Raw genomic sequence first — 230,686 nt, forward strand, 5'->3', positions numbered from 1 at the left:
ACGTTTAGTGCATCATACTCAGACACATGGAATCTTTCCCCGAACTCACCAAAGCCGAAGAGCAGGTTATGCAGGTGCTCTGGCAGCGCGGCCCTTCGTTTGTGAAGGACGTGCTGGCCGACATGCCCGAGCCTAAGCCGGCCTACAACACCGTTTCGACCATCATCCGCATTCTGGAGCAGAAGAAGTTCGTCGACCACGAAGCATTTGGGCGCACGCACCGCTATTTCCCACTGGTAGCGCAGGACGCGTACCGTCGCTTCTCGCTGCGCAAGCTGCTGGGCGGCTACTTCGGCAACTCCTTCAGCCGCTTGGTTTCCTTTTTTGCCAAAGAGGAGGACCTGGATGCCCAACAACTCGAAGAACTTCTGAAGCACGCCCAACAACAGCTAAACGAAGAAGCCGATGACAACGCTCCTGCTACTTAACTGGATGCTACTGAGCACCTTGTGCCTGGGCGCTGGCTGGCTACTCTACCGGTTCGCGCTGCGCTCGGAGCGTAGCTTTGGCTACAACCGCTGGTACCTGCTGCTGGCGCCGGCGCTGGCTGCGGCCTTACCGTGGCTGCCGTTGCCAGCCGTGTGGGGCACGGCCTTACGCGGTGTGGCACTGCCCCCGATGACGGTATTACTACCCGTCGTGCGGGTAGGAGCCGCTGCAACATCCGAAACGAGCTTCTATGTAAATAATTGGTTATTAATTATTTACGCAACCGTCGCTGCTTTGATGATGATCCGTTTGGGAGTGCGGTTGTGGCATCTGCACCGCCTGACGCTCGGGCTTCCAAGTGAACGCCAGGCAGGCTACACGCTGGTGCGCACGGGAGGCAAGTTGCCCATCAGCTCGTTTGGGCGTACCGTTTACTGGGACGAGACCGCGCCCCTTACCGTTGCCGAAGCCGAACAGGTGCTGCGCCACGAACTAGCCCACGTGCAGCAAGGCCACACCTACGACCGGCTGGTGCTGGATGTGCTGCGGGCAGCGCTGTGGTTCAATCCGTTTGTGCACCTCTTTCCGCGGGCGCTGGCTCTCACGCACGAATACCTCGCCGACGAGGCCGTGTTACACGAAATGCCCACTGCTTCCCCCGCCCAATACGCGACGCTTTTGGCCCAGCAGGCCAGTCAGCGCCTAGGGCTTTCGCTCACGGCCGCTCATTCTTTTACCCAATCCCACACGCTTAACCGTATCGCTATGCTCTACAAAAATCCTCCTGCCCGCCGCTGGAAGCAGTGGCTGGTCTTGCCGGTCAGTGGGTTGCTGCTATTTGCCGTGGCCTGCCAGAAAGAAGCGATCCCGACGCTTACTGCCGCCGCTTCGGCGAGCCAGGCAAACCTGCCGCCTCCACCCCCACCGCCGCTGCCCCTTGCCCCACCGCCGCCTCCGCCGCCCCCGCCGTCCTATGCGGTCGGGCGCAAAATCTACACGTCCGTTGAGAAGATGCCCGAATACCAAGGCGGCTACGCACAGCTTTTGCAGGATATCGGCAGCGCCGTGCAGTACCCTGCCATAGCGCAAGAAGCCAAGTTGGGGGGCAAAGTATTCATCCGGTTTGTGGTGGGCACCGACGGCCAAATGCACGATGTAGAGATTCAGAAAGGCGTTGTGGCACCGGCTGGCCAGGAAGCTGCCGCCGAGGCGCTCAACAACGAGGCGCTACGCGTGATCGAGAACTTGCCGGGCACTTGGAAACCGGGCATTCAGCGGGGCAAAAAGGTAGATGTAAGCTTCACAGTGCCCATTAGCTACGCCAGCAAGTAACCTGATACTGGCTTGGCCAAGATGCGAAGTTCCCTTTCGAAAAAGAGGTTGCTAACGGGCGTTGGCAGCCTCTTTTTCTGTTTTTTATAAAATTTACACTCTACACACCTACTTGACTATCAATCTTTTAATAACCTCGTCCATTCCTGCTTTTTCAATTCCGCGAAGCTATTCTGCACTACAGATTCCTGCAAAAAGGCGTAACTTGCTTCCCAATTTGGCTTCCAACTTCTTTTCAATCAGTGTCTTATTCTCGAATCTCTTCCCGTTTTGCCGCCCCGTTGCTTTCTGCGCTGGGCCTGCTGTTTTCGTTGACCACCCTGCCCGGCTGCACTACCCGCACGGATGGCGAAACTCCTGATTCGAAACTATCGGCTTCGGGCGCTCCGGCGGCGGCTGCCCCGATCGATTCGGCGAAGCTCAAGCTGCAAGTCCTGCGCCTCGACTCGCTCAAGGCCGATTCGATTGTAAAAGCCAGTGGCCAACTGCCCGGCGCCATCCTGCCCGGCCACCGCATCGTGGCGTTCTACGGCAACATTCGCTCGAAAGGCATGGGCATTCTGGGCCGCGAGCCCAAGGAGCAGATGTTCCGCAAGTTTGAGAAAGTGCTGGCCGAGTGGCAAGCTGCCGATCCTTCGCTGCCCATTCAGCCTGCCCTGCACAACGTGACCATCACGGCCCAAGGCGCGCCTGGCAAAGACGGCAAATACCGCCTGATGAACTCCAAAGCCACGATTGAAGAAGTAATCGGCTGGGCCAAAGAGCACAAGTGCATCATTTTTCTGGATGTGCAGGTGGGTCTCAGCGACCTAGAGCACGAGTTGCCTAAGTTGGAGCCATACCTGAAAGACCCCATCGTGCACATGGGCATCGACCCCGAGTTTGCCATGCAAACCAAAGGCGTGCGCCCCGGCAAGAAGATCGGAACCTTCGATGCTAAGGACGTGAACTACGCCGTCAAGTTCTTGGCGCGCATCGTGAGCGAAAACCACTTACCGCCCAAAGTTCTGACCGTGCACCGCTTTACGCAGGGCATGATTACGAACTACAAAAACATCAAAACCGACCCGCGCGTGCAGATCGTGATGCACATGGACGGGTGGGGCGACCCGACTTTGAAGAAAGATTCGTACCACGACTACATCCAGACGCAGCCTGTGCAGTACACCGGCTTCAAGCTGTTCTACGAATACGACATCAAGCCGAAGAACTCGCACCTGATGACGCCCAAGGAAGTGCTGGCCGAGCTAACCCCAAAGCCTCTGTACGTGCAATATCAATAACTAATTGCTAATCAATTAGTTAACAAAAAGCCCCGCTCGGTCATCGAGCGGGGCTTTTTGCTGTGACAAACTGCCGGATTGTAGCAACTCAACTGAGAGGCTGCGCTTCCGTCGCAAACGACTTGAGCAAGGCCACCAGCGAGCCTTCGCCTTGGTCGGGGTGCGAAGCCAGGAATTCCTGTTTGGTTGGGTCGACGTAGCCAAGTACGTGCTCAAACTGCGAACCCGTAACGGTCTTGAAACCCATGGACCAATCCGGGAAATCGCGCTCGTTAATGGTGCCGTCGGCCACTTTCAGCACGTGCAGGTGGCGAATATCGCTTTCGATGGTGGCAAAAATGCTTTGCACATCCTGCTCATGGCCTTCCAGCACCTGAAAGATGTTGCCGTTGCTGTAGAGCAGCATGCCGGTGATGTTGAGGCGGCTGTTTTTGTCGCGCCATTGGGTGAGTGCTTCGTGTAATTCGGTTTCGCTGAAGGGGCTGGTGGCGATGCTTGAGTAAGCTAATCGATACATAAGAGGAGTGCTATAATAACTCCTAAACATAATTTCCCTCCTGCGTCTGTGCAAGCTCAGCCAATACAGCCAGAGAATTTCTTGTTTCAGCTTAGTACCTGCTGCTTACATCGAATTCATAAAGCGTTAAAAATCAGCCCGTCATGCAGAGCACAAGCAAAGCATGACGGGCTGATTTGGGCTATTGAAATGCGGGCTAAGCCTCAAAGAGCATGTTAGTGAGCGGCGTTCAAGTCGACGGGGCCGGCGTTGCGTACGCGCTTGATGAGCAGGATCATCGGGATGCACCCCAGAAAAAACAGTCCCAAAACGGTGAAGGTCTGGGCGTAGGTGATGAGCGAAGCCTGCTTCATTACCGTGCCTTCGAGCGCGGCATAGGCTTGCTGCTGGGCCTGCATGAGCGAGAAGCCTTTGCTGAGGAAATTTTGGGTGAAGGCTTGCAGACGTTGCTGCGTTTCAGTGTCGTAGAGGGAGATGTTAGGTAGCAACGCTACGCGGTTGTAGGCCAGGTTACGCTCCAGATACGTGCCTACAATGGCCACCCCAAAGGAGCCACCCAACTGGCGCAGCATGCCCGTAAGACCGGCCGCTTGCGCCCCGTCTTTGCCGCGCAGGCCAGCCAGCGACATCGTCGTGACGGGCAGAAACAGCAGCCCCAGTCCTACGCCGCGCAGAATCAGAGGCCAGAAGAAATCGCTCTGGCCCGCCGTAGGCGAGATTTTCTGACTCATCCAAAACGTGAACACGAAGAAGATGCCGAAGCCGAAGGGCAGCATAAACTTCTGCGGCACGCCGGCCTGCAACGCCCGCCCAATGATGGGCATCATAAAGCCCGACACCAGCGCCCCCGGCAACAGCAATAAGCCGGTTTGGGCTGCCGTAAAGCCCAGAATGCGCTGCGTGAAAATCGGGAATACAAACACCGACGCAAACAACCCAAAGCCCAGCACAAACGACAGAATCGCGCCGACGGCTAGGTTGCGGCTGCGCGTGAGCACGCGCAAATCCACGATGGGGTTGGTGGCCGTCAGCTCGCGCCAAATGAAGCCGACAATGCCGATAATTGAAAGGCCGGTGAACACATTGATCAGGCTCGACTCAAACCAGTCTTCGGTTTCGCCTTTTTCCAGCACAAATTGCAGCGAGCCTACGCCCAAAATCAGCAACACAATGCCTTGCCAGTCGAGCTCGCGCAGGGGCCGTGGCTTCATGTGCTTCATGCGTTCGGGGTCTTCGATGAAGGCAAACGTGCAGATCGTGGCCAGAATGCCGACGGGCACGTTCACGTAGAAGATCCAGGGCCAGTCGTAGTTGTCCACGATGTAGCCGCCCAGCGTCGGGCCGATAGTCGGGCCAATGATGACGCCCATGCCGAACAAAGCCTGACCCAGAGGAAGCTGCTTGGGCGGGAACGTATCGATGAGGATGGACTGCGAAGTTGCCATCAAGGCGCCGCCGCCCACGCCTTGTATAAAGCGAAACGCCACCAGTTCCCATATATTCGTGCTTTGCCCGCAGGCGATAGAAGCCATCGTGAACAGCACCACCGAAAACCCAAAGTAATTGCGGCGGCCAAACTGCTCGCTCAGAAAGCCCGTGAGCGGCACCACAATCACGTTGGCAATGGCGTAGGCCGCAATCACCCAACTCACTTCCGAGAGCGTGGCCGAGAGGTTACCCATCATCTGGGTCAGGGCCACGTTTACAATACTGGTATCGATTAGCTCCAGCAGCGTGCACAGCACTACGGTGGCCACAATAATCCATTTTTTAGCTCCTGATTCCATGGCGTCGGGGTAACTTGTGCTGAGGTGGGGCTACTGAATAAGATTGAGTTGTAAAGCCGTTTTTCGCCAATTTGTTTTAAGACAAATGACCATACGATCAATTTGTTAATTTTTCTGCAACTGTCTCATAATCAAGCATTAACAAAAAAAAGCCGCCAGTAGAAGCTGGCGGCTTTTTGAGAGACAGGCTATTGACAGGCAATTAGTGCGCAGCCGACATGTCCACGGGCGGTGCGTTCTTCTTGATTTTCATAAAGAACACCAGCGGAATGCAGATCAGGAAGAAAATCCCGAGCATGGTGAAGGTTTGCGAGTAGGTGATCAGGGCCACCTGCTTCATCAGCGTGCCTTCTAAAGCAGCGTAAGCTTGCTGCTGGGCTTGCGAAAGGGCGTAGCCTTTGGCGAGGAAGCCCTGCGTGAAGGCTTGCAGGCGCTGAGTTGTTTCGGTGTTGTAAAGCGAAATGTTCGGCAGCTGCGCCACGCGGTTGTACGCCGTCGAGCGCTCCAGATACGTGCCCACAATGGCCACCCCAAACGAACCACCCAGTTGGCGGATCATGCTGGTCAGACCGGCAGCCTGGCCGGCATCTTTACCCGACAAGCCCGCCAACGATAACGTAGTGATAGGCAAGAAGATAAAGGCCAACCCAAAACCCCGCAGCATCAAGGGCCAGAAGAAGTCCATGTCGCCGGCGGTGGGTGAAATGCGGGCGCTCATCCAGAAGGTAAAGATGAAGAATATGGCGAATCCGAATGGGATCATCAGCTTCTGCGACACGCCTTTCTGAATGGCTTTACCGATGAACGGCATCATCGCGCCCGTTACCAACGAGCTGGGTAACAAGATCATACCCGTTTGCATGGCCGTAAAGCCCAGGATGCGCTGCGTAAAAATCGGGAACACAAACACCGATGCAAACAGACCGAAACCAACCACAAATGAAAGAATGACCCCGAAGGCCAGGTTCCGGCTGCGGCCAATCACGCGCAGATCGACAATCGGCTGCTTGGCCGTGAGTTCGCGCACAATAAAGCCGATGATGCCAATAGCCGATAGCAGCGCAAACGAAATAATGTAGGTCGATTCAAACCAGTCCTCGGTTTCGCCCTGCTCCAGCACCAGCTGCAACGAGCCGACGCCCAACACCAGCAGGAAAATCCCGAGCCAGTCGATTTGACTGACCGGCCGCGGAATACGGGCCTTGATATGCGCCGGGTCTTCGATGAAGATGAACGTGAAAATCGTGGCCAGAATGCCGACGGGCACGTTGACGTAGAAGATCCAAGGCCAGTCGTAGTTGTCCACGATGTAGCCGCCCAGCGTCGGGCCCAGCGAGGGGCCTACAATTACGCCCATGCTAAACAAGGCCTGCCCCAGTGGCAATTCCTTGGGCGGGAAGGTGTCGATGAGAATAGACTGCGAAGTCGCCATCAGGGCGCCGCCGCCCACGCCTTGGATAAAGCGGAAGGCTACCAATTCCCAAATATTCGTGCTGTGTCCGCAGGCGATAGAAGCCAGCGTAAACAGCACCACCGAACCACCGAAGTAGTTGCGGCGGCCAAATTGTTCGGATAAAAAGCCCGTCATGGGCACTACAATCACGTTGGCAATGGCGTAGCTGGCAATTACCCAGCTTACCTCCTGCTGCGTGGCCGAGAGATTACCCATCATCTGGGTCAGGGCCACGTTTACAATACTGGTATCGATCAATTCCAGCACCGTACACAGGACCACCGTTACCACGATAATCCACTTACGAGCTCCAGATTCCATTTTATAAATTATTGGTTATCAAAATCTTAAAGTCTTGGCAAACCAAGGTCAGAGGATCATCAGAAGATGACCACACACCTGGATTTACCAAGACCTTGAAGACCTTATTTTACCTTCACGACGGCGTTCACACTCATGCCGGCACGCAGGGGGTGTTCGGGGTCAACTTTGTCGAGCACGATTTTCACGGGTACGCGCTGTACCACTTTCACGAAGTTGCCCGAAGCGTTGTCGGGGGGCAGCAGGGCGAAACGAGCACCCGTAGCCGCCGAAATGGATTCGATGTGGCCCTGGAATTCTTCGTTCGGGTAGGCATCCACTTCCACGCTCACCGGCTGATTGACTCTCATGTCTTCCAACTGGGTTTCCTTGAAGTTGGCCACTACCCACGTGCGGTCGCTGGCCACGATGCCCATCAGCTGCTGACCGGGCGAAACCACCTGGCCGGGCTGTACATTTTTCTTGCTCACGTAGCCGTTGGTCGGCGCTTTGAGGGTCGTGTAGCTGAGCTGCAACAAGGCATTGTCGAGGTCGGCTTGGCGTTGTTTCACAACGGCTTGTGCCACAGCTACTTGCTGCTGAGCTGCTGCCACTTGCTGTTGCGCTACCGATACTTGCTGCTGCGCCGTCGAGCGCTGGGCCGTAGTCGATTTCAGGTTGGCTTGTACGGCGTCGTACTCGCTTTGCGGAATGATGTCTTCTTTCCGCAGGTAGGCGCTACGCTGCAAGTCTTTCTGCAAACGGGCCCGGGTAGCATCGCTCACCCCGATGGCCGAACGGGCCGAACCGACGTTGGCTTGGGCTGTGCCCACGGCAGCGCGAGCGGCTACCACGTTGGCTTGCGCGGCGGCTAAAGCGGCTTGCGCGGCGTTTACACGCTGTTGGTAGTCGGCGGGGTCGATGGTTACGAGCACGTCGCCTTTTTTCACCACGGTGTTGTCGTCCACTTTCACCTCGGCTACGGGGCCGCTCACGCGGGGCAGCACGGGGTACACGTCGCCTTCGACTTGGGCGTCGTCGGTTTCTTCGTGGGCTTGGGCAAATTGATAACGGGTCCAGCCGTAGTAGCCACCGACGAGCAGCAGCAGGGCCAGGATAATCAGCAGAAACGGACGGCGCGAACGGCCTTGTTCTTCTACTTCGGGTTCATAGGGCTGCGCGGCACCAGTTGGGTTCGGCGCTACGGCCGGCTCTTGTTGAACGGGGGTTGCCATATCTCAGGATTAGTTGAATGCGAAAGAGGAAGGGGAATTGATTTCGAAAAAATGAGGCCGTTAAGCCGATTGCCGATATTCATCGGCCGGGCCCGCCTTCACGAGCAGCGTAGCACACGGGGCCGTACGCACGACTACTTCGGCGGTGTTGCCCATCAGAAAGCGCGTGAGGCCGGTTTGGCCGTGCGCTCCAATAACAATCAGATCGGCTGGATGGCGACGTGCTTCGGCCACAATTTCTACGGCCGCATCGCCCTCTAGGATTACCGTTTTTACGCGAGCGCCGGCCCGCTCGGCCGTCGCTTGGTGTGCAGCCAGTTGGCCGGGAATATTGAGTTCGGGGCTGGCATCGGGCTGGGCCAACACGGGTTGGGGCTCCAGCACATGTACCAAGCGCAGCTCGGCCCCGGTGGCCGCCGCCAGCGCGGCAGCATAAGCCACCACCGGCACCGAGGCAGACGAGAAATCAAGCGGGCAAAGAATGGCGGATAGGGTCATATTGTGGGAATGTTGAATGCTGGCGTTGAATTCTAAACGAGGCGGATATATCACTTTTAATTTTTATAATTTGTTGATTATCAACATTTTACAAAAACTTCATCATTTAAAATTCAAACCTCAAGATTTCCTTACTACCAAATCTGCTCGCCTACGGCGCGCTTGAGCTGGTACTGGCCCATGGTGTAGTTATAGATCGCCTGCACACGAGCCAAGCGGGCCTGCGCCAGCGAAGTTTCGGCATCCAGCACGTCGAGGTTGGTGCCTACGTCGTAGCGGTAGCGGGCGCGGGCGCGGGTAAGGGCGTCGGTAGCTTGCGCGATCTGCGTTTCGGCGTTGGCGTAGCGCGCCGAGCTGGCTTCGATGTTGTTAGCAGCCTGGCGCACATCCGAGCGAATCGACTCCTGCACATCCTGGGTGCGCGACTGCGCCGACCGAGCATTGGCCGAGGCTTCCACACGCTGGTTTTTATTGCGATTACCGTCGTAAATCGGCACCGACAACTGCACCGCGGCTACCGTATTGAAGCGGAAGCGCTCCAGGTTTGGCACGATGTAGCCGTTTTTACCGCCGGCCTGCACCTGAGCGCCTAAGCTGGGCAGGTTGCTTTTTTCGATCAGGCGAAGCTGGGCTTCTGCCGTGTTTTCGGCATCGCGGGCCAGCTTCACTTCTGGCCGGTTCTCCACGGCCTGTGCAATAGCCGAATTCACATCGACGGGAGCCGCGCTGTAAGCCAACGAGCCACGCACGGGCACCTCGGCGTATTCGGGGCGGTGCAACAGGCGAGCGAGCTGCGTCTGCTGGTTGTGCAGCTGGTTTTGCAGATCAATTTTGGCGTTCTGGGCTTGCGTGATGCGCACTTGCGTGGTTGTCACGTCAAACTTGGTGCTTACGCCGCCCTGCACTCGCTTTTCCATTTCGCGCTGGTGCTGCTGCAACGAGGCGATCTGCTCATCCTGCACCTTAATGCTTTCGCGCATAAACAGGATGTTGTAGTACAGTTGCACCGCGTTGTAAGCCAGATCGCGGCGGGCGGTCACGATGTTGTCGGCGGCGGTTACACCCTGTGCTTTCGCCAGGTTGTACGTCGCGTCGTTTTTGCCAAAATCCAGCAGCATGTACTGTGCCGTGATGTGGGCATCGTAGTTATTATTAGGAGCCAGCTGCAACACCTGATCGCCAAACGGCAGCTTTACCTGCGGATCGACGCGGGCATAGGTGGCGGTACCCGTCACGTACGGCAAATAGCCCGTACGGCTCTGGGCCACCCGCGCCTGGGCCGCGTTTACCTGTTCTTCCAAGCTGGTAATGGCGGGGTTAGCATCCATTACCGCCTTGATGGTGGCGTCCAGCGTAAGTGAGTCAGTAGTGGCAACGGGAGTTTGGGCGGAAGCAGCGCCGGCTGTCAAGAGCCCAAGGGTCAGCAGTGGCGCAGCAAGTTTCAATCGGGAAAGCATACAGTAGTACGACTTGTGTGTGCCGCCCTAATAACCAACTATGTGCCACGCTTAAAATGGGATTAAAATTCTTTCAAAAACCGGGTTTACGGCGTTTAAACGCATAAAATATTTTTCAAAATACGTTTTCGAACATTTTCTGCCACGGCTTGTTTTTCTTAAATATCAGGAATACCCCATCTTTTATCCTGATATTTGAGGAATTTTTACTGCTGTAAACTCTCTTACGCTATTTTATTAACGGTGTGTTAGGGGCGCGATTTGAGCCCTTTACCTACGTCTTCTGTGTTGCCTTTTGAGTTAGACACCCCCGCCGACTTATCATTTTTGCGCATGCCCAATCAAGAAGAATCGCTGCTGTTATACTTGAACGAGGCCATTGCCACGACGCGCAACAAGGAAGGGCTCTTCCGGATCGTGACGGAAAAGCTGCGGCTGATCTTCCCGTTCGACGTGATTTCCATCGTGACCATCGATACGGAAGGCCAGTACAAGCGCCTTTTCCTGCGCGACTATTTCACCGATCTCACGATTCCCTCTCGCCACAACAACCGCAACCTGCGCCACCCCATTGCCGGCACGCCCACCGAACGCATCTTGCTGGACAACAAAATACAAACCCTTGACCTGCAAGAAGTTGCAAAAGAATACAAAGGCGAGAGCCCTTTCAACTACCTGATTCAGCAGGGCGTACGCTTTATGACGGTGGTGCCGCTGCGCATTGCAGGCACCTCCTTGGGAGTGATGTGCTTGGCTTCACGGCGTCACCCGCACTTCGAGCCCGCCGACCTGTCGTTGCTGGGCAAGATCGGCAGCTTGGTAGCCGTGGCCGTGAGCAACACGCTGGCCTTTGAGGAAGTAGCGCAGCGCGAACGCGAAAAAAGCATTCAATTGGCCGTCAATAACGCCTTGCTTAGCATCAAGGAGCGAGGCCAGCTTTTCCATACGGTAGCCACGGAAATCAATCGGGTGGTACCCTACGACTACTTCGGGGTGCGCATCCGCTACCGCGACGGCACGCACAAGGCCTTCGCTGAGTTTGGCAAACAAGACGATGGCACGTTTGCGCCCCTCGACCCCGATCGCTGGAACGAGGTACCGGAATATGGGCAGATGGAGGGCGAAGCCATGGAGTTGTTTCAACACCCGGCTATTTACGGCGACGAAAGCTTCCGGCGCTTGTCGGATAAGTATCGCCTGATGCGCTACATCGCCGAGCACCGCAATACCCGTTCGCTGCTCATCGCGCCGCTGTGGGTGCAGGAAGACCAGACGGCCGTGCTGTCGTTGAGCAGCAAAGAAGAAGGCAACTTCGATGAGACTGATTTAGAACTGATTAAGGGCTTAGTCCCGCAGATCACGCTCACGATGCAGAACCTGTTTGCTTTCGAGCAGATCGAAAGCCTGAGCGCGCAACTCGAGCAGGAGCGCACTTACCTCATCGACGAGATCAACACCACCGCCAACTTCGGCGAGTTCATCGGCCAAAGCCCGACCATCCAGCCCGTGCTCACGCGCATCACGCAGGTCGCCCCCACCGATACGACGGTCCTCATCAGCGGCGAAACGGGCACCGGTAAAGAGCTGGTAGCCAGAGCCTTGCACAACCTCTCCCCCCGCCGCGACCGCGCCCTGATCAAGCTCAATTGCGCCGCCTTACCCGCCCAGCTCATTGAAAGCGAACTCTTTGGCCACGAGAAGGGTGCTTTCACCGGAGCCGTGGATCGGCGTATCGGCAAGTTTGAGTTGGCCGACGGGGGCACGATTTTCCTCGACGAAGTGGGCGAGTTGCCGCTCGATTTGCAAGCCAAGTTGCTGCGCGTGTTGCAGGAAAAGGAGTTTGAACGCATTGGGGGCCGCCGCGTAATTCACAGCAACGCCCGCGTGATCGCGGCCACCAACCGCGTGCTGGAAGACGAGGTAGCCGCCGGCCGCTTCCGCGCCGATTTATACTACCGGCTCAACGTGTTTCCGGTGCGGCTGCCGGCCCTGCGCGAGCGTCCCGAAGACATTGAGCCGCTCATCCGCTTCTTCCTGGAAGGCTTCACCAAGAAGATGGGCAAGCCCGTGCGCGGCCTGCGCGAGCGCGACCTACGGGCGATGCAGCAGTACAGCTGGCCGGGCAACATCCGGGAGCTGGAGCACGTGCTGGAGCAAGCCGTGATCGTGTCGACGGGGCCGTTTCTGGAGTTTGCGGGCTTTTCGGCGGCGGCGGCGCAAGCTTCGCCGCCCATTCCGCTGCCCGATTACGCGCCCATCAAAACGCTGCGCGACCAGGAGCGCGACCACATTCTGGCGGCGTTGCAGCGCACGGGCGGTCGGGTAAGTGGCCCCAACGGCGCCGCCGTGCTCCTCGACATCAACCCCAAAACCCTCGAAGCGCGCATGAAGAAACTGGGCATTCAGCGCACCGTGGTAGCTACCTAATGCGGCATGGGCACGCTCTAAAATATCATAACAGTTTGAATGTTAAATTTTTACATTCAAGGCAAACCCAGGCATCTCGTTTTCTAGCCGGACAAGTTGCGACGGCTGATAACATAGTTGTGTTGCAAATGTGACACCCAATAAAACGCAAGCCCGGCAAATGACTTGGCCGGGCTTGCGTTTGTAGGCTTACAAACCATTTATATTATAACAACTTTACTATCAGATAGTTATCTAAAGCAGTTTTACTTTTTCGTAGCAACTACGATCACGCCGTTTTTGCCTTTGGCGCCAAATTCCTTTTCGGCAGCTTCGCCCTTATACACTTTTACCGACTCGATGCGCTCGGGGGAGATTGCGCGTAGCGCCTCGTTTGTGGCTTCTTGGCCATCAATCACGATGAGGCTGTTGGCCAGGCTGGCATCCGTGCTGTGGTCGCCCGCGGTACCCTTAATGGTGACCTGCGTTGCGCCCGCTTTCGAAGCGGCCGGCTGGAGACTGATGCCGTATTTCTGGTTGAAGTTCAGCACCGATTCGGAGTTTTCATTGCCCTTGGTGATGACGCTCACCACGCCGGCCGCCGTGCTGCCGAACGCCTTCTGAAATGCCTCACCCTTGAGCACATTCATGCTTGCGATTTGGGCTGGATCCATCTGCGTTAGTTTTTCTTTCGAAACCTCTTGACCGTCAACGAAATACAAGAGATTATCTGGCAAATGATTCTGCGTACGGGCGTCCTTCTGGTTGGAGGCGATGACCACGGTAGTCAAGGAATCCGGCTTCCGGGGCTCAACTTGGGGCTGCGAACAGGCGATAGCCAAACCAGCAACCAAGGGCAGCAGTAGCGCATAGCTCAGCAGATGCACCGCAGAAGAACGCTTCTTGTTAATCATAGCAATACGGTTTTTGAGAGTGAGAAAATTGAAATTATTGACCAAGGAGGAGCTTTGCGCTAACCCATTGAGCCGCACCAAACTATATTGATAAGCCCGGCTGTCGAGGCCGGTTTGCAGCACTTTGCGGTCGGTAACGAATTCGAGGTTTTCCTGAATGGCTTGCTTCAGCAGCCACGCCGCAGGGTTAAACCAGAAGGCCACCACCTGGGCTTGCGCCAGCAGCACATCCAGCGTATGGCCTTGACTGACATGCACTTGCTCGTGCTGCAAAATCATCGGCAGCTCTTCCGGCTGGTGCTGCTCAGGATTCAGGTAAATGGTTTGCCCGAACGAAAACGGATTCAAGTCGCCGCTAAGGCGGCGTACGCGCATACCCAGCACCTGCGCCGGCGGCGAAGTCCGGTGTAGCCTATACAACGAGGCCAGCTGTCCGAGCAGCCGCGCGGTCATCAGGCCCATGCCCACCCAGTAGACTCTCACGAGCAGTTGCCAATAATCGAAGCCTGTTGGCGTCGGTACAGCCAGCGCCTGCCAATCCGGCGCGATGAGCTGTAGCGTAGCGCCCAGCTCCTGCGGCCGCGCAAACAACTGCCCAATATCCAGCAGCGGATACGCCGCCGAAAAAAGCAGCGCAAACAGCAGAAAAACCCGGTTGAGGGTGTAAAAAGTGAGCCGGCGCAACACTACGTAGTAAGCCAGACCAAACAGAACCAAAGCCCCGTTTGCCTTCAACAGATACAGCAACAGCGCGGGCATGGCTATTCCGGTTTGCGGTTTTCAATCATGTCGATGATTTCCTGCAACTCGCTGGCGCTGATCTTCTTCTCCTTTGCAAAAAACGACACAAGCTCTTTGTAGGAATTCTTGAAGTAGTCGCCTACGAAGTCGCTCATGTAGCGCTTGCGGTATTCTTCGGCCTTCACAAGCGGCGCAAACCGATACGAATTGCCCAACTTTTCACTGCTCAGGTAGCCCTTCCGCTCCAGGTTGCGAATCGTGGAAGCCAGCGTAGTGTAAGGCGGTTTGGGCTCGGGGAGCCGGTCTAGCACGTCTTTGGTAAACCCACCGTCCAGCTGCCAAAGCACCTGCATGGCTTCTTCTTCGGGTTGCGTCAGTCGTTCCATATGCCTTTACGATGTTTTCGTAATACTACGAACATTTCGTAATTAAGCATGTGGAATCGAGAAAAAGCGCAAAAAATTATTCAACGCGTGGGTAAAGCCTGCAAAAGACCTTGTTATAAGTAACTGATTATCAATTATTTATTCACCAGGATATACTACTCCTAACTGCCGCCGCACTTCGTCGAGCTGCTGCATTATCTCCAAGCTAAACTGCCAGGGCACGAGTGGGCTTTCCACCAAGCCTTGCTCGAGGCAGTGCTGCACATGCTCGATCTCGTACTGATAGCCGTGGCCGGGAAAGTCGAAAAAGAAATCCTGAGGTGCTTCGTCAGGGCGCTCCAACGTGAGACGCTTGGCATGATGGAAACGGCTGTGCATCAGCAGCTTTCCTTCGGAGCCGTACACGGTGCAAGTAGTATCGGTAGTGGCGGCTAGGGTGGAAAACAGGCTGGCGGTGGCTCCGTTTTCGTACGCCAGCGACATGGCGCAATTCATGTCGACGCCGGTTTCGGTGAGCGCCCCTGCAGCTTTGATATCCGTTGGGTTGCCGAGGAAAAACTTGCTGATCAGGAGCGGATAAATGCCAATGTCCAGGAGCGAACCGCCGGCCAGCGCCGGCGCAAACAAGCGCGCCGCCGGATCGTAGGGAGCCGTAAAGCCAAAATCGGCGGCTATGTGCACTACTTTCCCTATCGCCCCTGACTGGATGATTTCCAGCGCTTTATGGGTGGAAGGAAAAAAGCGCGTCCACAACGCTTCCATCAAAAACACCTGCTTTTCCCGCGCCGTGGCAATCATCTCTTGCACCTGCCGAGTGTTCAGGGCGAAGGCTTTTTCGCACAGCACCGGCACGCCAGCGCGCAGGCAGAGCAGCGTATGCGCATGGTGCTCGGAGTGGGGCGTAGCAATGTACACGACATCCAGGTCGGGCAGCTTCAGCAACTCTTCGTAGCTCCCAACGGCGTGCGCTACATCGTATTGAGCAGCAAATTGTTGCGCTTTATCCAGGCTCCGTGAGGCTACCCCGTACAAGCGGGCATTGGGCACGAGTTGTAGGCTTTCGGCAAACTTGTGGGCGATCCGGCCCAGCCCAATGATTCCCCAGTTGAAAGTGCGCACGGCAGAAAAGGTTAAGCAACAGAATAAGTACAAGCCCAAGCAGGTACGGAAGTACGGCGATTCGGGCCGGTCGGCCAACCTCAGTAGCCATACTTTTTTGGCTTCTTAAGCGCTGAAAGGGAGCCTTCTGCGCGCCGCATACGTTTTGCAGTTACTTTTAAACGCATGCCTGCTCTCTTCGACCCCACCCTGCTCACCCGCGACCATGTGCTGCGTGCCATCCGGCACCTCGACCGCACTGCCCTGACGATTCCGCCCAGCACGGTTTATGACCTGGTGTACCGCGGCCGCCGCTATCCGCCGCGCGCTGTGGCGCAGCAAGCATGGCGCTTCGCCATCAATGACGTAGAAGCCAAATGGCCGTTGCCCGCTGGCAGCCCCACCAACCAAGTACTTGAGGATCTTGATTTTACGGTAGCTACCAAGCGCCCCACCCTGGCCAACTCGCCCCTCGACGGCGACGTGGCTACGCAGGACGCCATGCAGAATCTGTACACGGGCTTGGCGGGTGATGACGTGCCTGCGCCGGCCCCAAAAGCGCCCACCGTAGCGCACGAACCCACCGCAGCCTATACGCCTGAGCTGCCCGCACAGCCCTATACCAAGGCCGATGCGTTGCAGGAGCTATTTATATCGGAAGAAAAACTCGTGGACACGCTGGCGGCCCTGGAGCGACGGCGCAACCTGATTTTGCAGGGACCGCCCGGTACGGGCAAGACGTTTTTGGCGCGGCGGCTGGCGTGGCTAGAGTTGGGCTGCCAGGACACGCAGCGCGTAGAAATGGTGCAGTTTCACCCCAGCTACAGCTACGAAGATTTTGTGCAGGGCTTCCGGCCCGATGCGCACGGCTCGTTTCGCCTCACCGACGGGGTGCTGCCCGATCTCTGCCGCCGGGCCAGCGCCGACCCCACGCGGCCGTATTTCCTGCTTATCGACGAGATCAACCGCGGCCACTTGAACCGCATTTTCGGCGAGCTGCTGCTGTTGCTGGAGGCCGACAAGCGCGGCCTGGCCCACGCCGTGCGCCTACCTTATGCGCCAGTCGAGGCCCCACGCTTTTATGTTCCTGACAATCTGTTCGTTATCGGCACCATGAATACCGCCGACCGATCTTTGGCGCCCCTCGATTATGCCTTGCGGCGGCGCTTTGCCTTCGTGCCGATGCTGCCAGAGTTTGGCGATCATTTGCATAGGCATTTGATTGACAATAACATACCACCCAAGACTGTAGACCGCCTGATCGCCCGCCTTGCCGAGCTAAATGAAGTCATTGCTAACGACCCCGAGCTCGGCCCCGATTTTCAGGTCGGCCACAGTTACTTCTGCCAACCGCCTACAGCTCCAGCCGCCGCCGACCAGTGGCTCACGCTGATCTTAGAACAGGAAATCGCCCCGCTCCTCCGCGACTACTGGTTCGATCAACCCGCACACGCCACCGCCCACATCAAGCGCCTGCTTTCATAAAACCGAACTCCCCTCCTCCGCTGAAGAGGGGACGCGGCAGCTTCGCTGCCGCCAGGGTAGTTGGCCCGCCTGCGGAAGTTGTTTAACAAGATAACTACCAACGACTTCACCACCCCGCCTTGCGGGCACCCTCCTTAATAAAAGAGGCGAACTGGATTAGTACTCTGACTCGATGATCCCAATTCAAAACTTATACTACCTGCTTTGCTATGCATGGAACCGCGTGCCCGACCGCTCGGAATGGCAAAGCGTGGATTCTGCGCCGTTTCATCGGCCGTTGGAACTGCTTACGCATCTGCTACTTAGTGGCACGCGGCGGCTGTTGCTCAAAGGCCTTTCGCAGGGGTATCAGGAGCAGGAAGCCGAGCTGACCGAGCTGCGCGGCCGGGTATTGTTGGCGCCGACGCTGGCCCGCGATTTGTTGCGCCAAGGCCGGGCGATGTGCGCCTACGATGAGCTAGGGCCGAATACGGCGTTCAACCAACTGCTGGCCGGTGCGCTGGATGTGCTGGGGCGCACGCGGCATTTGTCGAGCGCGCAACGCCAGGAAGTGCGGCGGGTGCGCGGCCGTTTTCCCAGCCGCGTGGTGTCGGCGCCGTTTTCGCGCAATCAGTTGCGGGCAGTGCGGCGGTTGCGGTTGCCGGCTGTTGAGTCATTTCTGCTGAATGTGTGCGAGTTGATCCAGCGCGGGGCACTGCCGGAGCCCGATGCCGCAGGGCGCACGCGCTTTCAGGACTTCCGCAACGACGAGCGTCTGATGGCCAACGTGTTCGAAGCGTTTGTGCGCAACTTCTACCGCCTCGAGCAGCGCCGCTACCGGGTGCTCTCCGAAACCATCACGTGGCAGGCCACCGCCGAGCGCAGCGAAGACCTCGACTTTCTGCCTAATATGCTCACAGACAGCACATTAGAAGCAGCTGATCGTAAGATCATTCTCGACACCAAATACTATGCAGCGGCTCTGCGCCCGCGCTACGACCGGCAGCGGCTTATTTCGCCGCACCTCTACCAGCTCTACGCGTACCTGCAAAACCAGCCGCACCGACCGGGCCAGCAGTTGGAAGGCGTGCTGCTGTATCCGGCCACGACGCGCGCCGTGGATTTGCGCTACACGCTGGGTGGCCACCCCGTGCGGGTGGTGACGCTCGACCTGAACCAGCCGTGGGAAGGCATCGCCCGCGACCTTCTGGAGTTGGTACACTAAGTTGAAGATGCCCGTGAAAACTGGAAGTTAGGCGGATAAAATTGTGCAGCCTTGTGAAAACAGCTGCGTCCCTTGGTTGTCCTTTCGGCTATTTCTGCCTAAACTTCAACCTAGTTTATTCCTCCAAACCTCTACCCTTTTGAAAAGACGTGAATTTGTAGGACTCACTGGCTTTGCGGCTGGTGCCCTGTTCCTGCCCAGTTTTCCCGGTTTTGGTGGCAATCCGGTCGATCCGGAACGGCTGCTGGAGCAGGTTGATCCGGCCATCAAAAAGCGCTTAGCCGACGCCGCCATGAATGCCGCCAAATCGGCAGGTGCTACTTACGCCGACGTGCGCATCGGCCGCTACCTCAACCAAAGCATTTTTACCCGCGAAAAGCAGGTGCAAAATATTGGCAGTGGCGAGAGCTACGGCGCGGGCGTGCGGGTGCTGGCCAACGGCACCTGGGGCTTCGCAGCTACCAACACCGTTACGGAAGCGGGCATGGCCAAAGCCGCCCAGCTGGCCGTGCAGATTGCCAAGGCCAACTCCAAGGTGCAGAAAGAGAAAGTGCAGCTCGCGCCGCAAAAAGGCTACGGCGACGTAACCTGGAAAACGCCGATTCAGCAGAACGCGTTTGAGGTGCCGATTGCGCAGAAAGTTGAGTTGCTGCTCGCGGCCAACGCCAAAGCGCTGGAAAACGGCGCCAGCTTTGTCAATTCGTCGCTTTTCCAGATCAATGAGCAGAAGTACTTTGCCTCGACCGATGGCTCGTACATCGACCAAGACATTCACCGCATCTGGCCCACGTTCAGCGTGACAGCCATTGATCGGGCGTCGGGCAAATTCCGTTCGCGGGAAGCGCTGAGTGCGCCCATGGGCCTGGGTTATGAGTACCTCACGCCTAAAGCCGCCGACAAAATCGCGGGGCCGACCGGCACGGGTTTAGTGGGTTACAAGATGAGCTACGACATGCTGGAAGACGCGGCCCTGGCTGCCCAGCAAGCCAAAAGCAAGCTCACGGCGAAGTCGGTGGTGCCCGGCAAATACGACGTGGTACTCGACCCGAACCATTTGGGTCTGACCATCCATGAAAGCGTAGGCCACGCCACCGAGCTCGACCGCGTGCTGGGCTACGAAGCCAACTACGCCGGTACGTCCTTCGCTACGCTGGACAAGTGGAAATCGAAGAACTTCCAGTACGGCTCGAAACTGGTAAACATCGTGGCCGACAAGCTTCAGCCCGGCTCGCTCGGTGCCGTAGGTTATGATGACGAAGGTGTGAAAACCGGCCAGTGGGACCTGATTAAGAACGGCGTGCTGGTTGACTACCAGAAAACCCGCGACCAAGCGGGCATCCTCGGCCAAGACCATTCGGATGGCTGTAGCTACGCGCAATCGTGGCAGGACGTGCAGTTTCAGCGCATGGCTAACGTGAGCTTGCAGCCGGGCAAGGAGAAGATGAGCGTCGACGACATGATCAAGAACGTGGACAAGGGCGTCTACATCGCCGGCCGCGGATCATATTCCATTGACCAGCAGCGCTATAACTTCCAGTTTGGCGGTACGGTGTTCTATGCCATCAACAAAGGCAAGATCGACGGCATGTTGGAAGACGTTGCTTATCAGGCCAATACGCAGGAGTTCTGGAATTCCTGCGCCGCCATCTGCGACCAGTCGGATTACCGCCTGTTTGGCTCCTTCTTCGACGGCAAAGGCCAGCCTTCCCAAGTGTCGGCCGTGAGCCACGGCTCGAGCACCACGCGCTTCAACGGCGTGAACGTGATCAACACGGCCCGCAAAATCGGCTAAAGCACGCCTCTCCGCCTCAGCCGAGGTAAGGAGTTTTACCACCGCATTTTCATTAGAAATCCTTTCCATACATGGCCATTCTCTCCAAAGACGAAGCCCAGACCATCCTTAAGAAAGTCCTGAGTTTCAGCACCGCCGACGAGTGCGAGGTGACGCTTAACGGCACGACCGGCGGCAACGTCCGCTCGGCCCGCAATGCTATTTCCACCAGCGGCGCCGTTGACAACGTATCGCTGGCCGTTGAGTCGCGGTTTGGCAAACGCTCCGGCATTGCTACTTGCAACGAGTTCGACGACGCTACCTTGCGCCGCTGCGTACAGCGCGCTGAAGAGATAGCCAAGCTCGCGCCCGAAAGCCCGGAGTACATGCCCCTGCTCGGCCCACAGCAGTACCTGGAGTCGCCCAAGTCGTTTGCGGCCAACACGGCCGGCATCACGCCCGACTACCGCGCCCAGCAGGTTGCAGCCAGCATGAAGCTCTGCGACGCCAAAAAGCTGACTTCCGCCGCGTTCCTGAACGACTCGGCCGGCTTCGTAGCCAAGCGCAACAACAAAGGACTGGAAGCTTATCAGCAGATCACCAACCTCGATTTCTCCATCACGGTGCGCACGCCGGATGGCACGGGCTCAGGCTACGCCGCAGCCGACTTCACCGACATCGGCAAGTTCGATGCGGCCCGCATGACCCAGATTGCGGCCGACAAGGCCACGGGCTCGGTAGGTGCAAAGGCCATTGAACCAGGTAAATACACCGTTATTCTGGAGCCAGCGGCTCTGGTTTCCAATTCGGATGCCTCGCTGCTGGGTGCTTTGATGAACGCCCTCGACGCCCGCAACGCCGACGAAGGCCGCTCGTTTTTGAGCAAGAAAGGCGGCGGCAATCGCAAGGGCGAAAAGATGTTCGACGAGCGCGTCACCATCTACTCCGACCCCACCAACCCCGAGCTGGCCGACCTGACTTTCTCCGGCGACGGTCGCCCGCAAAAGAAGATGACCTGGATTGAGAAGGGTGTGGTGAAGAACCTGTATTCGTCGCGCTTCTGGGCCCAGAAAAACAACATCGCCGACATTCCGCGGCCGGGTGGGTTCATTATGGAAGGCGGTACGCAAAGCACGCAGGATTTGATTAAGGGCACGGCCAAAGGCATTTTGGTCACGCGCCTGTGGTACATCCGCGCCGTCGACCCTCAAACTCTGCTCTTCACCGGCCTGACCCGCGACGGTACGTTCTACATCGAAAACGGCAAGATCAAATATCCGGTCAAGAACTTCCGCTTCAACGAGTCGCCCGTGATCATGCTCAACAACCTGGAAGCCATTGGCAAGCCCGTACGCTTGGGCGGCAACTTGGTGCCCCCGCTCAAGATCCGCGACTTCACCTTTACTAGCCTTTCGGACGCTGTATAAGTATTTGATAATCAAATACTTATACAATAAAAAACAATAGAACGTCATGCAGAGCCATAGCGAAGCATCTCTACCGCTTCGGCTGAATAACGCTACAACGGAGCGGTAAAGATGCTTCGCTATGGCTCTGCATGACAGACGCGGATATGACTACCTCTTGAGTATTGGTAGATTTTCTTTTGCCATTTCATCCGCTATTCTAGTAGCTGGCCTTCACTCCTTCCAACCTTCTGCATTTTGAAAAGACGTGATTTCGTGGGACTTACCGGCCTTGCTGCCGGAGCCCTTTTCTTGCCTAGCATTCCCGGTTTCGGCGCCGGCAACCCCGTTGATCCTTCCCAGTTGCTGGAAGGCGTCGACACCGCGGTGAAGAAGCGCCTGGCCGACGCGGCCTTGAACGCGGCCAAATCGGCGGGTGCCACCTACGCCGACGTGCGCATCGGCCGCTACCTCAACCAAGGAATCTTTACCCGCGAAAAGCAGGTCCAGAACATCTCCAGCACGGAAAGCTACGGGGTCGGGGTGCGCGTAATTGCCAACGGCACTTGGGGTTTTGCCGCGACGAACACCGTCACGGAAGCCGGCGTTGCCAAGGCTGCCCAGCTGGCCGTGCAGATTGCCAAGGCTAACTCGAAAGTGCAGAAGGAACAAGTAAAACTGGCTCCGCAAAAAGGATACGGTGAGGTGTCGTGGAAGGCGCCAATTCAGCAGAACGCGTTTGAGGTGCCGATTGCACAAAAGGTTGATTTACTGCTAAATGCGAATGCCAAGGCCCTCGAAAACGGCGCCAGCTTCGTCAATTCAGTCTTGTTTCAAGTAAACGAGCAGAAGTACTTTGCCTCGACCGACGGCTCGTACATCGACCAGGACATTCACCGCATATTCCCGACGTTCGGCGTAACGGTAGTGGACCGGGCCTCGGGCAAGTTCCGCTCGCGGCAGGCCTTGAGCGCTCCGATGGGCTTGGGCTACGAGTACCTCACGCCCAAAGCCGCCGACAAAGTGCGCGGTCCGGCGGGCTCCGACATCGTAGGCTACAAGCAGAGCTACGACATCATCGAAGACATTACGGCCGCTGCCAAGCAAGCCAAGCAGAAAATCACGGCCAAATCGGTGGTGCCCGGCAAGTACGATCTGGTGCTCGACCCGCATCACCTGGGCCTGACGATACACGAAAGTGTTGGTCACCCTTTGGAGCTCGACCGCGTGCTGGGCTACGAGGCCAACTACGCCGGTACGTCCTTCGCCACGCTCGAATGGAAGGCAAAAAAAGCCCCGTATGGCTCGAAACAAGTGAACATCGTGGCCGACAAGCTTCAGCCCGGCTCACTGGGCGCCGTGGGCTACGACGACGAAGGCGTGAAAACGAAGCGCTGGGATTTGATCAAAGAGGGCGTGCTGGTCGACTACGAAAAGATCCGCGACCAAGCGCACATTGTGGGCCAGAACGAATCGGATGGCTGCTGCTACGCGCAATCGTGGCAGGACGTGCAGTTTCAGCGCATGCCCAACGTCAGCTTGCAGCCGGGCAAAGCCAAGCTGTCGGTGGACGAATTGGTGAAGGGCGTGGACAAAGGCATTTACATCGCCGGCAACGGCTCTTTTTCCATCGACCAGCAGCGCTACAACTTCCAGTTTGGCGGCCAAGTGTTTTATGCCATTGAGAAAGGCAAAATCACAGAGATGCTGGAAGACGTTGCCTATCAAGCTAATACGCAAGAGTTCTGGAATTCCTGCGCGGCCGTATGCGACGAATCGGACTACCGGTTTGCAGGTTTCTTCAACGACGGCAAAGGCCAGCCTTCGCAAAGCTCGGCCGTGAGCCACGGCTCGGCCACCACGCGCTTTAATGGCGTGAACGTGATTAACACGGCCCGCAAAATCGGCTAAACCGCACATCCCTCCTCCGTTGAGGAGGGATGTTTCTTTCCCTACTTTTTCTTTAAAAGCATTTCTCTACGTGGCCATTCTCTCCAAAGACGAAGCTCAGACCATCCTTAAGAAAGTCTTGAGCTTTAGCACCGCCGACGAGTGTACGGTCTACCTGAATGGACGCACCAACGGCAATGTGCGCTACGCTCGCAACAATGTGAGCACTTCTGGCACGACTGATAACGTGTCGCTGGCCGTGGAATCGCGATTTGGAAAGCGTTCAGGAACAGCTACTTGCAATCAGTTCGACGACGCTACCTTGCGCCGCTGCGTACAGCGCGCCGAGGAGATCGCCAAGCTCGCGCCCGAAGATCCCGAATACATGCCTTTGCTGGGGCCGCAGCAATACCTCACGCCGGTCAGTGCGGTAGCCAGCACGGCCAGTATTTCACCCGATTTTCGCGCCCAAGCGGCGGCCGACAGCATTGCGCTGTGCCAGGTCCGCAAGCTGACGGCGGCGGGCTACCTCGAAGACGGCTCCAACTTCCAGGCCATGCGCAATAGCAAAGGGCTTGAGGCGTACCAGCAGTCCACGCGGCTCGATTTTTCGGTGACGGTGCGCACGGCCGACGGCACGGGTTCGGGCTATGCCGTGGCCGATTTCACGGATTCCAGCAAGTTCAACGCCAAGGCTTTAACGCAGATCGCCGCCGATAAGGCGGCGGGTTCGGTGAATGCGAAGGCCATGGAACCGGGCAAGTATACCGTAATCTTGGAGCCGGCCGCGCTGGTCTCCGACGAAGGGCTGCTCAACCGCCTGATGTACGCTCTCGATGCCCGCGAAGCCGACGAAGGCCGCTCTTTTTTGAGCAAGAAAGGCGGTGGCAACAAGCTGGGTCAGAAGCTGTTCGACGAGCGCGTCACAATCTACTCCGACCCGCTGAACCCGGAAGCGCCAGGCAACATCTTCGACGGCGACGGCCTGCCGGTGAAGCGCATGAACTGGATCGAGAAGGGCGTGATGAAGAACCTTTACTACTCGCGCTTTTGGGCCCAGAAAAGCAACGCCCAAGCCACAGCTTTCCCCAGCAACTTCATCATGACCGGCGGCACGCAAAGCACGCAGGACCTGATCAAGAGCACGGCCAAAGGCATTTTGGTCACGCGCCTGTGGTACATCCGCGATGTAGACCCACAGACGCTACTGGTAACGGGCCTGACCCGCGACGGGACCTTCTATATTGAAAACGGCAAGATCAAGCACCCAGTCAAGAACTTCCGCTTCAACGAAAGCCCGGTCATTATGCTCAATAATATCGAAGCCATTGGCAAGCCCGTGCGCTTGGGCGGCAACCTGGTACCCCCGCTCAAAATCCGCGACTTCACCTTCACCAGTCTTTCGGATGCTGTATAAGTATTTGATAATCAAATACTTTTCATAACAACCAAAGGCTATCCTGCTGAACGCTGCCGAAGCATCTTTACCGTTTCGGCGGCGCTCAGCAGGATAGCCTAAAGGCGCACTAGTTATTAATTGTGCCCGCCAATCTGGTAGCCGAGGTAAGCCTGAAACACGCGGTTTTTCAGTTTCGGGTCGTTGACCCCGGCTACTGACTTGGCATCGTTGATGTCGTTGAGGCCGGCGTTGAAGCGGGCCCCGATCAGCAGGCTGCTTACCTTTACGCCGAGCCCGGCGCACAGGCTGAAATCACCTTTCTTGTACTGGTCGTCTACCTGCTTGCTTACCTTGCCATATTGCGCCGGCGAAGTAGGCGTGGGCGGCGTAAGGAGCAGCGTACCAGCCTCTTTGGCCGTCATCAACAACCCAAACTGCGGTCCGGCCTCGACGAACACGGGCCCGGCCGTGAGCTTGACCAAAATGGGCAGGTTGAGGTATTGGAGCTTGGTGTCGTAATCTTCCACGTCGCTTTTGCGCTCTGTGCCTTGCACCGAGTACAGCAATTCGGGTTGGAGGGAAAGCGGTCCGGCTATTTTGTATTCGTAAAAGGCGCCGGCGTGGTACTGCGTTTTGTATTTGGTATCGGCGTTGATGTTACTGCCGTCGAGCACGGCCATATTAAGGCCAGCTTTGATGCCAAACTGGGCTTGGGCGCTGCCCGCCAGAAGCAAAGCAAACAAAAAAGAGAGGGAGCGTTTCATAGCAGAGGTTGTAGGGATTGTTCTCTGCAAAGGGCGGCATAAATCTGTTTGCTGTCAATCACATAAGAATGTGACCCTAATAAAGCAAAGAGCGTATATTCATAACTAACTAATAATTAGTTAGTTATGAATATACGCTCTTTGTCCTTAATCGCGGCCGCCGAGCTGGATGGAGCCGTACAGCTGGAACACCCGGTTTTTGAGCTGCGGGTCGTTGAGGCCGCTGAGGTTGCGCAGGTCGTTGATGTCGTTGAGGCCCGCGTTGAAGCGAGCACCCACGGTAAACAACGAGAGCCGCAAACCGGCGCCAGCCGCCACGCCGAAGTCGCCGCGCTTGAAGTCGTTGGTGGCGCGGCGCTTGATGTTTTCAAACGTCCCTTCGCCAGTTTGCTGGGTTCCGTTTTTGTCGGCATCCAGCAAAAATCCGACTTGCGGACCGGCTTCTACAAACACCGGCCCGATGTACACTTTCGCCAGCACAGGCACGGAGAAGTAGTGCAGCTTGGCATCGAAATTTTCGAACTCCGACTTAAAGCTGGTGCCCTGCGACGAGTACAGCAGTTCCGGCTGGATGGAAACCGGCCCCACCACCTTAAACTCGTAGAGCAGGCCGGCGTGGTAAGAGGTCATGTAGTGGGTGGAGGCATTCACGTTGGAGCCGTCGAGCACGGCTTTGTTGATGCCGCCTTTGATGCCGAACTGGGCATGCGCGCTGCTTACCAATACCAAGGACAGCAACAGCAACAGGATGCGTTTCATAGCGTAGGATTTGGGGATGAAAGAGTTGGGTAATAAAAGGGTATAGCCAAAAAGCAGGCCGACTTTCTATTCCTCAGATACCTAACGCCGGCCTTACCCCTATTCTTAAATCCGGAATCGTGTATTTTTTTCGCGGATTTGTGCTGAGGATGCCACCTTATCTGTTAGTTTTCGTCCTTGCCCTGTCTTAGCCGCGCTGCATGCCCTCACCGTTTACCTTCGTTCGCCTTCAATACCGCTCCGGCGACTGGGATGGTGTGGACGAGCGAATGCCCACCAACTTGCTGCATTCGCTGATTCAGTACACCACTGTACCCGTCAATCAGAAGGAAAAAGTAGTAGCCCTCGACAGCGCCGAGCTGTTCAACTACCCGTTCTGTTACCTCTCGGGGCACCGGTTGGTGCAGTTTAGCAGCCAGGAAAAAACCAACTTCACGCAATACGTCCGCAACGGCGGCTTCGTGTTCGTCGACGATTGCAACCACGACATCGACGGTCTGTTTGCGCGCTCTTTCGAGGAGCAGATGCGGCAGTGCTTCGGGGCGGGTGCCCTGAAGAAAATTCCGAAGACCCACCCGCTTTACCGCTCCTTCTTCACCTTCAAAGACGGCCCGCCGCCCACCAGCTTCGAGCTCAACGGCTGGGGCGATGACCTGGTGCACGACTACCTAAAAGGCGTGGAGATCAACGGACGCCTCGGCGTGCTGTACTCCAACAAAGATTACGGCTGCGAATGGGACTACGACTTCCGCAACAAGCGCTTTCTGGCCGAAGACAATACCAAATTCGGCGTCAATATTCTGATGTATGCCCTGACAGCCTGAACGATGTAGAACGCCTGCAAGAGGCTCCTACCGCGGATAACTCGCGTTATCATAGCCCACAATCAAACCACGACGGGCGCCGACAAGGCGCTTCTACCGCATGACCAACCAAACTGCATGACCGAACTAGACGTCAAGAATCTGCTTCAAAAGCTTCCGCCGCTGCGCGAGGAAATCGGCAAAATCATCGTCGGCCAGCAGCAAGTGCTCGACGAGGTACTGGTAGCCTTGCTGGCAGGTGGCCATGCGCTGCTGGAAGGCGTTCCGGGGCTAGCCAAAACATTGTTAGTCAGAACATTAGCTTCTGCTACTGATTTACCCTTTCGCCGCATCCAGTTCACTCCCGACCTCATGCCGACCGATATTCTGGGTACGGAAGTGTTGGAAGAAGACCACGGCACGGGGCACCGCTCGTTCAAATTCAACGAAGGACCGATTTTCGCCAGCTTGGTTTTGGCGGACGAAATCAACCGGACGCCGCCCAAAACGCAGGCGGCTTTGCTGGAAGCCATGCAGGAAGGTCACGTCACGTACGCGGGCCAGGAGCACGCGCTGCCCAAGCCGTTTTTCCTGCTGGCTACCCAAAACCCCATTGAGCAGTCGGGTACGTATCCGCTGCCCGAGGCCCAGCTCGACCGCTTTCTGCTGTACATTCGCATCGGCTATCCTTCTGAGCAAGAAGAACTTGCCGTACTGAATGGCACCACGGGCTCGGCCCGGGCCGAAGTGCGGCCGGTGCTTGGGGGCGAAGACATTCGGCAGTTGCAGCAGCTGGTGCGCCAAGTGAGCCTGAGCCCAGACCTGCTCGATTTTGTGAACCGCCTTGTGCGCGCCACCCGGCCCGCGACCAGCACCGTGAAATTTATTCAGGAATACGGCCGCTGGGGCGCGGGTCCGCGCGCTGGGCAAGCCCTGATTTTGTGCGCCAAAGCGCGAGCCTTGTTGCAAGGCCGGTTTGCCGCCACCATGGACGACATTCGGACGCTGGCTGCGCCGGTGCTACGCCACCGCGTGTTGCTGAATTTCAACGCCGAAGCCGAAAATCTCACGCCCGATCATGCCGTGGAAGAACTGTTGAAAGCGGTTTCGATGACGGCTGCTAAGCTGCCTTAACGAGGTTGCTTGCAGAAACAAGTGCCAAGTTAAGCCACTCACTTACAAAGACTTATCCTTGCTCTCTCCCGAAACCCTTGCCGCGTTGCGGAATCTGCCGCTGGCCGCCAAAACGGCGGCGGAAGGCTTTTTGGCGGGTCAGCACCTGAGCCGACGGCGCGGCGCGGGCATGGAGTTCAGCCAGTACCGCCCTTACTTGCCCGGCGACGATCTGCGCCGCCTCGACTGGCGGCTCGCGGCTCGCTCGGACCGCTACTATATCCGTGAATCAGAGGTAGATACGAGCCTTGTGGTGCACTTGCTGTTGGATGCCAGCGCCTCCATGAACCACCGCGACGACAATGGATTAACCAAACTCGACTATGCGCGGCTCTTGCTGGCAGCCTTGGCCTATTTGGCTCATAATCAAGGAGATGCCGTAGCGCTCACCGTTTTGCATCCAGCGGGCATTCAGCATCTTAGCGGGCAAAGTGATTCGCGGCAGCTGCCTCGAATTTTTCATGCGCTCGAAAATGTAGAAGCGGCCGGTCGCTTTCCGGGCAACGACGCGCTGGCGCCACTCACTGCCCGCCGCCAGCGCGCCCTAATCATTTGTGTGAGTGACCTTTACGAAGAAAACTCAGAGATCGAGCAACTTCTGACGCGGCTGCGGGCGGTATCGGGCGAAGTGATGGTGTTGCATACGCTGGCCCGCAACGAGTTGGACTTCACGCACCGCGGCTCCGTGACGTTTCAAGATCTGGAAACCGGCCACACTTTGCAGCTTGACGCCGATCAGCAGCGCGCCGCCTACCAGCAGCAGTTGCAGGAATGGCTGCGCAACACGGCACAAAATGCCCGCCGCCACGGCTTCGACTACCACGAAGTCAATACCTCCGAGCCTTTGGATCGGGCGCTGCGGGAGTTTCTCAGACGAAGACAGAGTATAAATTAATACATTGATTATCAATATATTATAAAACTATAGAATAGGTTTACCTTCACCTCACTCTGTTTCCATTGCTCACCTTCCTTGCTCCTTCTGGTTTGTTGGCGTTGCTGGGCATTGCTGTGCCGGTGGCCATTCACCTGTGGAACCGCCGGCCGGGCCGCACCGTGCCGGTGGGCAGCCTACGGTGGTTGGAGGCAACGGCCAACCGGCGCTTGCGGAGCCTGAAGCTAGAGCAGCTGGCGCTGCTGCTGGTGCGCATTGCCGTGGTAGCGCTGCTGGCTGTGGCGCTGGCAAGCCCGGCCTGGCAACGACCACCGGCTCCAACGCGCGGGCAGGTTTTCATCAGTCCCGATCTATTGCCAACGGGCTCGCTATCGGCATTCCGCCCCGGCATCGATTCGCTGCGCCGCCGGGGCTACGAAGTGCGCCGCCTGGCACCGGGGTTCCGGCTTATTTCGGCGGCAGCTTGGCGCAACCTCGATTCGGTAGCGGCCGCTGGCGCAACCGACTCATTACCAGCCGATCAGTTGTGGGCACGCGTGAGGCAGGCGGCAGATTCCTTCCCCAACCGCCCAATTCGAGTGTTTACTTCGACTAGCTTAGGTCATTTCCAAACCAGCCGTCCGGCCTTGCCCGCCCAACTGACGTGGCAAGTCGTGCCCACTGCCGACTCCGGGGCTTGGCTGCAAAGTGCTTACCAGTCCGGCCCCGATAGCCTGCGCCTGCTGGTGGGCCGTAGCACCGAAGCCGCCGCCACGTTTCGAGTGGTGCGCGTGCGAAAGCCGAACGCCGGCGAGGCAGTGCGCGTAGCCGGTTTGTCGCCGCTGCACTACGCAACTATGGCCACTGGAGCTACCCTACAACCCGGCGACAGTAGCTCTGCTGCCGTAGCAGTCAGTACCGCGCCGCTTCGCATCTGGGTTCGGTATGATGCTGCGCACAGCGAAGACGCCCGGTACTTGCGGGCGGCGTTGCAGGCAGCCGCGGCGGGTTTGGCGGCGCCGCTTGCGCTCACTGTGTCGGCCGCGCCGCCGGCCGCAGCGGCATCCCTCGACTGGCTGTTTTGGCTTAGCGATGCGCCGGTGCCCGCCGGCTGGCAACAACGCGTGCGGCGGGGCTTGCGGCTGTGGCAGGACGCTAAGGCGCCGGGCCAGTCTTCCGAGGGTTTCTTGGCAAACGCCGCAACTGTAGCGCCCGTGCGTATTCTGCGCCGCAGCAAAGAGGCAGTGCCTGCCACGGGTCAGAGCTTATGGGCTGACGGCCAGGGCCGAGCCGTACTCAGCTACCAAAGCATTTCGCAAGGCTCAATATATCAGCTACATACGCGCCTACACCCTGACTGGAGCGAATTGGCGGATAGTCCGAATCTACCGGCGCTTTTGCTAGATATTCTGCAACCAGAGCAGAAGTCAACCAACTGGGCAGCAGACAAACGTGCGCTCGATGCTGCCCAAATTCATCCGGCAAACCACATGGTTTCAGTAGCCACCAGCAACCGTCCCGCACCCGATTCTTACCTCGATTTGCGGCCGTGGGCAGTGCTGGCTACAGGCTTGTTGTTTGCCTTGGAACGTCTGCTGGCACAACGGCGCCTGTCCTTTTCTTCTACTCCTGCCGCATGAGCCTCGTAACCCAAACCTCCTCCCATCCCGCAGTGGCGGCGCTCCGAACGGTATGGCACGCCTACGCCGGCCGGCGGACGGTGGCTGTGCTGCTGCCTGCGGCGGCCGTGGGCGTGCTGCTGGCCGTAGTTGGTTGGGTGTGGCCCGCAGGTCGTTGGGCGGTAGGCTTGCTAGGCGCGGCCGGGGCCGTTTGGCTGGTGAGCTACTTGGTACGCCTGTGGCGACCGAATTTTGCTGCCCTCAGCAGCCAGCTCGATCAGCGCTATCCGGTGCTCGAAAACAGTACTGGGCTATTGTTGCGCGACTCGGGCGAGCTGAATCTGTTGGGACACCTGCAACAGCAACGCGTGGCAGACAGGCTGCAAGAGCTGGCAAGCACCGAAAGCCACTTGTTGCCGGTTTCGTTTCGTACGTCCGGGCTGGTTGCGGGGCTGGTACTATTGGCGGCGGCGCTGCTGTGGCTGCTTCAGGCGCACGGAACTCAGCGGACCACAGCGACTGTCCAAGCCCCGGCGGTTAAGCTGCATTTCACTGAAGATCAGCCCAGTAAGAAACCACAAGTCCTTGCTCAAATTACGGAAACGCGCATTATCGTCACGCCGCCTGCCTACACCCGGCGGGCGGGCTTTGCGGCGGCGCAGCCTTCTTTTCGCTGTCCCGAAGGCTCACGCATTCGCTGGACGGTGCACGTAAACAGCCCTGCTACCCAGCCGCCGCAACTCGAAATCGGGCGGCAACGGCTGGCTTTTCGTGCAGTAACGGGGCAACCCACGGTATTTGTGGCGGAGCAGGTAGTTAAGGCGTCGGTGCTGTACAGGCTGCGGTTTGCGGGCCGCACTTCCGATGATTACGCCATCGATGTGCAGCCCGATCAGGCGCCCGTTGTCCAGATCCAGACGCCCAAACCCTACACACTCGTCGAGTTTGGGCAGAAGCCGCAGGTGGGCATCCGGGTAGCTCTGCGCGACGATTACGGCCTGACGCGGGCCCGTTTGGTAGCTACGGTAGCACAGGGCCAGGGCGAAGCCGTGAAGTTTCGGGAGGTCGTAACTGACCTCAGTGCTGGACTAGGCAAGCAGCCCACACAAAGCATTGCAAATCAAACACTTAACCTACCTAAACTAGGATTAACTTACGGCGACGAAGTATATTTTTACGTTCAGACCTGGGACAACAATAGCCACACGGCGCGCTCCGATACTTACCTCGTGCAGTGGGAAGACACCACGGTAAACGAGGCGGCTACCGACATTTCGCTGGGGGTAAACGTAGTGCCAGCCTATTTCCGCAGCCAGCGCCAAATCATCATCGACACCGAAAAGCTATTAGCCGAGCGCCGGAGCGTGGAGGCGACTGCCTTTTCGGAACGCTCTAATAATCTGGGGTTTGACCAAAAAGTGCTTCGGCTGCGCTACGGCAAGTTTCTGGGGGAAGAGTTCGAGCAAGGACTGGCCGAAACCGCTCCCAAACCGCCCGTGGCCGACGCCGACAGCAGCCACAATGAACACCCCGGCACAGAGGAAGAGCACGAGCATGGTCCGCCCACTGCCGATGCGGCCAACGCGTCGCCCACGGCCGAAACTGACGCCCTCAGCCGACCTTACATGCACCTGCATGACGACGAAGAAACCGCGGATTTCCTGGAGCCCGCCGTGAAAGCCAAGTTGCGCGGTGTGCTCGACCAGATGTGGCAGGCAGAGCTGCGGCTGCGTACCGTACGCCCCGTCGAGGCCTTGCCCTTTGAGTACCGCGCCTTGCGCCTGCTGAAGCAAGTGCAGCAGCAGACCCGGGCCTACGTAAAAAAATCCGGCTACGAGCCTCCCGTCTTGCCCGAATCGACTATTCGCCTGACGGGCGAACTAATCGGCGCAGCCGCACCCCGCCTACAACAAGACGTGCGCACCACTGCCCCCGATCAGTCAATAGTACGGGAGGCGTTGGGGACACTGCAAGCCTTGCGGCGCGGCGAAACAGCCAGCAGCACCGATGCCGCGCGGCTGGATCGGGCCGGGCCAGCTATTGCGCAAGCCGCCGTGCGTCGTCCGGGAGCTTACCTACGCGCCTTGCGCGAGCTGCGTCAGCTCACGACAGACATACGCTCCCACCGCGCCTTGTGCGCTACTTGCCTGGTTTCCGTTGAGCAGGCCCTCCACGAATTGTTGCCGCCCCCGCCGCCGACTCCTACCCGCACCGCCGGCCCCGACCGCCTAGCGCGGCGTTATTTCCAGGAATTAAGCCGGTAAGAACTCAGCCTGAATGCCTTCCTCTCTCCAATTCTACACCCTACTGATTTTCTGCCTGTTACTGGCTGTGTGGCTCACTGTGGCCGCCCTCCGAAGGGCAAACAGAGCTCGTTTGGCGGCGCGCCTGCTGGCAGGCCTAGCCGCTGCGGCAGGGCTGTGGTTTACCGCTTTCCCCCTAACGCGAACACTGGGCACCTCGCGCAGAGAAGCCATACTATTAACCTCTGATTATCAAATAGACACTCTTCAACAGCTCCTCCGAAAGCTGGGCCCGGCCACCACGGTGTGGCGCTACAATGAACTTGTCCCAGCCGAGGCGCCGGTGCTGGCCAGCCTGCCGGCCTTGCCAGAACGCCACCCCGCGTTGCGCCGGTTGCATGTGTTGGGCCGGGGGCTGCCGGCCGCCGATGCCTCGCTGCCCGGCAATCTGCAACTCGTGCAGCACACGCCGCCAGCCTTCACGGGCTTTCGCGCGGCGCACTGGAATCGGCAGCTAGAGTTGGGTAAACCGGTGGAGCTAGAAGGTTTTTTTGAAAATACCGAGGTAGCCAAAGCACCCGTCTGGGTGTATCTGCAAGCGGCCGGCACAGCCCGCGATTCGGTAAAGCTGCCGACGGGCCGTGGCGCTTTTCGGCTACATTTCACGCCTAAAGCAACGGGCTTATCCGTGTACGAACTGGGGGCTAGAAAACAGGCCAACACGACGCTGGCGCGCGAGCCCGTGCCCGTGGAAGTGCTCCCAACCCGACCCTTGCGCGTGTTGCTACTGGCCAGCACGCCGTCGTTTGAGTTCAAATTCCTGAAAAACCAACTAGGCACGCAGCAACATGCAGTGGCACTGCGCGTTGGCATCAGCAAAGGCCTTATTCAGACGGAGTTTCTTAACCAGCCTGCCCACGATCTCAGTCGCCTCACCCCGACGCTATTGGCCCGCTACGACGCAGTAGTGGCGGATGCCGGCACCCTAAGCGGACTTTCTGCTGGCGAAAACCAAGCCCTGCAAAACGCCATTCGCAGCCAAGGCTTGGGGCTGATTGTTGTGGCCGACGCCGCGGCTTTGCCGCGTACTACTCCGGCTCGGGCGGGGTTTGCCGTAGTGCCCCGTGCTACGGCTGTCACCGTCCGGCCGCAACCTTTGAAATGGCCGGGCGCGCCTGAAAAAGCAACGGCGGTAGTGCCGGGCAGCTTACACCTCTCGGCTGGCTCGCGGGCACTGGTTACAGATGCTCAGCAACAAACCCTGGTAGCCGATCGGCGCTTCGGAACGGGCCGCGTGGTAATTGCGCTGGTGCCCGAAACCTTCCGCTGGGTATTGCAAAACGCAACCCAAGCCTACGATTCGTATTGGAGCTATTTGCTATCGACGGCCGCGCGGCCATTGGCGGTAGAGGAGCGGTGGCACGTGCTGGAGACGTGGCCGCATGTGCAACAGCCTCTCACCCTACGTTTGGAAGCGGCCCGTTTGCCAGCCCAGCAGCCCACTGTGCAGCGGGCGGGCGCACCTGCCGCCCGGCTCGCCTTGCGGCAGGACGTGCGCTTGCCCGAATGGAGGACGGGCCAATATTGGCCAACCACCGCCGGCTGGCACCGCGTACAGCTACCCCAAAAGGCTGCCCAGTGGTTTTATGTGTACGATACCAAAAACTGGGTAAACGCACAAATAATTGATTATCAAGCACTTAATAATAGAGCTAAAATCCCCGCCTCAGCTTCCTCAGACGCATCGGATACAGTGCAGCAACCTTGGCCGGTAGCGTGGTTTTTTGGAGTATTTCTGCTGGCCGCCGGATTTCTTTGGCTGGAAGAAAAGCTATAACGCCGGCAGCCTGCTTTCGTATTCTTTCTTAAGCCTCCTAAAACAAAACAGCCCGGCTTTCCTTGCGGAAGCCGGGCTGTTGTAAGCTATACGCTAGCCGGCATTAGCCGGCAGGTAATTACTTTTGCTCAGTCGTAGTGGTAGTAGTCGACGACGAAGAGGTGGTCGAAGCACCAGCAGCGTCAGTTGTAGCAGGAGCAGCAGTAGCCGACGAATCAGTCGTCGTGGTGCTCATGGTTGAAGTCGAGTCAGTAGTAGTAGCAGGAGTAGTAGTTTCAGCCGAGCCAGCTTCCGTAGTAGTGGTTTCGGTGGTCGACTTCGATTCGCAAGAAGCGAGGCCAGCAGCGAGGAGAACGGCAAGAGCAGAAACCTTGATGAGATTCTTCATTTTGGTATTAGGTTTGAAAAATTTAGTCTGAAAAACGCTCTTCATACCGGTCTTTCGGAAAGGTAACCCGACCATAGAAAATTATTTTTCGGGGGGTTACCAACGGGGCCGTTATGTATTAAACAACGAAAGCGAATGGGCAAGGGTCAACCTTCCTACACCGATGAAGAGTTCGTGGCGGCTATCCGTCGCGGCGACGACCGGGCGCTGGCGCAACTCTACCGCCTGCACCTTCCGATGATCTCACACTTTGTGCTGCAAAACAGCGGCTCGGAGGACGAGGCCAAGGATGTGTACCAGGAGGGCGTGATGGTGTTTTATGAGAAGATACGCGAAGGCACTTTGGAGCTCAGCTGTCAGATCAAAACGTACCTCTACGCTGTGTGCCGACGCTTGTGGTTGAAGCGGCTCGCCGAGAAAACCCGCTTCGGCGGCTCCCTCGACGACCACGAGCCCTACCTCGAAACCGGGGCCGAAGCCGACCTGTTGGAGGCCGAGGAACGCGACCGGCGCTTCGCTACTATGAGCGAAGCGTTGAACCGCGTAGGGGAGCCTTGTCGTTCACTCTTAGAAGGCTATTACCTGCAGGACAAATCCATGCAGCAACTCACGGCGGAGTTTGGCTATACCAATGCCGACAACGCTAAAAATCAGAAATACAAGTGTTTAGTCCGCTTGAAAAAATTATTCTTCACCCACTTCAAGGAAGAAGAATCGTTTTGACCAAGCACTCACGGGCACACGGCGGGAAAATGATTCTCGCACTCTCTATATGAAAACCGAAGCTGATTACTACGCTTTATTTGAGGCTTACCGCGACGGCGAGCTCGGCGTACCGGCGCGGGCTGATCTGGAGCGGCGCCTGTCGGCCGACCCAAACCTGGCCCAGCGTTTTGCCGAGTTTGAGGAACTGACCGGCACGTTGCACCAATACAGCTCTCGCCTGGCTACCCGCCGCAAGCTCCACGCCATTCAGGCCGAGATTGACGCGGAACAGGCCATGCAGGAAGCGCCCCTTGAAACTGGCAACCCCAACATGCCGCTGCTGCACATTTCGCCGGTCGAGCGCAAGCTGCGCGATTTTTGGCATGCGCACCGGGCTACCATGATGGTAGCTGCCTCGGTCGCGGTGATGGCCGTGTTTGCTACGCTGCTGGGCATCGAGTTTTGGCGCGCCAACCAAAAGCCAGGCTCTCTGTACGGCTACCAAGTGCTGCGCCGTGAAGTAGAGCGCATCAAGCGCAACCAGCAGGCAATGAACCGCGCCATCAATCACATCGACGGACCGAAGTCGCCAGAAGAGCTCAACCCTGGCAAGTTCAGCGGTACGGGCTTCGCGCTTACTTCAGATGGCTATCTGGTTACGAGCTACCACGTTATCCAAGGTGCTGATTCTGTGTTGATTGAAAGCCGTGACCGCCAGCATTACCACGCCGAGCCGGTATTTTCGGATGTGGCCCACGACTTGGCTATCCTGCGCATCAAGGACAAGGATTTCAACGGTTTCGGCCGTCTGCCTTACACCTTCAAGCGTGGCCTTTCCGATCTGGGGGAGAAGGTTTATACGCTGGGCTACCCACGCGAAGACCTCGTGTACAACGACGGTTCGCTGAGCGCCCGCTCGGGCTTCGAAGGCGACACTGCGTTCTACCAGATCTCAATCCCGGTGAACCCTGGCAACAGCGGCGGTCCGCTACTCGACGACCGGGGCAACCTCATTGGCATCATCAGCGGCAAACAAATGGACGCTCAAAGTGCGGCGTTTGCTACCAAGTCGTCGTACCTGATGCGCCTTGTGGATTCGTTGTCGGCCGCTGGCACGTCGGCGCCTTACCGCTTGTCGCGGGGCAACCTACTAACTGGCACGCCCCGGCCCCAGCAGATCCGCAAGCTGCAAGACTATGTGTTTGTAGTGAAGGTTTACGAATAGCCGGTTTCACTTTTTCACTTCTGCAAGGCTTACAAGCCCCGCCCATAAGGCGGGGCTTTTTTGTGCTTATGCCCTAGCCAGCTGCGGCGCATTGGACTGGGCAACCATGCGGTTCAAATCGATATAAGTTCTTACCTTAAAAGGAGTTATCGAAGCCCCACCTCGCCATGGACAGAAGAGCTTTCCTGCACAAAAATGCCGCAGTGCTCGCAGCGCCCGCGGCGGCTATTACGACGGATGAAACGGTTAGTCGCTTCGCCAACAAAAAACTACCTGATACGGCACGCTCTACGGCAGGCTTCGCGCCCTACAGTGGCCCCTGGGGGTATGCACAGGCCGCTCACTTGCTACGCCGCAGCCTGTTTGGGCCTACACGCACCGAGATAGAGGGCGCTGCGAGCAGCTCGATGCAACAGGTTGTGGACGCCTTGCTGACCGCCCCCGCCGCGCCCAGCCCGCCAGTAAACGTAGCTTCCACCGACGCGAGCGTGCCCCTGGGGCAACCGTGGGTAACGCAGCCCTTCGACCAAGCGGTGGAAGGCGTGCGGCGCTCGTCGCTGAGGGCGTGGTGGATGGGCCAAATGCTCAACCAAAGCCAGTCGTTAGCGGAGAAAATGACCCTGTTCTGGCACAACCACTTTGTCATTGAGTTGGGCGACATCAACGACGCGCGCTACGGCTATCAGTATGCGGCCTTGCTGCGGCAGCAGGCGCTCGGCAACATCCGGCAACTTGCTAAGGATGTGACGATTGACCCGGCCATGCTGCGTTACCTCAACGGCAACCAGAGCACGGCTACTGCTCCCAACGAGAACTACGGCCGCGAGCTGCTGGAGCTGTTTACGGTGGGCAAAGGGCCGCTCATCGGGACGGGCAACTACACCAATTACACCGAAGACGACGTGAAAGCCGCTGCCCGTGTGCTCACCGGCTGGCGCGATAACAACCAGACGATCAGTGGCTACTTCACGGCTTCGCGCCACGATACGGGCGCCAAGAAATTCTCGGCGGCGTTCGGAAGCCGCACCATCACGGCCCGGGGCGATCAGGAGTACAAAGACCTGATTGATCTGATCTTCGATCAGCCCGAAACGGCGCGCTTTCTGTGCCGCAAGCTGTATCGCTGGTTTGTGTACTACGTCATCGACGCCGCGACGGAACAGAACGTGATCCAGCCAATGGCTGACTTGCTGATCAAGAGCAATTACGAAGTGACACCGGTGCTGAAATCGTTGCTCACCAGCGAGCATTTTTACGATCCGGTCAACATGGGCTGCGTCATCAAAAGCCCGCTGGATTTCACCGTGACGGTATGTCGGCAGTTGCAGATTGCGTTTCCGCCGGCTACCAACGTGGTGGCGCAATACGGCATGTGGGACTACCTCAACAGCCAGACGAACCTGCAACAGCAGTACTTAGGCGACCCGCCGAACGTGGCGGGCTGGGCGGCTTATTATCAGACGCCGCAGTTCTACGAAATCTGGATTAACGCCGTGACGCTGCCGCGCCGCAACCAGTTTACCGACCTGATGATCAGCACTAATGGCTATTCGCGTAACGGCGCCAAACTGCTTATCGACCCGATTGCGCTGGTGCAAGCCCTGCCGCCGGCCGTCGCCAGCGACCCCAATAAGGTGATCGCGGAGCTGACGAAACTCATGTTACCCATCACGCTCACCAGCAGCCAGTTGGAGTTTCTAAACGATGCGTTGCTGCCCGGCTTGCCCGATTTTGAATGGACCCAGGAATGGACCGCTTACGTAGCCGCCCCGACGAACGCTACCAAAAAGGCTTCGGTGAACACTAAGTTGCAGGCGCTGCTGCGCGCCATCATGGGGCTGGCAGAATATCACCTGTCTTAAAAGCACTAATTATTTGATTATCAATTAATTCTAATAAATCCGTTACTCGCCGGACTATGAAACGCAGAGACTTTCTTCAGACCACGGCGGCGGCTTCGGTGCTGCCGGTGCTCATGGGCGGCTTTCCGGTGGGGGCATATGGATTTTCGCCGGAGCTGGCGGCACTTACTAATGCGGCCGTCGATACCGACCACGTGCTGGTGCTGATTCAGCTGAACGGCGGCAACGACGGCCTGAACATGATCATCCCGCTGGACCAATATTCGGCCCTGATGAATGCCCGCCCGGACATTGTATTGCCGCAAAACGAGGTGCTGAAGCTCTCCGACCTGACAGGCATTCATCCGGCTATGGCGGGGCTGAAAAACCTGTTTGACAAAGGGCAGGTGGGCGTGGTGCAGAGCGTGGGCTACCCCAACCCCAACTTCAGCCATTTCCGCGCCACCGACATCTGGACATCGGCTTCCGACTCGAACGTGACGCTTACCACCGGTTGGCTCGGCCGCTATCTGGACGGCGAATACCCGAACTTCCCAACGGGTTATCCAAGCACACAATCACCTGATCCATTGGCCATTAGCATCGGGTCGGTGGTAAGCAACTGCGTGCAGGGCCCGACGGTGAACATGGGGATGGCGATTGCCAGCACGGCCTCGTTTTACCAGTTGCTGTCGGGCGGCGTCGATACGGCCCCCAATACGCCTGCTGGCCACGAGCTGACATTTATCCGGCAGGTGGTGCAGCAGACGCAGGTGTACACGTCCGTTATTCAGAAGGCGGCGGGCAAGGCCAAAAACCTGTCGGCGCTGTACCCGGCGGCCGGCCAAAACTCGCTGGCCGACCAACTCAAGATTGTGGCGCAACTGGTGGCCGGTGGCCTGCAAACGCGCATCTACGTGTGCAACCTCGGCGGTTTCGACACGCATGCCTCGCAGGTGCCCACCACCGGCAGCACTACTACGGGCACGCACGCAACGCTGCTGGGCAAGGTTTCGCAAGCAATTGCGGCTTTTGAAGACGATTTGCGGCTGCTCAACGTGCAGGACCGGGTGGTGGGCATGACGTTTTCGGAATTTGGGCGACGCATCAAGGCCAATTCTGGCCGCGGCACCGACCACGGCGCGGCCGCTCCCCTGTTTGTGTTCGGTACGGCTGTGAACCCGCGCATTCACGGCACCAACCCCATCCTGCCGCAAAATGCGACCGTGAACGACAACATCCCGATGCAGTTCGACTTTCGGGCCATCTACGGCAGCATCCTGAAAGACTGGTTTGGGGTATCCGAAGCCATGCTGAACGAGTTGTTGCCGCACAACGGGCCTTCGTTTCCGTACGTGCCCGTGCTGCGCACTTCCGTGGTGACGGGCGCCGTCGGTGCCGCCGAGGTCAACATTGCCGGGTTCAGCGTATACCCCAACCCCGCACGCGACCAAGCCACCATAGAATTTGAGGCCGAAGGCGGACACGTACAGGTGCTGGTCTTCGACACAATGGGTCGTGAGGTGCAGCGCGTTGCGGACCGGGTGTTGCCGCGCGGCAAACAACGTTTGCGCTTGGAAGTCAATGGGTTAGCGGCGGGTTCTTATTATTGCCACGTGCAGGAAGGCAGCCGGGTCAGCTCGCGGCTGGTGGTCGTCCTGAATTAAGAAATCGGGATTAATCCTTCTAATTAGACTCTGCTATTTTTAACTATAAAATGCTTATAATCAAGTTTTTATAGCGCATCAGAGCTGAACACTACCCTTTGCTGTTGCCCTATTCTTGCCGGCATAACGTAGCCTGCTGACAGGTTTTTGCGTACACGCCCCCTAGTGGCTTGGCCTACATTCCAGTGCCCTCTCTCTACCATAACTTTAACACCCGCTCCTGCTATGGAAGCCCAGATCGAACAACAGCTCGAAAAGATTCTACCCGAAGACATCGCACGCACTTTTGAAAGCGCTTACCACGTATTTCAGGGCGACCACGACAAGATGGAAGACCTGATTAAGCACGGGGGCAGCCTGCTGAAAAAAATAGCCCAGCGCCTCAACCCCACGCAAGTGATCATCGGCATCGCCGTGATTGCGGCCGTGGCCGTAGTCGTGGTCAATCGCAGCATGGAATTGCCGGAAGAAGGCGAAGCCAGCGATGCCTCCGACGATAAAAAAGCAAACGCTAAAAAGTTGAGCAGCGCCGGCCAGAACAAAGGTCAGCAAGAAGACAAACACGACAATAAATAGGGTTCTTCCTATCTAAGAGCCAACGACTTGTCTTAAGGTCGCTGTCTTTCGCCCCGCTTTTCAGGCAAGCCTGAGGAGCGGGGCTTTTGTATTGTTTTAGGATTATATAGTATATATATTTTGTTTAATTATAAATATAATTACTTTTATCCACGCCATAAGCGCATCTGCACCTTATCCCTCCATACCAAAACCACACTTGCATGAAGTACATCGCTACCCTACTGTTATTGGCTTTTGTTGGCTCAATGCCCCTACAAGCGGCTCACGCATCGGCTGCGGCAGGTCCGGCCACGGTGAATGCGACGCCCGAAGGAGCCCATTTCTTTCCTTGGTTTAAATCCAACAAGCGCAAGCATAAGCACGCTTACATGCGCACCCACAAGCGCAAACTCCATTACAAGTAATCCACTGATAAACAGCATCTTACACACCTATTGCCGAAACAGAGCCGGCCGTTGTCTTTAGGCGACGGCCGGCTCTAGTACTTCCGGGGAGTTGTGAGCCGGCGAATTGACGAGCGAAGAAATGACGTATTCGCGCATGTCGGCGGCCGGGTAAGACCGTAGCAAATCTTGGTGTGCCGCTACCGATACATCATCGTCGAGCCATGCCAATTCGGCCTCACGACCCTGCAAAATGACCGGCATGCGGTTATGAATCGTGGCCATCAGTTCGTTGGGCTCCGTCGTGATGATGGTGTACGTAGGCAATACTTCGCCGGTAGCGCGATCGAGCCATTCGTCCCATAGACCGGCAAACGCAAAAGGCTGCTCGTCACGCAGCAAAATGCGGTGCGGAACCTTGCCGCGCGTAGTTGGCTGCCATTCGTAGAAGCTGTCGGCCAGCACCAGGCAACGCTTCCGCTGCAAGAGTTGCCGGAAAGAAGGCTTTTCGGGCAGCGTTTCGGCGCGGGCGTTGATGGGCTTGGGCGCCTGCTTCACGTCTTTTACCCACCCCGGCAACAACCCCCACTGCAACAGCTGAATTTTGCCGGGCTCGGCGTTGGTAATGACCGGCAGCCGTTGCGAAGGCGCCGCGTTGTAACTGCTGCCCGGAGCCGACCCGTCGAAGGTGGCATCGAAGCGTTCTTCCAGTACCGGAGCAGGAATAATGGTGGTGTAGCGGCCGCACATACGAGTAGGGATAAAATGGTGGATAATGGCTGTTTTTATAACGTTTAGGGCCTCTTCTAAGTTCTTTAGCAGTCGTGCTAAAGAACTGTTTTTGCTTCGTAAGCGCATTTAGTTTCTACCTTGGCCGCATGAAGCATCGTCTTTTTCTGTTCCTGGTAGCAGTTCTGAACTGTGGTTCGCTGGCCGCCCAGACGCCCAAAGTGTACCCTACTTTTGGCAGCGTGACCCGCGAAAATCCCAAGCTCGATCAGTTGCTGGCAACCGATGCCAAGGTAGAAGTGTTGGCCATGGGCTACAAGTGGCTCGAAGGGCCGGTATGGGACAAACAGGCGGGTTATTTGCTGTTTTCGCATGCCCCTACCAATCAAATACTTAAGTGGAAAGAGGGCGAAGGCATTACGGAGTTTATGCACCCAGCCGGCTACACTGGGTTGGGCCAATACAGCAACGAGCCCGGCAGCAACGGCTTGGCTTTTACCACCGCCGGCCAGCTCGTACTCTGTGAGCACGGCGACCGTCGAATTTCGGTGCTCACCAAAAACGGCGGCAAGCTCACCCTGGCCGACAATTTCGCAGGCAAACGCCTCAACAGCCCCAACGACGTGGTAGTGCGCGCCAACGGCGATGTGTACTTCACCGACCCGCCCTACGGCCTGCCCAAGCAAGGCAACGACCCTACGCGCGAAACCGAGTTTAGCGGCGTGTACCGGGTTACGCCCAACGGCCAAGTAACGCTGCTGACCAAAGAACTAGCTTACCCGAACGGCTTGGCGTTTTCGCCCGATGGCAAAACCCTGTACGTGTCGCAGTCCGATTCGAAGCGGGCGGTCTGGCTGGCATTCCCGGTGCTGCCCGACGGCAACGTGGGCCCATCGCGGGTGTTTAAGGATGTAACCAGCATGGCCGCCCAGCTTCCCGGCTCACCCGACGGCTTCAAGATCGATCAGCAGGGCAACCTGTTTGCTACCGGGCCGGGCGGCCTGCACATCTACGCCCCCGACGGCACATTGCTGGGTCGTATTGATTTGCAGGGCGTTTCGGCTTCCAATTGCGCCTGGGGCGACGACGGCTCTACGCTTTACATCACCGCTACCGGCTACTTGTGCCGCATCCGCACCAAGACGAAAGGAGCTAACTGGTAAGGGATGCAGTACTGAAAATGCATGACACCCGTTTTATAAGTAATTAATTATCAGACATATACAAAAAGCCCTTGGAGCTTGCGCTCCAAGGGCTTTGTAGTTATTTCAGCCAAAAGATCCGGTCTCTTAGTCGTGGGCCAGCGGCAACGATAGCGTGATGGAGCCACCGCGCACGAGCACCATGTAGGTGCTTGGCGGTAGGCTTTGCAAGTCTAGTGGGTGGCGCTGGGCACCGGCCAACGTCCGCTGCTGCACCACGCGGCCCGTTAGGTCCACAAGCTGCACGGTGTAGTCGCCTACGGGCAGCCCCGACAAATCGAGGGTGGAGTGGGCTTTGGCCGGATTAGGGTACAGGTCGATATCGCCTTTGGCATCCGCGTCGAAAAGCACCACCCGCACGGGGCTGTACTCGACTTTGCCATCGGCAGCCACTTCGCGCAGCCGGTAGTATATCGGTCTGTGCGACAGGTTACTAACGCCCATGTCGCGGTACGCATAATTGGCAGCTACCGAAGTGGCCCCGCGCCCGGCTACCGACACGACGGGCTTGAAATTTCGCCCATCCAGGGAGCGTTCCACTTCAAAATGTGCGCGGCTCTTTTCGGGAGCAATCGCCCAGGAAAGCAAGGCATCGTAACGAGCTGCCGTCACCTCGAAGCGCGCCAGATCGACGGGCAGCGCCTCCGTGTCGCTAGCAATGGACGCCGGATCGGTGCCGACAGGGCCTGCGGCCTGAAAAATAGCCGTTAGCGCGTCGTTTGGAGTCATGGCATGAGCAGAAGCTGCGCCGTTGTTACTCTTAAAAGCTTCAGTCCGGTGAGAGGCGACAAGGGGGTTTTGCTGGGCCAATACGGGTTGTAAAGCGGCTCCATAAGCCAAAGCCAGCAGCCCCAATCGGAGGTGCTGCACTGCGACCAAAGCCCTTGAAAGAATAGGCGGCGTTTTCATACAAGACTGGTTGTGAGCGAGAAAGAACGTAGGCGATTGTACCGTCTAAGTAACTGTACTCCTGCTCCATCGGCAAGGCCCAATGCAACCGATATCTTGAATGAATTACATTATCAACGAATATTCTTTTTCGGATTAAGTTATTTACCTAAAAAGTACTATAAATCCAGAAAAATATTTAGTAACATATTGCTTTACAGGGTGTTAGTAACGAGTTACAGCATAAACAATGCCCTATATTTACAAACCAGAATGCAAGCCCAGCAAGTGGGGTCGCTAGCTGCTTTTTATAAAAAAAACACTATTTTATATTCGTTTACGACCACCTATTTACTCTTTGGGTAGCTCTATGTAAAATGTCGAGCCGCGGTTTTCGGCGCTTTCAAACCAGATGCGGCCTTGGTGCAGTTCGACGATGGTTTTGATGATGGACATGCCCAAGCCCGTCGACTTTTCGCCCCGCAGGCCCGGCCGCCGCGCTTTGGTAAACTTTTCAAACAGCACCGATTGAAACTCGGCTGGGATGCCAATGCCGTCGTCCGCAACCGTGACCAGGATGGCCTTGGGCGGCTCCTCAAGCCGTACGTCGATGTGGCCGCCGTCGGGGGTGAACTTTATCGCGTTGGAAATCAGATTGTTCATCACCTGCATGAACTTCATGCTGTCGAGGCCGACGTACACCGGCGCGCCGCACGTGAGCAGCCGAAATTTCTTCGCAATGTTCTGCTCCGACTCCTGGTAGTTGCCAATCAGAATCCGGAGCCGCTCGGCCAGATCAACCCGCTCTTTTTTCAGATCGACGTTTACTGAATCCAGGAATTCCTGGTTTACGAAGTCACGGATCAGGTCCACGCTTTCGCCGCACGTCACGCCGATGATGCGGACCAACTCATTGATAGTAGGGTCGTTATACTGCACCATCTTTTCTTCGAGCCGCGTCGCCAGGCCTTGCATAAAGCTGAGGGGCCCGGCCAAGTCATGCGACAGAATTTCCAGGGTGGAATTCTTTTTCATGTTGTAGCGATGGGCATTTTCCATGTACTCTTTGTAGCCCGTAATGTCGTGCAGAAACCCTGTCAGCAGCACTTGGCCGGGCGTTTCTTCGGTGCGATGGGCCGTTACGCACAGCCACTGCACCGAGGCATCGTCGCGCTGAAGCCGAAATTCAATGCCTTCCATCAGTTCTTCGCCCTTCAGGAGCTGCTTGTAGCAACCTCTCAGATAGAGAAAGTCGTCGGGGTGCAGGCTGGCGATCAGTTCCGGCAAGTCTTCTTCGATGCGGCCGCGCCGGCAGCGCAGCACTTTCTCGTAGGCCTCGTTGAGGTACAGCATCTGCTTGGCAGTGAGGCTGTACACGAAAAAAACTTGGTTGGTCTTCTCGGCTAGGCGCTGAAAATGCGGAACAGAACTGAACATAGGGATAATACCTTGAAAATCAATCGACTATACGACAAATCACGTGAGGATCTTCCCTACTACGGCTGTGCTTGGCAAAAGGTAGCATACTTCACAGGCAAGGCCGGATAAAAAAATCCTCTCACCTTCGTTTTGGCTGCAACTGCCCTATTTTACCGCCCTTACGCTTCTTTTATGCAGAACACCGACTGGCTTTCCATTGCCCAACGCCTGCAATCGCTGGCGCAGGCGGGCCTTGCTTACAGCCACAACCTTTACGACACCGAGCGCTACGAAGAGTTGCGGGCTCTGAGCGTGGAGATCATGGCCCGGCTCACCGACGAGCCCGTCGAAAAGCTCACGGCCTTATTTGCCTCTGAAACCGGCTACCAGACGCCCAAGGTCGATGTGCGCGCCGTGCTGTTTCGGGGCACTGATGAAATTCTGATGGTGCAGGAGAAGATCGACGGCGATCGCTGGACGCTGCCCGGCGGCTGGGCCGACATCGGCTATTCGCCTTCTGAAACCGCTGTGAAGGAAGCCTACGAAGAAACCGGCCTGCATACCCAAGCCGTGCGCCTGCTGGCCCTCTTCGACAAGCGCCTGCATCCGCACCCCAAACCCGAGCCGTGGTACATCTACAAGTGCTTCATCCTTTGCCACATAACCGGCGGCGAAGTGCTCGCCAATACCGCCGAAACCTCCGGCTGCCGGTGGGTGCACGAAAGCGAAATCACGGCCTTGCCGCTGTCCGTCGACCGCGTTACGGTCTCGCAGCTGCGCACCCTGTTTGAGTTTGCCCGCCAGCCCGAAAAGCCCACGCTGTGCGATTAAGCCCGGATTTAAATACCTAATAAATATCTGATTATCAATTAGTTATAACAACAAGGAAAAAGTCCAGAACTTCGCTCTGGCAAAGGTCGGCTGCGTCGCGCAACGTCGGCCAGTTTTTTGCATCCTATTCTGCATGCTGTTCCCCACCTTCTCTCTCCTTTTTTAAGTTTATGAAATCACTTGTTAGCCTGAGCTTGTTGGCCGGCTTACTGACGGCGGCTGCGCCCACTCAAGCGCAAAAAGCCATGACCTACACCGTGGACATCGACCCTGCGGTGTCTACCAACGAATTTCGGGTGAAGCTGGAGCTGCCCAAGCTCAAGAAAGACCAGAACATCTACCAGTTTGCGGCTACCGCGCCGGGCACGTATCAGGTCATGGACATTGGCCGCTTCGTGAGCAAGTTTGAGGCGTTTGATAAAAAAGGCAAGCCCCTGGAAGTTAAGCAGTTATCGACCAACCAGTGGCAGCTCGCCAAGCCCGACAAAACGCACGAAATCCGTTACACCATCGCCGAGACCTGGGATTCGCCCATCAAAGAGCACCGCGTGTATCTGATGTGCGGCTCGTCGTTGGAGCAGGATCACGCCCTGCTCAACGGCCAGTGCCTCTACGGTTACGTGAAAGGCTTTCAGGATAAACCCCTGCGCATCAAGCTGAACTACCCGAAAGATTGGAAAATCGGGACGCCGCTCACCGCCGATGCCCAAGGCTACTACAACGCCAAAAGCTACGACCAGGCCGTTGATTCGCCGATGTTGCTGGGCCGCCTCACGGAAGCCAGCACCAAGCTCGGCGACGCCGAAGTAGCCCTGTATAGCTACTCCAAAACGGACCTGATCAAGGCCGAGCCGCTGTTGCAAAACATGCAGCAGATGCTGCAAGCGGCCCAAAAGTTTTTGGTACAGCTGCCCGTCAAGCGCTACACGTTCCTCTATCATTTCGAAGACCGCAACGCCGGTGCCTGGGAGCATTCCTACAGTTCGGAATACGTGGTGAACGAGTCGCCGCTGACGCCCGAAAAAGCGGCCAGCATCACCAGCACCGCAGCCCACGAGTTTTTCCATGTGGTGACGCCGCTAAACATCCACTCCGAAATCATTGAGCACTTCAACTTCGTGCAACCTACTGGCTCTGAGCACCTTTGGTTGTATGAAGGCACGACCGAGTGGGCTTCGGATATGATGCAGCTCCGCGGCGGCCTCATGTCGCTGGACGAATACCTCGCCCAGATGAGTAGCAAAGTCGCCTACGACCATCTGCAGGCTGACACCACGTATTCGCTTAGCAAGCTAGGCCTTAACTCGTTCTCCGACGAAGGCCAAAAGCAGTACGGCAACATCTACCAGCGCGGCGCCCTCACGGCCGCCCTGCTCGACCTGCGGTTGTTGGAGCTTTCGGGTGGCAAGCGTGGCCTGCGCGAAGTGGTTCTGGAACTGACCAAGAAATACGGTCCTAACAAGCCCTTCAGCGAGAAAACGTTCTTCCAGGAACTGACTCAAATGACGTATCCGGAGATCGGCGATTTCCTCAAGCGCTACATCCAGAATGCCGAGCCCCTGCCCCTGGCCGAGTACTTTGGGAAAGTCGGGATTCAGTATACGCCGGTGCTGCACACGGGCCGTAAATTGGCTACGCTGGGCACAGGCTTTATGCCCCGCGACGGCCAACTGACGTTCACACAGGTAGGCGCACCCCTCAAAGCCAGCGGCATCTCCGACGGAGACCAACTCGTTGCGTATCAGGGCAATGCCGTAACGCTGAACAACGCCATGCAGACGTTGGGCCAGGTGAAAGCCAGCAAGCCCGGCCAGGAAGTAGAACTGACCATCCGCCACGACAGCGCCGAAAAGAAGATCCGCTACCACTTGCAAGAGCAAGACGAGGTGAAGCGCTACAGCTTTACCCCAATGCCCAACGCCACGCCGGCACAACTGGCGCTGCGCAAAGCCTGGATGACGAATCTGTAACTGATTTAAAGCTAAAAAAACTGGCTCCCCTCCTTAAAAAAGGAAGGGAGTCAGTTTTTTTAGCTTTAAATCATTAATAATCAAGGCGTTGAGTCAGCAACTACTCTACCTTGTATTGGTCCATCATCTTGAGTAGCACGCCGTTGGTCCAGCCGAAACCATCCTGAAGCGGATATTCGCCGCCGCCGGCTTTTAAGTGGGTATCCAGTACATTGTATTTCTCCATCAGCTTGCCTGTTTGTTGGAACACACTGACGTTCAAATCGATCCAGCGGGTGGCAACGGTGCGGGCTAGTTCGCGCTGGTTGTAGTGCTCCAGGCCATCGACAGCCATCCATTGCAACGGGGCCCACGCGTTGGGGGCGTCCCATTGCTGCCCGCTAGTGTTGGCTGTCGTGACCAAGCCGCCGGGCTTCAGGAAGTTGGCCTTCATGTACGTAGCGGCCCGCGTGGCCTGCGTGGGCGTAGCAATTTCGAAGCTTAGTGGGTACGCCCCGGCCAGCGAGTAGACAGGCGAACGCTGTTTCAACTTGAGGTTGTAATCGACGAACCAGCCGACTTTCTCATCCCAGCAGTAAGCCAGAATGGCCTTCTTGCGCTGTTGAGCACGACTCTGGAAAACCTTGACTCGCTGTGCGTTGCCCTGAATCTGGTAAGTCTTGGCAATCGTATTTTCCAGGGCGTAGAGCAGGCAATTCAAGTCGACGGGCACAATGGACGTCGTTTGAATGGTGCCCAGCTTGCCGGAAGGGCCCATCCAACGGGTGCTGAAATCCCAACCGGAAGCGGCGGCGGCGCGCACGTTGCGATAGAATTCGGCAGGCGGCTGCGGGCTCGACTTAGCATTGGTCACGTCGTCGGCATACGACTCTTCGCGGGGTTGGTCGCTGGTATCCCAGTACCGATTCAGGACTTCGCCGCCGGGCATGCGCACCGCGCGAAGGCGCATGCCGCCGGGGGCCAGCGAGTCGGCGCCGGCCATCCAGTACGCGTATTCTTTCAGCAATTGTGGCTGGTAGCGCAGCAGCGTTTTTTCACCTTCGTCCTGCGCCAACAGATTGACCATCAGGGCGAAAAACGGCGGCTGCGAACGCGTGAGGTAGTACGTGCGGTTGCCGTTCGGGATAAAGCCCAGCTTGTCGATGAGGTAGGCGAAGTTATCGACCATGTTGCGGATGACCGGCGTCCGCTTGCTTTCCTTCAAGCCCAACATCGTGAAGTACGAATCCCAGTAGTACACCTCGCGGAACCGGCCGCCGGGCACAATGTAGGGGTGCGGCAGCGGCAGCAACGACGAGTAGCGCAGGGCGGCGGTATCGTCCTGGCGGCGCTGCAACACGGTCCAGAGTGTGTCGACGTGCCGACGGATGCCACCAGTTATATTGCTCTTATACTGACCGTTAGCGGCGGCCGGTGCTGTAAAATAAGCCTGCACAAACTGCCGCAGGTCGAAATCCGGTTTGCCTTTTTGCTCGGCATAGGCTTTCATAATCTGCGCCGGGCTTTGCTTGGGCAGGGCATCCACAAACGTTTTGTTGTCGGGGTAGACGTGCGCCAGCTGCACCGCTTCAAACAAGCCCGGATACAGCTGCCGGGGCGAAGGACGCTGGGCCTGCGCCGCCAACGCCAGGCAAGTCAGGAAAAAAACCAGTATTCTTTTCATGCGGGGTGGGCTTACGGGGTGATCGACAACCTACAAAAGGCAGGACAGAAGAGGGCAAAATTTACGAATTCTCGGACTTAGCTTCATCAACGGTCAGAAAAGCAGGCTGAACGAACACGTGCTTGATCTCCGGGTATTGGTTCCGGATGGCAGCTTGCAGGCGATTGACGGCCTCGGTGACTTGCGTAGCCGAGTATTCGGGGTGAAACGCGACCTCAAGCACCACCAACAACTCCTGCGGGCCAAGGTAGGAAGTCATGGGGTCGGCGGCCGAAACCACGGCTTCGTCGGCACGAGCGAGGGCGGCGACCTGCGCGCGGAGGGCAGGCTCGGCGGGTTCGCCCAGCAGTAGGCTTTTGCTTTCGCGAATGAGCAACACCGCTATCACAATCAGAATCAGGCCGATAACTATGGAGGCAATGCCATCCAGGGCGGTGTTGTGCAGGAGATGGCTCAGCAGCACTCCCAGAAAAGCAACGATGAGGCCGAGCAGGTCGGCGGCATCTTCGAAGAGCACTACGAAGGTGGAGGGGTCCTTGCTGCGCCGAAAGGCCGACCAGAACGAGCGGTCGCCGCGCTGGGCATTAAAGGTGCGCAGGGCCAGCAGAAACGACGAGCCATCGAACAGAAAAGCCAAGCCCAGCACCACATAATTCCAAGTGGGGTCGCTGAGGGGCGAAGGATGCCGCAGGTGCTCAACCCCTTCGTACAGGGAAATGCCGCCGCCAATGGAAAAAATCAGGATGGAGACAATGAACGACCAGAAGTACAGCTCGCGCCCGTACCCAAAAGGGCGGTGGTCGTTGGCAGGGCGCTGACTTTTGTTCAGGCCCAGCAGCAGCAGCCACTCGTTGGCCGTATCTACCACCGAATGAATGCCTTCCGAGAGCATTGCCGAGCTACCCGTGGCGGCTGCGGCCACAAATTTGATGATCGCGATGGCCAGATTGGCGGCCAGCGCCCCGTAAATAGCGATGCGGGAGGACGGAGCAACGGGCGTATCGGGTGGAGTAGCCAAAGGATGCGGAGGTAAAGCCAACTGCCGACGCCGGTCCGTCGGACCAAAACACAACGTCGCAAGCAGGAGAGTAAGAAGATTGAATCTTGATATAGCTAGTACGGCGCCACGGGCAAACGGACTTACCCGCCCCGCGAATATTACTCAAGCCGCTTGCCGACTACACACATTAATTGTAAATCAATTACTTACATTGATCGGCAATTTGATATAAAACGTTGTGCCGCGGTTTTCGGCGCTTTCAAACCAGATGCGGCCTTGGTGCAGCTCGACGATGGTTTTGATGATGGACATGCCCAAGCCCGTCGACTTTTCGCCCCGCAGGCCCGGCCGCCGCGCTTTGGTAAACTTTTCAAACAACACGGGCTGGTACTTGGGCGGAATCCCGACGCCGTTGTCCGACACGGTCACGAGGGCGTATTCCTGATCGGGCTGGGCCACGCTTAATTCGATGCGACCGCCATCGGGCGTAAATTTTATCGAGTTGGAAATCAGGTTGTTGATGGCCTGCATAAACTTGTTGTTGTCCAGCTCCAGATAAATTGGGTTGGCCGGTGCCCGAAACTCGAAGTGCTTGGCGATGTTCTGTTCCGATTTCTGGTATTCCTCCAGCACCGCGCGCAACGACTCGACCAAGTCGGTGCGCTCGCGGCGCAGCTCCACGTTGGCCGACTCCATGAACTCGTTGTCGACGAAATCCTGAATAAGGTTGACGCTGTCGCGGCAGGTCACCTGAATGATGCGCAACAATTCGTTCAGGTGGTTGTCGTGCAGAACCTCCGCTTTTTCGCTGGCGTATTCGGCCAGCTGTTGCACCAAGTTAAACGGGCCCGCCAAGTCATGCGACAGGATTTCCAGGGTGGCGTTTTTCTTCGCGTTGAAGTTGTCGGCGTTGTCGATGTACTGGCGGGTTTTGGTAATGTCCTGAATATGCCCCGCTATAAACTTCTTATTGTCAGAAACTTGCACGAGATCGGCCGTAACACACAACCACTGCGTTGTGTCGTTGGGGCCTTGCAGCCGCAATTTGGCATCTTCCACCAGTTCACCGGCCACGACTTGGGCAAACAAATTGGCGGCGTGTTCCTGATCGTCGGGATGCAGCCGCGCCAGCAGACCAGGCAGCTCCTCGTTTACGCGTTCGACCTTACCGCCCAACAGGCGCTCGTAGGCCGCGCTCACGTACTGCACCTGCCGGGCCTGTAGCTCGTAGGCAAAATACAGCAGATGACCGCGCTCGGCCAAGGGCTGGAACAAAGCCGCAAAATCAAGCATAGGACAAAGTATAATTGCTCTTGCGAATACGGTAGTTCTTGGCAGCCGTTTCAGAGACGTGCTCGCCCCAACATAAGTATCTAATTATTAATGGATTACCTATTTACTCGTTTTTCTACTCGGCGACTCCACAAGTAACTTTCAGCTGGCTTTTTGCGTGGCAGCCCAGCAACTTCGCAACTCTCTGCCAGCGGCCTGCACCATCGGAGGCGTTTGCTGCGTAGAGGGTTGCGGCGCCGCGCTGTACCAAAGCCGCGGGCCGCCGTTGCTGCGCTTTACTTCACTTATTTACCTGTTGCCATGGAAGGTTTGGCCAAAATAGAAGACTTGGGAAAACCGCGCGTTGTGATTGTGGGCGGCGGCTTTGGCGGCCTGGAGCTGGTCAAAGCCCTGCGGCACGTCGATATGCAGGTGATTCTGATCGACAAGCAGAACTACCACACGTTTCAGCCGCTGCTCTACCAGGTCGCCACAGCCGGCCTCAGCCCGGACGATATTGTGTCGCCGTTTCGCAAAATCATGGACGAGCAGGCCAATTTCTACTTCCGGCTGGCCGAGGTACAACGCGTAGACACGGTGGCGCAAGTGGTCGAAACGTCCATTGGCTTGGTCAAATACGATTACTTGGTTGTTGCGACCGGGGCCACTACCAACTATTTCGGCGACGAGCAGATGCAGCGCAACTCCATCGCCATCAAGAGCGTGGAAGACGCCATCGAGCTGCGCAACACGGTGCTGTCGAACTTCGAAAAGGCCCTGCAACTCGGCGACGAGGAGCAGATGAACAGCCTGCTCGACTTCGTGATTGTGGGCGGCGGCCCCACGGGCGTCGAAATTGCGGGGGCGCTGAGCGAGCTGCGCAAGCACGTTTTCCCCAAAGACTACAAAGAACTGGATTTCAAGCAGATGGATATTCATCTGGTGCAAAGCGGGCCGTCGCTGCTGAAAGGCATGTCGGAAGAAGCCGCGCAGAAATCATTGGAATACCTGCGCAACTACGGCGTCAACGTGATCCTGGACCGGCGCGTGAAGTCGTACGACGGCTACACGGTCACGCTCAATACCGGCGAAACGCTCATCACGCGCACCCTGATTTGGGCCGCCGGCGTGGCGGGCGCACCCATCGACGGCATTCGCAAAGAAAGCCTGCTGAAAGGCGGCCGCTACCAGGTAGATGAATATAACCGCGTGGCTGGCTATGAGAACATTTTCGCCCTCGGCGACATTGCCGCCATGATTACTCCGGCCACGCCCGAAGGGCACCCGATGGTGGCGCAACCCGCTATCCAGCAAGGACATCTGTTGGGGCAGAACTTCGCCCGCCTCCTGGCCAAGCAGCCGCTTCAGCCCTTCCACTACCACGACAAAGGCGCCATGGCCACCATCGGCCGCAACCTCGCCGTGGCCGACGTGAAACTAATGGGCAAGGATTACCGCACGCAGGGTTTCCTGGCGTGGCTGATGTGGACGTTTGTGCACTTGATCTCGCTGATCGGTTTCCGCAACCGGCTGTTTGTGTTGCTTAGCTGGACGTTTAGCTACTTCAGCAACGACAAAGGCCTGCGCTACATCATCGGCAAGCGCCGCGAGCCCATGCCCGTCGAAGCCACCACGGAAAAGGCCATTGTGTAGCTATGTAGCACCGAGGACTTACCCTAAAAGCCACAGACCCCGTATCGGCGGATACGGGGTCTTTTTATAAATAGCTATAAACCAACCTGTTATCTACCAAAGTCATCCTGTACCCGCACTATGTCATCCTCGTTGGATGGATTTTGGGCGTCGGTGTGCTGCCAGATTTCGGCCAGCACGCCCCAGTCGTTGAGGCCGACCAACCGATGGCGCTCGCCCTGCTTCAGCGTGATTAATTCGCCGGGCTGGTAAGTCCGCACGGTGCCTTCTTCGTCGGTTGGGCTGGTTACGACGCCCACGGGGCCTTGCAGCACTTTCCACACCTCGGCGCGGCGGTGATGGTATTGCCACGAAAGCCGCTTCTCGGGCGCTACAATCAGGATTTTGGGGCTGAGTTTGCCGGCAATCCGGAGCTGCTCGACGGGCAGGCCGTTGAAATAGGTGTCGGCAAAGGCAGGGGCCTGGTCTTCGCTGATCACAAAGAACCCACCCCAGGGCCGGGTTTGATCTTGCCGGTCGATGTTGAAGCCCTGTTGCTTAAGCTTCTGTTCGGTTTCCCGGAAAATGGCTAGCTTTTGCGTGTCTGTGCTCATGGAGGAAAGGCGGGGAAATGGACCCGCGGCTGAATTTTAACAAGTATAGCGCAAGATTACCAAAACCAGCACCTGAACCGATCGGTAGGAGGGGAAGATCTTTCTATCTTACTCACAAAAAAAGACCGATGAACCGAAGAATCTTTTTACGGAATGGCTCCCTGGCTGGCCTGGCGCTCTCTACCCTTTCCCTTAGCGCTTGCGGCTCCGGCGCCCCCGAGCAAAAAGATGCCGCTGCTGCCGATACGCCTTCTAGAAAGCCTGAGAAATTCGAGCTTGACGAGCTGACCATCAACGAGTTGCAGGACAAGATGCGCAGTGGCGCCTACACCGCGCGCGCCCTTACCGAACATTACCTCAAGCGCATCGAGGCCATCGACAAGGGTGGGCCGCAGTTGCACTCGGTTATCGAGCTTAACCCCGACGCTCTCACCATTGCCGACTCGCTGGACCAGGAGCGCAAAAACGGCAAGGTGCGCGGGCCGCTGCACGGCATTCCGGTGCTCATCAAAGACAACATCGACAGCGGCGATAAGATGATGACCACGGCCGGCGCATTGGCGCTAGTGGGGCACAAAGCCACGAAAGACGCCTTCATTGTCAAGAAGTTACGTGATGCGGGCGCGGTGCTGCTGGGCAAAACCAACCTCAGTGAATGGGCCAACTTCCGCTCCACACATTCTACGAGCGGCTGGAGCGGGCGCGGCGGCCAGACCAAAAACGCCTACGTGCTCGACCGAACGCCCAGCGGCTCTAGCGCGGGTTCGGGCGTGGCGGTGTCAGCCAACCTGTGCGCGGTGGCCATCGGTACCGAAACCGACGGCTCGGTGGTGTCGCCCTCGTCGTCGAGCGGCATTGTGGGCCTCAAGCCCACGGTGGGATTGCTGAGCCGGAGCGGCATTATCCCGATTTCGGCCACCCAGGATACGGCTGGCCCCATGACCCGTACCGTCCGCGACGCGGCCATTCTGCTTGGCGCACTCACGGGCGTCGATCCTGAGGATGCCATTACGAAGGAAAGCACCGGCAAAGCGCAGACTGACTACACGAAGCTACTGACTAACAACGCGTTGCAAGGCAAGCGCATCGGCGTAGAAAAGTCGCATGTGCAGGGCAATCACCAAGCAATTCCCGTCTTCAAAAAGGCGCTGGAACTGCTAAAAAGCCAAGGCGCCACCGTGGTGGAAGTGGATATTGTGAAGCCGATCAGTGCCATTGGCGAAGCCGAATTCACGGTGCTGCTCTACGAGTTTAAGGACGGCGTAAACAAGTACTTGGCCACGGCCAACGCGCCGGTGAAAACGCTGGCCGACGTGATCGCTTTCAACCAAAAAAACGAGCCCAAGGCCATGCCTTACTTCAAGCAGGAAATCCTGGAAATGGCCGAGAAGAAAGGTGACCTCAAGAGCAAAGAGTACCAGCAGGCGCTGCAAAAAGAGGTAAGCACCGCTCGCCGCGTGCTTGATAACGCCATGAAAGACAACAAGTTGGACGCCATCATCGGCATCACGTCCGGGCCAGCCGCCTGCATCGACCTTATCAACGGCGACTACTCCACGGGCCTTGACTTTTCGACGCCGGCTGCCATTGCCGGCTACCCGCACCTCACTGTGCCGATGGGCCAAGTATATGGCTTACCCGTAGGCATTTCGTTTGTGGGCCGAGCCTACCAAGAGGCAGAGATCTTGGCACTTGGCTACGCTTACGAGCAGGCATCCAAGCACCGAACGGCCCCTACGTTTCGCGCGACTTTTATCTAATCGACCTAGTATATAACTATCACATTGCGAGGTAGTTATATATTATCCTAAGCAGCCGCTTTCTTCGCCTCGGGCAGAGCGGCTGCTTGGGGTTACATGATGGCGCTCTGGCTGAGTTCGTGCTGCTCTTCCAGCCGGCAATTGTCCAGCCAGCTCATGGCTATATGTTCTTCCACGAAGCGTTGCACACGGTAAGGCCGTCCGTCGAAGTAGGTAAGGGGCGGCACGGTGGCATCCGCTTCCAAATCGTTGAGGTGGCTGGGGGCAAACAGGTAGGCTAGGCTTACTTTGCTGCCCAGGCGCGGCGCCAACTGCGGAAAAAAAGTTTGCTGCATCCAAGGCGTTCCATCTTGGTTGGCGTGGTCGCGGCGGCGCACATCCACCAGCCACCGCCGACAGTTCTGGCTCACGGCTACATCGAGCAGGTCGTGGTAGCCTTGCTGCATCTCGGAGGGGGTTGTCTGCCGCATCCACCGCCCCACCAGCACATTCAAATCAGACCGAAATACGATCTGGAGGTATTCCTCGGAGGGCAAAGTCAGCATACGGCACGGGGTTAAGTGCTAAAGATAGGCAATGAAGAGGCGCCCCTCCCCCAGCCTGGGTCAGAATACTTCGCCTACGTTGAACGACAACGCCCGCGAGCCGTCGCTGCCAAAGCCATAGTCGACGGCCAAGTTGGTTCGCGATAACTTGTTCATGTTGAGGCGCAAGCCCAGCCCGGCGGCCGGCGCGACCTTATCGAAACGCCAAGCCGACGCCGACGGCTCCGACACCGTTTGCACGTTGGTAAACACCACCCCGCCCAGCAGCCGGTTGTGTGTAATGCCGAAACGATATTCGGCTTCGCCGTACAGCAGGTTTTTGCCCCGAAAACGCCCCTGAATAAAGCCACGCCCCAAGTTGTTGTAGGTGTCCCAGCCCGTACTGGGCAAATCCAGGAAGGGCGGCGTGCCGTGCAGCGTCAGGGCATTGTACGACCATAAGGCCAGAATATTTTTCGACTTCGGGCGAAGGTGCAGGTAGTGGCGCGCATCCAGCAGCAGCGTTTGGAAGTTGGTATTGCTGCCCAGCACCTGCAGGTTGGGGCGCACCAGCAGGTTCACGTAGGTGCCGCCGTCGGGGTTGATCGCGTTTTCGCGGCTGTTATAGAGCAAGTTCAGCGATACGCCCGACGAGACCGTGGAGCCGCGCACCCCGTGATGGTAGTCCGAAATCTGGTACACCTCCTGCTGAACGGTGTGGCTGTCGATGTTCCAGTGGTAATCCAGCTGATAGCCCAAGCCCACATAGAAACTCGTTTTCAGTTTCCGCAGAACGTTCTGATACACACGCAGATACTCATAATCCATGAGCACTGCCCGGCTGGTGGAAGTGTGCATGCCTAAGCCGTAGGTGCTCTGGGGGTAGTGCATCACGCGCCAATCGCCTACCCAGTTGACGCCGTTGTCTTGCCCCCAGATCGACGAGGTAGCATTCAGCAGCAACTGCTTGTTTTGCGTCACCGACAGGGCTGCCACAATTGTCGACATATTGGCCTGGGGCTCGTGAAACGCAACGCTGGTGGCCACTTGTACCAAGCCGCGGGTCTGGAGCGTGTAGCCTAAGGTGGGAATGACGGCCACAAACTTGTGCCCTTCCTGCAACGCCAGCGTATCACGGTTGACGGGATGCAACCGCGGAACCAGTCCATGAATAACATCGGCCAAATCGCGTTGGGCCGCATCCACAGTTGCCTGACGCCCAGAAGCAGCCGCCACAGTATCGACTTGGGCATAACTCGTATTCGCTGCAACCAGCAGAATGCCAAGAAGTATTACCCGAAAAATATAAAGCATGACGCTAGTAATACAGCCTGGCCACAAGTCCTTTAACTAAGTGGGACACGAAAGCAGGCAAAATGTTTTGCATCGCGTGGCGCCAGTGCCCTATTCGTACGACGTGGCCACAAGAAATAAGCAGTTGCAAAGATCACAAAGGTTTGTTAGTAAGCGAAAAGACCTTGTTGCTCGATTGCATAGGGGCATTGATATACAATTACTTATATAGTTAAAAATGAAGATTACATTGAGTAGCTGCTGCCAATTCTTACGGGTCAGCAGCAAATTATACCCGCCCCGATTACCGTATCACTCCTATTGCTTTCGGTTTATTCTGGTCTTCTTCCCATTATTCTATTTTATCGATACAGTTCTATGCTCACTTCTTCCAAAGCTGCGCTTATTGCGGCAGCGCCCACCCTGCACCGCCAAGGCTTGTTGTTTACGCTGCGCGACACTTGGCCCGACCTTTCCATCACTCTCACTCCTGACCCGGCCCGCCTGCCCGAGTTGCTGAAAGCCGGGGGCTACAACTTAGCCATCCTCGACCTTCCCCTGCTGGGCCCAATTCCTCCGGTGGTGCTGGCTCACCTGCGCCTGCTATACCCGCGGGTGCCGATGCTGCTGCTTACCGGCCAGCGGTTGCAGCCAGCCCTGCGCCAGCACCTCACCCAAACCGGATACACCCTGCTTTGCCGCCATGCCACTCCTACTGAAGTAGTTACGGCCGTGCACGCGCTTCTGATTCGGAACGAAAGCCCGAGCAGCTTCCCGACTGCACAACCGACCGGCCGTCGCGAGCAGCCCGGCACTGCTTTCAGCGTTCGAGAGTTGGATGTGCTCCGCCTCGTAGTAGCCGATTGCTGCAACCGCGAAATCGCCGATCGGCTGTGCCTGAGCGTGCGCACCGTGGAAAGCCATCGGCGGGCACTGCTGCAAAAGGCGGGCGCCAAAACGCTGGTTGGGCTGGTGGTGCAGGCCGTACGCGAAGGCTGGGTAACCGCCTAAGATTCAGTGCTGGCACTGAGGCGCGCTGGCCCTATGTTCCTCACGTTTAGCGCAGTAGTCGAATCTGTCGCCGAGCGTAGGTATGCTGAATTATCCAATTCTTGAAATAGCCATTTCGCTCATCTTCATCTATTTGGTATTCAGCCAGATAACGCTTTCTATCAACGAACTCTGGGCCGGCTATTTCAACTACCGGGGCAACTACCTGCACAGCCATCTGGTGCAATCTATCGGGCCGATTTACACTGATGGCCTTTACAGTGACCCAACGGTTTCGCAGCTCATGCTCCGGCCCAAGCGCTGGCCTCCGTACGTCAGCCAACGGTTGTTTGCGCAGGCCATTATCAATTGGGTAAGCGAAAAAGCGCCCGCGCCGCCGGCTGGCAGCCCACCGCTGGCGCGGTTTGCGGCCGGCTTGGCTACGGCTCCGGGTGGCGCGGGCAGCCGTTTCGATGCCTTGCTGCAAAAGCTACTGGCCAGCGCGCAAGGTGCCGTTTTGCCCGCCGAGCAACTCCAAGCCAACTTAGAAGACTGGTACAAGGAATATTGCCTGCGCCTGACTGGCTGGTATAAGCGCGACAATCGTATCTGGTTGCTAATCACAGGGTTAGTGGTGGCCACTATTGGCGACGTGGATACCATTCGTTTGACCAAATTCATTGCCCGCGATACCGCCGTCCGCAATACGCTCGTGACGCTGGGCGAGAGCCGAGCCGCCGAGCCCCGGCCCGTAGAGACGCCGGGCGTAGGTCTGCCACCCGCTCAGGCCGGCTCGGGAGCGCAGCCCCCACCGGAGTTCACCGTCACGGCACGCCAGTCGGTGGATACGCTTCGCAAGGAATTGCTAGCCATGCAGAAAATCGGGCTGCCGATGGGGTTTGGGCAAGCCTTCGACCGCAAAGCCGAAGCCAAGCTGACGAACCTGCCCGAAGATTTGAAGCGCCGCGATGCCAACGGCGATTACAAAAACACGAGCGTAATCATCTGGATGTTATTTGGTTGGCTGCTCACCGGCCTAGCGATGATGGTTGGAGCGCCCTTTTGGTTTGATGTGCTAAATCGCTTCGTGAACATCCGCAACCTCGGCCCGAAACCAGACACTCCCAACGAGGAGCGCTGAAGCAAGTTGGATACTCAAAAAGCGCCCCACCCCGCAGGCAGTCACCTTTTCATGGCTTTGTATGAAACAGAAGACGAATTACCCGTTGTGCAGCCGATGGATTGCGCTGGCGTTTGGGCTACTGAGTGGCTTCCTGCCAAGCTGTGCCAATCTGGAAGCCGTGCGCGAGTTCGCCAAAACCTCGGCGGCCACAGCTGATTATCAGCAGATTGTAACAGATTATGTAGGCTCACCAGCTCGACAGAAGCTCTATCAGCCAGCCCGGTTTGCCTCTACCCTCGACGAAATAACCCGCGCTCGTACCGCCCAGCAGGCCCGATTGGAAGGCGCCCAAACGGTGCTGGTGCAATACATGAGCGCCTTGGGCGATTTGGCGGCCGATGACCTTCCCGTGGTCGATGCGGAGTTGGAAGGACTTTCCGGCGCTCTTACCGATGCGAAGTTTATCGGGGAGGGCGACCGGGCAATCAGCACTGAAACCGCAACTGCCGCCGGCACCATCGCGAAAGTGCTGCTGCGGGCGGCGGCCGATCATTGGCGACAGCGTCAGATACGAACCATTGTGGAGCAAACCGACGCCAGCCTTCAAACCGTAGTCAAAGGCTTGCAAACTATTGTCCTCAAGGATTTTAGTCTGTCACTCGATCAGGATTCGGTTGCCGTCGAGAAGTATTTCGGGAAAATAAAAGCGGCTGCTGGCACGCTTTCCGACCCCGATGCAGTGCAGCCGCTCGCCCGCGTGGTGGAAGTAGACCACATGGCCCGGATCCGGGCACGCCGCGTGAAGCTGCAGACCTATGCCCAAGTTCTCGATCAGATAGGCAAGGGACACGCCGAACTGCGGCGCAACGTGGGCCAGCTTAAAGGCAAAGCCTTGAGTCAACGGATGAAGCTGTACGCGCAAGACCTGCGCAAGCTCTACAAGGCCTTTGCCGAATTGCAGTCTTAACCCCAAAACCCGGTAGCCATGCCTATTTCAGCAGACCAGGCCCGCGACCTGGCCAAAGCATTTCTCGACGTTTCGCACCAACTGGGCGTGTTCCGATTTGCCAATTGGGCCAGCCTGACTCCAGCCCAAAGGCAACGCATCGAAGATACTGAGTGGGATTTACTCAACTATTCCAGCAGCCTGGTAACCAGCGCAGTAGGCATTGCACTGGATGACATGCAGCACGACCTCGATACCATCACGGAGGCTACTGCAAAAGCCAAGAAAGCGGTCGAAACCATTGATAAAGTCAAGGACATCATCAAAGTCGCGACGGCAGTAGTAGCGCTTGGCGGCGCCATCGTTTCCAAGAATCCGAAAGCCATTGTGGGCGCCGCCAAAGACCTTTTGGCTACGACCAAAACGCTGGCCAAGAGCCCGGAAGAAGCGCCCGAATAGCCTGGCGTGAACAAAGCAAAAGGGCGCCTCTCGGTGAGAAGCGCCCTTTTGAGTTTGTTTATAAGTACTTCTACTGCAACTTCTTATACCGCACGCGCTTCGGCTCTACGTCGCCTAGGCGCTTCTTCTTGGCTTCTTCGTAGTCGGAGAAGTTGCCTTCAAACCACGTCACTTCCGAGTCGCCTTCGAAGGCCAGGATGTGCGTCGCCAAGCGGTCGAGGAACCAGCGATCGTGCGAGATGATGACGGCGCAGCCGGCAAAGTTTTCTAGGGCATCTTCCAAAGCCCGGATCGCGTTGACGTCCAAGTCGTTGGTCGGTTCGTCGAGCAGCAGCAGGTTGGCGCCTTGCTTCAACGTCATGGCCAAGTGCACGCGGTTGCGCTCGCCGCCCGAAAGGCTACCGACTTTCTTTTCCTGGTCGCCGCCCGAAAAGTTAAACTTCGACACATAAGCCCGCGAGTTCACGGGTCGGCCGGCCAGCAACATGGTTTCGGTGCCGCCCGTGATGGTTTCAAATACCGTTTTGTTTGGGTCGAGGGTTTCGTGCTGCTGATCGACGTAAGCCGTTTGCACTGTGCCACCGACTTCGAACGTACCGGCATCGGGCTTCAGTTGGTTGGTAATCAGGCGGAATAACGTGGACTTACCCGCGCCGTTGGGCCCGATAATGCCCACAATACCGCCCTGCGGCAGTGAAAAGGACAAATCTTCGAACAACAGCTTGTCGCCAAACCCTTTTTTAAGTCCTTGAGCATCAATTACTTGCCCACCAAGGCGTGGGCCGTCTGGAATGAACAATTCCAACTTCTGCTCCTTCTCCTTGGCGTCTTCATTCACCATCTTGTCGTAGCCGGCCACGCGCGCCTTGCTCTTGGCTTGGCGCGCTTTGGGCGACATGCGCACCCATTCCAGCTCGCGCTGCAACGTTTTCTGACGCTTGCTCTCGGTCTTTTCTTCCAGCGCCAAGCGGTTGGCCTTCTGCTCAAGCCACGACGAATAGTTGCCTTTCCACGGAATGCCTTCGCCGCGGTCCAATTCCAGAATCCAGCCGGCTACGTTGTCGAGGAAGTAGCGGTCGTGGGTTACGGCAATGACGGTGCCTTTGTACTGCTGCAAGTGCTGCTCCAGCCACAACACCGATTCGGCGTCGAGGTGGTTAGTAGGTTCATCAAGTAGCAGTACATCAGGCTCTTGCAACAGCAACCGACACAAAGCCACGCGGCGCTTTTCACCACCCGACAGGTTGCCAACAACGGCCTCGCCGGGCGGGGTGCGCAGAGCGTCCATGGCGCGCTCCAACTTGCTGTCGAGGTTCCAGGCGTCGAGTTGGTCGAGGCGCTCCTGCACGGTGCCTTGGCGCTCGAGCAGCTTGTCGAAATCGGCATCCGGGTCGCCGAAGGCTTCGTTGATTTCGTCGAATTCCTTCAGTAACGCCACAGTTTCGGCCACGCCCTCCTGCACGATCTCCATCACGGTTTTGGTGGGGTCGAGGTGCGGCTCCTGCTCGAGGTAGCCCACTGAGTAGCCCGGCGAAAACACGACTTCGCCCTGAAACTGCTTGTCGACGCCGGCAATGATTTTCAGCAGCGTCGACTTACCCGAGCCGTTGAGGCCGAGCACGCCGATTTTGGCGCCGTAGAAAAACGACAGGTAGATATTCTTGAGAACTTGCTTCTGAGGCGGGAAGATTTTGCTCACGCCGGCCATCGAGAAGATAATGGTCTGATCGCTCATAGGGAAGGGTAAAAGGTGGTTTTGGTGAGGTGTAAGGAGGCGGCGCTGCAGCCGGCGGCAAGGTAAAGCAGTCTATTGGAAAGTCAGAAACACCGGGTGGCGGGCCGCGTACGCGCTGCGCATTTGCATCTTTGCCCAGAGACTATATTTTGCGTCTTGATCGTTCGTATTCTAGGTTAGAGCTTACCGTATTGTCAATCTGTCATTTCTAACAATTTTCCACTTTTAACCCAACTCCTTCGCGGGCTTCTGCATAACCGAGCGGGCCTGCCGTCCGTAGCCTAATCCGTTAACCAACTCTTTCCCAGAAAGCTCAATCGCAAGGCCGCCCGGCTCTGCCTCGACCAAAGGTAGGCAGCTTGGGCTGGTTTCCGGAGCCCGCCGAGGATCGGGCCACGCAGCGAATTTCCGCTGCAAAACGTAAACTTGCACTAGGTTTTCTTCCTTTACAACCATTTCGCCACCTATTCCTCCCCGCCCTATCTTAACTATGGAACAAACTGACCACTTGCTGGCCGAAGCCCGCCGTTATGGCTACATCGAGGGCGACCAGGTGTGGCTTCGCCCGTTTATGGACTTGCCCGCGCGGCAGGTTGGGCAAGTAAAAGAATCGGAAGAAGCTTCGCTGCGCTATTTTGCACAGCGTTTTGAAGTATTTCGGGGCAAAGTAGAAGAGCTGCTCACCAAGATCGAGGAGTCGGAGAACAAAGGCTCCTTTTTGATGAAGGCCCTGCACCTGAAAGAGCAGATTGCCGCCTACGACGGCCTCGGCGACTTCGAGAGCCTGCACCGCCGCCTCACTGAAGCCGAAGAATCCATCAAGGTTACCATTGCCCGTAACCGCGAGAAAAACCTGGCCACCAAGATCAGCCTGATTCAGGAAGTCGAGGCGCTGCAACACACGATTGATTGGCAGACTGCCACCGAGCAACTCAAAGAACTGCGCCAAACCTGGATCAAAACCGGGCCGGTTGACAAGCAGCTTACCGAGGAGCTCGAAACGCGCCTGCGCGTAGCCATCGACCACTTTATGGTGAAGAAGAAAGATTTCTTCGCCGACAAGAAGGCTATGGCTAACCGTGTGTTAGACAAGTACATGGATCTGATTCGACAGTCGGAATCGTTGCAGAACTCCGAGGACTTTGAAGGCACCACCAAGAAGCTCAAGCAGCTGCAGCAAGACTGGAAAGAGGTAGGCGGCTCGCTGCCCCGCAAGCAAGCCAACGACCTCTGGACGCGCTTTCGGGCGGCGCACAACCACTTTTTCGAGCGCCTGAAAGAGCACATCAGCACCAAGCGCGTCGAGAGCAGCCGCGACACCCAGATGGAGGACAATCTGTCGCGGAAACGGGCGCTCGTAGCCGAAGCCGAAGCCCTGCTTAACCGGCCCATGTCGGAAGCGGTAGCGAAGGCCAAGGAACTGCAAATGGCCTGGAAAAAAGTCGGGCCCGTGCGCGGCGAAGAATCGGATCGGGTGTGGGAGCAATTCCTGCTAGCCTGCGATAAAATATTCGAACTCAGCTCGTTAGAGCATTTTATTCGCAAGCGCCAGCCTACCGGCAGCGAGCCGGGCACGCCCGAAGACCAGGTAAACGTGCGTGTGCAAGCCCTCCGCGATTTCATCAAGTACGACCGGCAGGAACAGGAAGCGCTAGAGGACAACTTGGGCAAACTAAGCTCCTCACCCGGCAACGACGCCTTCCGAACTATGCTCCAGGGCAAGATCAGGGCGTTTGAGCGGAAAATTCGTACCAAAAACGAACTGATCGAAATGTTACGCAAGCGCTTAGTTGCGTAGCCCAACCTTCATTTGTATTTTACGTTGTCCTGCTGAAGCAACTATAACCTTGCCGCTGTGTCATACTGAGCCTCGGCCGGATTATTGCTTGCTAGATTATACTTTTGCCAACCTTTTTTTGTAGCACACACGACTATGTATTGGACGCTGGAACTTGCTTCGTATCTGGAAGACGCCCCCTGGCCTGCCACCAAGGATGAATTGATCGACTACTCTATCCGTTCGGGCGCCCCGATGGAAGTTGTCGAAAACCTGCAGGCGTTGGAAGATGACGGCCAGCCCTACGAAAACATCGAGGAAGTATGGCCGGACTACCCGACCAAAGAAGACTTCATGTTCAACGAGGACGAATATTGAGTTGTAGACGTGAGAAGTCAGACATGAGCCGTGCGATGTCGTTCTGCTGGACTATAGTTTGAACGAGCTCGCATTTCGCATGGCTACTCTCTCACCTCTTGAGGTTGAAAATTTGGTTGCGGGGTATGAACAGCGCGTTCTGCTTCGCAACCTTTTTTTTGCGGTGCCTGAGCCTGCATTTGTAGCCATCGTCGGGCACAACGGATGCGGCAAAACCACCCTTTTCCGAGCCCTTACCGGGCGTTTGCCCTACGAAGGCACCGTAAGAATAAGAGGCCGGGACTTGCGCACGGTGCGGCGCCCTGCCGAAACGGGCCTACTGGCGTACTTGCCGCAACGCAGCAGCGTGGGCTTTCCCATCACGGTGCGGGAACTGGTTGTGATGGGGCGCTTTCGGCACCACCGTTTTCTAAGTTCTTATAAATCTGATGATTACGCATTAGCAGAAGAGGCGTTAGAGCGCGTCGGGGCGTCCCACTTGATCGACCAGGACTTTACTCTGCTTTCCGGCGGCGAGCAACAATTGGTGTGGCTGGCTCAGTTAGCCCTACAGGATGCTAGCCTGTACCTGCTCGACGAACCCACCCAGCAACTCGATGTGTACTACCGCAGGCGCGTTTTCGACCTGCTGCAAACTTGGGTGCAGAAGCAGCGCAAAACCGTCCTGTGCATCACCCACGACCTTGAAAACTTATCCAGTCTGCCCGGGTACCTGCTGAATCTTTCGCAGCCGCGGCCACAACTGGAGGCCTTATCGCCTACGACAGTGCAGGCTGCCCGCTCCTTCCTAGAAAGCGAAGAGAGCCTGCCGCGCTACTAGGTTTAGCCACGTACTCCCTACATTATTCCGTTAGAAAGCTATTATATAACTATCTGACAATAAGAAAGTTGTATAATTGGTGAATTTAAGCTTCTACCGCGCCGGTAACTGGCTTTTCCAAGCGTAGCAACACCAGCGGCTGCCGCGGTACGCCCGCATTGTGATCGGTAGGAAACGGTTCGGGCTGACCAGTGCGCTGAAAGCCATGCCGCTCGTACCACGCCAGCAAATCGGGGCGGGCCTCTAGCACAGTCATCGTCAGAAATTGGCAGGCGTGCTGGCGTGCAAAATCGTTAGCGGCCCCCAAAAGTTGGCGCCCGAGGCCCTGCGCCTGCCGCGCCGGCGACACGGCCAGCATGCCCACATACAGCCGCGTACCCTGAGGCTGCACGTACACGCAGCCCACCAGCTCGTCGGCGTGCAGCAAGGTTAAAATGGTGCCGGTTCGCAGGAGTTCAGTCAGGGATGCTGCATCGGTCCGGGGGCCATCCAGCAAGTGCCCTTCGGACGTCCAGCCGGCCTCCGTGCCTCGGTAAGCCTGATTTATTAAGGATACCAAGGCCGGAATATCCGCAACTGTTGCAGGGCGTGTGAAGAACGGGACAGTCATGGGAGTAATAACAACAGGTCAGGAAACAAAAACGCGGATGATAACATCAAAGCGCAAAATTACAATGTGATTCGCGCCTTTGCTGCTTACTCATAGCTTGCGTTGCCCCGGCCGGCCGCGCAGCACGTGCCCAATGGAGCGCAGAAAAGGCCAAGGTGTGACAGAGTTCATAACCTGCAGATTTTCAGCCCACGACGTGCGCTCATCCAGAAAATCCAGAATGCGCTCGACGGGGTTGCGCGCAAACAACTCCGTAAAAAGGTCGCGCGTCGTTTCTCCGCGGCGCTGCATGATATCGAGCAATAGCGTATCAAACAGCCGAAATTGCCACCGGTCGCCTGTGGGGTCGGCGGGCGGCGCGCCGGTAGCTGCCAGTGCCGCCACCAGCCGTGCCGAATGCTCCTGAATGCGCTTGAAGGCATAGCCCGTGCTGGGTTTCGCACGACCGGCCCGCGTACCCAAATTGATGATACGTGTGCCCGAAGTAGCTGGCAGCGGGTGATCGGTCATCGGGATTGCGCCAATCTCTTCGGCCTCGATCCGATACTGCTCTAAGCCCAGGGTATCACGCAGGTATTTTTTTATAAACTCTTCATAATCACACTTTTGAAGAATACTGCCTGAGAACAAGGTGTACTCCACTAAAGCCCGCCGCTTACTAAATGGCAGCACATACATAAACCGCGCTTCCTGCTCCTGCGCACCCCGAAAATCCATAAACTCAACCGTGGTCGGATCGAATACATCGCGGTCTGTCTCAATCTCCCAGCCCACAAAATGCTGCAGGAGATAGCGGTATTTATCGGGCCGCCGCGTAATTTCCGGTGGCCGACTATCAAAAACATAACGCGCTGAATAACTACGCGTTGCAGTACCAACCAATACACCATCAGACGTATCTTGGATGCTTGTAACCGTGTCCTGCACAAAGGCAAACTGCGGGTTATCGGCCAGCGCATTTCGCACGAAACGGTAGAAATCCAGCCCCCGGATCATTTTGTAGCGGTAGCGCTCCAAGTCGAATACCTTCTCTAGCTCTGGGCTGCGAAACGCCAGTTTTTGCCATTCATGCGCCACAATACCGTCGAAAGGCGTTGGCGAATCGGCCCAAAACGACCATGTGCGGTCATTTTGGTCTTTGGCCTGCGGCTCAATAATCACTACTCGCTTATCGCGCAGCCGCGGCTCGCAGCTTAGGTAGTATGCCAAACTCAGGCCCGCCGCACCACCACCGGCCAGCAGGTAATCACAATCGTAGTTCACAGCGACAAAAAAAGCACGCGCCCCGGTATAATGTTCAGGACGCGTGCTTTGTAGGGCAGATTCGTTATACCTGTACTGAATCAGCAGGCTCGGTTAGGGTGCCGGCCAGATCGCGGATCGCATCAAGTACATCTGAATCAAGCTGCGAGCTAAAGTGCTGACGGCCAGCCAAAATGCTAACATTGGAATGCAGGCGCTCGACCCACAGACGCTCGTTTTCCTGAAACCCCGATGTATAAGGGTCATCGTCGGAAAGCAACACTGTGAGTTTGTTTTCGGGAATCAATTGCCGGGCCGCCTCATAATCGATGGGCGCATGAATCCAGTTGAGGATGTCCTGCCACGGGCTATCTACTGAAAACCAGCCCGCTACACACAGTACACCACCAATTAGCGGTGGATTCTTAGAATATTGCGCGGCCACTTGAGCCAGATAGTGCAGAATGGCCAAACAGCCCACGCTGTGCCCCACCAAATACACGTTGCCGTTCAGCTTTTCAGGTGGCAACACCTTGGCCAAGTGCTCATTGGCTCGCTCGATAACCGGCAAATCCCATGCCGGCATGTTTAGCAGATGCACTTGATAGTTCGCGTCTGCAGAAGATTCCAACTGTTGTTTCAACCACGGATACCAGTCGTCGGAAGGCGAACCACCCCACCGCGGAACCACGTACACCTGCTTTGTCTTATTAGCTTGTAAATTTTCTTCCATTACCTGATCGGTATTTTTTTGTATGTAATTATTAATCAATATGTTACACAACAATCAAATTCTTGAAATGCAACTCCTTAAAGATAATGCAAACAAGAGGGTTCAACAAATACCAACGAACGCAAAAAGCCGGACGCACGTCCGGCTTTTCGGTACAGTCGATCTTCAGCAGTATGCTTAGAAGTTGGGCGAAAGCAGGTATTTGGAATAGAAATCGTCGATAATTTTTACCGCCGAAGCCGCATCGTCCACGATCTGAACGAGGTTCATGTCCTCCGCAGAGATGTTGCTTTCTTCGTGCAGCATGATCTCTTCAATCCACTTGAACATGCCGTTCCAGTAGCGCGAGCCCACCAGCACGATGGGGAAACGGCCGATTTTCTTGGTCTGAATCAGCGTGATGGCTTCAAACAGCTCGTCGAGGGTGCCAAAGCCGCCGGGCATACCGATGAAGCCCTGTGCGTACTTCACAAACATTACTTTGCGCACGAAGAAGTAATCGAAGTTGATCACTTTGTCCGGGTCGATGTAGATATTATGCGACTGCTCGAAGGGCAATTCGATGTTGAGGCCTACCGAACGGCCGCCTTCCGAGCGGGCTCCTTTATTGCCCGCCTCCATGATGCCGGGGCCGCCACCCGTGATCACGCCGTAGCCGTGGCGCACCAGCTTGGCCGCAATTTCCTCGGCCATCTGGTAATAAGGGTTGTCGGGCTTGGTGCGGGCAGAGCCAAAAATGGACACGCAAGGGCCGATTTTGCCCATCTTCTCGAAACCTTCTACGAACTCGGCCATCACCTTGAAGATCTGCCACGAGTCGGCAATCTTGATCTCGTTCCAGTCCTTATCGACGAAGGCTTTGCGGATGCGCTGCTCGTCGTCGAGCACTGTGGTACGCTCGCCGTGCTCTTTCTCGCGCAAGTCACTGATAGTCTGCGCTTTATTATCGTTTACATTAGGCTGAACGATGGTTTTGCCGCTGCCCGCATTTAAGGTTTCGTCGGAAAATTTGGTCTTGCTTGTTTTTTTAAGTTTGCTCATGATCACTGCACTTTTCGCCCGAAACCCGGCTGTTTTTTCGGTAGCCGGCGTTGCGAACGCAATTTTTTGAAAGAAAATAGATAAAACCCGGGCTCGGCCTTGAAAGGAGCGGCTTTTTCGCTTGCCGACGAATACGGGGCGTGCAAGATAGCACTTCGCCCAACTCTGACAAGTCCGGAGAAAATAATTGACCGCGGATTACACTGCCTTGGGAAGCGAACGGGGATGCGAAAAAGCGCTGACTGCTACTTCGATCGGATGGCGATTACGGGGTCCATGTTGGCGGCCAATACGGCCGGAATGATGCCCGCCAGCATCCCAATGACAACCGACACGGTCAGCCCCAGCGCGATGTTGCCGCCCGACAGAAACAAGGGCATGGAATCCTGAGGGATAATCGTGATCAAAAAGACCAGGAAAATGCCCGCCGCTCCACCAATGAGGCACAAGAAAATCGCCTCGAACAAAAATTGGAACAGGATAAAGTAGTTCTTGGCGCCCAATGACTTTTGAATGCCGATGATGTTGGTACGTTCCTTCACCGATACAAACATGATGTTGGCGATACCGAAACCGCCTACCAACATGGCAAAGCTTCCGATCACAGCGCCTGCAACTCCGATTACCGAAAACAGCTTGGTGATAGCGTTGGCCAACATTTCGGGTCGGTTCAGGGCAAAGTTGTCTTCCTCGCGCGGCTTTAGCCCGCGGATGTTGCGCAGCACGCCTTGCAGCTCGTACTCAAGGTTGAGCAGGCCGGCATCTTCGTCGCGGCCTTTGACGGCGATAGTCGGCGTAACCCCCGTCATGCCGCCCGTGTTGAGGGCAAACATTTTGGTGAAGGACGTAAACGGAATCAGGCAATTGGTGTCGTTACTGGGCGTATCGAGCAATTTCTTGCCTTCTTTCTGCATCACCCCGATCACGATAAACTTCTGACCGCGCGATTTGAATTCGCGGCCCAGCGCTGTACCGTTAGGAAACAAGTTTTGTGCGATATCGGCCCCGACCACAGCTACGTTGCGGGCCGATTCAATTTCCTGAGGTGTAAAATAGCGACCTTCAGCAATGGGCACATCCGACACCTTGCGGAAGTCAAACGTCACGCCCTGGAAGTTACAGTCTGACAGGCTGTTGCTTCCGGCTTTAAAAGTATTGCCGCTGGTGCTGGCAAAAATGGCAATGCCGTTGTTATTGGGACCAAGGTTCTTTTGCAGCTCCCGAAACTCGCGCACGGAAGGTACAGGCCGGTTAAAATATTTCCACCAAGGATAATCGCCCCCGAATGCCCAAGGCCACTTGGCTACGTATATAACTTTATCGCCTACAAAGCTCATGCTCTGCCGCACGTTGGCTTCCAGCGAATCGACCACCGCAAACACGGCAATGATGGCAAAAATGCCCACCGTAACGCCCAGCAGCGAAAGAATGGTACGCAACAAATTCGATTTTAGAGCTTGCCACGCAAAGCGGAAACTTTCCAGGGTCAGACGCAGAGTTTTCATGAGCTTGGGGCTAAACGACTGAGCAATAAACAACTGGCGTAAAACAGTGCCCTAATGAGTAGGCACCTAGTTATCAACCATTTAGCTATTCAAGCCGATTTCGGGCGAAAAGTAACGATTTATCCGGCCAATGTCCGTACTTTCGCACCCTCAAATTTTTCATTAGGTTCCCCACCTATTGCCCAAACTGTCCCATGAAACTGTCCGAGTTCAAATTTGACTTGCCTGAGAGCCTGCTAGCACAGCATCCCGCCAAAAATCGCGACGAATCGCGTCTGATGGTGTTGCACCGCGACAGTGGCAAGATTGAGCACCGTGTCTTCAAGGACATCATTGAATATTTCGACGAAGGCGATGTTTTCGTTGTCAACGATACCAAAGTGTTTCCGGCGCGCCTCTATGGCAACAAGGAAAAAACCGGCGCCAAGATTGAAGTTTTCCTGTTGCGCGAGCTGAACAAGGAAATTCACCTGTGGGATGTGCTTGTTGATCCGGCCCGTAAGATTCGGGTTGGCAACAAGCTCTATTTCGGCGAAAGCGACATGGTGGCGGAAGTGATCGACAACACTACCTCGCGTGGCCGGACCATCAAGTTTCTGTTCGACGGCTCCGACGAGGAGTTTTACAAAGCGTTGCACGACCTAGGCGAGACGCCCCTACCCCGGGAAGCCATCACCCGCGATGCTGAGCCTGCCGACAAAGACCGTTACCAGACCATCTATGCCAAGCACACAGGTGCCGTGGCAGCCCCTTCGGCGGGCCTTCACTTCACGCGCGAGGTTATTAAGCGCCTGGAAATCAAGGGCGTAGACATGGTGCCGGTTACATTGCATGTAGGCTTGGGCACGTTCCGCCCCGTGGATGTGGAAGACCTGACCAAGCACAAAATGGACTCGGAGAACTTCATCGTACCGGCCGAATCGGCAGTGGTGGTGAACCGGGCTTTGGATGCCAAAAAGCGTGTGTGCGCCGTGGGTACTACCTCGATGCGGGCGCTGGAGTCGTCGGTATCGGCCAACAGCCGTCTGAAGGCCAACGAAGGCTGGACCGACAAATTCATCTTCCCGCCTCACGAATTCAAAATCGCGAATACGCTGCTCACGAACTTCCACATGCCCGAAAGCACGCTGATGATGCTGGCTTCGGCATTTGCGGGTCACGATTTTCTGATTGAAGCGTACCAAACGGCGATCAAAGAGAAATACAAGTTCTTCAGCTACGGCGACGCCATGCTAATTCTGTAATTGGCAGCGTAGCGCTTTGCCTGGCTCTTGGCCGGAAAAAAGTCTCCGTACACTCTTAAAAGCCCGGTACATTTGCCGGGCTTTTTTATTGTCAGATACCAAGCAGTTTCCTGGTTTATGAGCACGAGCAAAGGAACGACGCTCCCCCGATTTGCCATCTTGGTAGCAGGCGGCAGCGGCACGCGCATGGGCGCCGACCGGCCCAAGCAATTTATGGAACTGCTGGGCGAGCCAGTGCTTCTGCATACGTTGCGGCGCTTCACCGAGTCGGTGTTGCAGGTGCAACAGTGCGTGGTGGTGCTCCCGGCCAACCAGTTTACGACTTGGCACCAGCTCTGTGCGCAGCATGGGATTTCGATTCCACATACCGTGGTGGCCGGCGGCGTGACACGCTGGGCATCGGTGCGTAATGGGCTGAAGTTCCTGAGTGAGCCTACGGAAGGAATTGTGGCGGTACACGACGGCGTTCGGCCCTTGGCATCGACAACTATTATTGAGAACACGTACGCGGCCGCGGCTGAGCACGGAGCAGCCATTGCGGCCGTCGCCCCCAAGGATTCGGTGCGGGGGCTATCAAAAGAAGGCTCGTACGCCATGGACCGATCGCGGCTGCGGCTAGTTCAAACGCCCCAGTGCTTCGAGCTGAACCTACTGCGTCGGGCTTACGAGCTGCCCGAGTTGCCTACCTTCACCGACGACGCCAGCGTAGTGGAAGATCTTCACACAATTCATTTGGTAGCAGGAGATTATAGCAATATCAAAATAACTACGCCCGAAGATTTGGTACTCGCCGAAGCCCTGATGCGCGCCCGCCAAACTGCCGATTAGCATGGGCGTTTCGCCGCGGTTCCGGGCGTTCCGAGTACCTTTCAGCGTTTCCACCCGTTTTCCACCCGCCAACTTTTGCCCTTATGTATACCTGCCTGCTCTACGACGTGCGCGACGCTGTAGCCACCATTACCCTCAACCGGCCCGACGTTTTTAATGCTTTCAACGATCCGCAGAGCTATGAGCTACAGGATGCCCTGAAGCAAGTAGCCCGCGATGCGTCGGTGCGCGCGGTAGTGCTCACGGGGGCCGGGCGCGCCTTCTGCTCGGGCCAAGATCTGAAAGCGGCTCAAGGCGACGAGAAGCGCTCCTTTTACGACTCGCTGCACAAGCGCTACAACCCTATCATTCGGGCGATGCGCAATTTGCCCAAACCCATTATCGGGCGCCTCAACGGGGTGGCGGCGGGCGCGGGCTGCTCGCTGGCGTTGGCCTGCGATGCGCTGATTGCCTCTACAGAAGCCTCTCTTATTGAGGTATTTATCAATATTGGCTTGGTGCCCGACTCGGGCTCGTCGTATTTTTTGCCGCGCCTTGTGGGCACCCTGAAAGCGTTTGAGCTCTGCACCTTGGGCTCGAAGGTTACGGCCGAAGAAGCGCTCCGGCTGGGCCTTGTAAACCAAGTAGTGGCTCCCGAGGAGCTGGACGCTGCCGTGGCGGCGCTGGCCGCGCGCTATGCTGCCGCGCCCACCAAATCCATCGGCTTGATCAAGCAAATGTTGAACAAAGCCGGCGCTGCTTCGCTGGACGAAATGCTTGATTACGAGGCTTATTGCCAACAGATTGCCGGCGAATCGGCAGATTACAAGGAAGGCGTAACCGCATTTTCCGAAAAACGCAAGCCCGTGTTCAAAGGCCAATAAGGCCTGCTTGGTACCTGACACCTCACCCGAAAGGCCGCTGATTGCTCAGCGGCCTTTTTTATGGTGACGACCGCAGCTATTTTTATATTAATTATTTGATATACAGATAATTACGTAAGATATAATCCTTGGACCTAATAGTGAGGAACAGCGGCTTGCTTCAGGTGATGCCGCGGGGTAATGGCGTTACTGATGCAGGTGCGACTGAAACAGGCAAGGCTTCTCGTGATGCCGAAACCAGCCCCGAAGTAAACCACTGACCCATGCCGCCGTATAGTCCCCTACTACCCAGCGACATTGCTGTCTAATTACCTTAGTTTATGCGCCTCGCTCGTCATGTTGTTCCGGTTGTAGTACTGCTCTTAGCTGCCAATGCTTGTTCGCCCGATGCCAGCAAGAAGGACCCCGTCGCGGAGGCCAAGTTTCAGAACGAAAAGCGCATCCGCGATGAAGCCATCACGGACAAGCAAGAGCACGACGCGGAATTCATGGTCACGACGGCCAGCTCCGGCATGCTGGAAACGGAACTAGCTAAGCTAGCCCAGCAAAAAGCCGCCACGCCCGGCCTCAAAACGTTTTCCCAACAGTTGCTGACCCAACACAACGAGCTGAGCGGCGCCTTGCAGGCGCTGGCTAGCCGTAAGGGCATCGTGCTGCCGACGGGCATGAGCGAAGATCAGCAGTCGCAATACCGCGACGCCGCCGGCCTGACGGGCACCCAATTCGATAAAAAAGTAATGGACCTGCTGGTGAGCGCCCACGAGAAAGACGTGGATGCATTCGACGACATGAGCGACGACGCTTACGACGGCGACATCCGCGGGTTTGCAGCCAAATACCTGCCCACGCTAAAAGACCATCTTGACCAAGCCAAAGAATTGAAAGACCAAGTCGAAAAACTTCCTTAAATCATAATTAATTCATTATCAAAACCTTACCTAAACTTATGAAAACTCGCTTTTTGTTTGCGCTGCCTTTGGCGGCGGCCTTGGCCCTTACGGGTTGCAACAACGCCGAAAAACGCACCGATGGCACGGCCGGCGAAGCCGTGACCAACATAGATTCGGCCGCTGCCGAAGGGGGCGTAAAAGCCGACGCGACTGTGATCGACAACGACGCGGGCGCCAATGTGACGGTTGACGCCGATTCGGCCGCTGCGGCCGATAGCACCAGCGCCATGAAGAAATAGCGCTGCTGGATTTCGCCTAACCACTTCTTTACCAAGCTCTTACCATGAAATACTTTGCTTATGGTTTCCTCGGGCTGGCTTTGCTGCTCGGTGGCAGCAGTTGCTCATCACGCCAGGATGCGGTTGATACTGCGCAGAAGGAAAACGAAGCCAAAACCGCCGCCCAGCCTAACACGCCGCCGGCAGTAGAGGATGACAAGAACTTCGATTCGGAATTCATGACCAAAGCCGCCAGCGGTGGTATGCTGGAGGTAGAGCTTGGCACCGCCGTAGCAGCGAAAGGCGCTACGACCGAAGGCAAGCAATTTGGTCAGATGATGGTGAAAGACCATACCAAATCCAACGCCGAGCTGAAGGCCATTGCTGCCCGCAAAAACATCACGCTTCCTACCGCTCTCGGCGACGACCATCGCAAAGTGTATGAGGATGTTACGGGCAAAAAAGGCGCGGACATGGACAAGGAATACCTCAAGGAAATGGTGAAAGACCACGAAGAGGACGTGAAGGAATTCACGGAAGCTTCCCAAAAAGCCACCGATCCGGAGATCAAAGCTTTCGCCACCAAAAACGTACCGGTGCTACAGCACCACCTCGACATGGCCAACAAAATGAAAGATGCTGTCGAAGCTCGAAAGTAACTAATTATCTATCAATACGTTACAGAGTACTTTATACTACTCTTTTCGCTCTCTCCTACTACCAAACCAAACCCAAAATTCTCTCACTATGAAAATCACCACCCTTAGCCTGCTGTGTGCGGGTATGCTAGCCCTCGGCGCGTGTAGCTCCAATAGCGGCAAAACCGAAGATGCCAACACGGCCGGCGGCAACGCGGGCGACAACTACATGAACAGCGCCACCAACGGCGACACGTCTGCCGCCAGCATGCCAGCCGGCGCCGATACCAGCAAAGCCTCGGCCATGAACTCGAGCACGGCCCCTGCCGATATGAACGCCAACATGGCTCCCATGACCGATGCGGAATTCATGATGAAAGCCGACGAAGGCGGGCATAACGAAATCGGACTCAGCAAATTGGCCCTGTCGAAAGGCGTAACCGGCGAGGCCAAAACCTATGCCGACAAAATGGTAGCCGACCACACCAAAGCCGGCGCCGAACTGAAGCCCATTGCGCAAAAGAAGAACGTGAAGCTCCCCGGCGACATGGATGCCGAACACAAAACCATCCGCGACAACATGACCAAGCTCTCGGGTAAGGAATTCGAGAAAGCGTACATGGACCAAATGGTAACGGATCACGTGAAAACGGTAGCGCTGTTTCAGAGCGAGATCAAGAACGGCAAAGATGCTGATGCTAAGGCATTTGCGTCCAAGACTTTACCTGTCATTCAGCAGCACACCGATATGGCCAAGAAGGACAGCAACATGAAAATGTAAGCGTCTTTTAGTCAATACCTTACAAAAAGCCGCCTCCGATAACCGGAGGCGGCTTTTTGTTTGCGCAGTGCTTGCTACTTCTTGTTCAGTGCAGGTGCTACCTTCTATATTTAGACCGATTGCGGCGCACCTTCCCGCGGTCGCAGCGTGCCCCATGAGCCACTCCGACGAAAGACTACCGCTCCAGCAAGACGACCGCATGGAGTTTCAGGTCGAGCGGATGATCTTGTTTACGGATGCCGTCTTTGCCATTGCTATCACGCTGTTAATCATCGAGATAAAAGTGCCAGAAATGCACCATCCGACCGAGCAGGAGGCCCTGGGTGCCCTGTTCCGCATAACGCCGAAGTTTGTAGGTTTCTTTATCGGCTTCTTCATCATTGCGATTTATTGGGTGGCCCATCACCGCATTTTTCGCTTCGTGCACAGCTACGATAGCAAGCTCATCTGGATCAACATCTTGTTTCTGCTGAGCATTGTGGTTATGCCTTTCACCACGGCTTTTCAAAGTGAATACGTCAACCTGAAAACGCCTTGGATTGTGTACAGCATCAACGTGGCATTTACTGGGTTTATGCAGGTACGCTTGCAGTCTTACCTCCGCGATCCGGCCAACGGAATTGTGCGGCCAAGGGCAGTGGGCCACCCAGATTTGGACTTAGCACGACCCTTGATGTCGCCCGCAGTATTTTTGCTCAGCATTCTGCTGGCCTTTGTACTTCCGGGCTTTATGCTGCGGATGCTCCCGATGGTGCTTTTCCCACTTTTTAGCATCTACGTCCGCCGACGTTACAATCGCCAGGCGCAGGCATATAATCATCAAATAACCAGTGGGTTAGCAGCATAAATAAAAAGGCCCTGCACGTAGCGCGAAGGGCCTTTTTATTTAGTGAATTACAGGCTAGGCCGCGGTTTCTTCGGCGTACTTGCTGGTTTTCAGCTCGTCTGCCAAAAACTTACCGGTGTAGCCTTTCTTCAGCTTGGCTACCTGCTCCGGCGTGCCCTGGGCCACGATGGTGCCGCCGCCCCCGCCGCCTTCCGGCCCCAAATCGATGACGTGGTCGGCTACTTTGATTAGGTCGAGGTTGTGCTCGATGATGAGGACAGTGTTGCCCTTGTCGGCCAGTTTTTGCAGCACATCGGCCAACAACCGTATGTCCTCGAAGTGCAGGCCGGTAGTGGGCTCGTCGAGGATGTAGAAGGTCTTGCCGGTGTCTTTCTTGCCGAGCTCGGTGGCCAGCTTCACGCGTTGGGCTTCGCCGCCGGAAAGCGTGGTAGCCTGCTGCCCCAAAGTTAGGTAGCCCAAGCCTACTTCATTGAGCACCTGAATCTTACGAATGATTCGCGGCTGATTTTCAAAATACTCCACGGCTTTCTCAACGGTCATGTCGAGTATATCAGTGATGCTCTTGCCTTTGAAGCGTACTTCCAGCGTTTCGCGGTTGTAGCGGCGGCCTTTGCACGTTTCGCAGGGCACGTGTACGTCGGGCAGGAAGTTCATTTCGATGGTGCGCATGCCGGCTCCTTCGCAGGTTTCGCAACGGCCGCCCTTCACGTTGAACGAGAACCGGCCGGGCCCGTAGCCCCGGATTTTGGCTTCGGGCAACGAAGCAAACAGCTGCCGAATCTCGGTAAACACTCCGGTATAGGTCGCCGGGTTGGAACGCGGCGTCCGACCGATCGGCGACTGATCGACCTCGATTACCTTATCGATAAGATCCAGACCTTCAATACTTTGATAGGGCAGCGGATCGCGCTTGGCGTTGAAAAAGTACTGATTCAGAATCGGATACAGCGTGTCGTGAATCAGCGACGACTTGCCCGAACCCGATACGCCCGTCACGGCGATGAACTTGCCGAGCGGAAACTTGGCTGTTACGTTTTTCAGGTTGTGGCCTTTGGCACCTTTTAGCACCAATTCGCCGCCTTCGCCTTTGCGCTTCTTCTTGCGCAGCTCAATGTGCTTGGCCCCGCTCAGATACTGCGACGTGAGGCTACCCGACTCGAAAATCTCCGTGGGTGACCCGTGTGCCACAATGTGACCGCCGTGCACGCCCGCGCCAGGACCAATATCCAGCACGTAGTCGGCATGCATGATCATGTCCTTGTCGTGCTCCACCACAATCACGGAGTTACCGATGTCGCGCAGGTGTTGCAGGGCCTTTATAAGGCGCTCATTATCACGCTGATGCAAACCAATACTGGGTTCGTCCATGATGTAGAGAACGCCGACTAGCTGCGTACCAATCTGGGTGGCCAAGCGAATACGCTGCGACTCGCCGCCGCTCAAAGTCCGGACGGAGCGGTGCAAATCGAGGTATTCCAAGCCCACTTCGAGCAGGAAGCCGATGCGCTTGCGAATCTCTTTGAGCAGCTCGCGGGCAATCAGGTTCTGACGATCCGACAGGCGGCTTTCCAGATCTTCAAACCAGTTGCTCAGCTCTTTAATGTCCATCACCGACAACTCGCCGATGTTTTTGTCCGCAATTTTAAAGTGCAGCGACTCGCGCTTCAGGCGGTAGCCGTGGCACTCGGGGCACTCCTTGGCCTGCGTGTACTGCTGAATCCACTCCCGAATATTGTCGGAGTCGGAATCCATCTGGCGGCGCAGAAACGGAATAATTCCCTCGAAGGGCTCGATGTAATTGGCCTTCTTCGGGTCAGCGTCTTCCTCTTCCGGAATGCCGTAGAGCAGACGCTGCACCAAGTCTTCGGGCAGCTTTTCGATCGGCGTCGAGAGGCTGGCTTTGTTCTTTTTCAGAATAAGCTGTAGCTGCTGAAAAATCCAGATGTCGCGGTACTCGCCCAGCGGCGCAATACCGCCGCGGCTGATGCTCAGCTTCTTATCCGGCATTACGGTTTCCTCCGTGATCTCCTGCACCTCGCCTAACCCGTTGCAGGTTGGACACGCGCCGTAGGGTGAGTTGAACGAGAACGTGTTTGGCGCCGGGTCGTCGTAGGCAATGCCGGTGGTCGGGTCCATGAGAAAGCGCGAGAAGAACTGCGTTTTCTTTGAGTCGGGGTCGAGTACCAACATGGTGCCTTTGCCGTGGGTCAGAGCATTTTGCACCGAGCCCGACAGACGGAACCGATCTTCGGCCGTCACCTTCAGCCGGTCGATGACGATCTCAATATCGTGAATCTTGTAGCGGTCAACCTGCATTTTGGCCGTGATGTCGAGCAGTTCGCCATCGACGCGCACTTTCGTAAAGCCCAGTTTAGCAACCTGTTGGAAAAGTTCGCGGTAGTGGCCTTTGCGCCCCTTCACAATGGGGGCGAGCACCACCAGCTTGCGGTCGGCGAAGTGCTTGAGGATGTAATTAATGATCTGCTCGTCGCTCTGCCGGATCATCTTTTTGCCCGTGGCGTAGCTGAACGCTTCGGCTGTGCGGGCATAAAGCAAGCGCAGAAAGTCGTAGATCTCGGTAATAGTACCCACCGTGGAGCGCGGGTTGCGCGAGGTGGTTTTCTGCTCGATGCTGATCACCGGCGACAGCCCCTCAATCTTATCGACGTCGGGACGCTCTAGGCCGCCCATGAAGGAGCGTGCGTAGGCCGAAAACGTCTCCATGTAGCGACGTTGTCCTTCGGCATAAATCGTATCGAATGCCAGCGACGATTTGCCAGAACCCGAAATGCCTGTAAATACCACCAGCTTGCCCCGCGGAATCTGAACGGACACGTTCTTCAGGTTGTGCTCGCGAGCGCCATATACCTCAATATAAGGGGCTTCCACATCCGTGGCATGGCCATTGGAAGAGGGTGCAAGCGCAACCGGTTGAGAAATGGACTTGGGAGCGGCAGTTGTTTTCTTGGCCATGCAGTGCGAAGCGAATAAGTCCGCAAAGGTACGCAAAACGCGCCCCTTTGGCTACCCCGAATAGCTTATTTGCCAGTGCTTTTAGTGCTGAATCGGAGGCTAGCCCACCGGACGTTGTTCCGGGCAGATGGGATACAACACGGAAGGCCGCCGATTTGTCCCTTCCGATGCAAATTCTACCAGACAATCTGGAGCAGGGGCTGACCCATCGGCAAGATGCTAGTTGGCCTTGTTCTTGCAACTGGCTGGGCTTCGTTACCTTTCCAAAGCTTTCAGCATGAAACTCGTTCCTAAAATTGTTCTTTCCGGCTTGTTTGGCTTGTTTTTACTTGGTGCTTCGGCCCCAGCCCAAGCCCAGATCAACATCAACATCAATACGCCATCGTGGGGCCCGCCCGTGACCTCGAGCAATGTGCAGTACTATTACATCCCGGAAGTAGAGGGCTATTACGACCTGCGCGCGCAGAACTACGTGTACCAACGCGACGGCCGCTGGATGCGCGTGGCGTCGCTTAACGGCTACAATCCCAACACCTTTCACCCGGTCATTATCGATTACGTGGGGGCTCAGCCTTGGGTGCGCATCAATGAATACAAAGTAAAATACCCGAAAGGCGGCCATCCGCATGGCATGCCTCCTGGGCAAGCCAAGAAGCTGAGAAGCGGCGCTGTATATGCAGTGCCCGTGTACCAAGAGCAACATGGCGGCAAAGGGCACGGTAACGGCAACGGAAATGGCAAAGGCCACGGCAAGCACTAGCCTTTTTCTTCTGATAACATTATACCAGGCTCGCCCGCAACGGCGAGCCTGTTTGCGTTTAAAAGCGCGATGGTAGAGGTAAGCATTGGTTACTGCTAAAGCTAGCGAAAGGCAACAGCAATCAGCTTTGCAATAGACTGGTTTTCATCTGATTAAACCTTTGCTCCCAAACGCTGTCTAAGCCCCGTATGCCTAAAAAAAGCCAATAAATTGGCGCTTTTATTGCATATGTAGCGTTACAACTAGTCCATCTCACCCTCAAGCCATGAAATTGTTCTCCAAATCCGCGGTGGTGCTCCTGCTAGGACTGCTGCTGGCGGGTGTAGCGGCCCCGGCGCAAGCTCAGGTCAGCATAAATATCCAAACACCGGGTTGGGGCCCGCCGGTGCGCTCCAACGCTCAATACTATTACATCCCTGAAATCGACGCTTACTACGACCTCTACGATCGGTCGTACGTGTTCTTCGACGGGGTAAACTGGCTGCGCTCGTATCAGTTGCCGGTTGCCTACCAAGGGTATGATCCTTACCAGTTTCACCCGGTAGTCATCGACTACATCGGGGCACAGCCTTGGGGCTATATCCGCGATCACCGGCTGCGCTACCGCTCGGGGTATGCTTATGGTTACGGCCAACCGCGTGTGGTGGTAGCCCAACCTTATTATGGTGCAGCCAGAGGTGGTTACTATAATCAGCCTCGTGCCCAATACCGTGAGCCGTATGGCCGCAGTGGCAACTACGGCGGCAATTACAGTAGCCCACGCCCCGACTATGATCGTCATCGGGACAACGACCGTGGCAACAACGGCAACGGATACGGCCGTGAAAACGGTGGGTATGACCGCGGCAACGGTAACAACGGCAATGGCCGCGGCAACAACGAAGGCCGCAACAGCCAAGGCCGTTATGGCCGCGGCCGGTAGACTTCGCCCTAATTGATTAAAAAGCCCTGCGTCAGCTGACGCAGGGCTTTTTTCGTATAGATCTGGTATGAACGCCGACTACAAACCCATCAGCTGCAGCTTCTACGATGAGCTAGAAGCCCGCGCCACCCAGCGCCAACCCTGCACCCTCACCTACCGCACCGAAGCAGATACGCCGCCTAGTACTTATCACGGCATCATCGCCGATCTGTTCATCAAAAACAAGGTCGAGTATTTGCGCTTGGAAGACGGCTTCGAGTTGCGCCTCGACGCCATAGTGGCCGTGGACGACAAAGAGCTGCGCGAGTATTGCTAACAAAAAGGCAACTTCATATGAAGTTGCCTTTTTGTAACGCATTTGTAATCAGTTCATTAAAATTCGGCATTCTTTGGGAAGCGCGGGAAAGGAATCACGTCGCGGATGTTGGCCATGCCCGTTACGAAGAGAACCAAGCGCTCGAAGCCCAGTCCGAAGCCAGCGTGCGGGGCCGAGCCGAAACGGCGCAGGTCGAGGTACCACCAGAGCTCTTCTTCGGGCACATTCATCTGGGCCATGCGTGCCTGGAGCTTTTCCAGGTTTTCTTCACGCTGCGAACCCCCGATGATTTCGCCAATGCCGGGAAACAGGACGTCCATGGCGCGCACCGTGCGGTCGTCGTCGTTGAGCTTCATGTAGAAAGCCTTGATATCCTTCGGGTAGTCGGTCAGGATGACGGGCTTTTTAAAGTGCTTCTCGACCAGGTAACGCTCGTGCTCGCTCTGCAAATCGGTGCCCCAATCAACGGGAAACTCAAACTTCTGCTTGGCTCCTTTCAGAATCTCAACGGCCTCGGTGTAGGTAAGGCGCTGGAAACCGTTGTCGACCACAAACTGCAAGCGACCCAGTAACTCCTTGTCGTACTGATCGTTGAGAAACTGCAAGTCGTCCGGGCATTTCTCCAGAGCGTAGCGCACGAGGCTCTTGAGGAAATCCTCGGCCAGGTCCATGTTGTCCTGCAAGTCGTAGAACGCCATCTCCGGCTCAATCATCCAGAACTCGGCCAGGTGCCGCGCCGTGTTGGAATTTTCAGCCCGGAAAGTAGGCCCGAACGTGTACACTTTGCCCAGCGCCAACGCCGCAATTTCGCCTTCCAGCTGGCCCGAAACGGTCAGGTTCGTCTGCTTCCCAAAGAAGTCCTCTTTATAATCCACGGAGCCGTCGGCGGTGCGCGGCGGATGTTCGGGCGGCAGCGTGGTTACGCGGAACATCTGGCCCGCACCCTCGGCGTCGGAACCGGTGATGATGGGCGTGTGCACGTAGTAGAAGCCGTGGTCGTTGAAGTACTGGTGAATGGCAAACGCCAAGGCGTGGCGCACGCGCAGCACGGCCCCAAAGGTGTTGGTACGCGGGCGCAGATGGGCAATCTCGCGCAGAAATTCCAGCGAGTGGCCTTTCTTCTGCAACGGATACGTTTCGGGATCGGCTTTGCCAAGCACCTCAATATCAATTGCTTGTATTTCAACCGTTTGGCCTTTGCCTTGCGATGCTACAAGCTGGCCTCGCACGGCCACGCAGGCACCGGTTGCGACGTCCTTTAGGGTTTCTTCCGGAAATTTCTCCGCGTCGGCTACTACCTGTAAATTATGTATGGTAGAGCCGTCGTTGACGGCAATGAACTGCACGTATTTATTGCCGCGGCGCGTACGCACCCAGCCTTTTACCAATACTTCGCGCTCCAGCTCCTGGCTGCGAAGCAGTTCCTGCACGCTCGACCTTCTGAGGGACATCGGACTTTACTTTTGAATGGAAATTCGAAGCCGCAAAGGTAGGAGTTTTGAAAAGCGGCGAGAAAGGAAAAAAGCAGAGTCAGAGTTGTGTCACCTGCCCACCCAAGCAAGGGAGTTGCTCTTTCGCCCAATGCCAAACTTTTTTACCGAAACCCAAGTAGAGAAAGGGCTTATATTTGAAGTAAAACCCCGTCAGTCTTTGGCGGGGCGTACGCGTTTTTGGAGTATGCAACGACTGGATATGAAGCAGCTTCTCTCGCAGAAGCTGTCGCCTCAACAAATACAATTCATTAAGCTGCTGCAAATTCCGACGGCAGAGTTGGAGGCGCGCATCAAAGAAGAGCTGGAAGTTAATCCGGCGTTGGAAGAGGGAGAAGACAACGACGAGGAATTCGAAGAGCAGGAACGCGACGACTCCGACGACAGCGACGAAGATTTCGACAACGACCCCGACGCGGAATTTGACAACGACGACAACACGCTCGACGAAGACTTCGACGAGCGTGCCGAAGAGCAACCCGAAATAGAAATACCCACCGCCGACGACACGCCCGACTCCAAGGACAGCGAAGACCTTGACTTGGGCGACTACCTCAACGACGACGAAATCGCGGGCTACAAAATGCAGGGCGATGGCCCGGGCGAGCCCGACGACGACCGCGAAATGCCATTGGCCGACACGGGCGCTTCGCTCATGGATTCGCTGCTGGACCAGCTGGGCTTTGCCGACTTAGACGAAAAGCAGGAAGCCATTGGCCGTCAGCTAATTGGCTCTATTGACAACGACGGCTACATCCGGCGCGATTTGTCGGCCATTGCCAACGACCTGGCCTTTTCGCAGAACATTGAAGCTACCACGGCCGAAATAGAAGCCGTGCTGCATTTAGTGCAGTCGTTCGATCCGCCGGGCATTGCCGCCCGCGACTTGCAGGAGTGCTTGCTGCTGCAACTCGAGCGGCGTCCGCAGGAAGAAATTACGGAAGCCGCCGAGCGCATTCTCAACGAGTGCTACGACGAGTTTACGAAGAAGCACTACCAGCGCATTCAGCAAAAGCTGGACCTGGAAGACGAAGAAATCAAAGAAGCTATTGCCCTGATTCTCAAGCTCAACCCCAAGCCCGGCGGTACCGGTCCGATGGGCATGGGCAAGGTCCAATACATCATTCCCGACTTCATCCTAACCCTCGAAAACGGGCAGTTTAACCTGACGCTGAACTCGCGCAACGCCCCCGATTTGCGAGTCTCGCCGGCGTATACCGAGATGTTTCAGGCCTACGACAAGGCGTCGAAGAAGGACAAGAAAATGAAGGAGGCCGTGACCTTCGTTAAGCAAAAACTCGATTCGGCCAAGTGGTTCATCGACGCCATCCGGCAGCGGCAACAGACCCTGTTGCGCACCATGGATTCGATTGTGCGCTACCAGCACGAGTTCTTCCTGGAAGGCGACGAGAGCAAGCTCAGGCCCATGATTTTGAAGGACATTGCCCAGGAAATCGGGATGGACATCTCGACGGTGAGCCGCGTGGCCAACTCCAAATCGGTGCAAACCGAGTTTGGCATTTACCCGCTGAAATACTTCTTCTCCGAAGGCATCGCCACCGATTCGGGCGAGGATGCCTCGTCGCGCGAGGTGAAACACATCCTGAAGGAAATCATCGACGGCGAGAGCAAGGCCCGCCCCTTGTCGGACGACAAGCTGGAGAAAATGCTCAATGCCCGCGGCTATAACATTGCCCGCCGCACGGTGGCCAAATACCGCGAGCAACTGAACATTCCGGTAGCTCGGTTGCGTAAGGAGTTGTAAATCAGTAATTTACTATTAAGCACAAAATGGGGTTGAGCTGGGCGCTCCGCCCCATTTTTGTGTATTAAGCATTGCATCGGTTGTTTTGAATAAGTCGTTGGCGATGGGACTGTCGGTGGTTTTTCACCCGCTGCTGATGCCGTCCTACCTGTATTACGTGGTGTGTTACCAGCTTTCGGACGTGGTGATGTACCCGCTGCTGCCTGAGCGGTGGGTGGTGCTGGGCACGGTGGTTTTATTTACGCTGGTGCTGCCAACGCTGGGTACGGGTGCCCTCTATGCGCTGGGGCTGATCGATTCGGTGCAGTTGCGCAAGCGCCAACAGCGGACTTGGCCTTTCCTGCTGGCGACGGTAAGCTTCGCGGCAGCGGCGGTTGTGCTGTGGCAACCGCATCGCTTCGACGCGCTGCTGAGCTACATAATAGCGGGCATGGCCGTCGCGGTTGCTTTAACCTTCGTGGTTACGTTGCACTGGCAAATCAGCGCGCACGGCGTGGGAGTTGGCGGGGCCACAGCATGGCTGGCGCTGCTGTCTTTGAAATCGGGCACCAGCAGCCCGGCCCTGGGGTGGCTCGTAGGCTTTAGCCTGATTGCGTGGGCGGTCGTAAGCGCCCGCCTCGCTCTGAATGCCCACACGCCCGCGCAGGTATGGGCAGGCCTGGCGCTGGGCGTAGGCGTTGCGTTGAGCCTTGGGTTAGGCCTATATATTTTATAAGCACTTGATTATTAATTATTTATGGAAATAAAAATTTGAGATTTCCTTTCGTAGCTCCTCCATAACACGATTTTGGCGCCGGCGTCGGATTGCGGCTTGGGAGCGGGCAGTTAGTTGCTGTATCTTTATCGGTTACTTACCTGCCCTTGCCCTCCCGTATGCCCGTTTCTGCGCCGTCTGCCCGCTCCGAATCCGGAGACGTTTTGCTTGCCCAACTGCACGAAGAGCGCACCCGGCGCCAGCAAGCCGAAGCCCGCATCACCGAACTGGAACAAGCTCTGCAACAAGCACGTATCGAAACCGAGTTGCAGCGCACTCGCCTTTACGCGTTGGTGCGGAACCTACAAATTGGAGTGCTGCTCGTCGACAACGACGGCCGGGTGGTGCTGCTCAACCAGCGCTTCTGCGAGATTTTTGGCTTGTCGGAGTCGCCGGCCGCTTTGGTCGACGGCAACACGGGCGTCACGCTGGGAGCGTGCATCCAGCACAACTTTCCCGATCCGGCGGCCTACGTGGCCCGTGCTACGGCCCTGCGCCAAGCCGGGCGCACCGTGCTGAACGAAGAAGTAGTGCTCACGGATGGCCGCATGCTGGAGCGCGATTACATCGTGCTGGACGCTACGATGGCCGGCCGCCTAGTGTGCTACCGCGACGTTACGAAGCGCTACCAGCGAGAGGCCCAAATCCGCAACGTTTCGCACATTCCGGAGCAAAATCCCAATCCGATTATGCGGCTGACCGCGGCCGGGGAATTGATTTATGCCAACCCTGCTGCCGCCAAACTAGCTCAGGCCTTAAAGGCAGAAGATGACACCCTGAAGGCGCAACTTCTGGCCTTGGTAGCTGTGGCGATCCAGACGGAAATGCACCAAAGCCAGGAGATCACGACGGGCGCGCACTACTACCTGCTGACGGTGGTGCCGGTGCCGGGCCAGGCCTACGCTACGCTTTACCTGACAGATATCACGGCGCAGCGTGCCGCCGACCGCCAACTCGCTGACCAACAAGGGTTTTACGAGGCAATTCTGAATCAGCTCCCCGCCGATATTGGCGTCTTTGACACCCAGCATCGCTACTTGTTTGTCAATCATGTGGGCATTAAAGACGCGGCGCTGCGGAAATGGATCATCGGCAAAGATAACTTCGACTACTGTGCGTACCGTAATCGCCCAACGGAGATTGCCGAGCAACGCAAGCAGGCATTCGATGAGATCATCCGGGACCGGAAACAGGTAACCTACGAGGAATCCATGATGGGCCCCGACGGCCCGCGGCGGCTGTTGCGGTGCCTGCAGCCGGTGTTCCATCCCGACGGCTCGGTGCACATGATTCTGGCCTATGGCCTCGACATCACGGAGCGCCACCAGGCCCAACAGCAGTTGGCCGAGCAACGAGAGTTCTACGAAACGATTCTCAACGAGCTTTCGGCCGGCATTGCGGTTTTCGATCCGAGTCACCGCTATTTGTTCGTCAATCCGGGAGCCATTAAAGATCAGGAAATCAGGCAGTGGGCCATCGGCAAGACCGATTTGGAATATTACGCCCGCCGCAATCATCCGCAGGAAGCCGCCGCGGAGCGCCGGCGACTATTTGACCAAGCCGTGCAGGAGCGAGCCGAAGTGCAGTGGGAAGAATCTATCGCGTCGGAGAGTGGTGTGCGCTTCATCTTGCGGCGACTGCGCCCCGTGTTTGGCCCCGACGGCGCGCTGCGGCTGGTCATCGGAACGGGCCTCGACATCACCGATCGGCATTTGGCCGAAGAGCGGCACCGGCAAAGCGAAGCCTTGGTATCGGAGCAGCAGGAGTTTATCCGGCAGATCGTCGATAGCTCGCCTAACTTCCTGTACGTGACCGACCAAACCGGCGACCTTCTATTTACCAACGCGACCTTCCGCGACCTCACCGAGCGCAGCCTTCACCTGAACGTATCGTTGCAGGACGAAAGCGCTGAAGCGGCCGAAATGCGGCAGTTGCAGGAGTGGCACGACCACGTGCTGGCTACCGGCCACGACATTATGGAAGAGATGTCGTTTACGCTGGCCTGCGGCGAAGTGCGGCAGCTGCAAGTCGTAAAGCGGCCGCTGCGGCGGCCCACAGGCACGATTGAAGTACTTACGGTGGCCACCGACATCACCGAATTTAAGCGGGCTCGCCGCGAAGCGGAAGCTGCCGCCCACGCCCGCGAAAATTTCCTGGCCAACATGAGCCACGAAATCCGCACGCCCATGAACGGGGTATTGGGCATGGCCAGTTTGCTAGCGCGCACGCCACTAAATTCGCAGCAGCGCGAGTATGTCGACATCATTCGTAACTCGGGGGGGCACCTGCTAGGCGTGCTTAACGATGTGCTGGATGTAGCCAAAATTACTTCGGGTAAGCTCGAACTGGAACACATTCCTTTCGACCTGAACAACACCATCACCAAGATCGGCCAGACGCTGGCTTACCGGGCAGCGGAAAAAGGCATCGACTTCGTTATCAGCCCCATACAGCTCCAACATCCGCTGGTAGTTAGCGACCCGCAGCGACTGAGCCAAGTGTTGCTCAACTTGCTCAGCAACAGCATCAAGTTTACGGAGCAGGGCAGCATCTGCTTTGAAGGCGCGTTGCAAGCCGAAACGGACACGACAGCCACCATTAGTTTCCGCGTAATCGATACGGGCATGGGCGTACCCATTGATAAGCAGGAAGCCATTTTTGCCAGCTTCGCCCAAGCCTACGCCAACACCACGCGTCGCTTTGGCGGCACAGGGCTGGGCCTCACGATCAGTAGCAGCCTGGTCGAGCAGTTGGGCGGGCGACTGGTGATGTGCAGCGAGCCCGGCCAGGGCAGCACGTTCAGTTTTACGCTTACTTTCGAAAAAGCCGCGGCCGCCGCCATCGACCAAGTTATTGATAATGAATCACATACAAATCACAATGCAGAGCAAGTACGAGGAATGCGAGTGCTCTTGGTGGAAGACCATGATGTGAACCGCCAACTTGCCCAACTCGTGCTGGCCAACTACGACGTGCAGGTTGATGCCGTTTCGGACGGCCCGACGGCGCTCAAGCTGTTTGCCGAAAAGCTGTACGATATCATCCTGATGGACATTCAGATGCCGGGGATGAGCGGCTTAGAGGTGACGGCCCACATGCGCCAACACCCCGATACCGTACGCGCCCAAACCCCAATTATTGCCCTGACTGCCAACGCTTTCCGAGCGGACAATGAGAAATACCTGGCGGCTGGCTTAGACGAATGCTTGCCCAAACCCTTTGAGGAAGCAGAGTTATTGCGCAAGATGCTGGCCCTGAAGCGAACGGACATTGTCCCGATGCCCCGGCTTTTTGACCTAGACCAGTTGTATCACATTGCGCAGGGCAGCGCGGAGTTTGTAATCAGCATTCTTGACTCCTTCTTGGCCACTACGCCCGCCGCTTTGCAGCAACTCCAGGAAGCCGTAGCCGCCGCCGACTGGACGCAGGCCGCTGCCCTAGCGCACAAAATAAAGCCCTCGTTGAAGCTGCTTAACGTGCACGCTTTCACCGATCCTATCCAGACCCTGGAAGCAACGGTTGCGGCTGAAATGTCGCGCCGTGAGGCCGCACAGCAGATCATAACCACCCTACCCCTTGTCCTAAGCCAGATTCAGGATTGGCTGCAAACGCATAAAGCAACCGCTATGAATACGGTTTGATCCGTGCTCACCAGCAGACCCAAAACAAGCTGATTGCCAAGCAATTACAGCTTTACATCAGAGACAATAGCGTTTGGGGCAAATGGCAGCAGCACCTCGGTAGAGGTGTCAGCGGGCTGCAGGCAGCGCTCGCGAACCTTTCTCAGCGCTTGCTGGAAGCGGGCATAATCGAACGGCTTGACGAGGTAGTCGGTAACACGCAGCTCAAAAGCCTCCCAGCCAAAATCTTCGTGGGCTGTGGTGAGCACCACCTGGGGCGGCTCGGGCAACAGCCGGAGCATATCCAGGCCGTTGAGTTCGGGCATTTCTACGTCCAGAAACAACACGTCAACCTGACGGCCGGTGCTAAAGAAATTTAACCCTTCTACGCTGCCCGAAAGTGACGCCGTAAGCTGGAGTGAATTGGTAATTTTCACATAATGCTCCAACGTCAAGCGGTTGATTTCGTCGTCGTCAATAATAGCACAAGTCAGGACGGCAGGAACAATGGGTGGGGCTTGTGCCATGCGTAGCAAAATACGTTTATAGTGCGATTATAAATGTCTCTAAAGCTGCTTAATCAGCAAATCTTCAGCAATATAAACGACTATCCTCTATTGCAGAACAGCAGAACGCTAACCCGTATAATTAATACAATTAAATCTATTTCGAGTTATAAATTTATATAACAAAATTATACACACAGCATCATAATAATTTGCAAATCAAATAGTTATGCAAGTTTGTTATTATATAATTTATTGATTCATTTCCTGCTGCACTAACTGCTGTACCTCGGGCAGATCATAATCTGCTTCGGTTTGAATGTGCTGCATGAGGCGGCCCATGATGCTCTCCTGCCGTTTGCCGTTAGCAAGTGCCTGTGCATAAGGCATATGCGAAAAAGTAACTTGCGAGTAAAGCGGCATCCACTGATCGGGATACTGCGCCGAAATCTTGCTTTCGATCTTTTTTTGCAGCAAAAAGCGTGGGTCGGCGACCCGATCGCGCATTTCCTCAAAATTGTAGATTGCCAGGTCAGCAATAGCATCGGCGTCGGGCTTGCGGCGTTGCTGGAACGCGGCAAATACAGCGTGCCAGTCGTCGTGGTATTCTTCAATCAGGCTATCCAGCACGGAGCAATCTTCAAAGCCGGCGTTCATGCCTTGCCCATAAAAGGGCACGATAGCGTGCGAAGCATCCCCAAGCAGCACTACTTCATCGGCGAAGGCCCACGGATAACAGCGAATCGTGACCAGCGAGCCGGTCGGATTTTGAAAAAATTCCGTTGCCAAATTGGGAAGAAGCGGGACCACATCCGGAAAAACCTTTTGAAAAAAGGCGAGAACCTGCTCATCCGTTTGAAGGGCGGCGAAAGAATTTTCGCCCTCGTAGGGGAAAAACAAGGTGCAGTTGAACGAGCCATCGAGGTTGGGCAGCGCGATCATCATGTACTGGCCGCGTGGCCAAATGTGGAGCGCATTTTTCTCCATTTGCCATTGCCCGTCGGGGCCGGGCTCGATGTTTAGCTCTTTGTAGCCGTATTCCAGAAAGCTCTGCGAGTACTCGTAGCGGTCGGTTTTTTGCATGGCGGCCCGCACCGCAGAAAAGGCTCCATCAGCTGCAAACAGGCGCTGAAACGTGCGGGTCTGCTCGGTATTCGTCGTTACATCGCGCAGTTTCAGGCGTCGTTCGCGCAAATCGACGTGGTTGCATTGTTGGTTGAAATGCAGCTGGATCTGCGGATTGGCCTCTGCCAGATCGAGTAATTTTTGGTTGAGGCCCGCTCGCGAAACAGAGTAAATCGCCTGATTTTCTTTGCCATACGGCTGAAACGTAAGCTGCCCCTGCTGGTCGTGCATGACGCGCCGATACATCGGAATGGCTACCTGCCGCACTTCTTCGCCAATCCCGACGCCCTCCAGCGCTTTCCAGCCCCGGTCGGAAAGTGCAAGGTTGATGGAACGCCCTTCTTCGGCGCCCGCGCGGCGCAGGTCGGCGCGCCGCTCAAACACATCCACCGAGTATCCCCGACGGGCCAGGTAGAGCGCTAGCAGCGAACCCACCAAACCGCCGCCCATCACCGTGAGCGAATCAGAGGAAACGGCATCGGCCGCAGCAGAAGAAAACGGGGTATCGGACATAGGGCAACACAAACTAATTCAGGCTCAGGTCAGCAACGAGCGAATGTAACCGTTTGTTGGCACTGCGCCAGCCAACCAAAATACGACTCAACATTACACCTACTATCCCTGCGTATAATCCCTTGAATTACAAAGGCATAACTGCACGAAACGTCAGGTTGAGACGTGGACCGACGGGGCGCGTGGTTTTGGGTACGGCATGCAGCCAGTGCTGCTGCGTGGAGCCCTGCATAAGCAATAAGCTCCCCGACGGCAGGTCAAGCGAAAGGGGTTCGTGGGGCGTGCGGTGCGGGTCGCGGGGCTTGAGGCGAAAGCGACGCACCGCTCCTAGGCTTACCGAAGCAATCACGGGTTCCGGGCCCAGTTCCGGTTCGTTGTCGGCGTGCCAGCCCATGCTATCTTGGCCGGCGCGGTAAAGATTGAGCAGCACACTGTTGAAAACGGTACCCGCAGCGGCTTCTACCTGGTGGCGAAGGCGCTGCAAGGCCGGCGTCCAGGGTTGCGGCTCCAACGACAGACCCGAATACCGGTAGCGCGCCGCCGCGTCGCCGTGCCAAGACGTGAGGCGGGGCTGCAACACGGGTTTGCCGTACAAAACCAAGCTTTCTTGCCGCCACGGAATGGTGTCCGTGAGCTCCTGCAACAGAACATCGGCTTCGGTGGCCGGCAGAAAATCGGGGTCGAAAAGCACTTCAGCGTTGGGCAATCCCAAGGACGTAAGTGCCATACTATCAATTATTTACAAAAAAAAATAAAGCTAAGCAGCTTTCCTTTAATGGCTTAGGCCATTGGCAACCATCATGCGGCCCAAATACTGTGCAGCCAGCATGTACATGCCCACCTGAACCAGCGCACAGACCGCAAACGGAATCAGCCAGCCCCGGCTCTGGAAGGTACTGGTGCGGATGTAGCGCGGCCAAAACCACCAGTTGTAGGCAATGATGGCGGGCAGATTGAATAAGGCTGCAAACCATGACGTTGGCCCCATGCGCTGTAGCACAAACGCCCCAACGACGATGTAAAGCACCATAAACACGACCAAGCGCACCAGCGCCCCGGTTTGGCGCAACACTTTCAGGTTAATACCCAGCAGCGCGCCACCGGCCAGCATCGAGAACATCACCGAAAACAGCGTGATGGTCAGGGGCGAATACAGCGCCGGACCCGTCTGAGGCTCGCCCTCTTCCAGCTCGGTCGCCACGCGTTCGGCCTGCCGTTGGAGTTCGGCTTCCTTTTCGAGTTGCACGCGCACAACGGCTTCCAGCTCCGGCCGAATCAGGGCCGTGTCGGGGTGCGGATGTCCCCGGCGGGTGAGTTCGTCGAGCGCGGCCAGTACGGCATCGTCGCGGTATTGCGCACGGCCAAGCACGTACTGCTGAAGCTCAGCATCGGTTTTGCGGGCCATTTTGTCCGCATACTCTTCGGCCATCGGAATCAATTAATTGACAATTAGCAATAAGCGCCCCACGAAGCAACTGGAAACTCTAGCTGCTTTGTTGAACGCAGAACAAACAAAATCGGCTGATAACCAGCCGATTTCTTCTTGGTACAACAACGATTTTAGTTTTTTAAATCATCGGCTTTAACCAAAAATGCTTTGGTCAGCAACTCGGCCGCCCGGTACACATCCTGGAAGGAATTGTAGAGCGGCACCGGCGCCAGCCGAATGACGTTGGGCTCGCGCCAGTCGGCGACCACGCCGGCCTCGCTCAGCTCATCGAACACGCGGCGGCCATTTTGATGCACCAACAGCGAAAGCTGACACCCACGCGCTGCCGGATCGGCGGGCGTAATGATTTCGAGCACGGAGGCAGGCAGCTCCAAGCGCTGGATTAGAAACTCGAGGTAGCCGGTCAGCAATTCGCTTTTGCGCCGCAGCGCTTCCATACCACCCGCCGCTTCTACAATATCGAGGGCGGCGCGGTGAACGGCCATCGGAAGTATCTGACCATTAGATAGTTGCCAGCCAGCCGCCCCTACCATCGGCCGGAAGCCCTTGCGCATTTTGAAGCGCTCGGAAGCGTCGTGGCCCCACCAACCGGCAAGGCGCAACAGGTCAGGCTGGTAGGCAAAACGCTCGTGGACGAATACGCCCGAGGTGCCGCCGGGGCCAGAATTGAGGTACTTGTAGGTACACCAGCAGGCATAATCCACGTCCCAGTCGTGCAGGTGCAGCGGAATGTTGCCGGCCGCATGGGCCAAATCAAACCCGACGGTAGCACCTACAGCGTGACCGGCACGCGTGATGGCAGCCATGTCGTAGACCTGGCCCGTGTAGTAGTTGATGCCGCCCATGATTACCGTGGCCAGCGAATCGCCCAACTCCCTGATTTTGGCTTCGATGTCTTCGGTGCGCAAGGTGTACTCGCCTTCGCGGGGCTGAAGCTCCACAATGGCCTCATCGGGGGCGAAGCCGTGCAGCTTCACCTGCGATTCGAGCGCGTATTGATCAGAAGGGAAAGCGCCGCCTTCCATCAGCACCTTGTAGCGCGTAGCCGTGGGCCGATAAAAGGATATCAGCAGCAAGTGCAAGTTCACGGTGAGCGTGTTCATCACCACTACTTCCAGAGGCCGGGCGCCCACCACACGGGCGGTAGCATCGGCGAGGGTTTCGTGGTAATGCATCCAGGGCGAGTCGCCATTGAAGTGGCCCTCGACGGCCATTTGCTCCCAAGCCGTAAACTCCTGTTCGGCGGCGGCGCGGGCAGTGCGGGGCTGCAAGCCTAACGAGTTGCCACACAGATAGATACTATCGCCGCCGTGGGGCGCGGGCGGAATGTAAAACTGATTGCGGAAGTCGCGCAGCGGGTCTTGCGCATCGAGTTGGCGGGCGAAGTCGAGGGTGGGTTCGAAGGTCATGGGTAGCAAAGATAGCCTGCTTCCCTGCTAACGCGTTGCCAAGATTTTGGCTACTCTCCCACCCAACTCTTTTACGCGAAGGTTCGCGCAAAGTGCTCGGCCTTGAGCCCAAGCCAATTCAGCGCGTTGGCACCCAACATTTGGGCCTTTATTTCTTCTGAAAACGGCATGGAACGGATGAGCTGGCCGGGTTCAAGCTCGCCTAGCGGAAACGGATAATCGGAGCCCAGCACAATCTTATCAGACCCCAAAGTCTTCACCAAGTACTCCAATATGGCCGGGTCGTGTACCAGCGAATCAACCCAGAACCGGCCCAAATATTCGCGCGGGTTAACGGGGTTATCAACTGCGCACAGATCGGGCCGGACCCGAAAGCCGTGCTCTATGCGGCCGATAGTGGCCGCGAAGCTGCCGCCGCCGTGCGCCACCGCCACCCGTAGGCGCGGCAGCCGCTCAAGCACCCCGCCAAAAATCAGCGAACACAGCGCCAGCGTGCTTTCAGCCGGCATCCCGACCAGCCACGGCAGCCAATACTTCGGCATTTTTTGCTGGGCCATCATGTCCCAAGGATGGATAAACACGGCCGCATTCAGCTCCTGTGCCGCCTCAAACACCTCAAAAAGTTGCGGGGCGTCGAGGTTCCAGTCGTTGACGTGCGAGCCGATTTGAACGCCGGCCAAGCCCAGTTCCTTCACGCAGCGCTCCAACTCGCGCACTGCCAAGTCGGGGGCTTGCATGGGCAACGTACCCAAGCCCACGTAGCGGTCGGGGTAGCGGGCTACTACACTGGCAATGTGGTCGTTGAGCAGTTGGCTCAGGTCAAGCGTATCGTGCGGCTTGGCCCAGTAGCTAAACATAACCGGCACAGTACTAAGCACTTGCACATCCACTCCAAATTCATCGTATTCACGCAGGCGCACGGCGGGGTCCCAGCAATTGTCTTGGATCTCGCGGAAGAACTTGTCGTCCTGCATCATGCGGGCGCAGCAGGGCTTGTGGTGTTCGAGCCGGATGAAGCCGCCGTAGCCGTAGCGCTCGCGCAAATCGGGCCAGCGCTCGGGCAGGATGTGAGTATGGATGTCGATTTTGAGCACGAAAGGCGAACGTGGCAGGTGCGTAGGAAATCCTTAGTCGGCCTTGGCGGGCACGGGCGGCTGCATCACGGTGCCGCAGTCCTGGCAAGTGCGCTTTTCTTCCGACTGCCAAAAGCGGTTCATGATGGGCGGCAACTGCTGCACAATGTCCGTGATCTCGGCAAATTCTTCGTAGAGCTTGTGGCCGCAGTTTTCGCAATACCACTGAAACCCATCGAGTTCGCCGGCCTCGCGGTAGCGCTCGAGCACCAGCCCCACAGTACCGGCGGGGCGTTGGGGCGAGTGCGGTACGCCTGCTGGCAGCAGGAACATTTCGCCGGCCCGCACCGGGATGTCAACCGGTTTGCCATCCTCGATGATGCGCACCACAATGTCGCCTTCCAGTTGCAAAAACAGTTCTTCGCCTTCGTCGTAGTGGAAATCCTTGCGGGCATTGGGGCCGCCCACAACCATCACGATGAAGTCTTTATTGTCTTTGAATACCTGCTGATTGCCGACGGGCGGCTTCAACAAATGCCGGTGTTCGTCGATCCACTTTTGAAAATTGAAAGGGCGGGCTACCATTTTCTGAACGAGGGCTGAAAGTGAGGAATACGTAACGGGGCGGCGCTAGACGGGTGACGGAAATTAAAACAATAAATGCGAGCAATGTCGCGGCGGCCTGCTTTTCTTGCGGGCCCGGTATTTTTCACTTTCATTCTTGATTAGAAAAACATGGATCTGAATCTTGTTTCACAACGTGCCCTGGTGGGCGGTAGTACGCAAGGAATTGGGCGCGCCGTAGCCGAAGAACTGGCCCTGGCAGGAGCTACCGTTACGCTCTTGGCGCGCAACGAAGCCAACCTGCAACAAACAGCCGCCGAACTGCCGACTCCAAACGGCCAAACCCACGACTACATTATTGCCGATTTCTCGACGCCTGATGTGCTGGCGCAGCAGCTCAGCCGCTATCTGGCCGCGCACCCCGAGGGCTTTCATATTTTGGTAAACAACACGGGCGGCCCGGCTGGCGGCCCCATTATAGAGGCTTCGGTAGATGCTTTTCGGGCAGCGTTTGAACAGCATGTAGTGTGCAATCACCTGCTGGCGCAGGCCGTGGTGCCGAGCATGCAAGCACGGGGCTACGGGCGCATCGTCAACGTGATTAGCACGTCCGTGAAGCAGCCCCTGCCAAACCTGGGCGTATCCAATACCATTCGGGGAGCCGTGGGCAACTGGGCCAAAACCCTGGCTAATGAATTGGCAATCAATGGCATAACCGTCAACAACGTCTTGCCGGGCGCCACCGTTACGCAGCGTCACACCTCTTTGATTGAGAAGAAAGCCGAACAAACCGGCCAGTCCATCGAGCAGATTGAGGCCAGCATGCGAAAGCAGATCCCGGCCGGCCGATTTGCTGAATCCAAGGAAGTAGCAGCGGCGGTAGTTTTTCTGGCGTCGCCCGCGGCCGGCTACATCAACGGCATTAATGTGCCCGTTGATGGCGGGCGCACAGGTAATTTATAATAATTTATAGGACGAAAGTTGTATTGATTATTAAATTTCTTATGTTTATGCTCTCGCCTCTTATCTAGCTATCACCTAAAGCTCTTGCATATTGGTTAAGTTCGACACACTCTCGATCGTCATTCCTGTATATAACGAAGCGCGCACCATCCACCAAATCCTGGATCTGCTACGCGAATTGGAACTGACAAATCACATAAAAAAGGAAATTATCCTAGTCAACGACTGCTCCAGCGACAACTCGGCGGAGGTAATTTCGGCTTATGCGGCGGCGCACCCGGCCATGGGATTGCGGCTGTTGCAGCACACCGTCAACCAGGGCAAAGGCGCCGCGCTGCACACGGGCATCCGGGAGGCTACCGGCGACTACGTGATTGTACAAGATGCTGACTTAGAGTACGATCCGGAAGAGTACAACATTCTCATCAAGCCCATTCTGAAAGGCTTTGCGGATGTTGTATATGGCTCGCGCTTTATGGGTGGGAAGCCGCACAGGATTCTCTTCTTCTGGCACAGCATCGGCAACAACCTGCTCACGTTCCTGTCCAACATGTTCACCGACCTGAACCTGACCGACATGGAAACCTGCTACAAGCTCTTCCGCCGCGACATCATTCAGGGCCTGCAACTCGAGGAAAAGCGCTTCGGCTTCGAGCCCGAAGTCACGGCCAAAGTCTCGCGGGTGCCCAACATTCGCCTCTACGAAGTCGGTATCAGCTACTATGGTCGTACTTATGCTGAAGGCAAAAAGATCGGGTGGCGCGACGGTTTCCGGGCCATTTACTGCATCATGAAATACGGCTTTCTGGGCTAAGGGCTAAGCAAAGAAATTTTGCATTTCTACACAAGTAATTGATTATCAATTACTTGTGTAGAAATGCGTTTCATCTACCGATCACGCCGAATTTCCATGTCATCGACGTACACGTTTTGCGGGCTGCCGTTGCGCCAGAGATAAAACTTGAACTGATTGGTAACAGCGACGGTGTCGGGCAGGGTGAAGGTTTTGCTGATGTGCTCCCATTCCTGAAAATGCTTTATTTCCTGAAGCAACTCGATTCGGCTGTAAAACACCTTGGTTTCGTCGGAAGCCGACCGGTTTAGCGTGACCACGAGGCTGGCTGTGGCGGTGCGGTCGGGTACCCACACCCACGCCGAAACGGTAAGCTGGATGGGCTTGTGCGGCGACATCAGGCCCAATTCGCGGGAGTAACCCGTGCCGTATTCGTTGTCGGGGCCGACTTTGACGGAATATTTGCCCGAATGCGCCCGCTCGTTGGTGATGTTTGACGTGTTGAGGTCGCCCCAGCCCAATACATTCTCGAAGTCACTGAAAGCAAGGCGGTTGGCATCTGTTGCGATGGTCGCAGGCGGCTCGTCTTGGGAGCACGCCGCCAGTCCGGCAAAAGCCGGAGCAATCAGCAACAAACGCAGAGGTGTTTTCACGAAACGGCGCGACTAAGAGGTGAAACGGGGGCGGATACACCGTAAAACTAGCCAAATTTCGCAGGGCACAGAACCTCGGTCGGCGCCCTGTCAGCCGCGTTTCGGCTGCCCGATTGTGAGGCCGGGAATTTCTTTTGTTACCTTAAACTTACTTTTAGGCCTTCGCTGAAGCTGCTTTCGGCTTCTTCCGTTTCTACTCTTTCCCGCCGCGCCGTGCTCTCCCCCGTCGACATCTCCATTGTCATTCCCATCTACAATGAAGAAGCCAACATTCCGGCTCTCTACGACCGCTTGCGCAGCGTGCTCGACCCCATGGGGCGGACCTATGAGTTTGTGTTCGTCAACGACGGCTCGCGCGATCAGTCCCTAAAGCTCATCCGGCTGCTAGCTGACCGCGACGAGCGCGTGCGTTACATCGATTTCAGCCGCAATTTCGGGCACCAGATTGCCGTAACGGCCGGCCTCGACTTGGCGGCCGGCAACGCGGCCGTCATCATCGACGCCGATTTGCAGGACCCGCCCGAGCTCATTCCGCAGCTCTACAAGCGCTTGCAGGAAGGCTTCGAAGTGGTGTACGCTAAGCGCCGCACCCGGCAGGGCGAAAGCGCGGCCAAAAAGTACACGGCCAAGCTGTTTTACCGCTTGCTGGCCAGCATCACCAACATTTCGATCCCGGTTGACACGGGCGATTTCCGCATCATTTCGCGCAAAGTGATCGATGCGCTGAAGATGATGCCGGAACAAAACAAGTTCATCCGCGGCCAGATTTCCTGGATTGGCTACCGCCAGACCTACATCGAATACGACCGCGCCGAACGCGCCGGCGGCCAAACCGGCTACACGTACCGCAAAATGATCCGGTTGGCGCTGGACGGCATCACGGGCTTCTCCGACCTGCCCCTGAAAGTGGCCACCATCAGCGGATTTCTAGTGTCGGGCATCGCGTTTCTGGTCATGCTCTACACGTTGTATTCGCGCTTCATTACCGGCGACTACCAGCCCGGCTGGGCTTCCCTGATGGTCAGCATCCTGTTTTTGGGTGGCGTGCAGCTTATTGCCGTGGGCATTATTGGCGAATACATCGCCCGCCTTAGCGCCAACGTGCGCCAGCGGCCGCTGTATATCATTTCCGATACCAACATTCCGCTTCCCGCCGAGCAGCCGCAGCACTCAGACCGTACATAGACTTTATATCTAATTGACAGTCAATTAGATATAAAGGCAAAATGATATACGATTCTATTTCTCCGCCTGGCTTTATGCTGCAAATCGAGAATTTCATCAACGGCCAGTTTGTGCCGCCGGCGTCGGGCAGCTACTTCGATAACATCGAGCCTGCGACTGGCCAAGTGTACGGCCGCATCCCCGACTCCGACGCTACCGACGTGCAGCAGGCTGTAGCGGCGGCCGAGGCCGCCTTTCCGGCGTGGCGCGCTTTGGCCGCCGAAAAGCGGGGCCGCCTCTTGGTGCGCATTGCCGAGCTATTGGAGCGCGACTTAGAGCGCCTGGCCCGCATCGAGAGCATCGACAACGGCAAACCGCTGGCGGCGGCCCGCACCCTTGACATTCCGCGAGCGGCCAGCAACTTTGCGTTTTTCGGGACGGCGGCGCAGCATTTTGCCTCCGAATCGCACTTCCAGGAAGGCCTCGCCCTCAACTACACCGTACGGCACCCGTTGGGCGTGGTGGGCTGCATATCTCCCTGGAATCTACCACTTTACCTTTTCACCTGGAAGATTGCGCCGGCCTTGGCAGCGGGCAACTGCGTGGTGGCCAAACCTTCGGAGATCACGCCGGCCACGGCCTATTATTTGGGCGAACTCTGCCAAGAAGCCGGCTTGCCGCCGGGCGTGCTCAACATTGTGCACGGCACCGGGCCGCGCGCTGGGCAGGCCATTGTTGAGCATCCCGCGATTAAGGCCATCAGCTTTACGGGCGGCACGCGCACCGGTGAGCACATCGCCCGCACGGCCGCGCCCATGTTCAAGAAGCTGTCGCTGGAGTTGGGCGGCAAAAACCCCAACCTCATTTTTGCCGATTGCGATCTGGCCGCGGCAGTTCGCACGAGCATTCAATCCAGCTTTTCTAACCAAGGCCAGATTTGCCTCTGCGGCTCGCGCATCTTCGTCGAGCGCGCGATTTATGAACCGTTTAAGGCCGAATTCTTGGCGCAGACCAAGGCTCTTACAATCGGCGATCCGCTGGAAGAAAGTACGCGGCAAGGCGCGTTGGTGAGCGAAGCGCATCTGCACAAAGTGTTGTCTTACATAGAGTTAGCCCAAACCGAAGGCGGCACGCTGCTGGCCGGTGGGCACCAAGTACGACTGGCTGGCCGTTGCGCCGACGGTTATTTCCTCGAACCGACTGTGTTTGAAGGCCTTGCCCCCGATTGCCGCACCAACCGCGAAGAGATTTTCGGCCCCGTGGTGACGCTCACGCCCTTCGACACCGAAGCAGAGGCCATCGCCTGGGCCAACGGTACCGACTACGGCCTGTCCGCCACCGTCTGGACGCGCGATCTGGATCGGGCGCACCGCGTGGCGCACCAGTTGCATTCGGGCATCGTGTGGGTCAATACGTGGTTGCTGCGTGATCTGCGTACGCCTTTCGGCGGCATGAAAAACTCCGGCGTCGGGCGCGAAGGCGGGCTGGAAGCGCTGCGCTTCTTTACCGAGCCACAGAATGTGTGCATTAGGCTATAAATAATTATATACCAATTAGTTATACAGAAACACATCTTGTTCTAAACAAAATAGCTCGTCTGTTATTCCTTTACCCACGCGGGTTGTAACTGAGCGCTCAGTCATTAAAACAATTGTCGGATATTTGCGCCCGGTTTGACACACACTTCCTTGTCCGCTTCCCATTCAGATCCTGCCTCCACTCTGGCCTTAGTGCTGCCGTGCTACAATCCGCCTGCGGGTTGGGCGACCAACATATTGGAGAGTTTGGCGCGTTTGCAGCCGTTGCTGCCGCCCGCTACGGCGGTGCATCTGTACCTCGTCAACGATGGTACGGCCAGCGTAACGGCTACGGACCTCGAGTTGCTCCGACTCCGGCTGCCGCAGTTTACCTACCTCAACTACCCCGTCAACCACGGCAAAGGCTATGCCCTGCGCACGGGCGTTGAGCAGGTGCAGGAGACCATCTGCCTGTTTACGGATATCGACTTTCCCTACGAAGAAAGTAGTGTGGCGCGGGTGTACGAAGCCCTGCGCACCAACAGTTGCGACGTAGCCGTAGGTACCCGTGATGAGGCGTATTATGTGCACGTGCCGCGAGGCCGCACACTCATTTCCAAGATGTTACGGCGCAGCACGCGGTTTTTACTGGGCTTGGCCGTGTCGGATACGCAATGCGGACTGAAGGGCTTCAACCGCAGGGGCCGCGAAGTATTCTTGCGCGGCCAGATCGATCGCTACCTCTTTGATTTGGAGTTTATTTTTCTGGCCTCCCGGCCTGCCGCCAAGCTGCGGGTGAACCCCATTCCGGTGCGGCTAAAGCCGGGGGTTGTGTTTTCGCGCATGAGCCCGAAGATTCTGGTGTCGGAAAGCGGCAGCTTCCTTAAAATCCTTTTGGCCCGACTTACGTGAGTGCGCGCACTGCTTTTCGGCCGGCCGGCTGGCTTTGGCATGTACTTGTATTACTGACGCTTGTCCTACTGGGCGCGGTGTTATTTGGGCCGGTGTTCTGGCATCCGGGGCAGTTTCTGTTCAGCCCCATCGAAGACGGCATCAAAAACTATTACACGGCTTTGTGGTATGTGCACCACGACGCGGGCTGGTGGTTTACGGGCATGAATTACCCTTTCGGGGAGCACGTCGTGTACACCGACAACCAACCGCTGCTGGCTTGGGTGCTGGCGGCTCTGCAACGGCACGGCGTAGCGGTAAATGTGGTAGCAGTGTTCAACACAACGATGCTGCTGGCCCAACTGCTGAGTGCGCCACCGCTGCTGGCTTTGTTGCGTCGCTGTCGGCTGCCGGCTTGGTACGCAGCCACGGTTACGGTGCTCATCGTGCTCTTGGCGCCCCAAATGGAGCGACTGTTGGGCCATTATGCCCTCTCCTATGCCTGCGTTATTCCGACGTTGTGGTACTTGGTAGTGCGCGCTACGGAAGCCGGGCAGAAGGGACGTTGGTACGCGGTGTATGCTTTGGCAACGCTCTTTTTTGGGTGTTTGCACCCGTATTATTTTCCCATCAGCGCGCTGTTGTTGCTGGCTTATTGTGCCGTAACGTGGTGGCAGCTACCTGACGGCTGGAACTGGCGGCGGACGCTGCGCTTCTGGCTGCCGGTGCTGATCACGGTAGCGGTGCCGATGGCGCTGTTTCAGGTGGCGCTGGCCCTCTCCGACCCGCACGCCACCGACCGCCCCAGCAACCCCTACGGCTTCTTTGCCTACAGCAGTTCGGTGTGGAGCGTGTTTTTTCCGGTAGAAGAGCCAATCCGCGGGTGGTGGAAAAGCATCTTTCATACCCCCGACCCTACTTGGGAAGGCCAAGCCTACGTGGGCCTGACCGGAACATTCATCGCCCTCGCTACGCTCGTGCGAGTGGGCTTTCGGCTGGTGCGCCGCCAGTGGCGCCGGTTGCAGCGACCAGCATTGCCCCCCGTGCTGCGCGTGAGTTTGTGGGCCGCATTGCTAATCCTCTTATTTTCAATGGCTTGGCCATTTCGGTGGGGCCTCGAAGGACTTGTGCCTTACTTGGGACCCATCCGCCAGTTCCGTTCGCTGGGGCGCTTCGCCTGGATATTTTACTATATCTATTCGGTGTATGCGGCTTACGCGCTGTATCAGGCTTCCCGCTGGCTGCGGCTGCGGCAGCAGCCCAAATGGGGCCTCGCGTTGCTGACGACTGGCTTGCTGCTCTGGGCTGCGGAAGGACTGTTTAGCGCCGGGCACAAGGCGTACAAGATCCAACACCCGCAGCGTGGCGCGGGGCGGATGTTGCCTGCCGCGGCCGCTGGCTCGCTGGCCTATCCGAAGCACTTAGCTGAAAACAATTCACAATCTATTGATTATCAATCAATTATACCCATACCGTATTATGCTTTAGGCAGCGAAGTATTCTCCATTTTTCACAGCGACTCCAGCTCGTACGAAAGCATGCGGGCGTCGCTGGAAACGGGCTTGCCCATTGCGGCTACTATGCTTTCGCGCACGCCTTTGTATCAGGCACAAGCCATACAGCAGCTGCTCAGTCACCCGGCCATCGACAAGCAGCTGCTCGCCCGCCTGCCCGACCGCCGGCCTTTTCTGCTGGTAGTTGCGGCCAATGCGCCGCGCGATTCGGCCGAAAATGCCTTGCTGGCGCGCGCGCGTATTCTTTACCGCGATTCGGCGGTATGGCTGGCGGAGTTACCACTTGCGCAGCTGGAAGCACGGGAGAAGTATCTGGCTGATTTTCAGCAACAACAAGCTTCGTTGGTGGCTTACTCAGGCTATTGGGCTTCGGAGCCGGCCCCGCAAGTAATGCACCGCAGCTTCGATGCGCCGGACGCAGCTTTGGCTTTCCCTAACAATGTTGCGCCCTTGCTGGGTACCGGGGCACAAGCTGTGCGGCGCGGTGGGTTGTTGCTAGCCAACCAACCCATAACCCAACCGGGGCTATACGAAGCCTCCGTTTGGGCCTATGTGCGCACCGAAAAGCTACCGGCGCTGCACATGAGCCTGCTCGAAGCGGCTGGTGCTGTGGCAGATAGCAGCGTCGTGGACACCAAATACAGCACCGATATTCTCGGCGATTGGGTGCGGCTTACCGCGCGGCTACAGGTTCGGAAGCCCGGCCAACGGCTCCGGGTGTGGGTGCAAGGCCGCAAGGTGGTTATCGATGAGTTTGAGCTTCGCCCGGTAGCGGCCACTATCTGGCGCCGCGAGCCTATTACAGGCACGCTCGTTCGTAACAACTACCCGCTACTCGCGATGCCACCTTTTAAGCCGACGAAGTAGCGATTCGCGACCTGCTCCAAACGTAAATCATTGGTATAGAATTACTTGCAACAAGCAAAACGCCGGGCTCCCCAATGTGGGAAGCCCGGCGTTTTGCTTATACTATCTAGTTCTTAATGAGCCACTTGCATCCTGATTTGACGGCGTTCGGAGCCTACTTGCAGCGAGCAAATGTACTGGCCGCTACTCGGAAACTGGTTGGCGTCGAGCCATACTTCGTAGCGGCCGGCAACCTGCTTTTTCTCCACCAGCGTAACGATCAGTTTGCCCGTAACGTCAAATATGCGCAGCAGCACCGGGGCCGAATTAGGCAGGTAATAGGCCACCAAACTTGACTGATCGAAGGGGTTGGGATAATTGCCTTCCAGTGTTAGCTGCACAGGCTCTACGGCCGCTGTATCGGCTGAGGTAGCGGGCATCGGCACGGAATGGGCAGTAGCTGGGCCCGGCTGGGAAGGTGTGTTGGGAACGTTGTGCCGCAGACGGAAATACTGCCGGCCGATCCATACCAAATGTTCTTTGTTCCAGCCTGAAGGCTGCCCGGCATCGCTGATGGCTTTGCAATAGGCTGAGTACAAGGCCGTTTGGTTGGCCGTTTGATCCAGTGTCAGGTTTACCTTTTCCTTCGATGCGGAGTATTCCTTGTACAAATGCTGGCGACAATCCATATCGTCGGAGGCAACCCGGGCGAGAACCCCAGCCATCATATGATCGGGATGATCGTCGGGGTTGCGGACTTTATCCAGGTCGGGAGCATTGACCCACACGCGAGCGCCGTCGTTGATTTCGCGCTTCATCAGTTGCTGCACCGTGCCCACTAAGTCGCTCCACGATGTGTAGGTTGCCGTTTTGTCGAGGCTGGTCAGGCTGGTGATTTTCTTGTTTTTGAGCTTGGCAATTGTCTCAAAATTCGTGCGCGGGTAGCCATCGCCTTTGTAGCCGCCATCGGGCAAACGGAAGAAGTAGGCCGCGGTATTTTTGTACCGGTACATGGCTACCTCGTGTTTGTTAATGGTTTGGGTGCCAGCTGGTGGCAGGGCCTCACTGGAAGCCGACAGGCAGGTAGCAGCCTGAATAGCGTTGAGACAGCCGGTTTCGCGGCTCTTCCAGTAAGTATCGCCCAGATCGCCGGCCTGTCCGGCCGTCAGGCAAATAAAAATAACCTTCGTCCGACGGCGCTGCACATCATCGTAAGCATTGCTGCCCATGAATAGCTGCCAGTCGTCCTGGTGAGCGGTGATGTAAAAAACAACATCTTTTGGCTGGCCTGCCTGCGCTTGCACGCGGCTTGTCAGAGAGAGTAATAAACCAAGGCCAAGAAGGAACGCAGAGAATAGTCTTTTAACCATACACGCAATTAGGTGTAACAGGTAGAATCAGAGCGGAGTCCGGAAGCCACCACACAGAATGTGAGAAGCTTAAGTTCCCTAAAGTTATGGTATCGGAGTGATATATTTTAGGAAGGGCACAATTTTTTTACGTTTTATTATACAAAATAATATCCCATTAGTTCAATTTACTCAGCATTCGCTCTAGTTCATCGAGCGTAGTTTCCTTGAACTGGATCTCGGTGAGGGGCTGTCCTGTGGTAGTTTCTTGCAAAGCCAGATACGGAATCCCGTTATCGTAACGCATGGCAACCAGAGTAGCGCGTTGGTTGGCAGGCACATTATCAAAGGCGTATCCATTGTCTTGCCCTTGGCCTTCCAGCACGGTTTTGTGCCCCCGAAATACGAGGCGCACCGACGTGGTGGCATCGGCCACGGCCGGCACCAGCAAGCTGGCTTTAGCACTAACTGATTGCCACAAGCGGGCGCAAGTAAGCCACCCCAAACGCTTGGTAGTGAACACGTATTGCGTAGAGTTTGAGCTTTCTGCGGCACTAGTCTCGGCATCAGAAGGCTCGGCCGCCACAACCGAAAGGGCCGCGCTGGTAGAGTCGGCAGACGTGGCCAGGCCAGGCTGGAAGGAGAAGCGGATGGGCAACGTCATCTTTACCTTCACAAACTGTCCGTCGTGCTGGCCAGGCGTCCAGTGGCCGGAAGTTTGGCGCAGCACGCGCAGCACTTCCTCGTCGCAGCCGTCGCCGATGCCGCGCAGAATTTTGGGCGAGGCCACCCGGCCGGCTTCGTCCACCACAAAGGAGGCGAAAACCACGCCTTGGGTTTGCTTGGCTACGGCTTCTTGCGGGTAGCGCACTAGCTTGTTGATGTCGGCGGGGCCGTGGCCATAGGCAGGCATGCGCTCGGCATCGGTGAAAACCTGCTCGGGTGTAGTTTCTACGGTTTCGGCGGCGGCCCATTGCGTGGGCTGCTTGCGCCCTAGGCCGTAGTAAAGCTGCATGGCCGGTTCGCGGCGCTTTACGGGCAGCTCGAGCTGGTAGGTGCGCCCGTCGGCTAGTTGCAGCGGCTGCCCATGTGTGGTAGCCCGCACAAGCACCGCACCACCCGTTTCAAGTAGCTCGTTATCAACTGTTTGCGTTTGCAGATTTGACAGAACCAGATCGGCCTTCGTGTAACATTCTTTGAGCTCGACCCATACCGAACCGTTGGGTTGGGCTTGTTGGGCATCGACGAGCGCACCGGCCGGAATGCGCACCACGGTTCCTTCACGTCCGCGCACTTCGGCGGGGCGCGTCGGATCGATCTGGAAGTATTCGCTGGCTTTTAGCGTCAGATCGGCGAGGCGGGCGTCGGTGGGTGGCGGGGCCGTTGTATCCCGGCTGGGCGCGCGCAACGTGCCCCGGCGGTACACGATCAAAGGGGCCGTTGGGTTGGTGCGGCGGCCGAGTTTGTGCCAGGTATCCGAGCTGGAAACCGGCGCGGTCAGGCGGCCCGTATCGGGGGCCGCGTCCAGGGCGGTGCTGTCGGTGGGAGTTGGTTGCTGCGGTTCGGTGTGAGCAGGTTTATCAGGCTGACAGGCCACTGCGGCCAGGCTCAGACTTAGAAGAAAGAAAAAGCGGCGTTTCGTTCGGAGCATACACGGAATGGTAATCAACGCGAAAAGCTACGAAGAAACGCCACCCAAAGTACTATTCTTATAAATATCAGGACATTTTAGAGCCCGACTTTACAGGTTCTTCAGCACGAAATCCGTCATCTGGCGGTAGAGGTGCAGCCGCGTGTTGCCGCCGTAAATGCCGTGGTTGCGATTGGGGTAATACAGCGTCTGGTAATCCTTATTTTCCCGAATCAGGGCCTCGACCCAGGCAATGGAGTTTTGAAAATGCACGTTGTCGTCGCCGGTGCCGTGCACTAGCAAGTACTTACCTTTCAATTGGTTAGCAAACTGCACGGGCGAGTTCTCGTCGTAGCCGGCTGGGTTTTCCTGCGGCGTTTTCAGAAAGCGCTCGGTATACACGGTATCGTAGTAGCGCCAGTTGGTAACGGGCGAAACCGAGATGCCCATCTTGAACAGGTCCGCTTGCTTGGTCATGGCTAAGGCCGTCATGTAGCCGCCGTAGCTCCAGCCCCAGATGCCGATGCGGGCTTTGTCGACGAAAGGCAGGGTGCCGAGGTATTTGGCGCCTTCGCCTTGGTCGATGGTTTCAAGCTTGCCCAGATTGGCATACGTGGCCTTCTTGAAGGCCGCCCCGCGCGCACCTGTGCCGCGGTTGTCAATGGACACCACGATGTAGCCATTTTGGGCCAGCATCTGATGCCATAGGTAATCAGTAAACGCCAGGCCGGCGCCGGCGTCGTCCTTCACGGTTTGGGAGCCGGGGCCGCCGTACACGTACATCAGCACCGGGTACTTTTTGGCAGCGTCGAAGCTGGCGGGTTTCAGCATGGAGCCGTTGAGCGTGATGCCTTCCGTGGTTTTAAAAGTGAAGAAGTCGAGCTTGCCGAGATTATACTGAGTAAGCGTCTGACGCAGCGGGGCGTTATCTTCCAGCACTTTCACCAGCTTGCCGTCGCTGCCGCGGCGCAGGCTTACGGTGGTCGGGGTGCCGTTGGAGGAGCGGTAATTCAGGTAAAAGCGGCAGTCGGGGCTCATGTTTACCTCGTCGGTGCCGGAGCCGGCTTCGCTGAGGCGAGTTTTGCCTTTTCCCTTCAGACTAACGCGGTAAAGGTGGCGCTGCAAGGGCGAAGCCTCGGTGCTCGTGAAGTAAATCAGGCCGTGCTCTTCGTCGAACCCATCGATTTCGGTCACTTCCCACGCCCCTTTGGTGAGCTGCGTGACGAGCTTGCCCCGCAGGTCGTAGAGGTAAAGATGGCGGTAACCATCTCGCTCTGAGCTATATACAAAGTGCTTATTATCGGATAGATACCGCAAGTCATCATTTACTTCGACGTAGGCGTTGTCGGTGTCCGTGAGCACGACTTGGGTTTTGCCGGTGGAGGCGTCGGCGTGCAGAATCTCCAGTTTGTTCTGCAAGCGGTTTAGGCGGCGGATGCTGAGCAGGTTGGGCGTCTGCGTCCAGTTGATGCGCGGGATGTATTGGTTTGGCTCGGGACCCACGTCCATTTTGGTGGTGCGGCCAGCGGCTACCTCGTAAGCCGAGATGCTGACAACGGAGTTTTTCTCGCCGGCTTTGGGGTATTTGTAGCGGTAATCAATCGGGTACAGCGGCCCCCATACCTGCATGTTGTACTCCGGCACCTGGCTTTCGTCGAAAGTGTAGAAGGCGATTTGCCGGCTGTCGGGCGACCAGAAAAAGGCCTGCGCAAACTCAAACTCCTCTTCGTACACCCAGTCGGTGCTGCCGTTGATGATGTTGTTGAACGCCCCGTTGGTCGTGACGGCCTTTTCCTGCATGGTAGCTAAGTCCGTCACAAACAGGTTGTTATCACGCACAAAAGCCACACGCTTGCCATCGGGTGAAAACGTGGCGTAGCTCTGTTTGTCGCCGGTGCTCAGGGGCACCATTTTGCGGGTGTCGCGGTCGTAAACAAAATAGTAGGCCCGGCTCGAACGCCGGTAAATGGGCTCGGTATCGGTGCTGAACAGGATTTTCTTCTCGTCGGCATTGAAGGCGTAGTCTTCGGCTTCGATGAGCTGATTGCTGCCCGTTACCTGCATGGCATCACGCGCCACCAGGGTTTGCACCGGCTGGCCCGTGGCCACGTCGTGCTGTACAAGGCTGCCGTTGTCGAGCGAGGAATAAAAGCGGCCGTCGCGCATCCAGTTGAAGCCCGGCACCGAGCGCTCCTGAAAAGTGGGTTTGGCCCATATATCTTCGAGGGTAATGGCTTGTTTTTGCTGCGCCATCGCCACGGGGGCGGTAAGCGGCACGAGTGCTGGGCCGGCTGTAGCAAGCAGCAGCGCCAGACCAAGGGAGCGTAATTTCATCGAGTAAAATAGTCGGAGAATAGCGGCAAGAATGCCCGTGTTAAAGGTAAAGACTAAACCGGGGCAGCAAAGAATGCACGGCGCACTGAAAGTGTGGGGAAGCAGGCAGCCCGGAGGCGTATCTTGGCTCGCCAATTGGTCTTTTTTGCTCTGCTACTCTGCAAGTTGGGTCCGCTATGTTAAGTTGCAGCACCCACCCTCGGCCAGAAGATAATTTGGCCGATTAAATGCGCTTTCCTCTGATCTTATGAGAAAACTCTACGGTTTGCTGCTGGCTTTGCTGGTGGCACTTGCGGGCCAAGCCCAGACCAAGTCCAACCTGGCGTACTACCTGCCCCAGACGGTAACTTACAACCCGGCCATCCCGACGCCCGCCTCGGTGCTAGGCTACGAAGTGGGCGAGTGGCACGTAAGCCACGACCAGCTAGTAACTTACATGCGCGCCGTGGATGCCGCTTCCGACCGCGTTACCCTCACCGAATACGCCCGTACCCACGAGCACCGGCCGCTGCTGCTGCTCACCATTACGTCGCCGGAAAATCAGCGCAACATCGTCCAGATCAAGGCGGATCACCATAAACTGACCGACCCAGCCGTGTCGGGCCAACTCGATGTGAGCCGGATGCCGGTAGTGTTCTGGATGGGGTACAGCGTGCACGGCAACGAGCCGAGCGGTACCAACGCTTCGCTGCTGGCCGTGTATTATTTGGCCGCCGCACAAGGCCCAGCCATCGATGAACTGTTGCGTAACACCGTGGTGCTAGTCGACCCCAGCATCAACCCCGACGGCATGACCCGGTTTTCTACGTGGGTGAATTCGCACCGCGGCACCAACTTAGTCACCGACCCTAACAACCTGGAACAGAACGAAGTATGGCCTGGTGGCCGCTTTAATCATTATTGGTTTGACCTGAACCGCGATTGGTTGCCGTTGCAGCACCCCGAGTCCAGGGGCCGGCTCAAGCAGTTTCACGACTGGAAGCCCAACCTGCTCACGGACCACCACGAAATGGGCTCCAACTCGACGTTCTTCTTCCAGCCGGGCGTGCCTTCGCGCAAGCACCCGCTCACGCCCGACCGCAACTTTGAGCTGACTCAGAAAATCGGGGCGTACCACGCCAAGGCGCTCGACAAAATCGGCTCGCTCTACTTCACCGAGGAGAGCTACGACGACTTTTATTACGGCAAGGGCTCGACTTACCCCGATGTGAACGGCGCCATAGGCATTCTGTTTGAGCAGGCCAGCTCGCGTGGTCATGCCCAGGAAAGCATCAACGGTGTGCTGCGCTTTCCCTTCACGATCCGCAACCAAGTAACCACCACGCTCTCGTCGTTGGAGGCGGTGCAGGCGATGCGAACCGACCTGCTGAGCTATCAGCGTGATTTCTACCAAAAAGCAGCCCGCGAAGCCAAGGGGCAGAACGTGCGGGCGTACGTATTTGGTGCCGAACAGGATCCGGCGCGCTCCTACGAGTTAGCCCGCGTGATCCGACAGCACCAAATTGCGGTGTACCGGCCCAAAACGACTATCAAGTTGGATGGCCATACTTTCGGACCCACCGATGCCTACGTCGTGCCCACGGACCAGCCGCAATTCCGGCTAATTCAGGCCATGTTTGAAGAGCGCACCAAATTCCAAGACAGCATTTTTTACGACATCTCGGCCTGGACCCTCCCCCGTGCTTTTGGGCTGAACATGGCCGCAGTAACAAAGGCTTCAGCCAGCGGCTTGCTGGGCCAGCGCCTCGACAGCGTAAGCTTCCCCGCAGGCCGGGTGATCGGCGACAAAACCGCGTACGCATATGCCTTTAGCTGGCACGGTTACTACGCGCCCCGCGCGCTGAACGTGCTGCTGGCCCGTAAGTTAGCCGTAAAAGTGGCCACCGAGCCCTTCTACATCGGCGACCGAAAAATGGACTACGGCAGCATCATGGTGCCGGTAGGTTTGCAAACGGTATCTGCCGACACGTTATATGCCCTGATGCAGCGGATAGCTGTCCAGAACGGGCTCGAGGTAATGGGCATTGGCACAGGCTTGTCGCCACAGGGCCTGAAGTTGGGCAGTGCCAATTTTGTGACCCTGAAGAAGCCGGAGATCCTGCTGCTAGCTGGGGCGGGTGTAAGCCCTACCGACGTAGGCGAAGCGTGGCATCTGCTCGACAACCGCTTCGGCATGACGCCCAGCCTGGTAGCCCCTGAAACCCTGGATCGCGTAAACCTCGACCGCTACACCGTTATCGTAGCTTCGGACGGAGCATATGGGGGCATTACGGCCGCGGCCCGCGAAAAGCTACGGGCCTGGGTACAACGCGGCAATACGCTGCTGGCGCTCGGCAAAGGTGCCAAGTGGTTGTCAGACAATGGTTTATCGACTACCAAGTTTAAAGCCAGTGGGCCAACGCCCGCGCCGACAACCGCGCTGGTGCCCCAATCCACCCAGCAGCCCAAAGCAACGACAGCCGCCCGCGCCATGTCGGCCCAAACCAAGCTGCCGCCGTCGGGCATGCTGCCTCAGCTTCCGTACGTGGGCATGCGAAATGCGGCTAGCGCGCAGGAAATCACCGGAGCCATCTTTCACGCCCGCCTCGACCTGACGCACCCGCTGGGCTACGGGTTTGAGAACCCGGATGTTTATCTGTTCCGCGACCATACGGTGTTTATGGAACGCTCGCCCAGCTCGTATGCCAACCCGCTGATGTACACGGAGCACCCATTGGCGAGTGGCTTTATTTCCAAAGCCAACGAGCTGAAGCTGCGCGGCACGGCCGCCGCGGACATTGCCGACCTGGGCGCCGGGCGCATCATCTCGCTGACGGATAATCCTAATTTCCGCGCCTTCTGGTACGGCACCAACAAGCTGTTTCTCAACAGCATCTTTTTCGGGCAGTTGATGCGCGCTACCGGCACTCCGGCCGCAGACGAATAATAACCCGTTCTCTGAGGCAATAAATCGGGGAATCGGCGTGTTCCTCTGGCGCTTGCTTGTCACTTGCTTGTCACTTGCGGTGGCTTGCGCCACAAACTCAGGCTACGTTTTGCCAGTATCTCCGACCTTTGCCGCCATGCGCCTTCGTTTGCTTCTGCTTTTCCCTTTTTTGACGTTGCTTCTGAGTACTTGCCAACCCGCGCTGGAACCGGGCCCGCGCCTGAGCTTTGTGAGCAACGCCCGCTACAACACCGGTAACCGGGTCGTCAGCAGCCCCGGCGACACGCTTACCACCAAGATTTATGCAAGGGCGGCCGACGACGATTCGCCGTTGCAGCGCGTGCGCATTTTGGTCAAGTATCAGCCTCGTAAAGAGCCTATTGTCTATCCCAACGCCTACAATCCGCTGACGGACCCACTGGCTACTCCGGAAGCCGAGTTTGTGTACATGGACTCGGTGCTGTCTCCCCAGAGCGCCAAGGAATTCAGCTTTCAGCACACGTTTGGCATTCGCACCACTTCCGGCCAGGAAACTTGGACGTACGAAGCCACGGATGCGAATACCACGCCGCGCACAGCCAGCAAAAGCTTCCGCCTGACCATGCGCAACCTGGATTCGGCCCTGACTTATCATCGCTATACCATTCGGCTGCAAAGCCCCCGCAACTACGATTCGCGTCGGTTTCTGTACGCGTTGGCAGGCCTGGCATTTCCGAAATTCTCTGTATTTCAAAACCCTGCTATTCAAGGACTTATAGATTTCGTGTACGTCCCGAACTCCGACGGCACCATCAGCTTAGCCTCACCCACTGATGCGGCTCTCAAGATTCCGTGGGCAACGAAGCGCGCCACCGAACTGGGCAGCACGAAGCTCACCGAAACGGAGTTTTCCGCCACCGACACCCCCGCTAAACTGCTTGGGCGTTTTACGGAAGCCGTGGCCTTTCCTACTCGTACCCGCACGGGCGCCTTGGTCAAAGGGCAGGTTATTGCATTTCGCACGGCCGGCGCCGAACCCAAACCGGGCCTGTTGCTGGTGCAGGACATCGTCACGACGCCCTTCCCGGCCTTGGTAGTGCAGATCCGTATAGCTAAGTAATTGACATTCAGATGGATAATAAAAAGGCCGCCCCGAAACCCGGGGCGGCCTTTTTCATGAGGAAAAGCTTCAAACTAAAAAACGAAACCTACCGTTGCTGAAGTAGTGAACTTTGTGCCATTTACGTTGATAGTTGGCTCGTTACCAGCATTTAACGTGTAGGGCTGATAGAAACGCTTATCGGTGTTATACACGCCGGCCAAGTCCAGGAAGAAGTTCTTCTGCCGCAAGCCTACGCCGCCTGTAAAGTAGTTGCGGGTACGGTCGAAGTCACTGTTTTTAAACGGATCGCCGTAGCGAGCATAGCCCAGCCGGAAACGGAAGATGTCGTACCGGGCTTCGCCGCCAAGCCGCAGGTTGAGGGCCGATTGATACAGGTTGCGGATGTCGTCGTTCTGCCGGTCGAAAGCGCCGGTAGTGCTGTTGCCGGAGTTGTCGGTGTTGAGGCGTGCCTGCCCGTAGTTCACGTATTCGGCATCGCCGGTCACAAAGCCATACTTGCCAATCACAACCGAAGCGCCCACTGCCGCCCGGAAAGGCGTGGTAATGTTGTAGGTATACTCGCCCGGCTGGGTGCTTACGGCCGCCGAAGTGATGGTGTTGTTGGTATCGACGGCGCGGTTAAACGTGGTATTCAGAGAGGTGCCGTACGTATCGGTCAGCTTCGAGAAAGTAGGTGACTGCACCGAGGCACCCACCCGCACGTAGTCGCTGGCGCGATAAATCAGGCCGATGCGGGCATTGAAACCGGTGCCTTTCGTGGTCACGTAATCGCGCAGCAGCAGGTTATTGAACTGCGAAGCGGCGTTGTCAGTGCCTTCCCGAAACTCACGCGTCAGGTCGTAGCGCGTGGTCACGATGCCAATGGCTCCGCCCACGTACAGGCGGTCGCGGTAGCTGGCGCCGTAGCCGAAATCGTACTGCATCTGCGAGCCCGTAGAGAGCACCGTTTCGCTGACGTTGATGGGTCCTTGCCGGCCCACTGTGAAGATGCGGCCGTTGTTATCGAAGTCCGTTAGGTAGCCGCCGTAAGCCAAGCCGTCGAGCGTGGTGATATTCTCCCCATTCTGGCCGTACTCAGCATCCAGTTGGGCCTGGGTAGCTGGCGACTCGCGGAGGTATTGGAAAAACGACCGGTTCTCGTCGACGGTACCCCGGTAACGGAAACTGGTGTTGAAATCGTTGACGCGGGTAACCCCGATGGCAAAAGTCCCGGCGCGCCAGTCAGACGTGTTATCGTCGTCGGGCAGCCGGTTGGTAAAAGCAATGCCGATGCCGCCGATGTGCAGGCTGTTGCGCGCATCACTAGTCTGGCTGCCGAGACCGGTGCTTTTCGTGTTGCCAATGCCCACGCCGGGCGTGAAAGTCACTTCCGACTTCTGGTACAGGCCCAGGCCCGCAGGGTTGCTGCTCAGGCTGCCTAAGTCGGCGCCCAAAGCGGTAGTAGCGCCGCCAATGCCCAACGTGCGGGCCGAGCCGCCAAACTGCGTCCGCGAATAGCGCAACGCATCACTTGCATCTTGGGCAAAGCCGTGGCTTGCATAGCCCATCAGAGCTATACCAAGCCAGTATTTGAGGTTTTTCATGAAAGGGAAAGGAAGGTGGCCGGCAATGCCGGCCGTTCACATTCAGCTACTTCTGATTTGGTCAGGACCGTTTACTGCAGGCGGCCACGGCCTCCACTGCGCGGGCTGCTGCTGGGCGAAGGTGACGAAGAGGGTGATGAGAAAGAACCACCGCCCCGTGAGGGCGAATCGAAAGAGCGCGAAGGCTGTTCGTAAGAACGCGAAGGCTGCTCATAGGAGCGCTGCGGAGGGCTGTAGGTACTTTGCTGCTGCGAGCGTGAGCCCGAAGACTGGTCTCCCCCACCACCAAAGAGACGGCCCCGACGGGGCTGGCTGTAGTCCTGAGGCGTAGCGGCCGGCTGAGTGCCGGGCTGGCTGGTGGCAGCGTCATCCATCACGCGCCACCGGCGCGTCCGGCCACCCGAGTTGTCGGCGGGCTGGCCTGTTGAATTGACGGACTGATCGGTAGTGCTTAACTCACGGCCGCGGGTGCGGTCGGGTTGGGTATAGACGCCTTGGGGCTGCGAAGCCGCATCGGGAGTAGTAGCCAACCGGCCACGGCCGCTAGCCGGTGCCGGCGTACCACCCGACAACACTTGGTCGCCGGTAGAGCTTACGCCGCCGCCGAGACCGCCCGAGCGGCCACGGCCAACATTGGCCCGGCCTTCCGTGACCGCGTCGCGGCTCCGGTCGCGGCGCGGTCCGTAATACACGTTGCCGCGGTTGCCGCGGTCGCCGTAGCTGTTTCCGCCGTAATAGCTATTGCCGCCGTAGTAGCTACCTAGGCCACCATAATATCCTCTGCTATAGCCATATCCGTAACCATAACCGCTATAGAAGGGGTCGTAGATACCGTAGCTGCTGTAGCCATAGCCCCACGGACGGTAGAACGGACGGCCAAACCCAATGTTGATGTTGAGGCCGCCGTAATAGTACGGGCTGTAGAAAGGATCGTAAAACGAGCCATAATAGCCTGGCCCCCAGCCATAAGGCGAGAAACCACCGCCGTAGAAGAACGGATCGGTGTAGGCAAAATCATAGTACCCCAGGCCCAAGCCGCGGTACGGCTGGTTGAAGCGCCGCAGGCGCTGCGCGTAGCTGTAATCGTCGTCGTAGTACTCCGAGTTGCTGTTGCTGCGAGCCGAAGAGTTGTTGGGGTCGCCGTTGTACTCCGGGTTGGCATCTTCCGAAGATTGCCCTTGAGCTGTTTGGGCTTCATTACGGCTCGCCAAGGCCGCTTGAGCAGCCGGCGTCAGGGCCGTACGGTCTTTGGAAGAATAGTATATACCGTCGCTCTCCGTGGTCGAAGTAAGCGCCGACGTACCCGCGCAGCCCCCCAGCGTAAGCAGGGCCAGAGCGGGTAATAAAGCGTTTAGATAATTTTTCATGGCTGCTTACGCGTAAGGATTGATCCGAAAAGAAGGAGAACGAGTGAAGCCCCGGGTACAACCGCTTTGCGGGCGGATTGCTCCGGTATTATAACGTAATTTGGCACCGAAACAGTGCCCGAACTATAAGGCAAATCTTATACCATTTCGGGAATGATTTGCCTTTTACCCAAAGATACTCCGATCATGAGCAAAAGTTTGCCGAAGCGCAGCGAAGATTACTCTCTCTGGTACAATGAACTGGTAAAACGCGCTGGCTTGGCCGAAAACTCGGCCGTACGCGGCTGCATGGTTATTAAACCCTATGGATACGCAATCTGGGAGAAAATGCAGCGCCAACTGGACGATATGTTTAAGCGCACAGGCCACCAGAATGCCTATTTCCCTCTATTTGTGCCCAAAAGCCTTTTTGAAGCCGAAGAAAAAAATGCCGAAGGCTTCGCCAAAGAATGCGCCGTCGTAACGCACTACCGCCTCCAAACCGACCCAGATAATCCGGGCAAGCTGCGCGTCGACCCGAACGCCAAGCTGGAGGAAGAACTGATTGTGCGCCCCACTTCGGAGGCCATCATCTGGAGTACTTACAAAAATTGGATTCAGAGCTACCGCGACCTGCCGCTGCTCATCAACCAATGGGCCAACGTGGTACGCTGGGAAATGCGCACCCGCTTGTTTTTGCGCACCGCCGAGTTTTTGTGGCAGGAAGGCCACACGGCCCACGCCACCGCCGAGGAAGCCCTAGCCGAAACGCGCCAGATGCTGGACGTGTACGCCGAGTTTGCCGAAGAATGGATGGCCGTGCCCGTCGTGAAAGGCGTCAAGACGGAGAACGAGCGCTTCGCGGGGGCTTTGGAAACCTATTGCATCGAAGGCTTGATGCAGGATGGCAAAGCCTTGCAGGCCGGCACTTCGCACTTTTTGGGGCAAAATTTCGCCAAAGCGTTCGACGTGCAGTTTGCCAACAAAGAAGGCGGCCTTGAGTACGTGTGGGGTACGTCGTGGGGCGTGAGTACGCGCCTGATGGGTGCGCTCATCATGGCCCACTCCGACGACGAAGGCCTGGTGCTGCCTCCCAAACTGGCTCCTATTCAAGTAGTTATCGTTCCGATCTACAAAACCGGTCAGCTCGACGAACTCTTGGAGCGCATCCGGCCGATGCAGATGGGCTTGCTGGAGCGCGGTATTTCGGTGAAGGTCGATGACCGCGACACCGAGCGCCCCGGCTTCAAGTTTGCCGAGTGGGAGCTGAAAGGCGTGCCTGTGCGGGTTGCCGTAGGCATGCGCGACCTCGACAACGGCACCGTGGAAGTGGCCCGCCGCGACACAAAGGAGAAGATGAACCTGCCGCTGGCCGACATCGTGAACAGCATCGACCAGTTGCTGCACGACATCCAGACGAATATCTACCGCAAGGCGCACACCTTCCGCGAGGCGCACACCACACGCGTTGATACCTACGAGGAGTTCAAGCAAGCCCTCGAGGGCGAAGGCGGCTTCGTGGTGGCGCACTGGGACGGCACTTCCGAAACCGAGGAGCGCATCAAGGACGAAACCAAAGCCACCATCCGGTGCGTGGCCCTCAGCGAGCCCGACGAAGACGGCGTGGACATGCTCACGGGCAAGCCCAGCCCGCGCCGCGTGTATTTCGCCCGCGCTTATTAGAGGCTGGCATAGCGGCGTTGGGTATTTCAACAGCAAGGCCCCTGAAAATTTCAGGGGCCTTGCTGTTGAAATTATATCTATTTTGTCTGAAGTAGCCCGAAAACAGCGTACGCTATCCAACTTGTAATCGCCTCACTCACAAGCAAATATGAGCAGCCCCCAACTTAACCGTGTGCTTGGTTTGCGCCTCGTGATTGTGGTCGTGATCGGCAATATACTGGGCTCGGGGGTGTACAAAAAAGTGGCGCCTATGGCCGCCGAACTACACTCCTCGGGTTGGATATTAATCTGTTGGTTGCTGGGGGGCATCATCACGTTGCTCGGCGCACTGAGCAACGCCGAAGTAGCCGGGCTCCTGGCTGACACCGGCGGCGAGTATGCGTATTACAAAAAAATATACAACCGCTTTTTCGCTTTCCTTTTCGGCTGGTCCTTATTTGCGGTTATTCAGACTGCGGCTATTTCGTCGCTTGCTTATGTGTTTGCGCAGTCTTTTAACAGCATCATTCCCTTGCCGCCGCTGCTGGCTTCGCTAGCTGATTTTAGCATCGGCGGGGTGTTTTATCCCTTCGCCGACTTTAATGTAAAGCTTACAGCCATCGTGCTGATTGCGCTGCTTACCTGGCTGAATACGAAAGGCATCAAAACCGGCGCCGGGGTAAGCACCGGGATTCTGGCTTTGGTGTTTGTCGGCATCTTTACCATCATTGCCTTTGGCTTAGCCAACGCGCATAACCCCTTGATTAGCACCCTACAAACCAAGACGAATACGGGAGCGCCCGTTACCCTAAGCAACATTTTCACCGGTATGCTATCCGCCTTTTGGGCGTATCAGGGCTGGGCTTCTATTGGGTATATCGGTGGCGAAATCAAGGATGCGAAGGCTACTATTCCGAAGGGAATTGCCATTGGCGTGCTAATTATCATCGCTTTATATCTGCTCGTTAATGCCACGTACCTTTCGCTGTTGCCAGTAGCCGAATTGGAACAGATTTATAAAGCCGGAAATAAAATAGCCGCCGTAGAAGCCGTAAGAAGTTTTTGGGGCTCAAACGGGGCTTTATTTATTTCTACGCTTATTCTGATTACCACCCTTGGGTGCACAAACGCCTCTATTTTATCAGGCTGCCGACCCTATTTTGCGATGGCACGCGAAGGCATGTTTTTTCCGAAAGTCGCGCAATTAAATCGGGCAAACGTGCCGGCCAATTCGCTGCTTTACCAAGGCATTTGGGCTAGCTTACTGGTCTTGTCCGGCACGTTCGACCAATTGACGGACATGATCATTTTTGCCGTTTTTATTTATTATGGCGCTACTACGCTGGGCGTTTTTATTCTGAGGAAGAAAATGCCGGATGCGCCGCGCCCGTATAAAGTATGGGGCTACCCCGTCGTGCCAGCCATCATGATTGTGTTTTGCGCCGGCCTCGTAATTAACACGACGTTTGCTCGGCCGCGCGAAGCCGCCATCGGGCTGGTGCTCATGCTCACCGGCGTGCCCATGTATGCGTGGTTTGTTCACAAGCAACAGACGGCCGTGCCGGAAAAAACCTACTAATTACCTAATCGGCTTTTCAAAGCACGAAGCCCTGCACGGGGAAAGCTGGGTCTTCATACGGGCTGGTTAGCGGCAGCGCGCGGCTCACCGAATCAAACACCATTATCTGCCGGCTGGCCGTGTAGCGGGGCCACACGGCGCTTGGGCTACCCGTACGGATAAACTGCACCCACTGCGTGTGCATCTGCTCGGCTAACTGCTGGCCCTTGGTTTTCGCGGAAGAAGCTGAAGCCGGGGTGCCAGGCAGTGAGTTCCAGACGTAGCCCAACTCGCGAGCGTGAACGGGCCGCTGCCCTGTATTATCTTGATAATCAAATCGATACAACCAGACCGGGTGTTTGGTGTCGGCTAGCGTCTGCGCCATTCGGTAAGTGGCCAGGCGATAAAGATAGTCCGTCAATACGCTTAGCCAGGCCTGCTCGGGCACTAGGCGAGCTTGCGCGGAGGTGTAGGCCTGCCACACGTGACTGTCGTTTTTGCCGAATAAGGCCGTCAGCACTTCCCGGTTGGGAGAAGTCAGTGTGGGCCACATGTTTATGAACAAGCCTGCTTCCTCGCGATTGGTGCCCATTAGCACCCGCACCGGGGTTCGGTTGGGTTGGCTTAGGTAGTCCAGCGGAGGCGTGGGCAAGGTTTTGCCATCCAGCACCGGCCCAAACAGCTGCAACCCGCCGGGGCCACTGGCAATTTTCGCCTGCGCTTGCAGCAGCGTAGCCGTGGGCAAGGTAAGCAGCTGCTGCGCTTGGTCGGCGGGTAGGTGCAACTCCTCAAGTAGCCGACGCGTGACGGTGGCTGCCGTTAGAGTATCGCGGATAGACTGCACGGCTCCACTTTCCAGAATGACTTGCTGAAACAACCCCTGCGCTGCCGGCGCCACCAGCACCGCGCTCACCAGCTTGGCGCCCGCCGATTCGCCCATAACGGTCACGCGGGCCGGATCGCCGCCGAAAGCGCTGATGTTTTGGTGTACCCACCGGAGGGCAGCTATTGCATCTAGCAAGCCGCAATTGCCGGACTCCCGATACTCACGACCCAAGGCCTCGCCCAAATACAGAAAGCCCAGGCTACCCAACCGATAGTTGATGCTAACCGTCACGATGTCATCGCGTTGGGCAAACACGGCACCATTGAAATCGGAGCCCGAGCCGCCGGTAAACGCTCCCCCGTGCACCCACACAACTACTGGTTTTCGGGAGTTAGTTGCCGCCGTGGCAGGCGCCCACACGTTGAGTGTCAGGCAGTTTTCCTCCCCTTGCACAGCACCGCCAGCAACCTGCGCCGCCTTCGGGCCAAAAGCAGAGGCCAGCCGCACGCCTTGCCACGGCTGCACCGGCTGAGGCGACCGGAAACGCCACCCGCCCACCGGCGCCTCGGCGTAGGCAATGCCCCGGAAGATGCGCATGCCTCCTTCACTTACTCCTTGCAGCCGGCCGTGCTGGGTTTGCACAACCGGAGCCGTTACGGCCACGGACGGGGGCTTGCGGAGCGCTTGTGCCGCGCAGGGCCGAGTAGCAATCGGGGCAGCCAACAGGAGCAGCATGAACAGCCCCGAAGCCTTGGTCAGGCCGCTGATAAGCTCGTAACTCTTCCTTTCACTACCCGACTTGGTCATTTTGCAAGTATTTGATTACAAGACAGTTATAAAACATTCCTTTTTACCAGACGTACGTACCGGCCGCGCTGCCATACAGGGAGCTGGAAACCACTTTGCCCCGGTACTGAATATTGAAAGATTGCATCGTGTTGCCGGTGTTCAGCACGATCAGCACCTTCTTACCCGTGGGCGTTTTGAACGCCACGTTCTGCAAATTACCCGGTACGTTAGTGCCTATGCGCACCGAGCCGGGCCGAACAAATTTGCTGGCGTGCGCAATGATATAATAAGCCACGTTGCGCGTCACCGAGCCATTGCCGATGGTTACCGCGGGCAGACAGGTGCTGCACCCGCCGTTGGTGTGCGGGCTGTTGAAGGGGTCAGCGGCGAGGTTCCATTCCAGCACGTTTCGGCTCCAGTTGCGCGTAGCCCCGATAATCAGGTTGTTGACGTGCCAGCTGAAGTCGCCCACAAAATTGCTTGGGGCGCCCACCCACTGCTCCGTGAAGTACACGTTCTTGCTCGGAAAAGCCCCGTGCACCTGCGTCAAAGCACTGATGTTGCCGCCGTACAAATGAAACGCCGAGCCGTCGACGTATTGGCGGGCGTCCGCGTCGTTGAGTACCGTGATGGGGTAGTCGGGCTTATCGGCGTTGTGGTCGTAGGCGATGATTTTCGTGTCGAGCCCGGCCGCCTGCAACGCCGGCCCTACCACTTTGATGAAAGCCGCCTGCTCCGGCGCCGACATGACCATGCTGGGGTTGTTGTCGGGGTTTAAAGGCTCGTTTTGCAGCGTAACTGCGTCAATGCGAATGCCTTGTGCTTTCATAGCCTGAATGTACTTCACAAAGTACTTAGCGTAGGCGGCGTAGTATTCCGGCTTCAGCGAGCCACCTTTGGGGCTGCCGTTCGTCTTCATCCACGAGGGCGCGGTCCAGGGCGAGCCCAGGATCTTGATCGCCGGATTGATCGCCAGAATCTCCTTTAGCACCGGCAGCAAATCCGTCGTTTCCGGCGCCAGGCTGAATTGCTCGAGGTTCGGGTCGGTGTTGCCGGAGGGCAAGTCGTCGTAGGTAAATACCCGGTCGCTCAGGTCGGAGGCCCCGATGCTTATGCGTAAGTAGCTCACCCCCAGCCACGTACTATCGGCTGCAAAAAGCTCCTTGATCAGCGCTGCCCGATCCGGGGCGCTCATCTGGTGCATGACGTAAGCGCTGCCGCCGGTCAGGGTGTAGCCAAACCCATCGATCGTCTGATAGGTCTGCGTCGTATCCACCACGATTGTCGGATCCTGATTAACTGAGGTCGCGAAGTACAGAGACACTTTCTGCTTGGTAAAAAGCGCTGATTTATCGGGGTTCGTCAGCCAAAAGGCGACCTGCGAAGGCACGCTTGCGGTGGGCGTAGCTGGAGGCGTCGGCTGCGGGTTAGAGTTCGGATTTTCTTTCTTCTGACAGCCGCTTACGAGCAACAGAGCCAACAACGAGCAGCCGAGCAGCCGACTTTTTAGGGGGAATAAATTCATGAACTTTAGCAGAGAAGAAAGAAAATAGTAGAGATTCAACGAGAGGCTACCAGACGTAGGTGCCCACGGCTCCCGCGTTCAGCGTGGCGGGCGTGAGCTTGCCTTGATAGCGGATGTTGAACGTTTGGGGCGTTGACTGGTCGTTCTGCACAATCAAAACTTTATTACCGTTGGGCGCTTTGAAGGCCACGTTGGGGGGTACGCTGGCGCTCGTAGAAGCAATGCGTACCGAGCCAGGCCGCACAAATTTGCTGGCGTGCGCAATGATATAATAGGCCACGTTGCGCGTCGTTGCGTTGCCGTCGAGCGTGATGGCGCCTAGGCACTCGGTGCAGCCACCCGGCGTGTGCGGATTCTGCTGCGGATCGGATGCCAAGTTCCACTCCAGTACGGTGCGCGCCCAGTTGCGCGTAGCCCCGATAATCAGGGTCTTGACGTGCCAAGCCAGGTTGTCTTCGAACTTGCTTTTGGAGCCTACCCACTGCTCCGTGAAATATAGGTTCTTGTCGGGGTAGGCGTCGTGCACCTGCGAAAGCGCCTCAATTTTGCCGCCGTACATATGAAACGCCGACCCATCGACGTATTGGCGCGCCTGCGCGTCGTTGAGTACCGTGATGGGGTATTCCGGTTTGTCAGCGTTGTGGTCGTAGGCAATGATTTTCGTGTCGAGCTTAGCCGCTCGGAAAGCCGGCCCGAGGCTCTTCTTGATAAATTCTGCCTGCTCGGTCGCGGGCATCAGCAGGCTGGGGTTGTTGCCTGGGTGCAGCGGTTCGTTCTGGACCGTAACGGCGTCAATGCGAATGCCTTCTGCTTTCATGCCCATGATGTACTTTATAAAGTACTGAGCATAAGCATCATAGAATTCGGGTTTCAGCGAGCCGCCTTTCGAGTTGTTGTTGGTCTTCATCCAGGTTGGCGGCGACCACGGCGAACCCAAAATTTTGAGGTCGGGGCTCAGAGCCAAGATTTCCTTCAGAATCGGGATCAGATACGGGCGGTCCGGCGCCAGGCTGAATTGGCGCAGTTCGGGGTCGGTTTGCCCCTCGGGCAGGTCATCGTAGCTGAACACGCGGTCGTCGAGGTCGGAAGCCCCGATGCTCACCCGCAGATAGCTCACCCCGATGTTATTGCCGCTGGTCGTAAACAGCTCTTTCAATAAAGCCGCTCGCTCGCCGGCGCCCATCTTGCTGAGTAGCAGGGCGCTCCCGCCCGTCAGGCAGTACCCAAAGCCGTCGATGGGCTGAAACTTCTGGCTATCATCTACTTCGATGGTTGGCCCTTGGCTGGTAGCGGTGCTGAAAGCCAGCTTCGCTTCCTGTTTTTGAAACAGCGCCGATTTATCGGGTGTGGTAAGCCAAACTCCTGTCTCAGAAGTTTTTGCCACGCCCTGGCCCGACAATTGTTCCTGGCAGGCTGTAGTACCAACGAGCAAGGCCAGCACCAAGGCACCTTGTTGAAAAAGGCTTTTGTATTTGAAGTTCATGAGCAGTTTTTACCTCTAAATTCTAAGTATAGGAAATTGTATCAACGCCGCCGGGCAATTAGGGTTGGACTGAGAGCAGGTGTTGAGTGGCGGGAAGTAGCAAATCAGCCGTTTGATCTGCAAATTATTGATAATCATATACTTACATACACAAAGAATTCATCCTGCTACTTGCTCCACAGCTCCTGAGGGCACTTGGCATCTTAATATACACGGCCGTAGTTTCTGCGTATCTTTAAGAACACTTCCACCCTTGTTGCCTTATGGACTGGATTACGGTTGCCGTGCTGCTATTATTCGGCTTAGCGTTTCTAATCGCCGAAGTTCTGTTTATTCCCGGCACTACCTTGGTCGGGCTGGTCGGATTTCTGCTGCTGGCTGCAGGTATCTGGCTGGGCTACCGCGACTTAGGCACCCCGGCCGGGCACTACGCGCTCGCCATTTCCACAGTGCTGACCGGGCTGATTCTTTATATAGGCTTGCGGCCCAAGAACCTGGCTCGCTTCGCCCTCACCGACGTTAATGACTCGCGCGTGCGCGATGTCCGCCGCCCCGATGTGCAACCCGGCACGACCGGCCGCGCCCTGTCGGCGCTGCGCCCCTCCGGCACGGCTCTCTTCGACGACGACCGGCGCGAAGTCGTGACGCGAGGCGAATTTGTGTCGGCGGGCACGCCGGTGCGGGTGCTGCGCATCGAGCAGAATCGCATTGTGGTAGAGGCCGCTTAGTCGGCTGGGGCTTGGCTTTTTCGACTATTTACTGCCGAGTCAAAACTACTTGTACATTCGTTGAAGCGGAAGTACTGCTGGCCGTTCGGCCGCTGAAACCACCAAAACGCAAGTACTTATAAATCAATAATTTACCTTATGAATTTACCGATCGTTCCGATTGCCGTTGTGGCCATTGTGCTGCTGGTGATTTTATACTTCTTCCCCATCAGTCTCTGGATCACGGCTATTTTTTCGGGCGTACGGGTAAGCTTGTTGCAGCTGGCTTTTATGCGAGTGCGGAAAGTGCCACCGTCCCTGATTGTCAACTCGCTGATTACGGCTACCAAAGCGGGGCTCGAAGTATCGGCTAACGATCTGGAAACCCATTACTTAGCCGGTGGCAACGTCCCGAGCGTGATCAAGGCCCTGATTTCGGCCGACAAAGCCAACATTCCCCTGACGTTCAAGCAAGCAACCGCCATTGACTTGGCCGGGCGCAATGTGTTTGAGGCCGTCACGACCTCCGTCAACCCCAAAGTAATCAACACGCCAAACGTGGCGGCCGTATCACAGGATGGCATCCAACTCATTGTTATTGCGCGTGTTACGGTCCGCGCCAACATTACGCAGCTGGTAGGAGGTGCCGGCGAAGAAACGATTCTGGCCCGCGTAGGCGAAGGCATCGTGACCAGCATTGGCTCGTCGCGCTCGCACAAAGAAGTGCTCGAAAACCCCGACAAAATCTCGAAGCTGGTGCTGAGCAAAGGCCTTGACGCGGGCACGGCTTTCGAAATCCTCTCCATCGACATCGCCGACATCGACATCGGCGAAAACATCGGGGCCAAGCTGCAAATCGACCAAGCCACCGCCGACCTTAAAGTAGCCGAGGCCAAAGCCGAAGAACGCCGCGCCATGGCCGTGGCCATCGAGCAGGAAAACCGCGCCAAAACGCAGGAAGCCAAGGCTCGCGTTGTGGAAGCCGAAGCCGAAATTCCGAAGGCCATGGCCGAAGCCTTCCGCTCCGGCAACCTGGGCATTATGGACTACTACAAGATGCGTAACGTGCAGGCTGACACCGACATGCGCGATTCCATTGCCAACCCCGGCAACCAAAGCAGTAGCAGCAAATCGGGCCGCGATGAAACACGCCTAAGCTAGTTTTCACGATCCTTCAGAAAGCCACAAGCCCTTCTCCCGAACGTCAGGGAAGGGCTTGTGGCTTTTTGGACTTGCCGTGTGCGGGCGGCTGGTTTTTCGCCCCAGCGCAGTCCGTTTACTTCTTCGTAATCCGGAATTCTACCCGGCGATTGAGCTTGCGGGTTTCCTCCTGGTCGTTGCTGGCAATTGGGTTGGCGCCGCCCATTCCTTCCGTGGTGATGCGCGTGCTGCTGATGCCCTTGCCTACCATGAACTTCTTTACCTCGTTCACGCGGTCCTGACTAAGCTTTACGTTCAGCTGCGGATCGCCTTGGTTGTCGGTGTGGCCCTCCAGCTTGATTTCCAGGGCCGGATATTCCTTCATGATTTTAACCAGACGCAGCAGCTCCGGGAAAGAGTTTTCGCGCAAGTAATACTTGCTCTGGGTGAAGAAAATGTTGTTGAGCTTGATCGTTTGTCCCACGGCAAACGGCACCAAGAACAAGTCTTGATTGACCTCAGAATACTTGTCCCGGTCCACCACGTCTAGGTTATCGCTCTCAGCCAAGTAGTTTTTGGCTTCGGCCCGGTAGCCGTACTGCACGCCCGAAGGCAGCACGATGGTGTAAGAACCGTCCACAGGGTTAGTTTCTGCAACTCCGATTTCTTCGCCCGTCAGCAGGTTTTCATAGTGAATGACGGCCATAACGGGCTTTTTGGTCGAAGCATCCAGCACCTGCCCGCGTACGAGCGTTACAACTTCAGGCTTAAACTGCGGCGTCAGGTTGATGCGGAAAATGTCGCGCGAGTTGCTGATGCCGTTGCGGGAAGAAACCAGGAAAGCTTCGTCGCCGGCGGCTGAAAGCGTGAAATAGGCGTCGAAATCCGGCGAGTTGATGCTAGAGCCCAAGTTGCGCGGGGCCGTCCAGTTGGTCCAGGTATCGTCGAGGCGCTTGCTGTAGAAAATGTCGCTTTTGCCGTAGCCGCCGTGGCCTTCCGAGGCGAAATACAACGTCTTGCCATCGGCCGCCAGAAACGGCGCAAAGTCCGCTTTTTTGGAGTTGATGGCGCCGCCTAGGTTGCGCGGCTTGCTCCACGTCGAGCCATCTTCGTTCAGAAAGCTCACGTACAGGTCCTGCTCGCCTTTGGTATCGTTGCGCTCCACGGCCATCAACAGCACCTTGCCTGATGTACCCAGGAAGAAGTCGATGTTCTCCTTGTCGTTGTTGTAGAAGTCGTCGATTTCCATTTTCACCGGCAGCGTCCAGCCCGTACGGGTGCGCTTGGAAAGCGAAGCACCCTGTCGGTCAAACGAGCCATCGGGCTTGTAGAGGCTGATCAGCACGGCCGCGTTGCCGTCCGTAGATACCGATGCCACCCCGTTGCCTTCGGCATTGTTGATGGGAGACCCAATGTTTTTGGCGGGGCTAAACGCCTTGGTTTTGGCGTTGGCCAGAGTTGAATACCATACGTCCTGCGGGTCGTTGGTGCCGCCCACGTTTTGGGGATGCTCTTGTCGGGCAAAAAACAGCGTCCGGCCATCCGGCGAGATAACTGGGTGAGTATCAACGTATTTTGAATTCACGTTGGGACCCAAGCTTACCATCGACGAGTCGAAGCTAACTGCCGCGGGCTGGCCCTGGAATTCTTTCTTCACCATGGTCTCGACCACATCGGCAATGCCAATGGCATCGATTTGGTTGACGCCGTTGACTTTGGCCGTGTTCATGGTCACGGCCACACCGATGGTCCGGTAGGTAGCCGCCGGAAACGTAACCTGCAGAGAGCGAAAGGTTTCCGGAATCGGACCGGGATTTTTATTTTCATAAACCTGGTGCCGCTCGCCGCGGGTGTCGATCAGCTCAATTTTAGTAATGGAGCCGGGGTTGAAGTTCTCGACAACAGTTACTTGCTTGGCTATCAACGATTTAACGAATTTAACTTCGATCGACTCGTTGTTGCCTTCCTTTTTCGGAATCCAGGCTTCGTTGCTGATTTGCCCGAGCGGCTGCGCATTGGGCTCGCCCAATACTTTTTCGGGCGAAAAGGCTTCTTTGCCCTCGGCTTTTTGCGACGATACCTCAACGACCTTAGCGGCCCACACGGCATGTTGCGCTTGCGCGACGCATGCCACCCCTACACTCAACCCCAACGACAGAAATAGTTTCCGCATACTCATAAGCTCGGCAGAACGTGTAAATGCCTTTGGTACTATGAAATAGCCAGCTGCATCTGCCACCTAGTAAGCTTCGCAGATGCTCTCAGGCGATCTCAAAATTACGTAGATATTGCAGGCAAATAGGCTTATGTTTTGTCTAACGCGGTACACCAAGTGCACGCTTACCACTTACCAAACGAGTAGGCTGGCTATGGTAGTACCGCGGTAATACAAAAAGACCTGTCTGTGTTAAACACAGACAGGTCTTAAAATAAGATAAATTATCTTAGGGTTGCAACGTAAATGTGCGAGTGACCGAATTAAATGGGCCGGGAATTAGATTTCCGCTGTTATCGATCAGTTCCAGCTTCACGGTGTTTTGTCCTGTTGGCAGGCCTTCCATCATGTAGGGCGCCCATTGTTCCAGTACAAATTCCGTTCCGTTGATGGTGGCCCGCACTTTGTTGCCTTCGGGAGTCAGGGTGGTGTTCACCAAGTAGAAGTCTAACATCACACGCTTGGTATCGTTACCGGAATACGTGTCTTTGGGGCGGCTATAAAACAAGTGCTGCCCTTTCACGTCGAAATTCCGCGGCTGCGGCGCGGCTTGGCCCACGTTGATTACGCGCAGGTCGTAGGCGCCGCGGTGCTTGAGGCTTTCGTGGTAAGAGCGCGACAAGAACGAGAGAATCACGTGCTGGCCGTCGGCAATGTTCTTGGTAAACTCCGTTGTGTAGTGCGCCGTGTAGGGCTCGTTGTCGACGATGTTGTGGATGTGTTGGCCTTTTTCTGAGTTTGCCATTTCCCCGGCGTGCATGCCGCCGGTCATCTTGGTGAGCTGAAAATTGGTGATGTCGTAATCAAACGCAACCGCGCCGGAAGGCGACGTCGAATTGGGCGCCGGGGTTTTCAACTGCATTTGTGCCTCCGGGTACCGCGGCGAGTCGTTGAAGGGCGTGAGCCGGATACCGTTCTTCTCCATGCTAGCCGTAGAGGGACCCGTCGTTACGGTTTCAATAGTAGACTGGGTGGCGGCCGACTCTGTTTGCTGTTTGGCCGTATCGCAGGCCGCCAAGCCGAGCAACAGGGCACTACTCAGCAGTAAAGCAGATGCTTTCATGAGAAATTGGTGGAAGGGGTTAAACAGACTACCGGACCCGTTGCCCGGCTGCGTTCCCGACTGGAACGACACGTGAATTTTAAGTACCTTGCGCAGTACGTAAGGTTTGCTCAAAAGTATATTGATTTTCCGCTATGGAAGAAAAATTGTTGGAAGAAATTCCCTCCCTCGATCTCGCCGACTTCCGTTCGGGCGATCCCGAGCGTAAAGCTCGTTTTGTTCAACAGCTCGGCGAAGCGTATCAGAACATTGGTTTTGTAGCGCTGAAGAACCACGGCCTCAACGACGAACAGACGCAGCGTCTCTACGCCGATGTGAAAGCCTTTTTCTCTCTGCCCGACGATGTGAAGCAAAGGTATGAAAATCCGGCACTGGCGGGCCAACGCGGCTACACGGGCAAAGGCAAGGAGCACGCCAAAGGCCGCAACACCGGCGACTTGAAGGAGTTCTACCACGTGGGCCAAGAGGTTGACGATGAGAACGATCCGATCAAGAATGAGTACCCCGACAACATCTGGCCCAACGAGGTTCCAGGTTTCCACGAAAGCACTTTCACGACTTACAAAACGCTGGAAGCAGCGGGCAAAGACGTCCTGCGGGCCATTGCGCTCTATCTGAACCTGCCCGAAAACTACTTCGACGATAAAGTGCGCAACGGTAACTCTATTCTGCGCCCTATCCACTACTTCCCCATCGAAAACCCCGACGCGGTGCCTTCCGATGCCGTGCGCGCGGCCGAACACGGCGACATCAACCTCATCACGTTGCTGATGGGCGCTTCTGCCGACGGTCTGCAAGTACTCCGGCGCGATGGCCACTGGATCCCGATCACGGCCCTGCCCGACCAAATCGTGGTGAACGTGGGCGATATGCTACAGCGCCTGACCAACGGCGTTCTGAAGAGCACCATTCACCGCGTGGTAAATCCGCCTCGTGAAAAAATGAACTCGTCGCGGTATTCAGTACCGTTTTTCATGCATCCTCGCTCCGAAATGAGCCTCGCTGCTCTCGAAAGCTGCGTTACGCCCGAGAACCCCAAGCAGATGCCCGACATCACGGCTGGCGAGTTTCTCAACGAGCGCCTAGTCGAGTTGGGTCTGAAAAAGTAAGCTTGTCCTTGTTTGCAAGTCTCCGGTTGCCAATGCGTTAGAAGCTGTTTTGTGGCTCTTCGCGTTGGCAACCGATTTTTATTGCGTAAATCCTGAGTAGAAATGGTTTGCTATCGACGGTCGCTCATCACGAGCTCTTTTGCCACTAAACCACTGCTAATCAGCAATTAGCAATTTATTGCGTGGAAGATATTAAGCTTGCTCCCCCACCTCGTCGGCTCCGCACGAAGCACGTTCGGCACTTCATCTTTCTAAAAGATGTCGCTGCGCTGGGCCTCACCGCCTTTGGGGGGCCGCAAGCGCACGTAGCCATGATGCTACGCCTGCTGGTGGACAAGCGGCGTTACCTGACGGCGCCCGAGCTGCTGGAAATCATGGCATTATGCCAGATTTTGCCGGGCCCCACCTCAACCCAGACCATTACGGCCATTGGGTTTCGCCTCGGCGGCCCCAACCTAGCGTATCTTACCATCCTTGTCTGGATGCTGCCGGCCGTCACCATCATGACGCTGGCGGGTCTCACAATCAGCTACTTAGACAAAGAGCTGGTATCCCGCCTGGTGCAGTACGTGCAGCCCGTAGCCGTAGGATTCGTGGCGTATTCAGCTTACAAAATCGCGGAGAAAGTCATTCACACCAAAACCTCCGTTGCCCTGATGGTAGCCTCGGCGCTTTTGGCATATTTCTTTCAGTTACCGTGGGTGCTGCCTATTCTGCTGCTCGCCGGCGGGCTCATTACCACGTTTCGCTACCGCAAGCTGCCACAGGTCGAAAAGCAGCCGCTCCACATTGAGTGGTCCAACTTTGTGCTGTGGCTGGCCGTGCTGGTGGCAGCGGCCGTACTTGGCAGCTATACCAAGCTGTTGCCTGTCAGGCTCTTTGAGAATTTTTATCGGAACGGCAGCTTGGTTTTTGGCGGCGGACAAGTACTTGCTCCCTTGCTGTTTGCCGAGTTCGTAGAGTTTAAACACTACTTATCAGCCCAAGAGTTTTTGTCAGGCCTGGGGCTGGTTCAGGCCATTCCGGGTCCTAACTTTTCCTTCGCTTCTTACATCGGCGCCTTGGCTATGCGCCGGGAAGGCAGCGGCCTGAGCGGCCAGATTCTGGGCGCGTTGGTCGGTGCAACGGGCATTTTTATGCCGGGCACGCTGCTGATTTTCTTTCTGATCCGCTTCTGGGATCAGCTCAAGCAATATCGGGTGATAAAAGCCTCTCTCGAAGGCATCAATGCGGTTTCGGCCGGGCTCGTGTGCGCTGCCACCTTTCTGCTGTATCACCCCCTGCCCAATACGCCCATTAATTTGGCTTTGGTCGGGATCACGTTCCTGGTGTTGCTCTGGAACCGCATTCCTTCTTTTGTGATTATTAGCGTTGCCTTGCTGGCTGGGGTAATATTCTGATAATCAATAACATACAAAAGCCCTGCTTACGGCCGGTAAACAGGGCTTTTGCGTTAAGATTCGGGAGTTTAATCTTCTAGCATCAGCGTTTCGGGCAGGTGCAGGAGGTAGTCACCGTAACCGCTTTTGCGCAGGGGCTCAGCGATTTTACGCAACTGATCGGCATCGATAAAACCTTGGCGGTAAGCCACTTCCTCAATCGAGCCTACCTTTAGGCCCTGCCGCTGCTCAATGACGCGCACAAACTCAGACGCTTGCATTAGCGATTCGAAAGTACCGGTATCCAGCCAGGCGGTGCCGCGGCCCAGAATGCCGACCTTCAATTTGCCACGCCGCAGATACTCTTGGTTTACATCCGTGATTTCATACTCGCCACGCGGACTAGGCTTCAGATCACGCGCGATCTGGATCACGTCGTTGTCGTAGAAATACAAGCCCGGCACCGCATAGTTGCTTTTGGGCTGCTTAGGTTTTTCCTCGATGCTCAACGCATTTTTGTCCGCATCAAACTCCACAACGCCGTACCGCTCAGGATCTTGCACGTGATAGGCGTACACGACGCCTCCGTCGGGGCTGCTGTTGCTTTGCAACAATTCTTCCAAGCCTTCACCGTAGAAGATGTTGTCGCCGAGCACCAAGGCTACTTTGTCGTTGCCGATAAAGTCGGCTCCCAGAACAAACGCCTGCGCAAGCCCATTGGGCACTTCCTGGATGGTATACTGAAAGTCGCAGCCCAGATTCTTGCCGTCGCCCAGCAAGCGTTTAAACTGCTCCTGGTCGTGCGGGGTGGTGATAATGAGAATCTCCCGAATGCCAGCCATCATCAGAATGGACAGCGGGTAATAGATCATCGGCTTATCGTACACGGGCATGAGCTGCTTGCTAACTGCCAGAGTAAGAGGGTGTAAGCGCGTACCGGAGCCGCCGGCCAGAATGATGCCTTTCATCGAAAAAGTTAGTTTCGCTCTTGAATAAAATCCTGATTGGCTTTAAACCACGCCAACGTCTTTTGCAAGCCTTCCCGAATGCGAATCCGCGGGTCGTAGCCCAACAGGTTCTGGGCCTTGCTGATATCAGCCAGCGAGTCGCGGATGTCGCCGATGCGATCCGGGCCGTACTCAGGGGTGATGTCGGAGCCGGCTTCTTCTTTCAGGATGTTGAACAGGTCGTTGAGCGACGTGCGGTCGGCGACGGCAATGTTGTACACCTGATTCACGGCGTCGGGATTGTTGGTCAGCCCGGCTTTGATGTTGGCCTGCACGCAGTTTTCGACGAAGGTAAAGTCGCGGGTCTGACCACCGTCGCCGTTCATACGCGGCGGCTTGCCTTGCAACACGGCATCGATGAACAACGGAATCACGGCTGCATAGGCCCCGTTGGGGTCTTGGCGCGGGCCAAAGATGTTGAAGTACCGCAGCCCGATGATTTCCATGCCGTAGGTTTTCCCAAACACATCGGCGTAAAGCTCATTGGCATACTTAGTTACGGCGTACGGCGACAACGGCTTGCCGATGCGATCTTCAACCTTTGGCAACGCCTTGTGATCGCCGTAGGTAGAGGAAGAAGCCGCGTACACAAAGCGCTTCACGTTGGCGTCTTTGGCCGCTACCAGCATGTTTACGAAACCACCCACGTTCACATCATTCGACGTGATGGGGTCATTGATCGAACGCGGCACCGAACCCAGCGCTGCTTGGTGCAGCACGACGTTCACGCCTTGGCAGGCATCGCGGCACACTTGTGGGTCGCGGATGTCACCTTCGATAACTTCCAGCGCTGGGTTGCCTTCAAAAAGACGCACGTTTTTGCGGAAGCCGTTGGAATAGTTGTCCAACACCCGCACGCGGCCGGCGCCATACTTGAGCAAGTATTCAACCAGGTTAGAGCCAATGAACCCAGCACCGCCGGTCACCAGAAACGTCAGATTATCAAGCGGTTGCTCGTGAAAAGGGGTTTCGTACACGTTAAGAATTCTGAATGTGAAATGACGGTTGGTAAAGCCAGATTTGCTTTGCCAGCCGCCACGAATATTTTATCGCGCCGCGTATTGCTGCTGATAGTAATCCTGATAAGCGCCGCTCGTAACCCGCTCCAGCCACTCGGTATTTTGCAGGTACCAATCCACGGTTTGCGCCAGGCCTTGTTCGAAAGTTACCGAAGGCTTCCAGCCTAACTCGTTCATAATCTTGCTGCTATCGATGGCGTAGCGCAAGTCATGGCCGGCACGGTCGGTGACGAAGGTGATGAGCTTGCGCGAAGTGCCTTGGGGCTGATTCGTCTTTTCGTCCAGCACATCGCAAAGCAGGTGAATGAGATCGAGGTTTTTCCACTCGTTCACCCCGCCGATGTTGTAGGTATCGCCAACTTTGCCTTTGTGGAAAACTGCGTCGATAGCCGTCGCGTGGTCTTTTACAAATAGCCAGTCGCGCACGTTCTCGCCCTTGCCATATACCGGCACCGGCTGGCTTGTGCGGATGCGGTGAATGGCCAGCGGAATAAGCTTTTCGGGGAAGTGGTTGGGGCCGTAGTTGTTGGAGCAATTGCTCAGCTTCACCGGCAACCCGTAAGTATGATACCACGCCCGTACGAAGTGGTCAGAGCTGGCCTTGGAGGCCGAATACGGCGACCGCGGATCATAAGGCGTGTCTTCGGTAAACATCTCCGTGCCCATTTCCAACGAGCCATACACTTCATCGGTGCTGACGTGGTAGAAGGTTTTGCCTTCGTAACCGGCAGGCTTCCAGAGGTTTTTGGCAGCGTTTAGCAGGTGAACAGTGCCCAACACGTTGGTGCGTACAAACGCCAGCGGATCGGTGATGGAGCGATCGACGTGCGACTCGGCCGCCAGGTGAATGACGGCATCGGGCTCTTCGCGGGCAAACAACTCGTCAACAAACGGCTGGTCGGCGATGTCGCCTTTCACGAAGCGGTAGTTCGGCTGATTCTCGATGTCGCGCAGGTTCTCGAGGTTACCGGCATACGTCAGAGCATCCAGATTAAGAATCTGATACTCAGGGTATTTGGTTACAAAAAGGCGTACAACGTGCGAGCCAATAAAGCCTGCTCCGCCGGTAATGATGATTTTCATGCTTCAGAAACTAACTGAGAAAGGAATACAAAGTATTGAACACAACTATGTGATAATCATATAGTTATGATACATGACTACTTACTTCCTGCAAGTGCAGTTGCCATTTCCAGGCGCTGGCTAAGGCTTCCTCAAGGGTAGAAGTGGTTTTGAAACCAAGCTCGTTGACGGACTTGGTCACGTCGGCATAGATGGCCGGCACGTCGCCGGGGCGCGGGGGTCCGATGGTGTAGTTGAGCTTTTTGCCCGTGGCTTTCTCGAAGGCGTGGACTACTTCCAGCACGCTGTTGCCTCGGCCCGTACCCACGTTAAAGACCTCTACGATAGCTTCTTTGCCTTTCAAGAGGCGCTCTACAGCTACCACGTGTGCTTTGGCCAAATCCACTACGTGCACGTAATCGCGAATGTTGGTGCCGTCGGGCGTGTCGTAGGTATCGCCGAAAATGGTCAGTTTCTCGCGGATGCCGGCGGCCGTTTGGGTAACGAACGGAATCAGGTTCTGCGGGACACCCAATGGCAACTCGCCGATTTTGGCCGATTCGTGTGCGCCGATCGGATTGAAATACCGTAGCAGAATGGTGCGCAACTCGCTGCCCGTCGCTTTCACTACGTCGGTCAGGATGTCTTCGCAGATCTTCTTGGTGTTGCCGTAGGGCGAATTGGCTGGCTTTGTGGGCGTTTCTTCGGTTACGGGCAGGTGGTCAGGGATACCGTAGACGGTGCAAGAAGACGAGAAAACTAGGTTCTGCACGTGAAACTCACCCATCACCTTGAGCAGCACGAGCAGCGAGTCGAGGTTGTTGTGGTAATATTTCAGCGGCTTCTGCACTGATTCGCCCACCGCCTTGAACGCCGCAAAGTGAATGACGCCCTGAATGTTCTGCTCCTGCTCAAACACTTCGTGCAGCGCACTCTCGTTGGTGCAGTCGACGTGGTGACAGGGAATCTCGACGCCCAGAATATCCTTGATTCCCGTCAGCACCGACTCCTGCGAGTTGCTGAAATCATCCAGTATAATGGGCTGATAACCACCATTATACAACTCCACCACCGCATGAGACCCGATATAGCCGGCACCTCCCGTTACAAGTATTTTCTTCCGTTCCATCTCCTGTAAGTAACTGACCAAAGAAAGTAACGCAATAGCTGCCCTTAGTACGCAAACGCACCACGGGCAGCCACGCCTTTTACAAGCTCCAATATTGCATTTCCTGAATCTTGCCGCGGTATAAGCCTTTGATGTCGACTAAGACGGGGTTTTCAGAGGTAATGGACTGGAAATAACCCTCTTCCATCTGCGCGTAAGGCTTGTGACTAACGGCCACCACTACGGCGTCGTAATCTTCCCGCACCTCCGACTCAGGCGTCAGGCGGAACCCATATTCATGATGCAGTTCGTCGGAGTCGGCGTGCGGATCGACGATGTCCACGTTAACGGAGAAGTTGCGCAGCTCATGGATCACGTCGGCCACTTTCGAGTTGCGGATGTCTTCCACGTTTTCTTTGAACGTCGCGCCCATCACCAGCACCCGCGACTTGGCCACGTCTTTGCCCTGACGAATCATCATCTGCACCGTTTTGCGGGCAATGTAGGCGCCCATATTGTCGTTGGTGGTGCGGCCCGACAATATCACTTTGGCATCGTAGCCGAGCTCTTTGGCCTTGTAAGTCAGGTAGTACGGGTCGACGCCGATGCAGTGGCCGCCCACCAGACCCGGCGAGAACTTCAGGAAGTTCCACTTGGTACCGGCAGCTTCCAGCACTTCGTAGGTGTTGATGTTCATGCGGTCGAAAATCATCGATAGCTCGTTCATCAACGCAATGTTGACGTCGCGCTGGGTGTTTTCGATGATTTTGGCTGCTTCCGCCACCTTAATGCTGCTGGCGCGGTGCACACCGGCTTCTACCACCAGCTCGTAGGTTTTGGCAATGGTTTCCAACGATTCTTCGTCGCAGCCCGACACCACCTTGATGATGCGTGTGAGCGTGTGCTCTTTATCGCCGGGGTTGATGCGCTCGGGCGAATAGCCCACTTTAAAATCGGTGGGAAACGTCAGGCCCGACAGTTTTTCCATCACCGGAATGCAGTCTTCCTCGGTGCAGCCAGGGTACACGGTCGATTCAAAGACCACGTAGTCGCCTTTCTTCAGCACTTTGCCCACGGTAGTCGAAGCCGACAGCAGCGGCTTCAGATCGGGCATGGCGTGCTCGTCGATGGGCGTAGGCACGGCCACAATGTAAAAAGTTGCGTCGCGCAATACCTCCAATGAATCCGTGAATTCGATATCGCAACCTTCGAAATCCTTGGCTTCCAATTCGCCGCTGGGGTCGATGCTGTTGCGCATCATTTCCACACGGCTGGCATTGATATCAAAGCCGATCACCTTGATTTTGCGGGCGAATTCGAGGGCAATCGGAAGGCCTACATAGCCCAGGCCGATGACGGCTAGCTTGGTCTGTTTCTGGATGAGTTGCTCGTACACGGGAGAAATTCTGATATTAAGAACTTATGAATTCGGAATGGAAACGGGTTTTACCTGCCGGCTAGGCGTAAGCTCGTAGTGCTGGCCGCTCTCGGGGCAAGTGGCGTGGCCACCTCCGTCGAACGCGAGGCGATGGCCGTAGGCGCTCATCCAGCCGCGCGGGCGCGCCGGATTGCCGTACACCAAGGCATACGGCGCCACATCTTTGGTCACCACGGAGCCGGCTCCGACGAAGCAATATTCGCCTAGTCGCACGCCGCACACTATGGTACTGTTGGCCCCCACGCTCACGCCTTTTTCCAGCACTGTGGGTTCGTATTGGTCGCGGCGGGGCACGGCGCTCCGCGGGTTGCGCACGTTGGTGAATACTACCGAGGGGCCCAGGAACACGTCGTCGGCGCACTCCACGCCGGTGTAAAGGCTTACGTTGTTCTGTACCTTCACATTACGACCTAGCCGGACGCCGTCGGCGATCATCACGTTTTGGCCGATGCTGCAATTTTCCCCCAACTCGCACCCCGGCATCAAATGGGCAAAGTGCCAAATGCGGCACCCGGCGCCAATGCGGCAGCCTTCGTCGAGGACGGCAGTCGGGTGCGCAAAATACGGGGAGGCGTCGGTCATGCCGGCGAGGATTGTTAGAGCCTGTTTAACAGCCCGCAAAGGTAGCGCTTTTGCATTTGAGAGTTAAACGATCCGGGCATTTAGGAATTTTTGCTTTGCCAAAGCTGGCCCCGCAAGCCGTTAGCACACAACCAGATAGCTATTCCGGCAATAATTTAATTTCCTAAGTCCAACTACCGGCAAACAGAAGCCTAAATATAACCGATTGACTATCAATTGTTTATAAAATCAAGGTTTCGTAGCCCGCATCATGCGGTCTTTGCCAAACAAATCGGCCTGCGCCTGCACCTTTGCATACCCCAGATTTGTGAGCAGCGCCGCTAGCGCAGCCGCATACTGCTCGTTGATTTCGAAGTAGAGCCCGCCGCCGCTCCGCAACAACTGCTGGCTTACGTCGGCAATGCGCCGGTAAAACAGCAACGGATCGTCGTTGGGCACGAACAACGCCGTAGCGGGCTCGTAGTCGAGCACGTTGCTGCGCATAGTTTCGCGCTCGCTTTCCAGCACATACGGCGGGTTGCTGACGACCACATCGAGCGAGCCCGCCGCAATTCCTTTCGGGGTATCCGTCAGAATATCAAGCTGTTGAAATTCAATTTCGCACCGATAGCGCTCGGCATTACGCCGAGCAACCGCCAAAGCAGCTTCTGAGATGTCAACCGCTACAGCGCGGTGTGGGTGCAGGGCGCGACTCAAAGCCAAGGGAATACAGCCGCTTCCGGTGCCAATATCGAGCAAGGAGAGGCCTCGCGTCTGCTGGTTTTCGTGGATGATGAGCTGCACTAACTCTTCGGTTTCGGGGCGCGGGATGAGCGTGGCGGGCGTTACTTCCAGTTCCATGTCGGCAAAATGCGCCACACCCAGCACGTACTGCACCGGCTCGTGCCGCAGCAAACGCGCTTGAAGCGCCGGCCACGCTTGCAGGACCTCAGGCGGCAAGGGATCGTTGGCTTGCATGCGGCGTTGCAGCGGGGTCAGGTGGAGCAGGTGCTCAATCACCAGCCCGGCGATGGCCTGCGCTTCGGACGCCGGATAAATGGCCTCCAAGGCGGTAGCAAGGTCGAGGGCAGCTTGGCAGATAGTGGCGTTCATAAACGATAGGGAATAAGCACAGTGCGCTTGGGTCGTGGCGCTCGCTTGCCTAGGCAGATTCGTGCGTACTTTGTTCTTGCAAAACTACCACCCACTTTGCTATGCGCACTTTCGACGAGCTGATGATGCGCCGCGCCCTCGATCTGGCGCGGCTGGGAACTGGCTTCACCCGGCCCAACCCACTAGTGGGCTGCGTCGTGACCCACGAAGGCCGAATCATCGGCGAAGGCTGGCACCAACAATACGGCGGTCCGCATGCGGAAGTCAATGCCTTGGCCGCCGTCCGCGATCAAGCCTTGCTCGCCCAAAGTCGGGTGTATGTCACGCTCGAACCGTGCTCCCACTATGGCAAAACGCCTCCCTGCGCCGATCTGCTCATCGAAAAAGGCGTCCGTGAGGTGGTCGTTTGCAACCTCGACCCCAATCCGCTGGTGGCCGGCCGCGGGCTTCAAAAACTTCGTGATGCCGGCATTCAGGTAGAAACCGGCTTACTGGAAGCCGAAGGGCGGTGGCTCAACCGACGGTTTTTCACTTTTCAGGAAAAAAACCGGCCTTACATCATTCTGAAATGGGCCGAAACCGCCGATGGCTTTCTGGCGGGGCGTTACTTTCAGCCCATTCACATCAGCGGCGAACTGGCCCGCATGGTCGTGCACCAGTGGCGCGCTGAAGAGCAGGCCATTTTGGTAGGAACCCGCACGGCCCTGCACGACAACCCGCACCTCAACGTGCGCGAGTGGCCCGGCCTCGACCCCACCCGCATCGTCATCGACAAAAACCTCAGCCTACCGCCCAAACACCATCTCTTTGATAGTCAGCAACCTACACTAGTATACACCTACCGCCAGCGCGACAGCAAACCCAACCTGGACTTTGTAGTGCTTTCGGAAGCCGACAACCTTTTCCCGCAGGTTTTTGCCGATCTGCGCCAGCGCAATGTGCAGTCGGTGTTGGTAGAAGGCGGCCCGACAGTGCTTGACTCTTTGCTGCGGGCGGGCTTGTGGGATGAAGTAAGGGTGTTGCGCAACCCCAAAACACTCGGAGCCGGCATCGCGGCCCCGCATTTTGGGCTGGCCGCCTTGCGCGAGCACTTGCCGCTGGGCGAAGATGAGTTGTTCGTTTACCATCAGCCGGCCGCCCAAACAAACGAGTAGTAACTTTGCTTTAGGACCACAGGGTGGTTTTCTAGTCGCCTAGTTTGCCCACAACCTTTCCAAACCTCGCCTTCTCATGGCCGAAGAACTTATCCTTGACGCGCAGCTTACCAAAGCCGAAAAATATCGCCAGCTCCTTCCTCAAATTGAAGCTCTGACCACTGGCGAACCCGATTTAGTAGCCAATCTGGCCAACACTATGGGTGCCCTTAAGCAGGCTTTTGGCTTCTTCTGGGTGGGCGCTTACTTAGTGAAGGACAATGAGTTGGTGCTAGGGCCCTTCCAAGGGCCTATTGCCTGTACCCGCATCCGGCACGGCAAAGGTGTGTGTGGTGCGAGTTGGGCACAGGCCAAAACTTTGCTGGTGCCCGACGTTGAACAGTTTCCGGGCCATATCGCCTGTAGCAGCGACTCCAAATCGGAGATCGTTGTGCCGGTACTAAAAGGTAATCAAGTAGTTATGGTCTTGGATGTTGACAGCGACCAGCTCAACGACTTTGACCAAGACGACCAGCGCTATTTGGAAGAATTAGCGCAGCTGATGGCGCAGTGGTTTGTTTGAACCACGGATAGCGCGGAGGTTCCGAAGTCCGCAGCTTTCGTGAACGCCGTGATACTGTTCATAAATAGCTATTTATCAGGAACTTACAAATAAAAAGGCCTCGCTGCAAGTGCAGCGAGGCCTTTTTATTTGTAAGTGGATTGCCTTGTTCACAATGTCTGCGGATTTCGAAGAATCCGCTCAATCCGTGGTTCAGAATAAGCTCGGGGTTTCCGTTTTAAGTTGCGCGATGATGGTTTCGCCGCCTTTTACTTTCTCACCAATCTGAACGCGTATTTCGGTATCGACGGGTACAAAAACATCGACGCGCGAGCCGAACTTGATAAAGCCAAACTCTTCACCCTGAGATACTTCGTCACCTTCGTTTACGTACCACACGATGCGGCGGGCCATGGCGCCGGCAATCTGCCGGAAGAGCACAAAAGGCCCCGCTTCCGACTGCACAACTACGGTGGTCCGTTCGTTTTTGGTACTTGACTTGGGGTGCCAAGCCACCAAGTAATTGCCGGGGTGGTACTTGAAGTAACGCACGATGCCCGAAATAGGGTTGCGGGTGATGTGCACGTTGATGGGCGACATAAAAATGCTGATCTGCTTGCGCACGTCGTCGAAATATTCTGGTTCGTGCACGTCCTCGATCACCACTACTTTGCCATCGGCCGGGGCCACAATGAGGTCTTCGTGGGTGAGCAGGTTGCGAAACGGACTGCGGAAAAATTGCAGCAGCAACAGGAAAGCAACGGCAGACGCGCCGGCAAAGATCTTGTTGAACGTATCGTTCTGCGCATTCAGACGAAATAGCAACAGGTTCACGGCCAGCAAGGCCAGCAGCGTAAAGAAAAGTATTCGTCGTCCTTCTTTGTGAATCTTCATAAATCGCAGATTGACACCAAGTTAGCTGCTTACGCTACCTTAGGCGTCAGACCAATCAAACAAGCAAGCAGGCGGTTAACGTTACCAACGCGCAGAAAAACAAACTTCAACATCCCGCCCAACGATAGGTCCGGGCCGCTTGGCTCGGACCTATCTGAAGGATAATATTACTACAGAGCGGCTTACAATTGGCAAAGCCGCCTGCATTTGATCATAACGTGACTTAGAAACCGCCGCGGTACTTATAGGTTTGAGCCACTTTGTCGATGGCTACCACGTACGCAGCGATGCGCATTGGCACTTTATACTTCTGCGAAGTGGCATACACTTTCTCGAAAGCATCGGACATAATGCGCTCGGCACGCTCGATGACCATGCCTTCGCTCCATTTGTAGCCGAGGCGGTTTTGCACCCATTCGAAGTAAGAAACCGTTACGCCACCGGAGTTGGCCAGAATGTCGGGCACTACCATGATGCCTTTCTCATTGATGATGGGGTCGGCCGAGGCTGAAGTTGGGCCGTTGGCGCCTTCCACAATGAGTTTGGCCTTGATGTCGTGGGCGTTGTGCTCCGTGATCACATCTTCCACTGCAGCCGGCACGAGTACGTCCACGTCGGAAATGAGCAGATCGTCGGGGTTCATGATTTGGGCACCAGTGAAGCCTTCCAGACGACCGTTGTGAACGTTTTTGTAGGCAATGGCCTCGTCGATGTTGATGCCCTCTTCGTTCCAGTAGGCTCCGCTGATGTCGGATACGCCCTTGATTTTCACGCCTTTCTCAGCGAGCAGCTTCGCCGCCCACGAGCCTACGTTGCCGAAGCCTTGCACTACTGCCGAAGACGTTTCGGGTTTCATGCCCAGCTTAGCCATAGCGGCCAGTGCCGATACCATCACGCCCCGGCCCGTAGCCTCGGTGCGGCCCAGCGAGCCGCCCATTACCAGCGGCTTGCCAGTCACGACGGCAGGGGAAGTAGCGCCGGTCGTCTTGGAAAATTCGTCCATGAGCCACGCCATTTCGCGGGGGCCGGTGCCCATATCGGGAGCCGGAATGTCGCGATCGGGACCGAATACGTCTTTGAGAGCCAGCGTATACCCGCGCGTCATGCGCTCGATTTCGCCGGGGCTCATGGTGGTCGGGTCGCAGATGATGCCACCCTTGGCGCCGCCATACGGAATATCCACAACGGCGCACTTCCACGTCATCCAGGCCGCCAGGGCCTTTACTTCATCGAGGTGCACGTGCATGTCGTAGCGAATGCCGCCTTTCGACGGGCCCAAAATCGTGTTGTGCACGACGCGGTACCCTTCGAACACCCGGACTTTGCCGTTGTCCATAGTCACGGGTATGTTGACAATGACCTGCTTATCAGGCGCTTTCAGAACGTTATAAGTTTGGTCGTCCAATCCCAAGATTTCAGCCGCGATGTTGAAACGCGACATCATTGATTCGAGGGGATTTTCGCGGTCCACGATTGGGGCCGGCTCTTTGTACACCGTGGTGGCAGCCATGCGGAAAAGGTAAAATGGGTGGGTGGGTGAAAAGAAGAACTATGGCCCGCGACGGTGGGCATCGGGGCGCTAGGGCAAATTAAGGCGTCAAATGTACTAGGTTTATGGCATACGCTGAATACAGCGAAGGAGGTGCATTAGCTGCCAAATAGCATTTGCAGCAGCACCAGCACCGGCAGTATAAATAGGAAGGCATCGAAGCGGTCGAGCAGGCCGCCGTGGCCGGGCAGGATGCGGCCGGAGTCTTTCACGTCGACGCTACGCTTGAGCATGGATTCGGCCAGATCGCCCAGCACCCCAAACACGGCCACTACGCCCGCCACCACCAAGCGGTGCACCAGCGGCATATCGGGCAGCAAATAGCCCAGTACCCAACCCATTGCTACTGTGAGGATTGTGCCGCCAATCCAGCCTTCCCAGGTTTTGCCCGGCGAGATGTTCGGGGCGAGCTTGTGCTTGCCGAAGGTTTTGCCGGCGGCATAAGCGCCGATATCCGCTGCCCAGACGAGGAGCAACAGGGCAAGGATGCGGCGGTAATCGTAAGATCCTGTTAAGCTGGCTATTACAACCAGTAGACTCATTGGCAAGCTAACGTAAAACAGACCCAACAGAGCCACGCCAACATTACCAAAAGGGTTTTTATACCGCGGCCAAACCACCATTTCGCGCAGCAGCAATCCCACTAACGACAAAGCACTTACAAGCACAAAATAATACCCAGCTTGGCTTGACGTCTTCCAGCCCATGGTTACGCTGTAAGCATATCCTGCCCCAAATTCCCCATTGAACCCATGCCTTTCAAAAGGAAACCCGACTATCAGGAACAATAAAAAACTAATGCCAATCCCAATCCACGTAGCCGGCGCATACCCGGCCTTCCGCATCATCCGGTAGAACTCCAACAGCATCTTGGCCTGCACCAAGGCAAAAAATACAGCAAAGCTCCAGGCGCTATACCAAATACAGCCGAACAAAATAACCGCGCCAATTGCCCCAAAAATGACGCGCTGCGCCAGATTGGACATGGGTTTCTTTTCAGCGGGCGGCTCAGTCACAGAATTAGGGGAGGCGGAAGAAGTGGGCAAAGCCTTTATATAATTTATTGATAATCAATTATTTACAAACCCGCGGTTTCGCGGCTTGTATCGATTCCTTTGCTGTTGATCGTCCGGCCGCGGGCCCCCGCCACCTCCAGATCGATGGCGGCTACTCCTTTGCTGCTGAGCGTGTGCATTTCGGTGGGCGGCGCAATAGGGACGGCAAACCGCCGCTGCAACACAATTATCAGGCCGGCCGTGAGCCCCAACGACACCAGCATGTAAGGCCACGGCATGGCCTCGGTGGAATCGGGGTCGAGGGTAGTAGTCCAGTTGTGCTGCTGGTAATACAGCATGATTAGCTGCAAGGCGTTTTGGGCAAAATGCGCGGCCATCGGCACCAAAATATTGCCGCTCCAGGCATACAAATAGCCCAGCAGCACGCCCAGCACCACCCGCGGCACAAACCCAAAAAACTGCATGTGCACGGCGCTAAAAATGATTGCCGACAGCCACACGCCCCAGTGCATAGAGCCCGTAAACCGTATGATCTGACGCTGCACAATGCCGCGGAAGGTCAGCTCTTCGGCAATGGCCGGAATCACGGCCACCACGAGCATCGCCACCCAGAAACGGGTGGCTGTGGTGAACTGCGTCAGGAAGGTAGTAAGCCCTTGTGCTTGGTCTTCCGAGGCCCGGGCTTTTTGTTCTAGCCACTGAAATGTAGTGGGCAGGTGCACGCCCGCATTCCAGGCCACCAGCGCCGATAAGGCCGGTATGCTCACCAGAATGAGCGCCATGGCAGCCAATAACCACCAAAACGGGGCCGGTCGGCGCGGCGCGAAGTACGGCACCGGCGCCTGCTTATTGACCAAGGCGACTCCTACAGCACCGCCCCCAAAACCCAGCAGCAACGATAGCCCTTGCATCAGCATCAGCACCGACCAGCCGTAAGAATAATGCGACGGATTTGAGAGCACCACCGGCAACGTGCTGAACGACACGCCATAAGCGGCACCTGATATTGCCAAGGCGACAAACATGCCCACACTCATGCCCGCTGCGATCAGTCCGACGAGCAACAACAGGTTGAGCAACGGGTGCATTCGGTCGGTAGTGAAACCTTTCATCGGGGAGGGGTGGTTACGACAAGTTATACGACAACCTAGAAGTGTCGTAAATTTGCGCAAATTCCTGTAACCGTCTTCCCTGTGGTACACATCCGCGATCTTGCCCTGCCCGATTTTCCGCTTTTGCTCGCCCCCATGGAGGACGTGTCGGACCCACCGTTTCGGGCCGTGTGCAAAGCCAACGGCGCCGACCTGATGTACACCGAGTTTATTTCTTCAGAAGGCCTGATTCGTGACGCGGCCAAGAGCAAAAAGAAGCTCGACGTATTCGATTACGAGCGCCCCATCGGCATCCAACTATTTGGTTCTGACGTCGATACGATGGGCGAATGCGCCCGCATCAGTACTGCCGCCGGTCCCGACCTGATCGACATCAACTACGGATGTCCGGTAAAGCAAGTCGCTTGCCGAGGCGCCGGTGCCGCCTTGCTGCGCGACGTTCCGAAAATGGTTGAGATGACGTCGGCCGTGGTAAAGGCCACGCATTTGCCCGTGACGGTAAAAACGCGCCTCGGCTGGGACGAAAGTACGCTCAACGTTACAGAAGTCGCCGAGCGCTTACAAGACATTGGCATTGAAGCACTTACCGTACACGGCCGCACCCGCGTGCAGATGTACAAGGGCGACGCCGATTGGCGCCTGATCGCCAAAATCAAGGAAAATCCGCGCATCAAGATTCCCATCTTCGGCAACGGCGACATCGACTCGCCACAGAAGGCCTTGGAATATAAAAACCGCTACGGCGTCGATGGGGTCATGATCGGGCGTGCCAGCATCGGCTACCCCTGGATTTTCCGCGAGATCAAGCATTACGTTGCCACCGGCGAACTGCTCGCCCCGCCCACGGTGGAAGAGCGCGTAGCCATGTGCCGCATGCACTTCGAAAAGAGCATCGAATGGAAAGGTGACCGCGTGGGCATCTTTGAAATGCGTCGCCATTACGCGCAGTATTTCAGAGGGTTAGAAGGCGCGAAGCAGTGGCGGATGCGCCTCGTCGAAACCGATTCGGTAGACGAAGTGCAGGCCATTCTGGAAGAAATCGCTGCCGCTGAGCCGATGATGGTTGGGTAGGCGTTGCTCGCCTCACACTATCGCTCCTACACAAGCTCAACCATGAAACCGTCTGGGAGCCTACGCTCCGGCTCCCAGACGGTTATCAAATTACTTCTTCAGCTTTCCCCTCAATGCCCTCCACCCCTACTGCGCCCGCTGTTGCCACTGCGCCTGCGTCGCCCACAGTGACTACGCCCCACGGCGCGCCACTCACGGCTTGGGTACTGCTGATTATTCTGGCTTGCATCTGGGGTACTTCTTTCATTCTGATGAAGAAGGGCTTGGAGGTGTTTTCGCCGTTGGAACTGGGTGCAACGCGAGTGAGCGTGGCGGCACTGCTTCTGCTGCCGTTTGCACTACGTCATGTTCGCCGCGTCGAGCGCAGCCGATTTAAGTATCTGTTGCTCAGTGGCGTAGTCGGTACGTTTATTCCGGCTTTCCTTTTCGCATATGCCGAAACCAAGCTCGCGTCGGGCCTGGCCGGCGTGCTCAACGCCCTGACGGTGGTGTTCACGTTGCTGATGGGCGCCCTGTTTTTCGGGCAGCGCATCACGCCTTTGCGGGCCTTGGGCATCGGAGCGGGGCTGCTGGGTACGGTTGTGTTGATGGGGCTGGGCGGTAGCGGCGGCGAGGCCACGCCAACGGGCATTGGCAACGCGTGGTATGGCCTTTACATCGTGCTGGCAACGCTGGGGTATGGCCTGAGCGTCAACGTGATCAAGCACCATTTTCAGGGCATGACCTCAATCGCCGTGACGAGTTTGCTGCTTATGCTTATTGGCGGGCCGGCCTTGATTTACCTGCTGGGCTTCACCGATTTTGTGCACAAACTAGCCACGGTACCGGGTGCTTGGGCGGCTTTTGGCTACATCGCTTTGCTGGCCACCATGAGCACGGCGGTGGCTATGGTGCTGTTCAACAAGTTGATACGCGAGTCAACGGCGCTGTTTGCCAGCTCCAATACCTATCTGGTGCCCATTGTGGCGCTGGGCTGGGGCCTATTGGATGGCGAGACCATCAACCTCATGCATTGTCTGGGTATGGTCATTATTTTGGCGGGTGTTTTTATCATTAACCGCGCCAAATAGCCTAGCAATCAGGGCTTTACTGGTAATTTCAAGCGCAAAACAGTTGGGTTAAGCAACTCGGTATTGCGACGCAGTTTTCCGCGCTCGTCGATGGCTCGCAGCTGGCTATTGGCGATGTACCAAAACTCGTTGCCGTGGAGCGTGCCGGTGGTCGGAATGCGGTATTCGGGGCGGTTGGCTTCCAACACCTGCTGAGTTTGCACAGTATCGCCGTTGGGGCTGAGCAGAAACTGCACGACCCGCTCTGGATTTTGGTTCTGAATGGCGATCAGCGAGTTACCGTAGGTATAAAGGCCATCGACGCCTCCCGTCGAAAGTCCCTCGGGCGTCCAGAGAGCCTTTATGGTACCGGTGGCTACGTCGATGGCTGTAATTCCCCGAAAATCAGCCACGTATACACGTCTACTATCCGCCGACAGGCTGATGCCGTTGGGGTACACAAGGGTTTCGGCGGGTAGCCACGGCTCTAACACTTTGCCACGCTTCTTGAGGCGGTACACCGTACCGGCGCGGCTGTCAGTGACGTACACTTCGCCCTTTGGTCCGATGACTAAGTCGTTGAACAAATGGCTATTGCGGCTTTTTTCCGGCTCGTAACGCCGCACAAGCCGGCCGTTGCGGAGCTTGTATTGGTAGAGAGCCGTACGGCCTTGCTCGGCGGGGGCGGCTTCTGGCCCGGCCAACGAGCACACCCACAGGCGTTTGCGACGACTATCGACTTTCATGCCCAGCGTACCGCCCAAACCATCCTGTGCATCAGTGGTGAAGTCGTGCGCTTGGCCGCTTTTGTCGATGCGCACCACTTTGTGCCTATAGATGCTGCTGAGGTAAAAATCGCCCCGCCGCGGATCGTATGCTAGGCCTTCCGGAATCAGGTCGGGCTGCGGCACCGTAAACGCCACGGTGCTGTTGCCGACCACAGCACGGTTGCCGGCAAATTGCTGTATCAGAGCCGGATACGCCGGGCTTGCGTGCAGACTGGCAAAGTCGGCGTCCTGGGCCAGCGGATAGCTGACGCCCTGTTGTACCAGCTTCAGAAGCGTTGTGCGGGCCGCGGCTGTGTCGCCTAGCAGGGCATAAGCACCGGCCAGTTTGTAGAGTAAAAAGGGCTGCGTGCCGTTGTCGCCTAGCATTTGGCGTAGCCCATCGCGGTAGCGCACAAAGTCGCCGGTGACGCGTGCCTGCATGGTGGCCTGATAGAACGCCTGCGGATCTTGCTGCGCGTGGGCGGCCCGTGTGGTCAACCAGAGAAAAGGCAATATGCCACAGAGGAAAACACGACTGTTTAGCATATCACCTAATTCACTGATTTACTACATATTACAAAACAAGTTCGCGCTATACAACGGCACTGGCCGGCTCCTGATTCAGCTTGCTATTCTTGATGCCGTAGCTGAAATACAAGGCCAGACCGATGATGAGCCAGCCGCCAAACAGCATCCAGTTGCTGATGCCTAGCTGCGTCATCAGATACAGGTTGGTGAGCAGACCCAGCACCGGTAATAACGACAAACGGCGCAGGTAAGATATTACCGACAGGCCCACGCAGAACAGCAAAAATACCGTCATCGGGATTTCGTGCCGGAACTGATCGTAACCGCCTTCGCCGGCCATGGTGCGCCAGAACTCATTGACAGCGAATCTGTTATACGATAAAACCAAGCCCCCGATTACAATCAGAATCAGCGCGACCAGAAACTGGCCGTTGACGTACGGCACTTTGAAACGGGCATTGGAAGTGCCGCGCGGATCGATGATGAGAATGCCGCCGCACACCAGCGCAAAAGCGAACAGCGTACCGATGCTGGTCAGGTCGATGACCAGGTCCATGTTGAGCAGCAGGGCCGGAATGCCCACAAACAAGCCGGTAACAATGGTGCTGAACGAAGGCGTATGAAAGCGCGGATGCACCCGCGCAAACACTTTGGGCAGCAAGCCGTCGCGGCTCATAGTCAGCCAGATACGCGGCTGGCCGATCTGGAATACCAGCAGCACGGAGGTCATGGCAAACACGGCGCTCACGGCCACCACGCCCGCCAGCCAATCGACACCAACCTTCTTGAACACAAACGACAACGGGTCGCCGACGCCCAGCTCGGTGTAACTCACCATGCCCGTAAGCACCAGAGTAATAATTACATACAGAACGGTACAGATTACAAGCGCATAAATCATGGCGCGGGGCAAGTCACGCTGTGGGTTTTTGCATTCTTCGGCCGTAGTGCTGATGGCGTCGAAGCCGATGTAGGCGAAGAATACCGCCGACACGCCTTTCAATACGCCCCCGATGCCGTTGGGCGCAAAGGGCGTCCAGTTGGCCGTTTTGACGTAAAAAACGCCCACGCCAATTACAACGGCCACTACAGTTAACTTCAACAACACCAGCAAGTTGGACGCTGTCTTCGATTCTTTGATCCCGATGTACACCAGCGCTGTCACCAAAACGGTAATGCAAAACGCGGGCAGATCGCAAACCAGACGCGCATCGCCGAACAACACGGGTGCCGTATTCCAAACCTTATAGGCTTCGAGCTGGGCCGGCGTGGCACTGGTTAGCGGTTTGCCACCCATCATCAGGTCCAGCACGGCGTGGTAGCCAGCATAGGCGCTTTGGGTGCCCATGGTCAGGTAAGCCGGAATGTGCACCCCGATGCCGTCCATGAGGCCCGTGAAATAATCGGACCACGAAATGGCCACCACGATGTTGCCAACGGCATATTCCATGATCAGGGCCCAACCAATAATCCAGGCCGCCAGCTCCCCAAACGATGCATAGGCATAGGTATAGGCCGAGCCGCTAACCGGAATGGTAGCGGCAAACTGCGCGTAACACAGCGCCGAAAAGGCGCAGGCCACCGCCGTAAATACAAACAGCAGCGACACGGCCGGGCCTCCGTCGTGTGAGGCGTTGCCGATGGTACTGAAGATACCGGCCCCGATTACGGCGGCGATGCCCAACGCTGTTAGGTCGCGGACGGTGAGGTGCCGCTCCAGACCGTGTTCGCCGGGGTGCGAGCCGTGTAGGTCTTCGTCGGCCGGCGGATTTTGGAGAAGGGCAGAAAGGCTTTTGCGGCGAAATAAAGCGGAAGGGCGCATTTCAGGTAGTGAGAGAGCAGAAGTTTAAGGGGCAAAAGATACAGAATAATGCAGCGAGGCTGCTTTTCTTAAAAAATCTCTGCGTCCCGTATGGAATCCCGAAACGGCTGGCATCTACCGAGTAGGTTTCGCTCTTGCCTTATTCCTATGCCGCGCCCCGTCACTTTATCCGTTCCGCAGCCCTGCCACGAAAGTTGGCACCAGATGACACCCGCACAGCAAGGGCGTCATTGTGCGGCGTGCCAAAAGATCGTCATTGATTTTACTCAATTATCTGATTATGAAATAATTAACCTCATAAGCCAAAGTAGCGACTCGGTCTGTGGACGCTTCACCGATCGGCAACTAAACCGCCCTTTGCAGCAACCTGTTACTGCACCGTCGATGCGCTGGCAGACGTGGTTGGCTGCTGCGGCAGTAACCTGGGGATTGCGAGAAACAATGCCCGCCGCTGTGCACGAGCAAGCGCCAGTAGAACAGCGCGTTCCGGCAACCAAAACTGACTCGAACTCAGTGCCGCTGCTTACCAAAGAGCCGATCGTGCTTCGGGGTCGCGTCATCGACCAGCAGGAAAACCAGCCGTTGCCCGGCGTCACGGTCCTGCTGAAAGGCACGCAAATCGGCGTTGCTTCCGGCGCCGATGGCACGTTCGAACTCATAGTCCCAACTGAACTGCTACACCCAAAAATTAACAAGTTGCTTGTTGTTTTTGCATGTGTTGGCTACGTACGGCAAGAAATTCCTGCCAGTAAGCTCTTGAACCAGCCTTTGATAGTTCCCCTTACTGTTGACACTACCCCGTTATTAGGCGAAGTGGTTATTACTGATCTTCGCAAGCCCTGGCCTTGGCACCCGCGGGTGCTTTGGAGCCGCATTCGCTATGCGTTCAGACGTTGAAGAAATGTCTTGCCCCTAAATTGGGTTTGAGAATGCTACCACCATAAGGTCGCGCCATCTCTATTGCTGTTCTTAAGTAGCTAGATTACAGTAGCTCCAAACCTTTTGCCCCCGAAATGCCTTTTGTCGGGGTATGAAGAATTTGCTGCTCTTTGCCCTTACGCTTTTCCTGACCACTGCTTGTGCCCTTAAGCCTACCAACAAGTTTGATGTTTTTACGGAGTTGGCGCAGTTACCGCAGGAAGAAGCGCCACACCTGCGTAACTCGCTGGAATGGTGGTACTTCACGGGGCATCTAAAGGATAAAGAATCGGGCAAACTCTACGGAGTGGAGTATGTGTTTTTCCATTTCAACCCCAACGGCAAGCAGGATTGGCAGATGGTAAACTTTGCCCTCACCGATCCGCAAACCCAGCAGTTTCGCTACGACTACAAAGTCAGCAAGCTGCCGGGCGTGCTTCCGGCTACCTTGCCCATCGACCTGAGCATCCAAAAGCAGGCACAAGACTGGCAGCTCACGGGGCAAGAAGGCACGTATCATTTGCAGGCGCGCATGGCCGCCCACGCCGGCTCGGCTATTAATTTACAGACCAAGCCGGCTAAGCCCATTTTGCTGCACGCTGGCACGGGCTTCGAAAACTACGGTGGCCTTGCCAAAGCTGGCTACTACAGCTATCCGCGCCTTGCCACTACGGGCACCCTGGAGATAGACGGCAAAGTCCGCAACGTGGAAGGTGAGCTGTGGTATGACCGCCAATGGAACTGTAACTCCGTGATGGCCAAGGACACCGGCTGGGATTGGTTTTCCATCCAACTCGACGAGCCCCGCTCCGATTTGATGCTTTATACACTTTACAACCGCGCCACGGGCCAAAGCATCGGCGGCGGTTCGCACAACTCGGCTCGCTCCGAGAATATACACCTGAGCCAAGAGGATTTTCAACTCGAAACGCTCGCTTACTGGACGAGTCCGCACTCCAAGCAACGCTACCCGGCCAAGTGGCGCGTCCGCGTCCCGAAGCAAGGATATGAGCTGACCATTGAGCCGCTCGTACCCGACCAAGAACTGGGAATCAAGCTGTTGCCGGGCATCAAGATGCATTATTGGGAAGGGATGTGCCGCGTTACGGGCACCCACAATGGCAAACCCGTAACCGGCACAAGCTACGTTGAGATCACCAACCGCAAGGAGAGCAAGCAACAGCAAAAAGCGGTAGAGGCTATTACCACCCTACAATAACATATTGCTAATCAAGAGTTTAGCAAAATGCGAAAAGTAGTCCCTTTTCCTACCTCCGACCACTTCACGAAAAGGCGCCCTTGGTGGTAGTTCTCAATAATACGTTTGGCCAACGCCAGCCCCAGGCCCCAGCCGCGCTTTTTGGTGGTGTAACCCGGCTGGAATACGCTTTCCAGCTTGCTCTTCGGAATGCCCTTGCCCGTATCGGTGATGTCGATGGCAATCTGGGTTTTGTTGCGGACCGGCCGGCGCAGGTGCAGCGTAATACTGCCCTTGCCATCCATGGCGTCGATGGCGTTTTTGCAGATGTTTTCCACCACCCAATCGAAGAGCGGAATGTTGACTTTGGCCGGCGTGTCGGTGGGCAAGTCGGTCTTGATTTCGATGGTCACTTTCTTCGAAACGCGGCTTTGCAGGTAGGCGATGGCGTTTTTGGTGACCTGCAGAATGTTCTCGTCCTTGAGTACCGGTACCGAACCAATGTTGGAAAAGCGCTCCGTAATGATTTCGAGCCGCTTTACGTCCTTGCCTAGCTCCTCGATAATCGGCTCATCCTTAAAGCGTTCTGTTTCTTTCAGGTACGAATGCCACGCCATCAGGCTGGACAGCGGCGTGCCCAGCTGGTGAGCCGTTTCTTTCGCCAGACCCACCCACACCCGGTTTTGCTCGGCCCGGCGCGAGTAGCTGAACGCGAAATACGCGATTACACCCAGGCAGGCAATAATGGCTAGTTGCACCAGCGGATAAAACCGCAACTGCGTGAGCAACAGCGAGTCTTTGTAGTAGATGTAGGTACGTAGCCCCGCTCCCAGCTCCACCACAATGGGCGGGTGCTGGCTTTTCATCTCCTCGATTTCGCCGCGCAAAAACCTGATGGTTTCCTTCTCCGACAGGCCCGGCGGAATGTTCACATTCTCAGCCCCTTGGATATCGCCTTCGCTACCCGTCAGGATAACGGGAATGGTGGTGTTGGCCGAGATAATTTCGTCGTAGATAAACCGGATGTCCGACTCCTGCTCCGTGTTGATGAGGTAGCGCTGGGCCTTGGCATACAGATCGATCGCGTGTTTTTCGCGCTCCGAAAGGCGCTGCACCAGAATGTTGGTGTACACGACCGTAGCCGCCGCAATGAGGCACGCCCCGACAATAATCAGCAGCTTGATGCGGGATTTCTGGTCGTGAACCGGGATGAAAGACGGGATACTCGGTGAAATCATGAACGGGATGCCAGCAGAACAGAACGGCATCGGTTGCCTCAACGACGAAGGTAGTCACTTGGGTTCAACGCAGACGCGGGAGCAGCCCAGTAAGAAAGCCGCACACTGCACATCCGGGCCGGGTCTTTCTTTCGTAAGCACGACAGAGATGGTTTTTCCGTGTCGAAAGCACCGACATGCGCCTATATAGCAAGAGTTTAAATAATGATTTTTGTCAGATCTCAACTCTCCTGAACGCCCTTTCAGCGCGTAAAAGGGCATTCTCAGCGAGAATAAAATACCGGCGAACCTCTAGTGGGTAACGGCTGTTTTTACCCTACCGATTTGTGCTGTAATTTTGCACTCTACAATCTGAATTCGTCGTAGCCCTGCTATGCTTCATCCCTTCAAGGCCGTCAGCCTCTCCTTCAAGAAAGCCCCGCTCGAAATTCGGGAGCTTATCGCTTTGGACGAGGCCGCCTGTCGCCGCTTCCTACACACCCTGCACCACGATCTGGGCCTTTCGGACCTGCTCGTGCTAAGTACCTGCAACCGGACGGAAGTATACTACGCCGCCGACCGTGACCAGAGCCCCGCAATTATTGAGGCGCTGAGCCAGTTGAAAGGCCTAGCCGACATCAGTGCGCATTACGCCTATTTCGACATCCTCGACACGTACCAAGAGTCCGTTCAGCACCTGTTTGAGGTAGCGATGGGCCTCGACGCGCAAGTCGTTGGCGATCTGCAGATTAGCAATCAGGTGAAGATGGCCTACCAGTGGTCGGCCGATGCTGATGCGGCGGGCCCGTTTCTGCACCGCATCATGCACACGGTGTTCTTCACCAACAAGCGCGTGCAGCAGGAAACCTCGTTCCGAGATGGAGCCGCTTCTACTGCCTACGCCGCCTTGGAGTTGGTAGAAGAACTTACGACCGACGTAGCCAACCCGCGCGTGCTGGTAGTAGGCCTAGGCGAAATCGGGGCCGATGTTTGCCGCCACCTCGGCGACAGCAAATCCTTCTCAAACGTTACTATCTGCAACCGCACCCGCGCCAAAGCCAAAGCGCTAGCCGAAGAATGCGGTGTACAAGTACTTGATTTTGAGAATCTTGTACAAGGCATGAAAGAAGCTGATGTGGTCATTACTTCCATTGCCAGCGACACGCCTTTCTTTACCCGCGAAATGGTTGAGCACCTCGATGTGCTGAGCTACAAATTCTTCATCGACTTGTCGGTGCCGCGCAGCATCGAAAGCGACGTAGAAGCCGTGCCGGGCGTACTCGTCTACAACATCGACGCCATTCAGAGCCGCGCCAGCGAAGCTTTGGAGCGTCGCCTGGCCGCCGTGCCGCACGTGCGCGCTATTATTGCCGAAAGCATCATAGGCTTGGCCGACTGGACCAAGGAGATGATGGTGTCGCCCACGATTCAAAAGCTCAAAAATGCGCTGGAAAGCATCCGTCAAGAAGAGATGGACCGCTTCCAGAAGAAAATGTCGCCGGAAGAAGCCAAGCGCATGGACGAAGTAACGAAGTCCCTGATGCAGAAGGTGTTGAAGCAGCCCGTGTTGCAGCTCAAAGCCGCTTGCAAACGCGGCGAAGCCGATCAGCTCATTGACTTGCTCACCGACTTGTTTGATCTGGAGCGCCAGGCCGAATCGGCGCACTAAGGGCGAGCAAAAAGGCTTAAAAACGCAAAAGGACCGTCGGTTGGCGGTCCTTTTTTCGTTCAGCAGGTGTGTGTTTTAAGCGCAGCTGTACTACAGCGTGTCGCAGCAGTCTTCGAGTGAGTCGATCACGTCGAGCAGCTTGGGAATGGAGAGCGAATAATAGATTTTGGTGCCCACCTTGAACGACGACAGAATGCCGCGGTCTTTCAGGGTAATGAGGTGCTGGGAAGCAATGGCCTGAGGCAAATCTAACGAACGATAGATCTCCGTTACGGTCATTTTGTCTTCCTTGCCCAGCAAGTCTACAATAGCAAGGCGCTTGGGATGAGCGAGCACCTTGAGCATTGCGGCAGCCTTATCTACTTTCTTGGATTCTACGCGCGAAAGCAAAGGTTTCATACAGAAGTGCAACAGTGAAAAAAAAGCTGGTATGGGAGGGATATCGTTAATACGATATTTAGCTCCTGCAAAGTTCCTATCGAACGCAAACGCTTACGAAAAGATTTGACTTTAGGGGGAGAAGTTGTATGATATTATGTCCTTTTTATCTAAGGATAATCCCATCCCTACGCCGAAAATCCTGCGCTTCGGGCATTGTGCGTACCTTTAGCACAAATTCTGATGCACTCTCCTTCCCACCCAATTAGTATGAAAAACCTGCTGGCAAAATTTGAAAATAAACGTCCGGAAATCGTCTTCGAATGGAAGGATGCTGAAACTGAGGCCGAAGGCTGGGTGGTCATTAACTCTCTACGCGGCGGGGCAGCCGGCGGCGGTACGCGCATGCGCAAAGGCCTCGACAAGCGCGAAGTAGAGAGCCTGGCCAAAACCATGGAGGTAAAATTCACTGTTTCGGGGCCGGCAATTGGGGGCGCCAAGTCGGGCATTAACTTCGACCCGCTGGACCCGCGCAAACGCGGCGTGCTTGAGCGCTGGTATCGAGCCGTTATTCCGCTGCTCAAAAGCTATTACGGCACCGGCGGCGACCTGAACGTGGACGAAATTCACGACGTAATCCCGATTACTGAAGACTACGGCCTGTGGCACCCGCAGGAAGGCATCGTGAACGGGCACTACCGCGCCACCGAACCCCAGAAGATTCAGAAGCTGGGGCAACTGCGCCAAGGCGTAGTGAAAGTGATTGAAGACGCGCAATTTACGCCCGACCTGAGCCGCAAATACACAGTCGCGGACCTCATTACGGGCTACGGCGTGGCCGAAGCCGTGCGGCATTACTACGAGCTGTGGGGCAGCGGCGACGTGCGCGGCAAGCGGGCCATTATTCAGGGATGGGGCAACGTGGGCGCGGCCGCTGCTTACTATTTGGCCTTGCAGGGCGCCCGCATCACGGGCATCATCGACCGGGTCGGCGGGCTGTTGAGGCCGGATGGCTTTTCGCTCGACGAGATTCGGGCGCTGTTTCTGGGCCGCAATGGCAACAACTTGACTAGCAATGAGTTGCTGTCTTTCTCAGAAATTGACCAACAGATTTGGTCTTCCGGCGCGGAGATTTTTATTCCGGCGGCCGCTTCTCGTCTCGTCACGCGCGATCAGATTGAGCAACTGCTCAGCGGTGGCTTGGAAGTCATTTCGTGCGGCGCTAACGTCCCCTTTGCCGACCCCGAAATCTTCTTCGGCCCCACGGGCGAATACGCCGACCAACACACCACCGTCATTCCCGATTTTATCGCTAACTGCGGCATGGCCCGCGTGTTTGCGTATCTGATGGAAACCAACGCCGAAATCACCGACAAAGCCATTTTCGGCGATACCTCCCGAATCATCCGGCGCGCCTTGGAACGTACTCGCCAACAGGGCAATAGCCGCACTGGCGTTGCCCAAAAATCGTTTGAGATGGCCCTACGCGAATTAGTGTAGGGATTTTTATGGGCACTTGTCGGCGCGTGCGCGGTGCTAGATAACCCCTACTACACAACGATGGGCGCGCAACGCGCTCTTACTGCTATGAATTTCAACGACATCCTGCACCAACGCTTTCTGGGGAATGACGTGCAAGCGTATTTGCTGTGCGCCCTTATTCTGCTGCTGGGTTATGGCTTCAAGAATCTGGTTTCGCGCCTGCTGACCAAGCTGCTGTTTCGCTTTGTAAGCCAGAAGTCGGAGGGCGTGAACGTTGCCGAGTTCAGCGCCTTGCTGATGCAGCCTATTGCCGTAGTTATCTTCCTGATAACCATCTACTTCGCTTTTAACATTTTGGATTACCCCGTGCGCCCTTCCGAGCTGTCGCACGACGAGCCGTGGCCGAAGCTGCTGGCGTTTCGGGTCTACCAACTTGGTTTTATCACGGGCGTGGCCTGGATTGTACTGCGCCTGATCGACTTTGCGGTGCTTGTGTTTCGGCGCCGGGCCGAGCTTTCGCCTTCGCGCCTCAACGACCAGCTTGTGCCGTTTGCCAAAGACTTGCTGAAGGTGTTGGTGCTGGTGATGGCCTTTCTGGTGATTTTGGGGCAGGTATTTAGCGTCAACGTTACGGCCCTGATCGGTGGTTTGGGCATCGGCGGTTTGGCCGTCGCGTTTGCCGCTAAGGAAAGTCTGGAAAACCTGATCGCGTCGTTCACCATCTTCCTAGATCAGCCGTTTGCGGTCGGTGACCTTGTTACAGTCGGCGGGGTGACGGGCACCGTGGAAAAAGTAGGCTTTCGGAGCACACGCCTGCGCACGGCTGAGAAAAGCTACGTCACGGTGCCCAATAAGTCGATGATTGACAAGCCCTTAGACAACCTTTCGCTACGCACGTCGCGGCGCGTCAGCTTTACGTTAGCCCTGAGTCACTTCACGACCAGCGACCAGCTCCGTCGTATCGTGACCGATGCCCAGCGGGTCATTCGCGAACATCCGCTCACCACCGACGAAGTCCAGATCAAGTTTGCCGCCCTGACTCCCACGGCCAAAGAAGTGACGGTGCAGTATTTCGTCGAAACCAACAGCTACGACGAATACCTCGACGTCAAAGAAGAACTCAACTACCGCCTGGTAGAGCTTGTGGAGCAGCACGGCGGCAGCTTTACCAACACGGCGACCACCGTAGTGCAGCTAACCGAACCGGATCGTTTGCGCGGCTTGCAGTCGCCAGCACAGCCCCTGATTTAGTTTCTACCGGTTGCCCTACCATTCCCCCTAAACCAAAAGAGCCCGCTGGTATAGCGGGCTCTTTTGATAGACAAATACTTGTATTTTAATTAATTAACGGCCAAGCAAGCCCCCCAGTAGGGAGCCCATTCCGCCGCCCAGCAGGCTACCTAGGCCACCGCCACCGGCGCTGCGAGGGGCCGAGTTAGGCTGACCGCCCAAGCCGCCCAAGATGGAAGTAAGCGAGCCTAAGCCGCCGCTACCAACGTGCGAGCCCTGTGCAGGCAGGTCGCTGTACTGTCCTGAAGACTGTCCGCCACCGCCCAATACGCTGCTCAGCAAACCACCACCGAGCAGGCCGCCGAGCAAACCGCCCATGCTGCCGCCCCCGGTTGCGCTGCCCATGGCACCGCCAAGCAAGCCGCCCATTGAGCCGCTGCCGCCCATCATGCCGCCCAAGCCGCCGGAGCTGCGACCGCCGCCCATCACACGCGAAATCACCATCGGGGCGACAACGCCGAGCAGACCCGCCATCAGTGCACCTTTTGGAATGCCTACGCTGTCGAGCTTGCTGCCAATGCTGTTCAGAAAGCCTTGTTTGCCAGGATCATTCGGATCGTGTGGCACCGAGGCCGCTTGGTCTACGACTGTTTCCAGGGCTTGCTTTTGCTCTTGGTTGATGCCGAGGTAAGCCGAGATCTTGTTGACCATCGCTTCTTCATCGTTGGAGTAAGCTCCGTCGGCACGCGCAAAGCTGATCAGGTCGGTGACCAGCGAAAAACGCAGGTCGCTGCTTTTCAGCGCATCCAGGTTTTGCTTGATGCTTTCGTTGCTCGAATCTTTAGCGGCAGCCAGTACTTGCTGCGTTGCCCCACCCGACAGGCCGGCAGTGTGGGCTAATTGCTGCAGAAATTCTACTTCGGGGGCCGAAGCCTCGCGGTCGGCCGAAGCCAAGCTGGCAATGACGCTCAGGTACGCTGCTTTTTCCTGGTCGGAATAATTTTGCAGTAGTTGGGTATCGTTCATGGCAAAAGGGAGGGCTTTAGTGAGAAAACCGTCTTGCCCTTAACGATAACTCCGCGATTAGGTTGAAAAGCAGCGCCAATAAACTTGCACGCCCGACGCAAATACCCAATTACCGCCCGCAGGGACACTTTCCCATGCCTCAACCTCGACAGCTAGAAAGAACTTACAAAGAAATTGTTAAGATACAAATTATTGATAATCAAATACTTAAATAAACTTAGAAGTCAAAGTATTCCCCGGTCTGAGGCTGGGCTGGTTTTTTGACCGGCTTTTTGAGCTCGAAAGGTTTGGGTGCGGAAGCCGGCACTGCGGCAGGCGCTGCCGCCGAAGCGTCCGCGCTGGCATTATCGGGCCGGGCCACATCGCCGATCGTGCTTTTAGTGCGGGCAGGCATAGCACCACCGCGATTGGCTTGTGCTCTGGCCCGGTCGTAGCGCACGCTAAAGTTGTCTTCGTCACCCTGAATGGCCAGCAGGATGGTAGGACCAGTAGGCGCCGCACCCGCGTTTCCCGGCCGGTGCAGCACACCCGGCAACAGCGGAATAGACAGGTGATAATCCATTTGCTGGTCGAAGGTGTGCGTGCCGGTCACCCGGATCAGCGAGGCCGTGCGCACGTTGGAGCGAATGTCCATGTCGGGCAGGTACACTGTGCGGCTTTGGATGTAGAAATTATTGGTCAGCTCAGCGAATCGCAGGTGCCGCAGTTGCGCCTTGCTGGCCACCATCGAGAGCTTTTGCAGCGGCTCGAAGTTATTAAGTTCGCCGTTGCGCACGGTGGCCCGCACCTCGGCTTCCAGGCGATCTGTGAGCGGATTCAGCCGCCGATCTAAGTACACATCCGACTCGACCGTAGCGGTGAGCGCGCCACGCAAGTGCTTGGCTGTGATGAAGTTCTGCCCAAAGTCTTCAAACACATAAAACAAGCTATCGAGCGGCAGTTGCGTGCACGAAGCCGTGGTGCTAACCTTGATCAGGTTGGGCTGCCGGGCATCAATTGTCCCGCGCACGCTGGCCTGCCCACCGGCCGCAGCAATGCTCAGCGAAGGCGAGGAAATAACCTGATTTCGCAGCTGAATTGTGCCATGCAACGCCCGCCCCCGAAAGCGGCGAAAACGCACATGGCGCACCGCCGCGTTGATGCTAAGCGCCAGATCAGGCTGCACATGAAACTCGTATTCGCCGCCGCTTCCGGCCCGCCCGGCCGCCGTCGTAGTCGCCGTCGACGATTGCCCCCGTAGAAGCTGGTCGAAGTCAAGAAGGTTAGAAGCAATTTTTGCCTCGATCAAGAGTTGTTGTCGCGGCAGCAGTAGCCACGCTAATGCATTGCGCAGCAGCCCATTAGCCTGAAAGTCCGAACGCCCCAGATGACCGCTGAAACCGCTCACGGCTATGTCGTTGCGCCGAAGCGTAAAATTGCCCGTCAGGCCGGTAAAAGGCTGATTTAGGTCGCGCAGGCGCAGGCTCACGTTGCGCAGCACTACTTCTCCCGCCGACTGCACGCTGGCAGTCGCTGGGTGGGCCCGGAACTCGCGCAGGTTACCGGTCAACTGAATCGCCAGCTGGGCGTCGCCGCTTGCCGACCGCACCGAAGCCAGCGGGTAGAACCGCAAGGCCCGCGCCACATCGAGATCGGCCCGTAGATCAAGGTTGACAGTGGGGTCCTGAAAGTTTGCGTAGCGCAGGCTGCCGCTAAAATCGCGGCCCTGAAGCTTGCCGCGCACATTCTGCAGCGCCAGCACTGCCGTTCGCACGTTGTTCTGCGCACCGTTGTCGAAGCTGCCCGTCAGAAATACGTGCTCGACGGTTTGCTTGAACTCGGGGTGATAGAAGGACGCATCGCGGCAGCCAAACCGAAAGTCAAGGCGCGGATTGTGGCGCGAGGAGAGCAACCCGCGCACCGTTCCCCCAAAATATACGTCGCCTTGGCTGCGGTACGCGCTTAGGTGGCGAGCCATGCGCGGAGGCAGTAGCGATATAACAGACTGCACATCCGTGTTTTTGCCGTCCAGGCGCAGGTCCAGATCGGTTTCGGCCGCGTAGCCTACTTTGCCTTTTACCCGGTAGGTCGCTTGGCCCACCTGCAAATCAGATGGCTCAATGGCTACCCGCTGGCCCAGCCGGTCAATTGCCAATCTCGTATTGATTTTCAGTTCTTTATCTCGAAAATAGGCATCGTTTCCCAGTTCGATGGCTTGCACATGCGTGGCTCCTTCAGCCTGGATGTCGATGCGCGTGTCTGTTACTGCCAGAGCGGCTCGCAGGTCTTGGGCCTGCACCGTATAGCGCTGCTGCCGAGACGCATCAGCATACACTACGGCCACATTTTTTACGCGAATCCTCTCCAGATCAAGCGCAAAAGGCTGTTCGCTGGTGCTGGTTGTGTCGTAACGAATGACGTCGTAATTGGGCACTGCCTGGGTGTTGAGGCGAACCTGCACGGTGCCATCCACAACAGTTACGGAGCGAATGCGGTACCGCCCGGCCACGATGTCCCAGGCGTCGAAAGCGCAGTACAGAGCCCGGACGCGCGCCAGCGGAATAGTATCCTGCGGCAACGAACCCGTCACGACTACGTCTCGCAACGTAACAGATACCCGCGGAAACTGATCGAACAAAGACAACTCAATTTTCCCAACCCGCACCGGCGTGCGCAGATAGCGGTTGACTTGCTCCACGAATAACCCGATGATCTGATCTTGACCCAACCATATGCCCACCGCGGCTCCACCCAGCACAAACGCCAAGGCCAGAACTGAGTAAACGAATTTTTTTTTCAGACCCACCAACAACCGAATTTTCTGGCAATGAAAGAGTTGGACTTGATTAGCCGCTTCCGGCAGAAAAAATCTTTACCGAAGGTCGCACATTTTGTTGCGTAATCGGAAATCACCCTCCATATTTGCAATCCCAAACGGAACATACCCCACGGGAGATTAGCTCAGCTGGTTCAGAGCATCTGCCTTACAAGCAGAGGGTCGTAGGTTCGAACCCTACATCTCCCACATTGATTATCAGGCACTTAGTCTTGCGACTAAGTGCCTGATTTGTTTTTGGTTTAAACGTTGGTTTAAACAAACCCTTATGTGCTTTAGCTAATACGGGCGTTGTGATACTGCTTCCTTATAGCCGTACTTTGGGGCTTAGAAATTATAATGGCTATCAAAGAAGCTACCGCCCGCATTAAAATCAATAAACTACTCGAAGAAGCCGGCTGGCGGTTCTTCGACTGTGCGGAGGGCAAGGCAAACATTGTTTTAGAGCCCAATGTGAAGCTCACGACCGCCCGGGTGTCTGCGTTGGGCGACAACTTCGAAAGCATTACCAATGGCTTTGTGGATTTTCTCCTACTCGATGAGAAAAGTGATCCGCTGATAGTATTAGAAGCAAAGGCGGAAGACAAAAATCCGCTTATCGGTAAAGAACAGGCGCGTAAGTATGCCCGGGCCCAAAACTGCCGCTTTGTGTTGCTCTCCAATGGCAACCTGCACTACTTCTGGGATTTAGTCCAAGGCAACCCTTATGTCATTTCACGCTTTCCAGGACCTAAATCTCTAGGAGACTACAAGAAGTTTGAGCCGAACTCGACGAAGCTGGTAGATGAAGCCGTAGATGCCAATTACATCGCTTTAATCCAGCAGCCGAACTATGCTAACGAGGCCGGCTGGAAAAAAGAAGCGGAACGCCCGGCTTTCATCGAGAAGAATAACCTTCGCTTTCTGCGCCCCTACCAGTTACGTGCCGTGCAACAGTTGCAAGAGGCCGTAGAACATGGCCAGAGTCGTTTTCTGTTTGAGATGGCTACCGGCACGGGTAAGACGCTCACAGCGGCAGCTATCATCAAGTTGTTTTTGCGGACGGGGAATGCCCGGCGGGTCCTATTTCTAGTGGACCGGCTGGAGCTGGAAGAACAGGCCGATAGGGAATTCAAGAAGCTACTCAAACCTGATTATAAGACGGTTATCTACAAACAGCAGCGCGACGATTGGCGCAAGGCCGAAATCGTCGTGACAACGGTACAGTCACTGCTATCCAATGGTAAGTACCAACGGCTGTTCGCGCCCACTGACTTTGACCTTGTAATTTCGGATGAGGCCCACCGCTCCATCGGCGGTAATGCTCGGGCAGTGTTCGAATATTTTATTGGCTACAAGCTTGGGCTGACGGCCACCCCCCGCGACTACCTCAAACGCTTCGATGCGGCGGCGCCCACTACCCGCGATCCACGCGAGTTGGAGCGACGGCTGATGTTGGACACGTACCGCACCTTTGGATGCGAATCGGGCCAACCTACCTTCCGCTACTCTTTGCTGGATGGGGTGCGAGACGGCTTCCTGATAAATCCCGTTGTAGTAGATGCCCGCACAGACATCACAACGCAGTTACTCTCCGATGAAGGATACGCAGTGCTGGCGGTGAAGGAAGTCGGTGACGAAGCTGACAAGGAAACTTATTTTCAACGCGATTTTGAAAAGAAGTTTTTTTCTTCAGCGACTAATCAGGTTTTCTGCGAGACGCTGCTTCGCTACGCCCTGCGCGACCCGGTGAGCGGCGAAATAGGTAAAACAATTGTGTTTGCGGTGAGCCAAGCCCACGCGGCCAAGCTGACGCAGGTGCTTAATGAGTTAGCCGACAAGCTGTTTCCTGGCCGTTATCAGTCGGATTTCGCGGTACAGGTGACTTCCTTAGTGACGGGTGCACAGCAATACACCATCAACTTCGCCAACAACCGGCTACTCGGCACCGCCAACTTCCTGCCCGAATACAGAACCAGTAAAGCCCGCGTATGCGTGACAGTCGGAATGATGACAACCGGCTACGACTGCCCCGACATTCTAAACCTAGCCCTGATGCGGCCTATTTTCTCCCCTTCTGATTTCGTGCAAATCAAGGGCCGGGGCACCCGCAAGCATAACTTCCTGGAGCAGTTGTTCGACCAAGATCAGAAGGAGCGCGTGCGGGAGCCGAATAAAACGCAGTTCAAACTCTTTGATTTTTTCGCCAACTGCGAGTACTTCGAAGAGAAGTTCAACTACGACGAGGTACTGAAGCTGCCGGTTCGCACGACCAGTGCCGGCCTGGGCACCAACTTTGGCGGACAGGAGCCAGCCAGCATTTATAATAATCCCGACCCCGATGCGGTACGCACGCTAGAAGAGCAGTCCATTGGCCTAAACGGAATGAAAATTGACCGAATGTTCTTCGAGAAATTTGAAGACCAGGTAAAGGCCGATAAAGAATTGCGTCAGCAGGTTGAAGCCGGACAATGGGAGCAAGCGAGCGAGCATTTAGTGAAGACATTCTTCGACAAACCCCAAGAGTATTTCAACCTCGAAAAGCTGCGCCGCGCCACAGGAATTGACCGCCGCCTGACCGTGCGGGAGGTGCTCGAAAAAGCCTTCGGCTACATCCCATCCTTCAAATCAAAGGATGAATTGCTGGAAGAAGAGTTTGAGCGGTTTGTACTTGATTATAAGCCCGCTGATGCCGAGCACATTGTGGCCATGAAATACTTCTTCAAAGCCTACATTACCGACGGCCGCTTGCGCACCATTTTGGCCGACGGTCACCTCTCCGACCTGAACACCAATCCCAGCTTCGGCATGGCCGACTACAAAGTCGTACCGGCTGGCTGGCGTAACATCATTCCTACTTACATTAAGGACTACGTGCCGCTGAACCGCTTTTTGTAAGCCTTTGGCTGATAGCCTTTTATAATTTTTGCTTTCCTGTGCTCGATTTCGAAACCAAACGCCGAATAGATTCCTGCCGTGACATTCTGGTGGGTAAAATACCCGACCCTAAGTCACAGGTGGAGCAGATTACCATTGCTCTGATTTATAAGTTCATGGACGACATGGACGCCGAATCGGAGGAATTGAATGGTAAGCGCACTTTTTTTGCCGGGCCGTTTGCCCGCTTTGGGTGGGCGCAACTCATGGCCCCCAGTATGGGCGGACAAGACGTGCTCAACCTCTATTCAGAGGCCATTGCGAAGATGAACGAGAACCCCGGCGTGCCCACGCTGTTCCGCGACATCTTCAAAAACGCTTATCTACCCTACCGCGACCCTGAAACCCTGCGGGCCTTCCTTAAGGAAATCAACGCCTTCAGCTACGACCACTCCGAGCGGCTCGGCGATGCTTTTGAGTACCTGCTGTCGGTGTTAGGGGCGCAAGGCGACGCAGGCCAGTTCCGCACCCCGCGCCACCTAATTGATTTTTTAGTGCAGGTGCTCGACCCTCAGAAGCATGAGACCGTGCTCGACCCCGCCTGCGGCACTGCCGGCTTCCTCATTTCGGCCTACAAGCACATTCTAGCCCAGAACCAGAAGCAGCGCCCGGGGGATAGGCTCACGCCCGACGAGCGCGCGCGTCTCGTACGCAACTTCCAAGGCTACGATATTTCGCCCGACATGGTGCGCCTCTCACTGGCCAACCTCTACCTACACGGCTTTCCCAACCCGGCCGTGGAAGAATACGACACGCTGACCAGCGAGGCACACTGGAACGACACCTTCGACGTAATTCTGGCCAACCCGCCCTTCATGTCACCCAAGGGCGGTATCAAGCCGCACAAGCGGTTTTCGATGCCCTCCAACCGCTCTGAGGTGCTGTTTGTGGACTACATCGCCGAACACCTCACGCCCCAAGGCCGAGCGGCCATTATCGTGCCCGAAGGCATTATTTTTCAAAGCGGCACTGCTTATCGTGCCCTGCGGAAGATGCTCGTAAAGCAAAGCTTGGTAGCGGTAGTGAGCTTCCCAGCGGGCGTGTTTCAGCCCTACAGCGGCGTGAAAACCAGCGTGCTCATCTTGGACAAGCGTCTGGCTACGCGCACCGACGAAGTGCTCTTCGTCCGCATCCAGAACGACGGCTTTGGCCTCGGGGCGCAGCGCCGCGAAACTACCGGTTCCGACTTGCCTGCCGCCGCCGCCCAACTGCGCGCTTGGTTTCAGCACCTCGGCGTGAGTGGCCTCGGTTTTGCTACGCCGGAGTTGGACGCAATGCACCGCGTGAGCAAAGCCCGCATCGGAGAAAATGGAGATTGGAATCTGAGCGGAGAACGGTACCGTGTCAACGAACGAATAATTGCAGATTACCCGTTCGTTGAGCTAGAAGCTGTTTGCAAAAAAATTACTGATGGTTCTCACTTTTCTCCCGAAACAACTGATGCTGGTTACCCATATGTAACAGTGCGTGACCTTTCCCTTGGGGTTATTGACTTCGCAAATGCAAAACGGATAAATAGCAGTGACTATAACTTATTGGTAAAGAGCGGATGCCGTCCCAAGAGAAATGATATTTTGTTTTCAAAAGACGGTACTGTTGGTAAAGCTGCTTTGGTAAAGGAGGACAATGAATTTGTAGTATTATCCTCACTAGCCATTTTGTCACCTGATGAAGACATAATCCTTCCTGAGTATCTCTTTGCTATTGTCTCGGCGCCAACATTCGTCAATATTGCTATTGACAATAAAACTGGCGTTGCAATAAGGCGCATTGTATTGAGGGCACTGAAGTCAATTGAAATCCCCCTGCCGCCAATAACGGTGCAGCGTGAAATCGTTGCTGAAATCGCGGGCTACCAACGCGTGATCGACGGTGCCCGACAGGTGCTGACTGCATACCAGCCCCGCATCGCTGTGGACGCCGCTTGGCCTGTAGTGGAGTTAGGGGAAGTGTGCAGCGTTAAATCAGGGGGAACTCCGAGCCGGGACAAGGAAGCTTACTGGAATGGGCAGATTCCGTGGGTCACTACCTCATTGATTAAATTCTCTATCATCAATGAAGCGGAAGAATTTATAACTGCTGAAGGATTGGCTAGTTCCTCTGCACGAATATTTCCCGCCGGTACGGTCCTTATGGCTATGTACGGCCAAGGCGTGACGCGTGGTCGGGTTGGTATTTTAGGCATAGATGCCGCTATAAACCAAGCTTGCGCAGCTTTTGTGATTAAAGATGAAGTGATATTACCAAATTACCTTTACTACGTCCTTGCTTCACGTTACACCGAATTGCGTCAAATGAGCGAGGATAGAGGAGGAAACCAAAGTAATCTAAGTGCTGGCATTCTGAAGCAACTTCAAATCTCTCTACCCGACTTGGCTACCCAGCGTCGGCTGGTGGCCGCCATTGAAGCCGAGCAAAGGCTGGTAGCGGCCAACCGGGAGCTCATCAACCTAATGGAGCAGCGGGTGCGGGCTACAATCGGCCGGGTGTGGGGTGCATCTGTGCCATCGGTAGCCGAACCCGCATGGATAAAAGCCTAATAAGCTAATAAACTCGGTATTCCATCATGGCAACTTCCCTCAAATATCCTGCTGCCTTTGCCCTAAATTGGATGAAAGCACAGCTGCTCAGAATGCCAACAGCAGAAGTTCGTCAGACTTAATATCAAAGGTATGGCTAGCTTATTACGCTAGAGAACATCAGTGTAATACTAACGTACTAGTTTATACACCTGCAGGTTGAAAACTTGTTATTGCTTCTCAACTACTACCTTCGCGCTCAATGACAGGTTGAAATTGTCTGCGGCAAGTAAATATTGTTACTTGCTAATACTTCTGTGGCCTTGCAACGAATAGGTTCTTAATCTGCATCATCTTTGCCATTAGTCCCATGTTCGGCTTTCCACCAGCACCTCGATCCGAAAATTTTAGATTCGCTCATAACTTACTTAAAACGGTTGTTTTCCAGGTTAAATTTCCAGAAGCAGACGTACTGAGTAAAAGCCAAGAGATTAAAGGATTACTGGCTTCTTCATTCCCTATTAGCAAAGAAATATCCCTGAATGAGCTTAGGGTAGAGATGGCTGACAAAACACCTATTGTCAGCGCCCGCCAAGGCGGTAGAGCCCTTGAGTTTCAAAGCTCCAACTCTAAAAAAATCTTTACTTTAAAGAATGACGAATTGTCTTTGACTGTTCTTGGTGAAGAATACGTCAATTACGAAACGGTACTTTTAGATTTGGAAAGGACTATCTATTCTGTTGGAAGTCTGCTTCGATTAGACTTCCTAAATAGAGTAGCCATCCGCAAAATCAACCTTATAAACTTCAAAGACGAAAGTGGCTCTCAGCGTTTAGACGGGCTAATGCAACTTGTCTTTAATCCTGTATTAGCTCAGCAGGATGTGGGTATCCCTTCTTCTAACTACTTATTTTCCTCCGTCCATAACAGCACATTCGTTAATGGCACCGTCACACTCAATGTAGTGCATGGCATTTTGCCTGAACTCGCACCTGATGGCGCCCGTCAAATTGTGTATGACATTGACCTTTTCGATTCTTCTGTTGACCAAAGGTTTTCGGGATTGCATGACTTGTTCTCAGCAATCAACGTAGAAATCTTCAATGCCTTTACTTGGTCAATCAACCCTGAATTGATTTCGATGCTGAGTATGAACGCAAGGGAAGCAAGCACTTCAAAACAGTAATTATTTATGAAAGAATTTGATTTTGCTTATTCAATTGATGATATTATCGCAGTTGGAGCTTACGACAGGCAATTTGCTTCGAACCGTACTGCTCCTTCAGCGACGTCTGCCTCTCTTGCAAAACCATTACAGTTGGTAATGCGCTCAACTACCTTAGCAATCTGTATGTTGGCCGGTAGATCATTAAGTGCGACGCCAGTACCAGTGACTAATTCCGTCGAATCAATTATGCTAGCCACGAACCAAGCCATGCTTGCTACTACGCAATCGGAGCAGTTTAAAAAGCTGGTGCGTGGATTGAAGGTGGCCAATGAGCATAATGAATCGATTGACGGACCTTATCCACACACGGAGGAAGACAAATTAATGTTTGCTTTCAGTGATTCTCCTAGCATGGACCCACCTGTTGTTGAAACACGAAAAGCTAGAGTTCGAGTTAGGGCAATCAAACAAGCAGAGCCTTCTTTTAAGGACCTAGGAACATACCAGACTTACGAACACGACAATCTGTTCGAATAGTAGCATGGATGGAGCTTGGTACGAACGAATAGGTGCAGAACAAGGGCTGCTCCAAGGTGACTTTATTACAGGGTGCCCAACATTGACCTTACCAGAAGATTTAGATGAAATCGGAACGGGTGACTTCGAAATCGACGTTGTATATTATAATGCGGTAGTAATAACTCAATCCTGTGACCTTTCTTCAAAGGGAGCAGATAAAGTGTTGCTTTGCCCTTACTTTTCTTTTAAAGATTGGCTAGCAAGGGTTAAAGACTTTCAAGCAGCTGTAAAAGCTGGTGGCAACACTGACAAAATAGTCAAGAGTGAATTTGACAAGCTTCGAAAAGGGAGCTATGTAGCTTTCCACTTACTTAACAAAGATGAATCTATTGGTTTCAACGACTACCAAGTTGTAGAATTAGGTGCATCTTTTTCTGTGAAGCGCACTGTAATCGATGCTCTTGTAGAAAAGGACTTACGTTCAGGCCGGCTGCTATCTCCCTACAGAGAGCACCTCTCCCAAGCCTTTGCTACATACTTCATGCGAGTCGCGCTTCCCAATGACTCACTAGTTATTGAAGACGTTAGTTACTACCGTTCACAAAGCAATTATTCATAAGCCTACCTTGCTCAGGGGTATACTTAGCTTTGTGAAGAGTTTCGGATTTTAGGAATTTGACACAAATAAAGAAGCCCCTAGCCTGTCTAGGGACTTCTTATGAACAACAACTGTGTTAGGGCTGCAAAGGCATATTATTATGCCCGCGTACGATGTTGTGCTTGGCTATACTTATACCCTCCAAAGCATTCTGAAGTCGCTTTTTTTCTCCCTCAACTTCCGCCCGTTGTTGAGGGTTTAGATTTGAATTATTGTCAAGTTCATGTTGAAGCTTCTGAATGGCGCGGGCTATTGCGTCATATCCTGCTTCTGAATCTAGCTGCGCATCTAGTGCGTCTTTTCCGTAAGGCATAGTAGTGGTTGAGTTGATATTCGCTGTCAAAACTATAATTTTTTGATGATTTCAATGAATAGATCAATTCGTTATTGATCATCCACCACTGCATTGGGCGCGATATCACCTGTCTTTTCCTGGTCAATGAGCGAGTAGGCTTGATCGTGACCACCAAGGAAAACATCAACATCGATGGGCCCCATATTCTCTTCAGCCGGTGCCATACGTTGCAGCTTGGGCGTGACAAACTCAGCTAGTTTGATGTAGGCGTCCAAGTATTCCTTGCCCTGCAGGGCCTCTAATTTCTGCGCTAGGCTTTCAGCTGTGACGCCCGCCAACACTTGGCCGATCACTTTTCGCACACGTTTGGTGGCCTTGTTGGCCGCCCCCTTTGGCCGACCCCATGGGTTGCCGCTGATTCCTTTTGGGTAAGGCATAGCTTTGTTTTTTATTGTTGTTTACAATGGATTGACACCTTCTACCCGGTGGGTTACTCATCCCAACTAGGTGGGTAACCAAGCGATTCTCTCAGAAGCACGTCGGCTAGGTCCAAGCCGCTACGGCGTTCTTCGTCGGTCACCAGCTTTTCCAATGCGTCGGATATGCGCACGTCGAAGCCCGAACGACGCAGCTCCTTGGCTTTAGCTTGCCATTTGGCGAGGGCTCCTGCGTCGGGAAACAGTACAATGCGGCGGCCTCGTAAGGGTTCTAGGCGGTCGGGCGTTAGGAAATTCAGCCCCATCGTTGCTAACCAGACAAACTCCGGTAAGTAGGACGTGGCCACCATAGCTGTTTTGGCGCTTTCCACTAGGGCCACGGGCTGCTCAGCAGGTGTGGTGACCAACTGCGGCAACCCAAATAGGCAGGGACTTTTCCGACTGTGCTTCTCGTAGTCAGCTAACCAAGCTGGCTTGGGGCGACCTTGGGACTTGCAGCGAAGGGACAAGGCCGTGTGCGCCCAGGTAGTACAGCGACGCGGTTCCTTTACGGTGTGGCCAGTTTCGTCATACAGCACCACTTGCCCGCCCCGTATCCGGCCCTGCTCATCCAATAGCCAGAATACACAGGCCCCCGGCCAGTGGGTAGACGTTCCGAGTCGGAACCGGCTCAGCAGCTCGTCGGCCACACCCTGCCCGAAATGCCGACATAGTACACAGGCTAGAACATTGTGCTCGTAGTGTCCCAGCGTGGCGGTGAACACCTCTTCCGGAATGCTCACAATAGGGCTTGGTTTAGTCAGGGGCCGGGACGGAGACGGTGCACGATGCGGACCAACGGGATAGCCCTGCTTTGTGGCATGGTGCACTTGCTGGGCGTAACTCTGGCCGTCGGCTCCACCGTGGTAAGGATTCCGATGGTAGCCGCAACTCAGCACATGGTCGCAGCGGCCAAACTCAGGAGGCAACACCTCGCCAGTGTTGCTGTCTAGGTAGCGCGAGAAGCAGCGGGGCTTGTCACAGCTCGGACACGTGGTACGCGACCTTGGACCATCGTAAGGTTGCAGCGTGTAGCGGTAGGAAGTAGTGGGCGTGAACATAAAGGAAAGGGTTGTAGAAGCTCAAAGCAGGCGCTGACAAAACCGACAAAAGGGTTTTGTCGGTTTTGTCGGCCGGTCTTTAGGCGTGGTCAGAGAAAATTCGGGGGTTCGATTCGTAAGCTGTGGCGCGGGGGCGACCAGTTTCAGCGGGGGGCAGTGCGGGAGCTTCCCGTATCCAACCCGCATCTACTAAGTCTTCTAAAGCACACTGAATTGCGGACCGGTCGCCCAAGCCTTGCCAGCCCTTGCGCTGCACGTCGCGCAGCGTGAAAGGATTGGGCAGGTTTTGAGCTTGTAGCTGTTTGCCCAGCATCTCGGCGGCGCCCGTGGTGCCGTAGGCATACACGCGGCGGGCATGGTGGGCAAAGTAGGTGCACCATTGGTCCGCCAGTTCGGCTGCCGCCCGGCTGACGGGCCCCGGCGGCGCGGCGCCGCTCGCCACATCAAGCAAGTGAAACAGCAACGCCAGGGCCGGGTACAGCTTGCGGTATTTGGATAGATGCTGTAACAAGGCGGGCGCCTCGTCGCTCGCTTCTAACTCGCGTTGCCAATTGGTTAACCAAGCCACGAATACCTCTTGCGCCGCCTCGTCAAAATGAAAAGTGGGGAAGGCGTCGCCGGCGAGCAAGCTGGCCCCGGCTTTGATGGGGTCTAGTTCGTCAAGGAGGTGCAGCAGCTTCACGGCCTCAGCTTGGGCCGCTTGGTTGGGCGCTTCATCCACGTACACAAAGGGGCGCGGGTCGGGCCAGGTCAGCAGCGAGAAGCGTTGCGTCATCCCGTCATTTTCACCGTGGAGCGTTTGCTGCAGGTAGCCCGCCAGCTTGTCGGGTTGAATGCTGCCTAGCAGCGACAGGCAGCAGCTTGCCACGTACAACGAACCCCGGCCGATTCGATCGCTGCTGTAGTCACCAGTGCCATTCCAGCCTTCTAGATAAAATTGCCGGTCGCCTTCCCGACCCGTCTTGTCCCAGCTCAGCAGCAGGCCCGTCAGCTCATCGCGGAACACCAATACCCCATGCGGGTTGGCGCCCAGTACCTCAATCAGCTTTTCCACCGTGCTGTCGTTCACGATATAGCGGCGGGCGATGGGTGGGGCTGCTAAATCAAGATTCATTAACTCAATTTTTAGGCTCTGCAACTCCTGTTCATTGCCCTTGTCAGCTGCCTTTTGCAGCTTCTTTCTGATTGCTTCCTTTCGGGCTTTCAGTACGTCGGCTTCCGCTTCGTACATGTCGGCATCGTGGCGGTAGACTTCGCGAGCAACGCGCTCCATTTCTTTCAGCGGAGCCAAAGCGGCGGCAAGTACCGGCGTTTTCAGGCTAGAAGGTTCCGCGACGATGGCGCCCCATAGATTTGGCACTTCCACCCACCCCGTGTCCCGCTGCTTAGGGCGAATGCCGCATCGGTTGCCGACTACAGCGCCCAACATAACAAGCCAAGCCACGGCCGGCCAGTCGGGCGGGCACTGCATACGGTAGGCAACGTCGCTCAAGGCCGGCCGCAGCGCGGGAGGAAATAGCGTCTCTTTGAAGGGCGGTACCGGGCGGAGGCGCGAGGTCAGTTTTGCGGGGATGGGCCAGCCGGGGGCGGGATCTACCGGCTCATTAGCTAAGCGGTTGGCGTCGGCAAATAAACGCTCTTTATAGCTAACGGGAGGGGGTTCGACGTTCAGCATTTAGCGGCCCCTCCTTTGCCATAGCGGGGCCGTGCGTGGCTCACGGCCCGGCCGATGGTGTGCAACAATTCGAGTGTGGGCATTCCCGTACGGGGACACAGGGTGGCGAGCGTTGCAGCCAGTTCCGCTGCACTCACGCCGAACCGTTTGCAGATGTTAGCACGCCCCTTTTCTGAAAAGTTCAGGCTAGGCAAGCCACGCAAATAGTCTCGCAAACCGGTGAGGCGAGCGCAGTCACTGGCGCCGATTGTGGTATCTTTGCCGTGCTCTCCAAGCACGTTCAAAGCGTTGCGGTCGCCGGTGCTCATGCGTTGGCGGCCGTTTCGTTTGTACCCCGCTTGCCGGCGTTCACCCAGGCCAGCAGGTCGGCCCGGTTGAAGTACAGCTTGTTGCCCCGCTTGGCATGGGGAATGCCCCGCGCCGATACCAGCGCGTAAAGGCGGGGCTTGCTCAGGCGGGTTACCTGTTGAGCTAACTCGATACCGCCTATCTCTGGCGCAGGCGCGGTGGCCGTGTTACGAAGGCAGTCTAAGGCCTGTAACGTCAATGCTTCCAAGTTGCTTAACCGGGCATTGATAATTTCGAAGGGATTGTTCATTACACTCGTCATTTAATTAAGACGAGGCAAAGCACGGTTATACCTAGGGCAGTGCACCGGTGTACACCGGTACCTAAATTTTCCCTTCCTTCGCTCTTAGTACCTCCAGGGCATCTTTGGCTCCTTGCTGGTGGGCTGCATCAAGGCGTAGTAGCACGACTTCAATATCATTAATCATGCTAGGCAATTCGTCTCCTTCCATCCCTGTTATGCCGGTCTTCTTACTAAGCTTGCGGTAATGGTCGTACAGCTTGGGGCCGCTTGTATGTCCTTCTGCTCTGGCAATAGCATCTGCCCGTGAATCTCTCTTTATCGCTGGCTTTTTAGCGAAAATGTGCAGCAACGCTACTTGCCTCAAGGTAAGTGGAACCGCAGCCGGCGTACTGTTTTGATGAGCAGTTTCGACTACGATTTCAGCTCCGCTTATAGTGGTGGCTCGTTCAAATTCATGAAATTTTTCCCAAGCCAATCGGAAGAGATCAATATAGGCCCACAGTTGCCCCATGTGGTCCCACCGCTCATGACTGTTCCTCAAGAATTGTCCTCCTTTAAATTCTTTGATACGCGCAATGACGTTGCTCTTTCGCCATTCAGGAACCCCAGATTTTGAATATAGCCCCTCAAGGGATAGGTAATTAGTTCCTCTTTGGGCAGCATCTAAGCCGACGTCGTGCTTTAAATGCATGCTAATAGAACGCAATTGGTTTGCCCAGAAATGCTTCTTATCAGTAACTAGTAGAATATCGTTTTCTACGATATGCATCAAAGCCTTATACCAATATTTTCGATGCCACTTCAGTTCCTCATATCCCGACCGTACTGTTTTAGAGGCGTGTAAGCATCTCACGTAACGGTGGCGGTTGCGCTTGTCCCAGGTAGCTACCTTAATCCAAGGTTTATATGGTTTGTGCCAACGGTCTGAGAATTTTTTTGCAAATGCATCCATGTCCAGATTAAGAAGCAGTTGCCAGATAGGCATCACTTCAGTTTCGTAATCTGCGATTGTGCGGTAATGCTCTTTCTCTTTTTCAGCTAAATCAATCTGCATACTCATCGGCTGCGCATAGTAATCAAACAAGAGGGTTTCCCGGATCAAACGCTTTTATACAGCAGCCCCTCGAAGGCCGTATCTACCAGCTCCGAGGCGAAAGAATCCAGATACACGTTCGTGACAGCCTCGGATTTGTGTCCCATAGCTTGCGAAATAACTGCCGTGCCGGTGCCGCTCCTGCGTAATGCAGTGGCGAAGGTGTGTCGGGCCACATAGGTCGTGAGTGGCGTCGCAACGCCGGCTAGCTGGCCCAGCGTCTTGAGGTCCTTGTTCACTTGTCCTAACACCTTGTGCACCCGGTTCTTTATTTGGGCCTGTGTAATGTGCTTGGCGTGGTCAAGCACTGGGAACACGTAACTATCGGGCATGGAATGGGTGAAGGGTCGGTACGCAGCTACGATGGCGCCAGCAGGTTCCATTATGCGCAATGAAAACTTACCGCCCGTCTTTTGGCGTTCGTAATGAAGGCGATCGGGGTAGCCGGTGTCAGACGCTTCACCGCTCAGGTCGCGCCAACGCAGTTGAGCTAAGTCCCCAAAATTCATACCGCCACAGTAGAATGAAAACAGGAAGACATCCTTCGCCAGCTGTTGCCGGTCGGTAACGGGCTTTAAGACTTCCACCTTGCGTAACTCTTCGCGGGAAATAGCACGCTTGGTTGTGGTTACGTTAAATTTTCCCACCTGAAACTTATGTTTCTCCGCTACAGTACGGGCGAAAGGATAATGTTCCGCTTTGGCTAGCCCGACAGCAATAGCTTTGTTCAGCACGGCTCGCAGCGTCCGGAACCGGTTGGAGAGCGTTGTCTCTTCCGCCCCTGTAACGCGTAATGCATTCTCCCATTCGTTGCAGAAGCGCACCGATACCTTATCAAAAGAAATATCGCCTCCTACTTGGGGGTATTCCTCGGCTATAAATTTGGCGAGTTGGTTGCGCAAGTCGCGGTACACTGAGGCATTGCCTAATTGCCCATTGGCTTTCATCGTTTGGCTTAGCTCATCACAGTAGGCCAGCAATTTTATCCGACGCGTCGCCTGCCGGCCCTCAATGGCTTTGGCAGCAACTGACAGTACATCGTGTTGCTCGTCGGCTTCCACCAAGGTTGTGGCAGCAGCTTCGTACTTATTTTGCCAATCAATTAACTTTTTCCAAAGGGCTTTCGCATTGCCTGGATAACTACGTCGTATTTCTTTCTTATCAGTATTCCAATACTTGGGGAGCAAGCTCAAACCCGTGGCGATATATTTTATTTTGCGGTCCTTGATGATGCGCACCATAAACGGATGTGACCCGTCCGCGAGCGTTTTTTGGACGTAATACACCACCTTTACTGTGGCTCCTCCTTCTTTGTGTTCTGTCGTCTTGGGCATACTGTAAAACCGGCGGTAGTTTAAACGCTGGTTTAAACAAATTTAAGGAACAGTATGACAATAGCAACCACTCATAATAACCTAACTGCCTGTTTATCAATTTCTTTTGCTGTTCTTTAGCGACTACCGATAAACCTAAAAATTGGCCAAATCCAAGCCTTACAAGCAGAGGGTCGTAGGTTCGAACCCTACATCTCCCACCAAAAGGACAGTCGGAAACGGCTGTCCTTTTTTCGTTTTAACCGTTCAGTACTGCGGCTTGCACTCAGAATATGGAAACCCGCCTATGGATTTGGCATGGTGGCAAAGGCTCGGCATTACCGTGATCTTGCCCTACCTTTCGCGGACCATTCTTTTCATTTATTAAGCCTTTTTGTTGCTTGATGCCAACGGCTTCCACTTCTGCCCAACCTTTGCGCCGTGTGGGAGTACCGCTCTTTTTTGGCTTGCTGTTGCTATTGGGAGTATGGGTGTACCGCGACTATGGGGTTTCCTGGGATGAGGCCAACAACCATCTCAATGGGCTAGTCGGCCTGAAATATGTGGCGCAGGTTTTGGTGCCCAAGCTGGCTGCGCGCGAAGCGCTCAATCGCCCTTGGATTCCGGATATCCGGCAGTTTCCGGACAGCGACCACGGCGCGGCTTTCGAAATGGCCGTTTCGGTATTAGGTTACTTATTTACCGACGGCGATTCCCGATCATTTTATCTCCTGCGCCATCTGTCTGTGTTTCTGATGTTTGTGATGGGCGTCTGGGCGCTCTACCAACTGGGGAAACTACGCTTTCAGGATTGGCGATTGGGTCTGCTTGAAGCGAGCCTGCTGGTAGTATCGCCGCGGATGTTTGCCGAAGCTTTTTACAATGGCAAAGACATCGTGTACATGTCGTTGTTCCTGCTGGCGATCTATACCCTTGCCCGCCTGCTGCAACGTCCAACCTTGATGCGAGCGCTGGTTCACGGCGTGGCTACTGCCGCAGCCATTGACACCCGCGTACAAGGGTTACAGTTGCTTATCATCACGTTCGCGATGCTGGCGTTGGAGGCTCGCTTCACCAAGCAACCCGTCAAGCTCTCTGGCTGCGTGTTGATTTACCTAGTGGCTACGGTGGTTTTTGTGGTGATGGGATGGCCCTATTTGTGGGCTACTTCTATTCCCAACCTGCTCACGGCCATTCCTAAAATGGGAGTGTACCCGTGGCCGATGACCAATCTGTACTTCGGGCACTTGATTCCGGCCAGTCGTGTGCCTTGGCATTACACGCTCGTCTGGATTTTCATTACCACACCGCTGCCATACAGCTTCGCCGCCGCAATAGGACTTGGCTCTTGGCTGAAGGAGGCTGTACGTACACGACTCAGCACCCTACATACATTCAGTGGCCGCCTCGATTTCTTGATAGTGCTTTGGCTATTGGCACCCATTACGTTTACAATCGTCTTCAAATCAGCACTTTATGACGGGTGGCGCCACCTCTATTTTGTCTATCCGGCCTTGTTGCTGCTGGCTGTTCGAGGCTTGCTGAGTATTGGGAGAGTTGCCAAGCGCTACGGCCAGTGGCGCCGCTTGGCGCTTGGCACGCTCGTCCTGGCCGGCTCGGAAGTAGTGCACACGGCGGTGTGCATGGTGCAGATGCATCCGCACGAAAACGCCTACTTCAGCTTTTTGCCGGGCTCTGTTGCTGAACGCCTTTTCGAACGCGATTACTGGGGCTTGTCGTATAGGCAAGGGCTGGAATGGGTGCTCGCCAACGACCCCGCACCGCAAGTGCAAATCAGCGTACCGTGGTACATCACATATTACAATAACTCCCTGATACTAAAGCCCGAACAGCGGGCACGCCTGCTCTATTCGCACCGCGATTCGGCGCATTTCCGCTATTTCATCACGGCGTATCGCTGGCACCCGCAAAGCTACGGCGATAGTGTGGGGCACGAAGTACACGCCATCAGGGTAGGCGGCGTTAAAATATTATCCGTATTCAAAAAGAATTAACTAATTGATTTACAATACATTACACAATACCCATTCTATTAGGTGACTCTCTAACTAGTATACCCCGTTGATGCGCCGACGCTTTGTTTTTTCCCTGCCGCCCCAGCGCTTCGTTAGTCTGTTTTTTGGACTGCTGTTGCTGCTGGGCTTGTCGCTCTACCGCGACTACGGCGTTTCCTGGGACGAGCCCGTCGACCACCTGAACGGGTTGGTGAGCGCCCGCTATGTGGCTCACCGCCTTGCACCTAAGTGGGCCGAACGCCAAGCAGTGCTGGAGCGGGCACCGGATTTCGAAAATTATCACGACAACGACCACGGCGTGCTGTTTGAGCTGCCGTTGGCATTCTGGGATCAGCTACGGCCTTCTTCCGACTTACGCGCCTTTTACCAGCTGCGCCATCTGTGCATTTTCCTGACGTGCCTGGCCGGCACCTGGGCGCTCTTTCGCCTGGCGCGCATCCGGTTTCATGATTGGCGGCTGGGCTTGCTGACGGCGGGTTTGCTGGTGCTCTCGCCGCGGATGTTCGCCGAATCGTTTTACAACGCCAAGGACCTTGTATTTCTGTCGGTTTTTACCGTGGCTATGTACTCCTTGGCACTGCTGATGCAGCGCCCCAGCCTGTGGCGCGCCTTGCTGCACGGCGTAGCCACGGCGATGGCCCTTGACATGCGGGTGCTGGGCATTTTGGTCGTTGGCCTGACGTTGGGCATGCTGACGCTGGAGGTTCTTTTTGCTTCTTCCCCCAAGCGTGCGGGCTTACGGATGGCAGGCTATGTTGTAGCCTACCTGTCTGTTACAGCGGTCGTTGCGATCATAGGTTGGCCGTATCTTTGGGAGGCACCCGTTGCCCATTTTTTGCTGGCTTATCAGCATCTGAGTCATTACCCGTGGCTGGGTGAAGTGTGGTACCTCGGGCGGCCGGTGTATGCGCTCAACCTGCCTTGGCACTACGCGCTCGTTTGGATTGTAGTGACCACGCCGGTTCCGTACGTGCTGGCCTTCTGCCTCGGGATGCTTGTTTGGCTATATACCATTGTGCGTAGTCGGCTGGCAGTGCTAGCCACTCTGGAGGGCCGCCTCGACCTGCTGTTCGCAGCTTGGTTCGGGCTTCCACTGCTTATGGTAATTCTCTTGAAATCAGTATTATATGATGGCTGGCGGCATCTGTATTTTGTCTACCCAGCGTTGCTGCTAATTGCGGTGCGCGGTGGGCAAGCCTTGTGGCAGATCACACGCTTACGCGCCCGCAGCCGGCAGGTGGTGTTGTTTCTGGGCCTGATTGCCAGCCTTGAAGTTGCCCACACGGCAGTGCGCATGATCCGGATGCACCCTAATCAGCAGGTTTATTTTAGCTTCCTGTCGGCCGGGCAGGCTGGCCGACTTTTTGAGCGCGATTACTGGGGCCTTTCGTACCGGCAAGGAGTGGAGTATTTGCTGAAGCGCCATCCCACCGGCCGGATTCCCGTGGATAGTCCGCATCCGCTGCTACTCACCAATAACACGTTACTGCTGAACCCAATAGATCGCGAGCGCTTTCAGTTTACCGACTCGGCGCCCAACCGGTATTTCTTGGCCGACTACCGGATGCACCCCGGCCCGTACCCCGACAGCGTGGGGCGGGAAGTGTATTCGGTGGCACCGGAAGGCCTCAAAATCTTGTCGGTTTTTCAGCCGCAGCCCAAGCGCCCATGACCGAAAGAAATCCATTCGGGCTCATCCTTTGTTGCAAAGCGTCGTACGTTTCTCCTTTTATTTCCCTTTAGCCGACCCCAATGCCCTTGCTCGAAGTTACGGATGCCCAGCGGGCGCGTCAGTTCCGCGACGTAGCCGCTCGCCTCTACCAAGATTACTCGTATTACATCGCGCCGCTCGACGATGAAATTGAAGCGGTGTTTGATCCGAAGCGCAATCCCAACTTCGACCACGGCGAAGCCATCCGCTGGATTCTGACCGATGAGAACGGCGTAGTACTGGGTCGGGTCGCGGCGTTTATCAACCATGCCACGCCCCAAGCCGATAGTACGCTGCCAACGGGCGGCATGGGCTTTTTTGAATGCATTGATAATCAGGAAGTTGCTAATCAACTATTTGATGCTTGCAAACAATGGCTAGCGGCGCGGGGCATGGCCGCCATGGACGGGCCGATCAACTTTGGGGAGCGCGACCGTTTTTGGGGGTTGCTGGTTTCGGGCTTTACCGAGCCTAACTACGGTATGTTCTACCACCCCGCTTATTACCAGCAACTCTTTGAAAACTACGGCTTTAAGGTATATTTCAAGCAGTACACTTACCATCGCCGCGTGGCCGAGCCGCTTCACCCCAGCTTTCATCGTACGGCCGAACGCTTTGCCCGAGAGTTGCCGGCTTACCGTTTCGCGCACGCCACCCTCCGCGACCCCGAACAGCTGGCCCGCGATTTTCTCCACGTTTATAACTTGGCTTGGGCCAACCACTCCGGCGTGAACCCCATGACGCTGGACAAAGCCCGCAAGCTGGTAGAGCAGATGCGCCCGGTCATGGACCCACGCCTGCTCTGGTTTGCTTATCATAACGATGAGCCGGTGGCGTTTTTCGTGAGCCTGCCCGAGCTAAACCAGATTTTCAAGCACGTTGGGCGCCGGCTGAACTTGTGGGGCAAGCTGCGATTTCTGTGGGAAAAGCGGCGGTTTGAGCGTCGTCAGCCGCGCAAAATGTTTGGCGTGATCTTCGGCGTTGTGCCTGAGCATCAGGGCAAAGGCGTAGAATCGGCCATGTTGGTGCATGCCCAGCAGGCGTTTATGGATATCGGCTACACCGACATCGAAATGAACTGGATCGGCGATTTCAACCCGCGCATGATGGCCGTGACACGCTCGATCGGCGCGCGTATTTACAAAACGCACATCACGTATCGTAAGCTATTCGACGAAAACCGGCCGTTCGAGCGCTGCCCTATTATCCGGTAGGCAGCGTCTGGTGGCTCAGCAGTTCGTGGTGGAGCTTTAACACCTGCGGAATCAGCAAGTGCTGATCGTCGTTATACAGCACGTAATCAGCACGTTGCATCTTCTCCTCCTCGCTCATCTGCTTGCCCACAATGTTGAGAACATCGTCGGGGGTGCGGTGCGGATCGCGGTGCAGTACGCGGGTTTGCCGCACCGCCAGCGGCGCAAATACTGTAATGATTTTGTCGAGCTGCCGATAAGCGCCCGACTCGTAGAGCAGCGCGGCTTCTTTCAGGGCGTACGCGTGGCCGGCTTGTTGTTGCGCGGTGGCCCACTGCTCAAAATCGCGGCCAACATGCGGATGCACCAACGCATTCAGCACTGCTAGTTGCGCCGGATCGGTGAAGACCGTACGGGCCAGATACGTGCGGTTGAGCTGGCCGTGGGCGTCGAACGTTTCGGAACCGAAGGCCGTATGCAATTCAGCGCGCAGCGATAAATCATTCGCCATCAGCCACTTGGCCTGATAATCGGAATCGTATACAGGCACGCCCAATAACTTAAACAGTCGGCACACTACACTTTTGCCCGAGCCGATTCCTCCGGTTATTCCAACGCGCAGCATACTCAATGGCTTCTAAAAACCCGCACGCGGGGCGTAAGCACTCGCACGCCCCGGGCCAAGGTAGGTGCCTCCGACAACACGGGTTGCAACACCGAATCGGGGCCGACGAGCTGGCCAAAATGCAGAATCACATGCAGTTGGCTGAGTTCGATGCGGGCCGTATCCTCGGGGAAACTCTGGATTTGCACCCGCACCAGTGCCGGCCGCAAGCGGAAAGCCTGATCTTTGGGAAAGTCATGTAACTCGGGCGTTACCTGCACCGAGCGCGTGATCAGGGGGCGCGGCTGTAGGCGAATGCGTACATCCTGCACGTTGGTCTGAACCAGCTTGGGGCCGCCAATGGGGACCCTAATTTCGCCGCTGCTGCTGCCTGCTGGCGCCTGCGGCAAATGCACCGGATACGGATTGGCCAGCTTGCTTACCGTAGCCTCAGGCCCCCGAAAAATAATGGTGGCTGGCACAAAACGTGCTGCATAGGGCAGGGCGGAGCCATCCGAGGCCGGACTGAGCGTAAGCGGCAACCGGCGCGATACCAAGCGATCAAACTGCACCCACAGCGTATCGGTCACGACGTAGTTGAATTGCAGCCCTTCCATGGCCGTTTGCAGGGCCGGCCGCAGCGACTGCCCCGTGATGTAACGGGTGGCGGGCAACCGCGCCAAGCGCACTTCGGCTGGGCGCACATCCAGCGACAGGTTTTTGCGCAAGAGCTTCCAGCCCCGGCCCGTGACATTGACCGCCACTTCTCCCGGCAGCGACTGCACCGGAATGTAGCGGGATTCGTCGTAACGCCACGCCAACGGATAGGTGATGCGCGTGGTGTAGGTCTTGTTCAGGGCGTTGAGCAGCCAGAACGTAGAAGCCGCTAGAAAACAGGCCGTTACCGCTCGCCAATAGCTGCCCTCCTGCCCGTAGAACGGGCTGGAAAACCAGCGAACCAGACGAACAGCACGAGTAAGCGGCAAGGCAACGGTTTTAAAAGTTAGGCGTTAGGCGCTGGGGCAGACGATTTTGAGGCGACTTCGCGGGCAATGGCCGTACGGTCGAACTTGAGGCGAGTGCCCCGATCAACTTCCACTATCACTGTTTCTTCGTTGACTTCCACCACTTTGCCGTGTAAGCCGCCAATCGTTACTACGGTAGCCCCTTTGGTAAGTGCCTCGCGGAATTTTTTGGCTTCGGAAGCCCGTTTCTGCTGGGGCCGAATCATGAAGAAATACACCACTAGGCCAATGGCAATAGGAAACAACAGCGAAGTATATCCTTCGCCGGCCGGCGCTTGCAGCAGGAGTGAAAGAAGCATTCTATAGGAAAGTTAGAGTGAGGGTAAGCCTAAAAAGGCCCTAGTTACAACCACTTGACAATCAATCAGTTGCAACTAGGGCCCTTCGGTAAGCTTATTTGGTAGCAGCGGCAGCACCCGTCTCGGGCAGGATGTTGGCGCGAATGGCAATCTGGGTGATGCTAGGCTGAGTATTGGCCCGGATAGCTACCTGCTTGTTTTGCAGGCCGCTCTTGCCGTGGCTATCAAACTGCACCTCGATGGTGCCTTTGTTGCCGGGCGCGATGGGTTCTTTGGTCCAGTTAGGTGTGGTGCAGCCGCACGAAGCCGTCGCATTTTCGATGAGCAGCGGCTGCTTGCCGGTGTTGGTGAAGTTGAACGTGTGCTTGACCACGTCGCCGGGCTTGATGTCGCCGAAGTTGTACTCCGTCTCGGCAAAGCTCATGACCGGGGCGTTGGGGTTGGGCGCCTCGGTTTCGCTGGCCACATTGGGGTTGTCCACGGTGGGGTTGGCGGCGTCGGCGGCGTTGGTGGCCGCAGCGTTCATGCCTTCGGCTCCTACTTCAGCGGTTTTGTTGTTGTTGCAAGCGCCAAACAGCAAGGCGCTGGACAGGAAAAGAGCAGAGAAAAGAGTGCGTTTCATGTAGTTATGTCGAAAGCCGAACGGCGGCTATCTGAATATAAAGTTAAAATTAAAAAGCCAGTGCCCCGCCTTAAAAGTAGGCGGGGCACTGGCTTTCTTCTTTAGTTTTTCGCTAGGTTATCGATGATGGCTTGTGCAAACTCGCTGGTCGAAGCCGAGCCGCCCAAATCGCCGGTGCACTTCTCTTTGTTCTTCAGCGTGGCTTCCAGTGCTTTCTCAATGCGGTCGGCGTACTGGTGCTCCCCGATGTGGTGCAGCATCATCAGAGCCGAGCGGAGCAATGCGGTCGGATTGGCTTTGCCCTGACCCGCAATGTCTGGCGCAGAGCCGTGTACGGCCTCAAAAATAGCCATGTTGTCGCCAATGTTGGCCCCGGCTACCACACCCAAGCCCCCTACCAAACCGGCGCAAAGATCGGAGAGCAAGTCCCCAAACAGGTTGGTGGTCACGATCACATCAAACTGCTCAGGTTTGCCCACGAGCTGCATGCACATGTTGTCGATGATTTTGTCTTCGAACACGATCTGGGGAAACTCGTTGGCAGCTTCCCGGCAGGCGTTAAGCATCACAGTACCAGCCATTTTGATGATGTTGGCTTTGTGGGCCAACGTCACTTTTTTGCGGCCGTGCTTGGCGGCGTAAGCAAAGGCTGCGCGGCAGATTTTGCGAGAGCCGGCTACCGTCACGCGCGCGATTGCATCGGCAATACCCAGGCGCTCATCCCATACTTCCAGCCCCGAGTACAAGCCTTCGGTGTTTTCGCGGAACAGCACCAGATCAATGCCCTCGTAGCGCGTTTTGATGCCTTCGGTAGTTTTGGAAGGCCGCACGTTTTGGTAGAGGTCGTATTTCTGACGCAGCGTGACGTTGATCGAGCGAAAACCCTTGCCCACTGGCGTCGTGATAGGACCTTTCAGGGCCACCCGGTTCTTTTCCAGCGAGTCCAACAGTGCCTGCGGAATCAGTTCACCCGATTGGTCGAAGGTGGTCTGGCCGGCGTTCTGTTCTTCCCACTGTACGGGCACTTGGGCCGCGGCGAAAATATCCGTGACAGCCTTCGTGATTTCGGGGCCGATGCCGTCGCCAGGGATCAGGGTAATGAGATGCATGGTATGTAATGTACTGATTTTAAGCTACTTATCTAAGCCACTAAACGTCTGTCATCCTGAGCTTAAGCGCAGGAACTTTACACGAGTGCTAAACACTACCAATAAAGATCCTGCACTTAGGCTCAGGATGACAGACGAAGGATTACAGCGCCGTTTTGCGCGAGTTGATTTGGTTGATGAGCTGATCAACGTCGCCAAGCAGCTGTTCGGCTTTGCTTTTGGCGTCCTGAATTACCCGTTGGCCTTCCGACTTGGCCGACGAAGGGCCCGAATCGGTGCGGCTGGTGACGAGGTTTTCAGTTAAGTCAGCGAGGATTTCGCGGTAGCGCTCAAGCTTGTAGCTGAGCCAGCTCCGGGTTTCGCGACCTTTTTCGGGGGCGTAAAGAAGCGCGACGGCAGCTCCGGTGAGGGCGCCGCCCGCGAAGCACAGAATGCCGGTAGTGGTTTTGCTACCCATAAATCGGAAAACGTGGCGTGGTGGGAAAATAGGAAAGGAAAGAATCTAAGCTGTAGACGAAGTGAAGCCCCGGCGGGTTGTCGGGGGCTTACTGGTTGTCCAGCAGCCCGCGGCCCGACTTGCGGATGGCACCGCTGGCGGTCAAGTCTTGGGCCAATTTATCCAGAATACCGTTCACAAATTGCTTGCTCTTCGGTGTGCTGTACAACTTGCTGATTTCGATGTACTCGTTGATGGTCACTTTGACGGGAATGCTGCGGAATAGGTGCATTTCGCACAACGCCATCTTCAAGATAATCTTGTCGATGAGGGCCACGCGCTCCACGTCCCAGTTCTGCACCGAGCCTTCGATGAGCTTCTCGTATTGCTCGTCGGCCTGCAAAGTTTCTTTGTAGAGAGTTTCGGCAAACTCCTTGTCGTCCTGCCAGTTAGCTGACAACGACATCAGCTCCATGTTTTCGTCGGCCTGCTCGTCAAGCATTTTCAACGTCTTGACAACCAAGTTTTTAACCACCGAGCGGTTTTCTTCCCAGTTCAGGTCGTCTTCTTCGATGCGGTCGGGCAGGCTTTCGCCTTTGAACACAAACTCCTTAAACAGGTGCTTCAGAATCTCTTGGTCCTCGGCGTAGTTGCCGGCCGGGGCCGCGAGGTAACTCTGAAACTCGGCATCGGCCTTGATCTCCGAACGCCAGGCTTTGCGCAGGGCCTCCATCTCCTCTTCACCGTTCCATTTCAACGAACGACGAATGGTGAGATCCTGCAACTGCTTGTTGCTGAGCAACTTCTGCAAGGCAGCATTCTGTTCGAAGCGCGTCGTGTCGAGGGGTGCTTCGGTCGCGGGCGTGAAACGACGAGCCAACCGATCTTTCTCCTCCTCGATCACCCGCAACAAGGCTTCGGGCAAGTTGAGCAGATGAATGTACTGATCGTGAATGCTTTCGGCGCCGTGCACCATCTGCCCCGCGAAGAAAGTGGCGTCTTTGGCCTTCTGCTTCTGGTAGTACTTGATGGCATCTTCCACGGCGTCGTTCACGTCGGAGTCGTCGGTTTTTTCCGACTCGGCGCCGGTCTTATGCCACTCTTTAAAGATTACCTCGGCCATTTTGCGCTGCCCCTGCAACGTGCGCCGATCCTGCGGTTCGGGCGAGGTGAGGTCAGGCGCAAAAGCCTCCGCAATGCGGTCATTGGCCAACATAAAATCAGAACCTACTGCCTGATGATAGGCGTAAAGGGCCTGCATGACCTTGATGCGAAGCGTGCGACGGTTTAACATGGGTTGGATTAAGGGCTTAGAGACTCGGAGGCTCAGAAGCTTAGGCCTTGGTCAGCCAGTGAAGAAATGGCTAGTTCAGATTTCTAAGGTTCCGAGGCCCTAAGCCCCTAAAGTTTAATAGGTTGATTTGACTTTACCGATGGCCGCAATGCGCTCCTCGGCCTGCCGGATGGCAGCTTTTTGCGGATGACTTCCCTCCTGCTCGGCTTTGTTGAGCACTTGCAGAGTGAAATCGTAGATTTTTTCAGTTTGGTTCAGTGCGGCCTGCCGGCTGGTGCCTACGACTTCCGAATACACGTTGATCAGACCGCCCGCATTGATCAGGAAATCAGGAGCATATACGATGCCGCGGTCGACCAAGGCCGGGCCGTGGATGTCTTCGTTTTTGAGCTGGTTGTTGGCCGAGCCGGCAATCACGCGGCATTTCAAACGGCTGAGGGTATCGTCGTTGATGGTAGCTCCCAGCGCGCACGGCGAGTAGATGTCCATGTCCTGATCGTAGATCTCGTCGATGTCCACGGCGATGGCCTTGTATTTGGCGGCCATTTCCAGTTTCCGATCTTCGTAATAGTCGGTCAGGATAATTTTAGCGCCTTCCTTCGCGAGGTGCTCCAGCAGATAACCGCCCACATGGCCTACGCCCTGCACGGCAATGCGCTTGCCGGCGAGGCTATCCGAGCCAAACGCTTTTTTGGCGGCGGCTTTCATGCCCATGTAAGTGCCGTAAGCCGTTACGGGCGACGGGTCACCCGAGCCGCCCATGGATTCGGGCAGGCCGGCTACGTGCTTGGTTTCCATATGGATATACTCCATATCCTTGGTCGTCATCCCTACGTCTTCGGCCGTGATGTACTTGCCGTTGAGGTTTTGTACGAAGCGACCAAACTTGCGGAGTAGGGCTTCGTTTTTCTGCGTTTTGGCGTCACCGATGATGACGGCTTTGCCACCGCCCAGGTTCAAACCCGAAATAGCAGCCTTATACGACATGCCACGCGAGAGGCGCAACACATCATTCAGGGCTTCGGCGTCGGAGGCGTACTGCCACATGCGCGTACCGCCCAAAGCGGGGCCTAATACCGTGTTGTGGATGCCAATGATGGCCCGCAAACCGGTTTCGTGATCGTGGCAAAAAACCACTTGTTCGTGCTGATGCTCGGCAATCTGACCGAAGACCGACGTGTCGGTCAACTCTTGGATTTCAATCATTCGGGTGGGAGAAAAAGGGTGGGTGGGGGTGGGTTGTTGTATCTTTGTGGAAGGGAGTGCGTAGCTCCTCCAATCCGGGTGCAAAAGTACCTGTTTTTTCCTTACGCCTACGGCATCCCGTAGCTTTTGCCTACTGCTGAGCCACCCGAATCGCCCGGCGTTTGCCCATCCCACAACTGCCCAATCCGTCTTTCTGTGCGCGCTTTAGCTTCTACCAATAAATACATCTACCGCTACAAATGGCACTTCCTTGGCGGGGTGTTATTCGTGGCCCTGAGCACTCTGCTGGCCATCTTTCCGGCCCAGATCGTACGCTATGCCTTCGACCTGGTAAGCGAAGGCATTGACCTGTACCACCTCTACGCCGGCACCCAGGCACAAAGCTTTGTGTATGAGCTATTTGGCCGCAACATCTTGCTGTATGGCCTGCTGATTGTGTCGATGGCTTTGCTGCGGGGCATTTTCCTGTTCTTCATGCGTCAGACGCTCATCGTGATGTCGAGGCACATTGAGAACGATCAGAAAAACGAGATTTTCCAGCATTATCAATCGCTGCCGCTGAGCTTCTACCGCCGCCACAGCACCGGCGATCTGATGTCGCGCATCTCCGAGGACGTAGGGCGCGTGCGCATGTATTTCGGGCCGGCCATCATGTATTTCCTGCAGTTGGTGGTGCTGTTCGTGCTGATCGTGCCGTTGATGCTGATGGTCAACGTAAAACTGAGCATTTATACGTTGCTGCCGCTCCCGATTCTGTCGGTGAGCATCTACTACGTCAACAACCTGATCGAGCGCAAATCCGACGAAATCCAGCGCTCGCTCTCCGACATGACGACGTTTGTGCAGGAAGCGTTTTCGGGCATTCGGGTGCTCAAGTCGTTTGTGCGCGAACAGGATTCGCACCAGCAATTCACTGTGGCATCGGACAACTACCGGGAGAAGTCGCTGAGCCTGAACTTCGTCAATTCGCTGTTTTTCCCCTTGATCCTGTTCTTGGTGGGCTTGAGCACCATCATCACAGTTTGGATTGGTGGTCAAGAAGTTATCCGCGGCACCATCACCACGGGCAGCATTGCCGAGTTCCTGATTTACGTCAACCTGCTTACGTGGCCCGTTACGGCCTTAGGCTGGACCAGCAGCTTGGTGCAACGAGCCGAAGCGTCGCAGGCTCGCATCAACGAATTCCTCAACCAAAAAACGAACATCATTTCGCAGAAGAACGTCGAGCGCGAAATCCAGGGCGACATCGTCTTCGATCGCGTTTCGTTTACCTACCCCGACACCGGCATTCAGGCCCTGAAGGACGTATCGTTCCGCATTCGGCCGGGCAACACGCTGGCTATCATTGGCAACACGGGTTCGGGCAAGAGCACCGTCGCGGCTCTGTTGTGCCGCCTCTACGACGTCACGGCGGGTGATATTCGGGTCGATGGCGTGGACGTGCGCGACTATGCGCTGGAGTCGTTGCGCGAGCAGATTGGCTACGTGCCGCAAGATGTTTTTCTGTTCTCCGACAGCATCCGCAACAACATCAATTTCGGACTGGATAACCCAACCGAAGAGCGCATGCTTCAGGCTGCCAAAGACGCCAATGTGTACGAGAACATCATTCGCTTCCCGGAAGGCTTCGATACCAAGCTCGGCGAGCGTGGCATTACGCTGTCGGGCGGGCAGAAGCAGCGCGTGAGCATCGCGCGGGCGCTGGTCAAAGAGCCCAAGATCCTTATTTTGGACGACTCCCTTTCGGCCGTGGACACCAACACCGAAAACGCCATCCTCAACAGCCTGCAGCGCATCATGACCAATCGCACCAGCCTGATTATCTCGCACCGGGTTAGTTCCGTAAAGCTTGCCGACCACATTCTGGTGCTCGACGATGGCACCATCGTGCAGCACGGCACCCACGAGGAGCTGATGGAACAGGAAGACGGCCTCTACCGCGCACTCTACGAGCGGCAGCTCCAGAGCGAGGAAGCATAGCCGCAGATCTTTTACAAATACCTACTAATCAATTATTTACCCAAAAGCAAAGCCCGTTTTTCCAGCGCTGGAAAAACGGGCTTTGCTTTTGGGTAAAACAAGCGGCTTACTGTCCTAGCAGAATGCGGCGCATACCCCGGCGCTCACCGGAAGAGCAATGCACAATGTAAGAACCTGCTGGCAAAGCACTTACGTCAAGCACGGCAACCTGATCGCCCACAATGAGATCGCGGGTAAGCACTGGGTGCCCTTCAGCGTCGTTGACTTCCACGCGGGTTGGGCCGGTAGCGTCGGTGTGCACCGTGAGGCGCTTCGTGACGGGGTTGGTTTCCAGCCGCACCTTCAAGGCATCCGAAGAAGGCGCGGCCTGCTCCATTTTGTCCGTGATCAGTGCGGGCGGGGCAGCCTTGGCTGAGGTAGTATTAGCAGCTACGGGCTGCGTCTGGGCCTGCGCTGGCCGCACCCAGCAGGTCGCGGCAAACAGGCAAAGTAGAAGAGTAACTGTTTTCATACGCGGCCCTAACGAAAAAGTGAATATTCCGGTATCTGGTAAAAGTAAAAATTTGACGCCACTCTTTTGCAAAGAGTTTGGATTTTCTGCTTTAGCAAACTCATTGCCAAGCTTTAGCCAGCGCAAACTGCTACGCCAGCAGCACTGCTACAGCGCCGCTCAGATGATAAAAAAACAGGATTCCCTATCACAGATTCAATTTTTATCTCCCTTGACCTTGCACCGATGCCGTACTATCTACTACATTTGCAACTCAATTCTCTCGGGGTGTAGCGTAGCCTGGTATCGCGCCAGCATGGGGTGCTGGAGGTCGTAGGTTCGAATCCTGCCACTCCGACTGAAGAGTTTTTGCTCGAAAAGCCTCTGGACTTCGGTTCGGAGGCTTTTTTCGGCAGAAAAAATTAATTTTCGTGGTGCTTCGGCAGCACCACTCCTCGGGGTGTAGCGCAGCCCGGTAGCGCGCGTCGTTCGGGACGACGAGGCCGTAGGTTCGAATCCTGCCACCCCGACTGAAAGCATTTACTTCCTTCTCAAAAGCCCACGGAACAGAAGTTCCGTGGGCTTTTCTGCTTTTCAGCAATACTGGCTTGGTGCTGACAGCGAAATAGTTAGGCGCTTAGCTGCTTTTGAATTCGAAAATGCGTGCTGCCAGAGGGGTAGGCAGGAGCTACATTCGCGCTTTCCATTATTCTTTTCTACCCGTTTTATGAAAAAACTTATTCTGAGTGCGTTGGTACTTAGCTTCTCGGCGCTGGGGGCGCAGGCCCAAATTGCGGCCGGCACTACCCTACTCGGCGGCAACGCGGGGTATTCGAGCCAAACCCAAAAGAGCGAATTCGCCAACAGCCCGTCCAGTGATCCCGATAACAAGTACCATCAGTATGAGTTGGCACCGACGGTTGGCTATTTCATTGCCGATAACCTCGCTGTGGGAGTCAGCTTTGGGCTGGCCGGCACTCAACAGAAGCAAAAAAACTACAACGGTAATCTCTCCTACACCAACGAAACGAAAATGCGGTACTTGTCTGTGGGGCCGCTGCTTCGGTATTATAAGTTTGTGAGCGAAAAAGCGGCTTTCTACGGTCAGCTCGGCGCGGGCTACATCAACAATTACTCGGTACAGAAATCCTCTACCAATTATGCGGGCGACAATATTGCTCGTTCTCAAGGCTACTACAGCCAATTACTGCCGGGCTTTGTGTTCTTCCCTACCGATAAGTTTGGTTTGGAATTGACCATGCGAGGCTTTTCCTACAACCACCTGGAGCAAAAGCTCGATGACAAAAGCGACGATAAATACGTCAACAATGGCCTGGATTTTGGCTTCGGCCTGCGTGATCTGCGGTTGGGTGCTTTCTTCTACCTCGGCCGCTAATCTTAGGTAAGCAAGCCTATTCTACAGAAAAGCCGATCCGGAATAATTCGGATCGGCTTTTACATAAATATCACATTATCAAATAGTTATCTACCAACAACAGCTATCACTTCGTTGGCACCCGTATCGGGAAAGCGTTCGAGGTACACTTGCAACAGCTTCAGGTTGTGGCGTTTGGCGTACTCTTTCACGCCTTCGTAAAGTTTGCCCGGCGCCACCATGTAGCTGGCCTCGATGCGCGCCCGAACGACTTGCTGCTGGGTGAAGAAAGCCGTGTAATGAAAACCCACAGGCAGCTTCTGCGAAGTTGTGTCTGCTACCACGAGGCCAATAAAGGCTTTCAGGGAGTCGCTGGCGGCGTCGGGGTCATTGTAGTAAATGTTGCCAAGATCACCGTGCAGCTGGCCGCTAGATTTGACTTGTTGCGCCTGCCGAAACATCGGACCAAACTCGGGGCTATCGGCCCGGCCTTTGAAGTGCTGACCAGCCAGATAGATGGGCTGCGGTACAGTAGTCAACGCCACTTCGGGTTGTTTGAAGCCCCCCAGGTACGCGTAAACAGAGGCGCCGCCAACGAAGACGACCAAAAACAAGATCAATAACCAACGATTCATTATTCAGCGGGGGTGTTCAGCGCGTCTTTGTACTGCATTTGATAAAGCTGGGCGTAGAAGCCGCCGTGGCGCAACAGTTCCTCGTGATTGCCGGATTCCTTGATTTCGCCCCGGTCAAGCACGATGATGCGGTCGGCTTTCTGGATGGTGCTCAGCCGGTGCGCAATCACGAGCGACGTGCGGCCCTGCATCAGCTTTTCGATGGCTTCTTGGATCAGCTCTTCCGTTTCGCTGTCGACCGACGAGGTGGCTTCATCCAGGATGATGATGCGCGGCTGATATACCATCGCCCGCACAAACGAAATCAATTGCCGCTGCCCGACGGAAAGCGTCGCGCCGCGCTCCATTACCTTGTAGTTCAACCCATTAGGCAAACGCTCAATGAATCGGCGGGCGCCTACCAGTTCGGCGGCTTCCCAGATTTGGGCTTCGGTGATGTCTTTGTTGCCCAGCGTGATGTTGTCGGCGATGGTGCCCGCAAACAGAAACACGTCCTGCAACACCACCCCGATATGCCGGCGCAAGTGCTTCAGGTCGAACTCCCGCAGATCATGCCCATCCACGCGAATGGTGCCCTTGTTGATTTCGTAGAACCGGCTGAGCAGGTTGATGATGGACGTTTTGCCCGCGCCGGTTGCGCCTACAAAAGCGACGGTTTGCCCGGCCTGCACCTCAAAGCTGATGTCTTTGAGCACGTACTCCTCGTCGTTATAAGCAAACCACACGTGCTCGAACTGCACATCGCCGCGCAGGTGATCGGGGGCATATGTGCCGTTGTCGGCGATAAGCTCTTTGCTATCAAGGAGTTTCAACAACCGTTCGGTACTAACCAGCCCCAGTTGCAACGTATTGAACCGGTCGGCAATTTGGCGTATTGGCCTGAAAAACAGACCATTATACATAATAAAGGCAATCAATGCGCCTTTGGAAATAGTCCCTTCGATTTGGCCCTGCGCAGCGTACCACACCAGCAGACCCACACCCATAGCCGCCAGCACTTCGGCCACCGGAAAATAGATCGAATAATAGAGTACCGAGCGAATGTTGGCGCGGGTATGCTCCTGATTGATGGCCCGAAACTTTTTGAACTCGCGTTCTTCGTTGTTGAAGATCTGCACCACGTTCATGCCCGTAAGGTGCTCTTGGACAAAGGAATTGAGGCTGGCGACGGCCGTCCGTACCTCTTGAAACGACTTCTTGACCTTCTCCTTAAACACGTAAGTGCTGATGAGCAGCGGCGGCACCACGGCCAAGCTTACCAACGTCAGGCGCCAGTCGATCCAGAACATGAAGCCGACGATGAACACCAATTGCAAAATGTCGCCGACCATAGCCGCCAAGCCCTCGCTAAACACATCCGACAGCGTTTCCACGTCGGAAATGTTGCGGGTCACGAGTACGCCGATGGGCGTACGGTCGAAGAACTTAAGGCGCAGGTCGAGGATGTGACGGTAGAGATCCACGCGGATGTCGCGCACGATGTATTGACCCAGCCAGCCGCCATAATATGTTTGCAGATAGCTGACGATGGTGTGCGCGATCAGCAACACGACCAGCAGCCCAAACATTTTGTTAACACCCTGTACGTCACCCTGTTCGATGCTTACATCGACCATTTTCTGAATCAGAAAGGGGCGCAACGTACCAAGGGCCGCGGTGGCAATGGTGAGAAAAATCAGGGAATAAAAGACTTTTCGGTAGGGCCGCACATAGTTCATGAGCCGGCTGAGCACCTGCCAGTCGAAGATGTTGCCAGTTTTGGTGGCGGTGGTTGCCTGCTCCAAGTGGGTGGGATTTGTAGAACGCTTACGAAAATCAGTAACCAACGCGGGACCCGCAAGGTTGCACTACTTGCCGCGGCGACAGAATCAGCGGTTGGCAAAGTACGGCATTCCCGACGGCAAGACGGCTGCGGCCACTAGCTCGGCCGGGTACTCCACGCGGGTCAGGAACAAGCCTTGGGCGGGCGCTGCCCCGCTCGCTTCTACCCTACTTTGCGCGGCTAGTATTTCGCCAAACGCCACCGGCGTCAACCGGCCACGGCCTACGCTCAGCAGCGTACCAACCACCAACCGCACCATGCCCCGCACAAACCGATTGGCCCGAATGCGAAACACCAAACCCCCGGGCACCGGGTGCCAGGCCGCCTCATACACTACGCATACGTAGTGCTTTTCGGCACCCTTCACCTTGGAAAAACTAGTAAAGTCGCGCGAGCCCAGCAGCAAAGTGGCGGCCGTATTCATAGCCGCCAAGTCGGGAGCCCGATCGAGGTAGAGGGCGTGCCGGCTGCTGAAGGGGTCGGGCACGAGGCGCACATGGTATTCGTAGGTGCGGGCTTCGGCATCAAAGCGGGCATTGGCTTTGGGCGGCACCGGGTGCAACGCGTAGGCGGCAATGTCGCGGGGCAAGGCGCGGTTTAGGCGGTACAGTGTAGTGTCCTCATCGAGGTTGGCTGGCATTTCGGCTTCAAAATGCGCCACCTGGTGGCTGGCATGCACCCCCGTATCGGTGCGGCCGCTGCCCAGCGTGAAAACCGGCTGGCGTAGCACCTGCGACAGCCGCCGATTCAGTTCTTCCTGCACCGTAACGGCGTTGGGCTGGGTTTGCCAACCGTGGTAATCCGTGCCATCGTAAGCCAAGTGAAGAAAGTAGCGCACTGCAAGTATTGCTGAAGTATGCAAGTAGAACGAGCGCCAAAAGACTCGCCCGCACTCTCACACAACTATCTAATTATCAATTAATTACACAACAAGCGCATACAAAAGTCCGTCGAAGGTTTCGCCGTCTTTGGTCATACTTTTGCGCAGGCATCCTTCTAGTTCGTAGCCGGCTTTTTCGAGCACCCGCGCCGAAGCCGCATTGTGCGCGAACACCGTGGCGTACAGCCGGCAGATGTCGAAATGGCGGAACACGTAGTCGGACAATACTTGTACGGCCGCCGTACCGATGCCCCTTCCCCAGTAGCGACGCCCCAGCCAATAACCGATCTCGGCGCTGCGGTAATGCACGTCGCTCTTGAACATGATGCTGATGCTGCCGGCCGCCTCGCCGTCTACCTCAAAGGCCAAGTGCACATCGCGGGAGTGCACATCCGACACAAAGTTGATGTACCACTCGGCATCGCCCAACGAATAAGGATGCGGGAAGACGTCGCGCAGGTTTTGCCACACTCCGCGGTCGTTGGCCTGCTCGGCCAGCACCGTAGCATCAGCCGCGCACCACGGACGCAACCGAGCTCCAGGGACGGGCAAATCCAACGTCGGACGGAGCAGGTTTTCGGCCATAATGCGCGGCTAACAACTTGTTTATCAAACCTTTTCGTAGATAATGGCAATACCCTGACCCACGCCGATGCACATGGTAGCAAGGCCATAGCGCACACCTTCGCGGCGCTGCATTTCGTGTACCAACGTGGCCGTAATACGCGAGCCGCTAGCGCCCAGGGGGTGACCGATGGCAATGGATCCGCCGTTGACGTTGATCTTTTCCGGGTTCAGATTCAGCTCCCGAATGCAGGCAATGCTTTGGGCAGCAAAGGCTTCGTTGAGCTCAATCAGGTCCATGTCGTCGAGGGTCAGACCGGCGCGCTGCAATACTTTTTGCGTAGCCGGCACCGGACCCAGGCCCATATACGCCGGATCGACGCCTGCCACGGCCGTAGCCACCACGCGCACCATCGGCTTGAGGCTGAAGCGCTTCAGGGCTTCTTCTCCTACTACCATTACTGCTGCCGCGCCATCGTTGATGCCCGCGGAGTTGCCCGCCGTAACAGTACCGTCCACGGGTTGGAAAGCCGGCTTGATGCTAGCCAGCTTTTCCATCGTCGACAAGCGCGGCGGCTCGTCGGTGTCGAATAAGGCCGTGTCGCCTTTGGGCTGCCCTACGAACACCGGCACGATTTCGCGACGGAAGCGCCCTTTCTCCTGGGCGCGGTGGTATTTGCGTTGGGAGTTAAAGGCGAACTCGTCTTGCTCTTCCCGTGTGATGCCGTACTTACGGGCCACGTTCTCAGCCGTTTCGCCCATGGCATACGGGTGGTGCATTTTGGCTAAGCGCGGATTGACGAAGCGCCAGCCCAGCGTGGTATCGTGCGCAGTGAAGTCACGCGCAAAAGCGGTCGTCGACTTGGCCATCACGAAGGGCGCGCGGGTCATGCTTTCGGCACCGCCAGCCAAGTATACATCACCCTCGCCCGACCAAATGGCGCGCGACGCATCCATGATGGTTTGCAGCCCGGAACCGCAAAGACGGTTGACAGTCACGCCAGGCACTGTGATGGGCAAACCCGCTAGCAGCGCCGCCATACGGGCTACGTTGCGGTTGTCTTCGCCGGCTTGGTTGGCTGCGCCGATAATTACATCTTCTACCGCCGCTTTGTCCAGCGAAGGATTGCGGCGTAAAAGCTCGCGCAGAACGTGCGCGGCTAGGTCGTCGGGACGTACGCTGCTGAGAGCACCCCCAAATTTGCCGATGGGCGTGCGGACGGCGTCCACGATATAAGCAGTTGACATTGGCTGGTAATGCGGTTATTCCGCTCGTTGTTGGCTACTTTTGCCGGCCCGACCGCCCAAAGCAAGGCTAGCCGGAACTGACAAAACACAAAGATGATACAAAGAATCCAAAGCGTATTCCTGCTGTTGCTGGCCGTAGCCATGCTCAGCGTGGTGTTCCTGCCGATCTGGAGCAAAACCGACCCTCTCAGTAAGCAGGAACTTGTCTTAACTTCCACAAAGATAGCCTACGCCCACGCCGATCCGGGCATGTCGGTCACAACCAGCACGTACGCCATTGTGGCATTGGCGCTGGCCTCGGCGGCCGTAGCCTTGTTCGAGATTTTCCAGTACCGCAACCGCTTTCTACAACTGAAGCTGGGCTTTTTCAACCTGCTTCTGATTGTGGCTACCATCGGGGCCAGCTATTACTACTCCGGGGTGGCAGAACAAATGCTCAACGTAAAAATTCCCGGCACTTTTGAAGCCGGCTTCTATTTGCCCACGTTGGCCTTAGTACTCAATCTGTTGGCCAGCCGTTTTATTCGGCGCGACGAACAACTAGTACGATCGATGGACCGTTTGCGCTAGGCACAACAAGCTCTCCAAACAACAAAAAAGGCTCTCGCGGAATATCGCGAGAGCCTTTTTTGTGTAAGGGCATAGTTGGTCTATCGACCGCCGCGGCTTTGCTCGACGTAACGTTGCAATTCTTGCGCGTTGGAGCTAAAATCGAAGCTGTCGTAGACGCGATAAAAGTTTTGACGGTCAGCCACTTGCGGATAGGCAAACTTGGCCAGCTCCAGCCGTGATTTGTCGAAGGAAAATTCTTTCAGCAGCATTCTCAAATCATCAGCCCGCACAACCGATTCGCTGAGCGCCTGCCGGGCGATGGCCATTTTGTTGTCGTCGAAAGAAGCACTGTGCACCGCACGCAGCAACTGGTCTACTTCCTGCGGCGCCAGCAGCGGCAAGTCGTCGGTGCCGTTGTAGTAGCCACCGTCCCGCGGCGGGTAATTGCCACTGCCGGAGTTAGGATAGCTACCGGAGTTGGGATAGTTATTAGGGTTCGGCGCCGGATACGATCCGCCAGGGTTAGGCTGATTGCCGGGAGCAGGATAGGCCCCGCCGGGGTTGGGCTGATTGTAGCCGCCTCCGTCGTAAGTGCCATTAGGATAACGCGGATCGGGTGCCGGAACCGGATACGCGCCACCTGGGTATGAGCGCCCGTACCCGCCGCGGATGGGCACGGCTGCTACCATGCGCAGCGTCAGGGGGTAACCCGGGCGGGCTACCAGCACGAAGCTGGATTCCAGACCGGAATCGAGGAATACGCGCGTCCGAAAGTTTACCGCCCGTCCCCGGCCTGCTGGCACCACAAACTCGGCCATATGATAGCCCGGCGCCAACCGGTCGATGTGCACCTGGCTAATGGCTCCGCGCGTCAACGGACGCCCGTCGAACACCAGCTGGAAAAGCACGCCGCGCTCGGAAGCGAAATTCGCGTTGGCCGGCGCAGCCCGAAGTGCTGAAGACAGGAGCAGGAACAGACCGAAGCAAAGAAGTAATGCCTTTTTCATGGCAGTGGCAGCTTACCCAAGGCGACCATTCACCCCGGTAATACCATTAAAGCCAAGTATTGTGCCAGAGAAATGCCAAAGTATAGGCGTTGTTGAATTTACCGCTACTTGGATGGGCAGCCATATCCTACTAAAACAAAATAGCCGCTTCGTCCGAAACGGCTATTTTTATAAACACCTTATTACCAATCAGTTACTCATCAATTCGCGTCACCTTGAATTCGGTGCGGCGGTTGCGCTGGTGTTCGTCTTCGGTTTTGGCCGCTTTGATCACAGGACGCGTTTCGCCGTAGCCTTTGGCCGTGATGCGCGCTTTGTCGATGCCCTTCGAAATGATGTAATCGACGGCCGACTGAGCCCGGCGCTGCGACAGAGCCAAGTTGTATGCATCCTTACCCCGCGAGTCAGTATGTGAGCTTAGCTCAATCGTGATTTTGGGGTTGTCGTTGAGAGTTTGTACCAGCTTGTCCAGTTCCACGGCCGCATCCGGACGAATATCGGCTTTGTTGTAGTCGTAGAAGATGTTCTCCACCACAATCGCCTTATTCTTAACGATTTTGGTCAAGGTCAGCGTAATCGGAATGCGGATGTCGGTCATGTCTTCGGTTAGCTGGTCTTGCGGCGGCGTGCGGCCCACGGTGGTCAGTGAGTTGCGCGCCGTGAAGTACCCCGGCCGATCGGCCACCAGCGAGTACGTAGCGGCGGTGTCAAGCTTAAAGCTGAATTTGCCGTCGGGGCCCGCGGTGATGTCCTGAAGCTTCTGGCCATTGGGACCAAATACCGTCACGGTTTCGCCGGCCAGCGGCGCTACCTTTCCGGTTTTATCATCGCGCTCTACGACATTGCCATCGGCGTAGAAGGTCACGAACTTATAGGTCTGACGCTTAAAGCGATACAGGTCGTCGCTGCCCTTGCCCCCCGCCCGATCGGAGGAAAACACGCCGGTATTCTTGCTGACAAAATACGGGGCGAAGTCGTCGCCGCTGCTGTTGATGGGGGCGCCAAGGTTCTTCACTTTTCCCTTGTCCACCATAAAGATGTCGAGCTTGCCCAGGCCCGGATGCCCGTCGGAAGAGAAGTAAAAAGTGCCATCGGGCGCAATGGCTGGAAAGCTTTCGTTACCGGGCGTATTGATCTGATCACCCAGGTTTTCCGGGGGCGAAAAACGGCCGTTGGCTCCCAGCGTGGCTTTATACAGATCGGTACCACCCTGCCCGCCGTTGCGGCCCGAAGCGAAATACAGCGTCTGTCCGTCGGGGGAGAACACAGGCGAGAAATCGTCGGCCGTGCGATTGTTGATGTTGATCAACGCGGGCTCCGTCCAGGCACCGCTGCGGAAGTACGACGCCCACAAATCGACGCTGAGGTAGCCTTTCTTTTTGCCGCTGTTGGAGCGCGCAAACACCACCGTTTTGCCATCGGGCGAGTACGTGGCGCTGGCTTCGTGCATGTCTTCGGTATTGAAAATGGGCTCCAGCTTGCGCACCGTACCGCCGGTCATCTTCTCGGCATCGTCAAATTTAACGGCGTACAAGTCATTGAATCCCTGGCCGTTACCCAAATACTTTTTGCCGTCGCGGCCTGAGGCAAACACCAGTTCTTTGGTATCGGGCATGATGGTCGCACTGAAATCCGACGATTCGGAGTTGACCTGATCCAGCGGAGTTATTTGGTCGCGGTTGCGCATAGCCACCACGTCTTTGCTGAGGCGCGCGTTCTTGGCTTCTACTTCGGCCCGAGCAGCCAGCTGCCGATTCTTGCCGTTTTCGACGTAGTTATCAAACAAAGCCGCGGCCTCGTCGAGTTTTCCGTTGGCCTTCAAAGCCAACGCGTAGTAAAAAGGGGCATCGCCGTTTTTCACCCCGCCGTCGATGGCAGCCTTATAGTACCCCTCGGCCTGCTCAATGCGGTTCGATAAGCGATACGATTCGGCGACGCGGTAATTGGCTTGCGCAATGTTGCGTCCTTTGGCCACGTCCGCCTTATACATTTTGATAGCCGTCTCAAATTCACCGCGGGCAAAGCGCTTATCGGCCTTACTCATGGGGCCACCGCTTGAGGCAGCGCACCCGCTCAGCAGCGCCGACGAGCCCGCCACAACATATAGTAACAGTAGTTTTCTCATGGGGAGATACAGGAATAAAGAGGTCGTCGGGTGGGACTGGCGTTGGTTCGCTACGACTGGCAATAATACTAATTTACGCAGGAATAGTATGGTCCGCTGCGCCAGCAACCCAGAAGGTTTAACGGGCTACCGACGGTTGAAAATAGCGCGCCAGCCACGTTTGGGCAGCCGGAGCAGGCCACGCAGCAGCAAGCTGTCCGCGTTGAGCTATGGTGTTATCGAAGTACAGGGTATCGGATTGCAGACGGCCCTCGGCGACAGCGGCCCGTAATTCGCGCCGATCCATCAGCTTCACCTGGTCGTTGATCAGAAAGGCCAGCTGGGACTTTTCGAGCAGCGTCACTCCCAGATATGCCTCTAGTTCCCTAACAAACCGCACCGAAGCATCAATGGAGCAGCCGCTGGCGTCGGCAACGGCTTCGTCTAGGCCAATGACCAGAAACTGATGGTGCAAAATGGCCGCAGATGCCTGCAAAGCGCGGCCGTGGCTGGTCCAGTCAGCGGAAAACTGCGCAAGTGCGGGCTGCACGGTCGCTATTTCCGCGTCGGTGAGGCGCCGGTTGGCCTGATAAATCCAGATGCGCGCATGCGCCGGAAGCTGATCGAATGAAACAAACATATTGTTTTTACAACTATCTATTAATCAAACACTTATACAGACAAGCATTTGAGTACCTCTGCAGTGTTTCCATGCTTATAACGGCGCAAAGGCAAATTCATTTTCTACAAAATAAACTGCCCCGCCGGGAAGTTCCGGCGGGGCAGGAAATGTAGCGATAACGCAGTTGCTGAGCGCCTTTTTGCTTACACGTTCAGCCCTTCGGCCGAGGCAACAAGTTCGGCTAGGTCAAACACTTGCACGTTGTTTTCGCGCTCCTTGCCTTTCACGCCGTCGCTCATCATGGTCATGCAAAACGGGCACCCCACGGCGATGATGCTATTTTGGCTGTTGCCTTTCGGAGCCGGGGTAGCGCCCGCGTTGCCACTTTCAACGCCATACAGGTTGTCGAGCGCAGCCGCATTGCCGTCGAGCGTAGCCAATGCCTCCTCAGTGCGCTCGATGTTGATGTCTTTCTTGCCGGGCTCGGGCTCTTTCCACATCTGCGCGCCGCCGGCACCGCAGCACAGGCCGTTGGCCTTGCTGCGCTTCATCTCAACTAAGTCAGCGTCAAGCGCTTCGAGCACAGCGCGGGGCGCTTCGTAGATGTTGTTGGCCCGCCCCAGGTAGCACGAATCGTGAAAGGTAATGCGACGGCCTTTATAGGATTCGCCCCCTTCTACTTTCACACGCCCCTCGTTGATAAGCTGTTGCAGAAATGTGCTGTGGTGAATTACCTCGTAGTTGCCGCCCAGCGCCGGGTATTCGTTTTTGATGGTGTTGAAGCAGTGTGGGCAAGCCGTCACGATTTTTTTGATGCCGTACCCCTCGAACGTGGTGATGTTCTGCATGGCCTGCATTTGAAACAAAAACTCGTTGCCGGCACGCTTGGCGGGGTCACCAGTGCATGTTTCTTCCATGCCCAGCACGGCATATTTCACGCCTACGTGCTCCAAAATGCGCACAAAAGCACGCGTCACGCGCTTGTAGCGGTCGTCGAAAGCGCCCGCGCATCCTACCCAGAACAAAATCTCGGGCTCTTCGCCACGAGCGGCCAGGTCGGCCATGACAGGAACAGTTACGGGACGCTTGGCAGTTTGCTCAGCCATATATACAGTTGACGGTTGTCAGTAAATTGTGATTCTTGCCATTCACCAAAGGGCGAACGGTTCTAATTAAGCCGTGGCAATACTTTGTTTGTCAGCCACATACAAATCATCGGCCCAGTTAAAACGGTCCGAAGGCGAGAAAGCCCACGGCGCGCCGTTGTTCTCAATATTCGAGAACATCACGTTCAATGAGTTAGGCGCCGCCGATTCTTCCAGCACCAAAAAGCGACGCATCTCCACGATGCTCTCCAGCGGATTGATGTTTACGGGGCACGCTTCTACGCACGCATTGCACGTGGTGCAGGCCCATAGCTCCTCAGGAGTAACGTAGCCCCGAAGTAGCGTATGGTTTTCTTTATCAACTACTTCTGCTTCCGCATGCTTGGCCTCGGCGCCGTATAGGTTGGGCTGAAATATCAACGGGGAGTTGTATTTCTCCTCCATCCGGTCGCGGGTGTCCATGATGACTTTGCGCGGCGAGAGCAGCTTACCGGTTAAGTTGGCCGGGCAAACGGAGGTACAACGACCACATTCGGTGCAGGAATAGGCGTTCAGCAGGTTCGTCCAAGCCAGGTCGTTCACGTCTTTGGCCCCAAACGGCGTGGGTGCGGCCGCCGAACCATCGGGATTGGTGGCCGGCGCGGGCACCTGGTAGCTAGGGTCCATCATGGCCTTTACTTCGTGGGTGATGCTGTCCACGTTCGAAAACTGCCCCTGCGGTACCAAACGCGAGTAATACACGTTTGGAAAAGCCATGATGATGTGAAAATGCTTCGAAGAAGGTAAGTAGTTCAGGAATAACAAGATACCTACAATGTGCGCCCACCAGCCTACGCGCTCCAGCACTTCCAGCGCCGTGGCGTTGCTAGGGAATAAGCCCGTCAGCAGGGAGCTAATGGGGAAGGCGCCCGCCAAGTCGCGGCCTTCCAATTGATGCAGCTTCAGATCGGCGGTGTTCATGGTAAACAGGGCCAGCATCAGGATCACTTCCACGTACAGAATGATGTTGGCGTCGAGCTTAGGCCAGGCACGTAGCTCAGGACCCGTGAAGCGGCGTACTGGCTGCGAGCGGTTGCGGCGCCACCAAAACGCGACTACGGCCAGAACCACGAGTGCGCCCAGGATTTCGTTGGTACCCGTCAGGGCGGCATATACTGGCCCCATGAAGCCCAAGACCCGATGGGTGCCAAAAATCCCGTCGATCAGGATTTCAACTACTTCAATATTAATCACCAGAAACCCCACGTAAACCACCAAGTGAAGCAAGGCCGGGGTGATGCGCTTAAACATCTTTTGCTGCCCAAAGGCGACGAGCAGCGTTTTGTTAAGGCGCTCGCTCACGTTGCCAGACATATCGCGGTCGCGGCCGGCAAGGATGTTGGCGCGGATTTTCCGCACTTGCCACGCAAATAGGCCGAAGCCGGCAATGGCTACCAACAGGAAAATGATATTCTGAATGGTCACAGGAAAGGGCTAGGTTTGGGTTGGGTTCCGAAAAATACTCGTTATGCCTAACATATGTAGGCTTTTCGCTGAAAACTTTTTTACTCTGGGGCTTGCGCTATTGTTTTGGTTTACTACTTTTGCGACTCCCAATGCGAAAGCGACGGGAAATGGTGACGTAGCTCAGTTGGTAGAGCAAAGGACTGAAAATCCTTGTGTCGATGGTTCGATTCCATTCGTCACCACAGAAAAGCCCCTTGTACATTGCGTATGAGGGGCTTTTCCTTTTTAAGGGGTTCGTTATGCTCACAACATTCTATACTATTACAAGTGACTAATAATCAAATACTTGCAATAGTATAGGGTTTACTGCCCAGCCGCCCGCCGCTTTTCGTCTTCGGCACCGGTGGTGCGCTTGCGAGTGGGCGCTACTTTGTCGTTGCCGAAGCGATAGCTGAACGAGAGCGTCACGACGCGAGTATCCTGCGAGGAATTAAAAATCTCTTCAAACACCGTGTAGCGCGAGGTCGCGTGCAGAATGTTGGTGTGCAGCACATCCGTTGCGTTCAGGCGCAGGGTGCCTCGACCATCATAGACGCTTTTCTGTACGCCCACGGCCAGTTGGCCAAAACTGCGCTGGGTAAGGAATGCGTAGCGCTGTCGAGATTCGTAGCTCGCGTTCACGTCGGCGGTCCAGGTCTTGCCCAACTGCAAGGAATTGTTGGCGCTCAACAGAACAGCAAACTTCCCTGTCGGCGGGACCGAGCCCAGCAGACTGCCGTTGTAGTTGGCGAAAAACAGCTCGGCATTGCCATAGAACTTCCACCACTTGGTGGGCTCTAGTGGGGCAGTCAAGGAAAGAGAATAGTTATGTAACGCCTTCAAATTCACATCCGTAGACCGAACCAGTCGATCACTGTCCAGCACATACACACTCACGAACGGCTGATCGGTATAGGCGTAGCTGAGGCTGGTAACGATCTTTTGGCGAAAGGTGTGCGTTACCTCAGCCCGGTAGCTGGCCTGCGGTTTTAACAACGGATTACCCGCCCGATACGAAGTCGCATCAATGTAAAAGCGAAACGGGTTGAGCTGGTTGTATGTCGGGCGGTCGAGGCGACGGCTAAGCGACAGCCCCAGTTCGTGGTTCTTGTTGAGCTTGCGGCTCACATTCAGGTTGGGGAAGAGTTGCAAATAATGCCGATCGAAATCGGCATTGGGCTTGTCCGTTTCCTGCCGGCCTGTGGCATTGGTCTGCTCGGCGCGCAAGCCGGCGTTGAGCGTGAAACCGGGGAGCGTGTGCCCAAAATTCAGATACGCGGCGTTGATATTTTCGTCGTACTGAAAGTGGTTTGATTTATCAGGGTCGAGAATGCTGTTGCCATTGACTGTTTTTACAAACGCTAAATCATTGACAGACTGTACTTTACTCGCTTTCCCGCCGACTTCTAGACGCCAATGGTGGCGCATCGGGCGCGTATAATCGACCTTCGCCGACTGGATGGTGAGCGTACCGTCTTGCTGCCCCGTAAGCAGCCGCGGAGCGCGACTCGGCACATTATAAGTAGTCGTCAGCCGTTGTTGACGATCGGTGGTATAGCGGGCCATGTCGGCATCGGCCGTGAGTTCGGCCGCGCCCAACGAGTCGGCCGTGAAGAGGTAGCGGAGCGTGAAGTTGGCCGCGCCGTTGGGCGTATGCCAGGCCCGCTTGTTGAGAACAGAGTAAAGACTGTCGGACTGGCTCTGCGAATTGAAAAACTCCGACACGTTTTGGGTGGTCGAGGGATACCGGTTGGCCAGACCGCTGAGCATTGCCCCTAGTGTAAGGTGCTGATTTACTGTATAATCCAGGCCAGCTTTCCAGGTGTGCGACTGCAAGTTGCTGCGCACGTCATTGCGCTGATGAGTCCGGATCAGGAGCGCGTCGTTGTCGAAATACTTACGGTCGAACGTGAGCAGCTGGTAATTCTGACGGTCGAGATAGGCGTAGCTTCCGTAGACGTTGAGGTTTTTCTGCCGGTAATTCAGCGACAGGCCCGTGTTAAATTTGCCATAGCGTCCGCGGCCGTAACTGATGTTGGCGCTGCCGTTAGCGCCCATACGTTGGTCTTTTTTGAGATTAATGGCAATGATGCCGGCCCCGCCCTGCGCGTCGTATTTGGCCGAAGGATTTGTAATCAACTCAATAGTAGACACTTGCTCCGCTGGCAACGCCCGCAAGTAGTCCGCCAGCTCGGCGCCCGTCAGGGGGATGCGTTTGCCATTTATCTGGACCAACAACCCCTGCCGACCCCGCAACGAGAGGTTATCGTTTCCATCGACCGACATGCCGGGCGAGCGGCCAAGTACATCCAGCGTGGTGTTGCCCGCGGCCAGCGAGCTTCCTTCCACATTTACCACCGTCCGATCCGGGCGCTTCTCAAACAGCGGTTTGCGCTCCGTCACGGTTACGCCCTGCAGTTGGGTAGCCGCACTAGCTTGCAAGATGAAAGCCAACGGCGGTACCGCGCCATCCGCGACTTCCAGCGGCCCCGCCCATACGCGCGTGAACCCAATCTGAGCGACGGACACTAAGTAGCGGCCGGCAGGAACTGGCTCTAGTCGAAAATGACCTTCGACGTCGGTAAAATCAGCCTTAACAACTACCGAATCAGTGGCCCGCAGCAGCGTAACGGTAGCATATTCGATCGGCAGCTCAGTTGCTGTACGGACCGTGCCCGTTACCAAAGCGGGCCGAACCTGCGCTGCCAGGGGAAAAGCCAGCAGCCAAGCTACTATCAGGAAAAAAAATCTGCTCTGTGAACGCAGCAAGCAAAAGAACATGAGCACAATCCGGTGGTTTGGGACGGAAAGTGCAATAGGTGTAAGTTGGTCGGGCGAATTGCTGAAAAAGGGTGTCAGCCGATTCGAGGGGGCGGATTGCCTTTCCAATACCAGCCAGTTGGGCAAGTAGCAGAGGAAGCAATAGTTGGGAAAGATAACAAGAATCTGATTCTTTTCAGGCGCACTTTCTCCCGTGACGTGCCAAAGGGCAGAACAGCCCAATAAAATACGGCGGGCCAAGTATATTTTTATAAACTAGCACTCACAACTCCGGCATCTCCCTTGAAGAGATCACGCCGGGCCTTTCCTTCCTGGTTCTTCATTCGCAGCGTTATTCATTTTTCGCCATGCACTCTTTCGAAAACCATCCCGCCGAACGTATTCCTACCACCATTTATCCCGATTCGGAAGAGGCGTCCGTCGCCGTTGCCCGCGACATCGCAACGCTGATTCGCAACCGTGCGGCCGAAGGGCGCATGTGCGTGTTGGGGTTGGCAACCGGCTCCACGCCCACGCGCATGTACGAAGAGCTCGTGCGCTTACATCAAGAGGAAGGCCTTAGCTTTCAGAACGTCATCAGCTTCAACCTGGACGAGTATTATCCCATGCAGCCCAACTCTTTGCAGAGCTATGTGCGCTTCATGCACGAATACTTGTTCGATCATATCGACATTCGGCCCGAGAACGTGCACATTCCCGACGGCACGGTACGCCAAGAAGAGGTAGCTAATTTTTGCCGGCATTACGAAGAGCAGATCCGGGCCGCGGGCGGCATCGACATTCAGATTTTGGGCATTGGGCGCACGGGCCACATCGGGTTCAACGAGCCTGGGTCGGGGGCCGCATCGCGCACGCGCCTCATCACGCTCGATCACATCACCCGCACCGATGCGGCCAGTGATTTTTATGGGGAGGAAAATGTGCCGCGCCGCGCCATTACGATGGGCGTAGGGACCATATTGGAGGCGCACAGCATTGTGCTGCTGGCTTGGGGCGAAGGCAAGGCGGCAGTGGTAAAGCGCATGGTAGAAGGCGAAATGACCGATTCGGTGCCTGCCACTTACCTGCAAAAACACCCGGAAGTAAGCGTCATTCTCGACGATGCCGCCGCGGCCGAACTCACCCAGCGCAAAACGCCCTGGCTGGCCGGTTTGCCATGCAACTGGCAGGACGAAGCCTTGGTGCGCAAAGCCCTCACGTGGCTGGCGCGCACACTGCAAAAGCCCATTCTAAAGCTAACCGACGAAGACTACAATGAAAATGGCCTTTCGGAACTCCTGAACGAATCGGGGCTGGCCTACAACAGCAACATTCGGGTATTCAATGAGTTACAACACACCATTACGGGGTGGCCGGGTGGCAAGCCCAATGCAGATGACACGTACCGGCCCGAGCGGCAGGCTCCGTTTCCGAAGCGCGCGCTTATTTTCAGCCCCCACCCCGACGATGATGTTATTTCGATGGGCGGCACGCTGTTGCGGCTCGTTGACCAAGGCCACGACGTGCACGTAGCCTACCAAACCAGCGGCAACATTGCGGTTTTTGATGACGAAGCCATTCGCTTCGCCGAGTTTGTAGCCGACTACGACGCGGCTTTCCGGCTGGATGAGCAACAGGCCGAAACGCTGTACGAGCGGGTAGTAGATTCGCTCAAAAACAAAGCTCCTGGCCAGGTTGACTCGGCGGAAGTGCAGCAAATCAAAGGGTTGATTCGCCGGGGCGAGGCCAAATCGGCTTGTCGCTATGCCGGCATCCCCGACGAAAATGCGCACTTCATGGACCTGCCCTTCTACGAAACCGGCCGGGTGCGCAAAAAACCGTTGGGCGAGGAAGACATTCGACTCACGGTGGACCTGCTGAACCAAATACAACCTCAGCAAATCTATGCCGCCGGCGACCTCTCCGACCCGCACGGTACGCACCGCGTCTGTTTGTCGGCGGTTTTCCAGGCGTTGCAGCAGCTGAAAGCCGAAGGCTGCGAGTGGCTAAAAGACTGTTGGGTGTGGCTATACCGGGGTGCGTGGCAGGAGTGGGACATCGACCGCATCGAAATGGCCGTACCCATCTCGCCCCAAGAGCTAACGCGCAAGCGTCGCGCCATTTTCAAGCACCAGTCGCAGAAAGACCGACCGCTGTTTCCGGGTGCCGACCAACGCGAATTTTGGCAACGCGCCGAGGAGCGCAACCGCACCACCGCCAAAATCTACGACCAACTCGGCCTACCCGAATATGAGGCCATTGAAGCCTTTGTAAGATGGAAAATATAACTACTTAATAATCAATTATTTATATTTTCCATGATTTCATAAATCCGGAGCGTGTGTGCACCTCGCCCGGGTCAGGGGCAGTTTTGTCGGCGGGCTTCGTCGGCGTAAGCGTAGCCCAACGCGACGGCGCGCCTGAAAAATTCGCAGGCGGCTTCTTCGTTTCCTTCCTGTTGTGCCAAGCGCCCAAGCAGAAAATGAACCTGCCCATTGCCCGGATTAGCGATCAAAACCTGCCGATAATCTTCGCGCGCCGCCCCAAAATTCTGAATCTTGAAGCTGGCTAACCCACGGTAGGTTAAATATTTATAATCAATAGGCCGCCCTAGTTCGGCGCGCTGGCGCAAGCCGGTGCTGAAATCCTGGACGGCGGCCTCAAAACGCCGTTTGTCGAAGAGCCGAACTTCGCCACGCGTGAGCCAAGCGCCACTCATCGTCGAATCGAGGGCCAACGCGCGGGTAAGGTTGAGCTCCGCCGAATCGGGCCGATTTAAGCTGGCTTCACATTGGCCCATCCGAAAGAGCAGCGGCGCCACTTCCCCTGCCGAATGGGCCTCGCGCAAAGCAGCATAATAGTCGGAGTGGGCCCCTTTGTAGTCGCGGTATACCAGTTGCCTGATTTCGGCCCGCCGTTGAAGAGCTGCCGCATAATCGGGCTTAAAGCGCAGTGCTTCTGACAGATAGCTGTCCGCCGTACTCCACCTGCGCTCGGTGTAGGCCCGCAGGCCATCCTTGTAGTTGCTAACGGCCGCAAAATGGTCCATGGTTACCTTAACCGAAACCAAAAACAGTATGAGCACTCCGACAACTGCCGCTGTCAATTGGTAATCGCGGCGCGTAAACTTGGCCTGCCGCTTGGGGATGGGCCGGTAATGACGCTCCGATGAAGTTGATGGCCGGCGGGTGCGCAGCGGCGCAGGCGGCGGCATCGGCACTCCGTACACACGCTGCGACTGCGACCGGAACTGTTGCTGCCGGAGTATGGCCTCGGCGCGCAGCACTTCCTGGCGCAGCTGATGGTCGTAGGCAGCACGACGGGCGGGGTCCGACAGCACCCGATAAGCCGCGTTCACCGCCTTAAATTGCTCCTCGAATTTCGTGCTACCGCCGTGCTTATCGGGGTGGTACTGGATAGCCAACTGCTTGTACGCAGCCTTGATTTCTCGGTCTGTGGCCGAGGCCGAAACCCCCAGCACATGATAATAATTCTGACTCAAAGCACGGCAGTATAAGGTAAAAGTAACGCAATTTTCAGACAAAAAGCTCCATTTGCCGTATGGAAGGGGCAGCCAGAAATTGCAGCTTGGGAGCTGTTTTTCTGCGCTTTGCTTTCTATACATCGTTTTTCGCACCTCTATCCTTTCGCCGTATGGCTACCGACGACGACGCTACCAAAACGCCCCGCAATGACAGCCTCATCGGGAATCTGATGGGCTACCTCGACACCCGCATCGACTTGGTGCGCCTCGAAGTACAACAGAAGGTCAAGAATGCTTTTATCGGCACGGCACACGGCGTTACGATGGGCCTGATCGGGCTCATGTTTCTAATTTTTCTGAGCATATTCGCCGGCTTGGCGCTCAACGACGCGCTCGACAGCACCTTTTGGGGCTTTGGCATTGTGGCCGGCTTTTACCTGCTGTTGCTCATCATCTTTGTGGTGGGTGTCGACAAAAAACTCTTCCAGGGTTTGGCCGACAAACTGCTGGACAATACGATTTATAAATCTGACAAACGTCAAGAATAACTACACGCATGGCAGAGCTGAACAATCCGCTGTTCGAAGACGAGAAAGAGTTTTTGGAGCGTCAGAAGCTTGAGTACGAACGCGCTCTTCTGGGCGATGTTGATAACATTAAGGAGAAGACCCAGCAGGTCGGCAAAATAGCGCTGATTGGCGCTGGCTTGGTCGGCAGCATCTGGCTCATATCCAAAGCTTTCCGCAGCAAAAAATCATCGCACGACGACCTTGACGCACCGCGCTCGAAGCGCCAACTCAAGCAAGCCAAAAAAACACGCGCGAAAGCACCTGTGCCGGTGGCCAATACCCATGGGGCTACTTCCGATGATTTAGGCTTTGGTGCCGGTAGCCACAGCTTCGACCGGGGTAATGTAGCACACAACCGGGCGCACATTGCGCCCGACGTGTATCACACCGATGCCGACCCGTTTCCGCCGTTGGCTTCCGACGATGCTCGTCGTTTCCCGCAGAAATCATTCGCTTCTTCTGCTTACTCGCAGCCTGAAGCTTCTTCCATTGTGGCCTCGGCTTTTCAGTCGTTTATGGCGTCCGATACGGGCAAAATGCTAATTGCCCAAGTAACTGCGGTGCTCATGGCTTACGTGGCTAAAAAGGTAGGCGAGTATTTGCCTCTGGACAAAAATCCCGACCTTGCAGGCACAACGACGGCTTCGGCACAAGAACCCGAAACGCACGACATCAATTTTACTTACCATACCGACGCGGATGCGCCTCAGCAGCCTCTATGAAGCTCTTTGTAAACGCCGGGCACGCGGCCAGAAGTCTCTGGCCGTGTTGCTTGATCCCGACCACCTGAACGAGGCGGGTTGCCGGCATTTACTGGAACTGAGCGAGTCTCATCCGATTGATTACTTCTTTGTGGGCGGCAGCTTGGTGATGAATTCTCACCAAGCGTCGCTCATTCGGCTTATAAAAAGCCGCAGTGCAGTGCCCGTGTTGCTGTTTCCGAGCCACAGCCTACACCTCGACTCGCAGGCCGATGGGATTTTGCTTTTGTCTCTGATTTCGGGTCGCAATCCGGAATTTCTTATTGGTCAGCACGTTATCGCGGCTCCACTGCTGCGAGCTAGTGAGTTGCAAATTCTTCCCACCGGCTACATGCTCGTGGATACTGGCCGCCAGACGACAGCGAGCTACATCAGTGGTACTACTCCCCTGCCCTACGACAAGCCCAATATCGCCGCCTGCACCGCCATGGCTGGCGAACAGCTTGGCTTGCGCCTCATGTACCTCGACGGCGGCAGTGGTGCTATGTATCCTGTAGCACCTACCATGATCCGCGCAGTTCGGCACGCCGTAGACGTGCCGTTGATCGTTGGCGGCGGCATCAATACCGCTGAGAAAGCCCAAACCGCCCTCGCTGCGGGTGCTGATGTACTCGTAGTAGGTAACCACATTGAGAAAAATCCCGATTTTCTCCCGGAAGTTTCCAGAATTGTTCGCACGTTCAACTCGGTGCTCGATCTGAGCATGTAAGAGGTAGCTGGGCTGCGCAAAGCTTTTCTATATACTATATATATAAACAAGAGGGCCCAGACTGTAAAGTCCGGGCCCTCTTGTTTGCAACCAGCTAATAAGTAAGTGACTAGATATTCATTGCAGATTCCCGACGGCGCATTTTGCCAGCTGGAATGCCAAACATCATCTTGAAACGACGGCAGAAGTAAGCCGTGTCTTTGTACCCAACTTCTTTGCCGATGTCGCGGATGCTTTTCTTGGTCGTACGAAGCAGGAATACAGCACGTTCCATGCGCTGGTATTCGATGTAGTCCTGCGGGTTGATACCCGTCAGCATCTTAAAGTACTGACCTACATAGTCCTCCGAAACGTTGGCTACGCTCGACAGCACTTTGTTGGACAAATCGCCGCCGATGTTCTCCTTGATGTAGTTGAACAGATCGATCAGACGCGGATCCTTGAAGTAGGTGCTGTTGGTGGCCAGTTGCTCCACAAACATCTTGTTGCGCAGAATATAGCGCACAATCTCTACAACGAGGTTTTCGGTATAAATCGTGATCAGACGTTCCCGACCAGGCAAATCCTGCAAGCTTTCCTCAACAATCTTAATGACGAGGTTTGCTAGCTTCGAATTACCTGTGATCAGGAAAGCTGGCACGTCCAGCGAAGCAAAGAAGTTGACGGAGTCAAATACCTTCGCTTCGAAGCTTACGTGGCTGTGGCTTTCTTCCGCGTCGCCGATCAGGTCCAGATCGGTGTTGGAATGAAAGAACTTATCTTTATTACTAATCAGATCGTCGTTGGTAATTACTTTACCGCCGCCTTCGCCGTAGCTTACTTTCGTAGCACGGCCCCCTGGGATGAACAACATTTCACCCTCCTCTACCACTTGTTCCTCATCACCGAAGGCAATACGGCCTTTGTGCAACAGTATGAGATTGTTGCCAACATCATAATAATTGCGCACGGTGAAAGGCTGCTGGAGCACCAAGTTTTTCGCTTTAATGTAGCGGACTCCAAGCGACTCAATCACTTTATTGTAATCTTCCATCTTTCAGGGCTGGTTGGATTGCCGGGAAAATCCAGCCGATAGGTCGTCTGGATTTAGACAATGCAAAATAACATATAAAAATTCACAAAAACGAAAAACCCAGCCAAATTTTAGCTGGGTTTTGTGCAACGTTTCTGCTTTTCAGGCAATTCTTCAATTATTTCAGAATTTCCCGTGAGATTACAATTTTCTGGATTTCAGAGGTGCCTTCGTAAATCTGAGTGATTTTGGCATCGCGCATGAAGCGTTCTACATGGAATTCTTTCACAAAACCGTAACCACCATGTATTTGCACGGCTTCTACGGCGCTATCCATAGCAACTTTTGAAGCAAACAGCTTCGCCATCGCGCCCGACTTGGCATAGTCGAGGTGTTGGTCCTTGTCGTGGGCAGCTTGTAAACACAATAAGCGAGCGGCATCGATGTTGGTAGCCATGTCCGCCAGCTTGAACTGAATTGCCTGATGCTTAGCGATTTCTACACCAAATGCTTTCCGTTCTTTGGCGTATTTCAACGATAGCTCCAAGGAACCCGAGGCAATGCCAAGCGCCTGCGCGGCAATACCGATGCGGCCTCCGGCCAAGACCGACATCGCGAATTTAAAGCCGAAGCCGTCTTCGCCGATGCGGTTCTCTTTGGGCACCTTCACATCCGTAAACATCAACGAGTGTGTATCCGACCCCCTGATGCCCAGCTTGTTTTCTTTCGGCCCAATCACAAAGCCCGGTGCACCTTTCTCCACGATGAAGGCGTTGATGCCCCGGTGCTTAAGCTCAGGGTTAGTTTGGGCAATAACCAGATAGACAGAGGCCGAGCTACCGTTGGTGATCCAGTTTTTGGTGCCGTTGAGCAAGTAGTAGTCGCCTTTGTCTTCGGCAGTGGTGCGTTGCATGGTTGCATCCGAGCCAGCTTCGGGCTCGGAAAGGCAGAACGCCCCGATTTGCTCGCCGGTGGTCAGCTTAGTCAAGTACTTCTGTTTTTGCTCTTCGGTGCCGTATTTCTCTAACCCCCAGCAAACCAGAGAGTTATTAACCGACATAATTACCGAGCAAGAGGCGTCTACTTTGGATATTTCTTCCATAGCCAGCACGTACGATACCGTATCCATGCCGCCGCCGCCGTACTCGGGGCTCACCATCATGCCCAAAAAGCCGAGCTCGCCCATCTTCTTGACCTGCTCGGCAGGAAACTTCTGATGCTCGTCGCGTTCGATGACGCCGGCCCAGAGTTCGCTTTGGGCAAAATCGCGGGCAGCCGCTTGCACGGCAAGTTGTTCTTCGGTGAACTGAAAATCCATTGTAAAAACCTTGGGTGGAAAATTGTACCGCTTGTGCGGTTGGGTGGGGAAATGACTTCAAAATTAGCCATATCCTGTACAGCTTTGCAACAATCCCATTAGGACATAAGTTGGCCCTCTGAATTATTTAGTTCTGAGGGCAATTGCATAAAAAAACACCTCGCTGAAAAACCAACGAGGTGTTTCTAATAATGTGGAGAGCGACGGCTTAGCGACGACCGCGGCTACCCATAAAAATACTCACGTAATAAAGTAGCGTAGCCAGTGAGGCCAGTGCCGCTACTACATACGTCATGGCGGCCCACCACAGCGCATCTTTGGCCATGGCATGTTCTTGCGGAGTTACGATGCCGCGCTTATCAATCCAAGCCAGTGCTCGGCGGCTGGCGTCGAACTCGACGGGCAGTGTGACGAACGAGAACAGCGTCGTGAGCGAGAACAAGGCAATACCTAACCCCAAGGGAATGAGCGTGGTACGAATCATGAAGATACCGGCCAGCAGAATAAAGGGCATAAACTTGGAAACCGCGCTTAGAGCGGGTACCATAGCCGAGCGGAACTGCAACATGCTGTAAGCCGTGGCATGCTGTACGGCGTGGCCGCATTCGTGGGCCGCGACGGCGGCCGCTGCGGCGCTCCGTTCTTCGTATACGGCTTCGCTGAGATTAACCGTCTTGTCGGCTGGGTTATAGTGGTCGGTAAGCTTGCCCTCGGACGAGATCACGCGAACGTCGGTAATGCCGTGGTCGGCCAGCATCAACTCCGCAATCTGGCGGCCCGACAGGCCCGAATGCAAGCCGACTTTGGCATATTGGGAAAACTTGCTGCGCAGTCGCCACTGAATCAGCCAGCTCACAATCATCGCCAGAATGACGAGGAAGTAAATGGGACTTGCGTTGTAGTACATGAGTGGTGTGTCTTTTTTAAGAGTGAAGTTGCGTGCGGATGCGTTCGACGATGCGCGTCGTGCTGTAGCCAGCGACGAGTGGTACGGTAAGCACCTGCCCACCGCTATTCAACACCAACTCGTGCCCGACAATTCCACTGATATCGTAGTCATCGCCCTTCACCAGAATGTCAGGTCGAACTACTTCAATCAGCTGCAACGGCGTCGGTTCGTCGAACAGAACCACGGCATCTACAAACAAAAGAGACGCCAGAATCCGAGCACGTGACACTTCGTCTTGCAGCGGCCGACCGGGCTTCAGACGGCTCACCGAACTATCTGTGTTTAAGCCGATTACCAAAGCCCCTCCCAGATGGCGCGCTTTCTCCATATAGTCAACGTGGCCGAGATGGAGCAGATCGAAGCAGCCGTTGGTAAAGACGATCTTTCGTCCTTGCGCACGCCACTCTTCCAAGACTGGTCCAACGGCCTCACGGCTGAATATTTTGTCTTTACTCCACATCGAGCGCTACCGTTGCGGGTATGGGCTCGACGGCTAATTGCCGGGCTGCCCGTCCCGATTTTATCATGCTCATGACAAAGCTGATACCGCCCATGAGCACCACCAGCAGCGTTTGGGTTCCGTGCACTACCAACGCGTATGCAATGCCGGCTTCTTTCGATACACCGTATACCAGCAACGTGCTCTGTACCAGCAAGTGATACACGCCGATGCCGCCTTGCACAGGAGCCGCCATGCCAAACGTACCGAATGTAAGCACGGCGAGAGCCGCCATCGCGCCCAGGTTATGCGTAGCGGGAAAAGCAAAAAAGGCCAAGTAGCCCATGAAATAATACACCGACCACGTAAAGACGGTGTGCAGCAGGAACAATCCTTTGTGCTCTAGCTTGCGAATGCTGAATATGCCCGCCAACAGACCCCGTACAAAGCTTATCAGACGGTTGAACAGCGCATGTTGCCGTAGCCGCTCCAAGTTGCGAAACAGCAGATAGCCCGTCAGGACAAGCAGCACTACAATGATTAGAGCAGCGATGAGCAGCGTGGTTTCGTTCTGCGCGATGGACTGGTATTTATCTGAAAATAAACTTGTTACAAAACTCCAGAATTTGTCAAATTGCAGCAGTAAGGTGGCGCTCAACACCAGCAGCAACACGAGTACATCAATGATGCGCTCAGTAATCATAGTTCCGACTCCTACTTGCACCGGCACGCCGCTGGTGCGGCGGAGTACGGAGCACCGGAGCACTTCGCCCAGGCGCGGCAGCACGAGGTTGGCCAAGTAGCCAACCATCATGGCGTGATACACGTCCCAGTAGGAGGGCTTGTTGCCAGTAGCATCAATTTGCATTTTCCAGCGGTAGGCCCGGCTGAAATAGCCCATCGCCGAAATAATGACGGTGAGGCCCATCCAGAAGTAATTAGCCTCCATCATATGTTGCCCGATTCGACTAAGGTCTTGGCCACGAACAGCGTATACCATGAGGGCCCCGGAGAAGGCAAGCAGCAAGGCATACTTTAGAATATTGAGCAGCTTCTTCACGCGTATAACGTTAGTTTATAGACACTTATCGGGCAAGACCAAAGTCGTACCGTGCGCAAATTACACCAACCGATTATGCTGGTCGGGGAATACTAGGGTCGGCTTGTGTGTGCGCGCTTCCGCAAAATCGATAAGAGCGTAGGAAAAAACAATAATAATATCGCCGACTGCTACTTTACGCGCCGCCGGCCCGTTGAGGCATACCATACCCGAACCGCGTTCGCCCCGAATGGTATAGGTCTCGAACCGCTCGCCGTTGTTGACGTTTACGACCGTCACTTTCTCGTTCTCCACCATGTTGGCCGCATCGAGCAAATCTTCGTCGATGGTGATGCTGCCGACGTAATGCAGTTCGGCTTGGGTAACCTTGGCGCGGTGAATTTTGGACTTGAGAACCTCGATATGCATGGGGCAAAAACCAGTTGAATAAGACTGGCAAAGTTATGCTTTTCACCCCGAACACTGGCAGGGCGTTCAGGTAGCTGCCCTGACCGGAGTTGCAGCACCAAAACATTACGCTCCGACTCGAATTCGAAACTAACCTGCACGCAAAACGTCCCAACAAAGCAGGCACATTTTCCTGCCTCGTTGGGACGTTCTTTTAGTTAGGCTCAGTTACTGCGCGATACGCATTTATACGTCCGTAGCCGTAGTACGGATCGCGACCGGGCTTGCCGAGGTCATCGGCTGAAGCACGCAGAACGGCCTCTACGCGGGCGGGGGCCATATCGCCGCCATTTTTACCGATGACAAGCGCCGCTACCCCTGCTGCGTGCGGGGCGGCCATGCTCGTACCGGCAGAGAAGGAATTCCCGCCAGGCACCGTGCTTAGCACCATGTTGTAGGCGTAAGCCCGGATTCGGATACAGCGTGAAGTCGCCACCAGGGGCCGCGAAAGAGATGTCGGGCGTGCCATAGTTGGAATAGGAAGCAAACCCATCCAGATTTGTAGCCGGATTCTAGAGCCACCCACGAGGACCGGTAGCCGAAATGGAAATCACGCTTGGTGCGCCAGGTGGCAAGTTGATCAACGACTGATCTTTGTTGCCGTCGTTGGAATCGTTGCCTGCCGAGGCAATTACCGTTACGCCGTGCTGCTTGGCATAAGCCGTTACTTTATCAATGGCCACAATCAGCTCCTGTGTGCCTTTGGCATCCGTGACCAACGAAATCATCGGCGGGGTTGTCAGGAGTGCCGTTGTCATCTAAATATTTGCCGTTGCGCAAGAACGTTCCACCCAAACTCATATTGATAACGTCGGCTTGCTGCGTTACGGCGTAGTAAATGCCGTTGATCATCCACGAAAAGCTACCCGAACCACCATCGGCGAGCACTTTCACCAAGATCAACGTTGCTTCCGGTGCTACCCCTACTACGCCAATCTTGTTGTCGACGGCGGCAATGGTGCCGGCCGTGTGCGTACCGTGGCTAAAACCCGTCCCAACAAATTGCACCCCTTCTTTGGGCACGAAGGACTTGCTGGCGGCCACATCGATGTTTTGCATATCTTATCATATCTTATATTTATGATACCATATTCTATTCGACGCTTGTAATCCATTCTATTATATACATGAGGCATTGATTATAAACGTATTATGCATATAATAGAATGGATTAAGCAACGTCAACAATGACGTTATCAATAAGCCTGACATCCCCCAAATGCGCTGCTAGACAAAGCGCTATTGCCCGGCCAGGAGTCCACGCCTTTTCTACCGACTGTAGGGTTTGGGCATCGGCAACTTCAAAATACTCGAGCTTAATTGCTTCTGCACTAGCCAACTGTGCTTGCACTGCCTGTCGGATGGATGATGGAGATTGTCCTTGCTTCACCATTTCTGCGCCCAGTTGCAAAGCTTCGTACAACCGCGGGGCCACGGCCCGATCTGCGGTCGACAAGCGCCGATTGCGCGACGACATAGCCAAGCCATCGGATTCACGAATAGTGGAATACGCAACTAGCTCTAAGTCAAAGGATAAGTCCGCAACGAGCTGCCGAATAATGGTAACCTGCTGCAAGTCTTTCTGCCCAAAATAAGCACGGTGCGGACGTGCGAGGTGAAAAAGCTTGCTCACGACCGTGGCCACCCCATTGAAGTGCCCCGGGCGGTGGGCACCTTCCATTACCCGCTCCAAAGGACCGAAGTCGAAACGGAGCACCGTAGGCTGCGGATACATCTGCTCAACAGAAGGCAGGAATAGCGCCGTGCAACCAGCCGGTGCTAGCAGTGCCGCATCCGCTTCGGGCAGACGCGGATAGAGCCGGAAGTCTTCAGGATTATTAAACTGAGTAGGGTTGACAAAAACGCTGGTTATCACCACGTCGTTTTGCGCGGCGGCAGCGCGTACCAGTTGCAGGTGTCCTTCGTGCAAAGCCCCCATTGTGGGAACTAGCCCAATACGTTGTCCGTTCCGGCGCCAAGTTTCAGTTAGTGCTTGCAACTCGGCGGCCGTTTGCAGTATCTCCATGTGTGTAGCAGCCTTACGAACAGGGTCGCAGGCAGGTTTTGTTGAAATTTCGCTCAAAATTGTTTAATTTTGTGCATCCCAAAGTGTTGCCTTACCCCAATCACCCCAACTGAGCCGATATGTCCAAGTTGAGAATACTCTACGCTGCCACGGAGATCAACCCGTTTTTACAAACAACCAAGGTAGCCGAGTTTCTGCGGATGTTGCCGCAGGGGATGCAGGAAATGGGGATGGAAATCCGCATTTTCGTACCTCGTTTTGGCATTATCAACGAGCGTAAAAACCGCCTGCACGAGGTGGTGCGCCTGTCGGGCATCAACATTGCGGTAGGGGAAGACGAAAAGCCTCTGATCATTAAGGTGGCTTCTATTCCGAATGCCAAATTGCAGGTGTACTTCATTGACAATGAGGATTATTTCCACCGCAAATCGGTATTGGTTGACAAAAACGACAAGTTTCACTCCGACAACGACGAGCGGGCCATCTTTTTCTGCAAAGGTGTGCTGGAAACTGTTAAGAAACTTGGCTGGGCGCCTGATATCGTGCACTGCAACGACTGGATGACTGGCCTGATCCCGATGTACCTGAAAACGACCTACAAAAAGGATCCGATTTTCAAGGATGCCAAGTCGGTGTTCACGATTTACAACAACGAGTTTGATTACAAATTCGAAGGCGACATCATCGAAAAGGCTAAAATGCTGGACATTGATGATGAAATGCTGGCGGCCCTAAAGTCGGCGGACTTCGGCGGCTTTATCAAAGTTGGGATGGAGTATGCCGATTCGGTAGTGAAGTCGGACGAAGACTTCAGCGACAACCTCAATGCCTTGTTCACCGAGTACTCGCAGAAAAAACAAATCGGCCAAGTAGGCGCCGACGAAAATCTGCTTACTTCATACTACGCGCTCTATAATGAATTGGCTAGTTAAGGCCTACCGCCTCACGACGGTTTCTCTTTTTTCTGCGGGTCTGCTGCTCACGTCAGGGTGCGAAGATCCAAATGCCATTGGTGTAGAACTTCCGGGAACGGCACCAGCAAACACACAATACCGCGATTTGCCCGTCACTGCCTCCACGCTGCTGCAAGACTCTTTGCAGACGCTAAAGGCCAATAGCATACTCGTAGGCAACATTCGCGATAACAACTTAGGTATCAATACTATAGCAAGAGGCTATTTTAATCTTGCTATAACGTTGCCCAATTTGCCTTTTGCACTTAGCGATTCTTTGCCCGCCAAGTTCACTAATCCGCAGCTTGACTCGGTAGTGACTTACCTGAGTTACAACCAGCTTTATGGCAACACAACCCAGTTGGCCCACTTTGATCTGTATAACCTGCAGCAGCGAATTGGCGATCGGGAGGTTTATACGTCCAGCACTACGTTGCCTTTAGGCGAGGCGATAGGCACTAATTTAGTTTCGTCGCTTACCCGTACTCGAAAAACACGGGTCAAAGTAGCCAGTGGCGGAGCAACTGATACCAGTACGGTGGTGACTCAAGTTGCTGATCCAAGTCTGCGGCTAGTCTTACACAAGCCGGCACAATCCTCCAGCTTTGCTACTGCTTTGTTTGAGCAGTTGAAAAACAGCAATTTCAACCAAGCTGCATTAGATGCTTTTTGGAAAGGTTTAGCAGTGGTGCCTTCCGCTGGCTTTACCGGGACGATGGTGGGGCTGGGCTACAATCCATCAGCAGTTACCAGCCAAGTTTTGGTTTACTATCGGGTGCCAAGCGATCCGGAGACGCCAACTAAGAAGAAATGGCGCAGCTATTCCATCTTTCTGGGCACTTCTCTTTCTGCTGGCAATGCAGGAGCCGCCCGTTATTTCACGCAGATAACGCCTGACCTGTCGGGTGCCGGTGCCTTTGCCCGCCTGACCGACGATAGCAAAGAAGTAAGCGCTGCTGAGGCTAACGGAGTTACGTATATGCAGAATGGCGTGGGCTTGGGCACCAAGCTCGTAATTCCGGGTCTCGAAGATTTGCGCAAAGAATCGGGGTTGGCCATTAACCGGGCCGAATTGATCATTCCGGTAAAAGGCTACAGTAACTTACTCTTTACCAGCCCTTTACAGGCCTATCTATACGAAATCAATAGTCATAACCGAGTGTTGCAACGCACGGTTGGTATTACGCCCATCAAACGCCTTGTGCAGGCCGATGGCGAGAACCAACAGAGCCAGCGGGCGCACAGCTCTAACGCGCCAAATTCGGAGGCTACAGTTACCTACTACGATCTTGGCGCTAACAACAAGTACTACAGCGTAGTAATAACAAGCTACATCCAAGCCTACTTATATAATCAATTGGGGGGTGAGCTTCCGGCTGGGTTACTGCTATCTCCAAGCCTAGATTTGCCTACCTCAATTGAGGCTTCCTTGTCCTTGAACCTAAACCGGGCGGTACTGGATGGCAATAATATTAAATTGCGCATCTATTATTCCAATTTACGCTAGAGCATAATCTGGCTGTTTTCCCCCATGGCTTTACGGCACGGCCTTTGTAAAAAGGCCGTTTTCGTTCATTTACTGCTTTTACCACCCCACTCTGACACACGAAGATTATGTGCGGAATTGTCGCTTACATTGGGCACCGTGAGGCCTGTCCTATCATCCTAAAAGGCCTGCGCCGCCTCGAGTATCGTGGCTACGATTCAGCGGGCATTGCTTTGCTAAACGGCGAATTAAACGTCTATAAGAAAAAAGGCAAAGTAAATGATCTTGAGGCATTTATCGCCGATAAGAACATCCATGCTCAAGTGGGTATGGGCCATACGCGCTGGGCTACCCACGGCGAACCAAATGACGTAAATGCACACCCGCACTACTCTACATCGGAGCGGATTGCCATTATTCATAACGGCATTATCGAGAACTATGCCGCGCTGAAAACTCATTTACAGCAGCAAGGGCACGAATTTCACTCTGATACGGATACGGAGGTCTTCGTTAATCTGATTGAAGAGATTCAGCAAAAGAATCACTGCACGCTAGAAGAAGCAGTGCGTTTGGCTTTGCACGAAGTGGTAGGTGCCTACGCCATCGTAGTATTGAGCAAGGATGAGCCAAATCAGTTGATTGCGGCTCGTAAAGGCTCGCCGCTGGTAATCGGCATTGGAAAAGATGAGTTTTTCTTGGCTTCCGATGCCACCCCAATCATTGAATATACCAATGAAGTTGTTTATGTAAACGACTACGAGATTGCGGTTATTCGGAATGGCAAGTTGGAGATTCGCAGCCGTGAGGACGTACAACAGACTCCTTATATTCAGAAGTTGGAGCTGGAGCTTGACAGCATCGAAAAAGGTGGCTATGAGCACTTTATGCTGAAGGAGATATTCGAACAGCCCCGCTCCATTTTGGATTCGATGCGTGGCCGTTTGGAGTTGGAGGCCGGCCACTTGAATATGGGTGGCGTGCGTGCTTACGAGCGGAAATTTGTCAATGCCGACCGCATCATCATTGTAGCATGTGGCACCTCGTGGCATGCCGGCCTCGTGGCAGAATATCTGATCGAAGACTTGGCACGTATTCCGGTCGAAGTTGAATATGCGTCGGAATTTCGGTACCGCAACCCTGTTCTGACCGAGCGCGATATTGTCATTGCGATCTCTCAATCGGGCGAAACTGCCGATACCTTGGCGGCCCTAGAGCTAGCCAAGAGCAAAGGCGCTACCATCTTTGGTATTTGCAACGTAGTAGGCAGCAGCATTGCCCGCGCTACCGATGCCGGTGCTTACACCCACGCAGGCCCTGAGATTGGGGTAGCCTCTACGAAAGCATTCACGGCTCAAGTCACAGTCCTCACCATCTTGGCGATGGTAGTAGGCCATAAGCGCGGTACCCTTTCGGATACCAAATTGCGCGAGCTGATGGTGGAGCTAGAGAACATTCCATCCAAAGTTGAAAAGGCACTGCTGCTCAACACGGAGATCCTCCAGATTTCGGAAATCTTCAAAGACGCTACCAATTTCCTCTATCTAGGCCGTGGGTACAACTTCCCGGTTGCGTTGGAAGGTGCGCTTAAGCTCAAGGAAATCAGCTACATCCACGCCGAGGGTTATCCGGCTGCGGAGATGAAGCACGGTCCGATTGCGCTCATCGACGAGAATATGCCAGTGGTCGTTATTGCGACCAAGGACAGCTCCTACGAGAAAGTGGTATCGAACATTCAGGAAGTGAAAGCCCGCAAAGGACGCATTATCGCAGTCGTAACAGAAGGCGATACTGTCATTCCGCCGATGGCCGAATTTGTAATCGAAGTGCCTGCAACCAGCGAAATACTGATGCCGCTGGTGTCGGTGGTGCCGTTGCAGTTACTTTCCTACCACATTGCCGTATTGCGGGGTTGCAACGTCGATCAGCCGCGTAACTTGGCTAAATCCGTAACCGTAGAGTAAGCATCTGACTATCAATCAGTTGAAAAGGCACTTCGTAACCGAAGTGCCTTTTTTATTCACTTGGCATTAAAGCTTGGCGTAGGGTTACAGGGCGAAAGATTCGCCTCTCAAGTGCATTGCCTTCAACAGGGGGCAAGCTTTGTAGCGCTCTTCGTGCGTGTCATGGTACAGAGCTTCCAACGTTTCGTATACCCGACTGACCCCGATGGCATTCGCCCAATCGAAAGGACCACGCGGGTAATTAGTACCCAGTTTCATGCCCAAATCGATGTCGCGGACGCTGGCGGTGCCTTCCTGCAGCGTATAGCAAGCTTCGTTGATGATCATGCACACGACGCGCGGCGTTACCAGGCCAACTCGATCAGTTACAAGCCGATATTCTGTATTCAGTTTCTGGCATGTGTCGGTTAGATCCGCAACATGCTCTTCACGTAAAATACTTACTTCCAGATACTTGCGATCAAGCAGTGTAGGCAGTAGGCACAACCCAAATACCGGCCCGAACGGCGGCTTTTCGTTGTGAAAGATCTGCGCCAACGACTGGCAGGTAGTGTCATAGAATAGCGGCTGGCGTGGCTGCTCATAGTGCAACTCCGGCCACGGACGCAGATCGAAGGCGGCATCGGCAGCGGCAAGACGCCCGGTAAGATCGGCAGCGGCAGCCGGACAAAAATCGTAGGTGTGCTGGGGCCCGAATTTGTGACGGAACTCGGTTTCGAGGTGTTGGCCTTCGACAATGAACAGGTGCATGCTTTTCCGCTTACTTTTGGCTCAAAGATAGGTTTCCCATTTGCATTCCATTCGTCCATTATGCCCCACACAATCGTTTACTCCGCCGACGCGCCCGCGCCCATTGGGCCTTATAGCCAAGCTATTCAGGCTGGCGACACCGTTTACGTATCGGGCCAGATTGCCTTGGATGCCACAAGTGGGCAGCTTGTAGGCGATGGCGACGTAACGGCCGAAACCCACCAAGTGATGCGCAATCTGCAAGCGGTGCTGCAAGCGGCCGGCCTCACGCTGCGTGAAGTTGTCAAGTGCAGCATCTTCGTGAAAGACCTGGGTAACTTTGGAATTATCAACGAGATCTACGGCAGCTACTTCGATGCCGATTATGCGCCAGCCCGCGAAACCGTGGAAGTGAGCCGGTTGCCGAAAGATGTGCAGGTCGAGATATCGTGCATCGCCGTAAAACCTGCTTAAACCAGCCAATCGAGAAAGACAAACCTGTATAACTTATTCTTAAACAGTGTTTTACGCTGCAAATTAATTCTATCAAACTATATCACCTTCCACATGAAAGAGTTAGGCCTCGGATTATTTCTGGTTGGATTAGTGTCGTTGGCATTGCCTTTTCTAGGCATGAAGTTTATGTTCCTGACTTGGATTGAGCAATGGGGAGTGGCCGTTTCGTGGGTCATCCGCGGAGGCATCACCTTGCTGGGGCTGATCCTGTATTTGGCCTATCGCAACCGCGATTAGCGCCGTATTGAGTTCGGCTGGTCAAAGCCTGTGGGGAAAACCACCGGGGCAGCCGCAGGCCGGGCGGTTTTGTCGTACCTTCGCGCCGCGTTTTTTCAGATAACGCCGCGAATTTTTTGATTGTATGGAGAGAGAAGTACGGGTGCGTTTTGCCCCCAGCCCTACCGGTCCGCTGCACATCGGCGGCGTGCGCACTGCGCTGTATAACTACCTGCTGGCCCGCAAGCTGGGCGGCAAAATGCTGTTGCGCATTGAAGATACCGACCAGAACCGCTTTGTGCCCGGCGCCGAAGACTACATTCGGGAGTCGTTGGCGTGGTGCGGCATCGAACTCGACGAAAGCCCTTGGCATGGCGGCCCGCACGCCCCCTATCGCCAGAGCGAGCGCAAGCCCATGTACATGCAGTACGCGATGCAGCTCATCGAGAGCGGCCACGCCTATTATGCCTTCGACACACCCGAGGAACTCGACGCGATGCGCGCGCGCCTTACGGCGGCCAAAGTGCCTAATCCGCAGTACAACTCCATCACGCGCAGCCAGATGCGCAACTCCATCACGCTGCCCGAAGACGAGGTAAAGCAGATGCTCGACAGCGGCGCACCTTACGTGATCCGTCTGAAAGTACCTCGCAAAGAGGAAGTTAGGTTCAACGACCTGATTCGTGGCTGGGTGGTGGTGCATTCCTCGTCTATCGACGACAAGGTGCTGATGAAGTCTGATGGCATGCCGACCTACCATTTGGCCAACATCGTAGACGACCACCTGATGGAGATCACGCACGTCATTCGGGGCGAAGAGTGGTTGCCTTCGGCGCCGCTGCACGTGTTGCTGTACCGCTATTTTGGCTGGGAAAGCACTATGCCGCAGTTTGCGCATTTGCCTTTGTTGCTCAAGCCCGACGGCACTGGTAAGCTCTCGAAGCGCGACGGCGACCGCCTTGGCTTCCCGGTGTTTCCACTCGAATGGCACGGCACCGACGCTGAAACCGGTCAACCAACCGTCAGCAGCGGCTACCGCGAAAGCGGCTATTTGCCCGAGGCGTTCATCAACTTCTTGGCCTTTTTGGGCTGGAACCCCGGCACGCAGCAAGAGATTTTCTCTATGGATGAGCTGATCGAAGCCTTTAGCATCGATCGCGTAAGTAAGTCGCCGGCCCGCTTCGACCAGAACAAGGTTCGGTGGTACAACGAGCAATACCTGCGTGCCAAACCCGATTCGGAACTGGCTCAGTATCTGTTAGATGCCTTGAAAGAGCACAACATCGAATGCTCCGAGGAAAAAGCCGTGCAGATTGCCAGCGTGATGAAAGAGCGCGTAACGTTCCCGAACGATTTCTGGCGTGAGGCACAGTATTTCTTCCAAGCCCCTGAATCGTATGATGAGCAGGTAGCGACGAAGAAGTGGAATGCGAGCACTGCTGCCGCGCTGGCCGCGTTTGCGCAGGAATTGCCGGCCCACACTGACTCGTCGCCGGACGGCATCCGGGCCTTGCTTACCGCCGTGCTGGAGCGCCAGGGAATCAAGATCGGCCAGGTTTTGCAAGCCTTGCGCATGGTGGTGACGGGTGTCGCGGCCGGCCCTGACTTAATGGCGATTATGAGCATTATTGGCACGCAAGAAACCGCTCAGCGGATTCAAGTAGCTGTTGAGCGCTTGGCACAGTACGCTCAATAAGCCCTTCGGCTTTCGTTATTTTAGGCATCCATCGCTGGGGCCGCTCCGTACTGCTAGGCACGGAGCGGCCTTTGCGTTTGGGGCGGGTCGCGGCCGGCCCTAACCGCAAAACGGACGACGTCATGGCCAAGAAACCTGTTAATAAGAAGAAAAAGAACGATCCAGAGAAGAAAGCCCGCGTGCACAAGGAGCTGGAAGGCTTCGAGATAAAAGTGAATCCGTTGGGTGAAATCACTTCCAATTATTCCATCGAAGAGATTAATAAGTTTTTGGGCCGCCACGTGCGCGACAAGAAACTGGTGAACCGCGATGGGCAGTTCGGCGAGAAACTCGAGGACGACGAGGATTTCCCGATTGAAGAAGGGGCGCAGGAACCAGAAGAGTCGGATGAGGAATTTATGCGCCGCACCAGCAAGGAAGCTAAAAAAACCGGCCGCAAAGGCGAACCCAACGCGGCTTCTGAAGCCGATGAAACACGCGCTGAATTACCCGCCGACGAGTAGCGAACGCTTTTGATCGATTGTGCGGATGAGCACCCCAGCCGCGGTCATGTGTTTGGCTTGTGCCATAACAGCTGTGTTAGCAGCGTAGAAAAATTGTTGAATTAGAGACTTTAACGTTGCCACCAGGGCACCGGTGAGGGAAGGACATGCGGGTGATAGCAGGCGTTTTGCTATACTTGAATATCGTTTTTCTCTAATTCTATTTTTCTTCGCTATGAACTCGCACGACGTCGATTACCGCATTTTAGGCAATGATATCCAAGTGCTGGAAGTTGAGCTTGACCCCAACGAAACCGTCATTGCCGAGGCCGGGGCGATGGTGTACATGGAGGAAAGCATCGCTTTCGAAACCAAAATGGGCGATGGTTCGGAGCCCGATCAGGGGCTAATGGGCAAGTTGTTTTCCGCCGGTACGCGACTGATAACGGGTGAGTCGTTGTTCATGACGCATTTCACGCACCGAGGCGGCTACGGCAAAAGCCGAGTGGCCTTTTCAGCGCCGTATCCGGGCACGATTATCCCCGTCAACCTAGGCGAGATGCCCAACGGGTTGATCGTGCAAAAAGACGGCTTTTTGGCGGCAGCACGCGGTACCAAGATCAGCATCCACTTCAACCAGCGCCTGGGCGCTGGCTTTTTCGCCGGCGAAGGTTTTATCCTGCAAAAGCTAACCGGCGATGGCAAAGCGTTCATACACGCGGGCGGCACCATCATCGAGAAACGCCTCAACAACGAGTTGCTGCGCGTCGATACGGGCTGCGTTGTAGCCTTCGAGCCGGGCATCGACTTCAGCATAGCCCGTGCCGGTGGCCTCAAATCCATGATTTTCGGAGGCGAAGGCTTGCTGCTGGCAACGCTACGGGGGACCGGACGTGTATGGTTGCAATCAATGCCGGTCAAGAAGCTGATTCAGGCGCTGGCCCCTTCGGGCGGCAATGCGAGCAAAGAAAGCGGTAGCGTTTTGGGCAAACT

The 230,686-nt window shown here is 55.8% G+C and carries 197 protein-coding genes and 4 tRNA genes (1 of these 201 cut by a window edge); 98 read left to right on the forward strand and 103 right to left on the reverse strand.

Translation table 11 applies throughout. The features are described 5' to 3' along the window. The first annotated feature begins 26 nt into the window (after positions 1 to 26). The 3 genes from H9I52_RS17715 (at position 27) to H9I52_RS17725 (ending at position 3,044) form a co-directional block, all read left to right on the forward strand. Complete coding sequence (locus H9I52_RS17715) at positions 27 to 428, forward strand: BlaI/MecI/CopY family transcriptional regulator (protein WP_187454966.1); 402 nt, start codon at positions 27 to 29, stop codon at positions 426 to 428. Beyond that, positions 406 to 1,761, forward strand: a complete 1,356-nt coding sequence (locus H9I52_RS17720) for a TonB family protein (RefSeq protein ID WP_187454967.1) — start codon at positions 406 to 408, stop codon at positions 1,759 to 1,761. The genes H9I52_RS17715 and H9I52_RS17720 overlap by 23 nt, the downstream gene beginning before the upstream one ends. 242 nt (positions 1,762 to 2,003) lie before the next feature. Then, positions 2,004 to 3,044: a hypothetical protein gene (locus tag H9I52_RS17725; RefSeq protein WP_174805791.1), complete on the forward strand. Its 1,041-nt coding sequence runs from the start codon at positions 2,004 to 2,006 to the stop codon at positions 3,042 to 3,044. An 88-nt stretch (positions 3,045 to 3,132) separates the two neighbouring features. Here H9I52_RS17725 and H9I52_RS17730 read toward each other — a convergent pair whose 3' ends face one another. From H9I52_RS17730 to H9I52_RS17755, 6 genes are all read right to left on the reverse strand, one after another. Next, positions 3,133 to 3,561: a BLUF domain-containing protein gene (locus H9I52_RS17730; protein WP_165699321.1), complete on the reverse strand. Its 429-nt coding sequence runs from the start codon at positions 3,559 to 3,561 to the stop codon at positions 3,133 to 3,135. A gap of 215 nt (positions 3,562 to 3,776) precedes the next feature. After that, positions 3,777 to 5,348, reverse strand: coding sequence for a DHA2 family efflux MFS transporter permease subunit (locus H9I52_RS17735; protein WP_139515044.1), 1,572 nt, complete (start codon positions 5,346 to 5,348; stop codon positions 3,777 to 3,779). A 202-nt stretch (positions 5,349 to 5,550) separates the two neighbouring features. Continuing rightward, positions 5,551 to 7,122, reverse strand: coding sequence for a DHA2 family efflux MFS transporter permease subunit (locus H9I52_RS17740; protein WP_139515045.1), 1,572 nt, complete (start codon positions 7,120 to 7,122; stop codon positions 5,551 to 5,553). A 104-nt stretch (positions 7,123 to 7,226) separates the two neighbouring features. Next, positions 7,227 to 8,336 carry an HlyD family secretion protein gene (locus H9I52_RS17745; protein WP_187454968.1) on the reverse strand — a complete coding sequence of 370 codons (1,110 nt, stop codon included), beginning with the start codon at positions 8,334 to 8,336 and terminating at the stop codon, positions 7,227 to 7,229. Positions 8,337 to 8,396: 60 nt separating this feature from the next. Continuing rightward, the gene (locus tag H9I52_RS17750) at positions 8,397 to 8,834 is read right to left on the reverse strand and encodes a universal stress protein (protein ID WP_187454969.1); all 438 of its coding nucleotides are present in this window, start codon (positions 8,832 to 8,834) and stop codon (positions 8,397 to 8,399) included. A gap of 134 nt (positions 8,835 to 8,968) precedes the next feature. Further along, complete coding sequence (locus H9I52_RS17755; RefSeq protein ID WP_187454970.1) at positions 8,969 to 10,291, reverse strand: TolC family protein; 1,323 nt, start codon at positions 10,289 to 10,291, stop codon at positions 8,969 to 8,971. A gap of 333 nt (positions 10,292 to 10,624) precedes the next feature. On the opposite strand from H9I52_RS17755, the gene H9I52_RS17760 reads away from it, so the two are divergent. Then, positions 10,625 to 12,718, forward strand: a complete 2,094-nt coding sequence (locus H9I52_RS17760; RefSeq protein ID WP_187454971.1) for a sigma 54-interacting transcriptional regulator — start codon at positions 10,625 to 10,627, stop codon at positions 12,716 to 12,718. Positions 12,719 to 12,963: 245 nt separating this feature from the next. On the opposite strand, the gene H9I52_RS17765 is transcribed toward H9I52_RS17760, so the two are convergent. The 3 genes from H9I52_RS17765 to H9I52_RS17775 form a co-directional block, all read right to left on the reverse strand. Then, positions 12,964 to 14,370, reverse strand: coding sequence for a M56 family metallopeptidase (locus tag H9I52_RS17765; protein ID WP_187454972.1), 1,407 nt, complete (start codon positions 14,368 to 14,370; stop codon positions 12,964 to 12,966). A 2-nt stretch (positions 14,371 to 14,372) separates the two neighbouring features. Continuing rightward, positions 14,373 to 14,738 carry a BlaI/MecI/CopY family transcriptional regulator gene (locus tag H9I52_RS17770; RefSeq protein ID WP_187454973.1) on the reverse strand — a complete coding sequence of 122 codons (366 nt, stop codon included), beginning with the start codon at positions 14,736 to 14,738 and terminating at the stop codon, positions 14,373 to 14,375. Positions 14,739 to 14,876: 138 nt separating this feature from the next. Further along, positions 14,877 to 15,857 carry a Gfo/Idh/MocA family protein gene (locus H9I52_RS17775; RefSeq protein WP_187454974.1) on the reverse strand — a complete coding sequence of 327 codons (981 nt, stop codon included), beginning with the start codon at positions 15,855 to 15,857 and terminating at the stop codon, positions 14,877 to 14,879. Positions 15,858 to 16,022: 165 nt separating this feature from the next. Between H9I52_RS17775 and H9I52_RS17780 the strand changes: the two genes are divergently transcribed. From H9I52_RS17780 to H9I52_RS17805, 6 genes are all read left to right on the forward strand, one after another. Beyond that, entirely contained in the window at positions 16,023 to 17,321 is a 1,299-nt protein-coding gene (locus H9I52_RS17780; protein WP_187454975.1) for an AAA family ATPase, read from the forward strand. A 172-nt stretch (positions 17,322 to 17,493) separates the two neighbouring features. After that, the gene (locus H9I52_RS17785; protein ID WP_187454976.1) at positions 17,494 to 18,525 is read left to right on the forward strand and encodes a 5-methylcytosine restriction system specificity protein McrC; all 1,032 of its coding nucleotides are present in this window, start codon (positions 17,494 to 17,496) and stop codon (positions 18,523 to 18,525) included. Positions 18,526 to 18,664: 139 nt separating this feature from the next. Next, complete coding sequence (locus H9I52_RS17790) at positions 18,665 to 20,317, forward strand: TldD/PmbA family protein (RefSeq protein ID WP_139515054.1); 1,653 nt, start codon at positions 18,665 to 18,667, stop codon at positions 20,315 to 20,317. Between the two features lie 71 nt (positions 20,318 to 20,388). Next, positions 20,389 to 21,723, forward strand: a complete 1,335-nt coding sequence (locus tag H9I52_RS17795; protein WP_187454977.1) for a TldD/PmbA family protein — start codon at positions 20,389 to 20,391, stop codon at positions 21,721 to 21,723. Between the two features lie 237 nt (positions 21,724 to 21,960). After that, entirely contained in the window at positions 21,961 to 23,613 is a 1,653-nt protein-coding gene (locus tag H9I52_RS17800; protein ID WP_187454978.1) for a TldD/PmbA family protein, read from the forward strand. A gap of 70 nt (positions 23,614 to 23,683) precedes the next feature. Continuing rightward, positions 23,684 to 25,009, forward strand: a complete 1,326-nt coding sequence (locus H9I52_RS17805; protein ID WP_187454979.1) for a TldD/PmbA family protein — start codon at positions 23,684 to 23,686, stop codon at positions 25,007 to 25,009. A gap of 116 nt (positions 25,010 to 25,125) precedes the next feature. On the opposite strand, the gene H9I52_RS17810 is transcribed toward H9I52_RS17805, so the two are convergent. Together H9I52_RS17810 and H9I52_RS17815 are read right to left on the reverse strand one after the other, a co-directional pair. Then, a complete protein-coding gene (locus H9I52_RS17810) occupies positions 25,126 to 25,755 on the reverse strand; it encodes a porin family protein (protein WP_187454980.1) in 630 nt (209 codons plus the stop codon). 147 nt (positions 25,756 to 25,902) lie between these two features. Continuing rightward, a complete protein-coding gene (locus H9I52_RS17815) occupies positions 25,903 to 26,514 on the reverse strand; it encodes a porin family protein (RefSeq protein ID WP_187454981.1) in 612 nt (203 codons plus the stop codon). Between the two features lie 200 nt (positions 26,515 to 26,714). Here H9I52_RS17815 and H9I52_RS17820 point away from each other — a divergent pair, with 200 nt between their 5' ends. The 6 genes from H9I52_RS17820 (at position 26,715) to H9I52_RS17845 (ending at position 35,063) form a co-directional block, all read left to right on the forward strand. Then, entirely contained in the window at positions 26,715 to 27,338 is a 624-nt protein-coding gene (locus tag H9I52_RS17820) for a DUF4159 domain-containing protein (protein WP_187454982.1), read from the forward strand. Positions 27,339 to 27,455: 117 nt separating this feature from the next. Then, positions 27,456 to 28,451, forward strand: a complete 996-nt coding sequence (locus tag H9I52_RS17825; RefSeq protein ID WP_187454983.1) for an AAA family ATPase — start codon at positions 27,456 to 27,458, stop codon at positions 28,449 to 28,451. A gap of 58 nt (positions 28,452 to 28,509) precedes the next feature. Beyond that, positions 28,510 to 29,385, forward strand: a complete 876-nt coding sequence (locus H9I52_RS17830) for a DUF58 domain-containing protein (protein WP_187454984.1) — start codon at positions 28,510 to 28,512, stop codon at positions 29,383 to 29,385. A 65-nt stretch (positions 29,386 to 29,450) separates the two neighbouring features. After that, positions 29,451 to 31,004, forward strand: coding sequence for a BatA domain-containing protein (locus H9I52_RS17835; RefSeq protein WP_187454985.1), 1,554 nt, complete (start codon positions 29,451 to 29,453; stop codon positions 31,002 to 31,004). Beyond that, positions 31,001 to 33,247, forward strand: a complete 2,247-nt coding sequence (locus H9I52_RS17840; RefSeq protein WP_187454986.1) for a DUF4175 family protein — start codon at positions 31,001 to 31,003, stop codon at positions 33,245 to 33,247. The genes H9I52_RS17835 and H9I52_RS17840 overlap by 4 nt, the downstream gene beginning before the upstream one ends. Before the next feature lie 13 nt (positions 33,248 to 33,260). Continuing rightward, positions 33,261 to 35,063 (forward strand): hypothetical protein, encoded by a 1,803-nt coding sequence (locus H9I52_RS17845; protein ID WP_187454987.1) that lies wholly within the window; start codon positions 33,261 to 33,263, stop codon positions 35,061 to 35,063. Positions 35,064 to 35,181: 118 nt separating this feature from the next. On the opposite strand, the gene H9I52_RS17850 is transcribed toward H9I52_RS17845, so the two are convergent. After that, the gene (locus H9I52_RS17850) at positions 35,182 to 35,451 is read right to left on the reverse strand and encodes a hypothetical protein (RefSeq protein ID WP_187454988.1); all 270 of its coding nucleotides are present in this window, start codon (positions 35,449 to 35,451) and stop codon (positions 35,182 to 35,184) included. Between the two features lie 135 nt (positions 35,452 to 35,586). Between H9I52_RS17850 and H9I52_RS17855 the strand changes: the two genes are divergently transcribed. The 6 genes from H9I52_RS17855 (at position 35,587) to H9I52_RS17880 (ending at position 41,872) form a co-directional block, all read left to right on the forward strand. Beyond that, positions 35,587 to 36,174 (forward strand): RNA polymerase sigma factor, encoded by a 588-nt coding sequence (locus tag H9I52_RS17855; protein WP_139515067.1) that lies wholly within the window; start codon positions 35,587 to 35,589, stop codon positions 36,172 to 36,174. Positions 36,175 to 36,223: 49 nt separating this feature from the next. Beyond that, complete coding sequence (locus tag H9I52_RS17860; RefSeq protein ID WP_187454989.1) at positions 36,224 to 37,381, forward strand: trypsin-like peptidase domain-containing protein; 1,158 nt, start codon at positions 36,224 to 36,226, stop codon at positions 37,379 to 37,381. 167 nt (positions 37,382 to 37,548) lie between these two features. Then, positions 37,549 to 39,243, forward strand: coding sequence for a DUF1800 family protein (locus tag H9I52_RS17865; RefSeq protein ID WP_187454990.1), 1,695 nt, complete (start codon positions 37,549 to 37,551; stop codon positions 39,241 to 39,243). 56 nt (positions 39,244 to 39,299) lie between these two features. Further along, positions 39,300 to 40,889 (forward strand): DUF1501 domain-containing protein, encoded by a 1,590-nt coding sequence (locus H9I52_RS17870; RefSeq protein WP_187454991.1) that lies wholly within the window; start codon positions 39,300 to 39,302, stop codon positions 40,887 to 40,889. 225 nt (positions 40,890 to 41,114) lie between these two features. Further along, positions 41,115 to 41,465: a hypothetical protein gene (locus H9I52_RS17875; protein WP_187454992.1), complete on the forward strand. Its 351-nt coding sequence runs from the start codon at positions 41,115 to 41,117 to the stop codon at positions 41,463 to 41,465. Positions 41,466 to 41,668: 203 nt separating this feature from the next. Then, positions 41,669 to 41,872, forward strand: coding sequence for a hypothetical protein (locus H9I52_RS17880; protein ID WP_187454993.1), 204 nt, complete (start codon positions 41,669 to 41,671; stop codon positions 41,870 to 41,872). A gap of 57 nt (positions 41,873 to 41,929) precedes the next feature. Here the strand turns inward: H9I52_RS17880 and H9I52_RS17885 are convergent, their stop codons facing one another. Further along, complete coding sequence (locus tag H9I52_RS17885; protein WP_187454994.1) at positions 41,930 to 42,601, reverse strand: SOS response-associated peptidase; 672 nt, start codon at positions 42,599 to 42,601, stop codon at positions 41,930 to 41,932. A 128-nt stretch (positions 42,602 to 42,729) separates the two neighbouring features. Here H9I52_RS17885 and H9I52_RS17890 point away from each other — a divergent pair, with 128 nt between their 5' ends. Further along, entirely contained in the window at positions 42,730 to 43,743 is a 1,014-nt protein-coding gene (locus H9I52_RS17890) for an SMP-30/gluconolactonase/LRE family protein (protein WP_187454995.1), read from the forward strand. Between the two features lie 126 nt (positions 43,744 to 43,869). On the opposite strand, the gene H9I52_RS17895 is transcribed toward H9I52_RS17890, so the two are convergent. Continuing rightward, positions 43,870 to 44,511, reverse strand: a complete 642-nt coding sequence (locus H9I52_RS17895; RefSeq protein WP_222940557.1) for a T9SS type A sorting domain-containing protein — start codon at positions 44,509 to 44,511, stop codon at positions 43,870 to 43,872. A gap of 510 nt (positions 44,512 to 45,021) precedes the next feature. Next, positions 45,022 to 46,107 carry a PAS domain-containing sensor histidine kinase gene (locus H9I52_RS17900; RefSeq protein WP_187454997.1) on the reverse strand — a complete coding sequence of 362 codons (1,086 nt, stop codon included), beginning with the start codon at positions 46,105 to 46,107 and terminating at the stop codon, positions 45,022 to 45,024. A gap of 174 nt (positions 46,108 to 46,281) precedes the next feature. Between H9I52_RS17900 and H9I52_RS17905 the strand changes: the two genes are divergently transcribed. Beyond that, positions 46,282 to 46,920: an NUDIX hydrolase gene (locus H9I52_RS17905; RefSeq protein ID WP_187454998.1), complete on the forward strand. Its 639-nt coding sequence runs from the start codon at positions 46,282 to 46,284 to the stop codon at positions 46,918 to 46,920. Between the two features lie 170 nt (positions 46,921 to 47,090). After that, positions 47,091 to 48,890: a peptidase gene (locus H9I52_RS17910; RefSeq protein WP_187454999.1), complete on the forward strand. Its 1,800-nt coding sequence runs from the start codon at positions 47,091 to 47,093 to the stop codon at positions 48,888 to 48,890. A 100-nt stretch (positions 48,891 to 48,990) separates the two neighbouring features. On the opposite strand, the gene treA is transcribed toward H9I52_RS17910, so the two are convergent. The 3 genes from treA to H9I52_RS17925 all read right to left on the reverse strand — a co-directional run bounded on the left by treA (position 48,991) and on the right by H9I52_RS17925 (position 52,846). Then, positions 48,991 to 50,553 carry an alpha,alpha-trehalase TreA gene (gene treA / locus H9I52_RS17915; RefSeq protein ID WP_187455000.1) on the reverse strand — a complete coding sequence of 521 codons (1,563 nt, stop codon included), beginning with the start codon at positions 50,551 to 50,553 and terminating at the stop codon, positions 48,991 to 48,993. Positions 50,554 to 50,614: 61 nt separating this feature from the next. Then, entirely contained in the window at positions 50,615 to 51,571 is a 957-nt protein-coding gene (locus H9I52_RS17920; RefSeq protein ID WP_187455001.1) for a cation diffusion facilitator family transporter, read from the reverse strand. A 180-nt stretch (positions 51,572 to 51,751) separates the two neighbouring features. Next, the gene (locus H9I52_RS17925) at positions 51,752 to 52,846 is read right to left on the reverse strand and encodes an ATP-binding protein (protein WP_187455002.1); all 1,095 of its coding nucleotides are present in this window, start codon (positions 52,844 to 52,846) and stop codon (positions 51,752 to 51,754) included. Between the two features lie 300 nt (positions 52,847 to 53,146). On the opposite strand from H9I52_RS17925, the gene H9I52_RS17930 reads away from it, so the two are divergent. Beyond that, positions 53,147 to 54,478: an NAD(P)/FAD-dependent oxidoreductase gene (locus tag H9I52_RS17930; RefSeq protein ID WP_139515081.1), complete on the forward strand. Its 1,332-nt coding sequence runs from the start codon at positions 53,147 to 53,149 to the stop codon at positions 54,476 to 54,478. Positions 54,479 to 54,567: 89 nt separating this feature from the next. Here H9I52_RS17930 and H9I52_RS17935 read toward each other — a convergent pair whose 3' ends face one another. Then, positions 54,568 to 55,071: a phosphoheptose isomerase gene (locus H9I52_RS17935; RefSeq protein WP_187455003.1), complete on the reverse strand. Its 504-nt coding sequence runs from the start codon at positions 55,069 to 55,071 to the stop codon at positions 54,568 to 54,570. Between the two features lie 128 nt (positions 55,072 to 55,199). Here H9I52_RS17935 and H9I52_RS17940 point away from each other — a divergent pair, with 128 nt between their 5' ends. Beyond that, on the forward strand, positions 55,200 to 56,831 hold the full coding sequence (locus H9I52_RS17940; RefSeq protein ID WP_187455004.1) for an amidase: 1,632 nt from the start codon (positions 55,200 to 55,202) through the stop codon (positions 56,829 to 56,831). A gap of 92 nt (positions 56,832 to 56,923) precedes the next feature. Here H9I52_RS17940 and H9I52_RS17945 read toward each other — a convergent pair whose 3' ends face one another. Further along, positions 56,924 to 57,376 carry a hypothetical protein gene (locus H9I52_RS17945; RefSeq protein WP_187455005.1) on the reverse strand — a complete coding sequence of 151 codons (453 nt, stop codon included), beginning with the start codon at positions 57,374 to 57,376 and terminating at the stop codon, positions 56,924 to 56,926. 60 nt (positions 57,377 to 57,436) lie between these two features. Further along, positions 57,437 to 58,669, reverse strand: coding sequence for a BamA/TamA family outer membrane protein (locus tag H9I52_RS17950; protein WP_139515086.1), 1,233 nt, complete (start codon positions 58,667 to 58,669; stop codon positions 57,437 to 57,439). 357 nt (positions 58,670 to 59,026) lie between these two features. Between H9I52_RS17950 and H9I52_RS17955 the strand changes: the two genes are divergently transcribed. The 4 genes from H9I52_RS17955 (at position 59,027) to H9I52_RS17970 (ending at position 62,166) form a co-directional block, all read left to right on the forward strand. Beyond that, entirely contained in the window at positions 59,027 to 59,659 is a 633-nt protein-coding gene (locus H9I52_RS17955; protein ID WP_187455006.1) for a helix-turn-helix transcriptional regulator, read from the forward strand. 82 nt (positions 59,660 to 59,741) lie between these two features. Further along, positions 59,742 to 60,779, forward strand: a complete 1,038-nt coding sequence (locus H9I52_RS17960) for a hypothetical protein (protein WP_187455007.1) — start codon at positions 59,742 to 59,744, stop codon at positions 60,777 to 60,779. Positions 60,780 to 60,840: 61 nt separating this feature from the next. Beyond that, entirely contained in the window at positions 60,841 to 61,728 is an 888-nt protein-coding gene (locus H9I52_RS17965; RefSeq protein WP_187455008.1) for a hypothetical protein, read from the forward strand. Positions 61,729 to 61,746: 18 nt separating this feature from the next. After that, a complete protein-coding gene (locus H9I52_RS17970; RefSeq protein WP_187455009.1) occupies positions 61,747 to 62,166 on the forward strand; it encodes a hypothetical protein in 420 nt (139 codons plus the stop codon). A 70-nt stretch (positions 62,167 to 62,236) separates the two neighbouring features. Here H9I52_RS17970 and ettA read toward each other — a convergent pair whose 3' ends face one another. After that, positions 62,237 to 63,901 (reverse strand): energy-dependent translational throttle protein EttA, encoded by a 1,665-nt coding sequence (gene ettA / locus H9I52_RS17975; RefSeq protein WP_187455010.1) that lies wholly within the window; start codon positions 63,899 to 63,901, stop codon positions 62,237 to 62,239. 490 nt (positions 63,902 to 64,391) lie between these two features. Between ettA and H9I52_RS17980 the strand changes: the two genes are divergently transcribed. The 3 genes from H9I52_RS17980 to H9I52_RS17990 all read left to right on the forward strand — a co-directional run bounded on the left by H9I52_RS17980 (position 64,392) and on the right by H9I52_RS17990 (position 66,876). Then, positions 64,392 to 65,699 carry a DUF349 domain-containing protein gene (locus H9I52_RS17980; protein ID WP_139515092.1) on the forward strand — a complete coding sequence of 436 codons (1,308 nt, stop codon included), beginning with the start codon at positions 64,392 to 64,394 and terminating at the stop codon, positions 65,697 to 65,699. Between the two features lie 135 nt (positions 65,700 to 65,834). Then, positions 65,835 to 66,056, forward strand: a complete 222-nt coding sequence (locus tag H9I52_RS17985) for a DUF2795 domain-containing protein (RefSeq protein WP_019948259.1) — start codon at positions 65,835 to 65,837, stop codon at positions 66,054 to 66,056. 79 nt (positions 66,057 to 66,135) lie between these two features. After that, positions 66,136 to 66,876, forward strand: a complete 741-nt coding sequence (locus H9I52_RS17990; RefSeq protein ID WP_187455011.1) for an ABC transporter ATP-binding protein — start codon at positions 66,136 to 66,138, stop codon at positions 66,874 to 66,876. 85 nt (positions 66,877 to 66,961) lie between these two features. Here the strand turns inward: H9I52_RS17990 and H9I52_RS17995 are convergent, their stop codons facing one another. The 5 genes from H9I52_RS17995 to H9I52_RS18015 all read right to left on the reverse strand — a co-directional run bounded on the left by H9I52_RS17995 (position 66,962) and on the right by H9I52_RS18015 (position 72,007). Beyond that, positions 66,962 to 67,486, reverse strand: a complete 525-nt coding sequence (locus H9I52_RS17995) for a GNAT family N-acetyltransferase (RefSeq protein WP_187455012.1) — start codon at positions 67,484 to 67,486, stop codon at positions 66,962 to 66,964. 90 nt (positions 67,487 to 67,576) lie between these two features. Further along, a complete protein-coding gene (locus H9I52_RS18000) occupies positions 67,577 to 68,749 on the reverse strand; it encodes a lycopene cyclase family protein (RefSeq protein ID WP_187455013.1) in 1,173 nt (390 codons plus the stop codon). Between the two features lie 64 nt (positions 68,750 to 68,813). Next, positions 68,814 to 69,461, reverse strand: coding sequence for an RBBP9/YdeN family alpha/beta hydrolase (locus tag H9I52_RS18005; protein ID WP_187455014.1), 648 nt, complete (start codon positions 69,459 to 69,461; stop codon positions 68,814 to 68,816). 177 nt (positions 69,462 to 69,638) lie between these two features. Continuing rightward, complete coding sequence (locus H9I52_RS18010; RefSeq protein ID WP_139515097.1) at positions 69,639 to 70,502, reverse strand: TIGR00730 family Rossman fold protein; 864 nt, start codon at positions 70,500 to 70,502, stop codon at positions 69,639 to 69,641. A gap of 245 nt (positions 70,503 to 70,747) precedes the next feature. Then, positions 70,748 to 72,007, reverse strand: a complete 1,260-nt coding sequence (locus H9I52_RS18015) for an ABC transporter permease (RefSeq protein WP_139515098.1) — start codon at positions 72,005 to 72,007, stop codon at positions 70,748 to 70,750. Positions 72,008 to 72,201: 194 nt separating this feature from the next. Between H9I52_RS18015 and queA the strand changes: the two genes are divergently transcribed. The 8 genes from queA (at position 72,202) to H9I52_RS18055 (ending at position 78,376) form a co-directional block, all read left to right on the forward strand. Then, positions 72,202 to 73,251, forward strand: a complete 1,050-nt coding sequence (queA, locus tag H9I52_RS18020; RefSeq protein WP_139515099.1) for a tRNA preQ1(34) S-adenosylmethionine ribosyltransferase-isomerase QueA — start codon at positions 72,202 to 72,204, stop codon at positions 73,249 to 73,251. Positions 73,252 to 73,368: 117 nt separating this feature from the next. Then, a complete protein-coding gene (locus tag H9I52_RS18025) occupies positions 73,369 to 74,079 on the forward strand; it encodes a 2-C-methyl-D-erythritol 4-phosphate cytidylyltransferase (protein ID WP_187455015.1) in 711 nt (236 codons plus the stop codon). An 83-nt stretch (positions 74,080 to 74,162) separates the two neighbouring features. Then, positions 74,163 to 74,942 carry an enoyl-CoA hydratase-related protein gene (locus H9I52_RS18030; protein ID WP_187455016.1) on the forward strand — a complete coding sequence of 260 codons (780 nt, stop codon included), beginning with the start codon at positions 74,163 to 74,165 and terminating at the stop codon, positions 74,940 to 74,942. Positions 74,943 to 75,262: 320 nt separating this feature from the next. Beyond that, positions 75,263 to 75,850 (forward strand): DUF4142 domain-containing protein, encoded by a 588-nt coding sequence (locus tag H9I52_RS18035; protein WP_187455017.1) that lies wholly within the window; start codon positions 75,263 to 75,265, stop codon positions 75,848 to 75,850. 38 nt (positions 75,851 to 75,888) lie between these two features. Beyond that, a complete protein-coding gene (locus H9I52_RS18040) occupies positions 75,889 to 76,131 on the forward strand; it encodes a hypothetical protein (RefSeq protein ID WP_139515103.1) in 243 nt (80 codons plus the stop codon). A 44-nt stretch (positions 76,132 to 76,175) separates the two neighbouring features. Then, on the forward strand, positions 76,176 to 76,769 hold the full coding sequence (locus H9I52_RS18045) for a DUF4142 domain-containing protein (RefSeq protein ID WP_187455018.1): 594 nt from the start codon (positions 76,176 to 76,178) through the stop codon (positions 76,767 to 76,769). 88 nt (positions 76,770 to 76,857) lie between these two features. Continuing rightward, the gene (locus H9I52_RS18050) at positions 76,858 to 77,529 is read left to right on the forward strand and encodes a DUF4142 domain-containing protein (protein WP_187455019.1); all 672 of its coding nucleotides are present in this window, start codon (positions 76,858 to 76,860) and stop codon (positions 77,527 to 77,529) included. Between the two features lie 154 nt (positions 77,530 to 77,683). Next, entirely contained in the window at positions 77,684 to 78,376 is a 693-nt protein-coding gene (locus tag H9I52_RS18055) for a TMEM175 family protein (RefSeq protein ID WP_187455020.1), read from the forward strand. 54 nt (positions 78,377 to 78,430) lie between these two features. On the opposite strand, the gene uvrA is transcribed toward H9I52_RS18055, so the two are convergent. Further along, on the reverse strand, positions 78,431 to 81,349 hold the full coding sequence (gene uvrA / locus H9I52_RS18060; RefSeq protein WP_187455021.1) for an excinuclease ABC subunit UvrA: 2,919 nt from the start codon (positions 81,347 to 81,349) through the stop codon (positions 78,431 to 78,433). A 277-nt stretch (positions 81,350 to 81,626) separates the two neighbouring features. On the opposite strand from uvrA, the gene H9I52_RS18065 reads away from it, so the two are divergent. From H9I52_RS18065 to H9I52_RS18075, 3 genes are all read left to right on the forward strand, one after another. After that, positions 81,627 to 82,109: a hypothetical protein gene (locus H9I52_RS18065; RefSeq protein ID WP_187455022.1), complete on the forward strand. Its 483-nt coding sequence runs from the start codon at positions 81,627 to 81,629 to the stop codon at positions 82,107 to 82,109. Positions 82,110 to 82,374: 265 nt separating this feature from the next. Beyond that, a complete protein-coding gene (locus H9I52_RS18070; protein WP_187455023.1) occupies positions 82,375 to 83,031 on the forward strand; it encodes a hypothetical protein in 657 nt (218 codons plus the stop codon). 67 nt (positions 83,032 to 83,098) lie between these two features. Further along, a complete protein-coding gene (locus H9I52_RS18075; protein WP_187455024.1) occupies positions 83,099 to 83,347 on the forward strand; it encodes a hypothetical protein in 249 nt (82 codons plus the stop codon). 56 nt (positions 83,348 to 83,403) lie between these two features. On the opposite strand, the gene asnS is transcribed toward H9I52_RS18075, so the two are convergent. Further along, positions 83,404 to 84,798: an asparagine--tRNA ligase gene (gene asnS / locus H9I52_RS18080; RefSeq protein ID WP_187455025.1), complete on the reverse strand. Its 1,395-nt coding sequence runs from the start codon at positions 84,796 to 84,798 to the stop codon at positions 83,404 to 83,406. A gap of 226 nt (positions 84,799 to 85,024) precedes the next feature. Here asnS and rpoN point away from each other — a divergent pair, with 226 nt between their 5' ends. The 3 genes from rpoN (at position 85,025) to H9I52_RS18095 (ending at position 90,997) form a co-directional block, all read left to right on the forward strand. Further along, on the forward strand, positions 85,025 to 86,602 hold the full coding sequence (gene rpoN / locus H9I52_RS18085) for an RNA polymerase factor sigma-54 (RefSeq protein WP_187455026.1): 1,578 nt from the start codon (positions 85,025 to 85,027) through the stop codon (positions 86,600 to 86,602). An 85-nt stretch (positions 86,603 to 86,687) separates the two neighbouring features. Beyond that, on the forward strand, positions 86,688 to 87,317 hold the full coding sequence (locus H9I52_RS18090; protein WP_187455027.1) for a hypothetical protein: 630 nt from the start codon (positions 86,688 to 86,690) through the stop codon (positions 87,315 to 87,317). A 158-nt stretch (positions 87,318 to 87,475) separates the two neighbouring features. Continuing rightward, complete coding sequence (locus tag H9I52_RS18095; protein ID WP_187455028.1) at positions 87,476 to 90,997, forward strand: PAS domain-containing protein; 3,522 nt, start codon at positions 87,476 to 87,478, stop codon at positions 90,995 to 90,997. A gap of 44 nt (positions 90,998 to 91,041) precedes the next feature. Here H9I52_RS18095 and H9I52_RS18100 read toward each other — a convergent pair whose 3' ends face one another. The 7 genes from H9I52_RS18100 to H9I52_RS18130 all read right to left on the reverse strand — a co-directional run bounded on the left by H9I52_RS18100 (position 91,042) and on the right by H9I52_RS18130 (position 97,637). Then, positions 91,042 to 91,503: a LytR/AlgR family response regulator transcription factor gene (locus tag H9I52_RS18100; RefSeq protein WP_139515116.1), complete on the reverse strand. Its 462-nt coding sequence runs from the start codon at positions 91,501 to 91,503 to the stop codon at positions 91,042 to 91,044. Positions 91,504 to 91,734: 231 nt separating this feature from the next. Then, complete coding sequence (locus tag H9I52_RS18105) at positions 91,735 to 93,120, reverse strand: FAD-dependent oxidoreductase (protein WP_187455029.1); 1,386 nt, start codon at positions 93,118 to 93,120, stop codon at positions 91,735 to 91,737. A 127-nt stretch (positions 93,121 to 93,247) separates the two neighbouring features. Then, positions 93,248 to 93,847 (reverse strand): alpha-ketoglutarate-dependent dioxygenase AlkB family protein, encoded by a 600-nt coding sequence (locus H9I52_RS18110; protein ID WP_187455030.1) that lies wholly within the window; start codon positions 93,845 to 93,847, stop codon positions 93,248 to 93,250. A 45-nt stretch (positions 93,848 to 93,892) separates the two neighbouring features. Further along, a complete protein-coding gene (locus tag H9I52_RS18115) occupies positions 93,893 to 94,549 on the reverse strand; it encodes a hypothetical protein (RefSeq protein WP_187455031.1) in 657 nt (218 codons plus the stop codon). Positions 94,550 to 94,680: 131 nt separating this feature from the next. After that, positions 94,681 to 95,979 carry a kynureninase gene (kynU, locus tag H9I52_RS18120; RefSeq protein WP_187455032.1) on the reverse strand — a complete coding sequence of 433 codons (1,299 nt, stop codon included), beginning with the start codon at positions 95,977 to 95,979 and terminating at the stop codon, positions 94,681 to 94,683. 71 nt (positions 95,980 to 96,050) lie between these two features. Then, positions 96,051 to 97,073 carry an amidohydrolase family protein gene (locus H9I52_RS18125; protein ID WP_187455033.1) on the reverse strand — a complete coding sequence of 341 codons (1,023 nt, stop codon included), beginning with the start codon at positions 97,071 to 97,073 and terminating at the stop codon, positions 96,051 to 96,053. A gap of 33 nt (positions 97,074 to 97,106) precedes the next feature. Then, on the reverse strand, positions 97,107 to 97,637 hold the full coding sequence (locus H9I52_RS18130) for a 3-hydroxyanthranilate 3,4-dioxygenase (RefSeq protein WP_187455034.1): 531 nt from the start codon (positions 97,635 to 97,637) through the stop codon (positions 97,107 to 97,109). A gap of 150 nt (positions 97,638 to 97,787) precedes the next feature. Here H9I52_RS18130 and H9I52_RS18135 point away from each other — a divergent pair, with 150 nt between their 5' ends. Beyond that, positions 97,788 to 98,579, forward strand: coding sequence for an SDR family oxidoreductase (locus H9I52_RS18135; protein ID WP_187455035.1), 792 nt, complete (start codon positions 97,788 to 97,790; stop codon positions 98,577 to 98,579). A 91-nt stretch (positions 98,580 to 98,670) separates the two neighbouring features. Further along, positions 98,671 to 99,393 carry a glycosyltransferase family 2 protein gene (locus tag H9I52_RS18140; RefSeq protein WP_139515124.1) on the forward strand — a complete coding sequence of 241 codons (723 nt, stop codon included), beginning with the start codon at positions 98,671 to 98,673 and terminating at the stop codon, positions 99,391 to 99,393. A gap of 74 nt (positions 99,394 to 99,467) precedes the next feature. Here the strand turns inward: H9I52_RS18140 and H9I52_RS18145 are convergent, their stop codons facing one another. After that, complete coding sequence (locus H9I52_RS18145) at positions 99,468 to 100,025, reverse strand: carbohydrate binding domain-containing protein (protein ID WP_187455036.1); 558 nt, start codon at positions 100,023 to 100,025, stop codon at positions 99,468 to 99,470. A 213-nt stretch (positions 100,026 to 100,238) separates the two neighbouring features. On the opposite strand from H9I52_RS18145, the gene H9I52_RS18150 reads away from it, so the two are divergent. The 4 genes from H9I52_RS18150 to H9I52_RS18165 all read left to right on the forward strand — a co-directional run bounded on the left by H9I52_RS18150 (position 100,239) and on the right by H9I52_RS18165 (position 105,978). Further along, entirely contained in the window at positions 100,239 to 101,210 is a 972-nt protein-coding gene (locus tag H9I52_RS18150; RefSeq protein ID WP_187455037.1) for a glycosyltransferase family 2 protein, read from the forward strand. Between the two features lie 74 nt (positions 101,211 to 101,284). Beyond that, the gene (locus H9I52_RS18155; protein WP_187455038.1) at positions 101,285 to 102,727 is read left to right on the forward strand and encodes an aldehyde dehydrogenase; all 1,443 of its coding nucleotides are present in this window, start codon (positions 101,285 to 101,287) and stop codon (positions 102,725 to 102,727) included. A gap of 135 nt (positions 102,728 to 102,862) precedes the next feature. Next, positions 102,863 to 103,618, forward strand: a complete 756-nt coding sequence (locus H9I52_RS18160) for a glycosyltransferase family 2 protein (RefSeq protein ID WP_187455039.1) — start codon at positions 102,863 to 102,865, stop codon at positions 103,616 to 103,618. Continuing rightward, positions 103,615 to 105,978 (forward strand): hypothetical protein, encoded by a 2,364-nt coding sequence (locus tag H9I52_RS18165; protein WP_187455040.1) that lies wholly within the window; start codon positions 103,615 to 103,617, stop codon positions 105,976 to 105,978. Before H9I52_RS18160 ends, H9I52_RS18165 begins: the two co-directional genes overlap by 4 nt. 113 nt (positions 105,979 to 106,091) lie before the next feature. On the opposite strand, the gene H9I52_RS18170 is transcribed toward H9I52_RS18165, so the two are convergent. The 3 genes from H9I52_RS18170 to H9I52_RS18180 form a co-directional block, all read right to left on the reverse strand. After that, positions 106,092 to 107,261, reverse strand: a complete 1,170-nt coding sequence (locus H9I52_RS18170; protein ID WP_187455041.1) for a PIG-L family deacetylase — start codon at positions 107,259 to 107,261, stop codon at positions 106,092 to 106,094. A 223-nt stretch (positions 107,262 to 107,484) separates the two neighbouring features. Continuing rightward, a complete protein-coding gene (locus tag H9I52_RS18175; RefSeq protein WP_187455042.1) occupies positions 107,485 to 108,957 on the reverse strand; it encodes an energy transducer TonB in 1,473 nt (490 codons plus the stop codon). A gap of 90 nt (positions 108,958 to 109,047) precedes the next feature. Further along, positions 109,048 to 111,270 (reverse strand): S9 family peptidase, encoded by a 2,223-nt coding sequence (locus H9I52_RS18180; protein ID WP_187455043.1) that lies wholly within the window; start codon positions 111,268 to 111,270, stop codon positions 109,048 to 109,050. 247 nt (positions 111,271 to 111,517) lie between these two features. Here H9I52_RS18180 and H9I52_RS18185 point away from each other — a divergent pair, with 247 nt between their 5' ends. Together H9I52_RS18185 and H9I52_RS18190 are read left to right on the forward strand one after the other, a co-directional pair. Next, positions 111,518 to 114,196, forward strand: a complete 2,679-nt coding sequence (locus tag H9I52_RS18185; RefSeq protein ID WP_187455044.1) for a M14 family metallopeptidase — start codon at positions 111,518 to 111,520, stop codon at positions 114,194 to 114,196. A 169-nt stretch (positions 114,197 to 114,365) separates the two neighbouring features. After that, the gene (locus H9I52_RS18190; RefSeq protein WP_187455045.1) at positions 114,366 to 115,295 is read left to right on the forward strand and encodes a hypothetical protein; all 930 of its coding nucleotides are present in this window, start codon (positions 114,366 to 114,368) and stop codon (positions 115,293 to 115,295) included. Positions 115,296 to 115,369: 74 nt separating this feature from the next. Here H9I52_RS18190 and H9I52_RS18195 read toward each other — a convergent pair whose 3' ends face one another. Together H9I52_RS18195 and H9I52_RS18200 are read right to left on the reverse strand one after the other, a co-directional pair. Continuing rightward, the gene (locus H9I52_RS18195) at positions 115,370 to 116,881 is read right to left on the reverse strand and encodes an OmpP1/FadL family transporter (protein WP_139515133.1); all 1,512 of its coding nucleotides are present in this window, start codon (positions 116,879 to 116,881) and stop codon (positions 115,370 to 115,372) included. Between the two features lie 71 nt (positions 116,882 to 116,952). Beyond that, positions 116,953 to 118,248 carry a hypothetical protein gene (locus H9I52_RS18200; protein ID WP_187455046.1) on the reverse strand — a complete coding sequence of 432 codons (1,296 nt, stop codon included), beginning with the start codon at positions 118,246 to 118,248 and terminating at the stop codon, positions 116,953 to 116,955. Positions 118,249 to 118,434: 186 nt separating this feature from the next. Between H9I52_RS18200 and proS the strand changes: the two genes are divergently transcribed. Both proS and H9I52_RS18210 read left to right on the forward strand, forming a co-directional pair. Beyond that, the gene (gene proS, locus H9I52_RS18205; protein ID WP_139515135.1) at positions 118,435 to 119,910 is read left to right on the forward strand and encodes a proline--tRNA ligase; all 1,476 of its coding nucleotides are present in this window, start codon (positions 118,435 to 118,437) and stop codon (positions 119,908 to 119,910) included. A 148-nt stretch (positions 119,911 to 120,058) separates the two neighbouring features. Next, positions 120,059 to 121,468: an APC family permease gene (locus tag H9I52_RS18210; RefSeq protein WP_187455047.1), complete on the forward strand. Its 1,410-nt coding sequence runs from the start codon at positions 120,059 to 120,061 to the stop codon at positions 121,466 to 121,468. A gap of 16 nt (positions 121,469 to 121,484) precedes the next feature. Here H9I52_RS18210 and H9I52_RS18215 read toward each other — a convergent pair whose 3' ends face one another. The 3 genes from H9I52_RS18215 to H9I52_RS18225 are packed head-to-tail and all read right to left on the reverse strand — an operon-like array spanning position 121,485 to position 126,070. Then, the gene (locus tag H9I52_RS18215; protein ID WP_187455048.1) at positions 121,485 to 123,080 is read right to left on the reverse strand and encodes a carboxylesterase/lipase family protein; all 1,596 of its coding nucleotides are present in this window, start codon (positions 123,078 to 123,080) and stop codon (positions 121,485 to 121,487) included. 43 nt (positions 123,081 to 123,123) lie between these two features. After that, positions 123,124 to 124,587, reverse strand: a complete 1,464-nt coding sequence (locus H9I52_RS18220; protein ID WP_187455049.1) for a glycoside hydrolase family 30 protein — start codon at positions 124,585 to 124,587, stop codon at positions 123,124 to 123,126. A gap of 46 nt (positions 124,588 to 124,633) precedes the next feature. Then, positions 124,634 to 126,070, reverse strand: coding sequence for a glycoside hydrolase family 30 protein (locus H9I52_RS18225; protein WP_187455050.1), 1,437 nt, complete (start codon positions 126,068 to 126,070; stop codon positions 124,634 to 124,636). Between the two features lie 263 nt (positions 126,071 to 126,333). On the opposite strand from H9I52_RS18225, the gene H9I52_RS18230 reads away from it, so the two are divergent. Both H9I52_RS18230 and floA read left to right on the forward strand, forming a co-directional pair. Then, entirely contained in the window at positions 126,334 to 126,798 is a 465-nt protein-coding gene (locus H9I52_RS18230; protein WP_187455051.1) for an NfeD family protein, read from the forward strand. Between the two features lie 138 nt (positions 126,799 to 126,936). Beyond that, positions 126,937 to 127,938 (forward strand): flotillin-like protein FloA, encoded by a 1,002-nt coding sequence (gene floA / locus H9I52_RS18235; protein WP_187455052.1) that lies wholly within the window; start codon positions 126,937 to 126,939, stop codon positions 127,936 to 127,938. Positions 127,939 to 128,053: 115 nt separating this feature from the next. Here floA and H9I52_RS18240 read toward each other — a convergent pair whose 3' ends face one another. Both H9I52_RS18240 and H9I52_RS18245 read right to left on the reverse strand, forming a co-directional pair. Continuing rightward, a complete protein-coding gene (locus H9I52_RS18240; protein WP_187455053.1) occupies positions 128,054 to 130,090 on the reverse strand; it encodes an OmpA family protein in 2,037 nt (678 codons plus the stop codon). Between the two features lie 271 nt (positions 130,091 to 130,361). Continuing rightward, complete coding sequence (locus H9I52_RS18245) at positions 130,362 to 131,195, reverse strand: hypothetical protein (protein WP_187455054.1); 834 nt, start codon at positions 131,193 to 131,195, stop codon at positions 130,362 to 130,364. A 134-nt stretch (positions 131,196 to 131,329) separates the two neighbouring features. Here H9I52_RS18245 and H9I52_RS18250 point away from each other — a divergent pair, with 134 nt between their 5' ends. Continuing rightward, a complete protein-coding gene (locus tag H9I52_RS18250) occupies positions 131,330 to 132,304 on the forward strand; it encodes an isopenicillin N synthase family dioxygenase (protein ID WP_139515144.1) in 975 nt (324 codons plus the stop codon). Between the two features lie 182 nt (positions 132,305 to 132,486). Further along, entirely contained in the window at positions 132,487 to 133,704 is a 1,218-nt protein-coding gene (gene chrA / locus H9I52_RS18255; RefSeq protein ID WP_316248050.1) for a chromate efflux transporter, read from the forward strand. Positions 133,705 to 133,772: 68 nt separating this feature from the next. Here chrA and rfbA read toward each other — a convergent pair whose 3' ends face one another. The 7 genes from rfbA to prmC all read right to left on the reverse strand — a co-directional run bounded on the left by rfbA (position 133,773) and on the right by prmC (position 140,991). After that, positions 133,773 to 134,651: a glucose-1-phosphate thymidylyltransferase RfbA gene (gene rfbA, locus H9I52_RS18260; RefSeq protein ID WP_139515146.1), complete on the reverse strand. Its 879-nt coding sequence runs from the start codon at positions 134,649 to 134,651 to the stop codon at positions 133,773 to 133,775. 8 nt (positions 134,652 to 134,659) lie between these two features. Then, positions 134,660 to 135,667: an SDR family oxidoreductase gene (locus tag H9I52_RS18265; protein WP_187455055.1), complete on the reverse strand. Its 1,008-nt coding sequence runs from the start codon at positions 135,665 to 135,667 to the stop codon at positions 134,660 to 134,662. 69 nt (positions 135,668 to 135,736) lie between these two features. Then, entirely contained in the window at positions 135,737 to 136,792 is a 1,056-nt protein-coding gene (rfbB, locus tag H9I52_RS18270) for a dTDP-glucose 4,6-dehydratase (protein WP_187455056.1), read from the reverse strand. 64 nt (positions 136,793 to 136,856) lie between these two features. Then, a complete protein-coding gene (gene galE, locus H9I52_RS18275; protein WP_187455057.1) occupies positions 136,857 to 137,900 on the reverse strand; it encodes a UDP-glucose 4-epimerase GalE in 1,044 nt (347 codons plus the stop codon). Between the two features lie 79 nt (positions 137,901 to 137,979). After that, complete coding sequence (locus H9I52_RS18280; RefSeq protein ID WP_139515150.1) at positions 137,980 to 139,275, reverse strand: nucleotide sugar dehydrogenase; 1,296 nt, start codon at positions 139,273 to 139,275, stop codon at positions 137,980 to 137,982. A 24-nt stretch (positions 139,276 to 139,299) separates the two neighbouring features. Beyond that, on the reverse strand, positions 139,300 to 139,899 hold the full coding sequence (locus H9I52_RS18285) for an acyltransferase (protein WP_187455058.1): 600 nt from the start codon (positions 139,897 to 139,899) through the stop codon (positions 139,300 to 139,302). Positions 139,900 to 140,127: 228 nt separating this feature from the next. After that, complete coding sequence (gene prmC, locus H9I52_RS18290; RefSeq protein ID WP_187455059.1) at positions 140,128 to 140,991, reverse strand: peptide chain release factor N(5)-glutamine methyltransferase; 864 nt, start codon at positions 140,989 to 140,991, stop codon at positions 140,128 to 140,130. A gap of 101 nt (positions 140,992 to 141,092) precedes the next feature. On the opposite strand from prmC, the gene ribD reads away from it, so the two are divergent. Both ribD and H9I52_RS18300 read left to right on the forward strand, forming a co-directional pair. Continuing rightward, positions 141,093 to 142,145, forward strand: a complete 1,053-nt coding sequence (gene ribD / locus H9I52_RS18295; protein WP_187455060.1) for a bifunctional diaminohydroxyphosphoribosylaminopyrimidine deaminase/5-amino-6-(5-phosphoribosylamino)uracil reductase RibD — start codon at positions 141,093 to 141,095, stop codon at positions 142,143 to 142,145. A gap of 76 nt (positions 142,146 to 142,221) precedes the next feature. Beyond that, positions 142,222 to 142,707, forward strand: coding sequence for a GAF domain-containing protein (locus tag H9I52_RS18300; protein ID WP_187455061.1), 486 nt, complete (start codon positions 142,222 to 142,224; stop codon positions 142,705 to 142,707). A 192-nt stretch (positions 142,708 to 142,899) separates the two neighbouring features. On the opposite strand, the gene H9I52_RS18305 is transcribed toward H9I52_RS18300, so the two are convergent. From H9I52_RS18305 to H9I52_RS18320, 4 genes are all read right to left on the reverse strand, one after another. Next, entirely contained in the window at positions 142,900 to 143,580 is a 681-nt protein-coding gene (locus H9I52_RS18305; RefSeq protein WP_139515155.1) for a phosphatidylserine decarboxylase family protein, read from the reverse strand. A gap of 223 nt (positions 143,581 to 143,803) precedes the next feature. Beyond that, positions 143,804 to 145,090, reverse strand: coding sequence for a Glu/Leu/Phe/Val family dehydrogenase (locus H9I52_RS18310; protein ID WP_187455062.1), 1,287 nt, complete (start codon positions 145,088 to 145,090; stop codon positions 143,804 to 143,806). Between the two features lie 137 nt (positions 145,091 to 145,227). Then, positions 145,228 to 146,145 carry a phosphatidate cytidylyltransferase gene (locus H9I52_RS18315; protein WP_187455063.1) on the reverse strand — a complete coding sequence of 306 codons (918 nt, stop codon included), beginning with the start codon at positions 146,143 to 146,145 and terminating at the stop codon, positions 145,228 to 145,230. A gap of 62 nt (positions 146,146 to 146,207) precedes the next feature. Beyond that, positions 146,208 to 147,257 (reverse strand): CPBP family intramembrane glutamic endopeptidase, encoded by a 1,050-nt coding sequence (locus H9I52_RS18320; RefSeq protein WP_187455064.1) that lies wholly within the window; start codon positions 147,255 to 147,257, stop codon positions 146,208 to 146,210. A gap of 81 nt (positions 147,258 to 147,338) precedes the next feature. Between H9I52_RS18320 and dusB the strand changes: the two genes are divergently transcribed. Both dusB and H9I52_RS18330 read left to right on the forward strand, forming a co-directional pair. Next, positions 147,339 to 148,328: a tRNA dihydrouridine synthase DusB gene (gene dusB, locus H9I52_RS18325; protein WP_187455065.1), complete on the forward strand. Its 990-nt coding sequence runs from the start codon at positions 147,339 to 147,341 to the stop codon at positions 148,326 to 148,328. Between the two features lie 113 nt (positions 148,329 to 148,441). Next, positions 148,442 to 149,398 (forward strand): DMT family transporter, encoded by a 957-nt coding sequence (locus H9I52_RS18330; RefSeq protein ID WP_187455066.1) that lies wholly within the window; start codon positions 148,442 to 148,444, stop codon positions 149,396 to 149,398. 8 nt (positions 149,399 to 149,406) lie between these two features. Here the strand turns inward: H9I52_RS18330 and H9I52_RS18335 are convergent, their stop codons facing one another. Both H9I52_RS18335 and H9I52_RS18340 read right to left on the reverse strand, forming a co-directional pair. Beyond that, positions 149,407 to 150,657: an SMP-30/gluconolactonase/LRE family protein gene (locus H9I52_RS18335; RefSeq protein ID WP_187455067.1), complete on the reverse strand. Its 1,251-nt coding sequence runs from the start codon at positions 150,655 to 150,657 to the stop codon at positions 149,407 to 149,409. Positions 150,658 to 150,736: 79 nt separating this feature from the next. Beyond that, a complete protein-coding gene (locus tag H9I52_RS18340) occupies positions 150,737 to 152,494 on the reverse strand; it encodes an amino acid permease (protein WP_187455068.1) in 1,758 nt (585 codons plus the stop codon). 147 nt (positions 152,495 to 152,641) lie between these two features. On the opposite strand from H9I52_RS18340, the gene H9I52_RS18345 reads away from it, so the two are divergent. Together H9I52_RS18345 and H9I52_RS18350 are read left to right on the forward strand one after the other, a co-directional pair. Beyond that, a complete protein-coding gene (locus tag H9I52_RS18345; RefSeq protein WP_187455069.1) occupies positions 152,642 to 153,391 on the forward strand; it encodes a carboxypeptidase-like regulatory domain-containing protein in 750 nt (249 codons plus the stop codon). 133 nt (positions 153,392 to 153,524) lie between these two features. Further along, positions 153,525 to 154,631 (forward strand): lipocalin family protein, encoded by a 1,107-nt coding sequence (locus H9I52_RS18350; protein WP_187455070.1) that lies wholly within the window; start codon positions 153,525 to 153,527, stop codon positions 154,629 to 154,631. A gap of 11 nt (positions 154,632 to 154,642) precedes the next feature. On the opposite strand, the gene H9I52_RS18355 is transcribed toward H9I52_RS18350, so the two are convergent. Then, positions 154,643 to 155,848 (reverse strand): sensor histidine kinase, encoded by a 1,206-nt coding sequence (locus H9I52_RS18355; protein WP_165699331.1) that lies wholly within the window; start codon positions 155,846 to 155,848, stop codon positions 154,643 to 154,645. 373 nt (positions 155,849 to 156,221) lie between these two features. Between H9I52_RS18355 and hemA the strand changes: the two genes are divergently transcribed. Continuing rightward, positions 156,222 to 157,496 carry a glutamyl-tRNA reductase gene (hemA, locus tag H9I52_RS18360; protein ID WP_187455072.1) on the forward strand — a complete coding sequence of 425 codons (1,275 nt, stop codon included), beginning with the start codon at positions 156,222 to 156,224 and terminating at the stop codon, positions 157,494 to 157,496. Between the two features lie 90 nt (positions 157,497 to 157,586). Here the strand turns inward: hemA and H9I52_RS18365 are convergent, their stop codons facing one another. After that, the gene (locus H9I52_RS18365; RefSeq protein ID WP_086594744.1) at positions 157,587 to 157,895 is read right to left on the reverse strand and encodes an ArsR/SmtB family transcription factor; all 309 of its coding nucleotides are present in this window, start codon (positions 157,893 to 157,895) and stop codon (positions 157,587 to 157,589) included. A 249-nt stretch (positions 157,896 to 158,144) separates the two neighbouring features. Here H9I52_RS18365 and H9I52_RS18370 point away from each other — a divergent pair, with 249 nt between their 5' ends. Together H9I52_RS18370 and H9I52_RS18375 are read left to right on the forward strand one after the other, a co-directional pair. Then, positions 158,145 to 159,374, forward strand: coding sequence for a Glu/Leu/Phe/Val dehydrogenase dimerization domain-containing protein (locus H9I52_RS18370; protein WP_187455073.1), 1,230 nt, complete (start codon positions 158,145 to 158,147; stop codon positions 159,372 to 159,374). Between the two features lie 87 nt (positions 159,375 to 159,461). Then, complete coding sequence (locus H9I52_RS18375; RefSeq protein ID WP_187455074.1) at positions 159,462 to 160,607, forward strand: mechanosensitive ion channel family protein; 1,146 nt, start codon at positions 159,462 to 159,464, stop codon at positions 160,605 to 160,607. A 93-nt stretch (positions 160,608 to 160,700) separates the two neighbouring features. Here the strand turns inward: H9I52_RS18375 and H9I52_RS18380 are convergent, their stop codons facing one another. Both H9I52_RS18380 and H9I52_RS18385 read right to left on the reverse strand, forming a co-directional pair. Beyond that, complete coding sequence (locus tag H9I52_RS18380) at positions 160,701 to 161,612, reverse strand: TerB family tellurite resistance protein (protein WP_187455075.1); 912 nt, start codon at positions 161,610 to 161,612, stop codon at positions 160,701 to 160,703. 217 nt (positions 161,613 to 161,829) lie between these two features. Beyond that, positions 161,830 to 164,397 carry an AsmA-like C-terminal region-containing protein gene (locus tag H9I52_RS18385; RefSeq protein ID WP_187455076.1) on the reverse strand — a complete coding sequence of 856 codons (2,568 nt, stop codon included), beginning with the start codon at positions 164,395 to 164,397 and terminating at the stop codon, positions 161,830 to 161,832. 144 nt (positions 164,398 to 164,541) lie between these two features. Between H9I52_RS18385 and H9I52_RS18390 the strand changes: the two genes are divergently transcribed. The 6 genes from H9I52_RS18390 (at position 164,542) to H9I52_RS18415 (ending at position 172,168) form a co-directional block, all read left to right on the forward strand. After that, a tRNA-Val gene (locus H9I52_RS18390) sits at positions 164,542 to 164,616 on the forward strand. 150 nt (positions 164,617 to 164,766) lie between these two features. After that, positions 164,767 to 167,304 (forward strand): DEAD/DEAH box helicase family protein, encoded by a 2,538-nt coding sequence (locus H9I52_RS18395; RefSeq protein WP_187455077.1) that lies wholly within the window; start codon positions 164,767 to 164,769, stop codon positions 167,302 to 167,304. Between the two features lie 155 nt (positions 167,305 to 167,459). After that, on the forward strand, positions 167,460 to 169,883 hold the full coding sequence (locus H9I52_RS18400; protein WP_222940558.1) for an N-6 DNA methylase: 2,424 nt from the start codon (positions 167,460 to 167,462) through the stop codon (positions 169,881 to 169,883). Between the two features lie 349 nt (positions 169,884 to 170,232). Then, positions 170,233 to 171,048, forward strand: a complete 816-nt coding sequence (locus H9I52_RS18405) for a TIGR04255 family protein (RefSeq protein ID WP_187455079.1) — start codon at positions 170,233 to 170,235, stop codon at positions 171,046 to 171,048. A gap of 6 nt (positions 171,049 to 171,054) precedes the next feature. After that, complete coding sequence (locus H9I52_RS18410; protein ID WP_187455080.1) at positions 171,055 to 171,567, forward strand: hypothetical protein; 513 nt, start codon at positions 171,055 to 171,057, stop codon at positions 171,565 to 171,567. Between the two features lie 4 nt (positions 171,568 to 171,571). Beyond that, positions 171,572 to 172,168 carry a hypothetical protein gene (locus H9I52_RS18415; protein WP_187455081.1) on the forward strand — a complete coding sequence of 199 codons (597 nt, stop codon included), beginning with the start codon at positions 171,572 to 171,574 and terminating at the stop codon, positions 172,166 to 172,168. A 115-nt stretch (positions 172,169 to 172,283) separates the two neighbouring features. On the opposite strand, the gene H9I52_RS18420 is transcribed toward H9I52_RS18415, so the two are convergent. The 7 genes from H9I52_RS18420 to H9I52_RS18450 form a co-directional block, all read right to left on the reverse strand. Continuing rightward, complete coding sequence (locus tag H9I52_RS18420) at positions 172,284 to 172,520, reverse strand: hypothetical protein (protein ID WP_187455082.1); 237 nt, start codon at positions 172,518 to 172,520, stop codon at positions 172,284 to 172,286. Between the two features lie 71 nt (positions 172,521 to 172,591). Further along, entirely contained in the window at positions 172,592 to 172,939 is a 348-nt protein-coding gene (locus H9I52_RS18425) for a hypothetical protein (RefSeq protein WP_187455083.1), read from the reverse strand. 53 nt (positions 172,940 to 172,992) lie between these two features. Beyond that, entirely contained in the window at positions 172,993 to 174,039 is a 1,047-nt protein-coding gene (locus H9I52_RS18430; protein WP_187455084.1) for a DUF6371 domain-containing protein, read from the reverse strand. Positions 174,040 to 174,118: 79 nt separating this feature from the next. Beyond that, positions 174,119 to 175,714, reverse strand: a complete 1,596-nt coding sequence (locus H9I52_RS18435) for a YfjI family protein (protein ID WP_187455085.1) — start codon at positions 175,712 to 175,714, stop codon at positions 174,119 to 174,121. 304 nt (positions 175,715 to 176,018) lie between these two features. Next, positions 176,019 to 176,312, reverse strand: a complete 294-nt coding sequence (locus tag H9I52_RS18440) for a helix-turn-helix domain-containing protein (RefSeq protein WP_187455086.1) — start codon at positions 176,310 to 176,312, stop codon at positions 176,019 to 176,021. A 73-nt stretch (positions 176,313 to 176,385) separates the two neighbouring features. Continuing rightward, on the reverse strand, positions 176,386 to 177,390 hold the full coding sequence (locus H9I52_RS18445) for a hypothetical protein (protein ID WP_187455087.1): 1,005 nt from the start codon (positions 177,388 to 177,390) through the stop codon (positions 176,386 to 176,388). A 14-nt stretch (positions 177,391 to 177,404) separates the two neighbouring features. Continuing rightward, on the reverse strand, positions 177,405 to 178,733 hold the full coding sequence (locus tag H9I52_RS18450; RefSeq protein WP_187455088.1) for a site-specific integrase: 1,329 nt from the start codon (positions 178,731 to 178,733) through the stop codon (positions 177,405 to 177,407). Positions 178,734 to 179,155: 422 nt separating this feature from the next. Between H9I52_RS18450 and H9I52_RS18455 the strand changes: the two genes are divergently transcribed. From H9I52_RS18455 to H9I52_RS18465, 3 genes are all read left to right on the forward strand, one after another. Beyond that, entirely contained in the window at positions 179,156 to 180,727 is a 1,572-nt protein-coding gene (locus H9I52_RS18455; RefSeq protein WP_187455089.1) for an ArnT family glycosyltransferase, read from the forward strand. A gap of 70 nt (positions 180,728 to 180,797) precedes the next feature. Further along, on the forward strand, positions 180,798 to 182,420 hold the full coding sequence (locus H9I52_RS18460; protein ID WP_187455090.1) for an ArnT family glycosyltransferase: 1,623 nt from the start codon (positions 180,798 to 180,800) through the stop codon (positions 182,418 to 182,420). Between the two features lie 80 nt (positions 182,421 to 182,500). Then, the gene (locus H9I52_RS18465) at positions 182,501 to 183,673 is read left to right on the forward strand and encodes a hypothetical protein (RefSeq protein WP_187455091.1); all 1,173 of its coding nucleotides are present in this window, start codon (positions 182,501 to 182,503) and stop codon (positions 183,671 to 183,673) included. On the opposite strand, the gene coaE is transcribed toward H9I52_RS18465, so the two are convergent. The 8 genes from coaE to H9I52_RS18505 all read right to left on the reverse strand — a co-directional run bounded on the left by coaE (position 183,663) and on the right by H9I52_RS18505 (position 190,247). Further along, the gene (gene coaE, locus H9I52_RS18470) at positions 183,663 to 184,277 is read right to left on the reverse strand and encodes a dephospho-CoA kinase (RefSeq protein WP_187455092.1); all 615 of its coding nucleotides are present in this window, start codon (positions 184,275 to 184,277) and stop codon (positions 183,663 to 183,665) included. The two genes, H9I52_RS18465 and coaE, sit on opposite strands and share 11 nt — an antisense overlap. 2 nt (positions 184,278 to 184,279) lie before the next feature. After that, positions 184,280 to 185,242 carry a hypothetical protein gene (locus tag H9I52_RS18475; protein ID WP_187455093.1) on the reverse strand — a complete coding sequence of 321 codons (963 nt, stop codon included), beginning with the start codon at positions 185,240 to 185,242 and terminating at the stop codon, positions 184,280 to 184,282. Between the two features lie 17 nt (positions 185,243 to 185,259). Continuing rightward, positions 185,260 to 185,580 (reverse strand): preprotein translocase subunit YajC, encoded by a 321-nt coding sequence (gene yajC, locus H9I52_RS18480; RefSeq protein ID WP_139515190.1) that lies wholly within the window; start codon positions 185,578 to 185,580, stop codon positions 185,260 to 185,262. Positions 185,581 to 185,674: 94 nt separating this feature from the next. Further along, entirely contained in the window at positions 185,675 to 186,202 is a 528-nt protein-coding gene (locus H9I52_RS18485; protein ID WP_187455094.1) for a DUF1573 domain-containing protein, read from the reverse strand. Between the two features lie 101 nt (positions 186,203 to 186,303). After that, positions 186,304 to 187,311 carry an isocitrate/isopropylmalate dehydrogenase family protein gene (locus H9I52_RS18490; protein WP_139515192.1) on the reverse strand — a complete coding sequence of 336 codons (1,008 nt, stop codon included), beginning with the start codon at positions 187,309 to 187,311 and terminating at the stop codon, positions 186,304 to 186,306. A 142-nt stretch (positions 187,312 to 187,453) separates the two neighbouring features. Beyond that, a complete protein-coding gene (locus tag H9I52_RS18495; protein WP_139515193.1) occupies positions 187,454 to 187,768 on the reverse strand; it encodes a YtxH domain-containing protein in 315 nt (104 codons plus the stop codon). 88 nt (positions 187,769 to 187,856) lie between these two features. After that, on the reverse strand, positions 187,857 to 189,041 hold the full coding sequence (gene nusB, locus H9I52_RS18500) for a transcription antitermination factor NusB (protein ID WP_139515194.1): 1,185 nt from the start codon (positions 189,039 to 189,041) through the stop codon (positions 187,857 to 187,859). A 114-nt stretch (positions 189,042 to 189,155) separates the two neighbouring features. After that, positions 189,156 to 190,247, reverse strand: a complete 1,092-nt coding sequence (locus H9I52_RS18505) for a Glu/Leu/Phe/Val dehydrogenase dimerization domain-containing protein (RefSeq protein WP_139515195.1) — start codon at positions 190,245 to 190,247, stop codon at positions 189,156 to 189,158. 195 nt (positions 190,248 to 190,442) lie between these two features. Between H9I52_RS18505 and H9I52_RS18510 the strand changes: the two genes are divergently transcribed. Continuing rightward, positions 190,443 to 192,227, forward strand: coding sequence for an ABC transporter ATP-binding protein (locus H9I52_RS18510; protein WP_187455095.1), 1,785 nt, complete (start codon positions 190,443 to 190,445; stop codon positions 192,225 to 192,227). A gap of 106 nt (positions 192,228 to 192,333) precedes the next feature. Here the strand turns inward: H9I52_RS18510 and H9I52_RS18515 are convergent, their stop codons facing one another. Continuing rightward, positions 192,334 to 192,738, reverse strand: coding sequence for a T9SS type A sorting domain-containing protein (locus H9I52_RS18515; protein WP_187455096.1), 405 nt, complete (start codon positions 192,736 to 192,738; stop codon positions 192,334 to 192,336). 263 nt (positions 192,739 to 193,001) lie between these two features. Between H9I52_RS18515 and H9I52_RS18520 the strand changes: the two genes are divergently transcribed. The 3 genes from H9I52_RS18520 (at position 193,002) to H9I52_RS18530 (ending at position 194,113) form a co-directional block, all read left to right on the forward strand. Continuing rightward, positions 193,002 to 193,075: transfer RNA gene (locus H9I52_RS18520), tRNA-Pro, on the forward strand. A gap of 98 nt (positions 193,076 to 193,173) precedes the next feature. Then, a tRNA-Pro gene (locus H9I52_RS18525) sits at positions 193,174 to 193,247 on the forward strand. A 197-nt stretch (positions 193,248 to 193,444) separates the two neighbouring features. After that, positions 193,445 to 194,113 carry an outer membrane beta-barrel protein gene (locus tag H9I52_RS18530; RefSeq protein WP_187455097.1) on the forward strand — a complete coding sequence of 223 codons (669 nt, stop codon included), beginning with the start codon at positions 193,445 to 193,447 and terminating at the stop codon, positions 194,111 to 194,113. An 86-nt stretch (positions 194,114 to 194,199) separates the two neighbouring features. On the opposite strand, the gene H9I52_RS18535 is transcribed toward H9I52_RS18530, so the two are convergent. The 5 genes from H9I52_RS18535 to H9I52_RS18555 all read right to left on the reverse strand — a co-directional run bounded on the left by H9I52_RS18535 (position 194,200) and on the right by H9I52_RS18555 (position 199,241). Then, complete coding sequence (locus H9I52_RS18535) at positions 194,200 to 194,727, reverse strand: hypothetical protein (RefSeq protein ID WP_187455098.1); 528 nt, start codon at positions 194,725 to 194,727, stop codon at positions 194,200 to 194,202. Then, positions 194,727 to 196,445 (reverse strand): ABC transporter ATP-binding protein, encoded by a 1,719-nt coding sequence (locus H9I52_RS18540; RefSeq protein WP_139517724.1) that lies wholly within the window; start codon positions 196,443 to 196,445, stop codon positions 194,727 to 194,729. The genes H9I52_RS18535 and H9I52_RS18540 overlap by 1 nt, the downstream gene beginning before the upstream one ends. A 150-nt stretch (positions 196,446 to 196,595) precedes the next feature. Next, positions 196,596 to 197,387: a tRNA pseudouridine(38-40) synthase TruA gene (truA, locus tag H9I52_RS18545; RefSeq protein ID WP_187455099.1), complete on the reverse strand. Its 792-nt coding sequence runs from the start codon at positions 197,385 to 197,387 to the stop codon at positions 196,596 to 196,598. Positions 197,388 to 197,471: 84 nt separating this feature from the next. Next, positions 197,472 to 198,014 carry a GNAT family N-acetyltransferase gene (locus H9I52_RS18550; protein WP_187455100.1) on the reverse strand — a complete coding sequence of 181 codons (543 nt, stop codon included), beginning with the start codon at positions 198,012 to 198,014 and terminating at the stop codon, positions 197,472 to 197,474. A 24-nt stretch (positions 198,015 to 198,038) separates the two neighbouring features. Then, the gene (locus tag H9I52_RS18555) at positions 198,039 to 199,241 is read right to left on the reverse strand and encodes a thiolase family protein (protein WP_139515202.1); all 1,203 of its coding nucleotides are present in this window, start codon (positions 199,239 to 199,241) and stop codon (positions 198,039 to 198,041) included. Between the two features lie 93 nt (positions 199,242 to 199,334). Between H9I52_RS18555 and H9I52_RS18560 the strand changes: the two genes are divergently transcribed. Further along, a complete protein-coding gene (locus H9I52_RS18560) occupies positions 199,335 to 199,811 on the forward strand; it encodes a DUF4293 domain-containing protein (RefSeq protein ID WP_187455101.1) in 477 nt (158 codons plus the stop codon). Between the two features lie 80 nt (positions 199,812 to 199,891). Here H9I52_RS18560 and H9I52_RS18565 read toward each other — a convergent pair whose 3' ends face one another. The 5 genes from H9I52_RS18565 to H9I52_RS18585 form a co-directional block, all read right to left on the reverse strand. After that, positions 199,892 to 200,800, reverse strand: coding sequence for a DUF4476 domain-containing protein (locus H9I52_RS18565; protein WP_187455102.1), 909 nt, complete (start codon positions 200,798 to 200,800; stop codon positions 199,892 to 199,894). 193 nt (positions 200,801 to 200,993) lie between these two features. Further along, entirely contained in the window at positions 200,994 to 202,925 is a 1,932-nt protein-coding gene (locus H9I52_RS18570) for an OmpA family protein (protein WP_187455103.1), read from the reverse strand. 118 nt (positions 202,926 to 203,043) lie between these two features. Next, positions 203,044 to 203,544 (reverse strand): hypothetical protein, encoded by a 501-nt coding sequence (locus H9I52_RS18575; protein WP_187455104.1) that lies wholly within the window; start codon positions 203,542 to 203,544, stop codon positions 203,044 to 203,046. A gap of 185 nt (positions 203,545 to 203,729) precedes the next feature. Continuing rightward, on the reverse strand, positions 203,730 to 204,590 hold the full coding sequence (locus H9I52_RS18580) for a (Fe-S)-binding protein (protein WP_187455284.1): 861 nt from the start codon (positions 204,588 to 204,590) through the stop codon (positions 203,730 to 203,732). Between the two features lie 108 nt (positions 204,591 to 204,698). Next, a complete protein-coding gene (locus H9I52_RS18585; protein ID WP_187455105.1) occupies positions 204,699 to 206,096 on the reverse strand; it encodes a 4Fe-4S dicluster domain-containing protein in 1,398 nt (465 codons plus the stop codon). A 151-nt stretch (positions 206,097 to 206,247) separates the two neighbouring features. On the opposite strand from H9I52_RS18585, the gene H9I52_RS18590 reads away from it, so the two are divergent. Then, positions 206,248 to 206,320: transfer RNA gene (locus H9I52_RS18590), tRNA-Phe, on the forward strand. Between the two features lie 121 nt (positions 206,321 to 206,441). On the opposite strand, the gene H9I52_RS18595 is transcribed toward H9I52_RS18590, so the two are convergent. After that, positions 206,442 to 208,886, reverse strand: a complete 2,445-nt coding sequence (locus H9I52_RS18595) for an outer membrane beta-barrel protein (RefSeq protein WP_187455106.1) — start codon at positions 208,884 to 208,886, stop codon at positions 206,442 to 206,444. A 359-nt stretch (positions 208,887 to 209,245) separates the two neighbouring features. Here H9I52_RS18595 and nagB point away from each other — a divergent pair, with 359 nt between their 5' ends. Then, positions 209,246 to 211,165, forward strand: coding sequence for a glucosamine-6-phosphate deaminase (nagB, locus tag H9I52_RS18600; protein WP_187455107.1), 1,920 nt, complete (start codon positions 209,246 to 209,248; stop codon positions 211,163 to 211,165). Between the two features lie 71 nt (positions 211,166 to 211,236). Here nagB and H9I52_RS18605 read toward each other — a convergent pair whose 3' ends face one another. Next, positions 211,237 to 212,379, reverse strand: a complete 1,143-nt coding sequence (locus H9I52_RS18605; protein ID WP_187455108.1) for a J domain-containing protein — start codon at positions 212,377 to 212,379, stop codon at positions 211,237 to 211,239. 152 nt (positions 212,380 to 212,531) lie between these two features. On the opposite strand from H9I52_RS18605, the gene H9I52_RS18610 reads away from it, so the two are divergent. Genes H9I52_RS18610 through H9I52_RS18620 form a run of 3 tightly spaced genes read left to right on the forward strand, consistent with a single transcriptional unit; the run spans position 212,532 to position 214,400 of the window. After that, positions 212,532 to 212,909, forward strand: coding sequence for a phage holin family protein (locus tag H9I52_RS18610; protein WP_139515211.1), 378 nt, complete (start codon positions 212,532 to 212,534; stop codon positions 212,907 to 212,909). Between the two features lie 8 nt (positions 212,910 to 212,917). Further along, positions 212,918 to 213,652 (forward strand): hypothetical protein, encoded by a 735-nt coding sequence (locus tag H9I52_RS18615; RefSeq protein WP_187455109.1) that lies wholly within the window; start codon positions 212,918 to 212,920, stop codon positions 213,650 to 213,652. Beyond that, positions 213,630 to 214,400 (forward strand): geranylgeranylglyceryl/heptaprenylglyceryl phosphate synthase, encoded by a 771-nt coding sequence (locus H9I52_RS18620; RefSeq protein WP_187455110.1) that lies wholly within the window; start codon positions 213,630 to 213,632, stop codon positions 214,398 to 214,400. The genes H9I52_RS18615 and H9I52_RS18620 overlap by 23 nt, the downstream gene beginning before the upstream one ends. A 109-nt stretch (positions 214,401 to 214,509) precedes the next feature. On the opposite strand, the gene H9I52_RS18625 is transcribed toward H9I52_RS18620, so the two are convergent. The 10 genes from H9I52_RS18625 to panC all read right to left on the reverse strand — a co-directional run bounded on the left by H9I52_RS18625 (position 214,510) and on the right by panC (position 221,651). Next, entirely contained in the window at positions 214,510 to 215,433 is a 924-nt protein-coding gene (locus H9I52_RS18625; RefSeq protein WP_139515214.1) for a helix-turn-helix domain-containing protein, read from the reverse strand. A gap of 157 nt (positions 215,434 to 215,590) precedes the next feature. Beyond that, positions 215,591 to 216,730 carry an acyl-CoA dehydrogenase gene (locus H9I52_RS18630; RefSeq protein ID WP_139515215.1) on the reverse strand — a complete coding sequence of 380 codons (1,140 nt, stop codon included), beginning with the start codon at positions 216,728 to 216,730 and terminating at the stop codon, positions 215,591 to 215,593. Between the two features lie 208 nt (positions 216,731 to 216,938). Further along, entirely contained in the window at positions 216,939 to 217,637 is a 699-nt protein-coding gene (locus H9I52_RS18635; RefSeq protein WP_139515216.1) for a zinc metallopeptidase, read from the reverse strand. Positions 217,638 to 217,653: 16 nt separating this feature from the next. Then, on the reverse strand, positions 217,654 to 218,139 hold the full coding sequence (rfaE2, locus tag H9I52_RS18640) for a D-glycero-beta-D-manno-heptose 1-phosphate adenylyltransferase (RefSeq protein WP_187455111.1): 486 nt from the start codon (positions 218,137 to 218,139) through the stop codon (positions 217,654 to 217,656). Next, a complete protein-coding gene (locus tag H9I52_RS18645) occupies positions 218,129 to 219,178 on the reverse strand; it encodes a lysylphosphatidylglycerol synthase transmembrane domain-containing protein (protein WP_187455112.1) in 1,050 nt (349 codons plus the stop codon). The genes rfaE2 and H9I52_RS18645 overlap by 11 nt, the downstream gene beginning before the upstream one ends. A 60-nt stretch (positions 219,179 to 219,238) precedes the next feature. Next, a complete protein-coding gene (gene panD, locus H9I52_RS18650) occupies positions 219,239 to 219,586 on the reverse strand; it encodes an aspartate 1-decarboxylase (RefSeq protein ID WP_139515219.1) in 348 nt (115 codons plus the stop codon). Positions 219,587 to 219,779: 193 nt separating this feature from the next. Continuing rightward, complete coding sequence (locus H9I52_RS18655) at positions 219,780 to 220,094, reverse strand: S8 family serine peptidase (protein WP_187455113.1); 315 nt, start codon at positions 220,092 to 220,094, stop codon at positions 219,780 to 219,782. Between the two features lie 43 nt (positions 220,095 to 220,137). Further along, entirely contained in the window at positions 220,138 to 220,353 is a 216-nt protein-coding gene (locus H9I52_RS18660) for a S8 family serine peptidase (protein ID WP_187455114.1), read from the reverse strand. Beyond that, positions 220,298 to 220,684, reverse strand: a complete 387-nt coding sequence (locus H9I52_RS23275; protein WP_139515222.1) for a S8 family serine peptidase — start codon at positions 220,682 to 220,684, stop codon at positions 220,298 to 220,300. The genes H9I52_RS18660 and H9I52_RS23275 overlap by 56 nt, the downstream gene beginning before the upstream one ends. A 112-nt stretch (positions 220,685 to 220,796) precedes the next feature. Continuing rightward, positions 220,797 to 221,651 carry a pantoate--beta-alanine ligase gene (gene panC / locus H9I52_RS18670; RefSeq protein WP_139515223.1) on the reverse strand — a complete coding sequence of 285 codons (855 nt, stop codon included), beginning with the start codon at positions 221,649 to 221,651 and terminating at the stop codon, positions 220,797 to 220,799. 119 nt (positions 221,652 to 221,770) lie between these two features. On the opposite strand from panC, the gene H9I52_RS18675 reads away from it, so the two are divergent. The 3 genes from H9I52_RS18675 (at position 221,771) to glmS (ending at position 226,054) form a co-directional block, all read left to right on the forward strand. Further along, positions 221,771 to 222,583: a glycogen/starch synthase gene (locus tag H9I52_RS18675; RefSeq protein WP_139515224.1), complete on the forward strand. Its 813-nt coding sequence runs from the start codon at positions 221,771 to 221,773 to the stop codon at positions 222,581 to 222,583. Next, positions 222,567 to 224,111 carry a DUF4270 family protein gene (locus tag H9I52_RS18680; protein ID WP_187455115.1) on the forward strand — a complete coding sequence of 515 codons (1,545 nt, stop codon included), beginning with the start codon at positions 222,567 to 222,569 and terminating at the stop codon, positions 224,109 to 224,111. Before H9I52_RS18675 ends, H9I52_RS18680 begins: the two co-directional genes overlap by 17 nt. Before the next feature lie 107 nt (positions 224,112 to 224,218). Further along, positions 224,219 to 226,054, forward strand: a complete 1,836-nt coding sequence (glmS, locus tag H9I52_RS18685; protein WP_187455116.1) for a glutamine--fructose-6-phosphate transaminase (isomerizing) — start codon at positions 224,219 to 224,221, stop codon at positions 226,052 to 226,054. A gap of 84 nt (positions 226,055 to 226,138) precedes the next feature. Here glmS and H9I52_RS18690 read toward each other — a convergent pair whose 3' ends face one another. Next, the gene (locus tag H9I52_RS18690) at positions 226,139 to 226,804 is read right to left on the reverse strand and encodes a 3-hydroxyacyl-CoA dehydrogenase family protein (RefSeq protein ID WP_187455117.1); all 666 of its coding nucleotides are present in this window, start codon (positions 226,802 to 226,804) and stop codon (positions 226,139 to 226,141) included. A gap of 60 nt (positions 226,805 to 226,864) precedes the next feature. Here H9I52_RS18690 and H9I52_RS18695 point away from each other — a divergent pair, with 60 nt between their 5' ends. The 5 genes from H9I52_RS18695 to H9I52_RS18715 form a co-directional block, all read left to right on the forward strand. Next, positions 226,865 to 227,257: a RidA family protein gene (locus H9I52_RS18695; RefSeq protein ID WP_187455118.1), complete on the forward strand. Its 393-nt coding sequence runs from the start codon at positions 226,865 to 226,867 to the stop codon at positions 227,255 to 227,257. Positions 227,258 to 227,350: 93 nt separating this feature from the next. Beyond that, positions 227,351 to 227,536, forward strand: a complete 186-nt coding sequence (locus H9I52_RS18700) for a hypothetical protein (RefSeq protein WP_139515229.1) — start codon at positions 227,351 to 227,353, stop codon at positions 227,534 to 227,536. Between the two features lie 124 nt (positions 227,537 to 227,660). Continuing rightward, positions 227,661 to 229,211 carry a glutamate--tRNA ligase gene (gene gltX, locus H9I52_RS18705; protein WP_187455119.1) on the forward strand — a complete coding sequence of 517 codons (1,551 nt, stop codon included), beginning with the start codon at positions 227,661 to 227,663 and terminating at the stop codon, positions 229,209 to 229,211. Positions 229,212 to 229,333: 122 nt separating this feature from the next. After that, the gene (locus H9I52_RS18710; RefSeq protein ID WP_174805792.1) at positions 229,334 to 229,714 is read left to right on the forward strand and encodes a hypothetical protein; all 381 of its coding nucleotides are present in this window, start codon (positions 229,334 to 229,336) and stop codon (positions 229,712 to 229,714) included. A 214-nt stretch (positions 229,715 to 229,928) separates the two neighbouring features. After that, positions 229,929 to 230,686, forward strand: the 5' portion of a protein-coding gene (locus tag H9I52_RS18715; protein ID WP_187455120.1) for a TIGR00266 family protein. It continues 25 nt past the right edge of the window; the window shows 758 of its 783 coding nt (coding positions 1-758); the start codon lies at positions 229,929 to 229,931; its stop codon lies beyond the right edge, outside the window.

It is taken from the genome of Hymenobacter sp. BT491, assembly GCF_014349165.1.
GTDB lineage: Bacteria > Bacteroidota > Bacteroidia > Cytophagales > Hymenobacteraceae > Hymenobacter > Hymenobacter jejuensis.

Bases quoted from the DNA above. Each gene is read 5' to 3' on its own strand.
- H9I52_RS18430 (WP_187455084.1), bottom strand. From the start codon at position 174,039: ATGTTCACGCCCACTACTTCCTACCGCTACACGCTGCAACCTTACGAT.
- H9I52_RS17940 (WP_187455004.1), top strand. From the start codon at position 55,200: ATGAACCGAAGAATCTTTTTACGGAATGGCTCCCTGGCTGGCCTGGCG.
- H9I52_RS17820 (WP_187454982.1), top strand. From the start codon at position 26,715: ATGCCCTCACCGTTTACCTTCGTTCGCCTTCAATACCGCTCCGGCGAC.
- glmS (WP_187455116.1), top strand. From the start codon at position 224,219: ATGTGCGGAATTGTCGCTTACATTGGGCACCGTGAGGCCTGTCCTATC.
- H9I52_RS23275 (WP_139515222.1), bottom strand. From the start codon at position 220,684: ATGCAAAACATCGATGTGGCCGCCAGCAAGTCCTTCGTGCCCAAAGAA.
- H9I52_RS18560 (WP_187455101.1), top strand. From the start codon at position 199,335: ATGATACAAAGAATCCAAAGCGTATTCCTGCTGTTGCTGGCCGTAGCC.
- H9I52_RS18030 (WP_187455016.1), top strand. From the start codon at position 74,163: ATGTATACCTGCCTGCTCTACGACGTGCGCGACGCTGTAGCCACCATT.
- H9I52_RS18660 (WP_187455114.1), bottom strand. From the start codon at position 220,353: ATGATTTCGTTGGTCACGGATGCCAAAGGCACACAGGAGCTGATTGTG.
- H9I52_RS18215 (WP_187455048.1), bottom strand. From the start codon at position 123,080: ATGACCAAGTCGGGTAGTGAAAGGAAGAGTTACGAGCTTATCAGCGGC.
- H9I52_RS18040 (WP_139515103.1), top strand. From the start codon at position 75,889: ATGAAAACTCGCTTTTTGTTTGCGCTGCCTTTGGCGGCGGCCTTGGCC.
- H9I52_RS17925 (WP_187455002.1), bottom strand. From the start codon at position 52,846: ATGCTTGATTTTGCGGCTTTGTTCCAGCCCTTGGCCGAGCGCGGTCAT.
- H9I52_RS18630 (WP_139515215.1), bottom strand. From the start codon at position 216,730: ATGGATTTTCAGTTCACCGAAGAACAACTTGCCGTGCAAGCGGCTGCC.
- yajC (WP_139515190.1), bottom strand. From the start codon at position 185,580: ATGCTTCTTTCACTCCTGCTGCAAGCGCCGGCCGGCGAAGGATATACT.
- H9I52_RS18130 (WP_187455034.1), bottom strand. From the start codon at position 97,637: ATGGTAGCCCGCCCTTTCAATTTTCAAAAGTGGATCGACGAACACCGG.
- H9I52_RS17900 (WP_187454997.1), bottom strand. From the start codon at position 46,107: ATGTTCAGTTCTGTTCCGCATTTTCAGCGCCTAGCCGAGAAGACCAAC.
- H9I52_RS17950 (WP_139515086.1), bottom strand. From the start codon at position 58,669: ATGCTTTATATTTTTCGGGTAATACTTCTTGGCATTCTGCTGGTTGCA.
- H9I52_RS18405 (WP_187455079.1), top strand. From the start codon at position 170,233: ATGTTCGGCTTTCCACCAGCACCTCGATCCGAAAATTTTAGATTCGCT.
- treA (WP_187455000.1), bottom strand. From the start codon at position 50,553: ATGAAAAGAATACTGGTTTTTTTCCTGACTTGCCTGGCGTTGGCGGCG.
- H9I52_RS18465 (WP_187455091.1), top strand. From the start codon at position 182,501: ATGCCCTTGCTCGAAGTTACGGATGCCCAGCGGGCGCGTCAGTTCCGC.
- H9I52_RS17960 (WP_187455007.1), top strand. From the start codon at position 59,742: ATGCTGAATTATCCAATTCTTGAAATAGCCATTTCGCTCATCTTCATC.
- kynU (WP_187455032.1), bottom strand. From the start codon at position 95,979: ATGACCTTCGAACCCACCCTCGACTTCGCCCGCCAACTCGATGCGCAA.
- H9I52_RS17740 (WP_139515045.1), bottom strand. From the start codon at position 7,122: ATGGAATCTGGAGCTCGTAAGTGGATTATCGTGGTAACGGTGGTCCTG.
- H9I52_RS17720 (WP_187454967.1), top strand. From the start codon at position 406: ATGACAACGCTCCTGCTACTTAACTGGATGCTACTGAGCACCTTGTGC.
- H9I52_RS18100 (WP_139515116.1), bottom strand. From the start codon at position 91,503: ATGGCACAAGCCCCACCCATTGTTCCTGCCGTCCTGACTTGTGCTATT.
- H9I52_RS18490 (WP_139515192.1), bottom strand. From the start codon at position 187,311: ATGCATCTCATTACCCTGATCCCTGGCGACGGCATCGGCCCCGAAATC.
- H9I52_RS18625 (WP_139515214.1), bottom strand. From the start codon at position 215,433: ATGGAAGATTACAATAAAGTGATTGAGTCGCTTGGAGTCCGCTACATT.
- H9I52_RS18675 (WP_139515224.1), top strand. From the start codon at position 221,771: ATGTCCAAGTTGAGAATACTCTACGCTGCCACGGAGATCAACCCGTTT.
- H9I52_RS18415 (WP_187455081.1), top strand. From the start codon at position 171,572: ATGGATGGAGCTTGGTACGAACGAATAGGTGCAGAACAAGGGCTGCTC.
- H9I52_RS18635 (WP_139515216.1), bottom strand. From the start codon at position 217,637: ATGTACTACAACGCAAGTCCCATTTACTTCCTCGTCATTCTGGCGATG.
- H9I52_RS17955 (WP_187455006.1), top strand. From the start codon at position 59,027: ATGCTCACTTCTTCCAAAGCTGCGCTTATTGCGGCAGCGCCCACCCTG.
- H9I52_RS18690 (WP_187455117.1), bottom strand. From the start codon at position 226,804: ATGCACCTGTTCATTGTCGAAGGCCAACACCTCGAAACCGAGTTCCGT.
- H9I52_RS17770 (WP_187454973.1), bottom strand. From the start codon at position 14,738: ATGGAACGACTGACGCAACCCGAAGAAGAAGCCATGCAGGTGCTTTGG.
- H9I52_RS18065 (WP_187455022.1), top strand. From the start codon at position 81,627: ATGAAACTCGTTCCTAAAATTGTTCTTTCCGGCTTGTTTGGCTTGTTT.
- H9I52_RS18505 (WP_139515195.1), bottom strand. From the start codon at position 190,247: ATGATTGAAATCCAAGAGTTGACCGACACGTCGGTCTTCGGTCAGATT.
- H9I52_RS17875 (WP_187454992.1), top strand. From the start codon at position 41,115: ATGGAAGCCCAGATCGAACAACAGCTCGAAAAGATTCTACCCGAAGAC.
- floA (WP_187455052.1), top strand. From the start codon at position 126,937: ATGAATTTACCGATCGTTCCGATTGCCGTTGTGGCCATTGTGCTGCTG.
- H9I52_RS18195 (WP_139515133.1), bottom strand. From the start codon at position 116,881: ATGAAAAACCTCAAATACTGGCTTGGTATAGCTCTGATGGGCTATGCA.
- H9I52_RS17795 (WP_187454977.1), top strand. From the start codon at position 20,389: ATGGCCATTCTCTCCAAAGACGAAGCCCAGACCATCCTTAAGAAAGTC.
- proS (WP_139515135.1), top strand. From the start codon at position 118,435: ATGAGCAAAAGTTTGCCGAAGCGCAGCGAAGATTACTCTCTCTGGTAC.
- H9I52_RS18185 (WP_187455044.1), top strand. From the start codon at position 111,518: ATGAGAAAACTCTACGGTTTGCTGCTGGCTTTGCTGGTGGCACTTGCG.
- H9I52_RS18300 (WP_187455061.1), top strand. From the start codon at position 142,222: ATGGCCGAAGAACTTATCCTTGACGCGCAGCTTACCAAAGCCGAAAAA.
- H9I52_RS17980 (WP_139515092.1), top strand. From the start codon at position 64,392: ATGGAACAAACTGACCACTTGCTGGCCGAAGCCCGCCGTTATGGCTAC.
- H9I52_RS18050 (WP_187455019.1), top strand. From the start codon at position 76,858: ATGAAAATCACCACCCTTAGCCTGCTGTGTGCGGGTATGCTAGCCCTC.
- H9I52_RS18320 (WP_187455064.1), bottom strand. From the start codon at position 147,257: ATGAAAGGTTTCACTACCGACCGAATGCACCCGTTGCTCAACCTGTTG.
- H9I52_RS17855 (WP_139515067.1), top strand. From the start codon at position 35,587: ATGGGCAAGGGTCAACCTTCCTACACCGATGAAGAGTTCGTGGCGGCT.
- H9I52_RS17995 (WP_187455012.1), bottom strand. From the start codon at position 67,486: ATGACTGTCCCGTTCTTCACACGCCCTGCAACAGTTGCGGATATTCCG.
- H9I52_RS17990 (WP_187455011.1), top strand. From the start codon at position 66,136: ATGGCTACTCTCTCACCTCTTGAGGTTGAAAATTTGGTTGCGGGGTAT.
- H9I52_RS18435 (WP_187455085.1), bottom strand. From the start codon at position 175,714: ATGCTGAACGTCGAACCCCCTCCCGTTAGCTATAAAGAGCGTTTATTT.
- H9I52_RS18005 (WP_187455014.1), bottom strand. From the start codon at position 69,461: ATGGAAGAAAATTTACAAGCTAATAAGACAAAGCAGGTGTACGTGGTT.
- H9I52_RS18075 (WP_187455024.1), top strand. From the start codon at position 83,099: ATGAACGCCGACTACAAACCCATCAGCTGCAGCTTCTACGATGAGCTA.
- H9I52_RS18135 (WP_187455035.1), top strand. From the start codon at position 97,788: ATGGATCTGAATCTTGTTTCACAACGTGCCCTGGTGGGCGGTAGTACG.
- H9I52_RS18180 (WP_187455043.1), bottom strand. From the start codon at position 111,270: ATGAAATTACGCTCCCTTGGTCTGGCGCTGCTGCTTGCTACAGCCGGC.
- H9I52_RS17970 (WP_187455009.1), top strand. From the start codon at position 61,747: ATGCCTATTTCAGCAGACCAGGCCCGCGACCTGGCCAAAGCATTTCTC.
- H9I52_RS18250 (WP_139515144.1), top strand. From the start codon at position 131,330: ATGGAAGAAAAATTGTTGGAAGAAATTCCCTCCCTCGATCTCGCCGAC.
- H9I52_RS17755 (WP_187454970.1), bottom strand. From the start codon at position 10,291: ATGCTTTCCCGATTGAAACTTGCTGCGCCACTGCTGACCCTTGGGCTC.
- H9I52_RS18115 (WP_187455031.1), bottom strand. From the start codon at position 94,549: ATGGCCGAAGAGTATGCGGACAAAATGGCCCGCAAAACCGATGCTGAG.
- H9I52_RS18340 (WP_187455068.1), bottom strand. From the start codon at position 152,494: ATGCGCCCTTCCGCTTTATTTCGCCGCAAAAGCCTTTCTGCCCTTCTC.
- H9I52_RS17730 (WP_165699321.1), bottom strand. From the start codon at position 3,561: ATGTATCGATTAGCTTACTCAAGCATCGCCACCAGCCCCTTCAGCGAA.
- H9I52_RS18055 (WP_187455020.1), top strand. From the start codon at position 77,684: ATGAGCCACTCCGACGAAAGACTACCGCTCCAGCAAGACGACCGCATG.
- H9I52_RS18105 (WP_187455029.1), bottom strand. From the start codon at position 93,120: ATGTCCGATACCCCGTTTTCTTCTGCTGCGGCCGATGCCGTTTCCTCT.
- H9I52_RS18025 (WP_187455015.1), top strand. From the start codon at position 73,369: ATGAGCACGAGCAAAGGAACGACGCTCCCCCGATTTGCCATCTTGGTA.
- H9I52_RS18515 (WP_187455096.1), bottom strand. From the start codon at position 192,738: ATGAAAACAGTTACTCTTCTACTTTGCCTGTTTGCCGCGACCTGCTGG.
- H9I52_RS17910 (WP_187454999.1), top strand. From the start codon at position 47,091: ATGAAATCACTTGTTAGCCTGAGCTTGTTGGCCGGCTTACTGACGGCG.
- H9I52_RS17760 (WP_187454971.1), top strand. From the start codon at position 10,625: ATGCCCAATCAAGAAGAATCGCTGCTGTTATACTTGAACGAGGCCATT.
- ettA (WP_187455010.1), bottom strand. From the start codon at position 63,901: ATGAGCGATCAGACCATTATCTTCTCGATGGCCGGCGTGAGCAAAATC.
- H9I52_RS18425 (WP_187455083.1), bottom strand. From the start codon at position 172,939: ATGCCTTACCCAAAAGGAATCAGCGGCAACCCATGGGGTCGGCCAAAG.
- H9I52_RS18420 (WP_187455082.1), bottom strand. From the start codon at position 172,520: ATGCCTTACGGAAAAGACGCACTAGATGCGCAGCTAGATTCAGAAGCA.
- H9I52_RS17845 (WP_187454987.1), top strand. From the start codon at position 33,261: ATGCCTTCCTCTCTCCAATTCTACACCCTACTGATTTTCTGCCTGTTA.
- H9I52_RS18710 (WP_174805792.1), top strand. From the start codon at position 229,334: ATGGCCAAGAAACCTGTTAATAAGAAGAAAAAGAACGATCCAGAGAAG.
- prmC (WP_187455059.1), bottom strand. From the start codon at position 140,991: ATGAACGCCACTATCTGCCAAGCTGCCCTCGACCTTGCTACCGCCTTG.
- H9I52_RS18615 (WP_187455109.1), top strand. From the start codon at position 212,918: ATGGCAGAGCTGAACAATCCGCTGTTCGAAGACGAGAAAGAGTTTTTG.
- H9I52_RS18620 (WP_187455110.1), top strand. From the start codon at position 213,630: ATGCGCCTCAGCAGCCTCTATGAAGCTCTTTGTAAACGCCGGGCACGC.
- H9I52_RS17860 (WP_187454989.1), top strand. From the start codon at position 36,224: ATGAAAACCGAAGCTGATTACTACGCTTTATTTGAGGCTTACCGCGAC.
- H9I52_RS18070 (WP_187455023.1), top strand. From the start codon at position 82,375: ATGAAATTGTTCTCCAAATCCGCGGTGGTGCTCCTGCTAGGACTGCTG.
- coaE (WP_187455092.1), bottom strand. From the start codon at position 184,277: ATGCTGCGCGTTGGAATAACCGGAGGAATCGGCTCGGGCAAAAGTGTA.
- galE (WP_187455057.1), bottom strand. From the start codon at position 137,900: ATGGAACGGAAGAAAATACTTGTAACGGGAGGTGCCGGCTATATCGGG.
- H9I52_RS18565 (WP_187455102.1), bottom strand. From the start codon at position 200,800: ATGAAAAAGGCATTACTTCTTTGCTTCGGTCTGTTCCTGCTCCTGTCT.
- H9I52_RS18310 (WP_187455062.1), bottom strand. From the start codon at position 145,090: ATGGCTGCCACCACGGTGTACAAAGAGCCGGCCCCAATCGTGGACCGC.
- H9I52_RS17745 (WP_187454968.1), bottom strand. From the start codon at position 8,336: ATGGCAACCCCCGTTCAACAAGAGCCGGCCGTAGCGCCGAACCCAACT.
- H9I52_RS18495 (WP_139515193.1), bottom strand. From the start codon at position 187,768: ATGGGTAGCAAAACCACTACCGGCATTCTGTGCTTCGCGGGCGGCGCC.
- nusB (WP_139515194.1), bottom strand. From the start codon at position 189,041: ATGTTAAACCGTCGCACGCTTCGCATCAAGGTCATGCAGGCCCTTTAC.
- H9I52_RS18570 (WP_187455103.1), bottom strand. From the start codon at position 202,925: ATGAGAAAACTACTGTTACTATATGTTGTGGCGGGCTCGTCGGCGCTG.
- H9I52_RS18355 (WP_165699331.1), bottom strand. From the start codon at position 155,848: ATGATTTCACCGAGTATCCCGTCTTTCATCCCGGTTCACGACCAGAAA.
- H9I52_RS17785 (WP_187454976.1), top strand. From the start codon at position 17,494: ATGATCCCAATTCAAAACTTATACTACCTGCTTTGCTATGCATGGAAC.
- H9I52_RS18035 (WP_187455017.1), top strand. From the start codon at position 75,263: ATGCGCCTCGCTCGTCATGTTGTTCCGGTTGTAGTACTGCTCTTAGCT.
- H9I52_RS18550 (WP_187455100.1), bottom strand. From the start codon at position 198,014: ATGGCCGAAAACCTGCTCCGTCCGACGTTGGATTTGCCCGTCCCTGGA.
- H9I52_RS17715 (WP_187454966.1), top strand. From the start codon at position 27: ATGGAATCTTTCCCCGAACTCACCAAAGCCGAAGAGCAGGTTATGCAG.
- H9I52_RS17905 (WP_187454998.1), top strand. From the start codon at position 46,282: ATGCAGAACACCGACTGGCTTTCCATTGCCCAACGCCTGCAATCGCTG.
- H9I52_RS17840 (WP_187454986.1), top strand. From the start codon at position 31,001: ATGAGCCTCGTAACCCAAACCTCCTCCCATCCCGCAGTGGCGGCGCTC.
- H9I52_RS18410 (WP_187455080.1), top strand. From the start codon at position 171,055: ATGAAAGAATTTGATTTTGCTTATTCAATTGATGATATTATCGCAGTT.
- H9I52_RS18365 (WP_086594744.1), bottom strand. From the start codon at position 157,895: ATGAAACCTTTGCTTTCGCGCGTAGAATCCAAGAAAGTAGATAAGGCT.
- panC (WP_139515223.1), bottom strand. From the start codon at position 221,651: ATGGAGATACTGCAAACGGCCGCCGAGTTGCAAGCACTAACTGAAACT.
- H9I52_RS18460 (WP_187455090.1), top strand. From the start codon at position 180,798: ATGCGCCGACGCTTTGTTTTTTCCCTGCCGCCCCAGCGCTTCGTTAGT.
- H9I52_RS18245 (WP_187455054.1), bottom strand. From the start codon at position 131,195: ATGAAAGCATCTGCTTTACTGCTGAGTAGTGCCCTGTTGCTCGGCTTG.
- H9I52_RS17815 (WP_187454981.1), bottom strand. From the start codon at position 26,514: ATGAAACGCATCCTGTTGCTGTTGCTGTCCTTGGTATTGGTAAGCAGC.
- H9I52_RS17850 (WP_187454988.1), bottom strand. From the start codon at position 35,451: ATGAAGAATCTCATCAAGGTTTCTGCTCTTGCCGTTCTCCTCGCTGCT.
- H9I52_RS18010 (WP_139515097.1), bottom strand. From the start codon at position 70,502: ATGAGCAAACTTAAAAAAACAAGCAAGACCAAATTTTCCGACGAAACC.
- H9I52_RS18680 (WP_187455115.1), top strand. From the start codon at position 222,567: ATGAATTGGCTAGTTAAGGCCTACCGCCTCACGACGGTTTCTCTTTTT.
- H9I52_RS18285 (WP_187455058.1), bottom strand. From the start codon at position 139,899: ATGACCGACGCCTCCCCGTATTTTGCGCACCCGACTGCCGTCCTCGAC.
- H9I52_RS18575 (WP_187455104.1), bottom strand. From the start codon at position 203,544: ATGTTTGTTTCATTCGATCAGCTTCCGGCGCATGCGCGCATCTGGATT.
- H9I52_RS17825 (WP_187454983.1), top strand. From the start codon at position 27,456: ATGACCGAACTAGACGTCAAGAATCTGCTTCAAAAGCTTCCGCCGCTG.
- H9I52_RS18225 (WP_187455050.1), bottom strand. From the start codon at position 126,070: ATGAACTTCAAATACAAAAGCCTTTTTCAACAAGGTGCCTTGGTGCTG.
- H9I52_RS18330 (WP_187455066.1), top strand. From the start codon at position 148,442: ATGCCCTCCACCCCTACTGCGCCCGCTGTTGCCACTGCGCCTGCGTCG.
- rfbB (WP_187455056.1), bottom strand. From the start codon at position 136,792: ATGAAAATCATCATTACCGGCGGAGCAGGCTTTATTGGCTCGCACGTT.
- asnS (WP_187455025.1), bottom strand. From the start codon at position 84,798: ATGTCCCTCAGAAGGTCGAGCGTGCAGGAACTGCTTCGCAGCCAGGAG.
- H9I52_RS17965 (WP_187455008.1), top strand. From the start codon at position 60,841: ATGAAACAGAAGACGAATTACCCGTTGTGCAGCCGATGGATTGCGCTG.
- H9I52_RS18345 (WP_187455069.1), top strand. From the start codon at position 152,642: ATGCCGCGCCCCGTCACTTTATCCGTTCCGCAGCCCTGCCACGAAAGT.
- H9I52_RS17885 (WP_187454994.1), bottom strand. From the start codon at position 42,601: ATGTGCGGCCGCTACACCACCATTATTCCTGCTCCGGTACTGGAAGAA.
- H9I52_RS17945 (WP_187455005.1), bottom strand. From the start codon at position 57,376: ATGCTGACTTTGCCCTCCGAGGAATACCTCCAGATCGTATTTCGGTCT.
- H9I52_RS18305 (WP_139515155.1), bottom strand. From the start codon at position 143,580: ATGAAGATTCACAAAGAAGGACGACGAATACTTTTCTTTACGCTGCTG.
- H9I52_RS18395 (WP_187455077.1), top strand. From the start codon at position 164,767: ATGGCTATCAAAGAAGCTACCGCCCGCATTAAAATCAATAAACTACTC.
- H9I52_RS18380 (WP_187455075.1), bottom strand. From the start codon at position 161,612: ATGAACGATACCCAACTACTGCAAAATTATTCCGACCAGGAAAAAGCA.
- H9I52_RS18535 (WP_187455098.1), bottom strand. From the start codon at position 194,727: ATGAATCGTTGGTTATTGATCTTGTTTTTGGTCGTCTTCGTTGGCGGC.
- H9I52_RS17810 (WP_187454980.1), bottom strand. From the start codon at position 25,755: ATGAAACGCTCCCTCTCTTTTTTGTTTGCTTTGCTTCTGGCGGGCAGC.
- H9I52_RS18540 (WP_139517724.1), bottom strand. From the start codon at position 196,445: ATGAACTATGTGCGGCCCTACCGAAAAGTCTTTTATTCCCTGATTTTT.
- ribD (WP_187455060.1), top strand. From the start codon at position 141,093: ATGCGCACTTTCGACGAGCTGATGATGCGCCGCGCCCTCGATCTGGCG.
- H9I52_RS17985 (WP_019948259.1), top strand. From the start codon at position 65,835: ATGTATTGGACGCTGGAACTTGCTTCGTATCTGGAAGACGCCCCCTGG.
- queA (WP_139515099.1), top strand. From the start codon at position 72,202: ATGAAACTGTCCGAGTTCAAATTTGACTTGCCTGAGAGCCTGCTAGCA.
- H9I52_RS18155 (WP_187455038.1), top strand. From the start codon at position 101,285: ATGCTGCAAATCGAGAATTTCATCAACGGCCAGTTTGTGCCGCCGGCG.
- H9I52_RS18400 (WP_222940558.1), top strand. From the start codon at position 167,460: ATGGACGACATGGACGCCGAATCGGAGGAATTGAATGGTAAGCGCACT.
- H9I52_RS18045 (WP_187455018.1), top strand. From the start codon at position 76,176: ATGAAATACTTTGCTTATGGTTTCCTCGGGCTGGCTTTGCTGCTCGGT.
- H9I52_RS18175 (WP_187455042.1), bottom strand. From the start codon at position 108,957: ATGCTCCGAACGAAACGCCGCTTTTTCTTTCTTCTAAGTCTGAGCCTG.
- H9I52_RS17890 (WP_187454995.1), top strand. From the start codon at position 42,730: ATGAAGCATCGTCTTTTTCTGTTCCTGGTAGCAGTTCTGAACTGTGGT.
- uvrA (WP_187455021.1), bottom strand. From the start codon at position 81,349: ATGGCCAAGAAAACAACTGCCGCTCCCAAGTCCATTTCTCAACCGGTT.
- H9I52_RS18440 (WP_187455086.1), bottom strand. From the start codon at position 176,312: ATGAACAATCCCTTCGAAATTATCAATGCCCGGTTAAGCAACTTGGAA.
- H9I52_RS18220 (WP_187455049.1), bottom strand. From the start codon at position 124,587: ATGAATTTATTCCCCCTAAAAAGTCGGCTGCTCGGCTGCTCGTTGTTG.
- hemA (WP_187455072.1), top strand. From the start codon at position 156,222: ATGCTTCATCCCTTCAAGGCCGTCAGCCTCTCCTTCAAGAAAGCCCCG.
- H9I52_RS17735 (WP_139515044.1), bottom strand. From the start codon at position 5,348: ATGGAATCAGGAGCTAAAAAATGGATTATTGTGGCCACCGTAGTGCTG.
- H9I52_RS18655 (WP_187455113.1), bottom strand. From the start codon at position 220,094: ATGGCACGCCCGACATCTCTTTCGCGGCCCCTGGTGGCGACTTCACGC.
- H9I52_RS18210 (WP_187455047.1), top strand. From the start codon at position 120,059: ATGAGCAGCCCCCAACTTAACCGTGTGCTTGGTTTGCGCCTCGTGATT.
- H9I52_RS18015 (WP_139515098.1), bottom strand. From the start codon at position 72,007: ATGAAAACTCTGCGTCTGACCCTGGAAAGTTTCCGCTTTGCGTGGCAA.
- H9I52_RS17780 (WP_187454975.1), top strand. From the start codon at position 16,023: ATGCCTGCTCTCTTCGACCCCACCCTGCTCACCCGCGACCATGTGCTG.
- H9I52_RS18095 (WP_187455028.1), top strand. From the start codon at position 87,476: ATGCCCGTTTCTGCGCCGTCTGCCCGCTCCGAATCCGGAGACGTTTTG.
- H9I52_RS18530 (WP_187455097.1), top strand. From the start codon at position 193,445: ATGAAAAAACTTATTCTGAGTGCGTTGGTACTTAGCTTCTCGGCGCTG.
- H9I52_RS18375 (WP_187455074.1), top strand. From the start codon at position 159,462: ATGAATTTCAACGACATCCTGCACCAACGCTTTCTGGGGAATGACGTG.
- H9I52_RS18485 (WP_187455094.1), bottom strand. From the start codon at position 186,202: ATGAAACGCACTCTTTTCTCTGCTCTTTTCCTGTCCAGCGCCTTGCTG.
- H9I52_RS17895 (WP_222940557.1), bottom strand. From the start codon at position 44,511: ATGACTCCAAACGACGCGCTAACGGCTATTTTTCAGGCCGCAGGCCCT.
- H9I52_RS17865 (WP_187454990.1), top strand. From the start codon at position 37,549: ATGGACAGAAGAGCTTTCCTGCACAAAAATGCCGCAGTGCTCGCAGCG.
- H9I52_RS17765 (WP_187454972.1), bottom strand. From the start codon at position 14,370: ATGCCCGCGCTGTTGCTGTATCTGTTGAAGGCAAACGGGGCTTTGGTT.
- H9I52_RS18370 (WP_187455073.1), top strand. From the start codon at position 158,145: ATGAAAAACCTGCTGGCAAAATTTGAAAATAAACGTCCGGAAATCGTC.
- nagB (WP_187455107.1), top strand. From the start codon at position 209,246: ATGCACTCTTTCGAAAACCATCCCGCCGAACGTATTCCTACCACCATT.
- H9I52_RS18610 (WP_139515211.1), top strand. From the start codon at position 212,532: ATGGCTACCGACGACGACGCTACCAAAACGCCCCGCAATGACAGCCTC.
- H9I52_RS18450 (WP_187455088.1), bottom strand. From the start codon at position 178,733: ATGCCCAAGACGACAGAACACAAAGAAGGAGGAGCCACAGTAAAGGTG.
- H9I52_RS18200 (WP_187455046.1), bottom strand. From the start codon at position 118,248: ATGAAAAATTATCTAAACGCTTTATTACCCGCTCTGGCCCTGCTTACG.
- rfaE2 (WP_187455111.1), bottom strand. From the start codon at position 218,139: ATGTGGAGTAAAGACAAAATATTCAGCCGTGAGGCCGTTGGACCAGTC.
- H9I52_RS18110 (WP_187455030.1), bottom strand. From the start codon at position 93,847: ATGGCACTTACGTCCTTGGGATTGCCCAACGCTGAAGTGCTTTTCGAC.
- H9I52_RS18555 (WP_139515202.1), bottom strand. From the start codon at position 199,241: ATGTCAACTGCTTATATCGTGGACGCCGTCCGCACGCCCATCGGCAAA.
- H9I52_RS17870 (WP_187454991.1), top strand. From the start codon at position 39,300: ATGAAACGCAGAGACTTTCTTCAGACCACGGCGGCGGCTTCGGTGCTG.
- H9I52_RS17930 (WP_139515081.1), top strand. From the start codon at position 53,147: ATGGAAGGTTTGGCCAAAATAGAAGACTTGGGAAAACCGCGCGTTGTG.
- H9I52_RS18240 (WP_187455053.1), bottom strand. From the start codon at position 130,090: ATGCGGAAACTATTTCTGTCGTTGGGGTTGAGTGTAGGGGTGGCATGC.
- H9I52_RS17880 (WP_187454993.1), top strand. From the start codon at position 41,669: ATGAAGTACATCGCTACCCTACTGTTATTGGCTTTTGTTGGCTCAATG.
- H9I52_RS18700 (WP_139515229.1), top strand. From the start codon at position 227,351: ATGAAAGAGTTAGGCCTCGGATTATTTCTGGTTGGATTAGTGTCGTTG.
- H9I52_RS18695 (WP_187455118.1), top strand. From the start codon at position 226,865: ATGCCCCACACAATCGTTTACTCCGCCGACGCGCCCGCGCCCATTGGG.
- H9I52_RS18580 (WP_187455284.1), bottom strand. From the start codon at position 204,590: ATGGCCGACCTGGCCGCTCGTGGCGAAGAGCCCGAGATTTTGTTCTGG.
- panD (WP_139515219.1), bottom strand. From the start codon at position 219,586: ATGCATATCGAGGTTCTCAAGTCCAAAATTCACCGCGCCAAGGTTACC.
- H9I52_RS18230 (WP_187455051.1), top strand. From the start codon at position 126,334: ATGGACTGGATTACGGTTGCCGTGCTGCTATTATTCGGCTTAGCGTTT.
- rpoN (WP_187455026.1), top strand. From the start codon at position 85,025: ATGCAACGACTGGATATGAAGCAGCTTCTCTCGCAGAAGCTGTCGCCT.
- H9I52_RS17935 (WP_187455003.1), bottom strand. From the start codon at position 55,071: ATGAGCACAGACACGCAAAAGCTAGCCATTTTCCGGGAAACCGAACAG.
- H9I52_RS18350 (WP_187455070.1), top strand. From the start codon at position 153,525: ATGAAGAATTTGCTGCTCTTTGCCCTTACGCTTTTCCTGACCACTGCT.
- rfbA (WP_139515146.1), bottom strand. From the start codon at position 134,651: ATGAAAGGCATCATTCTGGCCGGCGGCTCCGGTACGCGCTTACACCCT.
- H9I52_RS17750 (WP_187454969.1), bottom strand. From the start codon at position 8,834: ATGACCCTATCCGCCATTCTTTGCCCGCTTGATTTCTCGTCTGCCTCG.
- gltX (WP_187455119.1), top strand. From the start codon at position 227,661: ATGGAGAGAGAAGTACGGGTGCGTTTTGCCCCCAGCCCTACCGGTCCG.